Genomic DNA, 223,515 nt, shown 5'->3' with positions numbered 1-223,515 from the left:
TACAGTTTGGGTCGCGCCGCCGCCCGACGGCGTGGTAACGACCGTAGTTGTTGTCTGATTGCCTGTATTTGGATTGGTGGCAACGGACGTGGTTGTTTGAGGTGTGTAGGTGGAGGTGATGAATGGGTTATTTGTTAATCCGACGTCTATGAACGCTATGTCCACCTGATCGTCTGCGAGCGGGTCGTTCACGATGGAATACAATAGATTTGCCGGGAGCGTTGAACCGGCGGATGCCAAGTCCGTAGCCGTTGGAGTGCGCGGCCTCGCATCGTAGGCTGCGGTGGTGCCCGGAAGTCCGATTGCCGGATTATTCAAGGCAACAGTGTAGATGCCGCTTACGCCGCCGGTCACATAATCTGCGGCACCGGCATTTTGGTCAGTTGCGAGTGGCACGAAAAAGACAGTGTCGAACCCCGTCAGACTTGGTGCAGTTCCTGCCACATTGGTGATCAGTTGCCCACTGTATCTCGTTGTTCCCGGAATGCAGCTACCCCCAGAGACCGAGCACTCGCCGGAGGGACTAATCCCGATGCGTACATTGTTGTCACCCGAGAACTGCGCTTGTTCTGCGTTCAGTCGTAAGCTTGCCAAACCCGGCGCGATGCCAGACGCAGGAGGCAATGCCCCAAAAAGGTCGATCGTGCTGTCGTTTAGTTGTGCGGCCATTGGCCCACTCGGGCCAGAAAAAGACCCAAATGTGGCCAGCGAGCGCAATGTGCCGCCATCGACGTTCAGAGTATCGAGGCCAGAGTATACCTGCGATCCAGCGTCCAGGAACGTTCCAGCATTCTCCACAGAAAGCGCAGACAAGTTGTCATAAAAGTCGCTTTGAGCACTCAGGCCGGAGATGTCCAACGTCCCTTGATTTATTGCAATGTTGCTTGCGCGCAAGCCTGCGCCTACATCCATCAGCGTTGACGACGAAACGACTGTCGTGCCCGCGCGCACGTTCACCGTTAAATCGTCCGGCCCCGTCACAGAGCCGGCAACGGCAGAAGCCCCACTTTCGAAGCGCAGTGTGCTGTTTCCTGCGAATGTCAACGCGCTTGCGGCATTGTTGGAGTCCTGAACACGAAACTTGGCGCCCGTTTCAAGAAGGATAGAGCCGTCAGTTATCTGAGGATCGGTCAATTGTAGCTCCGTCCCCGCACCTTCAAGGCGAAGCGTACCCCCCGTGATCTCAGAGGAAGGCGTAGCGGAGCCGTTCGACTTTGTTAAACCCAGAACTGAGTTGGATCGAAGTTGTAGCTCCGCACCCTGACCAACGGTCAACCAACTATCAAGAAACGGCTCGATGGTGGTGCCGACCAAGTCAAGGCGCGCCCCGTCTGCAACGTCGACAGTAAGCGGCACACCAAATATATGGTTGCTTCCCAAACGCAATTCGTTTGTTCCGCGTTCGGCTCTGATGAACGCAGGTCCGCCATCCGGCGAGTTCATTGAAAGGCGGGTTCCATCCCGAAAAATCAAATCGCTATTGCGAAGCGTAAGTCCACCGCCACGCCCGATACCGGCTGCGCCAAAGCCGAGACTCAGGTTGACGATCTGACCGGTCTGAGTACCAGCAGAACTTACCCCGTCCCGGATCGTCAAAGAGGTGTTCTCGAGCGTTAGTCGATCAAACAACAAAGTCGCTTGAACGTTTCCGGGGCCCGAAGGCGGATCGCGGAATGCAAACACGTCCAGGGCCGTTTTCCCTCCGTCGGTTCTCGTTGACCCAAAGAAAACATTCTCCCAAGAGCGATATACTGATCTGGAAAATGCAATTGATTCACGGGTTCGGAACCCCCCAAGTGCAAGCCCTGACATCGTGTCTGAGTCCCAGACCAGACCATCAAAGCGGCCAATGACGGGGTCCACAAAAACATCTGCAGCGCCGAGTGTACCGGTTGAGGTATTGGCGAGCGTCTCCGCGCAACCAAGGTTCAATCCTGTACCAGTGACGGCACTGCAATACCCTTGCGCCGCGGCTTCGCCACTAACACTAAACGTCAGGTAAAGCGCTGTTGTGCACACTAAACAAGCCTTGCGTCGCGGTGCGAGTTGTTTGTTTTTCATATTGCCTACCTCTGCCAGCGATGCGTGCGTGGCGCTAGTTACCCTCAGGAACCCAACCGCAATACGTATAAACCTGATAGATCGAAGTTCCGTCATCAAGCCCGTTGACAACCAACATGCGATTGTTGCTCAGGGGTGACAGCACCTGACGGTATTCATACGACGAGCCGTCGTAAGAACACTCAAGATCGACAATTTGCAGAGATGTCCCGCGCAGGGCCTGAACTTGCGCATAGGCGCAATCCGCGTCATCCGATTTACGACCTTCATCGTCATAGATGACATATCCTGCTCGAAGATCGCCATACTCTTCAGAGATTTGTGCACCATCTTCGCAACTCAGGCCTTCTGGCACGTACAGGCCTGAAAAATGAACACCATCTGCGTTCGTTGGGCCGCACAGGCAAACCAGACAAAGGATAATCACGGCTTGGCTTTTAGTGTTCATTCGGAGGTCGTCCTCTGCTTCATGAACTTTGAAACGAGCGATCCCATTAGAGCAACAGCCCCTGCGAAGGTGAAAACCCAACCAAGGGCAAGGAGGTGGAAATGCTCCTGCAACACGCCATCTTCATCGACATAAGAGCCCTGAACCGCATATCCGGCCCAGAGCGCAAGGCCCAAGCCAAGCAATAAAAGGGAGATGAGTGTCAGCTTTCTCATGTGGCCTTACTCCGTTGGCATAGTTTGGGTGGCGCAAATCATTGCAGCGCTCTGGCGATGTTTCTCACGCGGGTCACTCCCACTCAGCGGCAGTTGTTCGCCATTTTTTCTCTTCGCTGTCCCAAATGCTGGCTGCCGCACAAGGTGTCGGATTGATACCGCCGCATTGCGAACCGTGGACGTCCGCTAGAAGGACCTTGCTCGGTCCCAGATCTGCCAAGTCCCAGCCCTGGTTCAACAAGGAATAGACTTTATCATGCACGAGAAAGTGCGACATGCATCCACCTGTTCCACAGTAAAGCGATGCGGCTGTCGAACAGGCGAACCCCCGCTCGTTCAGCACCCAATCGAGATATAGATCGCCGTCCAGATCGACCCGGTCAACGGCCTTCCATTCGAGGTAGAAGGTGCCATTGTCGAACTCTGCGCAAGCTTGTCGGGCGGATTGTACTTTTTCCTGCAACTGTTCAGGCAGATCGGACACATCGGCGGCCCTTGCCGGTGTGATTAAGGCAAGCCAGACTGCGATCCAAACCCCGAGACTCCTCAAGACTTTGGCCGTTCGTTTCTGCGAGCGTAACTCTGCCAAAGCATCAGTTACACTTGTCATAACGATAATCCCCGTATTCCAACCAGTCCGCTCCCGCATCCCGGAAAATCAGGGCTTCTGATCTGTCCTCACCAAGAAGCGCAACAACGAACCCTTTCGGGGCTTCTGCATTGCCAAAGTAACTGTAGGCGGTCATGGCCCGCGTCACCTCACCATTCACGGTGAGCAATGCATCCCATTCACCGTCCGGAGAGTTCAGGATCACGTATTCGATCTGGCGTTTCACGGCGCCGCCACCGCAATAGACTACGCCCTCCGGAGCCTCGGTGCTCGCTGTCTGCTGTGTCGCCCCGCCACAGGCAGACCTGAGCGACTTGATGGCCGCGCTCGAACCCGCCAAATCGAAGATCCCATAAGTGATGTCCTGATCGATCATAGAAAGATTGACCGAGGCATTTGCTGCCAATTGATCCAGAACGAAGCCGTAATCCTCCGCACTGTTGAACAAGATCTCGACGGGGTAGTTGTCGACGATCTGAGTGTTGGCGTTCTCTGGTCCGATCTGGAAGGCACCTGCTTCTGTCGTTCCATCCTTCATGAAACGGATCGATAATCCCTGCTTGGCCACAATGTCTTCGCTATCCTCATAGCCCGCGGGCACAAAACGGATACGGTCACATTGAAGTTCAAGAGTTGAGTCGCTGGATTGAATGAACGCATTTGCCGTCGGTCCGGCGACGAAAGTCCACTCTGCAAAGACTGGCGAGGCGATGAGGCAGGCTACCGCAAGGGCCAATGATATCTTACGCTTCATTCCTGTTTCCTCTCTGTATCAAAAGCTAGCTTGGCAAATGTCCTACGCCGCCGGCGGACCATACGCGTTGTCCCCGTCTTGCGACGGCCGGGTCAGCCACCAGATCATCATGACCGTCAAGACCAATTGCAGCGCCCAAACCACCATCATACCGGTCGCTCCGAGAAACGCCGCTGGTCCGCGTAGCACCTCTGGATCGTCAACACCACCTTCCAGTACGGTGAAGACCGCAACGCCGCTCAGAAGCGCAATCATGGTCGCAAACCCCAAGGCCATTGGTAGAAGAAGATACCATCCGGGGCGCCCGCTGTCGTGCAATCGGCGCCAGCCAGCAGCCAGCATTGGCAAAAAAATCGCAACTTGAAACAAGGGATTAAAGATACCCGTGCCTTCGCCGGTTTCTGGGTTGATGCCGAAAATTGCCCCGTCCAGGATCGAAAAGATGATGTTGCACAAGATAACGAATAGCACGAACCACCAGTATTCCGAACGAGTCGCCCGCCCCGAAAAAACGACATACTTCGAGAGACAGACCTTTATCGATTGTACAAATCCCATATCAAGCGTCCTTATCAGTGGCTTTGCTCATGTTGCCCCGTTATTCTTTAGTTATTTGTTTACGGGTCAAGCCATCGGCCACGGATTGTTCCGTCGCCTGACGCGGCTAATCAGACGGAAAATGCCGATGTTTTCAACGCGCAATACGTTGACCTTCGCCATACTCATTGTGGCCGGAATCGCATTCTGGGCTGGTTCTGAGATACAGAAAGCCACCTATGTCGACCAATGCCTTGATCTGGGAGGGGGGCGAAACCCCGGCAACCATCCGATATGCGTGATCAATGCCTCAACAGCGCCGCTTCAGCTTGGTCCTATCCTCGTAACAGCGCAGGAAGTGATTAGGGGCGAAATACGCGAAGGTCCGGATGGCCAGTCTCTTGTCGAGCTAAGCCTAAAGCCAGGCGCTGCCGCTGCCCTTGCTGCATTCACCAAGGAATCTGTGGGTGGTTCGCTCGACATCAGAGTGGATGGAAACCTGCTTCGCTCGGTGAACATCATCGAAGGCGTCGAGGGAGACCAACTGATCATTCCTTTGACCAACGCAGACGCGCAGTCACTCTTCAAAAACCTTGGGCTGGTCGGGCTGTGAGCCAGGATTTGCATCTAAGTGGAGACCGGCGATTGGTCCAAAGTCAGCTGAGAAGCGCCAAAATGCTGCTGGACCCGGGGAGAGGATCGGCGGCTGTGTGATGTCGAGGTGTAAGTCTGGGCCAAGATCTGCGCAGTCCAACTGAATGGACTTCGAACAACCCTCAAATATTGCACGCGCGGCGAAAGTCCGGTTTCACAGGCAATAGCGCAGCAACGCGCAGAGCAGTTGAACGGCAGGTTTGGGTTCAGTGCGGTCAGTGCCTTGTGCTAAGTGGATGGCGGCTCTGTCCGCAGAGCGGTCACAGCTCAAATTAGGTCGAACGTCCGCAATTTGGTGTGAAGCTGCAGTTGAAAATATGCTTATTTTTAGGTCTTGCCCCCAGAGTGCACAAAAAATTGTGTCGTAGACGAACCGAGCCGCCGCCGATCTAACCGCCAAGCTGCACAATCTTGCTTTCGGCCTGGGTTACGAAATTGGCCCATTTCTGCATGAGGACGCGTCGCTTGTCCAGCAGATCCGAGCGCGCATAGGACCGCTCCACCTTATTGCCGATGGAATGACCTAAGGCCGTTTCCGCGACTTCGAAACTTGCCGTTTCATTATCCTGAATCCACATTCTTAACGACGACCGAAAGCCGTGTATTCGACCCTCTTCATTCAGGTGGTTCAGTACCTTCGCCATGGCAACGTCGCTGACGCCTTTGTTCGTCCTCGGGCTTGGAAACAGGAAGTCATTGCGGCGTAGTTCGCGGCATATATCAACCACGTTCATGGCTTCAGTCGATAGAGGGATACGGAAATCCTGCACTTTGCCTCGTTCGCCTTTCATACGCTCTTGTGGGACCGTCCACACGTCGCCGTCAATCTCATGGAATCGAGCCCCGCGAATGGGCATCCCGCGCGCTGCCGTCAGGATCGCAAATCGCAGAGCCAGGTAGGAAGGGTGTTCCTTGTCCAGCCGCGAATACAGATCCGGTATTTCTTGCCATGGTGTCGCTGGCAGGGGCTTTTGAACGCGCTCGACGTAGCCCAGCATGTGACGTGCTGCGTCACAAATGAAGGGTTCAGCTTCATAGCCCATCAACTTCGCTTGTCGCAGCACCATGCGCGTTCGATACATCGCCTTGTCTGCCGTTTCGTGTTTGGTGCGCCAGATTGGTTTCAGAGCGTCGTGAATGTCGCGCTGGTGCAGGGTGCTGATCCTGCGATTGCCGATCTTAGGTATTACGTGGTTCTTGAGGGGTGAATACCACATGCCGCGCTTTCCATCGCCTTGCAGACGCTCCTTGCGCCCTTCAAATACCATTTCGGCCATTTCCTCGAACGTCGGGTCGTTCTGGCTTTTCTCTTCCTCTAGGCGCTGGCGCTCACGTTCCACAATCGGATCTTCGCCGCGCTCCGCGAAGGCGGCCCACTTGGATCGTTCTTTGCGCGCATCTGATAGGGACATGTTAGGGTAGGAACCCAAACCCATATCTCGCCGCTTTCCATTGATCTGGAATCTGAATGTCCAACGGCCACCGGTTTCGGATCGTTTAAGTGACAGGCCGCCTCCGTCCTGCACGACGCTTCCGGGCGCGGCGTTCTTTACTTGAGTTGCGGAAAGACGGTTATTGCCTCTTGCCATATCTGCTCCACATTCTGCCCCACACTTGCGGTGGGGTTATTTGCAACAAGTTTACAAAATCCGATACAGGTCGAATTTTCAAAATGCAATAAGTGTTGGGGTGGTGGGTCAATTTGCAACATGTTGCAACAGCAACATGATGCGCGCTACCCGCTCCAATCACTCGGGCCGACGTGCCTGAAACAGGTTGATGAGCGCGGGTACTTTGACCAAATCTCTTGCCTGATAGGGCTGGAATTCACCTGCTACTGCGTCCCGAATGGCAGCGACATCTTCGGGGCTGCCGTCGAAATGGGCGATCACCCGAGCCGCTGGGCCTACGCGGGTACAGAGTGCAGCGCAGTCCTCTAGCGTGCCGTGTACCGGCAAGGTCAGATCAACTGCGTCGACCTTGATGTCAGTCAGCCCGGCGTCTTTCAGCAAACCTGTAACGCGATCCTGATCGTGAAAGGCCAAAGGTCCGGGCGCGTTGCGATCCACCTTTGGCGGAGTCCCGAGGCGCGCGGTGGCTGCAACGTGCGGGATAAAGAACCAGGGGTTGCCAGAAAGCGGGCCCCAAGCGGCAAAGGTCATTTGTCCGCCGGGCTTCAGGGCGCGGGACATGTTTGCAAAGGCAGCAACCGTATCATCGAAGAACATCACGCCAAAGCGCGAGATCATGGCGTCTCGATCGCCTTCGTCAAATGGGTGGGTCTGCGCGTCTGCGTATTGAAAACCGACATTAGAATGCCCGGCAGCCCGGGCGCGTTCAGCCGCCCGATCCAGAAACGGCTGTGAAAAGTCGGCAGCCAGAACGTGCCCGTTTGGGCCAACGACCTGAGCGACCTGTACCGTGCTTGCCCCGGTGCCACAGCCAATGTCCAACACGTGATGGCCCGGTTGAAGGGCGGCGCGATCCAGCACCAAATCCAAAACCGGAGCCAACAGCGTGTCCATCTGGCTCTCATAGGTTAGCCATTTCGCGCCCGATGGCGAATTCGCCCAAAACTCCGCCTGTTCTTCGTTTGCTGTTGCCATGTCGCCTCCGATCTATGCGGGGACTATGACCTGCGGCGACGGCGACGGCCAGATTTTTCCTCATCCCCGCCGCCCGTGTTGAATGAAGGCGAGGGCAACGTGACCACCTGCGCCAGTTCTGGGAACGGGTCGGTCTTATGCGGGATCGCGTTGGCGGCGACGAAATGGTCCTGAAATTTAGGCTCGATGGCAGTTTCAACCTTGGTGATCTCGCGCACGACACGCTCGATTTCTTTGCGCGCGCCGATGTTGCACAGCGCTATCCGCGCGCCGGTTCCCGCGGCATTACCCGCGCTTGAGACCTTGTCCAGCGGCGCATCCGGGATCATGCCCAGAACCATCGCGTGTTTGGTCGAGATATGCGCGCCAAACGCCCCGGCCAGAACCACGCGGTCAACGGTGTCGACCTCCATCTCATCCATCAACAGGCGCGCGCCAGCGTATAGCGCCGATTTCGCTAGTTGGATGGCGCGGATGTCGCCCTGAGTCACGGTGATACGCGGGCCGCCCTCGGCGCTGGCATCGTGGATCAGAAAGGCGTGGGTGCGGCCTTCGGGCACGCAACGGGTGGTGCCGGTTTGCGCGGCTGATCCGATCAGGCCGCTTTCGTCCAGCAGCCCGGCGATGCGCATTTCGGCCACGGCCTCGATAATGCCCGAGCCGCAGATGCCGGTGATCCCGGTGGTGGCAATGTCCTGATCGAACCCGTCCTCATCGGACCATTTGTCCGACCCGATGATACGGAAGCGGGGTTCCTTGGTGGTGGGGTCGATCTCGATCCGTTCAATCGCGCCGGGGGCCGCGCGTTGGCCGGAGCTGATCTGCGCGCCCTCAAACGCGGGGCCGGTGGGCGACGAGCAGGCCAGTACGCGGCTGGTGTTGCCCAGCAGGATTTCCGCATTGGTGCCAACATCCACGATTAGCACGAGGTCTTCCGATTTGCCCGGCTCCTCGGACAGGGCAACGGCGGCACAGTCGGCCCCAACATGCCCCGCGATACAGGGTAGGATATAGACCTGCGCGCGGGGGTTCATTTTGGTCAGGTCCATCTCACGCGCGGGTAGGGACATACTTTCCGAGGTCGCTAGAGCGAACGGAGCCTGCCCAAGCTCAACCGGGTCCAGTCCCAGAAGCAGGTGGTGCATGACCGGGTTGCAGACAAAAACCGTCTCGATGATCAGCGCGGCGTCAATCCCGGCCTCATCCGCGATCGAGGTGGTCAGGTCGTTGATCGCCTCGCGCACGGCTTTGGTCATTTCCTGATCACCGCCGGGGTTCATCATGGCGTAGGAGACACGGCTCATCAGGTCTTCGCCAAAGCGGATCTGCGGGTTCATCAGGCCCGAGGACGCCTTGACCTCGCCGGTTTCCAGATCGGTCAGATGGGCGGCGATTGTGGTCGACCCAAGGTCGATGGCCAGACCGTACAGGCCACTTTCATGCAGGCCGGGCCAGATTTCCACGATCCGCGCGACCGAGTCGTTGTGGCCTTTGTGGACGGCTACGGTAACCTCCCACTTACCTTTGCGAAGAACTGGTTGCAGCTTGGCCATCAGCGACAGATCGGCGGTGACGGCGTCGATCTTCCACTGCTCGCGCAGGGCGCGTTCCAGCCGCTCCAGATCGCCGGTGGGCGAATGCATGTCGGGTTCTTCGACCACCACGAAATACAGCCTTGTGGCCGGGTCCATGGTGATGGCGCGCGCGGCAGCGGCCTTGCGCACCACCTGACGGTGGACCTGAGATTCGGGCGGCACGTCGATCACCACGTCACCCTGAACGGTTGCCTGACACCCCAGACGGCGACCGGGCTTCAACCCGCGCTTGTCTTCATAGCGTTGTTCCACCGCGTTCCATTCGCTCAGCGCGTCCTCGGACACGGTGACGCCATGCTTGGGAAACTCGCCATAGCTGGGCGTGATCTGGCATTTCGAGCATATCCCGCGCCCGCCGCAGACCGAGTCCAGATCGACGCCCAACTGCCGGGCCGCTGTCAGTACCGGAGTACCAACTGGGAAATGCCCGCGTTTGCCCGAGGGGGTAAAGACGACAAGGGGGTCGGTGGTCATATCTGGCCTGCCTTTTGTATTCGCGCGTGTTCCGCGCAAGATATGGTTTTAAGCGCAAAGGGAAAGGCCATTCAGCGGCACGTTTTGCATGTCTAGCGTCGTTTTTTGCCGCGGCATTGCCCCGCAGGGCCAAACTAGTTCAGGTCAGGGGCTTTTCCTTGCCTTAAATCCATGTAATAGGGTCACCGCCAAACGGGGTTTTGCATGGGGTTAATAGATGCAGATTCGTGAGGCACTTACCTTTGACGATGTTCTTTTGGTTCCGGCGGCGTCGTCGGTCCTTCCTGCGACGGCAGATACGGCAACGCGTGTGACGCGCGAAATCACCATGAACATCCCGCTGCTGAGCTCGGCGATGGACACTGTGACCGAGGCGCGCATGGCCATCGCGATGGCGCAGGCCGGTGGGATCGGGGTTATCCACAAGAACTTGACGACTGAAGAACAGGCGCGTGAAGTGCGCAGGGTCAAGCGGTTTGAATCCGGTATCGTCTATAACCCCGTCACACTGCGCGCAGAACAGACTCTGGCAGATGCCAAGGCTCTGGTCGAGCGTTACAACTTCACCGGCTTCCCTGTGGTGGATGAGGCAGGTCGCGTGGTCGGTATTGTGACCAACCGCGACATGCGCTTTGCAACATCGGACGACCAGCCGATCAAGGCCATGATGACCACGGACAATCTGGCGATGCTTCAGGAACCAGCCGATCTGGAAGAAGCCAAAAGCCTGATGAAGGCGCGCCGAATCGAGAAGTTGCTGGTTGTTGACGGTGCGGGCAAGCTGACCGGTTTGCTGACTTTGAAAGACACCGAGCAAGCGGTGCTGAACCCCACCGCGTGCAAGGACCGTCTGGGCCGCCTGCGCGTTGCGGCGGCGACCTCGGTCGGGGACGCGGGGTTTGAGCGGTCCGAGCAACTGGTGGATTCGGGCGTAGACATTATCGTTGTGGATACCGCGCATGGTCACTCGCAAGGCGTGTTGGACGCAGTGAAGCGGGTTAAAACCCTGTCGAACGAGGTTCAGATCATCGCCGGCAACGTCGCCACCGGTGACGCGACCAAAGCGCTGATCGACGCAGGCGCGGATGCGATCAAGGTCGGTATCGGGCCGGGCTCGATTTGCACCACGCGGATGGTGGCCGGAGTTGGCGTGCCGCAACTTACAGCGATCATGGATTGCGCTGCAGCGGCTGGGGATGTGCCGGTGATTGCCGATGGCGGCATCAAGTTCTCGGGCGATTTCGCCAAGGCGATCGCGGCGGGGGCGTCTTGCGCGATGGTCGGTTCGATGATCGCGGGCACCGATGAAAGCCCGGGTGAGGTGATCCTGTATCAGGGACGTTCGTTTAAATCCTATCGTGGTATGGGCAGCCTGGGCGCGATGGCGCGTGGCTCGGCGGATCGGTACTTCCAGAAGGACGCGGCGAATGACAAGCTGGTGCCCGAAGGGATTGAGGGGCAGGTGCCCTACAAGGGTTCCGCCAGCGCGGTTGTGCACCAGTTGGTCGGCGGTCTGCGCGCCGCGATGGGCTATACGGGCTGTGCATCCGTCGACGAAATGCGACGCAACTGCAACTTTGTCAAAATCACCGGTGCCGGGTTGAAGGAAAGTCATGTGCATGACGTTCAAATCACACGTGAAAGCCCGAATTACCGCGTAATGTAACCCGCATCGTTTGGCATTGCGGCGCCCGGACAAGGGCGCCGTATTGCGTTCAGCGTGGTTAAGTTCAGCAATCTGGGAAAGTCCCATGACACCTGCCGCACGTATTCAGGCTTCGATCGAAATTCTCGATGACATACTCGCTGGTGTGCCCGTTGAAAAAGCCCTGACGGGCTGGGCCCGTCGCAGCCGCTTTGCCGGGTCCAAGGACCGTGCTGCGGTGCGCGATCATGTATTTGGCGCGCTACGTTGCAAACGATCTTTTGCAGCCTTGGGTGGTGCAGAAACCGGTCGCGGTCTTATGATCGGCGCGATGCGTGCGTCAGGTGCTGACCTCACCGAGACTTTCACCGGCGCGCGACACGCTCCATCTCAGGTTTCTAATGAGGAGGCCGCGCGAGACTTTGCTTCGGACGCCGAGCGGTACGACATTCCGGATTGGCTGTGGCCCGGGTTCAATGCGTCGCTGGGTGATCAGGCGGTTCCGGTCGCGATGGCCCTGCAAAAGCGTGCTCCGGTCCATTTGCGCGTCAACTTGTTAAAATCCGAACGTTCCGCAGCAGTTGCCTCTTTGGCGGCCGAGGGCATCGAGGCTCAACCCCATCCTGCCTGTGAAACTGCTTTGGAGGTCGTCGAGGGCGCTCGCAAGATCGCTCAGAGTCGCGCTTATGCGGATGGGCTGGTTGAGCTACAGGATGCTGCGAGCCAGGCAGTTGTATCAGCGTTGGATTTGAAGCCGGGTATGCGTGTTCTGGACTATTGCGCCGGTGGAGGTGGGAAATCTCTGGCCTTGGCCGCATACCCCGGTATCGAGGTTTTTGCACATGATGTGAATACGGGCCGGATGCGTGATTTGCCAGCAAGAGCAAAGCGAGCGGGTGCGCGTATCCGGGTTTTGTCCACCGACGAGGCGCTCCAGAAGGGTCCGTTCGACGTGGTGTTGGTTGATGCGCCGTGCTCAGGCAGCGGCGCGTGGCGGCGTGCGCCTGCAGGGAAATGGGCTTTGTCATCGCAACGACTGGCAGAATTGTCTTCGTTACAGGGCGAGATACTGGAAAAAACGTCTTCTCTGGTCGCTGAGAAAGGCGTGCTGGCTTATGCGACATGTTCGATGCTGCAAGAAGAAAACGGAGCGGTGGTGGACCATTTCAGGAAAGCTCACTTGGAATGGGATGAGGTTTTCCGAAAAACGTGGCTTGCAGCACACGGCACTGATGGGTTCTTTTCGGCACACTTGACGCGATAATATCTGCGCGAATAACAACTAAAAGGAGAGTGTTCGCGAGAATTAAGCGGGCGTTAACCTTATTTGGGCTGATTGTCTAAAAGTCCATTGATCTGAGTTGTTTATGCCCGAAACAGCAGAATTAATTTTTCGCCCGCCCCTCAAGAAAATGCCCGCTGGCGCGCGATTGGCGTCGTTGATAGCGCTTGGAGCGGCGCTCAGCTTGGCGCCGCTTGCCGTTGGGCTTCCGGTTACTTTAGAGGCCGGTATGTCGGTCGCTGGGGCTACACTTTTGGTTGTTGCCTTCGTGGTTGTCGTCAGGGGGTGGATTGCGGATCAATCTACGCGGCAGTCCGTCGAAGTGATGGCATTGTTTGCAGAACAAGACATGTTCCCGTGCTTGATTGCGGATGCAGAAGGCAACGTGTTGTCGGCCAACTCTAGGGCCAGAGCACGGTTTCACGCTTTTCCGGGCGTCACGCTTGATAAATGCTTGGCGTCGGTGTTTGCAAATCCATCGGCGATTCTTCTCCGCCTGCAATCTCTTACTGAAATACACGGCCGGGCACGCGAGGATGTGGTCACCGTCGGCTCAACAGTTCCGGTGTCGGTGTTTGGCGTCGGACATGCCCTGTATTGTTGGCGATTTCATCTGGGTGAGCAGGGCCAGTGGGACGACGCCAACGTTCCGGTTTTGACACATGGGCGAAATGGCACCTTGTTGCGTGTAAACGGCGCGGCCGAACATTTGTTGGGGTACAAGCCGGAGAATGTGCAGCAAGTTTTTTCGACCGAGGTTCCTGAATCCGGCGATGTCATAAGGGCGGAAACGTCAGACGGCCCACTGCCAGTGACGGTCTGCGACGTTTCTCGATCGGGGTCCGTTCGCGATACGCTAGTTCTTCCCGTGAACGTGGCGATCAGCCAGATACCCGAAGCTCCGTTTGCTGACTTGCCCGTGCCGATTATGTGCCTTTCTCTTGATGGCCTGATCTTGGATGCGAACCGTCTTGCGGTGCATTTGGTTGGCGATATACGGCCCGGGGAAACGAATGTGGCCCAGATCATGCAGGGGTTGGGCTATCCAATTCACGATTGGCTGTCGCAGTCGGCAGCGGAAGACGCAGTGCCACGGTCTGAGTTTTTGCGCCTTTCACGGCGCGACAAGGAAGTTTTCGTTCAAGTTACGCTAAGCAAGGTAACAACGAACGGAGATGTCTGTCTGGTCGCCGTGCTGAACGATGCCACCGAGTTGAAGACGCTTGAGGCCCAATTTGTTCAGGGGCAGAAGATGCAGGCCGTCGGGCAATTGGCTGGTGGTGTTGCCCATGACTTCAATAACTTGCTGACCGCGATTTCCGGCCATTGCGACCTGTTGCTGTTGCGGCATGACCAGAACGATCCCAACTACGGCGATTTGGTTCAAATTAACCAGAACGCGAACAGAGCGGCAGCTTTGGTTAGTCAATTGTTGGCGTTTTCGCGCAAACAGACCCTGCAACCCGAAGTATTGGATCTGCGCGACACGATTTCAGATTTGATCCATCTTTTGAACAGGTTGTTGGGTGAGAAGGTCAGGCTGAGTCTAAGTCACGACCCCGTTCTAAAGCCTGTTCGCGCGGACAAAAGACAGCTTGAACAGGTTTTTATGAATCTGGTCGTCAATGCACGGGACGCGATGCCGGAAGGTGGAGAAGTGCGGATCGAGACAGAAGTCGTCGCGCTGTCCGAACCCTATCGGCGGGATCGCGCAACCGTTCAACCCGGCGAGTATGTTACCGTGAAGGTCATAGACAGCGGTGTCGGAATCCCGGCGGACAAAATGCAAAAGGTGTTCGAGCCGTTTTATACGACCAAACGGACTGGCGAGGGTACAGGTCTGGGTTTGTCGACCGTCTACGGCATCGTCAAGCAAACCGGAGGGTTTATCTTTGTCGACAGCCTTGTCGGGCGCGGAACCGAGTTTACAGTGTTCCTTCCCGTGGCAGGCGATGCCCAAAAAATCACCCCTGATGAGGTCGTTGTGCCAGACTCGGGAAGTGCGCGGCAGGGTGAGGGAGTCGTTCTTCTGGTCGAGGATGAGGCTCCGGTCAGGGCGTTCGCGACACGCGCGCTACGTCTGAAGGGATACACAGTGCTCGAGGCGGCCTCAGCAGAAGAAGCACTGAAGTTGCTGGAGGATGGCTCACTGAATGTGGACGTTTTTGTTACAGATGTTGTGATGCCGGGGATGGATGGCCCGACTTGGGTGCGTCGGGCGATTGAGGATCGGCCCGATGTCAGAGTGATTTTCATGTCGGGGTATACCGAAGGTGCATTTGGAGAGTCCGAACCCGAGATTGCGAACTCGACGTTCCTGCCAAAACCGTTCTCTTTGAATCAACTGACCGAGGCCGTGTTCCAACAGATCAACTGACCGCTTCAGAGCGCGGCGTCATGACACGCGAATTCTGAGGCGTAGTTTTGGCGAAACGTCTTTTCCGTTTCAGCCGCCAAATTCAACTCGCGCGGCGGAGAGACGTTTTCCCGTTTCAACGAGATTTCCATGTCCAGCCGGTTCTGTAGGAAGTCAAGTATCCCGGTCTGGTTTTCATATTTGAAGATGTGACTTGCCCCGAATCCGTTGCTGCGCGTGCGGAAAAACTGGCTCTGGCTGCCAACATCAGCAAACTCGGGCCGGGGGGATTGCATATATGCTTGTACAAATTCATCAAAGCTCATGCCCTGTGTCGAATGGGGGTGGCCCACACGTTCCTCTCGACCGCGAAACTTGTACCAACTGCCAAGCCAATCAATTGGTTCACGGACAACGGCCATGACTTCCATCTCGGTGTCGTACATTTTCCGAAATATGTTCTGAAAAAACCGGTCGTACCGCCGAACTGGGGCGTGTTTGAGGTCAGGCGGCCCTGTCACAACTATGTCAGCGCGATCTCGCAGTGCCGAGTGATACGCTGTGCTGCCGGTCTTGGGGACGGCTAGAAACGCGAGGCGTTCTTTATAGAAAACAAGCAATTATCCGGTCCTTGGCCTCGTTTCTCACGAGGGCAGAGTGTCGTAAACGACTCTTTAACACAATTGCTGAACAGTAATTTCTGTAAGTTTTTATTGAAATGTTCTCTTTTTGGTCTCATAAGGAACAAGAGGCGAACAAAGCAGCGATTGCCGCCCGTTCAAGGGTGTGACAAAAGAGAAGGCGACAGGACAATGGCGGATCTTCTAACCATGAGCGACAAGAAAAACGCAGACAAGCAAAAGGCGCTCGACAGCGCGCTGGCACAGATCGAACGTCAGTTCGGCAAGGGCTCGATCATGAAGCTGGGCGAAGATGCCAAGCAGGATATCGACGCCAGTTCGACTGGTTCTCTGGGGCTGGATATCGCGCTGGGAATCGGTGGTCTGCCGATGGGCCGGATTGTCGAAATTTACGGACCTGAAAGCTCGGGCAAAACCACACTGACGCTGCATTGCATCGCAGAGCAGCAGAAACGCGGCGGTGTCTGTGCGTTCGTTGATGCGGAACACGCGCTTGATCCGCAATATGCCCGCAAGCTGGGTGTTGATCTGGATGAACTGCTGATCTCGCAGCCCGACACCGGTGAACAAGCGCTTGAGATCACCGATACGCTTGTACGGTCCGGCGCGGTGAATATGGTCGTGGTCGACTCGGTTGCTGCGCTGACCCCGAAGTCGGAACTGGAAGGCGATATGGGCGACAGCAATGTCGGCGTGCAGGCCCGTTTGATGAGCCAGGCGATGCGCAAGCTGACCGGCTCGATCAGCCGCTCGAACTGCATGGTGATCTTCATTAACCAGATTCGGATGAAGATCGGCGTGATGTTTGGCAGCCCGGAAACCACCACCGGGGGCAACGCTCTGAAGTTCTACAGCTCGGTCCGTCTGGATATTCGCCGTATTGGTGCGATCAAGGACCGCGACGAGGTTGTCGGCAACCAGACCCGCGTGAAAGTCGTCAAGAACAAGGTGGCGCCACCGTTCAAGCAGGTGGAGTTCGACATCATGTATGGCGAAGGCATCAGCAAGATGGGCGAACTGTTGGATCTTGGCGTCAAGGCCGGTGTGGTCGAGAAATCCGGCTCGTGGTTCAGCTATGGTGATGAGCGGATCGGGCAGGGGCGTGAGAATGCCAAGCAGTACCTGCGAGACAACAGCCGGATTGCGTTTGATATCGAGGATAAAATCCGGGCCGCGCACGGGCTGGATTTCGACATGCCGCCAGGCGCGGCCGAGGATGACGATATTCTCGAGGCCTGATCTTACCCATAATTCTAACAGACGGGCGGTCCTTTGGGGCCGCCTTGTTTCGTTTGGGCCTCCAATCCTGTGGACTATCCCAAGGGACAGGGATAAACCCATCTGGAACAAGATGATTGCGCGCTGAGAGAGCCTTATGCCCACGCTGAACGATATCCGATCGACCTTTCTGAACTACTTTGCCAAACAAGGGCACGAAGTGGTGGCGTCCAGCCCTCTGGTGCCCCGCAATGACCCGACGCTGATGTTCGTGAACTCGGGCATGGTGCAGTTCAAGAACCTCTTTACCGGTGTCGAAACCCGCGACTATCAGCGCGCGACGACGGCGCAGAAATGCGTGCGTGCAGGTGGCAAGCATAACGATCTAGACAATGTGGGTTACACCGCGCGGCACCACACATTCTTTGAGATGTTGGGGAACTTCTCGTTCGGGGACTACTTCAAACATGACGCGATCCCCTTCGCGTGGGAGCTGATCACCAAGGAATTTGGCATCGACAAAAACCGCCTGCTGACAACGGTTTACCACACCGATGACGAGGCGTTCGAGATCTGGAAAAAGGTCGGCGTTCCCGAAGACCGGATCATCCGCATCTCCACCAGTGACAACTTCTGGCAGATGGGCCCGACCGGGCCATGTGGTCCGTGCACCGAGATTTTCTATGACCACGGCGATCACATCTGGGGCGGCCCTCCGGGTTCGGCCGAGGAAGATGGCGACCGGTTCATCGAAATCTGGAACATCGTTTTCATGCAGAACGAGCAGTTCGAGGACGGCTCGATGGTGGAACTGGATATGCAATCCATCGACACCGGCATGGGGCTGGAACGGATCGGCGCATTGCTGCAGGGCAGCCATGACAACTATGACACCGACCTGTTCAAAACGTTGATTGAGGCGTCGGCTGAGGCGACCGGAGTTGATCCCTATGGCGATCAGAACGTACATCACCGCGTGATTGCGGATCACCTGCGTTCGACCTCGTTCCTGATTGCCGATGGCGTGATGCCCAGCAATGACGGGCGCGGCTACGTCCTGCGCCGCATTATGCGCCGCGCGATGCGCCACGCGCACCTGCTGGGTGCGAAAGATCCGGTGATGCACCGCCTTGTGCCCTCGTTGGTGCAGTTGATGGGCGCGCAGTATACGGAACTGGGACAGGCGCAGGCTCTGATCGAAGAGACTCTGCTGCTGGAGGAAACCCGTTTCAAACAGACCCTCGATCGTGGTTTGAAACTGCTGGACGACGAAGTCGCGGGCTTGACCGAAGGGGCTGCTTTGCCCGGTGATGCGGCGTTTAAACTCTATGACACTTATGGCTTCCCGCTGGACCTGACACAGGACGCATTGCGTGAAAAAGGCCGGACGGTGGATACTGATGGGTTCGACGAAGCCATGGCTGAACAAAAGGCCAAAGCGCGGGCTGCCTGGGCTGGGTCCGGCGAGGCGGCGGATCAGGCGGTTTGGTTTGACGTTCTGGACAGTGCCGGGGCCACTGATTTTCTGGGCTATGACACTGAAAAGGCCGAAGGGCAGGTTGCTGCTCTGGTCGTGGATGGCGCGTTGGTTGACACCATCGAGCAGGGCGGCACCGGTTGGGTCATCGTGAACCAAACCCCATTCTATGGAGAAGCCGGCGGTCAGGTCGGCGATACCGGCGAAATTCGGCGGCTTGAGAATATGCAGGATGTGGCCAAGGTCGAAGACACGCGCAAATTTGCCGAAGGCATGGTCTATGCGCACAAGGTGACGGTCAGCCAGGGCAGCCTGTCCAAAGGCGACGGCGTCGAGCTTGCGGTCGACCACACTCGCCGCAGCGCGATCCGGGCCAATCACTCGGCCACGCACCTGCTGCACGAGGCGCTGCGCGAAACGCTGGGTGATCACGTGGCGCAGCGCGGATCGCTGAATGCGTCCGACCGGTTGCGGTTCGATTTCAGCCATTCCAAGGCGCTGAGCACCGAGGAATTGCAAAAAGTCGAACGAGAAGTGAATGCCTTTATCCGTCAGAACTCGACCGTTGAAACCCGGATCATGACGCCAGACGATGCGCGCGAACTGGGCGCGCAGGCTCTGTTTGGTGAGAAATACGGCGATGAGGTGCGCGTTGTTTCGATGGGCAAGGCACCGACTGGAAAAGGACAGGATGGTGAGACCTGGTCGATCGAACTCTGTGGGGGCACCCATGTCCGTCAGACCGGAGATATTGGAACCTTTGTCGTTCTAGGCGACAGCGCCAGCAGCGCCGGTGTGCGTCGCATTGAGGCGTTGACCGGGGATGAGGCGTTCAAGCACCTGACAGCTCAAGATCAGCGTCTTGGGCAGATCGCTTTGGAGCTCAAGGCGCAACCGGATGACGTTGTCAGCCGCGTCAAGGCTTTGCTGGACGAACGTAAAGCACTTCAAAACGAAGTCGCGCAGCTACGCCGCGATTTGGCGATGGCCGGCGGCAGCGGGCAGGGCGGAGCCGAGGCCAAGGGCGTGAACGGGGTTCAGTTCCTTGCGCAGGCACTGACCGGAGTTTCAGGTAAGGATCTGCCTGCTCTTATCGACGAGCACAAAAGTCGATTGGGCTCAGGCGCTGTGTTGTTGATTGCGGATACGGGCGGCAAAGCGGCCGTCGCCGCCGGAGTCACGCAGGATTTGACGGATAAAGTGTCAGCCGTCGATTTGGTGCGCGCAGCAGTCGCCGAGCTGGGCGGCAAGGGCGGCGGTGGTCGCCCGGACATGGCGCAAGGCGGTGGCAAGGACGCCTCGAATTCCGATGCGGCAATCAAGGCCGCCGAAAATATACTAGGAGGATAAGATGACCGCTCTTTGGATTGCGCATGTCACTGTGACGGACGCCGAGGCTTACGGGAAGTACGCTGAGTTAGCTGGCCCCGCGATTGCCAAGCATGGTGGCGAGTTCATCGCGCGCGCGGCGCGCTACGTGCAGCTTGAAGGGAAAGAACGGCCTCGGAACGTGGTTGCCCGCTTTCCTTCCGTCGAGGCCGCGGTCGAGTGCTATAATTCGCCCGAGTATCAAGAGGCCATGGATCACGCGCGTGGTGCAAGCGAGCGTGAACTGGTGGTTGTCGAGCTCACCGAGTAGAATCAATTTGGTTGCCGGGTTGCGATTTACCCGGCAGCCGATCTCATGCGCGGAATTCAGCCAACGTCCAAAAAAGTAATTGTGGCCGTTTCTGCGTTTGGACTTTCCTCCCGCGAATTTAGTTTTTTCAAAGACTTGGCCGAGAACTCGCCCGCTATCGCTGGCTTCCCGCGCCTTAATTGTGGCCGAGTTCGCGCATTTCTTGCCTGAAATGGTCATATTGAGTAACGAAATTCCGCCTCTTTTCCCTCGCACCTTCGCGTCTGATTGTACAGGAGTGCCCGTTTACCGATAGTTTCGGAAATCGGAATACGGTCCCCTCTGTCGGCAATCGCTCGGAGAGACAATGATCGAGGGACAGGCATGAAATCGATTGGCATCGTACACAGGGCTTTAGCGGGGAAAACTGCCTTGGCGATTGGACGGTTCTTTGGGGTTTCCGCATTGGCCTGCGCGTCAATGTTTAGTGCGTCCAGCGTCACCGCGAGCGAAGGAAGCTTTATTCGGGCTGTGGTCGCATCACCTCCACCGGCGGGGGCGCGGCAATTGTGCAGACAATATGCGTGGGCGTGCTCTAATAAACCGTCAATTTCTTTGACGAACCAGCAAGAGATGCAGATCGTCAAACGTGTCAATCGACAAGTCAATGCGACAACGCGAGAGGTCGCGGACCAGACGCAATACAGAACGGTCGAGCGGTGGGCTTTGCCGACCTCGCGAGGTGGAGACTGCGAAGATTTTGCCCTGTTGAAGAAAAGGGACCTGATCCGAGCTGGCATCGACCCCAGCAAGCTTTTGATTGCGACAGTTTTGGATAGGCAAAGACAAGCCCATGCAGTGTTGGTTTATCGCTCGGCGGGTGGAGATCTGGTGTTGGACAATTTGACCAACCGCATAAAACCGTGGTCGGCGACACGCTATCTGTTTCTGAGAATGCAGGATCCGCGAAAACCCAGTAGCTGGGTCGGTGTTTACGGTCGAAGCTGATCAGGTAACTCAACGAACATGTTGATGTCTTGATCTAAAGAAAAAAGGGCGACTTGGAGGTCGCCCCTTGGTGTTTTCAGGAATGTGGCAGAAACCTCTGCGGCTGCCTGAACCTTGGATCAGTCGAACACGCCGCCTAAGCCCGCACCGCGCGAGTTGCCTCCGCCGCCGTTACGGTTGCTACCGCCCTGGCCGTTCCCGCCGAAAATATCAACGTTGTTATTCCCGCCGTTGCCATTGCCGTTCCCGTTGTTTCCGTTGTTATTCCCGCCGTTCCCGTTTCCGCCAGTGCCGCCACCGCCGGGGTTAAGTGTGCCGGACGAATTGTTGGTTTGGCCACCAGGGTTGGTTCCGTCGGTATGACCGGAACGGTTATTGCCGTTTCCACCGCCGTTGCCGTTTCCGTTGTCGTCGCCGTCACCGTTGTCGCCGCCGTTACCATCGCCGTTGTCGTCGCCGTCGCCATTGTCGCCGCCGTTTCCATCGCCGTTGTCGTCGCCCTCGCCATTGTCGCCGCCGTTACCATCGCCGTTGTCGTCGCCGTCACCGTTGTCGCCGCCGTTACCATCGCCGTTGTCGTCGCCGTCACCGTTGTCGCCGCCGTTACCATCGCCGTTGTCGTCGCCGTCGCCGTTGTCGCCTCCGTTACCATTGCCGTTGTCGTCGCCGTCACCGTTGTCGTCGCCGTTACCGTTACCGTCGTCGCCATTGTCGTCGCCGTTGCCGTCGTCGCCTTCGTCGTCGCTGTCACCGCCCCCTCCAGGAGCGCCGCCACCTGGGGTGCCGCTGGTTGGAGTGACGCCGCCGCCTCCGCCGGAACCGCCGCCGTTGCCACCGCCGGACGAATTGGAACCGAACTGTGTATCGCCTTCATTCGCCGATCCGTCGCCGGACCGCTGTGACACGCCGATCGACGCTGTTGGAATGTCGGTCAATACTGCAGCAAAGGCAGGACAGCTTTCCAATGTACGTGCAAGGATGTCCTCAAAGTCTGGGCGGCGCTGGATATAGCGCAGCATGCGCGCGTCCACGACTTGGCAATTACAAAGAGTTTCCGTCGACACGGATTGCCGTGCGGTACTGACCGTACACATTTCAGATGCTTGGGCTGTGCCTACTGTCGCAAATGGAAATGTCGCAGAAACGAATACAATAGATAACAAACGGGATTTTACGCGCATAGCGCCACTCCTTTAAACTCTTTAACACGTCACTGTTTGACACAGTGGTGACACACTTTGGCCACAAATACATCCATCCCTCGCCACATTTTCAAGATGTGTGGGTGAAAGAAAACAAAAATTAATTCACGCTTAGGTAGAAAGATTATTAAAAACAAAGAAAAAGCCCACCTCTCTGGTGGGCTTTGTTAATGTGATTATCCCATTTCGGGGCGCAAAAATGTCACGGGCGCATTATTGTTTCCCGTGAGTGAACTGCGTCGCTTTTCTCTTTATGCAGACTTCGCCATGCGCTTACGCTCGTGCGGATCGAGGTAGCGTTTGCGCAGCCGAATGGCGTTTGGAGTAACTTCGACCAGCTCATCATCATCGATATAGGCAATCGCTTCTTCCAGCGAGAACTGAACATGCGGTGTCAGACGAACTGCATCATCCGAGCCACTGGCGCGCACGTTGGTCAGCTTTTTGCCTTTTAGCGGGTTTACTTCCAGATCGTTGTCGCGGGAATGCTCTCCGATCACCATGCCCTGATAGACATCGGTTTGCGGGGCCACGAACATGCGCCCACGCTCCTCGAGGTTCCACAGGGCATAGGCCACGGCCTGTCCGTTCTCCATCGAGATCAGAACGCCCGCGCGACGACCCGGAATTGGCCCCTTATGCGCGGCCCAACCGTGGAAAACGCGGTTCAGAACGCCGGTGCCGCGTGTATCAGTCAGAAATTCGCCGTGATAGCCAATCAGACCCCGTGACGGTACATGCGCGATGATGCGGGTTTTCCCGGCACCTGCGGGGCGCATCTCAACCAACTCACCCTTGCGCGCGCCGGTGACTTTTTCGATCACCGCGCCCGAGAACTCGTCGTCGACGTCAATGGTGACTTCTTCGATGGGCTCCATACGCTGGCCGTCTTCCTCGCGGAACAGGACCTGCGGGCGCGAGATGCTGAGCTCGAACCCTTCGCGGCGCATGTTTTCGATCAGAACACCCATCTGCAATTCGCCACGGCCTGCGACCTCGAAGGCTTCGCCGCCGGGGGTGTCGGTGATGCGGATTGCGACGTTTGATTCGGCCTCTTTCATCAGGCGGTCGCGGATAACGCGGGATTGGACCTTTTTGCCGTCGCGACCGGCCAGAGGCGAGTCGTTGATACCAAAGGTCACGGTGATGGTCGGCGGGTCGATCGGTTGCGCAGGCAGCGCTTCTTCCACCTGCGGGGAAACCAGCGAATCCGCAACGGTCGCCTTGCTCATCCCTGCGATGGTGACGATGTCGCCGGCTTCGGCCACGTCGATGGGTTGTTGCGCCAGGCCGCGGAACGCGAGGATTTTCGAGGCGCGGAAGTTTTCGATCAGCGTACCGTCGCGCGACAACGCCTTGAGGCTGTCCCCGGCTTTCAGCGTGCCGCTTTCAACTCGGCCGGTCAGGATGCGGCCAATGAACGGGTCGCTGCCCAGTGTGGTTGCGAGCATACGGAACGGCTCGTCTTTCTTGTCTGCCTGCTTGGGGGCAGGGACGTGGTCGACAATCAGGTCGAACAGCGCGGTCAGGTCTTTGCGCGGGCCATCCAGCTCCATATCCGCCCAACCGGACCGGCCCGAGGCGTACATGGCAGGGAAATCCAACTGGTCGTCGTCGGCTCCGAGATTGGCGAACAGGTCGAAACACTCGTCCAGCGCGCGATCAGGTTCAGCGTCAGGTTTGTCGACCTTGTTCAGAACGACGATCGGGCGCAGGCCCAGTGCCAGTGCCTTGGCGGTGACGAACTTCGTCTGCGGCATCGGGCCTTCGGCGGCATCGACCAGCAGGACCACTCCGTCCACCATGCTGAGGATCCGCTCGACCTCACCACCGAAATCGGCGTGGCCGGGGGTGTCGACGATATTGATCCGCGTGCCCTTCCACTCGACGCTGGTGGCCTTGGCGAGGATGGTGATCCCGCGCTCGCGCTCAAGATCGTTGCTGTCCATGGCGCGTTCCGCCACGGCCTGATTTTCCCGGAACGCGCCGGATTGTTTAAGCAGCTCATCCACCAGGGTCGTCTTGCCGTGGTCCACGTGAGCGATGATTGCGATATTGCGCAGGTCCATGAGGTCAGCCTTTGAACGGGAAGTTGCCGCGCGCATAACGCGGATTGACCAAATAGACCAGCCCTAACCGGCGGTCAGTGGCCTGCGGTCTTTGAAAACAGGTGAATGACAAGGATTCCAGTCAGGATCATGGTCAGGCCAAGAACGGCGGGCCAGTCCAACCTTTGCCCAAAAACGATGAACCCGATGATCGCGATCAGAAAAATGCCAAGGCCGGACCAGATCGCATAGACGATTCCAACGGGCATGTATTTCAGCGTCAGACCCAGTAGGTAGAAGGCGATGCCGTAAGACACAACGACAAGCACTGATGGCCAGAATCGGCTGAATTGCTGGCTGGCTTGCAAGGAAGTCGTGCCAACGGTCTCAGCAATAACTGCCAGAAGAAGAATCAAATACGCTTTAGGCACGGCAGGTCTCGCGTTGAGTGTAAGTCACTTTGTTGAGCACGGAACTTTGCGCCACTGCAAGAGGTTTTTGCAAGACCGGCAATCTTGCCTCCGCCGGCTGAATGTGACGCGGTGAGGGTCTGGTTTACCTTACTGTTTATTAAAGAAAATATGTGGCACTAGACCCATGTTTGTTAGTATTTTTTTGCGAGTATTTTTATGACGAAGTTTGCAATTTCCGTCATCGCTGTATCGGCTTTGATTGTGGCGCTGGGGTGGCTAGCTGACGGGGGATCCGTCAAGAACAGTGTGGCCAGGAATGTTGAATGGTTGAGTGGTACTGAAACCTAGCGTCTGCCGTTTGCGAGAAAAAAGGGGTGTTGCAGCCCCTTTTTTCGTCAGTGGTTCAGGTTTTCCGAGAAATACCGGTCCAACTGCGGCCGCAGCCATGACCACAGCCGGGGGGCACCCCGTGAGATAGGTTTGCCAACACGCGTTTCGATTTGGGCAAAGGTCACGTTGTAGTCCACCCATGAGCCGCCACCGGTTTCAAGGTTTCCGATCGGTGTCTGAAACCGGTCAATCGCCTTGGCAAAACGCGCATCAGGCGTTTCAGCGGCCTCGAACTCCTGCCAAAGCGAGTAAAACATTTGATTCTGGTCCGACGGGAGCAATCCGAACAATCGGGTCGCCGCAGCCTGTTCCTCGGCTTCTTGCGCGGCATGGTCAACATGGCCGTGAATCGGGTGATCTCCGGCATCTATTTCGACGATATCATGCAGTAGAAGCATTTTGAGGACGCGGTGGATTGAAACACTCGGGTCGGCATACTCGGACAGCACCCACGCAAACAGCATGATATGCCATGAGTGTTCGGCAGAGTTCTCGAACCGCGCGCCTGACAAAAGCCGAGATGCCCGTGACACGGATTTGAGCTGGTCGGATTCGGCCAGAAAAGGAAGACGCCTAGCGAACGGCGTGTCTTGGCCTGCCGTTTTTTCAAGCATTGCACGGGCAAGCCGGAACGCGTCGGGGAAGTCTGTTTCCAGATAAGCCGCACGTCCGCCGCTCAGGTTGTTGCGGACAACATCCAAGTGATCAGAACGCGGTTCAGGCGCGCACAGCACTTGGAACATGGGCTGGCACCGGTCGAGGATTTTGGCGAACCGGGCGTCGGCTGATAAGTCCGCCTCAAACTCTTGCCATAGCGACAGGAATTCCTGCGATTGGTCGTTGGGGAGCAATCCGAATAACTCTGCCGCCGCCGCGCGTTCCGCGCGTTCAACGGCCTGCCAATCTGTCGCAAGGTGGATCGGGTGATCCCCTACGATGATCTCGACCAGATCATGCAGTAAAAGCATACGGATGACTCGGTCGATATTGACCTCATCACCAGCCAAGGGTTCCATGACCAAGGCCCAAAGAGCCAGTTGCCAGCTATGCTCTGCCGCATTTTCCGGGCGGGACTGATCCAACAAGGCGTTGGCGCGATCAACCGATTTCAGTTTGTCCGCGCATTTAAGGAATTGGACTTGCGCGGACAGTCTCTCAGTCATTGTTTTTCAATCGCCTTTATTTTCTTGCGATGTTCCGACAGACGTTGAATCACAAACTGACGTGCCTTGCGTTCCGCCAGCCGCACCCGAATCTCGGTCAGAAACGCCTCCTCCAGCGTTTGAGAGGATGCGCCAAGCAATTCACCAACCTCGACAAAAAAGCGGTCTTCACCGGTTTCGTCCATGACTTTCAACGTGTCCTCGGCCAGTTTTGCCGCGAGGGTGTTGAGGGAATCGGACATTAGCGCGTGGTCTCGGTTAGTCGACGTTTCACATAGTCACTGACATCGGTGATCAGAGTGTCCATGTGGCGATCCTGGAAGAAGTGGTCAGCGCCCTCAACCTCGTTATGGGTGATGGTGATGCCCTTTTGCTCGTGCAGCTTGTTGACCAGCGCTGTCGTGTCCGCAGGTGGTGCGACTCGGTCTGCCGAGCCATTGATGATCAGGCCGGACGACGGGCAGGGGGCCAGGAACGAGAAGTCGTACATATTGGCCGGGGGCGAAACGCTGATAAAGCCGGTGATTTCGGGGCGGCGCATCAGCAGTTGCATGCCAATCCACGCACCGAACGAGAAACCGGCAACCCAACAGTGTTTCGAGTTGTTGTTCATCGACTGCAGATAATCCAGTGCCGAGGCTGCATCGCTTAGCTCACCAACGCCCTGATCATACTCGCCTTGGCTACGACCTACACCACGGAAGTTGAACCGCAGAACGGTGAAGCCCATGTTGTAGAACGCATAGTGAAGATTATAGACCACCTTGTTGTTCATGGTCCCGCCGAATTGAGGATGCGGGTGCAGCACGATGGCGATCGGTGCGTCTTTTTCCTTTTGCGGGTGGTAACGGCCTTCCAAGCGGCCTTCTGGTCCGGGAAAAATCACCTCGGGCATGTGTGCGTCGGTCCTGTCTTTTTCTTCTGGGGGCCCGGATATACTTGACGGTTATCGTCGGGCACCTTAGAACGGTTCTAATTGTGATGTGCGCTTGTGGGCGCTGTCAGTCGGAGATACGCACTGGCAGCGGCGGCGTCAATGTTTTCGCGTGTAACCTGCCAAGAGGGAAAGACAATGAAGCTGTCGACCAAGGGTCGTTACGCGATGGTAGCGTTGGCCGATATCGCACTTCAGCCGTCCAACGGGTTAGTAACGCTTGGCGAAATCTCGGAAAGACAAGATATTTCTTTGCCGTATCTGGAACAACTGTTCGTCAAGTTGCGCCGAGCCGATCTTGTCTCGTCGGTTCGTGGTCCTGGCGGTGGTTATCGGCTTTCCCGACCCGCGGCAGAAATACGCGTTGTCGAAATTCTGGCCGCAGTTGATGAAACGGTTGATGCAATGCAAAAGGGGGCCGGAGCGTCGGGCGCTTCATCCGGTAGCCGTGCGCAATCCCTGACCAATCGCTTGTGGGAAGGTCTGAGCGCTCATGTCTACGTGTTTCTGCACCAGACCCGGCTTTCGGATGTCATCAAGAACGATCTTGCCCCGTGCCCCGCGGTTCCGAGCCTTTTCGCGGTTGTGGACGAATAAGATGGCGGTTCCTGTAATTGCGGCGAATGGACGACTTGCTGGCTCGGCAAAGGTGTATCCATGAGTCGTGTTTATCTTGACCACAATGCGACCTCTCCGCTGCGGCCCGAAGCGCGCGAAGCGATGATCGCCGCGATGGTGGTTTGCGGGAACCCATCATCGGTGCACGCGGAAGGTCGCGCAGCCAAGGCTCTCGTCGAACGGGCGAGGGCACAGATCGCGTCTGCGTTTGGCGCGGACGGTTCGGATATTGTTTTCACTTCGGGTTCAACAGAGGGCGCAGCGCTGGCACTGGAGGGTCGCGGTCTGAGTGGAGCCAGCATCGAACATGACGCCGTCCGAGCGTGGATAGAGGAAGATCTGGCTGTATCAGAAGTCGGTCTGGTCGAAGTCCCGGCCCCTCAGAAATCAACACTCCAACTTGCGAACTCGGAAACGGGGATCATTCAGTCGCTGCCAGCGGGACTGGCGGTCACGGATGCGACTCAGGCTTTTGGCAAGTTGCCTGTTGCTTTCAACTGGCTGGACACGCAAATGGCGCTGATTTCGGCGCACAAGCTGGGTGGGCCAAAAGGAATCGGTGCGGTCGTGATGAAGCGGGGTACTGATTTGCCTGCGCGGATAAAGGGCGGCGGACAGGAAATGGGGCGTCGTTCGGGAACGGAAAACGTCATTGGAATCGCCGGGTTTGGCGCTGCGGCCGAGGCTGCAGCGCGCGATTTGGCCAATGGTGTTTGGGAGCGGGTCAAAGAATTTAGAAATATTCTAGAAAAGACCCTTGAGGCTGGTTCTAAATCTACTATTTTTGTCGGAAAAGGTCAGGAGCGCCTGCCCAACACCCTTTGTTTCGCGACCCCTGGTTGGAAAGGCGAAACTCAGGTCATGCAGATGGATTTGGCAGGATTTGCGGTTAGCGCGGGCTCGGCCTGTTCCAGCGGCAAAGTTCGGGCAAGCGCGGTTTTGACTGCAATGGGATTTGATGAGGCAACGGCGGCCAGCGCAATTCGCGTATCGCTTGGCCCTCATACGAGTGAAGAAGATGTGCTGCGTTTCGCGGAAACGTGGCTGGAAAAAGAGAAAAAGCATCGCGCGCGTGCCGCGTGATCTGACGGAGGGTGTCTTATGGCCGCTTTGGACCAGACCCAGGTAAAAGAAGGTGTCGATCAGGAAACCGTGGATGCGGTGCGCGAGGTCGGAACCTATAAATACGGTTGGGATACCGATATCGAGATGGAATACGCGCCCAAGGGCGTGAACCCGGATATCGTCCGTCTGATCTCGGAAAAGAACGAAGAGCCCGAGTGGATGACCGAATGGCGTCTGGCCGCGTTCGAACGCTGGACCCAGATTGAAGAGCCCAACTGGGCGATGGTTAACTATCCTAAGATCGACTTTCAGGACCAGTATTATTATGCCCGTCCCAAGTCGATGGAAGAAAAGCCCAAGTCCTTGGACGAGGTCGACCCGAAACTGCTGGCCACTTATGAAAAGCTGGGCATTCCACTGAAAGAGCAGATGATTCTGGCAGGCGTCGAGGGGGCCGAAGATGCGCCCGCCGAAGGCCGCAAGGTCGCTGTGGATGCCGTGTTTGACTCGGTCTCCGTTGGCACGACTTTCCAGGCTGAATTGAAGAAGGCCGGTGTGATCTTCTGCTCGATTTCCGAGGCGATCCGTGAACATCCTGAATTGGTCAAGAAATACCTTGGCTCAGTGGTTCCGGTCTCGGACAACTTCTATGCCACGCTTAACTCGGCCGTGTTCTCGGATGGATCGTTCGTTTACATCCCGCCGGGTGTGCGCTGCCCGATGGAGCTGAGCACCTATTTCCGCATCAACGCGGAAAACACCGGTCAGTTTGAGCGCACTCTGATCATCGCCGACAAGGGTTCGTATGTGTCTTACCTTGAGGGCTGCACCGCACCCCAGCGCGATACTGCGCAACTGCATGCCGCTGTGGTCGAGATCATCATCGAGGAAGACGCCGAGGTGAAATACTCGACCGTTCAGAACTGGTTCCCCGGGGATGAGAATGGCAAGGGCGGTATCTATAACTTTGTGACCAAACGCGCCGATTGCCGGGGGGATCGCTCCAAGGTGATGTGGACGCAGGTTGAAACTGGCTCGGCCGTGACATGGAAATACCCATCCTGCATCCTGCGCGGCGAGGAAAGCCAGGGTGAGTTCTATTCGATCGCGATCACGAACAACTACCAGCAGGCCGATACCGGCACCAAGATGGTTCACCTTGGCAAGAACACCAAGTCGCGGATCGTGTCCAAGGGCATCAGCGCGGGTAAGGCGCAGAATACCTACCGAGGGCTGGTCTCGATGCATCCCAAGGCCAAGAACAGCCGGAACTACACCCAGTGTGACAGCCTGCTGATTGGCGACAAATGCGGGGCGCATACAGTGCCGTATATCGAGGTCAAGAATAACTCGAGCCGGGTTGAGCACGAGGCGACGACATCGAAGGTGGATGACGATCAGCTATTCTATTGCCGTCAGCGCGGCATGGACGAGGAAGAAGCCGTGGCGCTGGTCGTCAACGGGTTCTGCAAGGACGTCCTGCAGGCGTTGCCGATGGAGTTTGCAATGGAAGCACAGCAGCTTGTTGCGATCAGCCTCGAAGGGTCTGTCGGGTAATCCCGAACTCTCTCTCTTGAATTCAGAACATATCGGGGCCGGGTGGTCCCTTGCGATACGCTAAAGGGTCAAAAAATGCTGGAAATCAAAAACCTGCACGTGAAACTCGAGGAAGAAGAAAAGCAAATCCTCAAAGGCGTCGACCTGACCGTCGAGGCAGGAAAAGTGCACGCGATCATGGGGCCAAACGGCTCGGGTAAATCGACGCTCAGCTATGTGCTGTCGGGCCGCGACGGGTACGAAGTCACCGATGGCTCGGCCACTCTGGATGGTGAGGATCTGCTGGAGATGGAGCCCGAGGAACGCGCCGCTGCCGGTGTCTTCTTGGCCTTCCAATATCCGGTTGAGATTCCGGGTGTAGGCAACATGACCTTCCTGCGCACCGCTGTGAACGCGCAGCGCAAGGCGCGCGGCGAAGATGAGCTGTCGGCGGCTGACTTTCTGAAAGAGGTTCGTGCCAAGGCGAAATCCCTGAAGATCGACGCGGACATGCTGAAACGCCCCGTCAATGTCGGCTTCTCGGGTGGTGAGAAAAAGCGTAACGAGATCCTTCAGATGGCGATGCTTGAACCCAAGATGTGCATCCTGGACGAAACGGATTCGGGCCTTGATGTCGACGCGATGAAACTGGTCGCAGAAGGCGTTAACGCACTGCGGGATGCGGGGCGCGGCTTCCTCGTGATCACCCACTACCAGCGCCTGCTGGACCATATCAAACCGGATGTCGTTCACATCATGGCAGATGGAAAGATCGTAAAAACCGGCGGTCCTGATCTGGCGCTTGAAGTGGAAAACAACGGTTACGCTGACATTCTGGCCGAGGTGAACTGATGGCGCTGCCCGAAGTGAAACAAACCGCAACCGAGGCGCGGTTGGCCAATCTGGTTATGCCCGACGCAGGTTGCACGCGTGCCGCGCGCGAAGACGCGTTGGCGCGGGTATTGGAAATGGGTCTGCCCGGTCGCCGTGATGAGTATTGGAAATACACGCGGCCCGATACGCTCACATCACCGGATGCACCCCGTGCGGCGTTGTTCCACCCGGATGAGGCGATGCTGTTTGATGAGCTGGATCGCCTGAAAATCGTGTTCGTCGACGGTGTGTTCAGCCCAGAGGAATCCGACGATCTGAGCCTTGAAGGTGTAACGATCGACAGGATCGAAGATATCTGCTGCAAAGATATTCATTGGGCCAAAGAACTGTACGGAGTGCTTGAGTCGCGCGGGCAAGTTCCGGTGCCGCGCCCTCTGGCTGCGCTGAACACCGCGTTTGCTGCTGATGGCATTGCTATTCACGTGACTGGAAAGCCGTCCAAACCGATCAGTTTTGTCTATCGCCATGCGTCCGAAACCTCGGACGCAATGCTGCACCATATCATTCGCGTTGAAAGCGGCGCAGAGGTGACGATCCTTGAAAACGGTCCAGCAGCCTCGCGTTTCAACAAATGCATGGAAATCGACATCGCTGATAGTGGCACATTGCACCATGTTCGCGCGCAAGGTCGTGACCATGAGCGCAGGGCGGCCACCCATATGTTTACCCGCTTGGGCAAGGAGTCGGTCTACAAGTCCTTTACTCTGACCGTGAACGGCGTGCTGACGCGCAACGAACAAGTGGTCGAGCTGACTGGCGATGACGCCGTGGCGCATGTGGCGGGTGCTTGTGTTGGTGATGGAGATTTTCACCACGACGACACTGTTTTTGTCACCCATGATGCTGTGAACTGCGAAAGCCGCCAGGTGTTCAAGAAGGTGCTGCGCAATGGCGCAACCGGCGTTTTCCAGGGCAAAATCCTTGTGAAAGAAGGCGCGCAGAAAACTGACGGGTATCAGATCAGTCAATCGTTGCTTTTGGACGATGACAGTCAGTTTCTCGCGAAACCCGAGCTTGAAATCTACGCCGACGACGTCGCCTGTTCTCATGGCTCGACTTCGGGCGCGATCGACGAGACGGCCCTTTTCTACCTGCGTTCGCGTGGAGTTCCGGTCAAGGACGCAACCAACATGTTGACGTTGGCGTTTCTGGCCGAGGCAGTAGACGAGATCGAGAACGAGGCTCTGGCCCAGGCAATCGTGGACCGGCTGGAAGGCTGGTTGTCGCGGCATAGCTGATGCCGGTGACGTCCGATATTGTGGCCACGTATCGGGGGCCGGGCCGTGTCGTGCGCCGGCTTCTCGAACTGGGGCAACGTGAGGATCGTGCGTTGGTCTTTGTCATGGCGTTCTGCGTCGTGGCCTTCATTGCGCAACTGCCCAGCTTGTCCAGGCGCGCGCATCTGGAAGGGCTCGAGCTGAATATGCTCATGGGCGGTGCGCTTTTGGGCACGGTGATTATCCTGCCTCTCTTTTTCTACCTGCTTGCATTTTTATCCTACGGTGCGGCGCGTTTGGTTGGTGGGAAAGGTTCGGCTTATGGGGCGCGGGTCGCGTTGTTTTGGGCGCTCTTGTCGTCAACACCGTTGGTATTGCTGAATGGTCTGGTCGCGGGCTTCATAGGGCCGGGGCCGACACTTTCGGTCGTCGGCCTGGTATGGGTTGCAGTCTTCCTGTGGTTCTGGTTGTCCGGTTTAAGGCAAGCGCAGAGGTATCCTGAATGAAGGGCTTGTCGCTCAGCGAATTGGCGGTGCTGACGTTAACCAACCCGGCAGAAGCTGCCCGCAACCTGTTGGCCCTGCGTCCGGGGCGCGAGGTTTTGTGGTTGGGTTTTTTTCTGGCCGTTGTTCTGAACGGTCTTGTCCAACTAGGCATCGACCACTTTGTGCCGGTTCCCGAAGGCGAACCGGTTTTGCCGCCCGAGCCTGTGCTTATGAATCTTGTCAGATCTGCAGGCGCAATGCTGTTGAGCATCGCTGCATTTCTGTTCATTGGGCGGCTCATGGGGGGCGTTGCTTCGTTTGACGACGTCATGATCCTGACGGTTTGGCTGCAGTACCTTCAAATCGCCGCATTGCTGGTTACGCTTGTAGTGTCGCTGGTGCTGCCATTCCTGATGGTCATGTTTCTGTTGGCGACTGCGATAATCAGCCTTTACGTCACACTGCATTTCCTGAACGAAGCGCATAAGTTCGGGTCAATCTTGAAATCCTTTGGGGTAGTTGTGCTGTCTGCTTTGGTGGCCGTGCCCTTTGTCCTCGTGTTGAGCCCCGTATAGGGAAGAAGAACTATGTATGACGTGCAGAAAATCCGCGCTGACTTTCCCATCCTGTCCCGAGAGGTAAATGGAAAGCCGCTGACTTATCTGGATAACGGCGCCTCGGCACAGAAACCTCAGGTGGTAATCGACGCGGTAACGCGCGCCTACGCCGAGGAATACTCGAATGTCCACAGAGGTCTGCATTTCCTGTCGAATCTGGCCACTGAAAAATACGAGTCAGTCCGAGGCACCATAGCCCGCTTTCTGGGCGCGGCTGACGAGGATGAAATCGTCCTCAATTCGGGCACGACCGAGGGGATCAACCTCGTTGCCTATGGCTGGGCGATGCCACGTCTTGAGGCCGGGGATGAAATCGTTCTGAGCGTCATGGAGCATCACGCCAACATCGTTCCCTGGCATTTCCTGCGCGAGCGGCAGGGCGTTGTCCTTAAATGGGTCGACATTGACCCGGACGGAGGGCTGGACCCGCAGGCGGTGATTGATGCAATAGGACCCAAGACCAAGCTGGTTGCTGTAACGCAGTGTTCAAATGTTCTTGGAACTGTCGTCGATGTAAAGGCAATCACCCAAGGTGCCCACGCCAAGGGTGTTCCGGTTCTGGTGGATGGAAGTCAGGGTGCCGTGCACATGCCGGTGAACGTGCAGGACATCGGGTGCGATTTCTATGCGATCACCGGGCATAAACTGTATGGCCCGTCCGGGTCAGGTGCGATCTACATCAAATCTGAACGCATGGCCGAGATGCGCCCCTTTATCGGAGGTGGCGACATGATCAAAGAGGTCAGCAAAGATCAGGTGATCTACAACGATCCGCCCATGAAGTTCGAGGCCGGTACTCCGGGCATCGTTCAGACCATCGGGCTGGGGGTTGCACTGGACTACATGATGGATTTAGGGATGGAGAACATTGCCGCGCATGAGGCCGGACTTCGCGACTATGCGTTCGAGAAACTGGCGGGCCTGAATTGGCTTCAGGTTCAGGGCACCCGACCAGACAAGGCTGCGATCTTCAGTTTCACGCTGGATGGGGCCGGTCATGCGCATGACGTTTCGACCATTCTCGACAAAAAAGGCGTCGCGGTTCGTGCAGGACATCATTGCGCCGGGCCACTGATGGACTTCTTCGGCGTTACCGCAACTTGCCGCGCGAGCTTCGGTCTGTACAACACGACCGATGAAGTCGACACGCTGGTCGAGGCGCTAGAACTGGCGCATGATTTGTTCGCGTAAATGCGGGTCTTTCGGGGACGATTTGCAGTTGCACCCGGATCAGATCAAGGTTAGCTAACGACCAAGGCACCTGTAGCTCAGCTGGATAGAGCGCTGCCCTCCGAAGGCAGAGGCCAGAGGTTCGAATCCTCTCAGGTGCGCCATTCTTTCTGGTAAAATTATGTAAATACAATACCTTAGATGAATATTGCGCTCTGATAGGTGACACATTAGGTGACACATGTCGAACAACTGGTTCCAGTATGGTCCAATGAAAGTAAAGATCGAAAACGTAGAATGGCGTAGTGGCACGGCGTATTATCGTCGCAGAATACCCGCTGACGTTCAGAGGTACTACAAGGGTAAGCACTATCTATTCCAATCCCTGAAAACCAAAGACCCATCTGAGGCGGTTAGAAGATCACAGGCTGAAACAAAGAGGCTAGACAGGGAATGGAGCCTGTTGAGGTCGCGGGAAGGAACCGACCTTGAGGTCCGTGAACAAGGCATGGCAATCCTCCGGAAATACGATCTTAAACCGGGTCAAGCGACAGAGTACGCCAAGCATGACCTTGAGCCGGATAAGTTTATTGACGAACTCCTTGTTCATTCTCAGGACCGATACGACACTAATCCCGGCATCGTTAGGGAGCGGCTACCAGATGACCTGAGAATGGCCGCTGACCTGTTCTATGCTGAAAGGGGATGAACTGAACAAACTCACTTCTCCAAGCTTCTCAGAAGTTAAAGGCAAGCATCTGTATTTTCACCCAAAACGCGCAACTGATCCGCAGTTTGAACGAGCCGTCCAAAGGTTCGTAAAGGTCAACGGGGATATGCCGATTGATCAGTATCGTAGGTCGCACGGGAACGACTATGTGAAGGACTTATTGGAGGGTGGAGCAAAGGCGGCAACGGTCAAAAGGTAGGGGTGGTGAATGGCAAGTGTCACAGATTCAAAGAACCCTTCAAAGGCTTGTGGACAAGTAGAACCCTAAAAATCGACGCTCTGGACATGTTGGTATTTATTAACAATCTCCGCCTTAGGAAAACCAAAATGAAGGCGCTCCCTTTCCTCACTCGCGTAGTTTTTAAGGGCTAAAACGTCTTTTGACCTTCACCTTTGGAGAGCTGTGATTTTCCCGATTTAAGAGTTTGTCAATTCGACAATTTGGTTCTGCATCGTCAAAAACGTGATCATAGTCGCTTAGATCGGGAACTGAATCACCTAGAACACCTGCCAAACACTCAACGACGCTGTGTAGAACGGAAGCTCTTTTTTGCGCATTTAGGGCGGTTGTCGCCCAATGATAACGTCCTTCCACAGCCCAGGAATAACTAGGTACCCAGACTGCCATTGCAACGGAGCAAAAGGTCAAAAGCTCGGGCAAATTATTGGTCAATACGAAAGGGAGACCAATTCCATGAAAGAACGAAGTGTATCCAACTAGACTGTCTAACCATCTAAGGACTGTTAGAGAGACAATTCCTGTTACCAGAGCAAAACCGATTGTTAATCGCGGCAATGCGGGTGAACCGACGATTTCTTCTTTTGCCGATTTCGGCAGACGCAGCTCGTCGATAAATTTCTCTGTTCGGGCCACTTCCTCAATACAGTGCCTCTCAATTAAGAGCTTTTCTTCTTTAGTCAATGGAATTTCGCTTAGCACCTTCGATCCTCGTCTTTAAGTTGTGGACGCATAGATGCAGCATCCTCTATCTTGTTCAAGCGGAATTCTGTAGCGATCAACTTGAGGCGAGAAGTAATATTGAATGTGGGACAGATCGGCTATTCTGGTTTGCAGCCTCCAAGTGATGACACATAGAGTGACACGTACAATTTTGATTTTGACATAAGTTATTGAAAATAAATAAAATAGTTCCTATTGATATCGTCAATTAGTCCTCTCAGGTGCGCCATAATCACGACAGTCTCGGGGTCAAAACCGTTTTCGGGGAATTGGCTCGTTTGGTGCTCGATGTGGATTGTGCGTCTAATTGCGCCCCTCCAAAAAACAAAGAGCGCCCAGGGGCGCTCGTCGTTTTGAAGTGATGCCGGGCTGTTATCCGCCCCAGCTACGGATCTCACCGCAATCCATATGAACGAAGTTTGAACGGGAGTATTTGCCCACGCCACCGGCGCGGCAGGATATTGCGGCCTTGGCCATTTGCGAGACCGAACGTGACGACAAGCGAAGGTCAGCGGCCTGACCTTTCATATGCAGTGAATTCTTCGCAACACGACGCGAGCGGGACCGCAACATCGCGTTTGTCTGCGGCGAGCGATAACCCGACAGCAGCATATAGGGTTCGTCAACGTCCAGCAGGTTGTGAGAGGCAGCCATGATGTCGATGGTACGCAGGTCCATGGATTTGACCTGGTCCGTGCGCCAGTCACGCATGAAGTGGTTCACTTCCTTGACGGCGTCCTTGATGTATTTGCCGTCGACCCAATAGATCATATCGATCCGTTCGCCGGTGCGACCCGAATACATGCGAATACGCCGGATATCGCCACCGCCGCGGAGAAATCCTGCTGCATTGGAATAAGTAGGTGCCGCGACAACTGCCGTAGCTGCAAATGCGCCCAATAGGGCACGCCGGGTCATGCCCGAAGTACTGCTCGTAGTCATTATTGTTTCGTCCCGTACTGTTCCTGCCTGCGCACGATGTTACGCGCGCATTCTTAATTTTTTCCCATCCCAGATGCGGGATTTATGACACAGACGCGAAAGCCCGCCAAGAAGTCTTTCATATTCATCTTTTATAGGGGGAATTTTCGGCAGTTTTTTGCGCAGGTGATGTTTTTCGGTATATTCTTTAAGCAGATGGGTTATGCCGGACTCTTGCCGATGCAAACGGGCATCACGCAATGGAAGAAGATTTAAGGTGATGTATTTGTGAATGGACAAGGGGTCCTGCTCAAAACCATATTTGTTCGACGTGAACACTGAAACGTCCAAGTTATTGAATAATCAGGGTCATCTCATGCGAGCCTTATTTCGTGCGTCATCCAGCCTTGTATTTGCGGCTTGTTTTGCTGCCTCAACGGCTTTGGCGAGTGCCGAAAACAAACCTGCGACCGCGTTTCAAATGGCTGTCGCCGAGTATTTGCCCTCGGGCTCAGGTGTCGCTGAATTTTACCGCTCCACCGGGTTTTCACCGGTTTGGGTTGGGGACACGCCTGCTCATGAAGACCGCAGGGCGGGGTTGATCCGGGCTTTGTCCGGGGCTGATATGCACGGTTTGCCCAACGGGGCATACGATGTTCAGCGATTGCTTACTCAGATGCAGGACGCCCGATCCATGCGGGATTTGGGGGCGGTCGAGATTTCGCTAACGAAAGCATTTCTTGCTTATTCAAACGACCTTTATTCGGGTGCGCTTATGCCTGCGGAAATTGACAAAGGGCTTGTGCGAAAGGTCGACCGTCGATCTGCCGAGGATCATCTTCAAGGCTTGCTTGCCCACGATGCGGCTTATTTTGAGCGGCTTGCACCACAGACGGCCCAGTATAGGGCGCTGATGAAGCAGAAACTCGCCTTGCAGAAAACGATCGAGCAGGGCGGTTGGGGCGGGAGCGTTCCAGAAGGCAAGCTCGAATATGGTGACACCGGACCTGCCGTAATCAAGATGCGTAACCGGCTGATCGCAATGGGGTATTTAAAACCCACAGCGGCCCCCAGTTTCGATGATGCGCTGCTTGCCGCCGTTAAGAAATTTCAGTCCGATCACGGTCTTGCACCGGACGGGGTCGCAGGGCCGGGCACGATTTCCGAGTTGAATCGCAGTGCATCCGACCGACTAAAGGTGGTTTACGTCGCGTTGGAGCGTGAACGCTGGTTGCCAAAAGAGCGGGGCGATCGGCACATTCTTGTAAACCAGGCGGACTTTTCTGCGAAAATTATCGATGACGGTCTGGTCACGTTCGAGACGCGCACGGTGATTGGGAAAAACACGCATGACCGGCGCAGTCCCGAGTTCTCGGACGAAATGGAACATATGGTTATCAATCCAAGTTGGTATGTTCCGCGCTCGATCATCACAAAGGAATATTTGCCCAAGCTGCAATCCAATCCAAATGCCGTGGGTCATATCCAGATTACGGATCGCAGTGGTCGGCAGGTAAACAGAGGGGCTGTGGACTTTACGCAGTTCAATGCCCGGAACTTCCCTTTTGCCATGCGACAGCCGCCGAGCCAGAGCAATGCTTTGGGGCTGGTGAAGTTTATGTTCCCAAACCAGTACAACATTTATCTGCATGATACGCCGCAAAAAAGCCTGTTCGCTCGTGAAGTGCGGGCTTTCTCGCACGGATGTATTCGTCTGGCGCAACCGTTCGAGTTTGCTTACGCGTTGCTGGCAAAACAGGAAGAAGACCCAAAGGCGTTTTTCCATCGCATTCTTGCGACTGGAAGGGAAACCACTGTGCCCTTGGAAACGCATGTGCCAGTACACCTTATCTATCGTACGGCCTATATCGGCCCGAAAGGAGAGGTTCAGTATCGGCGCGATGTCTATGACCGTGATCGGAAGATCTGGGAGGCTCTGCAGAAAGCAGGGGTAGCCCTGCCGGACGTTCAGGGGTAATCACCGGGTTAGGACCTTAACCCGGGAAGCCCGACATGCAGTACACAATTCAACAGATCGCCGAAGCTCTGGGTGCAGAAAGCCAGGGTGATGATAGCTTGACTATCGTAAGGGCCGCAGAGCCTGGCGATGCCGGACCGTTGGATCTGGCGATGGCAATGTCGCCGAAATATGCCGAGGCGCTCAAACCGGGATCGGCAAGGGCCGCAATTCTGTGGGAAGGCGCGGACTGGCAAAGTCTTGGGCTTGAGGCGGCCATATTTGTGTCTCGCCCACGTATGGCAATGGCCGGGGTCACCTCGATGCTTGACCGGGGGCAGGGTGTCGAGCCCGGAATTCACCCGTCAGCGGTTGTCGACCCCACGGCCGAGCTGGGCGACAATGTTTCGATCGGTCCTTTGACAGTCATCGGTGCCAGGGCAAAAGTTGGCAAAGGTTCGGTGATTGGGGCGCATTGTGTTGTCGGGATGGATGTCGTTCTAGGCGAAAATGCGTTCCTGCGAGAGATGGTCAGTATTGGCGCCCGCGCCCGGATCGGGGATCGGTTTATCGCACAGCCTGGCACCCGGATCGGGAGTGATGGGTTCAGCTTTGTGACCCCCGAAGTTTCCGGTGTTGAAAATGTACGAAAAACTATGGGTGATCAAGGGGATACGCGGGCACAAAGCTGGTTGCGTATCCACTCGTTGGGTGCGGTTGAGATTGGCAATGATGTCGAGATTGGCGCAAATACCACGATCGACAACGGGACGATCCGCAACACGTATATCGGTGATGGCACGAAACTGGATAACCTTGTGCATGTTGGGCATAACACGCGTATCGGCAAGGATTGCCTGTTGTGCGGACAATCCGGCATTTCCGGCTCGGTCGAGATTGGCAACAACGTGGTACTGGGCGGACAGTCCGGCGTTTCAGACAACATTTTCGTTGCGGACGGTGTGATCGCTGCTGGAGGCACGAAGATTCTGTCCAATGTGCCCGCCGGTCGTGTGATCATGGGGTATCCGGCGGTAAAGATGGAAACTCATACCGACATCTACAAGGCGCAGCGACGCCTGCCGCGTATGGCCCGTGACGTAGAGGCGCTCAAAAAGGCTGTTTTCAAACAGGCTCCGAGCGATTAAATCATCCTCAACGTGAAAATCAGAGGTTCGACATGAGCATCACCGACCGCGTCATCGCCATCATCGCCGAGCAGGCAGTGTTGGAACCTTCGGATGTGACGCCCGAAAGTACGCTCGAGGATCTTGGGATCGACAGCTTGGGTTTGGTTGAGAGTATTTTCGCCATCGAAGAAGAATTCGACATCACCGTTCCGTTCAACGCCAATGAGCCAACGGCCGGTGATTTCGACATCTCGAACGTTGCTGCGATCATTGCGGGCATCGAGAAACTTGTGTCGGAAAAGGTCTGACGCAATCTCATGAAACGCGTTGTTATTACCGGGGCCGGGACGATCAATTCGCTGGGCCATTCTGTGCCAGCCACTCTGGAAGCGATGCGCGAAGGTCGCTGTGGTATTTCTGAGCTTGAGTTCCGCGACGTTGAACGTTTGGCGATCAAAATCGGTGGTCAGGTTCGGGGGTTTGAGGCTGAAGGCCGGTTTAACCGTCAGCAAATGACTTTATATGACCGTTTCACGCAATTTACGCTGACCGCTGCGAAAGAAGCGATCGAGCAGTCAGGTATCGAGTTTCACGGTGATCTGGCGGCGCGATCCGGTGTTGTGTTGGGCACGGCTGGGGGCGGAGTTTCAACGTGGGATGATAATTATCGGTCTGTCTACGAGGATGGAAAGAACCGGGTCCACCCGTTTGTCGTGCCAAAGCTGATGAACAACGCGGCTGCCAGCCATGTGTCGATGGAGCATAACCTCAAGGGGCCGAGCTTTACTGTTTCGACCGCCTGTGCCTCGTCCAACCACGCGATGGCGCTGGCGTTTCAGATGGTGCGCAGTGGTGCCGCGCCGACCATGCTGACCGGTGGCTCGGAATCCATGCTGTGCTTTGGTGGCGTCAAGGCATGGGAAGGGTTGCGCGTCATGTCCAAGGACGCCTGCCGCCCGTTCAGCGCGAACCGGAATGGAATGGTTCAGGGCGAAGGCGCTGGAGTTTTCGTGTTCGAGGAATACGAACATGCCCGCGCACGTGGTGCGGATATTTTGTGCGAAGTCGTCGGGTTCGCGATGTCATCGGATGCCTCCGATATCGTAATGCCCAGCAAACAAGGGGCCGCGCGCGCTATGTCTGGCGCTTTGACGGATGCTGGACTGAACGCGGATCAGGTCGGTTATATCAATGCGCACGGCACAGGCACCGCAGCCAACGACAAGACCGAATGTGCTGCCGTGGCCGATGTGTTCGGGCCCCATGCAGACGAACTGATGATGTCCTCCACCAAATCGATGCACGGGCACCTGATTGGCGGAACCGGAGCGGTGGAACTGCTGGCCTGTATCATGGCTTTGCGAGACGGAGTGATCGCTCCGACTATTGGCTACGAAGAACCTGACCCCGAATGCGCATTGGATGTGGTGCCAAATGAAGCACGCGACGCCAAGGTTGAAGTCGCCTTGAGCAATGCGTTTGCGTTCGGTGGCCTGAACGCGGTCTTGGCGCTGAAAAAGGTCTGAGCGGTACTCAGTCCGGCAGAAAAGGCGGCCGCTGATTCAGCCGCCTTTGGACATTTTTATTGGCTTTGCTCTGCGCTCAGGCCATCAAACCCTGCGGTAAACCCGGCCAGAGACATGTCCATTGCAAGGACCTGATCCGGAAAGCGCGCTGGAACCAGTGATAGAACCGCTTTGGTGCCAGCTTTCATTGCGTCGATATCGGCTTGGCTCAAGCCCAGTTGGGCAACACAGCCAACAGGAACGCAGTGGTGATAGTTGTAGAGTTTGCGCGGCGCGCCATCGATCGACAGGGCAAGTTGCGCCTGAAGCAGGGTTTCAAGAGGAACGATCACGCTGGCCCATGCAACAGCCGCGCCGCCAGCAGGCAGTTTGCCGATGGTTACTTCGGCAATGGGTTCCCCTTGCTGGCCGTTCAGAATTTGGACCAAAGCACAGGGATCTTCACCTTCTTCGGCCTTGATGCACGAAACCTCCCAATCGCCCGACGTTTCCTTGACGAATTGTTCGCCAACACGCGGTCCCGACTGCCCCAGGTCAAGACCACTGTCGGCTTGCGATGGTTGAGAATCGTTTGACTGGGTTTCCTGGGCTGTCACCGCACCAGACAAAAGCACAGCGCCAACAATGTTGAGTGAGAGAAGTTTCTTGAGCATGAATGCCTCGGCAGATTGGTTTAGCTTTTTGCCCGGTCTAGCATCCTTGCAACTAGGTGTCAGGCATTAAGCTACTTAAATAAGTGGAAGTGATCGGATTCTTGCCGGTTAAACGTAGAAAAGACCGCCTTTCACAACGAAAAAGGGAGCCGGTGGAGCGGCTCCCTTCACTTGAATTTTCTCCCCGTCGGACTGGCCGACTTAGTTATGCGCAGACGTTACGAAAGGGGAACGCGTCGGTCAACTGCAAACCTGAAAATTTAATGACATAGGCGGAAAACTTAAAAAAGCCGCGCTCGAAAGCGCGGCCAGTCGACAGGGAGGAATATGTTGCCTCGCACCTCTCACCGCAGAGGCAACGATTAGACTATCGCAGTTAAATGTTAACTTTGTATGCTTGGGTCAGACCGGTGGAATTGGGGACGTTAATTTAATGACAAAAGGCATTTTTCTAGGCGGCGCGGGTGAAGCCTATGACCAGCCGCAGAGTTTGACGCTAAAATACGCCAATCGGCATGGATTGATTGCTGGTGCCACCGGGACAGGCAAAACGGTGACATTGCAAATTCTGGCCGAAGGATTTTCGCAGGCAGGCGTTCCGGTGTTTTTGTCGGACGTAAAGGGTGATCTGTCGGGCTTGGCGAAGGCAGGCAGTGAAACGCATAAATTACACGAACCCTTTCATGAACGCGCCAAGAAAATTGGTTTCGCAGACTATTCTTATGCCGCGTGCCCGGTTGCGTTCTGGGACCTGTTCGGAAAACAAGGGCACCCCGTCCGCACAACGGTAACCGAGATGGGTCCGCTGCTTCTGTCTCGTCTGATGGACTTGAGTGAGGCGCAAGAAGGTATTCTGAATATCGCCTTTCGTGTGGCGGACGAAGAAGGGATGCCGCTGCTGGATCTCAAGGACCTGCAATCGCTGCTGGTTTGGATCGGCGAGAACCGCGCACAACTCTCATTACGTTTTGGCAACGTGTCGACGGCTTCGATTGGCGCTATTCAGCGGCGGTTACTGGTCTTGGAGAACCAAGGCGGTACCAACCTGTTCGGTGAGCCTGCTCTGGAACTTGCGGATCTGATGCGTGTTGACGAAAACGGGCAGGGCGTCGTGAATATCCTTGCCTCTGACAAGCTGATGGGCGCTCCGCGTCTCTATGCGACTTTCCTTTTGTGGTTGCTCAGCGAATTGTTTGAAGAACTGCCTGAGGTCGGCGATCCGGATAAACCAAAGCTGGTGTTTTTCTTTGATGAGGCCCACCTGCTGTTTGAGGATGCCCCAAAGGTTCTTGTGGACAAGGTCGAACAGGTCGCGCGTCTGATCCGCTCGAAGGGGGTGGGCGTCTATTTTATTTCGCAGAACCCAGCGGATATTCCAGAAGACATCCTGGGTCAGTTAGGAAACCGGATTCAACACGCACTCCGCGCTTTTACGGCGCGGGACAGGAAGAACCTGCGCCTTGCGGCCGAGACATATCGCGAGAACCCGGCGTTTGATACCGAGGCCGCAATACGTGAAGTCGGCGTGGGCGAGGCTGTAACCTCGATGCTTCAGAAAAAGGGCGTGCCGGGTATTGTCGAGCGGACATTGATCAGGCCACCCGGTTCACAGCTAGGCCCGGTCACAGAGGCCGAGCGTCAGGCTGTGATAGATGCGTCACCGATGAAAGCGAAATATGACGTTCTGAAGGATCGAGAGTCCGCCTTTGAGATTTTGAAATCCCGTGCCGAGGCCGCCGCAAGCGCCGCAGCCGAAGCCGAAGAACAGTCGGAATCGCAATCCGTGGCCGAACGGGAGTTTGCGACTGCGCGACGCTATTCCGGCAGCAGGGTCGGGCGGTCTTCGTCCCGTGTCACACGCAAAAAGGACACGTTTGCAACCGCCATGAGTGAGGCTGTCATCAAGGAACTGAAAGGCACCACCGGGCGCAGGATCGTTCGCGGTATCCTCGGCGGTCTATTCAAAAACAACTAGGGCAGCGCGCCGGGTAAAATAGGCCCGGCGCGATCCCATTCCCGCTATTTCAACCGACGCTGGCCTTCCTGCTTACAGTAGGCGTCTGCCTCTGGCACCGACATCTTGTCAGCCGGGAAATCAATGGCGCGATCCCAGACAACGCGATCCGGGCGGTAGAGCTGGCAGGTGACTACGCCCTGAGAGGTCTGGACTTTGACTGGAGTGCTTTCCAGGTCTTCGGGGGACGGAATACATCCGGCCAAACCAGCAACAAGTGGAAGAAAAAGAACTTTTTTGGCTATCGAGGGTGTCATGTGAACTCTTTTCATACTCATCAGGATGTCCGCATCATTCAGACCGGGCGGAGCGGTTGCCCGAACCAAAGCGGCTCTTTTTCGTCTAAACAACCCAAGAGGTGAAATCAACAAACCGCGCCAAACAGTTGGCGCGGTTTATAAATAGATTTCAGACGGTCCTATTTTTCGGGGATCAGTCCTCGTGGGCTGAACCTAAGCACGATGAGAAGGATCAGACCCATGGTAAACAGACGCATATGCGCGGCACTTTCGATCAGGTGGGCCTTGAGCGCACTGCCATCAGGCATTCCGGCCGTAATCAGGTTCATCATCCACAAGCCGATCGGTTCGACCTGAACCCACAAGAACCAGATCAGGAAGGCGCCCAGAACCGCTCCGAAATTGTTGCCCGATCCGCCGACGATAACCATGACCCAGACAAGGAATGTAAACCGCAACGGTTGATACGCGCTTGGAGTCAACTGACCGTCCAGAGTGGTCATCATAGCGCCCGCGATTCCACAGATTGCAGAGCCAAGCACAAATATCTGAAGATGGCGGCGGGTGACATCCTTTCCCATCGCCTCGGCTGCGACCTCATTGTCACGAATGGCACGCATCATGCGTCCCCACGGACTCTTAAGCGCCATCTGCGCCATCCACAACAGTGCCACCAAGACGATCAGGAACAGCAGCGAATACCCCAGCTTGACCGAGAGTGTCGACGCCGTGACGGGATCCAAACCAAGCCACTCGGCCCGCGCAAGGAAGCTCGGATCAGCTTGCAAGTCCACCTCATAGCCAACCACCGGAGCAGGGCGCGGGATGCCGTAGACGTTCTTGACGCCACGGGCCAGCCAATCCTCATTCTTCATCACTGCTATGATGATCTCGGCGATCCCAAGCGTGGCGATCGCCAGATAGTCCGACCGCAGACCCAAAGCTGTCTTACCGATAAGCCAAGCCGCACCTGCCGCAAGCAAGCCGCCCGCGGGCCATGCCAACAATACGGGCAGGTTCAGGCCGCCAATATTGCCGGCGACTGCGGGGTCAATCGCCTCGACCGCTGCGATGCTGGGATCGAATACCGCGCGATAGATAAAGAACCCGGCGATGAGAATGCCGATGATAGATAGGGTCTGCACCCGCCCTTTTGGCATTCGCGTAGCGACCATCACAGCAGCGACCACCGTTGCAGCCCCCAACAGCAGGGCCAACAGGATGCCGTACCCTCCGGCTGACCACGCGCCCGGTGTGGGCGGGGTCGAGATCAGCACCACCGCCAATCCGCCCAGCGCGACAAATCCCATGACGCCCACGTTGAACAGCCCGGCAAAGCCCCATTGCAGGTTCACCCCGATAGCCATGATCGCCGAGATCAGCCCCATGTTCAGGATCAGGATCGCCGCGTTCCAGCTTTGCGTGAAGCCGGTCAGCAGGATCAAAGAGCCGACCGCTATGAAAAGCAGCGTGTTTTTGACGGACTCGCTCATACCGCTTTCCCCTTGAACAGGCCCGTGGGCTTAAACAGAAGCACGATCAGCAGGATCACGAAGCTGACGGCGAATTTGTAGTCGGTGGACAGGAATTGAACGAGGCCTGACGGCTCCAAACCTTCGGGTGCCAGATAGGTCAGCACCTTTTTCCACGCATAGGTGATGGTCACTTCGGAAAACGCGATGATAAACCCGCCCGCGATGGCACCAATCGGATTGCCAAGACCGCCGACAATGGCCGAGGCAAAGATCGGCAGCAGAAGCTGGAAGTAGACGAAGGGCTTAAAGCTCTTGTCGAGGCCATAGAGCACCCCTGCCGTGGTCGCCAGCGCTGCGACAATGATCCATGTGATCATCACCACGCGCTCGGGGTTGATGCCGGACAGCAGCGCCAAATCCTCGTTATCGGAATAGGCGCGCATCGACTTGCCGGTGCGTGTCTTGTTCAGGAACCAGAACAACAGCGCCACAGCGACAACGGCCACGATCACGGTAATGCCCTGAGAGGTCTTGATGGCCAACCCCTCACGCAGGCCGGTCATCGCCTTGAAATCCCGCGCCGAGACGATGAACCGCGCCCCGTCCGAGAACCGCTGATCGTCCGGCCCAATGATAAACCGCACGAGGCCGTTCATGATGAACATCACGCCCATCGACACGATCACCAGTATGACCGGCTTGGCCTTTTGTTCGCGGTAGAACCTGTAAACCAGCCGGTCGGTGATCAGCACCAGAACGATGCAGCCCAGAATGGCAAAGGGCAGGGCCAGCAAAGCGGTCGGCAGCGGCCCGAAACTGACCCCGGCGGCTTGCAGGCCCCATGTGACCAGAACGGCGATCATCGCGCCAAAGGCCATCGTATCGCCATGGGCAAAGTTCGAGAACCGCAGGATGCCATAGATCAGCGTCACCCCCAAAGCGCCCAGCGCCAACTGGCTGCCATAGGCGATTGCGGGAACAAGAACGAAGTTGGAGAGCGCCACAAGGGCGTTGAGGAAGTCCATTAGTTTTGTTTCTCCGCTTCGCAGAAACCTTCGACTGTCTTTGTCAGAAGTTTGTCTCGACCAACAAGTGTTTCACTTATGATCGCAGTCCCTAGTTCGTAGTTTGGTTTGTCCGAATGAGTGACGCCTTGAAAGATATCAAGCCTTGGGCTGCCGATGCCAGGTCCATAAGCAAACACCGTTAGTATGGGGTCATGCGTAATCCGAATATCGGTCCAATCTTTGGTCGAATACTCGACACCATTTTCGTGCCAGACCACTTGGCTTTCGGTCGCAATCAGACTGACCTTTCGTTCGCCTTCAAACATACAACGCAAGACAAACTCAGTTTCGCCCTGTTTGGCTACGAGGGCGGTAGTGCCGGCAAAAAAGGTTGCGCCAAAAAGACATACAAAAAAAGCGGCGAGATAGTAGGCTTTTCGCATCCTCACCCCCCCAAGAAACTCTTACGCACTTCGGGATCGGCCAGCAGTTCCTTGCCCGTGCCGGTATAGGCGTTGCGCCCCTGAACCAGCACATATCCCTTGTCCGCGATCTCCAGTGCCTGACGCGCGTTCTGCTCGACCATCAAGATCGGCAGCCCGGTGCGAGAAACCTCGATGATGCGGTCGAATAGTTCATCCATCACGATGGGCGAGACACCGGCGGTGGGTTCGTCCAGCATCAGCACTTTGGGTTGAGTCATCAACGCGCGGCCCACGGCGACCTGTTGGCGTTGACCACCCGACAACTCTCCGGCGGCTTGGTTGCGCTTGTCGCGCAGGATGGGGAAGAGGTCATAGACCTGCTCCATCGTCTCAGAAATATCGTCGCGGCGGATGAAAGCGCCCATCTCAAGGTTCTCTTCCACCGTCATTGAGGTGAAGATGTTCGAGGTCTGCGGCACAAAGCCCATTCCCTTGATCACCCGATCCTGCGGCGACAGGGTGGTGATATCCTCGCCGTCCAGCCGCACCGCGCCAGCGCGGACGTCCAGCATCCCGAACACGGCCTTCATAGCAGTGGATTTGCCCGCACCATTGGGGCCGACGATCACGGCAATCTCGCCTTTGTCGACCGCGATGGTGCAGTCGTGCAGGATGTCCGGGCCTTTGCCGTAACCGCCTGTCATGGTGTCCCCAATCAGGAACGGGCCGCCCTCGACCTTATGCGTCTTACCGCTTTTGCGATGAGCGGGGGTCATGGTGCCGACGCCGTGCGTGTTGGTGATCGAGGCGTCCTTGTTGCCCTTGTCGTCGTGATAAGGATTGTCGCTTACGCCAGCGGTCATGTTTGGGCCTCCAGCTTGTCTTTGTTTTTCAGGCCGGTGCCCAGATAGGCCTCGATCACGTGCTCATTCGCTTTGATCTCGTCCAGAGTCCCCTCGGCCAGAACTTTCCCTTCGGCCATACAGATGACTGGGTCGCAGATTTTGCCGATGAAATCCATGTCATGCTCGATGACCACAAAGGTATAGCCGCGTTCCTTGTTCAGACGCAGGATCGTGTCGGCGATGGTCATCAGCAGGGTGCGGTTCACACCCGCGCCGACCTCGTCCAGAAAGACGATCTTGGCGTCGACCATCATGGTGCGGCCAAGCTCTAGCAGTTTCTTTTGACCGCCCGAGACCTGACCCGCCTTGTGATCGGCTAGATGTTCGATAGTCAGAAACTCCAGCACCTCATCGGCCTTGGCGCGCAGCGCGCGTTCCTCATCGGCGATGCGCTTGCGGCCGAACCATGTGTTCCACAGCGATTCACCCGATTGCGCGCCCGGCACCATCATCAGGTTTTCACGGCACGTCATCGAGGAAAACTCATGCGCGATCTGGAAGGTGCGCAGCAGACCCTTGTGGAACAGCTCATGCGGGGGAAGGCCGGTGATGTCCTCACCATCCATATGAACCTTGCCGCTTGTCGGCGGCAGAACGCCCGCGATCACATTGAACAGAGTGGTTTTTCCGGCCCCGTTCGGCCCAATCAGACCGGTGATCGAGCCCTTCTGGATTTCCAGCGATGCCCCGTCCACCGCGTGAAACCCGCCGAAATGCTTGTGCACGTCTTCGACGACGATCATTTTTTCCCCTAGCCGCCATTTTCGGCGCTCTTATCGCATCCCCGTTGGCCGGGGTGCGGCCTTTTTTCATTGAAACAGCCCGGGCACAAGGCCCGGGCTGCTTGTTCTTATGACCTAATAAGTCTGATCAACGGAAGTTGACGGTCTTGTTTTCGCCGTCGGTGACTTCGATCTCACGATACGAACCCGCGCTTTCACCGGGGCCGATCAGTTCAACACCCGACGCGCCGACATAATCGACGTCCTGACCAGCGGCCAGCAGTTCCAAGCCCTTGGCCAGCTCACCGGGATAGATTTTCTCACCCGGAGCGTTGGCGACGTCCATGATCTTGGCGCCATAGTCAGCAGGGTTGGTGGACCCGGCGGCCTGCATTGCCAGCATGAACAGCGCTGCGGCGTCATAGCTTTCAGGCGAATAGGGCGACGAGCCGTCGAAACCAGCGGCTTCGGCCATGGCAAAGTACTTCTCGGCACCTTCACCACCCGAACCGGCGATCTGACCGAACGAGCCGTTCAGGTCGGGGCCGACATTGGCAGGCAGCGAGTCTCCAATCATGCCACCGGGCAGGCCGAACGTGTCGAACGCACCGCTGTCCAGTGCCGACTGAATGATGCCCAGGCCGCCTTGATCCAGATAACCAGCAACGACCAGAATGTCGCCACCGGCCGAGGCCAGTGCACCAACTTCGGCCGAGTAGTCGGCCTTGCCGTCTTCGTGCGCGGCGACGATGGTGACTTCGCCACCCGATGCCTCGAACGAGGACTGGATCGCGTCCGCCAGACCTTTGCCGTAGTCATTGTTTGTGTAGGTCAGAGCGATTGAGCTGATGCCACGGTCGTTCAGGATGTCGGCCATCACCTGACCTTCGCGCGCATCCGATGGTGCGGTGCGGAAGAACAGGCCGTTGTCTTCCATGGTCGACAGGCCGGGCGAGGTTGCCGACGGCGAGATCATGACCATGCCGTTCGGGATAGCGACGTTTTGCAGGATCGCGCCGGTCACGCCCGAGCAGTCGCCGCCGATGATGCCAGCAACACCGTCTGCGATCATGCGTTCGCCATTCGAGGTGGCCAGACCGTTGTCGATGCAGCCAGTGTCAGCGCGGGATGCCGACACGGACGAACCGTCCAGCAGTTTTCCGGATTCGGTGACTTCGGCCATTGCCAGTTCTGCGCCCGATCCCATTGCGGGGGCCAACGATTCAATCGGTCCGGTAAAGCCAAACAGGACGCCCAGCGTCACGTCTTCGGCCATTGCGGTGCCGGACAGCAGAGCGGTTGCTGCAGTTGCTGTAAGCAGCTTTTTCATATGGTTACTCCCTATTGTGAACGTATTCGTTCTGGGCATGACCCTAGGCAAGCTGTTCCGAAAAGAAAAGTCCTAACGCAAACGTGTTTTTGCGGCCCATAATCCTATTTGTTTTTCTTAGGTTGTAGCGGTGTCCCAAAGGTGGAGTTCATGATGTTTCGGTCAATTGCGATTCTGGTTTTGTTGCTGAGTGCGACGACGGTCAGTGCTGACATACTCAAGACTTCGGTTGGTTCTGTAAGGGTGTCGCCGCTGGTCGAAGGGTTGGACACGCCTTGGGCGGTCGGAGTGTTGCCGGATGGTTCATTCCTTGTCACCGAGCGGGACGGAGAGCTTTTGCATGTCGCTGACGGCAGGGCCGAGCGCGTCCGCGGAGTGCCGGACGTGGTCGCCAAAGGGCAGGGCGGCTTGCTGGATGTGACTGTCGCTCGCGACTTCGCCCAGACTCGCGAGGTGTTTCTGACGTTTTCCAAGCGTCAAAAAGGTGGTGCGGGCACCGCCGTGGCGGTCGCGCGCTTGTCAGAGAATGAAAAGCGCCTCACGAACGTGCGGGTCATCTTTGAAGCTGTTCCCGGAGGCTCAGGCGGTCGGCATTTTGGTTCTCGGGTCGTGGAAGCGAATGACGGAACCTTGTTTGTCACGATTGGTGATCGTGGTGATCGGCCACAGGCTCAGGACAGGTCGAACCACATCGGCTCGGTCGTCCGAATAAATCGGGATGGCTCGGTGCCCTCTGACAACCCGTTTGTCGGTCAGCCCGATATCAGGCCAGAGATTTGGTCTTTCGGGCACCGAAACCCACAAGGCGCGGGTCTCGATGCGCGAGGGCGTCTGTGGACGTCAGAACATGGTGCGCAGGGCGGAGATGAAGTGAATCTGGTCCGGCCGGGCCGTAACTTTGGCTGGCCGGTGATTTCATACGGAAAGCACTACTCAGGCAAACCAATCGGCGAAGGCACCGCAAAGTCAGGGATGGAGCAGCCAGAGCTTTACTGGGACCCTTCCATCGCACCGTCAGGATTGATGGTCTATTCCGGCAAACTCTGGCCCGAGTGGAAAGGTGACATCTTCGTAGGTTCGCTCAAGTTCAGCTATATCGCTCGGCTTGAAGGATCGCCCCTAAGGGAAGTCGAGCAGATCAAAGGAGCCGAGACCGAGCGTGTCCGGGACATCGTCGAAGCGCCCGACGGTTCTATCTGGTTTATTTCCGTGGGGCAGGGTGCGGTTTATCGAATGTCGCCAGACGGTTAAACCGACAAGCGACCACCTTGCGCGCCACGCTCTCTGTATGGTGTGGTGTTGTAATGCGCGCGGTAGCATTTCGAGAAATGCGAGGGACTGGCAAAACCACAGGCCAGCGCCACGTTGATCACGCTCATATCCGTCTGCATCAGCAGGTTACGCGCTTTGTGCAGGCGCAGTTCCATATAATACCGTTTGGGTGACCGGCTGAGATAGCGCCGGAACAGGCGTTCCAACTGCCGGGTCGACATGCCCACATCCTTAGCGAGGATCGAGGGCGAGATCGGTTCCTCGATGTTCTTTTCCATCATCAGGATGACCTGGCTCAGCTTGGGATGGCGCACGCCGATGCGGGTGGGCGTCGACAGGCGCTGCGTGTCCTGATCGGTGCGGATCGAGGAATAGATCATCTGGTCGGCCACCGCATTGGCAAGGTCTTCGCCGTAATCGTCCGCGATGATTTTCAGCATCAGGTCAATGGATGAAGTCCCGCCCGCCGTGGTCATACGATTGCCGTCAATCTGAAAAACGGACTTGGTTAGTTCGACCTCGTCAAACTCCTCAATGAAGCTGTCCGAGTTTTCCCAATGGATCGTGGCGCGTTTTCCGTCCAGTAGCCCGGCCTTGGCCAGAGTGTAGGCGGCCGTGCACAATCCGCCGATACGCAAGCCGCGCCGGGCTTCTCGGCGCACCCAGTTCAGAACCTTTTTGGTCGTCGCGGCCTGAACGTCGACACCGCCGCATATCAATATGACATCATCACGTTGAAGCTCGACCAAGTCGCTGTCCAGCTTGAATTCCGTTCCAGCCGAGCAGTTTACGGTGTCTCCGCCTTCACCCATGAACGTCCATGAGTAAAGTTGCTTGTCTGCCATTCGGTTTGCAATACGCAGACTGTCCAGCGCCGAAGCGAAGGACAGCAGGGAAAACTTGTCCAGCAGGACAAACACGAAGTTCCGAGGGTTAGCCGCAGTGTCTTCCACCGTGACAACTTGGCGTTGCTCTTGCATGGCGAGGTGTCCTTGATTCGGCGCCTTATGACGTTACGTCGGCGACAGATTTGACAGCCACCATGATCAAAGCTTGTTTCCCACGTCAAGAGGCGCAAATCGGATATGGTCACTCTTCCTTGCTTTTTGTATAGAGACGACCTGAGTACTTCAGCGGAGATCAAAGCTATGACCGAGTGGCAAAAAACGAACTGGCGCAACAAGCCCCGAGTTCAGATGCCAGATTATACCGACGCGGCCGCGCTGGCCAAGGTCGAGGCCCAGCTTTCGCAGTATCCCCCGCTGGTTTTTGCGGGCGAAGCGCGGCGCTTGAAACAGCATCTGGGCGCTGCTGGACGCGGTGAGGCGTTCTTGCTGCAAGGCGGCGATTGCGCTGAAAGCTTTGAACAATTCAGCGCGGACGCAATTCGCGACACGTTCAAGGTGATGCTGCAGATGGCGATGGTGCTGACATATGGCGCCAAAGTGCCGGTGGTCAAAGTTGGCCGGATGGCAGGGCAGTTTGCCAAGCCGCGCAGCGCCCCGACCGAGGTGGTCGATGGTGTGGAACTGCCAAGCTACCGTGGCGACATCATCAACGAGCTGGCTTTTACGCCAGAGGCACGTATCCCGAATCCGGGCAAGATGCTGCAGGCCTATACGCAGGCGGCCGCGACACTAAACCTTTTGCGCGCCTTCTCGACCGGTGGTTTCGCCGATATGAGCATGGTGCATTCGTGGACTTTGGGCTTCACGGATGAACAGGACGTTCAGAAATACTCTGAGATCGCGGACCGGATTCAGGACACGATCGACTTTATGAACGCCGCAGGTATCACAGCCGACACCACGCATGAGTTCTCGACCGTGGAGTTCTACACCAGCCACGAAAGCCTGCTGCTGGAATATGAAGAGGCGCTGACGCGCCTGGATTCAACTTCTGGCAACTGGCTGGCCGGATCTGGCCACATGATCTGGATCGGCGACCGCACCCGTCAACCCGACGGTGCGCATGTAGAATTCTGCCGCGGTGTGTTGAACCCGATTGGTCTGAAATGCGGTCCGACCACGACGGCGGAAGACCTGAAGGTTCTGATGTCCAAGCTGAACCCCGAAAACGAAGAGGGTCGCCTGACCCTGATCGCGCGTTTCGGAGCAGGTAAGGCCGGTGAGCATCTGCCGCGTCTGGTCAAGGCCGTGAAAGAAGAAGGTGCCAAGGTGACATGGGTCTGCGACCCGATGCACGGCAACACCATCAAATCGGCAACGGGCTATAAGACACGTCCGTTTGATTCAGTCCTGCGCGAAGTTCGCGACTTCTTTGGCGTGCACCAGGCCGAGGGCACAATCCCCGGCGGTGTGCATTTTGAGATGACCGGACTGGACGTAACCGAATGCACAGGTGGTGTTCGGGCCGTGACCGAAGAGGATCTGTCGGATCGTTATCACACTGCTTGCGACCCCCGTTTGAACGCGTCGCAATCGTTGGAATTGGCCTTCCTTGTGGCTGAGGAACTGACGAACCTGCGGCGCGACCGCGGAAAACGAGCCGTGAGCTAACCCAGAAAAAAGCGAGCTACGGCTCGCTTTTTTTGTTTCAGGCGGCGGAGTCAGTCTTCGCGTGATACAACCAGTCGCAAATGTGGCTTCTGCTGTTTGAACTCTATCGGTTTTTCAGCAAATCCAGCCGCGACTGGTTCACGGGTCTGCGTCGGCATGTGAGGTGTCGTTGCCGCTCGAACCTTTTGTCCGGACACTTCAAATCGCCTTGGCGTTGCCCCTATTGCTCCGTCGCTGACCAAAACCCCAAAAGCACGGCTTACATCGCCGAGATCGCTTTTGAGCGGCAAGAGGATCATGCGGGCTTGCAGGCGCGTGCGTCCCGGTTTTCCACCGGACTCCAGCGTGAGTTCGGCAATAGCGGGTCCGGCAAAAACCTGTTCCAGAGTGTCGGTAACCTGCGATCGTGCCGAGGGTTCAAAGAAGGTTGTCAGGGGCATGCCGCGAACCTCCATGCCCGCTAGATTGTTCAAATGGCTGCCTGCCAGCCTGTACCGGGCCAGGCCGGGCGCTATACGTTCAAGGATGAAGGTGTATTCCAGAATGTTCTCAAGCCCGCGCGGATCAATCTGGGATCGCATGGGCACTCCGCGACCTGTCAACAGTGCGGTCCAATATGCTTCGGCTTGGCGGATGGGCGAAACGCTGCGCCCACTATCAAAGCGATCCATCGAGACGATCTTTCCAAAACTTGACCCGGAACCGTTTCCGAAAAAGGTTTTCATTTCATAACCCTAGCGCCAATTGACCCTGATTTGTTTAAAATGCCAGATAGCGGGGACATATTTGAATAACCAGCCCTGACACGGGCGAGATTGACATGGGTTACGCCAATCTTGGAGGAATTCTTTAATGAATGGTTAACCTGCCATCGGCAGTGACCAAATCAGCAAACTCTTGCCCTGCGTGCTGTGATGGCATTAGGTGCGGTCAAGAAATTAGAGACGAGCAGCGACGAAAGGGCGGGCATGATCAGATCCATGACTGGGTTTGCCTCGGGCAAAGGGACATTTGGGCCGCATAGCTGGACGTGGGAGTTGCGCAGCGTCAATGGCAAGGGGCTGGACATGCGCGTGCGTGCTCCTGAATGGTTGACCGGCCTTGAGGTTGCTCTGCGTGCGCAAATGTCCAAGGCTCTGAGCCGGGGGAATGTCACGCTGTCCCTGCGATTGAGCCGTGATGAAAGTGCTCCGGACCTTGTTTTGAACGAAGCTGCGATGGCTGCGGCTCTGGATGCTGTGGTCAAGACACAGCAAATGGCTGCTGCTCGGGACTTGAGCCTGGCCACGCCAAGCCCCGCCGAGCTGATCGCCCTGAAAGGCATGTTGGACGCAGGCAGTGACGTGGATGATCCAGCGCCGTTGGTTAGCCATCTGAGCGCCGAGTTTTTGGGGCTTTTGGCCGAGTTTATTGCGATGCGTGAGGCAGAAGGTCAGGCGCTTTCAAAGATTCTGAACGGTCAGTTAGACCAAGTTGCAGAGTTGACGATTCAGGCCGCAGATTTGGCCGAACAGCGCAAGGACAAGGTTGCGGACTCATTGCGTGAGAACCTAGCGCGCGTCATGGATAACGCGCAGGGTGCCGACCCGGACCGTGTGGCACAGGAATTGGCCCTGATCGCGGTCAAGGCTGATATAACGGAAGAAATCGACCGCCTGAAAGCACATGTCTTAGCAGCGCGGGATTTGCTGGAACAGGACGTAGCGGTCGGCCGAAAGCTCGACTTTCTGATGCAGGAGTTCAACCGAGAGGCCAATACCCTGTGTTCCAAGGCGCAAAGTGCTGATCTGACTTCGGTGGGGCTTGAGTTGAAGGCCGTAATAGATCAGATGCGCGAGCAAGTTCAGAACGTAGAATAACGACAGGAGCGCCAAATGGCGGATCGACGCGGCCTACTCATCATTTTGTCCTCGCCATCCGGTGCAGGGAAATCCACCTTGGCCAAGCGGCTGATGCAGTGGGATACCGATCTGGAGTTTTCGGTCTCGGCCACGACGCGCGCCCCTCGTCCCGGCGAAGAACATGGCCGCGAGTATTTCTTTCTGACAGAGGATGCGTTCAAACAGCAGGTTGCCGAGGGCCAGATGCTGGAACACGCGCATGTTTTCGGAAACTTTTACGGCTCACCCGCCGGGCCGGTCCGCGAGTCGATCAACAGCGGCAAAGACGTTTTGTTCGACGTGGATTGGCAGGGTGAAGTTCAGATCCGTAACTCGGACCTTGGCAAACACGCGCTTTCGATCTTTATCCTGCCGCCATCGATCCCCGAACTGCGCCGTCGGTTGGAAACCCGTGGGCAGGACAGTGCGGACGTGATCGCAAAGCGGATGCTGAAAAGCTGGGACGAGATCAGCCACTGGGGATACTACGATTACGTTCTGGTCAATGACGATCTGGCGTCGACAGAAGAAAAGCTGAAGACCATCGTCAGCGCCGAACGAATGCGGCGCATCCAACAACCGAGCCTGCAAAACCACGTTCGCGCGCTACAAAATGAATTCGAGGGCCTGTCATGACCGTTTACGCACTTGGTGAGCATACGCCGCAAATTCACGATGACACATGGGCGGCGCCGGATGCCAACCTGATCGGCAAAGTGGTGATGGAGCAGGGTGCCTCGGTCTGGTTCGGCTGTACCCTTCGCGCCGACCACGAAGAAATTCGCGTCGGTGAAGGCAGCAACGTGCAGGAAAACTGCGTCATGCATGTCGATCCGGGTTTTCCGCTGACCATCGGCAAGAATTGCACCATCGGCCACAAGGTCATGTTGCATGGCTGTACGATTGGCGAGAACTCTTTGATCGGAATGGGTGCGATCGTCTTGAACGGGGGGAAGATCGGCAAGAACTGCCTGATCGGGGCAGGGGCTTTGATTACGGAAGGGAAAGAGATCCCCGACAACTCACTTGTTATGGGATCGCCGGGTAAGGTCGTCCGTCAGTTGGATGATGCGGCCGCGCAGAGACTGACCCTAAGCGCCCTGCATTATCAGAGCAACATGCGCAAATTCCGGGACACCATGAAAGCGGTCTGATCGCCGCCAAGGGATTGTTTCCATGTCCAATGACAAACTAATCGAATTTGTCGCGGCCATTCCAATGCCGGCTTTGATGGTTGATCAGACAGAGCGCATTATCGCTGCCAATACAGACGCCAAGACGTTGCTTGGTCCGGGTATTGAGGGCAGGCATTTCGCCACCATTCTAAGGCAGCCTCAGGTCATCGAAGCCATGGAGCAGAGCCTGCGAACAAGAGGCCCGGCAAAAACGCGTCATCTGGCGAACGACGTTGCTCAGGACACGACTTTTGAGGTTCAGTGCCGGTATATGAAGGGTGTCGGTGCGGTTTCCGGCGGCGCGGTGCTGTCGATCTTTCAGGACGTCACCCATCTGGAACAGGCCGGACAAATGCGCCGCGATTTCGTTGCCAATGTCAGCCACGAGCTGCGCACCCCGCTGACCGCCTTGATGGGGTTCATTGAAACGTTGCGAGGACCCGCCCGTGACGATGCCGTCGCGCGTGAGCGGTTTTTGCAGATCATGACCGATGAAGCCAACCGCATGAACAGGCTGGTCGGTGACTTGCTTTCGCTGAACCGGGTTGAAAGCGAGGAGCGCGTTCGCCCGAAAGAGCAACTAGAGTTGACAGGGTTGTTGCAGTCGATCCTGAACTCTTTGCGTCCGCTGGCCGAAGATGCCGGGGTCGAATTGACACTCGCCGCGACTCAGGGTCCAGTTTCGTTGCCGGGGGACAGCGATCAACTGCGTCAGGTGTTTACCAACCTGATCGAAAACGGCATCAAATACGGCGGCAGCGGTGGCGTGGTCGAAGTGCGCATCACGTCCTCAGAGCGAGATACCGCGATACGTGGCCCCGCTGTGCGGGTACAGGTCATCGACAAGGGGCCGGGAATCGATGCGACGCATCTGCCGCGTCTGACTGAGCGATTCTATCGCGCCGACAGTCACAGATCGCGCGAACTGGGTGGAACCGGTCTGGGTCTTGCGATTGTGAAACATATCGTAAATCGCCACCGTGGTCGGCTGCGCGTTGAAAGTGACCTTGGAAAAGGTTCCGTGTTTACAGTGATTTTGCCGCGTTAATCCAATCCGTTTGCTGAATCCTGACCGCAAAATTTGGTTCTGAAGCCTGCGTTATTTTCCGCTACGTCACCTCCGAACCAAGCAAGGTGTCATAAAAGCGTTACATACCTGTCACAAAAGGCTTACGCGACGCACTTAGGGAAGCGCGCAGGATCATCATGGGGTGATCAAAATCTATCTTTTCAGGGAGACTGAAATGTCCTTTGTAAAACTGTCGGCTTCTGCGCTGGCTATTGCTGCTGTCTCGGCTACAACTGCTGCTGCTCGTGATCAGGTTCAGGTTGCTGGTTCGTCAACCGTCCTGCCTTATGCCTCGATCGTTGCTGAAGCCTTCGGTGAGAACTTTGACTTCCCGACGCCGGTTGTTGAATCGGGCGGTTCGTCGGCTGGCCTCAAGCGTTTCTGCGAAGGTGTTGGCGAAAACACCATCGACGTTGCCAACGCATCGCGCGCCATCCGTGAAAAAGAAATCGCGGCCTGTGCCGAAAATGGTGTAACCGACATCATCGAAGTTCAGATCGGTTATGACGGCATCGTTTTCGCATCCGACATCAACGGCAACTCGTTCGAGTTCACGCCGGAAGACTGGTACAAAGCCCTGTCCGCGCAGATCGTTGTTGATGGTCAACTGGTCGACAACCCGAACAAAACCTGGGCCGACGTGAACCCCGCGTTCCCTTCGCAGCCGATCGCAGCCTTTATCCCCGGCACCAAGCACGGCACTCGTGAAGTGTTTGAAGACAAGGTGATCCTCGCCGGTTGTGAGCACCTGGGCGATTTCGACGTCTACAAAGCCGCAAATGGCGATGACAAGAAAGCGGCCGAGAAAGCCTGTATCGCTCTGCGCACCGACGGTGTGTCGGTCGACATCGACGGCGACTACACCGAAACTCTGGCCCGTATCGACAGCAACAAAGACGGCATCGGCGTCTTTGGTCTGGCGTTCTACGAGAACAACACCGACAAGCTGCAGGTTGCGACCATGTCCGGCATCGTTCCCTCGACTGAATCGATCGCTTCGGGCGAGTATCCGGTTTCGCGCCCGCTGTTCTTCTACGTGAAGAAAGCCCACATCGGCGTGATCCCCGGCCTGAAGGAATATGCTGAGTTCTTCGTCGCAGACGAGGTCGCTGGACCCGACGGCCCGCTGGCCGAGTACGGTCTGGTCTCGGATCCTGAGCTGGCAAAAGTACAGGATACTGTCGCGAACGAAACCGTTCTGGGCGGCGGTTCCTAATCTATCTTACGAACGGAACCGGGGCGTATAATTCGCGCCCCGGTTCTTTTTGACTCCACACCTAGCGATACCATCGGAGTTTTCATGGCGTTATCCTGGCTGTTACTTATCCTGCTTGCGCTGGCAGTGATTGGATATTTCACGGGTCGTTCCCGTGCATTGGCAAGTGCGGGCGGAGACGCTCGCGAACTTCATTCACTGCCCTCCTACTATGGCTACAATGTCGCTTTGACAGCATTGGTCCCCGCTTTGGGAGTCCTGATTATCTGGCTTCTGGCTCAGCCGATGATCGTGAACAGCACGGTTTCTGGTCTCATTCCCGACCAGGCAATCCCAGAGGGTTCAGATCGCGGCCTCATCATGAGCGAGGTGCGGCGCGTCGCTGACGGGCTGGAAGGTGCCGTTGCGACCGGTGCAATGACCGAGGCAGAAGCGCAGGACGCGAACACGGATATTGAGGAACTAACCTCTACGCTGAAGAACGCCGGGCAGGTTTTGACGCAGGATATCTCTCAGCCGATCCTGATCGCTGCGCAGAAGTATCGCAGTATGACAACCGCCGGTTCTGTCGCCATGCAGATCATCGTTCTTGCTGTTGCGCTGTTGGGTGCGGCCTTCGCCTATATTCGGACGCACAAGGAATTCCGCGCCCGAAACGTGGTCGAGCAAGGGGTTTTGGCGCTGCTGTTGCTGGCTGCGTCAATTGCTATCCTGACGACCGTGGGCATCGTACTGTCGATGTTCTTTGAAACGCTGAACTTCTTCCAACTGCATTCGTGGAAGGACTTCTTTTTTGGCAGCACGTGGGCACCGAACTTCCGTGGCGGGTCCGAGCTGTCGATCCTGCCGCTTTTGTGGGGAACGCTGTATATCTCGGTAATCGCGCTGCTGGTGGCGGTGCCGATTGGCTTGTTTGCGGCGATCTACCTGTCGGAATACGCCTCGGGCGCGACGCGTGCGGTGGCGAAACCGCTGCTTGAGATCCTCGCCGGTATTCCAACCATCGTTTACGGTCTGTTTGCCCTGTTGACGGTCGGCCCCGCGCTGGTTTCGATGTTCGGCGAAGGTGGCGCGCTGGGGGTTGGCTGGATGGCCAGTTCGAACGCGGTGCTGACCGCGGGTCTAGTGATGGGCATCATGCTGATCCCGTTTGTCTCGTCCTTGTCTGATGACATTATCAACGCGGTGCCGCAGTCGATGCGCGATGGCTCGCTTGGGCTGGGTGCCACCAAATCCGAAACCGTGCGTCAGGTGGTTCTGCCTGCCGCGCTGCCCGGGATCGTCGGTGCGATCCTGCTGGCCGCCAGCCGCGCCATTGGCGAGACGATGATCGTGGTAATGGCCGCCGGTGCAATCGCCAAATTCTCGGGTAACCCGTTCGAGGCGATGACAACCATCACAACGCGGATCGTCAGCCAGTTGACCGGTGATACCGATTTTGCCAGCCCTGAAACGCTGGTGGCCTTTGCGCTGGGTCTGACCCTGTTCATCATTACGCTGGGGCTGAACATCTTCGCCCTTTATATCGTGCGCAAATACCGGGAGCAGTACGAATGACCGATATTTCCCAAACCCCAGGCGCTGCTCCTGCTGCGAAGCCCAAAGGTGGCTCGCTGTTTGAAAAAGACGCGCGCACCAAACGCCGCAATGCGGCCGAGGGACGGTTCAAGCTGTATGGGATTGCCGCCATCGGGATCGGTGTGCTGATGCTGATCGTTTTGGTTACTAACATCGTGACCGCTGGTACGGGCGCGTTCCAGCAGACCTTCCTTGAGCTGAATGTCGAACTGAAAGAAGACAAGCTGGACAAGAAGGGCAACCGCAATATCGAAGACATTAAAAAGGTCTCGACCTTCGGATATGCCCCGCTGATCGCCTCGGCGATTGAGGCCGAAGTGCAAGAGCTGGGTATCCAGACAGACCTAAAGCCCAAAGAGATGGGCAAGATCCTGTCCAAGTCGGCGCAGGCCCAATTGCGGAGCTATGTCCTCGCCAATCCCGACGAGATTGGAAAAACAATCAGCTTCCGCTTTCTGGTTAACAGTCGCGTGGATGGCTACATGAAGGGCCGTGTAACGCGCGAGTCCATCGCGAATGACAAAAGCATCACCACCGCGCAATTGGATTTCGTCGATCAACTGCGGGACGCCGGCGTGCTGTACAAAGCGTTCAACCCCGATTTCATCTTCGGTGCTGATGCCTCGGACCAACGGCCCGAGGCTGCGGGGATCGGTGTGTCGATGCTGGGCTCGCTATTCATGATGTTCGTGGTGCTGGCGCTGGCGCTGCCGATTGGCGTGGCAGCCTCGATCTACCTTGAGGAATTTGCGCCGCAGAATCGTCTCACGGATATCATTGAGGTGAACATCTCGAACCTGGCCGCCGTGCCGTCGATTGTGTTCGGTATTCTGGGTCTGGCCGTGTTCATCAACTATATGCATCTGCCGACCTCGGCACCGTTGGTGGGTGGTCTGGTGCTAACGCTGATGACGCTGCCGACGATCATCATCTCGACCCGCGCGTCGCTTAAGGCGGTGCCGCCGTCGATCCGCGATGCAGCACTTGGGGTAGGGGCCTCGAAAATGCAGGCGGTGTTCCACCATGTGTTGCCGCTGGCTGCGCCGGGTATTTTGACCGGGACCATCATTGGGCTGGCGCAGGCGCTGGGGGAAACCGCGCCGCTGCTGCTGATCGGGATGGTGGGCTTTGTCGCCTCGAACCCACCCGACGGTCTGGTGGCGGGCTTCCTGTCGCCGAACTCGGCCATGCCAGCGCAGATATACGAATGGTCCAAACGCGCTGACCCGGCCTTTTACGAACGTGCTTGGGGGGGGATCATCATCCTGTTGATCTTCCTCGTGACAATGAACACCATCGCGGTCATCCTGCGCCGCCGCTTTGAACGCCGCTGGTAAGGGGCTTATTATGAACGATATGACACGAGTGGAGAGAACCGTGGACTCCAAAGCTATCAAGATCGCCGCGAACAAGGTTCAGGTCTATTACGGCGACACTCACGCCATCAAAGACGTGAATGTTGAGATCGAAGAAAAGACCGTGACTGCATTCATCGGCCCGTCGGGTTGCGGCAAGTCCACGTTCCTGCGCTGCCTGAACCGGATGAACGACACAATCGACATCTGCCGGGTCGAAGGCGATATCCTGCTGGATGGCGAGGATATCTATGACAAGCGCGTTGACCCCGTGCAACTGCGCGCCAAGGTGGGCATGGTGTTCCAAAAACCGAACCCGTTCCCCAAATCGATCTACGACAACGTAGCCTACGGTCCGCGTATCCACGGCCTTGCCAAGAACAAGGCGGAACTGGATGAGATTGTTGAGAAATCCCTGCGCCGTGGTGCGATTTGGGATGAGGTCAAAGACCGTCTGGATGCCCCCGGCACCGGCCTTTCCGGTGGTCAGCAGCAGCGTTTGTGCATCGCCCGCGCCGTGGCGACCGAACCCGAAGTTCTGCTGATGGATGAGCCATGCTCGGCCCTAGACCCGATTGCAACCGCGCAGGTCGAGGAGCTGATAGATGAGCTTCGCTCGCGCTATTCGGTGGTGATCGTGACCCACTCGATGCAGCAGGCCGCGCGGGTCAGCCAGAAAACAGCGTTTTTCCACCTTGGGAACCTCGTCGAGTTTGGCGAGACCGGGCAAATCTTCACTAACCCCGAAGATCCCCGCACCGAAAGCTACATCACCGGCCGGATCGGTTGAGGACAGGTATTAGAGCATGACCGAACAACATATTGCATCCGCTTTCGACCGCGATCTCGAAGCGATTCAGGCCCATATCATGAAAATGGGCGGGCTGGTCGAAGCTGCCATCCTGGGCGCCGCACGGTCGCTGGAATCCCGGGACGAGGAGCTGGCCCAACAGGTGCGTCAGGGCGACAAGGCCATCGACGCTCTGGAAGAACTGATCGACGAAGAGACCGCGCGTCTGATTGCTTTGCGCGCGCCCACGGCCAGCGATCTGCGTTTGGTCCTGTCAGTCCTGAAGGTGTCTGGCAACCTTGAGCGCATCGGTGACTATGCCAAGAACATCGCAAAGCGGACCACTGTCATAGCCAATGCGGGCGAGATCAACGGCAGCGCTGCGGCTTTGCGCCGAATGGCGCGTGAGGTTGAACTGATGCTGCGGGACGCGCTGGATGCCTATATTCAGCGCGACGCTGAACTGGCCACGGACGTCATCAACCGGGATGAAGAAGTGGACCAGATGTATAACGGCCTGTTCCGCGAATTGCTGACCTTTATGGCGGAAGATCCGCGCAACATTTCATCCTGTATGCACCTGCATTTCATTGCCAAGAACATTGAAAGAATGGGCGACCATGTGACCGCAATCGCCGAGCAGGTCGTTTACCTCGTGACCGGCGAACGCCCGGCAGAGGCGCGGCCGAAGGCTGATATCACTTCGCAATCCGTTTAGGAGTTTTGAGACATGTCCGCTGATCAACCAACCGTGCTGGTTGTCGAGGATGAACTGGCTCAGCGCGAAGTGCTGGCCTACAACCTCGAGGCAGAAGGATTCAAGGTGTCCAAGGCCGCCAGTGGTGACGAGGCCATGCTTTTGGTCGACGAGGACAACCCGGACATCATTGTTCTGGATTGGATGATGCCGAACCTCAGCGGGATCGAGGTGTGTCGAAGGCTGAAATCCCGCCCTGATACGCGGTCAATTCCGATCATTATGCTGTCTGCACGCTCGGAAGAGGTCGATAAGGTGCGCGGCCTGGAAACGGGCGCGGATGATTATGTGGTCAAGCCGTATTCGGTTGTCGAGTTGATGGCCAGGGTCAGAACTCAGCTGCGTCGGGTACGCCCCGCGACGGTGGGATTGCGGCTGGAATACGACGACATCATTCTGGATTCCGAGACCCACAAGGTCAGCCGCGACAACATGCCGTTGAAACTGGGCCCAACAGAATTCCGCCTGTTAAGCACTTTCATGGAAAAACCGGGTCGTGTCTGGAGCCGTGAACAACTGCTGGACCGTGTCTGGGGGCGCGATATCTATGTCGATACCCGTACGGTTGACGTGCATATCGGTCGGCTACGGAAGGCTTTGACGCAACATGGCGGCAAAGATCCCGTTCGCACGGTGCGAGGAGCAGGCTACGCCCTGGGATGACGTCAGGGCAGGGGGTGCACTCATAAACGTATGAGTTGAACTCATAACATATTGCGAATCTCTTACTGTCATTTCGGCGACCGACAGGTTAGTTTGCGCCCAAGAAAATTGAGCGGAGACAGACCATGAACGCCCCTGATACAAAGCCGACCCTGCGTGCCAAAGATGCTCCGGACTTGGGTCAATTCGCTTGGGACGATCCGTTCCGTCTGTCAGATCAGTTGACAGAAGACGAGCGTATGATCGCGGCAAGTGCACAGGCATACGCACAAGAAAAGCTTCAACCAAGGGTTACAAACGCGTTTCAAAACGAAGAAACCGATCCTGAAATCTTTCGGGAAATGGGTGAAATGGGCCTTTTGGGAACCACTATCCCCGAAGAATACGGTGGATTGGGCGGTGGATACGTGTCGTATGGATTGGTCGCCCGCGAGGTCGAGCGCGTGGATTCCGGTTATCGGTCGATGATGTCGGTCCAAAGCTCGTTGGTCATGTACCCGATCTATGCGTATGGCAGCGAGGAACAGCGCCGGAAATACCTGCCCAAACTTGCCAGCGGAGAATGGATTGGTTGTTTTGGTTTGACCGAACCGGACGCTGGTTCTGATCCGGCGGGCATGAAAACCCGAGCCGAGAAGATTGACGGCGGCTATCGGCTGACTGGCAGCAAAATGTGGATATCGAACTCTCCGATTGCGGATGTCTTCGTGATCTGGGCCAAGTCCGATGCGCACGATGGTAAAATTCGTGGTTTCGTTCTGGACAAAGGTCTCAAGGGACTGAGTGCTCCGAAAATCCAAAACAAGATGAGCTTGCGCGCGTCGATCACTGGCGAGATCGTTTTGGATAGTGTCGAGGTGGGCGAGGGCGCGTTGCTCCCTCATGTTCAAGGTTTGAAAGGCCCGTTTGGGTGTCTGAACCGCGCTCGGTACGGAATTAGCTGGGGTGCCATGGGCGCGGCCGAAGCGTGCTGGCACGGTGCACGTCAATACGGGCTGGATCGGAAACAGTTCAACAAGCCTTTGGCCCAAACTCAACTGTTCCAGCGCAAGCTGGCTGACATGCAGACCGAGATTGCTTTGGGCTTGCAAGGAAGTTTGCGCGTTGGCCGTCTGATGGATCAGGCCGAAGCAGCGCCCGAGATGATCTCGATTGTCAAACGCAACAATTGCGGCAAGGCGCTTGAAATTGCGCGCATGGCCCGAGACATGCACGGCGGCAACGGTATCTCGCTGGAATTCCAAGTGATCCGGCACATGGTCAATCTTGAAACTGTGAACACCTATGAAGGCACCCATGACGTTCATGCGTTGATCCTGGGACGGGCACAGACCGGATTACAGGCGTTTTACTGATCCCGTCAATAAGTCGTGTAATCGGTATTATGGTAAAAAATGTGATTAGCTAACTTTAGCTTTTCACGTTTTACCAGTGCTTTAGGATTACTTCCTGACCACAATGCCGAGGTGAAAAATGGAACTGCGCGGAAAAACGATTGTTGTCACTGGCGCCGCTGGAGGCATCGGCAAAGGTCTTGCAGAACGCTTTGCTCGTGAAAACGCGACTGTAGTTTGCGCGGACATTGATCAAGCTGGTGCAGATGCCATAGCCCAATCAACCTTCCGCATCCCCAAGTTCTGAACTACATGCAGGTCAAAGCTGGCGACTACGAGCGCTGGCTAGGCGGGATGTGTTTGTTAAATCAGAAGTTTATTGAAGGAACTTAACGGGATTTCTGCGTTTTCCGCATCAACCCTTCCTGGGCGACCGATGCGACCAGAGTTCCGTCTTCCGAGTATATCGAGCCACGGTTAAAGTTGCGCCCTCGTCCGCTCCAGGGTGCATCCATCGCGTACATGTGCCATTTCTCAAAACGTACCGGCGCATGAAACCATAGCGCATGATCCAGGCTCGCGCCGTTGACATCCCCCGAGAACCAGCTCAGCCCGTGTGGGCGCAAGCCAGAGCTTAGCAAGTACATGTCCGAGGCATATGTCAAAAGCAATTGTTGTGTAACTTCATCAACTTGTGATGCGGAGTTCATGCGAAACCAGATTTGATTGCGGTCATCTGATTGTTCGGGTGTCAACGGGTGTAAATGACTGACTTCGCGAACTTCTATTGGTCGTTCTCGTTTCAGTTCGCCGTGCAGTTTGGCTGGGACTTCGTCAAGATACCTGTCGCGCAGCTCGTCTCGAGAAGGATATTGTTCGGGCTTTTCAAGGCTTGGCATAGCGTGCTGATGATCCCAGCCTTCATCCATCACATGAAACGAAGCGGACATGTTCAGTATTTGTTTGCCATGCTGTATCGCAACAACACGCCGGGTCGTGAAGGAGCCTCCATCTCGTGCTCTATCAACTTGATAAATAACGGGAATAGATGGGTCGCCGGGTCGAATGAAATACGCGTGCAAAGAGTGGCACAACCGGTCGTCAACGGTACGGTACGCAGCCGCAAGCGCCTGAGCGACTACCTGCCCGCCAAAAATTCTCGTGGGGGTTTCACCGCCTGAACCGACACCGCGATACAGGTCAACTTCCAGCCTTTCGACGTTCAAAAGGTCAAGAAGGATGCGTTCTGCCTCAGTCATGCGGTGTCTCCGGCTGTGTGTCGGAAGGGGCCTATCAGCACAGTCCGGGTCATTCAATCATTGCCCCATGAACAAGAGCCTTCAATTCGGAACGCGATGGGTAAGAACTGGAAGGTGACAGTTGGGTGAAAAATACGACGGTCAGGTCATTTACCCGATCAATCCAAAAGAAAGTCGAGGCCATACCACCCCAACTGAAATCTCCGATGGACCCCGGAGTGCGTGTCCTGCCGGGGTTCAACACGACCGCTCCACCAAGACCGAAACCCATCCCCTCCATTGGTTGTTCGGCAAAACTCTGAGGTCCCATGGATGCAATGTCTCCGGGCAAGTGGTTTTGCAGCATGTAATCGACGGTCTTTGATCCCAGTAAGCGGTGACCGTTGCCCTGCCCCCGATTACGAAGCATCTCGGCAAACTTGGCGTAGTCGTCGATCGTTCCTACCAGCCCTCCACCGCCTGAAAAGGTCGTTGCATGCTCGAAAGGGGATTTGCCGAGGTGATCCACCAAGCGCAGGGTTTGGGCACCCTTCTCGGCCGAGTTCAGCGCCATCGCGTCCCCGGACAGCGGCGTGTAGAGGGACGCAAACCGATCCCCTGCCCCGACAGGCACCGAAAAGTCTGTTTCATGCATCCCCAACGGTTCAAATATCTGCGTGCGGGAGAACTGGTCGAGTGTCTGGCCGGACACGACTTCGATAACGCGGCCCAATACATCAATTCCAACGGAGTATTCCCAGCGGGTACCGGGCTGAAACGCCAATGGCAGCTTTGCAAGATCGATGACGCGGTCCTTCAAAAGCCCCTGCCTTGGTCCGAAGATCATATCCTGATCATCCATAGCCGCAGGCAGCACTCCGGGATTGAAAGGATAACTGAAGCCGCTTGTGTGGGTCAGGATTTGATGCAGCGTCGGAGGTGTCGATGCCTCAGTCTGATCTATCCGCGACGCGCCTTTGACTAAGGCGCGTGAATTTTTGAATTCAGGAATAAAATCAGATATCTGCGCGTCCAAGTGAAACAAGCCACGCTCGGCCAGCATCATAAGGGCGACTGATGTCACAGGTTTTGTCATCGAGTAGATGCGGGCGATCGTATCGCGTTCAAATGGCAGTTTGTTTTCAACACTTCTGAGGCCCGCCGAGTGGAAGAACACCTCAGATCCACGATGCAGAACCAACAATGAACTACCCGCGTATTTTTCTTCGTCAACATAGCGCCGCATCCAATCACGGATGCGGTCCAGCCGCGTTTCATCAAATTTCATCTGACTGCCCATCGGTTCTTGAAAACTTTGAATGTATCGAAGTGACTTTGCGATCCCTTGAGCCAAAATGACAGAGAAAACGGCGTTTTCTCCCATTGTCGTACTTTGATCGCGCCCGCCTGCTACAATGTTAGAGAAAGAGAATCGGTTCGTCGTGGCGAGTGTGTGGTTGAAAACTGCCATTTGGGGAGAAGAAGATGCCGCAAGCTGTAGATTTCTTTTATGATTTTTGCAGTCCCAACGCGTTTCTGGCGCACAAGGTCTTGCCTGACGTTGCTGCTCGGCACGGGGTCGAGATCAACTATGTTCCGGTGCTCTTGGCTACGGTTTTCAAGGCAACGCATAATCAGAACCCGTTTCAGGCGTTTTCAGAAATCCGCCAAAAGTCTGCTTATCTGACCCATGATCTTCATCGGTATGCCAGACGCCGTGGGCTTAGCTTCCATATAAGTCCGCACCATCCGGTCAATACCAAGTTTGCGATGCGCGGCGCTATATTCGCGCGTGGAAAAGCATGGGAAAACAATTATGTAGATGCCATATTTGATGCAATCTGGGTTCACGGTCAAAAAGTTGATGAGATCAATGTTCTCGCAGATATCCTGCAAGAGAACGAATTGCCGGTTCGTAAGCTTCGAGAAGCTATGACTGGAGTTGAGGTGAAACAGCGGCTCAAGGATCAGACGAAAGCCGCTGTTAGAAAAGGCGTATTTGGCGTGCCTACCTTTTTCGCAGGTTCCGAGATGTTCTTTGGCAAAAACAGCCTTGGGAACTTGGAGCTTGAGCTGCCAAGTTCATCCTGATCAATCGTTTTCAGCCGAAACCAGAGCGGCGAGACCGTACTGAGCGAACATTGGGACGAATGCCCCTAACCTTTGCGCGCGCTTCGGATCAGAAGCATTTCCATCCAGCGACCGTTTAAAAACTCCCTGTAGGATGGCGGCCATGCGGAAGAAGTTGAAGGCCAGGTAGAACCCGAAGTTATCGATCCCGGAAATGCCCCTTCTTTGACAATACCGATCGATAAACTCTTGATCTGACGGCAAACCCAAAGATGCCCGATCAATGCCGGCCAGCCCTCGTCCTTCTTTTCCCGGTGGCATCTGCCATTGCATTATGACGGCTGCCAGATCGGCGTAAGGGTGGCCGATGGTCGACAATTCCCAATCCAGAACACCGATGCAGCGGGTTCCGTTTTGTTCAAACATCATGTTGTCGATCCGATAGTCACCGTGAACCAGAGTTCGCTGACCGTCATCTGCGGGGATCGCGCTTTCCAACTTTGTGATTAGCGTGTCCATTTCCTCAATGGTTCTGGTCTCCGAGGCCCGGTATTGCTTTGTCCACCGTGCGACCTGACGCTCAAAATAGTTCCCTGGCGGTCCGAAGTCCGACAGCCCGACAGCATCAATGTCAACCATATGCAACTCTGCCAACACGCGGTTCATCTCATCAAACACGTCAGTTCGGGTCTGATTTGTCTCACCGTCCATGGTCGGCTCAAGGAAACTGCGCCCTTCAAGTCGTTCCATTATGTAAAATGCAGAGCCGATGACGCTGTCATCCTCGCACAGAAGATACATCTTTGGCACGGGCACGTTGCTTTCGGCAAGCGCACTTTGAACGCGAAACTCGCGATCAACCGCGTGGGCTGATTTCAGCAGAACCCCTGGTGGCTTGCGGCGCAGAACGTATGACTTCGCCGGTGTCCGCAACTCGAACGTTGGGTTAGACTGTCCGACGTCGAACTTTGTTGCGTCCAGCGGCCCTTGATAGCCCTCAAGATGAGCGTTCAGGTAGCTGTCCACCGCTGCCAGGTCCAGATTTGCTTTGTCCGTCATTCCTGTTCCCATTGCAGCGCGTTCCTATTGTGCCCCGGCAAAAATATTTCCAGCCGTCACGACATTGATGCCGCCCGAAACCGGTATGACAGCGCCGGTAACATAGCTTCCGCCGCGGCCGCACAGAAACAGCATGCAGCCAGCAATATCTTCATCGCAACCAACGCGGCCCAGAGGGACGGTTTTGCCTACTTTTTTCCGCAGCGTCTCATCCCCTGTCGCAAACGCCGTCATACGAGAGACAAACGGACCCGGTGCCAGCGCGTTTACGGTGATATTATAGGGAGACAGCTCTTTCGCCATGATTTTTGTCAGATGCAGCACAGCCGCCTTTGAGGCCGCGTAACTGTAGGCACCGTCACCCATCGGGACCTCACCCATCACCGACCCGACATTGACAACGCGCGCCGGATCGTCTGCGGAACCTGACTTCATAAGTATGGGCAGAAGTTTCTGAGTTAGATCGAAAATTCCGGCGACATTGACGGACATCACTTTGTCCCAGGCTTCGTATGGAAACTGGCCCATCGGCGCACCCCACGAAACACCAGCGTTATTCATCAGAATATCAAGGCGATCTGTCCGGTTGTTAATCTCGGAAACCATGGCCTCTACGCCTTCTTTGGTTCCAACGTCCCCTCCGAAACCTTCGGCGCTGCCAGGAGCATCCAGTGCGTTCAACTCGTCGGCCACTGCTTCGCAGGCTTCGCTTTTACGAGAGGCAATCAGAACATGCGCGCCTGCCCTTACCAGAGCTTCAGCGGCCATTCGACCTATTCCGGTTGCACCGCCAGTGACGAGTGCGGTTTTACCCTGCAGCGAAAATAACGTTTCGGGGGTCATGGTTTTTACCTCGGTGTTTTCTGTATGGCGCGCATAGGTCGAGATCCCCTCCAGCCTTGCACCCTTCACTAAAGTGCGCGGAGTTGGTTTCTTGACAACAGTTTCTGCAGCGCCAAAGTTCCTCCTGACCGAATAACAGGGATAACGGAACCAACATGCAAGCATTACTCAGCGTCGCTCCTGGGGGACCAGAAACTTTGGAACTGACCACCCTGCCCGACCCGGAACCCAAGAAGGGTGAATTGCTGGTTGGGATTCGGGCCGCAGGCGTGAACTTTCCTGATACCCTGATGATCCGGGACCTGTATCAGATTAAACCACCCAGACCATTTGCACCGGGCGGAGAGATCGCGGGCGAAGTGCTGGCGGTCGGCGAAGGTGTTACCGGATTCGACGTTGGTGATCGTGTTTTGGCGCTGACTGGCCACGGAGGGTTTGCAACTCATCTGCGGATCAAAGCCGCCACTGCGGTCAAATTCCCTGCGTTGATGCCTTTTGAGGATGCGGCGTGTTTCATTTTTACCTACGGCACGTCTTACCACGCGCTCAAGGACCGCGCGAACGTTCAGGCGGATGAAACCGTCCTGATACTGGGCGCTGCCGGTGGCGTCGGAACTGCCGCCATCGAATTGAGCAAGGCTATGGGCGCCAGGGTGATCGCCGCAGTTTCATCTGACGAAAAAGCAGAGTTCTGCCGCCAGATCGGAGCGGATGAAACCATCGTGTATTCGCACACGATGGACCGGGATGCGCAAAAGGCATTGTCTGCTGAAATCAAGACATTGGCCGGACCTAACGGAGTCGATATCGTCTACGACGCTGTGGGTGGAGACTATGCCGAACCCGCACTGCGCAGTATGGCGTGGAATGGCCGGTATCTGGTTGTTGGGTTCCCGGCAGGTATTCCCAAGATTCCGCTTAATCTGCCACTGCTCAAAGGCTGTCAGATTGTTGGCGTTTTCTGGGGCGCTTCGGTATTTCGTGACCCGTCCGGGCACGCAGAAAATGTCAAAGAATTGTTCGACTTATACGGCAAAGGCGCGATCAGACCGCAGATCAGCGCAAAATTTCCACTGGACCGTGCCGCCGAAGCGCTGACGATGCTGGCGGATCGAACAGCCCTGGGCAAAGTGGTGATTTCAATGCCGGAAAGCTCGTGAGATCGAAACCTGAGTTGAACGAAGACGGCGTGCGGGGTGTTTCTCGTGCGCCTGAAATTTGCACCGGTGGTAGACATCCCCACCTTTTCGCGTTTATGAACCTGTAAACGGGAACAGTGAGAAAATGCACAAAGCTCTGATTTTAAACGGCCCGAACCTCAATCTTCTGGGTACTCGGCAGCCAGAGGTTTACGGCAGCACGACACTGGAGATGGTCGAGCATTTGTGCGTGAAACACGGCAAATCTGTTGGTCTGGACGTGTCTCATTTTCAATCAAACCACGAAGGTCAGTTGATTGATGCAATTCACGTGGCCAAGGACACCCAACACGGCATCGTCCTGAACGCCGGGGCGTACACGCATACGTCTATCGCGCTAATGGACGCCATTGCGTCGGTGGAGTTGCCAGTGGTGGAAGTGCACTTGTCCAACATCCACGCGCGTGAGAGCTTTCGACACACCTCGTATATTGCGCGCGTGGCGATCGGGCAAATTTGCGGTTTCGGGGCGCAAAGCTATGTGTTGGCTCTGGATGCGTTGTCCGCTCATTTGAACGCAAGGGCTTCTGCATGAAGCTGCATGAGTATCTCCATTTCCTCAGTTACACCAAAACGCTCGAGGAACTTTGGGATGCTCATTGCAGGCAAATGGCCGAGTATGGTTTTCATCGGCTGCTCTACGGTTTCACACGCTTTAGGACTGAAACGTCGCTGGGCGATCCAGAGGACTTTGTAATTCTAACCAACCACGGCAAGGACTATTTGGATGGGTTCCTGCGGGACGGCCTGTATTTCAACGCTCCGATGTTGAAATGGGCGCTGCAGAACGAAGGTGCCGCTAGTTGGAAAATTACACAGGACATGATGGTGGACGGAACCCTTACGGAACACGAACGCAAAGTTGTCGAGTTCAATCGTTCCAAGGGTGTTGTGGCTGGCTATACCGTCAGCTTCAATTCGGTCTCTATGCGCTCGAAGGGCGCGATTTCACTGTCTGGCTGCGGTTCGCGCACTCAGGAAGAAGTTGACGAGGTGTGGGCCGAGCATGGCGAAGACATCCTGTTGATGAACAACGTCGCGCATCTCAAGATTTTGACCCTGCCCTACAATGCCCCTAACCGTGCGCTGACCAAGCGGCAGCGCGAGGCGCTGGAATGGGTCGGCGACGGAAAGACGACACAGGACATTGCCCTGCTGATGGGGCTGACTGCAGCGACGGTTGAAAAGCATCTGAGGCTCGCGCGAGAGTCGTTGGCGGTGGAAACGACGGCTCAGGCTGTGCTCAAGGCGTCATTGCAGAACCAGATGTTCATCATGGAAGCGTAGCCCGCCAAATTTTGACGCTGCTCTGCGTCAATTTACCTTAGGTAAGGAAAACATGACTTCCCGAATCTGAGCATTTGGTTGCACAGTGTTAATGTTCCGTGAGTGGTGGCTTTAGCCTGGGAACGTTTGGTCGGATCTTTGCAATAACAAAGCTCTCTGATCGCTCTGGCACAGGGGCGTCTATTCGTCCACGTACCTTTGTCGGAAATCATGGGGGGCCTCGACCATCCCCATCATGCGGGGCCCCTCATTCTATCCAATGAGCATTGGACACTTTGGTGTCCTTTTTTATTTGCGCAAACAAAAGGCCGGCTACGCAGTGCGTGGCCGGCCTCTGTAATGAACTCAGAACCCAAACGGGATCTGAGATCGAATTTAGCCCTGAGCGGCTTTGGCAACTTCGGCTGCGAAGTCTTCTTTTTCGACAACGATGCCTTCGCCAACTTCCAGACGGATAAAGCCGGTGATGGTTGCGCCTGCTTCCTTCGCTGCCGCTTCAACGGTCAGATCAGGGTTCACAACGAACTGCTGGTTCAGCAGGGTCGATTCCGCCACGAATTTCTTCATGCGGCCTTCGATCATCTTCTCGATCACCTGCTCCGGCTTGCCGGATTCGCGGGCGATGTCCATTTGAACCTGCTTTTCCTTTTCGACAACAGCCGAGTCCATGTCCGCCTCGGACAAAGCTGCCGGGTTCACAGCCGCGATATGCATCGCAATCTGCTTACCGATCGCTTCGTCACCACCGGTCAGAGCAACCAGAACGCCGATTTTACCCATGCCGTTGGTTGCAGCATTGTGGACGTAGGACACAACGGTGTCGCCCGACAGCTTGGCCATGCGGCGTACCGACATGTTTTCGCCAATGGTTGCGATCTTGTCGGTCAAAGTGTCCGCGACGTTCTTGCCGCCCAGATCAGCAGCCAGCAGAGCTTCGACATTGTCGACGCCTTCGGCTGCGTATGCGATCTTGCCTACCATTTCCTGGAATTCGGCGTTTTTCGCGACGAAATCAGTTTCCGAGTTTACTTCGACTGCAACACCGTTGCCGCCATCGACGTGGACTGCAACCAGACCTTCGGCTGCGGTACGACCCGATTTCTTGGCTGCTTTTGCAAGACCCTTGGTGCGCAGCCAGTCAACGGCTTCTTCCATGTTGCCGCCGGTTTCGGTCAGCGCTTTTTTCGCGTCCATCATGCCTGCGCCGGTCGAGTCGCGCAGTTCTTTTACCATTGCTGCTGTGATTGCCATCTTTTGGCTCTCCTCAATTCAAACGGAATTGGGGCAGGTCATACCCTGCCCCATATGTCATTTACGTGACGGGCAGCTTACGCTTCGGCAGGAGTTTCTGCGTCGGCGGGCGCTTCTTCTGCAACGGCTTCTTCAACCGGAGCTTCTTCAAACTCACCCAGGTCAACACCTGCGGCGCCCAGCTGCGCGGTCATACCGTCCAGAGCGGCACGAGCGGCCAGGTCGCAGTACAGCGAGATCGCGCGGGCTGCGTCGTCGTTGCCAGGGATGATGTAGTCAACACCATCGGGCGAGCAGTTGGTGTCGACAATAGCCACAACCGGGATACCCAGCTTGTTGGCTTCGGCGATGGCCAGTGCTTCTTTTTTGACGTCGATGACGAACAGCAGGTCAGGAACGCCGCCCATCTCGCGGATACCGCCCAGCGAGGCTTGCAGCTTCTGCTGGTCACGCTCCATGCCCAGACGCTCTTTCTTGGTCAGACCTTCTGCGCCGGATTCCATGGCTTCGTCGATCTGGTTCAGACGGTTGATCGACTGGGAAACGGTTTTCCAGTTGGTCAGAGTGCCGCCCAGCCAGCGGTGGTTCATGTAGTACTGAGCCGACTTTTCAGCCGCTTCAGCGATCGGGCCAGCGGCCTGACGCTTGGTACCAACGAACAGAACGCGGCCACCTTTTGCGACGGTGTCACGAACGGCCTGCAGAGCCTGATCCAGCATCGGAACGGTCTGGGTCAGGTCCATGATATGGATGCCATTACGCGAGCCGTAGATGAACGGGCCCATGCGGGGATTCCAACGCTGTGTCTGGTGACCAAAGTGAACGCCAGCTTCCAGCAGCTGACGCATGGTGAACTCGGGAAGAGCCATGCTATTTTCCTTTTCCGGTTTACGCCTGGGCGGGGGTGAAAGAAGCGGATGCTCCAACCGGCGGTCTTGATGAGGATGTCTCCCTCAAAAAGGCCAAACCCCGCCTGCGGGTTTTAATGGCGCGCGTATACGGCAGGTTTAGAAGCAGCGCAAGAGGCTTTTGCCCTTATTTTTCAAGCTGCGCCAGACTATGCGCATGACGGACCGCTGCTTCGCAATGAGCAGCCAGCTCCTTGCGGTTGGCAAAATCGCTGACCTTTGCCGGAGCGTGATAGATCAGCTCGATCGACCCCTGTCGCCGTGCCCCGAGTGTTTTCAGCAGGTGCGGTCCAAAATCCATGTCGCCCCACCATCCGTAAAACCTGTTCGGCTCGCCTTGAGGTGCATGATAGACAACTGAAACCGGCTGCACGTACATGAAATCACGCAGTTCATCGGTAAAGAACGCGGCAAAGAGCGTTGTTTTGAAAGGTAAAACGCGCAGACCATCCGTCGAGGTTCCTTCCGGAAAGAACAGCAACTTGTGACCGGCGGCCAAACGTTCTTGAAACAGAAGAGTCTGTTCGCGCGCTTTCTTGCGATCCCGTTCAATGAAAACCGTGCCGGTTGCGCGGGCGAGCCATCCGATACCGGGCCATTTTGCGACCTCTGCTTTCGACACGAAATACACTCTTTTGCGCGCATTCAGCGAAAAGATGTCCAACCAGGATGAGTGATTTGCCACAACCGCCCCGCGTTGCGTCATCAACTCACCTGATGTTTCAAAGCCAATGCTAAGAATACGCAGTGCATTTCGGCAGACGAACTGCGTGATGAACGGAGTTACCGGGCGGCGCAGTCCAAAGAAGGGAATTTCAATCAGACGAATGACAAGCAGGATGGTTAAACCACCAAGCAGCAAAACGATCAAAGGTACACCACGCAGGATCGCAAGTGCCCAGCCCGAAATGCCAAGCTCGATGGGGTCTGGGGCATCTTCGCTGTGCCAGGACGAGTCACTCAACGCTTTAAGCTCCGCTATAAATACGCCGTTGGCGTTCGTTCATGCGCGCCGTATCGAGGATCAGGCACACGTCTGTAGTGTTAAAGGCGTGGTCAATGAACGCCCCCTCGCCCACGAACCCGCCCAGCCGCAGATAGGCTTTGATCAAGGCGGGCACCTGAACCATAGCCGCGCGGCGGTCCAGCGCGTCCGGGGCGACCAGATCCATCGACTCAAACACTTCGGGCTGCGCCCGGACCCTTAAGTCTGGCGGGGCGAGATGGTTGTGATGCAGCATGGACAGAGGCTGCGCCAGAGCCTGCACATCGGTGCCGTGAAAACTGGCAACACCGAACAGCACCTCGATCTGGCGTTCTGCCACATACGTCGCCAGACCATTCCACAGATGATACATCGCCGTACCGCCGCGATAGTCGGGATGAAGGCAGGACCGCCCCAGTTCCAACAGCTTGCGCCCGCTGTCTTTCAGGACAGTCACATCATATTCGTCTTCGGAATAAAATTGCCCCAATTCTGCGGCACGTTCGCCCGGTAACAGCCTGTAAACGCCCACAGTTTCGCCTGTCTGGTCGTCGATCGCCAGCATGTGGTCGAAATAGGGATCGAACTTGTCGCGCTCCAGTCCGGCGTCGTGATCCACCATCTCTCCGCCGCCGCCCAGCTCGCGCACGAAAACGTCATAGCGAAGCCGTTGCGCTGCGTGCAGTTCGGCGTCGGTCTCGGCGAGTTTGACGGTGAAGGATGGGCCTGCGTCCGGCATCTGAGGTTCCGTGTTGTTTCAGGGCTGATACCGCAGGTGCCGGGGGGATGGCAACATAAGGCGCGAGCGACCGCGCGTTAACCTTTCCTAAACCAGTTTCACGGATCAAAGACAGGCATCAGGGCGATGCGCGATCCGTCAATCACCACTTTCCCCTGCTCGCGGAAGTTTACGGTGATCTTGCCGCCGATATTGGACTGCACCTGTCCAATGCCCCAATCGGGGAAATCAGGGTGGCGGACATACATGCCCGGTGCAAGAATGGTATTGAGGTCTGACATGACTGGGCTCCGGGTCCGGCGGCAGATACAGCAGGAGGTACGCATGAGCGCCACAGACGTCAACCTGGCCGAGCTGATCGGCTCGCGCATCTGTCACGATCTTATCAGCCCAATCGGGGCGATCACCAACGGTCTGGAACTGCTTGAGATGGTTGGCGGCACCCAAGGTCCCGAGATGGAGCTGATCGCAGGCAGTGTCGGAAGCGCCGGGGCGCGGATACGCTTTTTTCGAGTGGCCTTCGGGTCCGCAGGTGAACAGCCCCTTGGACGTGCTGAAGTGGCAGAGCTGCTGAAGGATGTGGAAAAAGCAGGCCGAGTACTTGACTGAGGCGGTGCCCCGAAATCAAGTCAAATTGGCGTTTTTGGCCTTGATGTGTTGTGAAAGCGCAATGCCATTTGGTGGAGACGTGACCATCTTGGGTGATGGCCGCAACTGGTCGGTAACTGGCGTCGGCGACAAGTTGAACCTAGACAGCGATCTTTGGAAAAACCTGCCGACGGGTCGTTTCTCAAACAAAGTAACCCCGGCACATGTGCAGTTCGCCCTTCTACCGGACGCAGCGGTTGCAATGAGGCGGCGGGTTGCTGTGGATACCACCTCAACCCGCATCGTGATCCGGTTCTAGCCGCGGACAGTCCCGTTCCCGCGGACCAGATATTTGAAACTGGTTAGCTGAGCCGCACCAACTGGGCCACGCGCATGCATTTTGCCTGTGGCAATCCCGATTTCGGCGCCCATTCCGAACTCCCCTCCATCGGCGAATTGGGTCGAGGCGTTGTGCATCAGAATCGCGCTGTCGAGACGTTCAAAGAACCGATCTGCAGCGGTCTGATCCTCGGTGATGATGCAATCCGTATGGTTCGAGCCGAATTCACGGATGTGAGCGATTGCAGCATCGATGCTCTGTACGGGTTTGGCGGCAATGATGCTGTCCAGGAACTCTTTGCCCCAATCCTCAGCGGTTGCGTCAATAGTGCCCGGGGTAGCCAGAGAGCCCTCTGCGTGAACCTCGACACCTGCCGCCAGTAGTGCTTGGATAACGCTTTGACCCAATGTCTCGGCGATATCTTCATGAACGAGCAGGCATTCTGCAGCACCGCAAATTCCAGTGCGCCGCGTTTTGGCGTTCAGGACAACATCCAGTGTTTTCTGCAAATCCGCAGCTTTGTCGACATAGATGTGCACGATCCCCTCGAGATGCGCAAAGACGGGTACGCGGGCTTCCCGTTGCACCAGCCCAACCAGCCCTTTACCGCCGCGCGGGACAATCACGTCGACATAGTCGGTCATCCGCAATAATTCCTGCACAGCCGCCCTGTCCCGTGTGGGGACCAACTGAATGGCGTCTTCGGGCAGGTTTGCGGCCTTCAACCCTTCGACCAGACAGGCATGGATTGCGCCCGAAGAGTGAAAGCTCTCGGACCCGCCGCGCAGGATCACGGCATTCCCTGATTTCAGACACAGGGCACCGGCATCTGCTGTCACGTTCGGGCGGCTTTCATAGATCACACCGATAACGCCAAGCGGTGTGCGCACACGCTGAATGTTGAGGCCGGACGCCATGTCCCATTCGGAAAGAACCTCACCAACCGGGTCAGTCTGATCAGCCACTGTGCGCAGCCCTTCGACCATGCCCTGTACGCGGGCTTCGTCCAGCATCAGGCGGTCCATCATGGCAGGGCTCAGACCCTTTTCGCGCCCGAACTCAAGGTCTTTCTTGTTGGCCTCGATGATGTCCGCACGACGCGCCCATACAGCGTCAGCCGCAGCGATCAGGGCGGCATGTTTACGCTCGGCACTCGCAAAGGCCAGTTCGGACGACGCGGCCTTCGCCCGCGCACCGAGATCAGCCATCAGGGCGGGAATGCTGTCAAAATCCTTCATCTTTCGTGCCTTTCTTTTCTTACAGCGCCAGATCGTCCCGGTGGATCAGAACGGCGCGGCCCGGATAGCCTAGCGTCGCCTCGATCTCGGAAGACTTGCGCCCCTTGATTGCATCCGCCTCTTGCGCGGTATAGCGGCTGAGCCCTTGCGCCAAGCGTCGCGCCTGTGGGTCGATGATCGCCACTGGGTCACCGCGTCCAAAATCGCCGGTCACTTCGACAATACCCGCCGGAAGCAGGCTTTTGCCATTGCCAAGGGCCTTCGCTGCACCCGCATCCACCACGATCTCACCGCGCGGTTTCATCGCCGAAATCCAGCGTTTGCGCGCCGCGTGCGGGTCAACTGTTGCCGTGAACCATGTGCAATTCGCCCCGCTTTCCAGCATTTTCAACGGGTTCAAAGGTGATCCTTCGGTGATCGCCATGCCACAGCCTGCCGCCGTCGCCATCTTAGCGGCCAGCAGTTTGGTCTTCATACCACCTTTGGACAGACCCGAACCGGCATCACCCGCCATCTCCTCAATCTCAGGAGTGATTTCCTCGATCACGTCATAGCGCGTGGCCGAGGCATCCTGAACCGGGTTGCCGGTGTAGAACCCGTCAACGTCCGATAGCAGGATCAGTTGATCCGCGCCGACTGTGACAGCGATCTGGGCGGCAAGGCGGTCATTGTCTCCATATCGGATCTCATCCGTGGCGACTGTATCGTTTTCGTTGACAATCGGTACGACGCCCAGCCCCAATAGGGTTTCAAGCGTGGCGCGTGAGTTCAGATAGCGGCGGCGATCTGCACTGTCCTCAAGGGTAACCAGAACCTGTGCAGTTGTAATCTTGTGCGGCGTCAGCGCCTCTTCATACGCGCGGGCAAGGCGAATTTGACCTACCGCAGCGGCTGCCTGAGATTGCTCAAGCGGCAACGTATCCATCGGCAGGTCCAATACACCCCGACCCAAAGCGATGGACCCAGAGGACACCAAGATAACATCCGTCCCCTGCCCTTTGAGCCACGCAACATCCTGCGCCAGTGAGTGAAGCCAGTCTGACCGTAGCAAACCAGTGGTGCGGTCCACCAGCAAAGCAGACCCGATTTTCACAACAAGACGTTTGGCGGCACTTAGGGTTGCCAAGGCTGCGCCTCCTCAGCGGGTTTCTGGCGCACCCGATTGTCGTCAATCTGCGCACGCAACGCGCGGAGAACCTCGGTCACGCCCAGATGTGCGACACCCGACATGGTCATGACGGGACCACCGACAGCTTCTTCCAGCGCGGCCTTGGCCAGCGCGCGTTCCTCATCATCCAGCGCGTCGACCTTGTTCAACACGGTGATCCGAGGTTTCTCGGCCAGTTCACCGCCGTATGCCTCAAGTTCATGAATGATGGTGCGGTAATCTTCGGCCACGGTTTCCGAGGTGCCGTCGACCAGATGTAGCAACACGGCGCAACGTTCGACATGGCCCAGAAAACGGTCGCCAATGCCGCGCCCTTCATGCGCACCTTCGATCAAGCCGGGGATATCAGCGACAACAAATTCGACGTTATCAACGCCCACAACGCCCAGATTGGGGTGCAGGGTCGTGAAAGGGTAGTCCGCAATCTTCGGTCGCGCGTTCGAGGTGGCCGCCAGAAAGGTTGACTTGCCCGCATTGGGCATCCCCAGCAGACCCACATCAGCGATCAGCTTCAGCCGCAGCCAGATTGTGCGGTCGATCCCCGCTTGCCCTGGATTGGCGCGGCGCGGTGCCTGGTTGGTGGCCGATTTGAAATGCAGGTTACCGAACCCGCCATTGCCGCCCTTGGCCAGCAACACGCGCTGCCCAACCTCGGTCAGGTCGCAGATGACGGTCTCTTCGTCCTCATCCAGAATCTCGGTGCCGACGGGCACGCGCAGGACGATGTCATCACCATCCTTGCCCGTGCGCTGTTGACCACGACCCGGCTGACCGTTCTTGGCAAAGAAGTGCTGCTGATAGCGGAAGTCGATCAGGGTGTTCAGCCCGTCCACAACTTCGGCCCAGACCGAGCCCCCTTTGCCGCCGTCTCCGCCATCGGGTCCGCCGTATTCAATGTACTTTTCACGCCGAAAGCTGACGCAGCCGCCACCTCCGGCCCCGGACCGGATGTAGACCTTTGCAAGATCGAGAAATTTCATGACTGTCCCCTAATGCAAAGGCCCCATCGACCACAAGTCAGAGTTTTTTACTGTACGTCCAGGTGGGCACGTTCGCATCACGCGCCACCGAATAGCTTTCTGCATCGCCAAGGTATTCAAACCCGCAATGCGTGAGTACCCGAGCCGACGCCGGATTGTCCTGAAACACACTTGCGAACATTGATGTGTTCTCCAACGGGTTGGCGTCGACCAGAGCTTCAACTGCAAGGGACGCGATTCCGGTGTTCCAGTAAATTGGCGCGACCCAATACCCGACTTCGGACTGGTTTCGATCCAAACGTTTTAAAGAGATTAGGCCGATCAGTTCAGGGCCGTCATCCTTGATGGCGTCCATGACCCAGACATCTTCCTCCCGATCGTCTGCCATGGAACGTGTCACAAACGCCTCGACCGAGCCGGGCGCCAGCGGGTGCGCGATGCTGGTTGTCATCCGCGCCACGCGCTCATCACCTGCATAGTGTTCAATGAGACCCATATCCGACCGGCGCAGTGGGCGCAGGTCGAACCGCTCGGTTTCAATGACCGGCTGATTTATAATTGTCTCAAGCTTCATAAGTGCGTTCCTCCTCCGAACAACACGTAAACCACGGACGCGACAGCAAAACCGACGAACGTCCACATCAGATATTTTCTGCCCAGACCAAGTTCAACCGCATGGGCAATCCGGTCTTGGGCAAGGCTTGGAATATTGCTTGTCGAGTTGGTCATCCGGGTCACTGGTCAAAACTTCGTAAAAACGAGAAAGGGGACCGGCATTTTCTGCCGGTCCCCCATTTATTTCTAAACCTTTAGGGTTTCGGCTTACTCTGCGGCCTCCGCCACTGGCAGGACCGAAATAAAGGTGCGGTTCTTGAGTCCCTTGTGGAACTTCACGGCGCCATCAACAGTTGCAAAGATGGTGTGATCTTTGCCCATGCCCACGCCTTCGCCCGGCCAGAACTTGGTGCCGCGCTGACGCACGATGATGTTGCCTGCGATGGCTGCTTGGCCACCATAGAGTTTCACGCCAAGGCGGCGACCCGCTGAGTCGCGACCGTTACGGGAGGAACCGCCAGCTTTTTTATGTGCCATTCTCTCTCTCCTTAGCCTTGAGCCAGCTCTTTGGCTTGCTCAACCCATTCGGGCTTCACTTTGATGGTGTCGATAGCAGCAATCTGTTCGTCCGACAAGGCGGCCAGAGCTGCAAAGCTCTCGATACCTGCGTCGTTCAGCTTTTTGGCAGCGGCGGGGCCGACACCGTTCAGCTTGGTCAGATCGTCAGCGGCAGCAGCAGCGGCGGGTGCCTCTGCTTTGGCTTCAGCTTTCTTGGCAGGCTTTTTCGCTGCAGGTGCAGCTTCGCCAGCCGGTGCCGAACCGGTTGCAGCCTTGATGCCCGACTTGTCAGCGCCCGACGACAGGATGTCGGTGATCTTGACCAGAGTCAGTTTCTGACGGTGGCCAACGGTACGCTTCGAGCTGTGCTTACGACGGCGCTTGACGAACTTGATGACCTTGTCACCTTTGATCTGTTCGATCACTTCGGCCTGTACGCCTGCGCCTTCAACGAAAGGTGCGCCAACAACCGGAGCGTCGCCGCCCAGCATCAGAACATCGTTGAATTGAACTTTTTCACCTGCGTCGGCAGCCAGCTTTTCAACGCGGAGCACGTCGCCCGCCTGAACCTTGTACTGCTTGCCGCCAGTCTTGAGGACCGCAAACATTGCGTCTTTCCTTTGTCTAACCGCGTTCTGTGGTCCCCTTGCGGGTGTTTTGGCTTTCGCCACCTCGAACAGCGCGCCCTTTTCGGGCTGTGTGACGACCCTTGGGATCAGTCCCTTGGGTCAATAATAACGAGACCCGGCGCGGAAAATCCGGCCGGGATGCGCGCTTATCCATAGAATAGCTGTTAAAGTCAACATCAAATACGCATCAGAGGTCTGATCCGTTCAGAACCTGAAACGCAGCGCGACCAAGGCGGTAATAAATCTCATCGTACATACGGTCAAAGCCAACAAAAAAAGCTTCGTTCACGGCTCGGCCTGTTTCGGTTCTCGAGAACGCAATATTCTCACGCATTTGCGTTTCGGTAAGCGGCTGATAGGCCATGAGCAAGAAGGAATACAGCCAAGTCTCAGTTTCCCGACGTACGTTATCCTTCTCAGTCAAAAGTTGCGCCAAGAATTCGCCGTCATCCAGGCCGGTGTCTTCGCCAAGACCGCGGAAGAAGTTGTAATCGGCGCTGAGCGTGCTTTGAACGTTCTTTTCGATCAGGTCATTAACCTCAATATACTCGTCTATCAGCCGATATGATTGAGATGTCTTGTCATCTGAGGAGTAGCTGTCCTGCGCCATCTCTTTGATTGTTTCGTCCTGAAACGCCAACCGTGCCGAGTTTTCCAGAGCGACTATGGTTTGGCCCAACTCACTCTCGAAAAACAGAATTGCGCGGTCAAGCTGGCTGTCCGTCAGACTTTCTTTGAATGCCCCCGTTATTTGGTTTCGCATCCAGTCGGGGTCGTAGATTTCTTCCAGCCGGGTTTCAAAATAGTCGCCACCGGCACCGCCCAGGAACGTTTCGTTCAGCTCACGTGCCTGCCCCTTCCCTTCTTGCTGTAAAATTTCGACAACTTCAGACAGCCGCAGCGCGTCCATTAGGCGATCTATCTTTTCGGCAGCGCCTAGAGGGGCGGACCAAAACAACAAAGACAGACAAGCGGCAAGCAAACGCATCAGATATCCTGCGCAGGATGGAGGTCCGCCATGCGTGCAGCCAGAATTTCAAATTTCATAGCCATTATTTCGTATTGAATTGCATTGAGCAGTTCGTAGACCTCTTGCATCAGAGGTTGCTCTAACGCCTCGGCATAGGCGACGATTTCTGCGTCCGAAAACCCTTGGTATGTGTAAGCTGCGCCAGCCAAGGCTGACAATTGCAGCGCCTGCCGCATACCGGTTTCGTTCTGTTGCAGCATTAGCCTCAATTCATCCGCGTTTAGCTGCAAGTCGATGATGCCAGACGCGCTGGCTGCCAATAGAAACCTAAGTTGAATTTCCTGAAGCGCGCGCAACGCTGTTCCGCTGGCGTCAATCGCTTTGTTCATGCGTTTGATGCTCTCAACCCGGGTCGACCCCTCCTGTATCAGACCGGCCACGATTTCCTGGCCTTCAAGCTGTTTGGCGTCGTCATCGTCATTCATATGAGACGCGTTTTCCGCCTCGACCAGGCGTTGTCCAAGGTCAGAAGCGTAAAACTCGACAGCATGGTTCAGCGCGTCTTCACTGAGCGTTTGTTCCAGTATCGCAACAGCGGTTTCATGCATGTCCTCGGTGTCGAACACTTCATCGGTCAGGCGCGTCCAGTCTGAACCGAAACCGTCGGGGTCGATGCCCAGCATCTCGGGCGCAGAGGCCGAGGCCAACGCAATGCTTTCCAGCGCAACGTCAAAGCCGGTTGTGGTTAGAAAAGCCTCAATTCGGTCACGATCCGCGGCGGCTGCGGGTAAGGTCAGAGCGGACAGCGTCAGCAGCACTGCGGACACAGGCAGAATAAGAGAGCGAGCGATGTGTAACATGGTATCAGAGCCTAGGTGATTTACGCCGTCAGGCAATGGAAAATCCAGTCTTGGTGAATTTTGGGAATTTTCCGCTTGCACCCCCGCTCGTTCCTCACTAAATCCCCCCCTCACAGACCCCCGCGGAGAGGTGCCGGAGTGGTCGAACGGGGCGGTCTCGAAAACCGTTGTGGGTGCAAGCCCACCCAGGGTTCGAATCCCTGTCTCTCCGCCACTAATTTGGGACAAGATATTGATTTTAAATATTATACCTGTGTAGGGGTTTTTATATCCCCCATTTAATCCCCCTATATATGGTAAGCCTCACTTTTGAATTTTGGGCAAGTTACAGTTACCGCCCACTCTTTAACTGGGGTGGCCGAATTTTGAGCCTAGCCCCACACCGGACCTTCGTGCAATGCGCGGCTAACGTCGGGTCAGAGCCCTAACCTGCTCGTTCTGCGATTTACATAAATGTCTGCTTCCGTGATGCTTTCTGGAATGGCGCAATGTCAGATTTGTTTCAGCTGAGAATTGGCGTCACAGTATCTTCAGCAAAAATCTCTACAAAAGGCAGCAGGTTAACAACAGATCAAAGGAACCCGGCGCGCATATAAGCAATGATCTTCCAGATTTCTTCTTCACTCAGCGTTTGTTCAAAGGCTGGCATGTCTGTTCCGAAGCGTTCGCCGCCCTCGGAAACCGCCCATAGAAGGTACTCGTCCCCCGACATCGGCATCTGAACGAACCATCTGAGTAGGGCTGGAGAGGGAACGAGCGAACGTCCGGCGTCACCGTCTCCTAAGCCTTCCGCTCCATGGCAACTCGCGCAGTTTTCCCTGTAAAGAGCCTGACCCTCAGCAACATTTTCGGGCGTAGCGCGAATGGTGCTTCTTGCCCCCCGATATTCTACGGGAACTCCCTCGTTCATATACGTCCAGTGTCGTTGCATGCGCTGTTGCTGACCAGGCCCCATATTGCCGTGCCCCCAACCACGCATATGATCGGACCTCATGTGGTTAGATCCCATTGGCCCGTGACCCCACCAACCTCCTCGTTGTTGTTGAGCGCAACCCACTGTAGCAATGGTGATTGACAGGATGCTCAAGGCAAAAACGCGTAATCCAAGCTGTGTCATTTTCTCCTCCTTACTGTTTCCGCTCGATGAATGTCGCCTCAGGCCGCTTCGTAACTCGTAAACACCTCGGTACTACGGTCCCTAAGGATCAAAAACACGTCGTAGGCCTCACGACGATCTTCCGGCCCCATCCCCGGCGAACCGTAGGGCATGCCGGGAACGGCAAGTCCGATAGCATTAGGTCGCTCCTCCAACAGGCGACGAATATCGGCGACCGGCACGTGCCCCTCGATCATATAGCCGTCGATCTCGCCTGTGTGGCAGGAGATCATTTCTTCGGGGATGCCGTTGTCCAGTTTATGCCGGATGAGCTGTGTTCCAAGGCTGCGCTCCTCGGTAACGCGAAAGCCTTCCTGCCGCAGGATATCGATCCAAACCCGGCAACAGCCGCAATTTGGATCCTTCAGAACATGGATGGAAGGTGCGTTTTGCCCAAACGCGGCAAACGGTACTGTGCCGGCAAAGCCTGCAGCGTAAGTCAGAATTTGGCGGCGTTTCAGGTGCATAGCGAGAGTCCTTTGTAAATATTCCTCATTTGAGCCAATTTCGCATCATTCGAGATCGAAAGTCGTGATCTACGTCAAACATGCTGATGTTCGCCAACTTCCCGGCGCTCGGCGACTGCTTGGCGCACAATATGGAAGGCCGAGGAGAGGAACAAAGAGGCCATGACCGCAGCAACAAGCAGGTCAGGCCATCCACTTGCCGTGCCCCAGACGCCTAGAGCGGCAAACATCACCGCCACGTTGCCGATGGCGTCGTTCCTTGAACAGAGCCAAACAGAGCGGACGTTTGCATCACCGTCTTTATAGCTGACAAGCAGCAACACACTGGCAAGGTTCGTCGCCAGAGCCAAAGCTCCGATGATGCCCATGATTTCCGCTTCTGGGACGCCGACATAGAAGACGCGGTACACCGTCGATCCGAATACCCAAAGACCCATCAAGAACAAGCTGATCCCCTTGGCCAAAGCCGCATTCGTGCGCGCGCGAATTGAGGCACCGATCACGGCGAGCGAGATACCATAGGTCAACGCGTCTCCGAGAAAGTCGAGTGCATCAGCCTGAAGCGCTTGAGACTTTGCGTAGTGGCCGGCGGTCATCTCAACGACGAACATCGTCGCGTTCAACGCGATGACGATCCATAGCCGTCGTTTGTAATCATCCGATACGCCGTCGAACTTGGCGTCATGCCCGCAACATCCTGACATTGGAAAGCCCTTTTGAGTCCGCATCAGACATAGTGTAGTGTCTCTAGTGACTAGAGGTTCAAGAGGTATTTTCATGTTTTCTATCGGGGAACTTTCAAAGCGCACGAAGGTCAAAGTTCCGACTATCCGCTACTATGAGGAGATGGGCCTGCTTGCCGCACCAGAACGCACAGAAGGCAACCAACGGCGCTACGACATGGCAGGGCTAGAGCGTCTCAGTTTCATCAAACATTCGCGCGATCTTGGTTTCTCGATTGAAGCAATTTCCGATTTGATCGAGCTTCAAGGCCACCCGGATCGTTCATGCCAAGAAGCGACGGACATCGCCGTCTCACAACTTTCCGACGTTAGGGCAAAAATTAAACGGCTACGCGCTCTCGAAAAAGAGCTGGTTCGGATTTCGAAAGGCTGTGGTGACGAGCGGGTGTCAGAGAACTGCTATGTACTCGCGTCTCTTGCCGATCATAAGCTCTGTCACCAAGATCACTAAACTATGAGCGGACATTGCTTCAGCCGCAGCAAATGACTGTTTTGTCCGCAATGCGGTTACTCACCACAATTCGACGAACGACCGCACCGAGCCCACAACGGACTACAGGAACTAATTACTTTGTGTGCTGGCTTGAACCCAGAACGCTGGCATCAATGCATTGCGCCATCATCCATTCCGTGTCCACCACACCCAGCTTTTGGCACAGCTTTTGGGATGGAACGTTGTCGCTTCGAACTCCTGTGATGAAACCGCGAGCGCCATTGTTCTCCCACATGTGTACAATCGCCATTGCCCCCAGATAGAGCGCAATCCCTTGGCCACGCCTGTCGGGTCGTGTTGCCAATGCACCCCAGAAAACGTCAGTGCCACGGTCAAAACTTGCCTCGAGCATCTGATGGCTTGATGCGCTGGCTACAGGTAGACCACTTCCGTCAACGGCAGTGAACACAATTCCGGGTATTGAGACGCCTCTCATGATTGAGCCCGGCACTGGCGCGACCCCCTCGTTCTCACACAAAGCAACGACCGATTTAAGCAACTCCTGTGGGGATTTTTCATCAATTCGCATAACTCGAAGGTCTTCTGGCAGCGAGCGATCTTCGAGCAATTGCTTCGCATGTTCGTAAGAAGCCGGACCTCCGCGATAGTGTTCATGCCTGTCAGTTTGAAGGCCTCGCGCTGAGAGGTTCGCGAATAGTTCGCGGTCAAGTTCTTTCGGACAATAGTAACAAATGCCTACGCCTTGAATGCGAGCGAGGGCCGCCATCAATTCGGCGGTATTCTCTACCGGACCATTCAGGCCGATGGCTCGCCCATAATACCGATAATGACCGCTAGATCCGAGTAATTTCCAAAGTTCGGCCGCTTGTCGCAGGGCAGCTATCCTGTCCGGGTTTCCGAAAAATTCATCCTCAGCCATTGATCTTTTCCAGTTGTATTGGCTGCGAATAATTATTGGCAGAAGTCCGTTGTCCCAGCAACCATCAACGGCAGCAAAGTCCGCATCTGTGTCCTTGGAAACGGATGCAGCGAAGGTTCGCAACCCGTCTGACCTGCAAGAACAAGGCCTGACAAAACCGACACAACCGACAAAACCCCTTTGCTTGGCGGTTCTGTCAGTTTTGTCGGTTTTGTCATTGCGCTGTTCACGGTGGTTCCTGATGGATCATCGGATTGACGATGTACAGTCGAGAACGTCGCCCGCCTGCTGCGCCTGACGGTTGTTCCACCAATCGGATAATGTCTCCTTCTTCCAGTGTCTTGAGGGCCGGATTTAACTCACTGGCGGTGGCCAACCCCGACCGGTCCAGGCGCAAGACCTCGCGGGATGTGAAGCGCTCCCAGTCTTGTTCCCGGATTAAAGCCACCAACCGCCGTGCGGCCCGTTCAGTCTTGGACAGCGATGCACTTGCGTAAGCGCGCTGCGCCATCGGCAAAGCGTGGGATGTGACAAACAATGCTGCCCGCTCAAAGTCCGCCTCAGTTACCTGGTGCGCCTCGTCTTCGATCCCCGTTGCCCAGTCCAGATACGACAACACCAGGGCAAGTCGAATAGTCATGCCGGGGAGCTTCCCTATATACGAGAGCAACAAGCCATCTGCTTTTGCCTCCAAGTCCCTTACGTAGCTACGTAACGTATCCAGGCGGTCGCGGGCGCCTTCCGTAAACGAAATGAGCCAAGGCCGCGTGACGTCGAATTCGTCCGTTACCATACGTAGGGATAGGAGCCTGGTGAGCGCCCGATCAATAAACGCATCATCAGGAATGGATTGCGGGCGCTGTATCGGAACGGGATCAGGCCAGATCGGTATGAACCGCGCCAACAAGCCATCATCGTCAGAGTTGATCAGCAACCCGTTCAGCTTGTCCGGCTGGATGCCTCCCACCACGCCAATAGACAGCCGGTCTATGTATACGGGATCACGTCCCATACGTTCGACCGTATACGCACGACCGCCATAAGCTTCGAGCCAGAAGGGTCGATCCGATCCGCCGCCGGAGTAGCGTGTCATGCCTTGCAGCCACCCCGCCAACTCATCCCGTGCCGCCAAAGTCCCGCGCGCCTGCTTTTCCAGGATCACGGCTAGGCGTTCTACGGTGCCGTCAGCTACGCAGAGACGCGGTAGGAACGGTTCTTGACCAGGATTGGCTGCGTCTGGTCGTTCGGGGGGCGTGGACCCGTCCCTAATCGCGGCTTTGGTCGCTTCCTTCCAGGTGTTTTCGGCAATCTTGGCAATCTCTGCCGCCTCGCGCCATTGAGCGAGTTCGTTCTCGGATATTTTCCGGAGTTCCCGCTCAGCTTTGCGAAGTGGTGTCAACCGTTTTCGGCAGTATCGAGAAAGGCAGGGATTGCTCTAATTCCTAACTTTCCGTCGGTTCCGGTGTTGGCGCATCGGAGCCGACACGAAGCGCTAACTGCCAGTAAGCGCCGCGTAAGTCCGAATAAGCACAGCAAGATTCACCTGCCAACACACCCCCGGAGAGGTTGCAAAACCTATTTATTACAGTGCCTTGCGTAACGACCTGGGGGACTGCGTAGGAAATTCATAGAAAATGCAGGTTTTTTGGACGGAAATCCTAAGTATCTGATTTTACGCTATTCTTTTTTCAAGAATTTTTCCCAGGCAACCATCATCTTACGGCGGCGCTCCAAGGCATCCGTTCTGCGGTAGGCGCGCACAACCATACTGTCTACATTATGCGCAAGTGCCAGTTCCGCCATGTGGTGATCGTAACCTTCCTCAGCCGCCCAATCGCGGAAGGTGGAGCGTAGCCCATGCGGAACGGCAGGTGATCCGCTTTTGGCGTCAAAATAGCCAGGGCCGTCTTTTGCGAGGTCAGCCTTGTGCATCTTCCGCATGACGGAAGACAACGCCATATCTGAAAGCATGCCGCCCTTGGCTCCAAAGAACACGTAGGGCGAGCCTTCGAGCCGAGGAAGCTCTTTCAGCATAGCAATCATGGAAGGGGTTAGCGGAACGCGATGCTGCCGCCGCGCTTTCATACGCGCCGCCGGTATGGTCCAGTGACCCGCCTCAAAGTCGACTTCATCCCAGACCATGCCTCTTACTTCGCCGGATCGCGAGACCGTCAGAGCCGCAAATTGTAGCGCCTTGATCGACATACCGTCCCGGCTTGAAAGGTCAGCCCACCAGCGCCCGATGTCATTCTGCGCTAGCGCAGGGTGGTGCTTCACGGTCGTGACCTTACTTGGCTTAGGCAGGACTTCAGACAAGTTGCCTTTCCACCGCGCCGGATTGTCGCCAAAGCGCAATTCGTTCACGGTTGCCCAGGACAAGACCTTTTCGATGCGCCCGCGTAGGCGGCTGGCGGTTTCAGTCTTCTCTTCCCAGATCGGTTTAAGAACCGAGACAATGTCAGTGACCTCGATAGCTGCCACTGACCTATGGCCGATCACCGGTATCGCGTAGGTGTCCAATGTCGCGCGCCATTGTTTCTTGTGCTTTTCGCTGCGGAATTCCGCGAGTTTGGCTTCCAAGTACTTTTCAACAACGCTGGTAAAGTCCGTGTCCATTTTGGCTTTGCGCTTTTCAGCCAGGGGATCACCACCCAGATAGGCCTTTCGCTTGTTCTCAACCGCTTGTTCTCGCGCCATCGACAATGTGACTAGAGGGTAGTTCCCAAGGCCGATTTCACGGCGCTTACCAGAGATCATCATCCGCTGGACCCAGTACTTGCGACCCTGTTTGTCTATTCTTAGAAACAAGCCATAGCGGCTGTTATCGAAGTATTTCCCTGGCTTGGTGATGTTCTTTACAAAGGCTGCTGTCAGAGGTTTGCCTGCTGCCATGAATCTGCTCGTTCCGTATTTTTGTCCGTCACTTTATCCCCCATTTGATGCTGGATTTCACCGGAACTCACAAGACCTCATTGGATGCTAAAGCGGAAATTAACTGTTTAAAATATTGATCTTATGGGCATCCCGTGGATCACATCGGATCACTGCATGGCTGCCTGTCTCTCCGCCACTATCCTTCGGATTCAGTGATCTTGGACGTTGCAGTGGCGTGATGTCGCCGCTGGTTCAGTGTGGATAGGCGCGGCGCGGCTCAATCCGGGTTAATGCAGAGAACACGCAGGATTTCCCCTTGGAAAATCAGTAGGGTTAGGCCATCTCGGTCCCACGTATTTAAAGGAGATTCCCATGTCGCGTACAATCTTGTTAGGTGCAGCTATCGCCGCTATTGGCGCAGGTGTTTATTTTTATCTAAACCAACCCGAACCTACGCCGGCAGAGCAGTTGCAGTCCGCCGCTAAGGACGCGGGCGATGCCGTCAGCGATGCTGTGCAGTCGGTTGCGGAGCAGGCATCCGACGCGACTGAGCAAGCTGGCCAAGCCGCGGCGGACCTTGCCAATCAAGCTGGTGAAGAAGTGGCCGCCCTGGCCACTCAAGGGCAGGATTTGCTGAATTCCTGGATCGAAGAAGGCACTCTGACGGTTCAGAATTTCGACTATGACGCAATGGTTGCCTCGATCGAAGAAAGCGCGCTAGCTCAAGACTTACAAACACAGGCAATCGCCATTCTGGACGAGATCAAGGCATCGCCGGACCTCATCGTGGAAAAACTTCAAGAGTTGCGGGCACTTTTGACCGCACAGTAAACAGATAGGGGCCGCCGATTTTTCTGCGGCCCTTTTCTTTTGGTCTGGGTTAGCTCTCGCTACGTCAGGTCACTGTCAAGTTGACGTTGGGCTAACCATTTGTTTGGCTGGCAAAAACCCAACTACGTTGCAGCGTTTTTTAGTGCGAAACAGGCTTATACCTGCCATTTTTTCGCGCTGGCGCCAACCGACTGATAGGAACACCTATGACCTCTCTGCCCTCTAACATGTTCGCCGTTATTCAAACGCAGGATGGTTATTCTGATGCTGCGACGGGTCCATTTATCAACAACGCGGCCGATTGGCTTGCCGAAGCAGAGATCCCTGTGCCGTCGCCCGGTCCGGGACAGGTGTTGATCAAATTGCGCGCGTCTTCGGTGAACCCGTCGGATATCCATTTTATCAAGGGTGAGTACGGTCAGCCTCGGGTCAAGGGTGCACCTGCGGGGTTCGAGGGCTGCGGTGACGTTGTGGCTGCCGGGAAAGGTGCCGAAGCGCTGCAGGGCCAGCGTGTCGCCTTTGTCGCTGCTGGTTCCGGGGCTTGGGCCGAATATGTCGTGACGCAGGCGCTAATGTGTATTCCGCTGCGCTCAGAGATCACGGACGAGGATGGGTCAGCCCAGATCGTGAACCCGATGACTGCGATGGCGATGGTTGATATCGCCAGAAACGCAGGCGATGCCTTTATCGTTTCTGCAGCAACAAGCCAGCTTGGAAAGCTGATGTGCAGTTTGGGGCGCGATCTTGGTCTTAAACCGATCGCGCTGGTGCGTCGTGCCGATGCTGTCGAGAATTTGAAGGAATTGGGTGCGCATGAGGTTTTGGTGACGTCAGATCCCGATTTCATGCAGAAGTTCTCGGCGCTCAGTACCGCGTTGAAACCGCGAGTGTTCCTTGACGCAGTGGCCGATCAGATTTCGGAGCAGGTATTTTGTGCGATGCCCAACGGCGCGCGTTGGGTGTGCTACGGTAAGCTCAGCCCCGAGCTGCCCAAGCTGACACAGACAGGTCAGTTGATCTTTATGGACAAAAAGATCGAAGGGTTCTGGCTGACGAAATGGATGACGTCGACCCCGCCCGCCGACCAGATGCGCGTTGTTGGTGAGGTCCAAGCCCGGTTCGCCGACGGTCGCTGGAAAACCGACGTTTCCGAAAGGCTTGCTTTGAAGACCGTAGTATCAGGTTTGGCCGGAGCACTGAAAAAGAGTGACGGAAAGGTGATAATCACGCCATAGTAGAACCAAGCCCCGAACAAAGGAGGAGGTTCGGGGCGTTAAAAACGCCGGGCAAACCGGCAATGGGAGGTGAACTTGGATAACGCTCAGCTGTTAATCAGCGGGCTGGCGAATGGCTGTGTTTACGGCCTGATCGCGCTTGGCTTTGTTCTGATCTACAAGGCGACCGAAGCAGTGAATTTCGCCCAAGGTGATTTCATGATGCTTGGCGCGTTTGTGACCATCGGGCTTACGAACACCGAGTATATGGGGCTGCCGTTTTGGATGGCTCTGCCGATCTCATTGGGGATCATGGGTGTCTTGGGGTATTTGCTGGACCGTCTGATCATCCGGCGCCTGTTCGGAGAAAGCCAGACTGCCGTTGTCATCCTGACTATTGCTTTGGGCTTCGTGATCCGTTTTGTGGCTGGATTGATCTGGGGTCATGAGCCGCAAACCCTGCAAAACCCTCTTGCCGGTAAAGAGGTCCGCTTTGGCGGGCTTGTGCTGGGGATGGAAGACGTGGCCGTCATTGTCGTTACCGTTCTGCTGACCTGGGGGATGTACGTATTTTTCAGTCGCACCAAGCTGGGATTGGCGATGCAGGGTGCATCCCAGAACCAGTTGGCGGCATATTACATGGGTATCCCGGTGAAGCGCGTGCAGGGCTTTATCTGGGGGCTTGCAGGCGTAGTGGCCGGGATCGCTGGTATCTTGTTCGCGGCCAAGGGGTCGGTCGACCCAACGACCGGGCTTATGGGGATCAAGGCATTTGCGGCAGCAGTTATCGGAGGATTTGGTAGCCTTCCAGGAGCATTGGCCGGAGGATTGATCGTTGGTGTGATCGAGCCTTTCGCCAGTCGCTATATCGCTGCGGGTTACAGCCAGATCGCGCCCTATGCTCTGTTGCTGGCCGTGCTGATCTTTCGCCCGAACGGGCTATTCAGTCAGGTTCGGATCAAAAAGGTCTAAGCATATGAGGATCATTTTCAAAACTGACTACATGCAGGATATCCGTCCCTGGAAGGATAGCTATCAGCTTGGTCTCTATCTCGTTTTGCTAGCCGTTGTAGCCGCGTCTCCTTGGTGGCTGGACGATTTCTATCTGGGTGAGCTGACGAATGTCCTGATCTGGGCCATCGCCGGTTTGGGTCTGATGATCCTGACGGGGCACACCGGGCAGGTCAGTCTGGGACACGCCGCGTTTCTGGCCTTTGGGTGCTATGCCAATGTCACGCTGATCGAAGCCGGAGTTCCATTTCTGATCGCATTCCCTCTGGCCGGTGTTCTGACCGGAATTGCCGGGGTCACGGTCGCTGTCCCTGCCCTTCGTCTACACGGTATCTATCTGGCAATCTTCACAATGGCGCTTTCGATCCTGATGGACGACCTCATTGTTCTGGCCGAACCGATCACCGGTGGCGTTGCTGGCAAGTATCTGGGTGGGGTCGAGATTTTCGGCGTGTTGGTAGACCGCTGGGGTACGCCGGTACAGTTCTTTTGGCTGGTTCTTGCCGTGGCCGTGTTGGTGACGCTGGGCTATATCAATCTGCTGCGTGCACCGCTTGGGCGCAGCTTTATAGCCGTGCGAGACTCCGAGGTTTCGGCGCAGGCGATGGGTGTTGATATTGCGCGCACCAAGATGATTTCGTTTGCCTTGTCCTGCGCTGTCACGGGATGGGCCGGTGCGTTGATGGGGATGTATGCGGGCGCGTTCAACAATGAGACATTCAGCGTTGTAATCTCCATCCAACTGCTGATGATGATCGTCATCGGTGGACTGGGCTCGATCCACGGTGCTTTCCTGGGCGCTATTATCATCGGCTTCCTTCCGCAATTCCTGTCGATCTCAAAGGAATATGTCGGCGCATTGTTCGGCGGCAGCACCGTCGCCATACCGGGGCTGGAATTCGGCATCTTCGGGATGATCTTGATCGCCTTTATCCTGTTCGAGCCGATGGGCATGTATGGCCGCTGGCTGAAGATCCGCACGTGGTTCGAGCTGTTTCCGTTCTACCGCAAGGACATGTTCAAACGTCAGAAGTCCTACCTCAAGACGGAGCGCCTGAGATGAGCTTGCTTGAGTTCCAGAATGTCACCCTGAAGTTCGGCGGTCTGACGGCGGTGAATGACCTGTCCTTTTCGGTCGAAGAAGGCGAGGTCTTTGCCATCGTCGGCCCCAATGGTGCGGGTAAGTCGACGGTGTTCAACCTCATCTCGCGGTTTTACGACCCTTTTACCGGGTCAATCCGCTTCGACGGCCACGATCTGCTGCAGGTCAAACCCTCGGGCGTGGCTGCCTATGGGGTGGCGCGGACGTTTCAGAATATTGAACTGTTTGAGCACGCCACCGTTCTGCAGAATCTGTTGGTGGGGCGGCATCGGCACCGCAAAACAAACGTGCTTTCCGAGGTGTTGTTCCTGCCCTCGGCTCGGCGGCAGGAAATCGAAAACCGCGAGAAGGTCGAAGAAATTATCGACTTCCTTGACCTGCAAGCCTATCGCGACAAGATGATATCGGGCCTGCCATATGGTGTGCGCAAAGTGGTCGAGGTCGCCCGCGCACTGGCCACAGACCCCAAACTGCTGTTGCTGGACGAACCGGCCTCGGGCCTGTCGGTCGAGGAAACGACGGACATGCGCTGGTGGATCGACGACATCCGGCGGCAGATGGGGATTACCGTCTTGATGGTCGAGCATGACATGGGGCTGGTCTCAGGGGTGTCCGATCGGGTTTTGGCAATGGCAGACGGAGCAATGCTGGCGCTTGGGACGCCCTCTCAGGTGCAATCCCATCCGGCTGTTGTCGAAGCGTATCTGGGGAAGGCCTCATGAGCGCGCCTATCCTGACCATCCGCAATGTCGAAAGTTTCTATGGCCCGATCATGGCCATCCGGGGTGTTTCGCTGGACGTGCATCCGGGGCAGATCGTTTCAATCCTCGGAGCTAACGGCGCGGGAAAGACCACGCTGATGAAGACGGTCTCAGGTGTGATGGACCCGGAAAAGGGCAAGATCACGTTTGAGGACGAGGAAATCCAAGGCTCTGAGCCGCACAAAGTGGTTCAAAAAGGTATCGTTCATGTTCCCGAAGGGCGTGAAGTGTTCCCTCTGCTGACGGTTGATGAAAACCTCACCCTCGGCGCCTACACCTCGACCGACAAGGGGCAGATCGATCATGACCGCGACCTTGTATTCTCATACTTTCCGATCCTGAAAGAGCGTCGCAGCCAAGAGGCCGGGACCCTGTCCGGCGGGCAGCAACAGATGCTGGCCATCGGGCGCGGGTTGATGGCGAACCCAAAGATCATGCTGCTGGACGAACCCTCGCTGGGCCTGTCGCCTTTGCTGGTACAAGAGATTTTCGGGATCTTGAAACGCCTGAACGACGAGCAGGACATGACCATGATGCTGGTCGAGCAAAACGCCAATGCTGCGCTGGAACTGGCCCATCATGGCTATGTGATGGAGGTTGGACGCATCGTCATGGATGGGGACGCGGACGAGTTGATGAAGTCCGAAGACATCCAGAATTTCTATCTGGGCGTTCAGGAGGAAGGCGCGCGAGAAAACCGCCGCTGGAAACGCAGAAAAACGTGGAGGTGAGTCAGATGAACATCAGCACCCTGCCCCCTCAGACCAAGATCAACGGCATTCAGTTCAACGCGACCCCCGGACAACGGCCCGTTTTGGTGGATGAGTGCGTGACAATCAGCCAGCTTTTTCAGAAGCGTTGCGCGGCTTTGGGTGATCGTACTGCGCATCGCGAAAAGGATTTCGGAATCTGGAAGTCGTATTCATGGACCGATTACTGGCAGCACGCGAAATGGATCGGCCTCGCCCTGCGCAAGCTGGGTCTTCAACGTGGCGAGGTCGTCTCGATCCTGTCCGAAGACCGCAAGGAATGGGCCTGGTTCGATATGGGCATCCAATGCGTCGGAGGTATTGCTTCGGGCGTCTATACCACTGATTCAGCCAGTCAACTGAAGTACTTGGTCAATGACAGCGATAGCCGCTTTCTGGTGGTCGAGAACGAAGAACAACTGGACAAGTTTTTTGAGATCGAAGGCGAAATACCCAGTGTTCTGAATGTCATCATCCTTGAAGACGAAGGTCTGCACGACCTTGATCATGCGAGATGCATGATGATCGACGACCTTTACGCGATCGGCCAGCAGGCGGAAAAGGATGCGCCTGACAGTTTCGAGGACGAGATTGCGTTGTCTTCGCCGCAAGACACGGCGCTGCTGGTTTACACCTCGGGCACGACTGGGATGCCAAAGGGCGCGATGCTGAGCCACGAAAACATTCTGGCCGCCATCGAATGTGGCGCGCATTCCCTGCCGACACTGGAAACAGACGAACAACTATGCTTCTTGCCCCTCTGCCATATTCTCGAGCGCGATGTGTCGGTCTACTTCCCGCTGGCCGCGAAATGCGTCGTTAACTTTGCGGAAAGCCCTGAAACAGTTTTTGCAAACCTGCAGGAAGTCTCGCCCACTACTTTTACCGCTGTGCCGCGTGTATGGGAAAAAATATATTCGCAGGTTCTGATCATGGCTCAGGACGCAACCCCGATTGGCCGCGCCGCTTTCGGATTGGCGTTGAAAGCCGGACTTTCGAGGGCAGAGTACATTCTTGCGGGTAAACCTGTGCCCGCCGGAGTAGCTGCCAATTTCTGGTTATGGGATCGCTTGGTGCTGCGCAATTTGCGGCGGATGCTGGGGATGGACAAAATGCGCCGGGGCGGAAGCGGCGCGGCTCCGATTTCGACCGAACTGCTCAAGTGGTATTGGGCTATCGGCGTGCCGTTGGTCGAAGGCTTCGGAATGACTGAGACCTCTGGTTTGGCAACGCTGAACACGCTTCAGAACAACAAGTTAGGTACGATCGGAAAGGCCGTCCCAAGCAATGACGTTCGTATCGCGGACGATGGTGAAATTCAGATCAAGGGTCTGAACATCTTTCAGGGATATTGGCGCAATAATGCAAAAACGGCCGAGACGTTCACAGCGGATGGTTGGTTGCGGACCGGTGACATGGGGCGGATCGACGACGAAGGTTATGTCACCATAACCGGACGCCTGAAGGACATCATCATTACCGCGGGCGGCAAGAACATTACTCCGGCGGAAATCGAAAGCAGATTGAAGTTCAGCCACTATATCTCGGACGCAGTCGTGATCGGGGACAAAAGGAAATACCTGACGGCCCTGATTATGATAGATCAGGAAAACGTTGAGAAATTCGCGCAGGATCGGAAAATTCCTTTTTCCAATTTCGCGTCCCTGTGTGCTGCGACCGAGGTCAAGGATCAGATCGCGTCCGAAGTCGCGGCCGTGAACAAAGAGTTCGCGCGCGTCGAGCAAATCAAGGACTTCCGCCTGATCGACGTCTTGCTCACTGCGGATGACGATGAGCTTACCGCGACCATGAAACTTAAGCGCAGCTTTGTCGAAAAGAAACACGGACATCTTATTGAAGACATGTACAAATAGATAAGGGATTACCCAAAGGGAGGAGAAATATGAGGAAACTGATCAAACGGCTGGCCACAGCCACCGCTTTGACGGCTTCGGCGACACTTGCCAGCGCCCAGACGCAAGGCGTCACGGATGACGAGATCGTCATAGGCTCGGTCAACGACCTGAGCGGAATCTTCGCCGCCGTCGGAGTTCCTGCCACCAAGGGAGCAAATGTCGTGTTCGACCGCGTGAATGCTGAAGGCGGCGTGCACGGTCGAACGATCCGCTTTGTGGTTGAGGATAACGGCTATCAGATGCCGAGGGCGATGCAGGGCTATAACAAGCTACTGAACCGCGACAAGGTTTTTGCAATGCTGCAGTCGCTGGGAACCCCGATGAATCTGGCGGGTTTCAAGCTGCTGGACCCAAAGGGTATTCCCAATGTCGCCCCCCTGACCGCCGCGCGGCAAATGCTGCAAGAACCGATGAGGAACAAGTTTACGTCCTTTTCGACCTATTTCGATCAAAGCCGCATCGGGGTGAAGTACCTGGCAGAGCAGTTCGGCTCGCAAAAGGTGTGCACGATGTATCTGCCGACGGATTTCGGTGAGGAGATCCTGGAAGGCAGCAAGGCGGGCGCCGAAGAAGCTGGGATCGCGTTCGCGGCCGAAACGACGCATAAACCTGATGAAACCGATTTTGTTGGCTCGCTCAGCAAGCTGAAAGAGGAAGGCTGCGACATTGTCACGATGGCTCTTGGTGTGCGTCAGGCGATCACGGTCGTAGGAACAGCCAAGAAAATGGGCCTTGAGGATATGAAGTTCCTCGGAACTTCGGCCAGTTTCCTGACCGTGGTCGCTCAGGTGCCGGGCGGCGTGACTGATGGGTTTTATGCCGCAGCTTCGTGGCAGGATCTTTGGGCTCGTGCGGATGATCCCGTTCCCGCCGCATTCATCGAAGAATATAAAGCGGCAACCGGCGAAGACCCTGTGGGCTTTTCTATGCTTGGATATGCTGCGGCCGATATGATGGTCAAAGCGCTTGAGGCAGCCGGTCCCGATCTAACGCATGACAGCTTTATCGCAGCGATGGAGTCTTTGAACTACACCGATGAACTGGTGGGGAATGAGATAACCTATGGTCCTGATGACCATCAGGGCGCAGATACCGTCTACGTCAGCGTTGTTGAAAATGGGGCGTGGAAGAAAGTCCACGAAGAATAACCCGAACAACAAAAAAAGGGCTCGCGGATGCGAGCCCTTTCCAAATTCGGTGTCCGTAGCGATTAACGCTTCGAGAACTGGAACGAACGACGCGCTTTGCGCTTACCGTATTTCTTACGTTCCACAACGCGGCTGTCGCGGGTCAGGAAGCCAGCGGCTTTCAGAGCGCCACGCAGCGACGGATCATAGAGTTGCAGCGCTTTCGAGATGCCGTGCTTGACCGCACCGGCCTGACCGGTCAGGCCACCGCCTTTGACGGTTGCAACAACGTCGAACTCACCTTCTACACCGGCAACCTGGAACGGCTGGCGCAGGATCAGCTGCAGAACGGGACGTGCAAAATACTTGTCCTGATCCTTGCCGTTCACGGTGACCTTGCCGGAACCCGGCTTGATCCAAACGCGGGCAACAGCGTCTTTACGCTTGCCGGTGGCGTAGGAGCGACCCAGCTCGTCACGCACGGGTTCACGCGCGATGACTTCTTCAGCCACGGTTTCAACGCCTGCAACGGCGCTCAGCTCTTCGAGAGTATTGATCTGATCAGCCATCGGTCATTAGCTCCGGGTGTTTTTCTTGTTCATGGACTTTACGTCCAGAACTTCGGGCGCTTGCGCCTCGTGGGGATGCTCGGCACCGGCGTAAACGCGCAGGTTGGTCATCTGCTGACGTGCCAGACGGTTGCCCGGCAGCATGCGCTTGACCGCTTGGGTCACGACGCGCTCGGGGTGTGCACCCTCGAGGATCTGCTGCTTGGTGCGCGACTTGATGCCGCCCGGGTGACCCGTGTGCCAGTAGAAGTTTTCTTCACGCTTCTTGCCGGTCATCTGGATTTTGTCAGCGTTGATCACGATGACATTGTCGCCCATGTCCATGTTCGGGGTGAACGACGCTTTGTGCTTGCCACGCAGACGCATGGCGACGATCGAGGCAAGACGGCCCAGAACAACGCCCTCGGCGTCGATCAGGATCCATTTCTTGTCGATGTCTGCAGGTGTTGCAGAAAAGGTTTTCATGGCAGGATAGTCCTGTTTGATGTGAAAGACCGCCCCAAGACAGAGCGGCCCGAATTCGATGGAGCGTATTTAGATTGGGTGGGCGTGCAGGTCAACAACGCTTTGGTCTTTTTTATAATTCAAAAACAATGAGTTAATAAATAGGTATTATTTTACCCCACGCCTAGACGCTTATTTGCTCGGGTGGATTGTCAAGCAGCCGTCTTAATTGATGCATGGCGTCTTCAAACCGTTCCAGTGACACATGCCCGTTCATAGCAATGCGCACGGCGTTGGGTGCCCTGCCATCACGCAAGGCAAACTCATCGGCTGACCGTAGTTGTATGCCCTCTCTTTCTGCGGCCCTGCTGAACGCGGCCGCGCGCCAGCCGGATGGAAGGTTCAGCCAGACAAAAGGAACGTCCGGTGCCCAGTTCAGGTCAAACCCACCAAGGGCATTCACTGCAATTCGGACGTAGTCACCCATGCGAACCCGGACATCTCTGGCAATCTGGCGGGTTCGTGGGTCAGACAACATCAACCGGGTTAATTCCGCCAGAGGTTGGGCCAGTCCGAAATACCCGTATTCGGCAGATCGTCGTAAATCCACGCTACGCTCGCGTGGTGCAATGGCAAATCCAACTCGCAACGCCGGGGTCAAGACCTTTGAGATCGACGACACGTGCCACCCTCTTTCCGGCGCAAGGGCACGATAGCTCGGCTCACGCGCATCTCCCATCCGATAGCAGTCGTCTTCAATGATCTGAACGTCAAAGCGCCGTGCAATTTCGACAATTTCTTTGCGTCTTTCCAACGGAGTGTGCGATCCGGTCGGGTTTTGAACTTCCGGAGACACGCAAACTGCCTGGGCTGGAGTGTGCCGCAATACCTGCTCCATCGAGTTCGGCTCGATCCCCCATTTATCCATTTTCACGCCTATGACCTCGGCCCGCATGAGTTCCCCTGCCCGACGGAAACCGGCATAAGACAGGTCTTCAACCAGAACGGCTGGTTTTGGTCCGCGTAGGATTGTCTGAAACACCAGGCACAATCCATTCTGACCGCCATGAGTCAGCACGATGTCCTCTTGGGTCAATGCGCCAAGTGGAAGGTCTGAAAGCCATTCCACAACGGCTTGTCTGGTCGGTAGATACGCGTCGCGGGTTGGGTAGTTCATGAACAGGCCAGGATCAGACTGCGCTACTTTTTGCATGCACTCTCGGATTAATGCCACCTGCCCCACGTCCGCCAGTCTCGGGCTGAACAGGCTGACATTGGCGTTGTATTTGTCGTCTCGCAAATGCAGTTGCCGCGCCCAAACATCGTCCAACAAGGGGGACTTGGGGGCGGCAACGAATGTACCACGCCCCACTTCGGCCTGTAGCAACCCTTCATCGGTCAGAATCGTATAGGCTCGGGCTACTGTACCTGGCGTGATTTGCAGCCTGTACGCAAGCTCCCGTACCGGAGGAAGCTTTGCGCCAACTTCCAGCATTTTGTTATCAATGGCTTTTCTGATTGTGTCGGCCACCAGAGTGTATTTTGGCCCCTTTGATTTGGGCAGAGCCTCTGGCCAAATTGTATCCATTACAATTCTTCCTTTGATTTTGACACAATGTGGAATGTATCAATCAATCGTACCGAACATGTTACGTTTGTGTCAATACAATTTGAAAGGATACCCAAGATGACACGCGCAATGCACACCCCCGCCCTCATACTGCTGAACGACAGCCCCCGGCTGCCGCTGATCGCTGTGCTGGCCCTGCGGTTTGCGGCGACTGTCACTAAATGGGAGCGTCAACGCCGCAGTAGGGTCAATTTGTCAAAGCTGGACGACCGCATGCTGCGTGACGTCGGGCTGACCCGGCATCAGGCTAACCGCGAAGCGAACCGTCCCTTCTGGCACGGATAAGATTTCCCCAGTCCCATTCGGGACATCTTCCTTGGCCGGGTTCTCCCGGCCATTTTTTAACCGAATTTCGCAGCCGCTGATCCCTCGGGCGGCAAGGAATAGGTCATCGTTGCCCGTGCGACGGGTTCGTCCTTTCCCTCCGAGTACATCAAGACATCGCCAACCGCCAACGTCTTGCCGAGTTTCAGCAACCGGCAATGGGCAATCACGTCCTTGTTCCCATCTGGCTTTCGCATGAAATCCATCGAACAGCCTGTCGTTACGGCGAGGGAAAGCCGCCCCTTCCGCGCCAGTATGAGCGCGTAAACGCACACATCTGCCAGCCCGAACATCGAAGGTCCCGCGACAGTTCCGCCCGGCCTAAGGTGTCTGTCTTCAACAACCAGACGCATAACGATCGTATCTTCTGTCACGCTTTCAACGACAAAGTCCTCGTGAACCTGTGGAAACACCATCCCCAAGTACTCTGTCAGTTCTTCGCGGTTCAAAACCAACGACATACTTCCCCTCCTCGAATTGCCGACCTAGAGTTGGCCTCACATCGGAACGGAGGGCAAGATGGGAATTCTGGAACGTAGCGACACCGGCGCAGTTGCCAAAATCAAAATGAATGCGCCGGACCGCCTGAACGCCCTCAGCGACGAGATGCTGGCCGCGCTTCAGGCGGAACTTGACGCGCTACGCGACGACAAAAAAATTCGCGCTGTGATCCTATCTGGAGCGGGAAAAGGATTTTGCGCCGGCCATGATCTCAAGCAGATGACCGCCGGCCGCCAGAGCGAGGATGGCGGCAAGGCATATTTTCAGGATTTGTTCGCCAGATGCACCAAGATGATGCTGTCCATCCAGTCTTTGCCGCAACCTGTGATTGCTCAGGTCCATGGCATCGCGACTGCGGCGGGGTGTCAGCTGGTGGCCACGTGCGACCTTGCCGTCGCGGCAGAAGGGACGCGGTTCGGGGTAAACGGGGTGAACATAGGATTGTTCTGCTCGACGCCGATGGTTGCGCTTAGTCGGAATATTCCCCGCAAACGCGCGTTTGAAATGTTGACTACTGGCGATTTTATCTCGGCAGAACGGGCAGCCGAGTTGGGGCTGGTCAATCGGGTGGTGCCCGAGATGTTATTGGACCATGAAACGCAGGCGCTGGCGGATCAACTGGCGACCAAACTCAGCTCGGCCGTGAAGATCGGAAAGCAGGCATTCTATCGGCAACTGGATATGCCGATAGAGGAAGCCTATGCCTTTACAGGTGAAGTTATGGCCCAGAACATGCTGCATCGCGACACCGAAGAAGGCATCAGCGCCTTTATCGAAAAAAGACCACCCAACTGGGAACAATAACGTATTTGTATTGGCTTTTTTGCCAATGTTCGCATTTTGGGACTTTTCAAAAGGGCGACACTGTGTCAAAGCTGAGACAAGGCTGCGGCCTTGGATACACTTTTGGGTCGCTGTAGGCGGAAGGTCCCTCCAAGCTGGTTTCTCTCACCGGCGTTGACATTCCCGCAGCGGCGACCCCAAAACTCCCCCTCCAAAGTGAAGTTTTAGCCAACAGTCGTTTGCGTTGCTGCGCACTCTGCCCTATGTGGCAGCGCATGACACAGAAATTGCATATCATAGGCGGCGGCATGGCCGGGTCCGAGGCGGCCTGGCAAGCAGCGGAAATGGGCGTCGACGTGGTGATCCACGAAATGAGGCCCAAAGTTGGCACATTTGCGCACCAAACAGGAAATCTGGCCGAGATGGTGTGCTCTAATTCATTTCGTTCTGACGATGATGAACAGAACGCTGTTGGTTTGCTGCATTGGGAAATGCGCGCGGCAGATGGCCTGATCATGAGCACCGCCGACGCCCATCGCCTTCCCGCCGGTGGCGCACTGGCCGTTGACCGAGACCCGTTTGCCGAAGCCGTTACTGCGAAGCTACACGCCCATCCCCGCGTTGAGGTCACAGCAGAAGAGGTCACCACCCTGCCCGATGACGGCAAATGGATCGTTGCAACCGGTCCTTTGACCTCGACCTCTCTCGGGGCTTCCATCGGTGCTGAAACTGGCGCCGAGTCACTGGCTTTCTTCGACGCGATTGCCCCCATTGTTTATGCCGACAGCATAGACATGAGCAAAGCATGGATGCAGTCGCGGTATGACAAAGGCGAAACCGAAGAAGAACGCACCGCCTATCTGAACTGTCCGATGGATCGTGATCAGTACGAGGCGTTCATTGATGCGTTGCTGGCTGCGGACAAGACCGAGTTTCACGAGGGTGAAACCGCAGGCTATTTTGACGGCTGCCTGCCGATCGAAGTGATGTCAGAGCGTGGGCGCGAAACTCTGCGACACGGACCGATGAAGCCCGTGGGCCTGACAAATCCGCACCAGCCGGATGTAAAACCCTATGCTGTTGTTCAGTTGCGGCGAGACAATGCGCTTGGAACGCTTTTCAACATCGTGGGATTTCAGACCAAGATGAAATACGGCGCGCAAACAGAAGTGTTTCGCATAATCCCGGGCTTGGAAAACGCCAGTTTCGCGCGACTGGGGGGGATACACCGGAACACATTCATTAACTCTCCTACGTTGCTGGATTCGCAGATGCGGTTGAAGTCCAAGCCGAATATCCGCTTTGCCGGTCAAATAACCGGTGTCGAGGGATATGTCGAAAGCGCAGCAATGGGCTTGCTCGCCGGGCGCTTGGCTGCAGCAGAAATCCTTGGGCAGGTACTTCCAGACGTACCGCAAGACAGCGCTATGGGCGCATTGATACACCACATTACCGGCGGTGCAGAGGCAAAGACCTTCCAGCCCATGAACGTGAATTTCGGCTTGTTTCGCCCGGTCGAAGGGCTGAAAGGTGGCCGTCGCGGACGAAAAGACCGCTACAAAGCCTACACGGATCGGGCCAAGGCCGAGTGGTCGAACTGGCTTGCGCATTGCTGACTGGACGATGTGTGCATCGTCGGCCTAACATGCGCTCATGAGCGACAAGTACCTCAAGGACGCTTACGGGTTGGACACCCCTGAAGCCACACGCGCGCACTATCAGAAATGGGCGGGTACGTATGATGCCGAGGTCGCAGCTCATGGCTACGCGACGCCCGGGCGCGTGGCCCAGGCGCTCTGGTCAAAAATGCCAGAGCCGAAGACTCCGGTTTTGGACTATGGGTGCGGAACAGGCCTGTCGGGGGAATCCCTGCACGCAGCGGGATTTCGCATTCTGGACGGAATCGACCCCTCACCCAAAATGCTTGAGGGGGCCGCGACCAAGGGTGTCTACAGGCACCTGTCGACTTTTGATTTGGACGATCCAAACCCACTTGAACAGGGCGCATACCAAGCGATTGCGGCGATCGGAGTCATCAGTGTTGGGGCCGCGCCACCCGAGACTTTCGATCTGCTGATGAATGCACTGCCAAAGGGTGGATTGCTGGCGTTTTCCTTCAATGATCACACACTGGAGGATCAGGCTTATACCTGTAGGTTGAACGATTGGCTGGATATGGGGGCTGCGCGTTTGTTGTTCCGCGAATATGGCCCTCATCTGCCCGGTATGGACTTGAAGTCTGACGTCTATATTGTTGAAAAAACGTGACATTTATTACTAGGTTTGCGCCCTCTCCGACGGGCCCACTTCATCTGGGACATGCGTATTCCGCACTATTGGCAAGCGACATGGCGCGGGCGGAGAATGGCGTGTTCCTTCTTCGGATTGAGGACATTGACCAAGCGCGCTCACGACCGCATTGGGAAGAGCAGATTTTCGATGATCTGCGTTGGCTTGGGCTGGATTGGCCCACCCCGGTATTGCGGCAATCGTCGCGGCTTTCTGAGTATACGCAAGCGCTTGAAACGTTGTGGTCACAAGGTTTGCTGTATCCCTGTTCCTGCAATCGTCGGGATATCGCCGCAGCCGCCAGCGCACCTCAAGAGGGCGCACCGCTGCACGGACCGGACGGTATTATCTATCCCGGCACATGCCGGAATTCCTCAAGCAGAACGGGGCCAATGCCAAGGGACATTCCTTTGAGGTTGGATATCGAACTTGCCGCAAACTCTGCAAGCAGTCTGTTTCAAAGCACAGGTGCGAAAGGCGATAAACCCGCAAAATTTCAAGAGGATGGAGAAGGTTCTTGCGGTCAATCCGGCTGGATCGAATTCACTGGGTCAGAGTTGGTCGATACGATTGGGGATGTGGTTTTGTCCCGGCGCGATATGGGTACGTCCTATCACCTGTCCGTCGTTCTGGATGATGCTGAACAAGGTGTGACCCATGTTGTACGCGGTCAGGATCTATTTGAAGCGACCCGCATCCACGTTCTTCTTCAATCTCTACTTGGGTTGCATACGCCAGTTTATCGTCACCATCGATTGATCCGGGATGACACCGGGAAAAGGTTGGCCAAGCGTGATGATGCGAGGGCGATTTCTAAGTATCGCGCCGACGGCCTCAGCCCTGATGACATCAGGGCTTTGGTCGGGTTAAGTCATAGGTGACATCAGCTCGGTCTCCTGCCCGTCCCGGACGGCGGTATAAAAACAGCTACGCCGGTTTGTGTGACAGGCTGGGCCGGTCTGTTGGACCAGAACCAGCAAACAATCGCGGTCGCAATCTATACGCAAGTCTACCAACTCTTGAATATGCCCAGAGCTTTCACCCTTGACCCAGAAGGACTGGCGCGAGCGAGACCAATATGTGACGCGCCCAGTTTCAAGCGTTCTTTCAACGGCTTCGACATTCATCCAAGCCATCATCAGAACCTCTCCGGAAGTAGCGTCCTGAGCGATGGCCGGGATCAGACCGGCGTCGTTGAACTGCAAGGTCGAGGGGTCGAATGTGGCGTCAGCTGACATGATAAAAACCTTTTGCATCCCGGTGGATGCCCACTATGTATGGGGAACAGTCAACGAGGGAAAGCCATGTCTGGTGAGAATGACTTGATCAAGCTATATTCCGGCCGGATTCTGGCGCTGGCGGCTGATATCCCTCATTTGGATCGGCTCGAAAATCCCGACGCCACCGTGAAAAAGCGCTCGCCGTTATGCGGATCTACCGTGACCGTCGACGTGAAAATTCGCGATGGCCGGGTCTCGGAATTTGGTCAGGACGTGAAAGCCTGTGCGTTGGGCCAGGCTTCGGCGGCTGTTGTTGGGGCTGCCGTCATCGGTGCGACCCGCGCGCAGATTGAAACAGCGCGCGACCAGTTATCCCTGATGCTCAAGAAAGATGGTCCTGCCCCCGACGCCCCTTTTGACGGGCTTGAGGTTCTGATGCCTGCACGCGATTACAAGAACCGGCACGCGTCGATTCTGTTGGCCTTGGACGCGACTGCCGAGGCGATGGAGCAGGCTGAGCAGGCAAACTGCGCCTGACCATAGTTTTTTTTGACGATCCGGTCTAACCTCCTGGGAATTAAGGGGGAGCCGTTATTTTGAACAACCTATTGGAACATTTCGTAACGCTGTGGGTTGTTATTGACCCCATTGGAACCATTCCGGTTTTCATAGCTGTGACCGCTGGTCTGGAAGCGGCCGCGCGTCGAAAGATGGCACTGTTGGCCGCCGTCATTAGTGCCGGCATATTGCTGTTTTTCCTCGTTTTTGGACAACTTTTGATCGAGGCGCTGGATATCGGTCTCAATTCCTTTCAGGTCGCGGGCGGGATCATTCTGTTCCTTTTCGCGCTGACAATGATCTTTGGCGAAAGCAAGCAGGACATAGAACAACGTGAGGCCGAGGAAGACATCAAGGACACGATGCACCAGCACAATCCGGCCATTTTTCCTCTTGCGGTGCCGTCACTTGCCTCGCCCGGCGCGATGCTGGCTATTGTGATTTTGACGGATAACAACCGATACAGTGTCGTTGATCAGGGAATAACGGCTTTGGTTATGATCTCAGTCGTCGCGATTGCATTCGTGCTGATGTTGCTGGCAGAGCCCATTATTCGCCTCATCGGTCACTCAGGTGCCGCCATCATAAGCCGTGTGATGGGGATGATCCTCGCTTCGGTCGCTGTGAATTCCGTGCTTTCAGCGATGCTAGAAATCATGAAAACCGGCCAATTGTAAAAAAACCGCCGCTCCTTTCGGGCGGAAAGGGCGGCGGCAGGCATTGCGTTTCTCACGTGGGGTCCGGATATCCGCGCGGGGCCGAGGCATGGCCCCTTCAAGGGAATTAGGACAGGCAGGTCACCCTTGACTGAGATGGGGATGACAGCGCGGTTTGATCGGCGCGAGATCGCAGGCAGAAAAGGGTCAGAACGTTCCGGGCAGGTGCAGGGCAACCATCAGCATGACCGCCAAGGAAACTGCACCAATCGCGTCCTGCAACAGAGTCGATTGCGAGCGAGCGATGGCGGTCTTTATCTGGGTCAGCATTTGTCACCTCCGGTCAGGGTTTTAATCCTTTGTTGACCTTTTGTTCTCATATTTTCCCGAGTCGGTAAAGAACTTTTTGAGAACATTCGTGAACATAATTCCTAACCAACTGATATTAAACGGATTGCCTGATCCTGTTTCATCAGCCAGAGTAGAACACGAACTGCTTGTCCTCTTTCCGAGCTAAGTTGGGGGTCTTTAGCAAGCAGAGCCCTCGCGTCGGTTTGCGCCGTTGCCATCAATCCGGCCTGTGTTTCCATATCTGCGATCCGAAATTTCGGCAGCCCTGATTGAGCGGTCCCGATCAAGTCGCCGGCCCCACGCATTTGCAGGTCTGTTTCGGAAATTTTGAACCCATCTTCGGTCTCACGTAGAACTTCTAACCTTTTCCGCCCGTTTTCGCTCAGCAGTGGCTGATACATCAGCAGACAAGTAGAGTCAGCTTCGCCGCGCCCCACTCGGCCGCGTAATTGATGCAGTTGTGCAAGTCCGAATATCTCGGCCCGCTCGATCACCATAATCGTTGCGTTGGGGACGTTCACCCCGACTTCAATGACAGTGGTCGCAACCAGTACCTTGGTTTGCCCTTTCTGAAATGCCTCCATTGCTGCGTCTTTGTCTGACGGCGGCATTTGCCCATGCACAAGGCCAACCACGCCCTCGCCCAACACCGCGCGCAGACGTTTGAACCGTTCCTCCGCGGCGGTGAGGTCCGAAACCTCGGATTCGTCAACCAAAGGGCACACCCAATAACACTGACGACCGTCCGCGATAGCGCGGCGTAGATGAGTAAAAACCTCGTCCATACGCTCGGTACTGACGACCGCGGTTTTGATTGGCTTGCGACCGGGTGGTTTTTCATCCAGCACCGACACATCCATATCGCCATATTGCGCAAGCGCCAAACTTCGCGGGATCGGGGTCGCGGTCATGACAAGAACGTCGGCGCCCTGCCCTTTTTCCGAAAGCTCCAACCGTTGCTTGACGCCGAACCGATGCTGTTCATCGACTATGACCAGCCGCAAATCATTGAATTCAACGTCGCTTTGAAACACTGCATGGGTGCCTACCAGAATGTGAATGTCGCCATTTCTCAAGGCTTGCAACTTGCTGCGACGCTCGGCCCCTTTGTCGCGGCCTGTCAGAATTTCCAGAACGATTCCAGCATCTTCAGCCAGTGGCCGCAGACCTTCCAAATGTTGCCGCGCAAGTATTTCGGTCGGAGCCATCATGACACCCTGACCTCCAGCCTCAACCGCGACCAGCAATGACATGAAGGCCACCAGTGTCTTTCCAGCCCCAACATCCCCTTGCAACAAACGGTTCATCCGGGCATCTGACGCCATATCCGCAGCGATTTGATCAATTGCTCGCATCTGTGCCTTGGTCGGTTTGTACGGCAAGCTGGTCAATACTTTGGATTGCAGCACTCCCGAGGCCACGCTCACAACGCCCCTCGCCTTGCGTTCGCGTTGCCGTGCAAGCGCTAGCGTCACCTGATGAGCAAAGAACTCATCATAAGCAAGCCGTTCGCGTGCGGGTGCATGGCTTGCGACGTCGTCCGCCCCGCGAGGCATGTGGGATGAGGTGATCGCCGTCGCCCAGTCAGCCCAATTCTGTTTGGCGACCTGAGCGGGGTCGATCCATTCGGCCAGATCGGGGGCTCGGGCCAGTGCGCTCCGGGCCGCTTTGAACGCAGTTTTTTGCGTAAGACCTTGGGTCAAATGATATACGGGCTCGAATTCCGGGATTTCCCGCGCGTTTTCAACCGGCAGGATGTGGTCCGGGTGAACCATCTGAGCCATTCCGTCGAACAGCTCTAACTTGCCGGAAATGACTCTACGCGAACCTTCAGGAAGGACTTTCTTAAGGTAGTCACCGCGCGCATGAAAAAAGACCAGTTGGAAGTCTGCCTGAGAATCCTCGACATGAACCCTGTAAGCTCCTCCCTTGTTGCGGGGTGCGCGATGCACGCCCACCGTTACCTCAACCGTCAACGTTGTCGGCAAATCTGCGCCTTGGATGGTATCGCGTCGGCGGCGGTCAATGACCGCGTAGGGTAAGCCAAACAGAACGTCGCGTGGGGTTTCGATCCCGGCCTGCACCAAGGCTTGAGCAGTCTTGGGCCCAACGCCGTCGAGTGTTTCAAGACGGGCGAACAGCGGAAAAAGTATTTCAGGCCGCCCGGTCATAACGTGCCGATCAAGGCCAGCCAGCCGTCTTCGTCCAACGTCTCGATACCGAGTTCAGCAGCTTTTTTAGCTTTGGATCCAGCTCCGGGACCGGCGACCAAAAGATCCGTTTTCTTGCTGACCGACCCGGACACCTTTGCCCCCAGCGATTCGGCCCGCGCCTTGGCCTCAGCCCTGGTCATTTTCTCTAGCGTGCCAGTAAATACGACGGTCTTGCCTGCCACCGGGCTGCTGGAGGTGTCGGGCCGAATTGCGTCCTGAATGTCCAACTGCGCCACCAGCGCGTCGATGCTGTCGCGTTCCGCATCCTGGGCAAAAGCGGAAACCAGTGCGCGCGCCATGATTTCACCTATGCCATCTATAGCCAACAGGTCTTCCCATTCGGCCCCTTCAAACTGAGCAGAAGCAGTTACAGCGCGTTCAAATTCCTCCCACGCGCCATAATGGTTCGCAATCAGGTTAGACGCAGCTTCACCCATGTGACGGATACCCAGCGCAAAAAGAAGGCGACCCAGAGGAATTGCGCGTTTCTCGTCGATCGCGGCCCAAAGGTTCCCGGCACTTTGCGACCCCCAGCCTTTTCGGTTGGCGAGCTTGTTCAAATTTGCCGCGTCGCGAGCCTGCAAGGTGAAGATATCGACCGGGGTTCTAACAGGAAGGTCAGGGTCATCGTAGAACATTTCGATCTGTTTCGCGCCAAGCCCTTCAATGTCGAACGCCTTGCGAGACACAAAATGTTTCAGCCTTTCAATCGCCTGAGCCGGGCAGATTATCCCGCCAGTACAGCGTCTGACGGCATCACCTTCCTCTCGTACCGCGTCGCTATGACACTCGGGGCACGAGGTGGGAAACTCATATGGTTGCGCTTCGGTCGGGCGTTTCGAGATGTCGACATCCGCCAGCTTCGGGATCACATCACCGGCGCGGTATACCTGAACCCAATCCCCGATCCGAAAATCCTTTCCGTCGCGGATGGTTCCACCCTTAGCGTCACGCCCGGCGATATAGTCTTCGTTGTGAAGCGTCGCGTTCGAGACGACAACCCCGCCAACGGTCACCGGATGAAGCCGTGCGACGGGGCTCAACGCTCCGGTGCGACCAACCTGAATATCTATCGCTTCAAGCCGGGTCCACGCGAGTTCGGCCGGGAATTTATGGGCGATTGCCCATCGGGGCGTTGTGGACCTGAACCCAAGACGGGCTTGCAGGGATAGGTCGTTTACTTTGTAGACAACCCCGTCAATGTCATAGCCAAGTGTTGCGCGCTGCGCCTCAATACTCTGGTAGTGCTTCAATATTTGATCAGTGGTGCGGCACACGGCGGTCAGCGGGTTGGTCACAAACCCATACGCAGCCAAACGATCGATTGCGCCCATTTGCGTGTCGGCCAACGGCTCTGATAACTCACCCCAGGCATAGGCAAAAAACCTGAGCGGTCTTGAGCGGGTTATCGATGAATCCAGTTGCCTCAAGGATCCGGCTGCAGCGTTGCGCGGATTGGCAAACGGTTTGTCACCCTGTTGTTCCTGGCGCGCGTTCAACCGTTCAAAGTCTTCATGCGACATATAGACTTCGCCCCTGACTTCTAGAATTTCAGGCGCATTCTGTATGACTTGTGGGATATCCGAAATAGTGCGCGCGTTGGCGGTGACGTTTTCACCGACTTCACCGTCCCCTCTGGTTGCGGCCTGCACAAGCGTTCCGTTTTCGTATCTGAGAGAAAGCGAAAGGCCGTCAATCTTTGGTTCGGCCGTAAACGACAATTCCGAACTTTCGGAAAGACCAAGATACTTTCGGATGGAGCGTTCAAAGTCAGCTACGTCCTCGTCACTGAACGCATTGCCCAATGACATCATACGAACAGCGTGGGTAACCTTGGAAAATCCGTCCGCAGGTTGGGCGCCAACTCGGTCAGATGGGCTGTCAGGTCTTTTGAGGTGCGGGAAAAGGCTCTCGATTTCCGTATTGCGCCGCTTTAGCTCATCGTATTCCGCGTCAGAAATTTCCGGAGAGTCTTCTGCATGATACTGCGTGTTGGCACGCAGAATCAGATCAGCCAGCCGCGCCAGTTCTCTTTGGGCTTCTTCTTCTGTCAGGTCTGATACCAGTATTGAATTGCTCATGCCTCGCCCCGTCACATATTCTTGCGTGTCAGTGATAGGGCGAGGTCAATCGTAGGTCCAGATGTGCTGTTCATAGAGTGAGGGAGTCGCCCTGAACCCGCGGCAACATCCAATTGGTCGTTCTATGCGCCGACAGCGATGCGCCTTTCATCAATACTGTTGCTTTGCGGGTCACGTAGAACGTACCCCCTGCCCCAAACTGTCTCGATATAGTTTTCGCCACCGGTCGCGTTGCTGAGCTTCTTGCGCAGTTTGCAGATGAAAACGTCGATGATTTTAAGTTCCGGCTCATCCATGCCGCCGTAAAGGTGGTTCAGGAACATTTCCTTGGTCAGAGTCGTGCCCTTTCGCAAGCTAAGCAACTCCAGCATTTGATATTCCTTGCCGGTCAGGTGCACCGCCTTGCCTTCGACCTCTACCGTCTTGGCATCCAGGTTCACAGCGACGCGTCCGGTATGGATAATAGACTGAGAATGCCCCTTTGATCGACGAATGATCGCGTGGATACGGGCCACCAGTTCCTCTCTGTGGAATGGTTTGGTCATATAGTCATCAGCACCGAACCCGAAACCCTTGATTTTGCTTTCGGTATCGTCAGCGCCGGACAGGATCAGGATTGGCGTTTCTACCCGGGCTATGCGCAACTGCCGTAGAACTTCATGGCCGTTCATGTCCGGCAGGTTCAAGTCCAGAAGGATCAGGTCATAGTCATATAATTTCGCAAGATCGATACCTTCTTCGCCGAGGTCTGTCGCATAGACATTGAGATTGGCGTGGGTCAACATCAACTCGATGCTTTTCGACGTGGTTGGATCATCCTCAACAAGAAGTATACGCATTTACTGCTCCAATTCGGTTCAATTTTGCAATTAAATCGAGCCTGCTTAAAAATGGTTAATCTGACGTTACCGTTGAAACATTTATTCCGTCTCATCTTTGGGTTGTCTATATTTTTTTAATGCCGTTGCCTTCAGCGCGTCCATTCCATGTTCTGCAACCGCTGAAACCCATGAATTGAACTCTTCATCGCTTAGGCCATACCGGGATTTTGCATCAGACAGGGAAATCAGCCCGTACAATACCCCCTCACCACAATGGCCTTTCGCGAGGCAACCCATCTTTTTGTATTCTCCGGGGGCAGGTCGGCCCGCGATAAAATCGTTCCATCAGGCAAGGTTACTGACCTTGGCCCCTCAACTTTGTGCAAATACATCTTTCATACCTTTTCCTGCTGCGACAAAGCTGACACCAGCCTACTTAATGAGCGGTGAAACCACCCCTTGAGAGTGTCTAGAATTTTCCTATATTCTGCCGGTCTTTCTTAACCCGTACTGGAATCGTCATGGCCCTCGATACCGAGACCCCGCTGAACTCGCTTGGCTTTGCCAAACCCCCGTCCGAAACACGGGTCGTCGTGGCGATGTCCGGGGGCGTGGACAGTTCCGTCGTAGCCGCGCATTTGGCGGATCAGGGGTATGACGTGGTTGGTGTAACCTTGCAGCTTTACGACCACGGTGCTGCGCTGGCCAAGAAAGGTGCTTGTTGCGCCGGGATCGACATCCACGACGCGCGCCGTGTAGCTGAAGAGCGCGGGTTCCCGCATTATGTTCTGGACTACGAAAATATCTTCAAGGATGCCGTAATCGACGAATTCGCCGACAGCTATCTTGCCGGTGCGACGCCGGTTCCGTGCATCCGTTGCAACGAGCGCGTGAAATTCAAGGATTTGCTTGAAACGGCCAAGGATCTTGAAGCCGATTGCATGGCGACCGGCCACTACATCCAGCGCAAGATGGGCCGAAATGGGCCAGAGCTGCACAGCGCCGAGGACGCGAACCGCGATCAGTCCTACTTCCTGTTCTCGACCACGCCCGAGCAGCTTGAGTTTCTGCGCTTTCCTCTGGGGCATCTGCCTTCAAAGGATGCGACGCGGGAAATGGCCGCGCAATATGGACTTGCCGTGGCGGACAAACCCGACAGCCAAGACATCTGTTTCGTGCCAAATGGCAACTACGCCAGTGTGATTGAAAAATTGCGTCCCGGCGCGGCCGAGCCCGGAGAAATTGTGCATGTAGACGGGCGCGTTCTGGCGCAGCATGAAGGTGTGATCCACTACACGATTGGTCAGCGCCGCGGCCTTGGTATCGGGGGTCTTAGCGAACCGCTGTATGTTGTAAAGCTGGACGTGGACAAAAAGCAGGTTGTGGTCGGCCCAAAAGAGATGCTGGCCACCCGCACGATACCCGTGCGCGAGATCAATTGGCTGGGCGATGAGCCATTCACGTCCCGAGACGAATGGCATGTCTCGGTCAAGGTCCGCTCGACCCGCCCCCCGCGTGAGGCGATCGTCCGGCCCCTGACTGAAACCACTGCCGAAGTTGAATTGCTGACACCAGAGGAAGGCGTTTCACCGGGCCAAGCCTGTGTGTTTTACGCAAGCGAAGGCAGCCGCATTTTTGGCGGTGGCTGGATCTGGCGCGGCTATTGATCCGCAGAGTTCAAACCATGTCCGTCGGGCTGTTGACTAGAATGTAGAGACCTACGGACACCATTATATAGGGCGCGATCCGGTCCAGACGTGCGATGCGGGGTCCAAGGCTTTGTGCACGTGGAGCGCCCCAACTGGCCAGTGTTGTCAGACCCGCAAGAGCGCACACGGCTCCGACCAGCGCTGCGACCCGAAATGCGGGCGTCGAATCCGCCAACAGCGGTGTCATGGCGGCGAGGGTATCAATGGACAGGCTCAGGAACAAAACAACCACCGACGTGACTGCCCCTCGCTCGGGTATTTTCCGTTCCTCCGCGCCGGAAAGCTGATGCCATATACCGCGAAGCCCCAATGTCAGGGGGACAATGCCAAGATAGCCGACCCAATTCAAAAAGCCGGTATGGTCAAGGCCGCTGGCGACCACAAGCGAGAGTGACAGGATCAACGCCTGAGCAACGGCAAATCCGACTACGGCACGCCTTGTCTGCATCACCATCACCAGACCAAACAGGACGACAAGATTGTCGAGATTGGTCGAAATCGTCACAATCCCGGCTGAAATGGCGAAAATGATGTGCTCGGTCATGATGCTGTGGGAAGTCTGTCCAACACGGCTTTCGCCGCCCGAAGCCCCGGAGCCTCTCCTCCTCGGCCCAGTCGATTCATCGTCAGATCCATGGCCGCTTGCTGGGCCTCAGGATCACGAACAACCCCTGTCAAAGCTTCAGCTATTTGATCCGGTGTACAATCATCCAACAAACGCTCGGGTACTGCGCGTGTGTCAGAAACAAGGTTTACCAGCGTAACGGTTTCCAGCTTGACCATCCGCTCGGCTATTTTCTGGGTCAACCAGCTTAGCTTGTAGGCAATAACCATCGGAGTATTTTGCGCGGCGAGTTCCAGCGAGACCGTTCCTGACGCCGCAAGAGCCACTTCAGCGGCCGAAAACGCAGCCCGTTTCTGGGCGACCGCCTGTGCCGCAGGCAAGTTCCGCGGGTCTACAACCACGGGGTCACCTGGCCAGTCTTTGACGTGTTCGCGGACCGTATCGACTATATGCGCAACTGTGGGCACCACCACGCGCATGTTTGGTCGATCCTGCAGAAAAATCGACAATGCTTGCCCGAAAACAGGTGCAAGCCTCTCAACTTCGCCCCGGCGCGAACCAGGTAAAGCCAGCAAAACCGGAGCGTCCCCCAAACCATGAGATGCACGGAAATCTTCGACCTCTTGTAAAGTCGCCTGCGGTTCACTGGCAACCGGATGGCCGACGAAGTCGCACTCCATTCCCGCGCGCCCCATGTATGGCGGCTCGAACGGTAGCAGTGCCAGTACGTGGTCAATGACTTTGGCCATCTTGTCCGCTCGTCCGGGCCGCCATGCCCAGACACTGGGTGCCACATAGTGAACGGTTCGGGTATCGCTTTGCGCCTTTACCAGCTTGGCGACGCGCAAGGAAAAATCGGGACTGTCGATGGTAATCAGAACGTCGGGCTTTGTGTCCAAAACGGCTTGCGCTGTTTCCGAGATACGACGTTTCAGGTGGAAAAACTTGGGGAGGACTTCCACCAGCCCCATCACCGAAAGCTCGGACATGGGAAAGCGGCTTTGCAAACCTTGCGCCTGCATCAAAGGCCCGCCAACGCCGTCAAATACCACATCGGGCACCAAGGTTCGCAAGCCTTCCATCAGGGCACCGCCCAATCGGTCTCCCGATGGTTCACCGGCGACCAGAAATACGCGCATCAGTTTGTCCGCTCGCGTATGTACAAGAACAGGCCAAGGCGGTCGCAATCGGAAATGACCCGTTCTTTTTGCAGAACAAGCACCCCGCCCTTTTCGATCACAATACCGGATAGACCCGCGGCGACTGCGCTGGCGACAGTATCGGGACCGATCGCAGGTAGGTCAGCACGGCGATCCTGATCCGGTTTTGGCGCTTTGATGAGCACGCCGCCACCAGCGTCCGGCCGCTGAGTCAGCGATTGCAGCATCCACGCGGTTCCGAATATGCCCTCTACGGCCAACGCCTGTCCTTTTAACACGACGCAGGCTTGACCAATGTCGGCAGCGCCCATAGCCCTTAAAATTCCGGCCCCTCGGTTCGCGTCGGACAAATCGGAGTCTGAAGGTTCGGCTTTGGTCAAACAGCCCAAATTTGGCAAGAGATTTGGTGCTATTTCATGCGCGGCGCGCACAGCAAAGCCAGCGTTTTCAAAGATGCCTATTACCGCCCGCAGCGCACCGTCGTCCCCGGCCATGATCGCCTGTTGCAGAATAGGGACCAATGGCATGGTTGCAGCGTCAATGCGGGACGGGTCGACAGCAGGTCGTTGCACCGCACCAGCCATGCACACTTCTGTGACGCCCTGCGCCTTCAAATCGTTGATAAGTGTCCCAAGCTGTTCAAGCGGGAACACGATATCCGCGACCAATGGCGCCGGGTCAAATCCTTCCATCGCGCAGATTATCGGGCGGTCCGACAGTTGTTCGACTACTTCACCCGGTAAAGAGCCGGTACCGGCAATCAGCGCCAACATGGTGTTACTTCCCCGGAGTCAGGAACGAGCGATCGGAATGGCCAGTGACGAATTCGACGATTTGCCTTACGTACTCGCTTTCGTGATCGTCACCCAAACGGTGGGCGCGCTCCATAAAGGTGCCCTCGCCTGCCGAAAGCTCACGGAACGCTGCACGCAACGCCGAGATATCGGCTCTGGAAACACCACGCCGCTTGAGCCCAACAAGGTTCAATCCGTCAAGCTCACCGCGGGGCGCTTGTACGAGGCCATAAGGGATCACGTCGTTTGCCACCATTGTCAAAGCGCCGATGATTGCACCGCGACCGACACGCACCCATTGATGCAAGCCAGAAATGCCGCCAACGATCACGTCGTCCTCGATGATGCAATGTCCGGCCGCGCCTGCGTGGTTGACCATGATAACTCGGTCGCCGATCTGGACGTCATGTGCGACATGTACACCTGCCATCAGCAGGCAATCGTCGCCAATTCGGGTCACGCCGCCGCCGCCCTCGGTCCCGGTGTTCACGGTGACATGTTCGCGAATACGGTTGCGTTTGCCGATCTCCAGACGCGTATCTTCCCCCCCGAATTTCAGATCCTGCGGGATTTCACCGATGACCGAGAAATTGAAAACGACGGTATCTTCATCAATCGAGGTATCGCCCGTGACAACAACATGAGACTTGAGTTCGACACGGTCGCTCAATTTCACCTTGGACCCGACATAGCAGAACGGGCCGATGATACAGCCCTCGCCGATCTGCGCGCCGTCTTCGATTATTGCGCTTGGGTGGACACCGTTCATGTCGTTTTTTCCATGTCCCAGTCAACGTAGGCCGAAAACTCGGCTTCGGCAGCGACTTCACCTTCGACCGTTGCGCGACCGCTGAACTTGAAGATCTTGCCACCCTTTTTGCCGCGAACGGTTTCAACATGCATTTCAAGCACGTCGCCGGGAACGACTTTTCGGCGGAATTTACACTTGTCGATGTTCATGAAGTAGATCAGCAGCTCGCTGTCGATCACGTCCATGCCCACTCCCAGCATTACCCCTGCGGTTTGCGCCATCGCCTCGACAATGGTGACGCCCGGCATGATCGGCGTTCCGGGGAAATGGCCCTGAAAGTGCGGCTCGTTCATCGTGACGTTCTTGATGCCGACGGCGGATTGATAGCCCGAGATGTCAACGACCTTGTCCACCAACAGAAACGGATAGCGATGTGGCAATATCCGCTGGATCAGCTGAATGTCTGCACTCTGGGTTTCCGTGGTCATGATGAAGGTGTCCCGTTCTGGATTTCTCTTTGCCGAGTGGTTAACAACACCGCGACCCAAGGGCAAGCAAACCTATTCGTCGGAACCGTTTTCGATGGTACTTCCATCGCCGATAACGGCGTCTATTCGCGCAATCGCAGCCTCGGTAACATCGGTACGGTCAGAACTTAGAAAAACGCTTGAACGTTCAATAATGACCGTAGCGCCGGATTCGCGAAGCAAGTCGATCAAAACGGGCTGTATCAACTCATAGAATGTCTGCTGAGCATCCTCACTTTTTCGCGCCAGCGCGTCCAACTTGGCGCGCTGTCCGTCCCGATGTGACTGAACTTTCATGTCGAACGCTTCGGCCAGTGGTCGAAACTCGTCAGGCTGAAGGTCGCCGCGTTGATCAGTCAGGTCTTTTTCTTCCCTGCTAAGCTCGGCGACGATCCGTTCATTTTCCTCGGCCAGCAGAGTGCCTTCGGCTTCGATCTCGCGCAGGACACGCTGGCCAAATTGAGAATCTGCGAACAGACGCTCGCTTGAGATCGTTAGAATTGCCGTTTGTGGGACACCCAACTGCTGGGCGTGAACCGGAGCGGCAAAAACGACTGTCAGAAAAACACACAGGGCCCGGAGAGGGCCCTGCAGTTTTGGCATGAAAAAGCTCATCATCTCTTTGTCAGAACTGCGCCTGAATGGTCAGGTCGAAATTCTGCTCCTGGTCGAAATCTTCTTTCTTCAGGGCTTTCGAGAAGTTGAAGCGCAAGGGACCGAACGGTGTTTCCCACAGAACGGACACCCCGACAACATGACGAATGGAGCCATCTGCGCCCACGATGTCCGCTCCGGCTGTGTTTACATTGTCAATGTTATAGAGGTTGCCAACGTCATAGAACACACCGCCGCGCAAACCCAGTTCTTCGGGCAGACCCAGCGGGAAGTCCGACTCGAACCGAGCGACCCAGTAGTAGTTGCCGCCGATCGCGTCATCCTGACCATTGGAAAGGTCGCGTGGGCCTAGACCTGCGGGTTCAAATCCCCGGAACGTGTTGGGGCCAAGAACGAAACGGTCGAGTGTCCGGCTGAAATCGTCACCTCTCCAGTGTAGGGCACCCATTTCCAGCGTGGCGCGCAGAACGACTTCCTCGCTGAGCACCCGAGTTTGAGCGATCGCCCTGGCGGTCGACTTATAGAACTCGTTGTCGCCGCCCAGCCCTGCGGCATCAAGGCCAACTTCAAACAGAACACCAGCATTTGGGTTCAGACCACCCAGTCGGCTGTCATACACATAAGATACGCCCAACGAGCTGGTTGTCCGTTTACCCTGGTCAATTTCCGAGGAAATGACCGCACCGTTGACTTCATTGTCCTGCTGCGTCATCTCGCTGCGGTCCCAGCCGTAGCGCAGTCTCAGGGCCGACAATTCACCGATCGAGTAGCTGAGTTGCGGGTTGAAGAACACTCGCTCGGTATCATAGCTGGCAAAGCTCGAGTTCGTGGACGCAAGTCCAAGACCCAGGTCAAAACGCAGCCTGCGCCCCAGCAGATAAGGTTCAGAGAAGCTCAGAGTATATTGCTCTGCATCCTGGGCGGTCGAGAGCGTGATGCCAAGGTTCTGCCCGCGGCCAAGGAAGTTCGACTCGTTCAGACCAATTGCAATCCCGAAACCATCAGAAACCGAGTAGCTACCGCCAAGGCTTAACGACCCGGTGGGCTGTTCTTCCACGTCCACGTCGACGATCACCTGACTCGGCGATGAACCTTCGCGTGGCTCGACATCCGCAACCGCAAAGAACCCAAGTGCGCGAATACGCTCGGCCGCTTGCCGGATTTCACGAGGGTTGAATGGGTCGCCTTCAACGGTATCGAATTGGCGACGGATCACTCGGTCAAGCGTCGTTGTGTTACCTTCAATGTCGATCCGTTCAACGAAAATCCGCGGTCCCTTGGTCAGGACGAACTGCACATCCAGTGTCAAGTCTCGTGCGTTTCGCGTAACCCGAGGTTCAACCCGCAAGAAGTCCACGCCCTGTTTGATGCCAAGACGTTCCTGACGCGCGATAGAGTTTTCGATCAAGGAAGGAGAGTACGTGACCCCGGGCTTGATTTTCAGTGCGTTTTGATAATCGGCGGCGTTGACGCCGGGTATCTCGCTGACTGTCGAGATTTTTCCGAACGAGAATTTCTGACCTTCCGTGATATTCATCACAAGGAAGAACGCATCACGCTCGCGGGTGAATTCGACGTTTGCGCTGTTGACGCGGAAATCGACATAGCCACGGGACAGGTAGAAATCCCGGATAACCTGTTTGTCGAACTCGATCCGATCAGCGATGAAAGTGTCACTGCGCAGGAACGTCCGCAGGAAGTTGGCCTGCTTGGTCTCAAGCACCCGACGTAGACGACGGTCCGAGAAGGCGCGGTTTCCGACAAAGCTGACACGCTCGACCTCGATCGTGGTGCCCTCGGCAATTTCAAACACCAGATCCACGCGGTTGTCGCTGCGACGAATGATGCGAGGGATAACGGTGGCGGATACCCTGCCCTGCGCCGAATAAATCTCGGCGATCAGATCGGCGTCTGCCTCTGCAACCTGTGGGGTGAAAACACGGCGCGGCTGTGACGAGATCGCTTCGATCAGAACATCATCCTTTACGCGGCGGTTTCCCTCGATGCTGATCTGGTTGATCGTCGGATATTCCTGAACTTCGATCTGCAGAGTCGTTCCGCGTGGCGTAAGTTCAACTGTCTCAAAAACACCACTGTCAAGCAAACGCTGAAAGGCGTCGTTCAATTCGCCGGCAGTAACTGTCTGACCCGGTTGGATGCCAGTGCGTGCGATAATCGTAGACGTTTCGATCCTACGGTTTCCGTCAACATCGAAGGAATTGATGGTGTAGCTTTGCGCCTGCGCAACCTGCGGGACAGACACTAAACTCACTAAAAAAATAAGGGAAAAAATGGATAGCGTTCGCCACAAAATCTTGTTTGTCAGCTTCTGCCCTCCGCAGGATGTGCCTGCGCCTCGCCTATCAGTCATATTTTTCTCTACCCAAAATTTCAGGACTTTAAGTTTGAGTAGCGGGATTAGGAAACCTTGTCAAAAGCCCAAAAAGCAAAGCGACCCAGAAGGTCGCTCACTGTAGTATTTTTACGGAAAGCAAGAATCACATATTGATCAGATATGCGCAGCCTAGCATTGCCAAAGCGGTCGCCATGAAGAACAGGATCGTGTCCCAGTTCAACAGGAAAAGAAAGCTGAAGCTCTTGTACGACTTTTGCAGCGCCCGTGTCATAGCACCCTCTGATGCAATTAATTTACATCAGAGATCATATGCTAAAAATACGGCGCAATTGCGGCCTTTCCGCGCCACCTTCGCCACAATCAGCAGAACAGGTCGTTGGTCACCGAAAACAGCATCAACCCAAGGATTGCGGTAACGCCGATCCCCATCAGAACCCGAAGCACGGCGTCACTTGGTGGTTTGCCTGCGACGGCTTCGTAGGCGTAGAAAACCAAGTGACCCCCATCAAGTGCGGGAATGGGAAAGAGGTTGAGCAAACCCACGGCCGTGGACAGAACAGCTATGAAGAATATGAAGTTCTGCGCCCCTTGGCTTGCCATTGCGCCTGATGTTTCGGCAATTCCGATTGGGCCCGACATGTTGCAGGTGCTGATTGCTCCTGTAACCATATGCCAGATTCCTGACAATGACCCCTCGATCACGCGCAACGTCTGCCTTACTCCGCCGGAAAGGGAATCCAAAACGCCCGCTGGTTCGGTCGCAGGGTCAAGCATCATGCCCCCAACGATTCCGATACGCCAGTGTGTGACGTAGCCGCCGTCGGGTTGAGGTTCGTCCGTTCGGCGCGGCGCCAGGGCAAACTCAAGCTCGGCCCCATCACGCCAAACATCCAGCATCAGTACTTTGCCGTCAGAGCTTTCCACGTGTTCTTTCAATTGCTCGAACGCGAAGATCGGGTCGCCGTCAACGGCGGTTATGACATCGCCCTTCTTCAGATCAATGTCCATCGCAGCGCTACGAGGAGCAACCTGCTGGATCAGTGGCGGCATCAACCAAGGCGCGGACACATCAAGGGTCTGCCCGTCCCTGAGAACCGTGTAATTCAAAGTCGGTTCAACGGGTAAGGAGTCGGTAAATTCTTCCCAAGACCCTTCCTGATCGAAATCGGGCAGTTTGACGCCCGCGATCGCGATGATTTCGTCCCCTTCGCGAAGCTCTTGAATTGTGCCGGGCAATGGCGAGAGAGTACCGACGGTCAGCGGCTCCTTGGTAACGCCCTGAGACAGAAAAATAAGCCCAAACACCACGATAGACATGGCGAAGTTGAAAACCGGTCCGGCAGCGACTGTTGCAGTGCGCGCCCAAAGCGGGGCCCCGTGCATGGTTCTTCTCAGATCTTCTGGGCTTTGTTCGGAGATTTCCGACATGGCCCCCTCGTCCTTGCCGGACGCCGCGTTCGCGTCACCCATAAATCTAACGTATCCGCCAAAGGGTAAGGCCGCGATTTGCCAACGCGTCCCGCGCTTGTCCACGCGGCTCCACAGAACGGGGCCGAAGCCGATCGAGAAAACCTCAGCATGAATCCCTGACCAACGCCCGACAATGTAGTGCCCGTATTCATGCACCGCTACGATCACCGAAAGCGCAATCACAAAAGCGACGATGGTATACAACAAGTTACCGAATTGGGGGATCAGCGAAAGTAAGTCCAAAATTCTATCCTGCGCGTTGGGCTACGGTTTCATCTACCCACTTACGTGCCAAATGGTCCGTATGCAGTACGTTATCAAGTGTTAAAGGGGCATCAATAAGGCCGCTTTCGGCTTCGGATTTGTTCAACACGGCTTCAACGATATCCGCCATAGCCAAGAATCCGATCTTTCTGTCTATGAAGTGGTCCAGTGCGCGCTCTTTGGCGGCGTTGAATACCGCACCTGAGAGCCCTCCTCGTTCCATCACGCCGCGCGCCAGGTCCAAAGCTGGATACCGCGCCGTGTCGGGCTCGTGAAACCTTAGCTGACCCAGCTTGGCCAGGTTCAATCGGTCAACCGGCAGATTTCGGCGGTCCGGCCAGTTCAAGGCGTAGCCAATCGCATGGCGCATGTCCGGTGCGCCCATGTGAGCCATGACAGCCCCGTCATTGAACCCCACAAGCGCATGAACAATGGATTCCGGGTGAACCAGAACTTCGATTTGATCCGGTGAAACGCCAAAGAACTCTTTTGTTTCAATCAGCTCAAGCGCTTTGTTGAACATCGAAGCGCTGTCGATTGTGATCCGTTGGCCCATGTTCCAGTTAGGATGGCTAGACGCTTGTTCGACCGTCGCACTTGCAAGATCGCTGAGTGACCAATCGCGAAATGCGCCGCCGCTGGCCGTGATGATGACCCGTTCAACGGCACTCATGTCCTCACCGACCAAAGCCTGAAAAACGGCTGAATGTTCACTGTCAACCGGTAGCAACCGTGCTCCGTTCTTGCGGGCGGTTTCCAGTACCAGCTCACCTGCACAGACCAGTGTTTCCTTGTTGGCCAGAGCCAGCGTTGCGCCCTGTTTCAAGGCTTCTAACCCCGGAGGGAGGCCCGCAGCACCAACAATGGCGGACATGACCCAGTCAGTTGGGCGCGCAGCAGCCTCTTTGATCGCCTGCGAGCCCGCAGCGACTTCGATACCGGTTCCTGCTAAGGCATCCCGAAGATCGCTCAGGCGGTCTTCATGGGCAGTGACGGCCAATTCAGCACGCAGACGTCGGGCATCCTTGGCCAATTGCTCAATGTTGGAGCCACCAGTCAGTGCCACGACATCGTATTTGTCAGGATCGCGGTCAATCAGATCAATCGTGTTCTGTCCGATTGAACCGGTCGCACCAAAAATTGAAATTTTGCGCATTACATTGCACCCGGAGCGTAAATCAGTCCGGCAATCAGCACGAACAGAGCGGCCCCCATCATCCCGTCAAACCGATCAAGGAATCCTCCGTGTCCAGGGATCAGGTTCGAGCTGTCCTTGACGCCGAACTTCCGCTTGGTGGCGCTTTCGACAATGTCGCCGGCCTGGCTTGCCATGGACGCAAGTACGGACACTGCGACAAACAAAACTCCAAAACCGGCGTGCAGCGCGAAAATAATACCGACCAAAGCGGCAGCGGCCCAACCGCCAGCGGTTCCAGACCAAGTTTTCTTTGGGCTAACTTTCGGCCAGAACTTAGGACCACCAAAGGTTTTTCCGACGAAGTAACCAGCCACATCCGTCGCCACGACGACCGAGATCAGCCACACCATCCAGCCAAAGCCCATATTTTCGCGTATGGAAATAAACCCAAGACCCGCCGCCGCAATCCAGGCGGCAAACAAGGCATAAGTTCCCTTGGCGCGGCTTACCTGCCCTGCGCCGACTAAAGCGGGCGCCAACAGCAGCGGCAACTTGTAGAGAGGTGGCACGTGATAGCTGAGGACAACGGCAACGCCAGTCAGTATTGCCAATTGCACCGCGACTGCGATCCGATCCGGGTCGATCATCCGGACCAGTTCCCACGTCATCAGGCCGCACGCAATGGCGATAAAACTTTCAAACCAGAGACCGCCCAGCCAAACCTCGACCGAGCCAATAGCAACGAGAACCGCTGCTGACAGAACGCGCGCTGTCAGGTCAGACCATCGGCCTTCACTCATGCTGAAATTGCTCCGAACCGACGCTCTCGTGTTCCAAAGTTCCGGCAAAGCCGCTCAAGTTCGGCAGCCGTGAAATCGGGCCAGAGCGTATCGATGAACTCGTATTCGGAATATGCGGACTGCCACAACAGAAAGTTGGAAATCCTCGCTTCGCCACTTGTTCGGATGACGAGGTCAGGGTCAGGAAGAACGTGCGTGTCCAGATACTTGGGCAGGGTTTCTTCATCCACATCTTCGGGCTTCAAACGACCCTCTGCGACGTCACTCGCCAGTCGTTTTGTGGCACGCGCAACCTCGTCCCGGCCGCCATAGTTGATGGCGATGGTCAAGTGCACCAGATCGTTGTCCTTGGTGGCATTTTCCAGCGTATCCATCAGATCGATCAACTTGGCGTCCAGACGAACACGATCACCGATAAAGCGCACGCGCACACCGTTGCTGGTGAGATTCCGCGTTTCCTTGATGATATAGCGCCTAAACAGGCTCATCAGCCCGGCGACTTCGGCCTGTGTACGTTTCCAGTTTTCGGTCGAGAACGCAAAGACGGTGAGATATTTGATACCGAGACTCGGGCACGCCTCTACCACATCGCGTACGCGGCGCGCGCCTGCCTGGTGTCCGAACAGGCGTGGCCTGCCCCGCGCTTGCGCCCAGCGGCCGTTACCATCCATGATTATGGCGACGTGGCGAGGGCCATCAACTGGCGCGGTATGAGCGGTGTCGGGCATTATAGCGTCAAACCTGCATGATTTCTGACTGTTTCGTCTCAAGCGCGGCGTCGACGGTCTTGATCATCTCGTCGGTCAGGTCCTGAACTTCACTTTCCCAGAATTTCTGGTCGTCCTCGGACATCCCGTCAGCCTTGGCTTTCTTGATCTGATCCATACCATCGCGTCGCACATTGCGGATCGAGACCCGCGCGTGTTCGGCATATTGCCCCGCGACCTTGCCAAGCTCGCGACGGCGTTCTTCGTTCAGCTCGGGGATCGGCAGCATGATGATCGTGCCGTTTAGCTGAGGGTTGATCCCCAACCCGCTTTCACGAATGGCTTTTTCGACTTTGCCGACCAGCCCTTTGTCCCACACGTTTACCGTGACCATACGCGGTTCGGGAACATTAACCGTGCCAACTTGGTTAATCGGGGTCATCGAGCCGTAGGCGTCCACCATCACCGGCTCGAGCATCGAAGCCGACGCGCGCCCGGTGCGCAGCGACGCAAACTCGGTTTTAAGGTTGGACATTGCGCCCTCCATGCGGCGCTTCAGATCGTCTGTGTCCAGTTCGAAATCGTCAGACATGCTGCTCACTCCCCGTCTTCAGGTGCTGTTTGCTAGGCTCATAAGCCATCGCAGTTGGGATGTATAGCAATGATGATGGGGAATTGCGCCAATGACCAGAGTTGTTTCTGGCATTTTGGGGTTCTTTAAAGGGCAAAAGGACCGGCCACCCTCGCAGCCGACCGGTCCCCTGAAAATCTTTGAGGTCAGGCGTTTAGGTCAACGACCACACGCCCCTTTACCTGTCCTTTAAGGATTTCAGTGCCCAATTGCGGCAGATCACCCAAGGTTGCGGGCTGAATCATCGCTTCGAGCTTGTCCATCGGCAGGTCTGTCGCCACCCTCTGCCACGCGCGCACGCGGTTGTCATATGGCTGCATGACACTGTCGATACCCAAAAGGTTCACTCCGCGCAGCAGGAACGGAATGACCGACGCGGGCAGACCCGCGCCTCCGGCCAGACCAACCGCGGCGACGGAAGCGCCATATTTCATCTGCCCCAAGACGCGGGCCAGCATCTCTCCGCCAACCGCGTCGATGCATCCGGCCCATGTTTCGCTTTCCAGTGGTCGCTTAACCGTCTCATTCAAATCTTCACGGGGCACGATGGTGGTCGCGCCCAGTGATTTGAGGTATTCGCCTGCTTCGGGGCGTCCGGTAACAGCCGCGACTTCATAGCCAAGATTGGCCAAAATCGCTGTCGCGACGGACCCAACACCGCCCGCAGCGCCCGTCACCAATACGGGGCCGCTATTCGGTTTCAGACCGTGATCCTCCAGCGCCATCACGGATAGCATCGCGGTGAATCCCGCCGTTCCGACCGCCATTGCCTGACGCGTGTCCAACCCGTCTGGCAAGGGCACCAGCCAGTCCGCCAAAGCGCTGGCTTTTTGGGCGTACCCGCCCCAATGCGCTTCGCCGACGCGCCAGCCTGTGGAAACGACCTTGTCACCGGGCTTGTACCGATCGTCCGTTGATGCCTCGACCGTGCCGCTATAGTCCACGCCGGGCACATGAGGATAGTTTCGGACAAGCCCGCCGCCTTTAGGTGACATGCAAAGGCCGTCCTTGTAGTTCACCGTCGAATACTCCACCGCGATTGTAACTTCGCCGTGCGGCAAGTCTTCGAGGGAAAGCTGCTTTAGCGAGGCGCTCGCCAGGCCGCTATCCTCGTCCTTTTCCATGACCAAGGCATTGAACATCTAACTTTCCTTTCATTTACAACGGGTAAAAGATCGGTCTTGATCCGATCAAATCCAAAAATTTTCCTGCACCACAGCCCTTCGCATGCCTGCGGGAGTTTCGACTTCGACTTCGGTTCCGGCGTCCCAATGACTCAATCTCAACATCCCAATGGAAACGTTGGTTGAGAAATCAGGCGACCATGCTGACGAGGTGACCTGCCCAACGCGCTTGCCGCTGGCAAACACCGGCCAGGGGCGGTCGCAGGCTGGCACAGGGTCCCCATCTATCGCGATAGGACGTATCTGCTGAACCGGACCTTCCTTTGCCACGCGCAGCAAGGCGTCGCGTCCGATACAGCCGATGGCAGTATGTGTGTTGCAGAACTTGCCCAATCCACATTCATGAGGAGTATTGTCGTCGGTCATGTCATTTCCGTACGACAGCAAACCCCCTTCGATCCTTTCGATCAGGTTCGGGCATCCTGCACGGACATTGAGGTCTTTACCTGCCTCAAACAGCGCGTTCCAAAGCGGCATTCCAATATCAGCGCCTTCGACATAGATTTCAAAGCCGCCCTGCTTTGAGTAGCCCGACCGTGCAACCGCCAGATCGCGCCCCTGAAACTCGAACATGTCGAATTTGAAGAAACGAATATCCTTAACACGGTCACCGAAGACTCTGGACATCAGCTCGTCCGCCTTTGGCCCTTGAACGGCAAGCGGAGATACGTCGGGTTCGTCAACCAGCACGTCCAGCCGGTACCCATTGGCAATTCCTTTAACCCACAGCAACAAGTCACTGTCCGCAATGGAAATCCACCAACGATCATCTGAAAGTTTGACGGCCACGGGATCGTTCAACATGCCGCCCGTCTCATCGACAATCGGCACGTAGTAACATTGCCCCGGCAGCATGCCCCGCAGGTCACGCGGTGTCAGCATCTGCATAAGTCGCGTTGCATCCGGCCCGCGCAATTCCACTTGCCGTTCACACGAAACGTCCCACACCTGAACATGAGACTTCAGATGCCGATAGTCGGCCTCGACAGATTCAAAAACGGTGGGCAATAACATACGGTTATAGACCGTAAATGCCTTGGCTCCGGCAGCCTCTACGCCTTCGGAAAATGGGGTGCGGCGCAAACGGCGGGAAAACGAAATCTGAGCCATCAGATGTCCTCGCTACTTTGGGCCGTGCCAGTCGATTGGGCAAATTTCGGCAGATTTTCCACCAAAGTCCCAGACACGGCCATAGTCGCGAACCTTGGACTTTGTTCCGCGCGCAACGATGATGTCCGGCCCCATCCAGTACTTGGAGTTGGAAACCATGACTGGATGATCAGCATCTTTGCCAGCCATCATTTCAATTTCGCCCTGAATTTTGCGGCCAATCATGATGCGGCGCTTGTTCCCGTCACGCTCGATCTGGACCGGAGCACGCTCGGCACCGATGATTTCGCTGACCAGCATGGTGAAAAGACCCGTTGTGCCCCCGGCCTGTCCGCTGAATATCTGCAGCAAACCGTTGTAGGCTTTGCCGCTTGCGCGTTCGTCTACATACGCAGCGACCTTCCACTGGCCTTCACCCATCCGCCCCGGAATATCGACCAACAGCCCGACGTTCAGTCCTGAAAGGTCTTCGCCTTCGTAATGACCTTCGTCGATGATCACGCCCATCCAAGCGTGGCAATGCCCTTCCGTCGGAGGGTGCGCCCCCAATGAAACGACGCACGGGCAAAACACATCGCACGAGCAGTTTAGGATCAGCTCACCCTTGATTGCCCAGTCTGTCGGGCTCATTTCGCGCCGTTTCGGATTGGGCATACGGCTGTCGATGCGCTGACTGATCGGCAAGCGGTCCGATTCCGGTTTTCTGTTTTTCGCCATAGGCTTATCCTCCGTAAGCAAAGGGATACACGAACAGCACAAGACCGCCCGCGATAAGAGCAAACCCCAGCGGCCGCGTTACTGCGTGCCCGATCTGAGGGAGTTTTTCGAGAACCATGAACAGGGTCGCCAGACCCATCCACAAAAGGCTCATCACGCCGCCAACAAACCCAAGCGCCATGAAGCCCCAGCAGCAGCCCACGCAAAACGCGCCAAGTCCCAGCCCCATGCGCAAACCGCCCGAAAACCCGGTTTTCCAGTGTCCAAGGAAATAGGTCATCGGGGCGTGGCAGACACCGTGGCAGACTTCTTTCGCGCGGGTGAACTGAAACGCGCCGACGGCGATCAGGAGCCCTGCGGCAAGTATATTGGACTTGGAAATGCCCAGCATATCGACCACGCCACCATACAGAAGCACAAGCTGCACGCCGGTAATGACTGCCGCAAATCCGACCCAGACCAGGAAATAGCCGCTCAGAACACCAACCCACCCCGCACGCGTTCCATCGGCGCTGCGGATCAGGTCATCGTAACTGCGTAGGGTTGGAACCAGTGTGGGCAACATCATGGCTGCCATCATAATCGCCCACATCCAAAACAGAGGGCCAAACTCGGCCATGGGCATGTACATGTCCATGCGTGGGTCCATGGCCGCCATCGCCTGACCCATCGGACCCGGACGGCCAATCCAATCAACATCCATGTTGCGGCTCATGGTGAACATCATCCACCACGCCCACAGGATCAAAGCATAAAAGCCCAGCCAAAAGCCGTTACGTAGAACTGCGCGACTCACTTGTTCCTCCCGACTCAGTCCTTGCTTTTCAAATGTCAGACTTTTAAATGTCAGACAAATAAAAATTCGCCAATGGTCCCCGATTATGAAAATCGACCCCCAAAAACCTGCAGATCTGTCCGCGCAGATCGCTCAGGCTATCCGTGACGCAATCATCTCAGGGCAGTTGATCGTGGATGAGCGTTTGCCGTCCGAAGCCGAACTTGCGGATCAATTCCAAGTCTCACGCCCGACCGTTCGCGAAGCCTTGAAACGCCTTGCGGCTCAATCGCTTATCCGAACGCAGCGCGGCGCGACTGGCGGGGCATTTGTCAATCGTTTGAGCTTTGAAGACGCTTACACTCAGCAAATCACAACATCGACCTTATTGCTATCCATGAACGCCGTGGCCTTTGATACGGCTTGTGAGGCGCGCTATGCGCTGGAACGTGCCTGTGCGCCTTTGTCGGCGCAGCGCCGAACTGCGGATCAATTGGCAACGATGCGAGCCGAGATTTTCAGGCAGGCGCAGCCCGGCCTCACGGATGAGGCGTTCTGCGCGTCGGATGTGGCTTTCCACCGTGCGCTGGTCGACGGCGCGGGAAACCCGGTCCTGTCCTATCAGTTGGCTGGTGCAGTCGAGGCGATGCAACCCTTGATGAACATGATCACCTTTTCGGCCAGATCGCGCGAGGAGATTATCTCACTCCACAATCAGATAGTGGATGCCTTGCAGGACCGAGATTCCGTAGCTGTTGATGAAACGCTTGTTAAGTTGGAAAGCTACACTCGAAAACTGGCGCAGGATGTTGCGGACCAGCGCAGAAAAACTGTTTGATGAGGGCATGATGACCACAGGACTTAATGTAATAGCAGCCATCCTGACCATTGGTTTTGGCTTGTTTGGGTTCCTGGCCCCCGCCTTCACCGCGGCCTCGCTGGATCTGGCGCCAACCGACAGTACTATGGGGCTGAGCGAAATGCGCGCCTCGGTCGGAGGGCTGTTTGTCGTGACCGGAGCCGTGGTTCTGCTGCTGAATAATCCGATGGGTTATGTGATGTTGGGCGTTGTCTATGCCGGTGCCGCGCTGGGGCGGTTCGTATCGGTCGCGCTGGACAATCCGCCGCTGATCAAAGCGCTGACCTTTGGTGGAATCGAATTGGTCTTGGCGTTGTGGTTGATACTCGCGAACTTCAATAAAGTCACTTAAATAATTAAAAATAAACGATAATACTGCGTGCGTTTCCCCGTTTGCATCCGCGCGTTTGCTCACCTATATAGAGAGTGTCCTTCGGGACTATGGACATAAACGCGCTCGTAATAAGCGGATCGGACCCGGGGGCGGTACCCGGCGGCTCCACCAATATCTCTCGTTTGGGGATCATGGGGCCGAAACAGGATCGACGAACGTCTAAAGGGGTTAGCTTTGTCTCGGCTGTCTGCCACCGTTATCGGCGAAACTAGTACAATTGCAAACGACAATCGTGCTCCGGTTGCAGTTGCTGCGTAAGCAGTAACAAGACCGAAACTTAAGCCCTTGCGCCTAGCCGCGTAAGGCGGGGTTCGCAGGTACCTGGCAACAGAAACCTGCATTTTCCCCGCGTCATACCGAAAATCCCTTGCTGGAATTTTCAGAGTTTGTTCACTCATTGCGTCCATGTTCTGTCCACGAAGACAGGAGAACTGAGATGTCACACGCAGAAGTGCTCAGAGAGTGGTATTCCGAGGTCTGGGAAGACGGCAATACCGATGCAATCGACAAGTATTTTGCCCCTGAAGGCATGGCCGAAGGGCTTATCCCCGAAATGCAGGTTGGTGCGGATGAATTTCGCGATCTGGTCATGGCATTCCGGCATATTCTTGGCGACATTAAAGTCGAAATCCCGAAAATAATTGAAGAAGGTAACTGGGTTTCCGCGATCCTTCACGTGAGAACAACCCGCGCCGACAATGGCGCACCCCTTCAGGCCACAGGCAGCCTGATCGGGCGCATAAAGGATGGCCGCGTTGTCGAGGCGTATAATCAGTTCGACTTCGTTTCCCTGTTCGAGCAACTCGGCCAATTTCCACAGGACACCCTGCCCGTCTGCATGACAGGCCAACGGCTGGATTGGGCCTGAGCTACTCATGAAATCTTGACCCCCTTGTCCCATGCGCTGTAGCAAGGGGCATGGGGTAAGATTGCGAACGCCCCGTGAGGCGTAAGCCCAAGTTTCGCATGTATCCGCTTGAGACAGGAAACATGCTATGCCCGCGCCCAACTCGATAACGCCCAAACAACTTTCACGACTCATCGGAACTCCAACCGCGCCTTTGTTGGTCGATGTGTGTCTAGACGCAGACTTTGACGCGGACCCTTTCCTTATTCCGGGTTCGTGCCGACATCCCGCAAATGATCTTGCCAGTCTAAGGAAAATGATCGGAGATCAGGCCGCGGTCATCATTTGCCAGAAGGGAAAGAAACTTAGTCAAGGTGTGGTTTCATGGCTGCGAAGTGACGGTGTGCACGCCGAATACCTAGAGGGCGGGATGTTCGCGTGGAAGGAAACGCCGGATGCACCCCGCATACCTGCAGCAACCCTTTCCGCGTTGGGGTCGCAAGGATCCCTATGGGTAACACGCCACCGGCCAAAGATAGATCGCATCGCTTGCCCCTGGCTGATACGCCGGTTCGTGGACCCCAAAGCACAATTTCTTTTCGTCGCTCCGGGCGAGGTTGAAAATACAGCCGAAGCCTTCAGCGCGACGCCCTTTGACGTAGAAAACGTGTTCTGGAGCCATCGCGGGGATCGCTGTACTTTTGACACGTTGCTGGATGAGTTCGCCCTGCACTCTCCTCCTCTTGATCGGTTGGCGACTGTTATTCGCGCTGCGGATACCAATCGTCACGACTTGTCGCCCGAGGCAGCGGGGCTTTTGGCGGTGTCCGTCGGCCTATCGCGGCAATACCGAGACGACCATCAAAACCTGGAGGCAGGGTTGCACCTTTACGACGCTCTTTATCGATGGGCGCGTGATGGGTTCGAGGAACAGCACGATTGGCCAACAGGTCGCAAATCATGATCCCAACATTTGCAGAGTTGTTCCGCGTTTTCGGGCGCATCGGATTGCTGTCTTTTGGCGGTCCTGCGGCTCAAATCTCGCTCATGCACCAGGAGTTGGTCGAAAAACGTTCCTGGCTGGACGAACAGACATACCTCAGAGCCTTGTCCCTGTGCATGATGCTTCCTGGACCAGAGGCGATGCAGTTGGCGACCTTTGCGGGCTGGCGGATTCGCGGGCTGCCCGGCGGCCTCATCGCTGGTGGACTGTTTGTTCTGCCGGGCGCAATCGTGATTTCGGTTCTGGTCGGACTTTACGCGGCCTACGGCGACTTGCCTCTTGTTCAGGCGGGGTTTCTGGGGGTCAAGGCAACGGTGATTGTCATCGTGCTACAGGCGCTATTCAGGTTGTCGCACAAGGCGCTCACGGATGTTGAGCACCGCCTCGTCGCAGGACTGGGGTTCCTGTCGATATTCGCGCTGAACCTACCTTTTCCCCTCATTATTCTGGCAGCAGCGGCCTGGGGTTTCGCTCGGTTCAATCAGGTTGGCGTGCCCCCTCAGCCATCCCCGCCCCCGCCTGCCATTAAACCAGTCAGAACCTGCGCGCTTTGGCTGATCCTTTGGCTAGGGCCATTGTTCACCTTAGGGGCTGCAGGACAAAAGCTACTGAGTGATCTGGGCTGGTTTTTTGCGCGACTTGCGGTCGTCACCTTTGGCGGTGCTTACGCCGTGCTGGCCTATATGACGCAGACCGTTGTTGAAAAGTACCAATGGATCACTACGGATCAGATGATCGACGCGCTTGGGTTGGCGGAAACGACACCGGGGCCGCTTATTCTGGTTACACAGTTTGTTGCCATGCTGACAGGTCAATCAGAGGGAGGAGCTGGCCTGGCAATCGCGGCCGGAGCGGTCGCTCTTTGGGCAACGTTCGTGCCCTGCTTTTTGTGGATTTTCCTTGCCGCACCGTATTTAGAGCATTTGGCGGCGCGCCCAAGGCTGTCGGCAGCACTGCAAGGCATAACCGCAGCGGTCGTAGGTGTGATTCTCAACCTGTCAGTCTGGTTTGGTCTTAACGTTCTTTTCACCAACATCCCTGACAAACACTGGTGGATCATTTCCGTACCGTGGCCTGACTTTTCTTCGGTAAATCTGGCGGCGGCAATGCTGACTTTGCTGGCTGGAGTGTTGATATTTAAGTTGAAATTTGGCATGGGGCTGACGCTGGCTGTTATGGCCGTCGCCGGTATCGGGCTTCAATTTCTTTGAACAATCATGGTGCGCCCGGCCTTTCGTTTCCGAGGGAATCCCTTATGCTTGGGGCAACCACTTTTGAGGATGACAAATGTCGCAGGACATCGACTATGGGAACTTGATGCACACAGCCATGCGTGGCTTAATCAAGACCGTTTTGACAAATGTTTCCGAAAATGGCCTGCCTGGGGCGCATCATTTTTTCATCACCTTTGACATCGGCCATGACGGAGTCGAAATCGCCGATTGGCTGCGCGAGCGGTACCCGGATGAAATGACAATCGTCATGCAGCATTGGTTTGAAAACCTTGAAGTGGGCGACAACGGCTTTGCCATCACGCTCAATTTCGGAGATGCGCCAGAACCGCTCTATATCCCTTACGGTTCGATTAAGACTTTCGTGGACCCTTCGGTCGAATTTGGCCTTCGATTTGAAAGCCCAGATGACGACGAAGAACCCGCCCAGATCGTCGAAGAAACGATCGAGGTGGACGAGCAAGAAGACCAGCATGATGCTGATGTCGTCTCGTTGGATAGTTTCAGAAAATAGCCCTTACGGGATCACTGTTTTTCCAGGAAAGTTTCCACGGAACGGGATTTTATTCCGTTTCGGAATCTTGAGAAAGACAGGTTCAATCCGCCTTCGGCAAGTGTGCGATCAAACTGCTGTAATTCATAGCCACCGTCCTCGTCTATGAACAGCGAGAAAACAGTCAGCGTGTCTCCGACAATTCTGCCCCAGACAAAAGGCTCACCCCGCATGGGATCCAAAGGAACTTCGTGACCGAAGACATTCCGTTTCATTGCAGCGGAATACACGTCTGACCGCTCAGATTCCTTGAAATCAATCGAGAATGACTGCTCTTTCACCCGACCATCCAGTTTGTAGGTCGTGGTTTTCCAACTGACATTGAAACCGTCTTTGGTCTCTTGGATCGAGACACTCATGTCCCGAGGGGTTTCAGTTCCATCCTGATCTATAACTTTGGCCGAGCCTACGTAATCGCCGACAAAAGAGCCAATATCTGCGGCGTGGGCCGGAACGTTTGAAAGAGCCACACAAAAGAGTACACCCATTGATAAGGCGAACAGTTTTAGTGAGTTAATCCTTGCAGATTGGGGCACGTTAGCCTCCAAATTGATGACCCTCGCAGTTTAGCCAAGCCGTCGTCACTGACAATGGTGCGAATTGTCATTCGATCAAGAAAAATGACGCAGCTACTTATCTATACCTTTCCATTCGGTAAGTTTAAGGTGCGCGAAACTGGCCGATTGCACGGCAGCAATGCTGCAGGTAAACGGCAAACGACTGCTTACACGACGGAGTGACCGATGTCTCAGACCCGCACCGAATCCGACAGCTTTGGCCCGCTGGAGGTTCCTTCTGACAAATATTGGGGCGCGCAAACTCAGCGTTCGATTATGAACTTTCCGATTGGGTGGGAAAAGCAACCTGTCGCCATCGTTCGTGCGCTTGGTGTGATCAAAAAAGCCTGTGCGATGGAAAACAAGGCGATCGGCAAACTTGACGCCAAGATCGCAGATGCGGTTATTCAGGCTGCCGGCGAAGTTATCGAGGGCAAGTTTGACGACAACTTCCCGCTTGTCGTCTGGCAAACTGGATCGGGCACACAGTCCAACATGAACTCGAACGAGGTGATCGCGAACCGCGCGATTGAGATTCTGGGCGGTGTGATCGGGTCAAAAGACCCGGTTCACCCCAACGATCATTGCAATATGGGTCAATCGTCCAACGACACCTTCCCGACCGCGATGCACATTGCCACCGCCATGAGCGTCCGCGACGTTCTGCTGCCCGGGCTGGAAAAACTGGCGTCGGGGCTCGAAAAGAAATCCGATGAATTTGGCGACATCATCAAAATCGGGCGCACGCATACACAAGATGCCACGCCTCTGACACTGGGTCAGGAATTCAGTGGGTATGCGCATCAGATCCGTCAGGGTATCGAACGGGTCAAAACCGCGATGCCCGGAATTTACGAGCTGGCCCAAGGCGGTACGGCCGTTGGAACCGGTCTGAACACGCATGACGGCTGGAGCGAGGCTGTCGCCGCTAACATGGCGGAAATTACTGGCCTGCCCTTCGTCACCGCCCCCAACAAGTTCGAGGCTTTGGCGTCGCATGATGCGATGGTCTTCCTGTCCGGCGCTTTGGCGACCATTGCGGGAAGCTGCTATAAAATCGCGAATGACATCCGCCTGCTGGGGTCCGGTCCCCGCTCGGGTCTTGGGGAACTGATCCTGCCGGAAAATGAGCCGGGATCGTCTATCATGCCGGGCAAGGTAAACCCGACCCAGGCCGAAGCGATTACCCAAGTTGCCGCCCATGTGATGGGCAACGACGCCGCGATCAAATTCGCGGGCAGCCAGGGCCATTTTGAACTGAACGTCTATAACCCGATGATGTCCTACAATCTGCTGCAGTCCATTCAGTTGTTGGGCGACGCCGCCGACAGCTTTACCGAGCGCATGTTGATGGGCATTCAGGCCAACGAGCCGCGGATCGAAAAGCTGATGAAAGAATCTCTGATGCTGGTGACTGCTCTGGCCCCCACGATCGGGTATGACAACGCGACAACCGTCGCGAAAACGGCCCACAAAAATGGGACGACCCTCAAGGAAGAAGCGATCGCCCTTGGGTTTGTCGATGAAGAAACCTTTGACGCCGTGGTCCGTCCTGAACACATGATCGGACCCAAAAGCTGATGGGGAAACCGGTTAACCTAAGCCGGTATCGAAAAGAAAAAGCGCGGGCTGAGAAAAAAGCCCGCGCGGATCAGAACTCTGTCGCTTTTGGGCGCAGTAAGGCTGAGAAAGAAGTCCTGCAAAAACAACAGGACAAGCAACGCTCTGACCTCGACAATCACGAGTTGGACAAATGAGCGGCCGCCCTGTCAAACGGTCACTGACACTCAAAGGGCATCGAACCTCCGTTTCGTTGGAGGATGAGTTTTGGCAGGCATTTAGGGATATTGCCAAGTCAAAGAATACTCCGATCAACGCGTTAGCAGCAGAAATTGATGTGGCGCGTGATCCAGAAGTTGGGCTTGCTTCGGCCATCCGCGTTTTCATTCTGAACTGGTATCGTTCCTGACGGAAAACAGTTGTGTTTTTCGTGCAAACTTTACTAAAATTCGTGAGAACAAATAGGGTACAAGTGATGAGCAAGACCGTAGTTGGACCAGACGGAAAACCACGCTGCGCATGGTGCAGCTCTGCGCCAGAGTTTTTTGATTACCATGATCAGGAATGGGGTTACCCGGTGGCGGATGACCAGCGGTTGTTTGAAAAACTGTGTCTTGAGAGTTTTCAGTCCGGCCTAAGTTGGCGCACGATCTTGTCCAAGCGCGAGAACTTTCGGAAAGCGTTTAAACATTTTGATTTCAATCAGGTGGCCGAGTTTGATGAGGCTGACGTCGAACGCTTGCTCAAGGACGAAGGGATCGTTCGCCATCGCGGAAAAATCGAGGCGGTCATCAATAATGCCCGGCGTGTTCAAGAGTTGGTTGCCGCCGAAGGGTCCCTTGCTGCTTACGTCTGGGGGTTTGAGGCTGAAATGCCTGAAAATCCGCAGACGGCTTCAACTTCCCCGGAATCCATTGCGATGTCGAAAGACCTCAAGAAACGCGGGTGGAAATTTGTGGGGCCAACCACGGTATTTGCCTTCATGCAGGCAATGGGTCTGGTAAACGACCACGCTGTTGATTGCGTCATGCGCGAAAAAGCGGCGCAACTGCGCCGCGATTTCACAAAACCAGTAAGCTAGCGAACCTTAGACAGACGCCTTGAAAATCTTGTCGATGTTCCCACCCAAAGCGGTGTTGAACTCTGCGTCAGACTGTTGTTTTGACAGACCTTCGGTCAAGGCGCGTGAGAAAGACGCGATCATCTTGTCATTCTGATCCAGCAGGTCGCAGGCTTGTTCGGTCGAGTATCCACCCGACAAGGCCACAACACGGACCACCCGCGGGTGATCGGCCACTTCGTCATACAGGTTAGCCTGGCTGGGAATGGTCAGCTTCAGCATCACATCCTGCCCGTCCTGCAGTTGATCCAGGTTCTTCAGGATTTCAGTTTTCAGAATGTCTTCGGCTTCGGCTTTGGTTGCAGAGTTAATGTTTACCTCAGGCTCGACAATCGGAACCATCCCGGCGGCGACAACCTCACGGGCAACGTCGAACTGCTGGGCGACGACTGCCGCGATGCCTTCGGCGTTTGCTTCATGAATGACCGAGCGTTCTTTGGTGCCAAAAACACCCTCAGCTTTGGCTAGTGTGTCAGCAAGGCCCGGGATCGGCTTCATCATCTGAACGCCGTTCACTTCGTCTTCCAAGCCTTTGTCAATCTTAAGGAAAGGAACGATGCCTTTGACCGACCACAGGTAGTCGGCAACGGGTCGACCGTCGATTTGTTCGGAAAGTGTACGTTCAAACAGGATTGCGCCAATCACCTTGTCCTTGGTGAAGTCAGTGCCCAAAATGATGCGCGCGCGCATCTTCTGAATCTCACCGAACATTTCTTCATCCGAGGAATAGTCCGATGCCTCTACCCCATAAAGCGCCAGTGCCTTGGGGGTTGAACCGCCACTTTGATCCAGCGCAGCAATGAAGCCCGCACCGTTAGACATTTGTTCGCGCTGTTCAGATTTGGACATAAGGTTTTCCCGTTTGAAATGATTCCGCTGTTTTGAACCGCATACATCAAGGCGCAAGGCGATGGTAGTTGTTTAGCGCTCACCCACGCGCAACCAGATGCCATCTTTCGACCGGACGGTAAGATGTGCAACTGGAACAGGCACTCGGTCCTTCACCAACTCAAAGCGAAAAGACCGCAGCAACACGGACAGCAACAACGGACCTTCTGCCATCGCGAATCCAGCCCCGGTGCAAACACGTGGCCCAGTGGAGAATGGAATAAACGCATTGCGTTGGCACGATTTGCCGTTCTCAGTCTCCCACCGAGATGGATCGAATGCGTCGGGTCGATCCCAAAGGCGCTCGTGCCGGTGTAAATGCCAAGGACTGATGACGATCTGCGAGCCCCTATCGATTTTTCGATCTCGAAACGTTTCTGGGCAGGTGTTTTCGCGAACCATCATTGGTACTGGTGGGTAAAGCCTCAGCGCTTCTCGAAACACATCCCGGCTTATCTTTAATCGAGACAATGACGAGAAACGCTGCTCGTCGAACGCTTGCGCCTCGGCCGCCACTTTGTCTTGCCATTCCGGATACAGCGCCATCAAATAAAGGGTCCACGCCAAAGCGGAAGCACTGGTTTCGTGACCCGCCAAAAAGAAAATAGCGACCTGATCCACCATCTCGCTGGTATCAAAACACTTTCCGGTCTCTGGGTCAGGCGTCGTCATGATCTTGGTTGCAAGGTCATCCGGCGCCTTGTTCTGGGCTATCTGTGATGCGCGATCAGCGGTTAGGCGTTCAATTAGAGATCGAATTTCTCTGGCATTTCTTCGTGTCACAGCCGAATGAAACCGCGGGATCCATCTTGGCAATGGTACGAACGCAGCGATGTTCACCAATGGCTGAGCACGCTGATAATTTTTAAACTTTTCAGAAACTTGCGCGGCGATCCTGTGTTCTATTGGAACGGAAAACAGGGTTCTGAAAATCACATCCGCCGCGGCGTGGCTGGTGAATTCCTCAATTTCAACGCAGGTGCCCGAAAGTGGCCGCATGCGTTCGACTGCCGCCTTAGAAGCATCCAACATTGCGGGATACGTGTCCTTTAGGCGACCGCCTTCAAATGCGGGGTCAATGATACGGCGTTGCCGTTTCCAGGTTTCTCCGTTCGTCAGGAATACAGACTCGCCCAATAAGGGGCGCAACCCTTCGCTGATCCGGTTTGATTTTGGGAAGTCGCTGGCCTTGTTTTTCAGCACCTTCTCAATGAGATCGGGCTGATTGATCAAGTATGACCTGAAGAAAAACGTTCTGAATTCGGCCATCCAAGCCCGGTAGAGGCGTTGTGGTTGCGCTGACAGGATGTCCTTGCGGAATAGCTTGAGATACTGCCACAACGATACTTTGTCCGGTCGCGCAGCAGGCTTTGGTGGCGTCATGCCTGCACCGAACGAAACTTGGATACGGGTTCGGCGATCCGAGACTTGGAGGGCGCGCGTCCCTCGAACCTATCGGCCAAGGTCAGCGGCCCCGCCGTGATGCGGAAATAGTCATACGTTCCTACTTTATCAAAAGCACACAAGTATTGGAAATGTAGTCGAAAAAAGCGCCACCTCAGCTCTTTCCAGCGATTGGCTGAAAGGGTCTGGGTGAAAGCTGCCGATAGAACAAGGGGCCATTTTGACCCCTCGGAACTGACACCGGAAACCGCCACCGGATCGCACAAAGCGAACGAACATCCGTCTCCTGGGGCGGAAACGTCAACCCACGTCAATTCGTTCTGCTGGGATAGATAACGTAAATCCGCGCGTAGGTCATGCGCGTTGGGTAGGAACGATACCATGGGAATGACCTGGCCCAGCGTCAGAAAAGACAACACGGGACGGTTTGCGGTGCCAGGGACGGACCGAAGAACCTCGGCCAAGACACTCACCCCAAGATGCGCGCCAGAACTGTGGCCAACGACCAGGACTTCGTCTGTATCGCCCTCAAGCGCGTCGAGAATTAGTTTAGTGAAATCTGAAAGGCGATGCCTTAGTGGTTCAGGAATTCCCCCCTTATTTTCAGCCGAGTACGCATAGTCATGCATCAAGTAATACGCAAAAAACCTGCTATCAGCCTGTCGAAACCAGCGCAGGATAAAATACGCGACAATCGCCGCAGGCAGGATGGCAGACCAGCCAACAACCGCATACAGCAAAGCCGCCACACACCAGCCCAGAAACATGGCAATCAACAGTTGTGCGAGCAACATGGCAACAGGATAAAGCGCTGCAATAACGGGCCCTTTTCGCAGTTTCATCAACCTCCAAAGAGTGCCGGTCGAAATGTATATCCAAGCGGTTTGGATCAGTTGCCGATACGTAGCGACGATAGAGTTGGACATACTGTCGCGAACAATATCCGACCAGTGAAGAACCTCTATGTCGCTAGTGACCTCGGTTCCGTCCTGAATCGAGCGCACGTGCCATCCATACGGACCGTCTCCTGATTTGGCTGAGACCGAAATCTCATATCCCGAGATCTCGGCCTGTGCGCGACTTTCCTTGCGGTATAGCTCACGATACCTGCGGGGATGGATCGGATCGTAGCCGGGAATGTAAAATACCCGGCGGCGTCGCACTTTGGACTGACTTGCGTGACTGCTCATAACCCAACCTTCTACCACGCAAGTTAACGCAGCATTTCCGACAAGGTAAGCCAGTTCTGGGGGCTATCCAAAATTCGCCAGCATGGGAAAGGTTTCCAGTAACCACCAGCTAAACTCTGTAAACAGGCCAGTAATCAGCATTATGCCGACGAAAAGGAGCAGACCGCCCATCACTTTCTCGATTGCGCCCATATGGGGCTTGATCCGGTTCATCAAAGTCATTGAGCGATTCAGGAACATCGCCGCCAATAGAAACGGAATACCAAGACCCGCGGCGTAAACACCCAGTAGCAATGTTCCTCGTGCCACTGAGGCCTCAGACGCTGCGAGAGACAGGATTGCGCCCAGCTGTGGACCGATACATGGCGTCCACCCAAAGGCAAAGGCCAGCCCCAGAATGTAAGCGCCGAAAACTGAGCCACCGGATTCACCGGTGTCGATACGAGCTTCGCGATCAAGGAACGGAATTCGGAAAACGTTCAGAAAATGCAATCCAAAGACAATTACAACCGCGCCCGACAGCTTCGCAAACAGCACCTGGTTTTTCAGCACAAATGCGCCAAAGGCCGAGGCTGTAAATCCTAACAACAGGAAAACGGTCGACAGTCCCAGTACAAAGAATAGCGCCGTCAGAGTCGCCTTGCGCCGTGCTTGCGCCTGATCCTGCATGTCGTTGATCGAAACACCGCTCATATAAGCCAGATATGGCGGCACGATTGGTAGGACGCAGGGCGAAAGAAAACTGATCAATCCACCAAGCAGAGCGATGAACATGGCAGGCAGAAGGCCCGCGTCTATGATGTCAATTCCGAACATGACTCAGCACATATGATATGACTCTGTCCGCGTCACGGGGCCATTCGGTCACATCCTCGTGGTTGCAAGCTGGACACTTGTCCAAACTGGAAATATTTGGTCCTTATGTCAGATTCATCCGAAACCCTTGATGCGCTGGGGCTTCTGTGCCCCCTGCCCGTTTTGAAGGCGCGCAAACGCCTAAAGTCTATGCCCGCAGGCGCGTTGCTGCGCGTTTTGGCGGATGATCCCGCTGCAATCATAGATGTACCGCATTTTTGTGCCGAGAGCGGCCATTTGCTGATTTCCCAAGAGGATGCCGACGGGCACCAAGTCTACGTTATTCAAAAAACGGGGTGAAACCGGACACGGCAGGACAACGAAAAAGGCGGGCTGAGTTGCCCGCCTTTACTTTTATTGCCCTAACGACCACCAGCCGCGTCTTTTTGGTTTGGCCGGTTCGCTTGGCTTCTCAGGTTCTTCAGCCACCGCTTCCAGAACAGGTTCCGGGACAGATTGTTCCGCTTCCACTTCTGGCGCGGGTTCCGGCTCTGCAACTGGTTCTTCCACTTGTTCAGTCTCTTCAGGCGAAATTGCTTCTGAAACTTCCTCGGCAACAGGTTCCGCTGCAGGTTCGACTTCGACTACAGGTTCGGCTTCCTCGGCGACCACGGTTTCGCTGGCCTCAGATACCGTTGCTTCGGGTTCCGCAGCCTCTTGTGTGGTTTCCGTCTCTACCGCGTCGCTGGTCGCTTCGACCACTTCGGCATCTTTTTTCTTGCGGCGCGGAGACCGGCGGCGTTTAGGCTTGACCGGCTTTTCTTCTTCGGTCGCGTCATTGCCTTCGGTTGCTACATCGGGCTGATCTGCTGTCTCAACAGCGGTAGGTTCGCTTTCCTCGGTGCTAACTTCGGTCGCCTCACCCGAACCATTGTTCTTCTTGCGGCGACGACGGCGACGCTTGCGTTTGGGTTTATCTTCTTCCTCGGACTGAGGGGCATCTTCCTCAACCTGCACGTCTTCATCAGCATCCACCAAATCCATCAGCGAAGCATCTACCGACACGACCGGGGCGCTGGCTTCGGGGACGATCCGACTTGCTGTCTTGAACTTCTCCAACGAGAAGTCCGGGCTGACCAGGTGCACGTCACCTTCGATCCGCACGGACAGACCATACCGAGCTTCAATCTGCGCGATATGCTCACGCTTTTGGTTCATCAGGAAGTTGGCAATGCTTACAGGGCACCGCACGAGAACTTCGCGCGACCGGCGGCGCGTGCCTTCCTCTTCGATCTGGCGCAGAATCGTCAGCGCCATGTTGTCGTCAGACCGGATCAGGCCTGTTCCGTGGCAGGATGGGCATGGCTGCGTCGTCGCCTCAAGCATGCCAGGACGCAGACGCTGGCGGCTCATTTCAAGCAGTCCAAAGCCAGAAATACGACCCACCTGGATACGTGCGCGGTCCGTTTTCAGCTTATCCTTCAGACGCTTTTCTACGGCGGAATTGTTCTTCCGCTCATCCATGTCGATAAAGTCGATAACAATCAAACCCGCAAGATCCCGCAGGCGAAGCTGACGCGCAACTTCCTCGGCGGCCTCAAGGTTGGTCTTGAGTGCGGTTTCCTCGATCGAGCCTTCCTTGGTCGCTCGGCCCGAGTTCACATCGATCGCAACCAACGCCTCGGTCACGCCAATCACGATATAACCGCCGGACTTGAGCTGCACGGTCGGGTTGAACATCCCGGCCAGGTAGCTTTCGACTTGATAGCGCGCGAACAGAGGCAACGCGTCCTCATACCGTTTCACGTTCTTGGCGTGCGACGGCATGATCATCTTCATGAAGTCCTTGGCGATGCGATAGCCCGCCTCGCCTTCAACCAGAACCTCATCAATATCACGGTTATAAAGATCGCGGATCGACCGTTTGATCAGGTCGCCTTCTTCGTAAATCTTGGCGGGCGCAATGGACTTGAGCGTCAACTCGCGAATCTGCTCCCACATGCGCTGTAGATATTCATAATCGCGCTTGATTTCGGACTTGGTACGCTTGGCTCCGGCCGTCCGAATAATAAGACCAGCGCCGGTAGGCACGTCTATGTCGGCTGCAATTTCTTTCAGCTTCTTTCGGTCCGGCGCATTGGTGATCTTGCGGCTGATCCCGCCACCGCGCGCCGTGTTTGGCATCAGGACGCAATAACGACCAGCCAAGGACAAGTACGTCGTCAAGGCAGCGCCCTTGTTCCCGCGTTCCTCTTTTACGACTTGAACCAGCAGAACTTGGCGAACCTTGATGACTTCTTGAATCTTGTACCGACGCGGGCGCGGCTTACGCGGAGGACGGATATCTTCGCTGTCATCCTCATCCGCGACGGATTCGATCGAGTCGTCTTTGGCCGCCGCATCTGCGCGGGCTTCCGCTTCGTCCGTCTCTTCCTTGGTCTCACCTTCGGCCGGCACGTCCTCGGCTTCTACGGCGGCAGCCTCAGCGACGTCACCGTCAGAGCTTTCTTCGACGGCACTTACTTCGTCCGGCGTTTCGATTGTCGCATCTGTTTCCTCGGCCTCCGAAGTCTCATCAGACTTGGTATCAACGCTTTCGTCCACAGTGTCTTCGGATGCTTCAGGCGCATCGTCGATGGGTTCCTCGACAGGCGTCTCGGCTACGCGATCCGCAGGAGATGTCCCTTCCGGTACTTCAAGATCGGGATTTTCGTCACTGTCGTCCAGATCAATTGTTTCCATGCCGGTGGGTTCCGACGAAACTTCGACCGACTCAACGACGTCATCAGATTTTACATCCGCTGCCTTGGTGCGCGAGCGTGAGCGACGCTTCTTGGGCTTTGTTTCCTCGGCCTCGTCACGCGCTTTCATCGCCTCGGCGTAAGCGCGCTCCTCCTCCATCAGCGCCTCACGGTCAGCTACCGGAATCTGGTAGTAGTCCGGATGGATTTCCGAGAACGCAAGAAACCCGTGACGGTTGCCGCCGTAATCCACGAAAGCAGCCTGAAGGGACGGTTCGACCCGCGTTACTTTTGCCAGGTAGATGTTGCCAGCAATCTGGCGTTTGTTCTCGGATTCAAAATCGAACTCCTCGACCTTGTTTCCGTCAACCACCACAACGCGGGTTTCCTCCGCGTGGGTGGCATCGATAAGCATTTTCTTAGCCATGTGTCCTTGGTGCACCGCGCCAAACGCGTTGTCCTTACCCGTCCGGGGGGACAGGCGCTTTTGGGGTGGTGTCTTGTCAGGGCGATTTCGGACGGCGCGCGGCAGGGTTTGGCGCTTTGGCCCCCTGCCCGTAAAGTCAATCGTTGCGCGCGCGTCATCGCGGTTCTTCTCCGACAGGCGCGACCTTGCGCTGCCTGCCCATTTATTCCTTTCGCCCGCAACCACGGGCTCAGGCGTTCAACTGCCCCAAAAAGGGGCACAATCGGTCTGCGCAGCCTGCGTGGGAGTAGGTCACCACCTGCGGCATTGCAGCGAAACTCAAAGATTCGGGTCTTAAAAGCGCAATAACGGCTCGGCCCGCTCGGTTACAATAAAAGCAGTCCTGTGGAAAAGACAATGGGCAAACTGCACGACAGCGCCTCTAGGCACGCATCCACACCTTCTTCTGTTCAAAAATACTTCGGGGGTGAATTGAGCCAAAGGCTCAAGAGGGGGCTGGCCCCCTCCTCGCCCCTACAGGTAATCGGAACGCTGAAGGCCGTACTTGGCCATTTTCTCGTTCAGAGTCCGTCGCGGCAGGCACAATTCATCCATTACCGAAGCGATCGAGCCCTTGTGACGCCGCATGGTGTTGTCGATCAGCATACGCTCGAACGCTTCGACATATTCCTTCAAAGGTTTCCCTTCGGTCGTCATGACTGGCTGCATTTCTTCATGGTCCGACATCAGCAACGAGGCGATGGTTCCCGACCCACGGCGCGACTGCAGCACCGCGCGCTCAGCAATATTGATCAACTGACGTACATTGCCCGGCCAAGGAGCTTGCAGCAACTGCGCTGCTTCCTGGGCGCTGACCTGCGGCGCATCACATCCATATTCTTCGGCAAATTGTTCGCTCAGACGGGTGAACAGGGTCAGGATATCCTCACCACGCTGCCGTAGCGGAGGCATGGTTATCCGCAACGCCGCCAAACGGTAGAACAAGTCAGGTCGCAGCACGTCCTCGCTCGTTTTACCTGCTTCCTGAAGGTTTGAAATCGCTATGATCCGCGTTTCGGCAGGCGTACCCTGATCGTTCATCACGCTCAGCAGCCGCGCCTGCAACGTGTCGCTCAGGGCTTCTATATCTTCCAAAACCAAAGTCCCGCCACGCGCTTCTTCGATCGCAGGCAGTTGAGCGTCTTCTGGCATCATCGGCCCGAACAGACGTTTCGAAAGCGCCTCTTCCTCCAGCGCTGCACAAGACACCAGAACGAACTTCTTACCTGCCCGGCTGCCAACGGCATGCAGAGCGTGGGCCACAAGCGTCTTGCCTGTGCCCGTTTCGCCGTCAATCAGGACGTGACCATCGGCCTGACCCAGATCCAGAATATCTTCGCGCAGACGGTCCATCACCGGGCTGGCGCCGATCAGCTTGTTCATGATCTGCGTGCCGTCCGACAGTTCCCGTCGCAGGGCACGATTGTCGAGCGTCAGACGTCGCGCGTTGCTGGCGCGCTTGGCCAGTTCAGACATCCGATCCGGATTGAACGGCTTCTCAAGGAAATCGAAGGCTCCGACCCGCATGGCCTCGACCGCCATCGGCACATCGCCGTGGCCGGTGATCATGATCACAGGCAGAGTGCTGTCCGCCCCCATCAGCTTTTTCAGTAACTGAATACCATCCATGCCCGGCATCTTGATGTCTGATATGACGATCCCGGGGTATTCAGGCCCAAGAACCTTAAGCGCATCTTCGGCGCTGGAAAAAGTTTCCGTGTCATATCCAGACAATGCCAACCACTGACTGATCGACTGGCGCATGTCCTGTTCGTCGTCCACGATGGCAATTTTCATGGCTTGTGCCATAGTCTTTCCCCGTTATTCCGCGGCCTCAAGGCCGTCGCTTCCTAGTGTCGGCAGCTTCATCTCAAACACGGCGCCCCCGTTCGGGCTGTTGCGCGCGGTCAGCCGTCCGCCATGGTCGTTTACGATCCCGGACGAGATGGCAAGCCCCAGACCTACACCGTCGCCGGGCTGTTTGGTGGTGTAGAAGGGCTCGAACAGATTTTCGATGTCCTCGATCCCATGACCGTTATCCCTTACAGTCAACACCGCCATGTCGCCCACGGCCAGAATTATTTCGACGTCTGGCTCAGTTACAGATTTGGTGGCGTCGAGCGCATTCCGCAAGAGGTTCACCATCACCTGTTCAATCCGCATCCGATCCCCCATCACAAACACAGGTTCTTCCGGCAGAATCTGAGTGATCTTAACATGGCGTTGACGCAATTGCGGTTCCATCATCGACAGGGCCGAGGCCAGCGCTTCGCCAAGGTTTACAGGGGAAAACGCATCCGCGCCCTTGCGCGCGTAGGACTTGAGCTGCCGGGTGATTGCCCCCATCCGCTCGATCAGACCATCGATGCGGCCAAAGCTGGCCAAAGCCTCCTCGGGGCGGTTTCGACGCAGCAGTAGCCGTGCGCCCGCCAGATAGGTTTTCATTGCAGCCAAGGGTTGATTCAGCTCGTGACTGACGGCCGCCGACATCTCGCCCAAAGCCGCAAGTTTCGAGCTTTGTGCAAGTGTTTGTTCAGCCACTTCCAATGTCTTTTCAACCCGCTCGCGTTCAGCAATTTCCCGCTGCAGCCGGGTGTTCAGTGCGCGAAGCTCTGCCGACTCGCGTTGGAACAGGGCCATGCGCAACGTCGCCCGGCGGCTGAGCGCGTAGAATGCAAGCGCCAGAAGAATCGCAAAGCCCATAATTTCCAGCGCAATGACGCTGTTCACCTTGTCCCGGATCGACGCGTAGGTCGTGAACGAGGTCATTTGCCAACCCCTGAACGGAATCCGCGTATCCATGCGCATGACACCTTCGCCTTGCAGATAGGCATCCGGTGGCAAGGCCGTCCAATCCGTGGTCGCGCGAATGGCGCGCTCGATTGCGCCTTCCGGCGGCTGGCGAACAAGCGCTGCGCTCTCCTCTAGACCGCGCCATTTTGGTTCCGTCGACAGGATGATCGTGCCCGTGCTGTCCGCCACCATCACAGCGTCGGAAATCCCGGCCCAAGCCCGTTCAAATTTATGAAGGTCGACCTCAACGACGATTACCCCAAGAATATCCGAGCCTGCATCCATGCGTCTGGAGTACACAAAACTATATCCACCGGATTCGTTCTGGATGACCGTGAAAATCGTAGAGTTCGCGCGAACCGCATCAACGTAATACGCCGAGTTCCGATGCGCTTCGCCCAGCCGGTTCCGGTCGGTGGCGGCTACGGTTCGTCCGTCACTGTCCAGCAACATCAACGAAGCAGCGCCGATTTCTTCGACAAAAGAGATAAGCCGCTGCGTGGACAGTGAAAAATCACTGGATTGCAATGCCGAGATCAGAGTGGGATCGCGTGCCAAAAGTTGAGGTACAATGGCGTTCCGCCGCAATTCGCTCAGCAAGTTGCCCGAGTACAACGCAAGGCGCAGCTCAGCCCTGTTCCGCGTCGATTCAGTAAAACGATCCGTAAGCAGCCGGTTGGTGACCCAAATCGTTGCCACCGTCGCAATCAGCAGGATCGAGACGGCAACACGCAGGCGCCAACCCAATGGCGCGCCGCGGAATGGTTTTTTCAAAGAAGACCAGCCAGAACGGTTGTCGGAACTCATACCCGGAAACTACGCGGGCTTGGCATCGACCTCAAGTCATGCGGGTGTCAGCACACCTGACAATGCGCGGAACAATGCCGTTCCATCAGTCCCACCGTGGCCTTCATCGGCCGCGCGCTCGGGGTGCGGCATCATTCCAAGTACTCTGCGGTTTTCGGAAAGGATACCAGCGATTTCACCGACCGACCCATTGGGATTCTCGGTATAGGTGAACGCAACGCGGTCTTGGTCTTTCAGCGTCGCAAGAGTGTTTTCATCCGCGAAATAGTTGCCGTCGTGATGGGCTATGGGAATTCCGATCACGTCGCCTGCATTGTAGCCTTCGGTAAAGGCACTATCGCTGGTTTCAACCTTTAGGCCAACGGTGCGGCAGATGTATTTCAGACCGGCATTGCGCAACAGCGCGCCCGGAAGAATTCCGGTTTCGGTCAGAATTTGGAAACCGTTGCAGATTCCCAAGGCATAGCCGCCGCGCTGCGTGTGATCCACGACCGCCTTGCAGATAGGCGACTGCGCGGCGATTGCACCGCAACGCAGGTAGTCGCCGTAAGAGAAACCGCCGGGCACACCAACGATGTCCACCCCATCGGGCAGCGCGGCGTCTTTGTGCCAAACCATATCGACCTGAAAACCCGCCTGCTCAAAGGCTACGGCAAGATCCCGGTCGCAGTTTGATCCGGGGAAAACGATGACTGCTGCGCGCATGGCGGGCCTCCGGATAAAGGGTCAGACCAGTTCGATTTCGTAGCGCTCGATGACCGTGTTGGCCAACAGCTTTTCGCACATCTCGGTGATGTCGGCTTCGGTCGCGCCGTCGGCCAGCTCAAGGTCGATCACCTTGCCTTGGCGAACGCCTTCGACCTGATCAAAGCCCAGGGCGCCCAATGCGTGACGTACCGCTTCACCCTGCGGGTCCAGAACCCCGTTCTTGAGCATCACATGCACCCGTGCTTTCATTCCTGCAACTCCAGTTGAGGGCCAGCGCGTGCGGCCCGTTCCGTTGCGCGGGGGGATAACGCGCGAAGAGCCGTTCGACAACCCTTGTCCGCAAGCAGTTTGCCGCAGGATCGTCGATAAACAAAAAACGCCGCAGTAAGGTGCGGCGTTTCATGGTCAAGTCCAGAGCTATCAAATCAATTGATGAGCGTCGGCTTGGTCACATTGCTTTTGGGCAGAACCCCAAGGCGTCGGGCAACTTCGGAATACGCATCTGTCAGATTGCCCAGATCACGACGGAACACGTCCTTGTCCAGCTTCTGACCTGTTTCGATGTCCCACAGACGGCAGCTGTCTGGGCTGATTTCGTCAGCGACGATCAAGCGCTGGTAGTCACCTTCAAACACGCGGCCAATTTCGATTTTGAAGTCGACCAGCCGAATGCCAACCGCCAGCATGAGACCGCTCATGAAGTCATTCACGCGCAGCGCCAGGCTCAGGATATCGTCCATGTCCTGCTGACTGGCCCATCCGAAGGCGGCGATATGTTCTTCGGTGACCAGCGGGTCGCCCAGAGAATCGTCTTTGTAGCAGTATTCGACGATAGGTCGCGGCAGTTGCGTGCCCTCGTCTATGCCAAGTCGCTTGGACATCGATCCGGCAGCATAGTTCCGCACGATCACTTCCAGCGGCACGATCTCGCAGCTACGTACCAGTTGCTCGCGCATGTTGAGGCGGCGAATGAAATGGGTCGGAACGCCAATCTGGTTGAGGCCGTTCATGAAAAACTCGCTCAGGCGGTTGTTCAGGACACCCTTTCCGTCGATGACATCCTTCTTTTCCGCGTTGAAGGCGGTGGCATCATCCTTGAAATACTGCACGATGGTGCCCGGCTCTGGGCCTTCATACAGAATCTTGGCCTTGCCTTCGTAGATTTTCTTGCGACGCGCCATAAGCGACCCTTCCAGACTGTTGAGCCGGGGATTTCCCCTGCTTCTTGGCGCTCTCATAGTCCAAGCCCCTCTTTCCCGCAAGTTCGACGACCCGAGGGGCTTTGACGCAGCGCAAATACCTTGCGTCCGGGCGCGGCTATAGTCATATCATCAATTAAGAAGATGTAATCCAAGGGGTCCCCAACCAATGACCACGTTTGACGAACGCGAAAACGCCTTTGAAGCCAAGTTTGCGCATGATGAAGAAATGCAGTTCAAGGCTCAGGCGCGCTGCAACAAGCTTTTGGGCCTCTGGGCCGCGGAAAAGCTGGGTAAGTCCGGTGCAGAGGCAGATGAATACGCGAAAACCGTAGTCATCGCTGATTTTGAAGAAGCTGGCCACGAAGACGTTGTTCGCAAAGTTTCCGGCGATCTGGGATCGCTTTCCTCTGATGAGGAAATCCGCGCCAAAATGGCGGAGCTTTTGCCCGAAGCCAAAGCACAGGTTCTGAGCGAGACTCAGTAAGGGCAATGCCCTCCTCATGATCTTCATGAGATTTATGGATTTGATTTGATGCCCCGCCCATGAGAGACGGGGCATCTTAGTTTTTCTCGGCCTTGCCGACTTTTGGGAAGCCCAAATGACAAACGCGCTCAACAAACTTCTGGAAACCAAAGACGCAATTCTGGCTGACGGTGCCACAGGAACGAACCTGTTCAACATGGGTTTGCAATCTGGCGACGCGCCCGAGTTGTGGAACGTGGACGCGCCTGAAAAGATCATCGCGCTGTATCAAGGCTCGGTCGATGCAGGCAGTGATCTGTTTCTGACCAACACCTTCGGTGGAACATCGGCGCGGCTGAAACTGCACGATGCCCAAAACCGTGTGGCCGAACTGAATCGCGCAGGCGCTGAGTTGGGTCGCGAGGTCGCGGACAAGGCTGGACGCCCCGTAATCGTCGCAGGTTCGGTCGGTCCGACTGGTGAGATTATGGAACCCGTCGGCAGCCTGTCTCACGCTGGCGCTGTTGAGATGTTCCACGAACAGGCAGAAGCGCTCAAAGAAGGCGGTGCCGATGTTCTGTGGCTCGAGACGATCAGTGCCCCGGAAGAGTTCCGGGCCGCAGCCGAAGCCTTTGCAATGGCTGACATGCCCTGGTGTGGCACCATGAGCTTTGATACCGCTGGGCGGACCATGATGGGTGTCACTTCGGCTGATCTGGCTCAATTGGTGGAAACGCTGCCGAACCCGCCTGTTGCCTTCGGCGCGAATTGCGGCACCGGTGCATCTGACATTCTACGCACCGTTCTTGGCTTTGTGGCCCAAGGGACCGAACGTCCGGTCATCTCAAAAGGTAATGCGGGCATCCCGAAATATGTCGATGGCCACATCCACTATGACGGTACGCCCGAATTGATGGGTCACTACGCCGCGATGGCGCGCGACTCGGGTGCGACCATTATCGGCGGCTGCTGTGGGACAATGCCTGCGCACCTTCGCAAAATGCGCGAAGCGCTGGACAGTACGCCGCGCGGATCTCGCCCGACATTGGATCAGATCACCGATGCATTGGGGCCGTTTTCCTCAGCCTCAGACGGCACCGGAGAGGACGCCGCGCCCGAACGCAGGACGCGCCGCCGTCGCCGCGCTTGAGATTTAGCGCCCCTCGAATTTCGGGGGGCGTTTTTCCAGAAAGGCCACTACGCCTTCGGCAAAGTCGCGTGAGCGCCCACATTCACCTTGCAGATGCGCCTCAATCTCTAATTGCTGGCTTAGCGACTTGTCGTAGGTTCCTCGGATAGCCTGCTTGATAGCGCCGAACCCTGCGGTCGGGCCCTTTGCAAGATACATTGCACGCTTGCGCCAATGCGCCTCGAACGCGTCGTCCGGCACTGCCTCCCAGATCAGACCCCAGTCGTCGGCTTGCCGTGCGCTGATCTTGTCAGCGAACAGGGCCGCGCCCATTGCCTTTGCGAACCCCATTTGGCGCGGAGTGAACCAGGTTCCTCCGGCATCCGGCAGCAGGCCGATACGCGCAAAAGCCTGAAGGAAATAAGCACTTTCGGCTGCAATCACTACGTCGGCGCAAAGGGCTAGGTTTGCTCCGGCACCCGCAGCCGCGCCGTTTACGGCCGCAATGGTCGGGACCGGACAGTTGTAAATCGTTTCAAGCATCGGCTCGTATTCGTCCCGCAACGTGCGCTCCAGGTCGATTTTGCCAGTACTCGACGAGTCACCCAGATCCTGACCGGAACAAAATGCACCGCCCGCTCCGGTCAATACGATCGCTCGAGCGTTGCGCGCCGAATGTTTCATCGCATGGGTGACCTCTGCGCGCATCTGCGCGGTCATTGCGTTCATCTTGTCCGGCCGGTTCAAAGTAACCACTGCCAAATCATCGGCGATGTCCAGCAACAGAGTTTCGTAGTCCATATATTCCCCCCAAAAAAGCGCAGTGCTCGTCAGAACCCTGACTCAAATGCGCAACGAGGAAAAGGCCAACGAAAGATCAGTCTTTAAGAATCTGTTTCAACCGCTCTTTTTCAGCGTCGGTCAGGGTATCGCTACCTCCGGCCGGTTGTGCCTGGGACCGTGTTCGCAGAAAGCTCCACCCCATACCTGCAGCGATCAGCAACATGACAGGTCCGGCGAGCCACAGCATCAAGTTTGCACCTGATGTTGTCGGTTTCAGCAGTACATACTCTCCATACCGCTCTACGATGAATTCGATCGCTTCGTCATCGGTATCACCGGCGACAAGCCGCTCTCTCAGCAGGATACGCAAGTCACGCGCAAGTTCGGCATTGCTTTCATCAATGCTCTCGTTGCGGCAGACAAGGCAGCGTAAACCGGTGCTTAGATCGCGTGCGCGCTGTTCAAGCGCGGGATCATCAAGAACTTCGTCCGGTTGGACCGCCCAAAGCGGAGACGCGCAAACCACGAGGATCAGAAGAAGCCGCTTCATTCTGCTGGCACCCCGCCTGTTGGTGCCTTGCGCGCGCCTGCCGCAACGCGGAACCGCCGGTCCGACAGGCTGAGAAACCCGCCAAGAGCCATGAGAATGCACCCGCCCCAAATCCAGTTGGCCAGCGGTTTAATGTAAGTCCGCATGACCCAACCGCCATCCTCCTGCCGGTCTCCGATCACGACGTAGACGTCACGCAAAAAGCGATAGTCGATCGCAGCTTCGGTGGTCGGCGTTCTGGCCACCGGATAGTCTCGTTTTTCGGGGTTCAGAGTGGCGATTGGTTGTCCGTCCTTTTCCACCAAGACATCCGCCATCGTGGAAAAGTAGTTCGGCCCCTGAACGCGTCGGACGTTTTCCAGCGTGAAGGTAAACTGCCCGACGTCAAAGGGTTCACCGGGTTGGGCGACGCGAATGTCTTCGACCTCCCACGCGGTCAATCCAGCGATTGCAAACATCGTTATGCCAAGCCCTGCGTGAGCCGTCGCCTTACCCCAGTCGGCCCTTGGAAGTCGAAGCAGCCGCGCAAAGCTACGCTTGCGTCCGGTGCGGCTCCACAAATCCATGGCAGCGCCAAAGGTAATCCACGCGCCAAGAAACAGACCAACCGGCCCCAAGGCGCTGCGTCCTGTCTGCATCGCCCAGACCACCAAGGCCAACGCCACGGCCAGCACGAAGGCATAGCGCAAAGAATACGCCGTTTTTCCCAGCTTTCCGCGTTTCCACGGAAGCATGGACCCAACAGGCAGAGCAATTCCCAAAGCGATCATGAACGGCGTGAAAGCCGCATTGAAGAACGGAGGTCCAACCGAAAGTTTCCGGTCGAACGCCATTTCCGCCACCATTGGCCACATGGTTCCGAAGAAAACAACAAAGCAGCTAACAGCCAACAAAATGTTGTTTAAGATCAGGGCGCTTTCTCGGCTTACCATGCCAAAGACGCCCTTTGCCTCCATCGCTTGGGCACGGGCAGCAAAAAGGGTCAGCGCTCCGCCGATAAAAATCACCAGAATGAACAGGATGAATACCCCGCGTTCCGGGTCATTCGCGAAAGCGTGGACTGATGTAAGCAGGCCGGACCGAACGATAAATGTACCGATAAGCGAAAAGCCAAAAGCGATAATGGCCAGCAGAATCGTCCAGCTCTTGAGGGCTTCTCGTTTTTCGACAACGATGGCTGAATGTAGCAGCGCGGCAGCCAGCAGCCACGGCATGAACGAGGCATTTTCCACCGGGTCCCAGAACCAGAAACCACCCCAGCCCAGCTCATAGTACGCCCACCACGATCCCAGCGCGATACCAATGGTCAGGAAAATCCACGCTGCCAAAGTCCAGGGTCGGACCCAACGGCCCCAAGCTGCGTCAACCCGCCCCTCAATTAGTGCGGCCACGGCAAAACTGAACGCCATGCTCAGGCCCACATAGCCCAGATACAAGAACGGAGGGTGAAACGCGAGGCCCGGATCTTGCAGCAATGGGTTCAGGTCTTGGCCGTCGAAGGGCGCGATTGCCAACCGGTCGAACGGGTTAGATGTGAACAGGATGAACGCATAAAACGCGACACCAATCGCGGCTTGAACAGCCAAAACGCGGGCCTTCAGCGTCGGCGGTAGCCCGGCGCCGAAAAACGCGGCCATTGCTCCGAAAATCGCAACGATGAGAACCCACAGCAGCATCGAGCCCTCGTGGTTGCCCCAAGTTCCGCTGATTTTGTAGAGCATCGGCTTCAGAGAATGGCTGTTTTCCACCACAATGCGCAGTGAAAAATCCGATGTTGCAAAGGACCAGACCAGCGCACCAAAGGAAAACGCGACCAGTGCAAATTGCGCGACTGCGGCCGTTTCGCCAAACTTCATCCAACCAGTCCATCGGTTGGCAGCGCCGATCAGAGGGAAAACCGTCTGAACGATCGCAACGAGAAACGCGAGGATGAGAGCGAAATGACCGAGTTCTGTAATCATGACGTCGCATATAATCCTGATGCGAGACAATCACCAATCACTTTCATGGCCCAGAGCCGAACATAGTGTCGCGGTCAGCGCATATTCTGGCGTCTCCAATCCTCAAGCGCGCGGTTGGGTTCGGGAACCAGCGAACTATCGGTCAAATTGGCATCGGTGCCGGGGTCTGCAGCACCAAGCTGCTTGCTGCGCAAATCACCAAGAAGCGTCAGGTTGTCGACGACCTTCGGAGCGCGGAGCACCGTGGCCGAAATCTCGCGCTGCAGATCCTGAGATTTGGCCTGATGACGTGCGCCAAAGTAGAAGGATACAATGACCCTTAGCAGCCACCACAACGGTTCGGGGACAAGCGCGATCCCCTGCATTCGCGCAGCAAACCAAAGGGGATCGATCATCGCGGAAATAAACAGGCCAAGCGTGCCAAACGCCAAAGCTGGCCTTGGTAGGCGATTGAGGCCATCAATAAACTTATCGTATGCGCCCTTCCGAGAAGGGGCGAACTCGGAACCGAATTGAATCATCGCCTGTTTTTGCAGGGTTAGATCCCTTGCTGCACCATTTTCAGCATTCTCGCGAAACACCTCGGCAGTTTCGCGCACGACGTTCCGGCCACTTCCAAACAAGAATGTCAAAATCTCCGAGATCAGCCCCATGACGACACCCTTTCCTGGAATTCCCGTTCACTCAGGTGGTATCTCGGCGAAAGAAATTCCTCGGCTCGTCGTATCCAACCGCCTTTTCCTCCCGCTCTGGTCTGCGCATATTTTCTGGCAGACGGTCGTTGGTCAGCGACACGGAAATAATAGTTGCGCCGGGCCACACCATAGGCATTTCTCAGCACAAGGGGTGACGGGTCCGCTGCCTTGTGGGACGCTTGCGCGGTTTGAGGGCCAATCACGCCGTCAACAGAGACGGTGAACCCCATTTCCCTTAGCAAAATCTGTAGAATCTTAACGGCTTGAGGGCCTGCGTTTACGTACATATCGAATACCGAAGACTGCAAGTCCGAGGGCAACAAGGCCAGCCTCGGCTGGTCAAAGTAGTGAGAAACGAAGATGTCGATGGCCTTGGACTTAGTCAGCATTTTGACATCCATCCGGTTCACCATCCCATCACCGGACACATCCAACCCTAGGCGACGCAGGGTATGTATTGTCACGCCATACTTGGTTGCTCCGCCCGGGTCGTCTGGGTCATCAACAAATCCGCCCTCTCGGGCCACGATTTCTGCTGCAATCTCTCGAACTGTCTGCACTGAACCCTCCGTTTGTGGACGGAGAAACGGTCAGACAAAATCGTTAAAGCAGTAAAACGAGAAAGGACGCTACCTGCATGATACAGGCAACGCCCCGTGGGAAAATCAGCATTGGATAGGGGTTCAGCCCTCGTCGGCGTGTTGGTAAACGCCTTGCTCTTTGAGCGCGTCCACAACCTCTTTCGGCATATATGTTTCGTCATGTTTCGCCAGAATTTCAGTGGCTTCAAAGACACCGTTCACGTAGCTTCCGGTGCCGACCATGCCTTGGTTTTCAGAAAATAAGTCAGGCAAAACGCCCGTAAAGGCGACTGGAACGCTTTCTCCGCCATCGGTAACGACAAAGCGCACGGTTTCACCCTGTCCCCGTACGATCGAGCCTTCCTCAACCAAACCGCCGATCCGAAAAACCTCCGTCGGCTTCGGGGGCTCTGCAATCACTTGGCTTGGAGACCGGAAAAAGTTGATGCCATCCCGCATCGCGTATCCAATCAATACCGTCGACAGAGCCAGAGCAACAACCGTCAGCAGTAAGATTTGAACGCGACGACGTTTCTTGAGCGTTTTCATGTCATCCTCACGGGAACAACGGGGCCATCAACAGGCCAGAGGTTTCGTCTTCACCTAACATCAGGTTGGCGTTCTGCAAGGCTTGGCCGCTGCTACCTTTTGTAAGGTTATCCAAAGCACCAATAACGATTGCGCGACGCTCAATCCGGTCGGCCACTACCCCGATATGGCAATAGTTCGACCCACGCACGTGATGGGTCGATGGCGTTTCGCCAAAGGGCAGCATTTGGATGAACGGCTCGTCCGTATAAGCTTTGACCAATGCCTCATAGACACTAGCCGGATCGCCCTTGACGTAAGTGGTCGCCAGAATTCCCCGGTTCGCCGGTATCAGGTGAGGCGTGAACTGCACGTGCACGGGACGTCCGGCCAAGGCTGAAAACTCTTGGTCGAACTCACCAAGATGCCGATGCGTGCCGCCGACAGCGTAGGCGTTGTACCCCTCGCTGAGTTCCGCGTGTAGCAGATTTTCCTTGAGCGACCGCCCTGCCCCCGATACGGCGCATTTGAGGTCCAGAACGATGTCGTCCAGATCAATCACCCCGGCCGAAATCAGCGGACGCAGTACATATTGCCCCGTTGCCGCATTGCACCCGGTGCCTGCCACCAAACGGGCACTGCGAATGTCATCGCGGTAGAACTCGGTCAGGCCATAGACCGCTTCGTCTTGCTGTTCCAAAGCCGCATGCGGATTGCCGTACCACTTTTCGTATTCGTCGGGGTCACGCAGACGGAAATCAGCGGACAGATCAATGATCTTCAAATCTTTTGGGAGATCGCGAATGACCTCTTGGCTGGTTTTGTGCGGCAGTGCGCAAAAACACAGGTCGATCTGCGAAAAGTCGATTTCCGATATTTTGCACAAGTCCGGCAGGTTCATGTGGCGCAGATGAGGAAAGACCTGCGCCATAGACTGCCCCGCCTTACGCTCGGCGGCGAGAGCGGTGATTTCCATATTCGGATGTTCGGCGATCAACCGAACCAGCTCAGCGCCAGTATAGCCCGAAGCGCCCAGAATTGCGATTTTATGGGTCATCTGAGACCTCTTGTTTCTGAATGTCACATATCATGACCGCCGATGCGACGGCCTTTGAACTAAGGCAGCAGCCTGGAACAGTCCTTGACCTAAGTCAGACAGACTCGAAGGTGATTTGTCGTCGGAGGAATTGAGTCGCCCGATCGCTGACGAAATCCGGTTTGCCTGTGGTCAGGAAACCGCCCTTGCCCCCTCCCATCATATTGGGATGACGATGAAGGTAGTCGGCCAGACTTTCGGCGACCAGATCACCTTGGCTATAGACCTGCACGTCAGAACCCAGAGCTTGCTGAAACGTTTCGGCCATCAACGGATAGTGTGTGCAACCAAGAATAGCGGCTTGCGGTTCCGGCATTTTGCGTTTCAGCGCATCGACATGGCTGCGTACCAGTGCTTCGGCCAGGATCATGTCGCCATCCTCGATCGCATCTACAACCCCGCCACACGCCTGAGCCTCGACGTCCACACCGATCGCCCGGAAAGCCAGTTCGCGCTGAAATGCCCGACTGGACACGGTTGCAGGGGTTGCAAACAGGGCGACATGTTTTACGGCGACCTCGCGCGGGGGGCTGTTGTCGCCCCACTGACGCTCTGTCAGCGCCTCAATCAAGGGAACAAAAACGCCCAGAACCCGCTTGCCTTCCGGTACGCCTTCTTCCTGCATCCGGCGCAGCGCGGCAGCGCTTGCCGTGTTGCAGGCCAGAATCACTAGATCGCAGCCGCGATCCCACAGATCGTTCACGGCGCCGCGTGTCAGATCATAGATGTTTTCGGCATCCCGCACCCCGTAAGGCGCATGCGCGCTGTCTGCGTAATACAGAAAATCCACGTCGGGCAGACGTTTCTGCGCGGCGTCCAGAACGGTAAGACCGCCCAAACCAGAATCAAAAATACCTACTGCCATTTGCCCCTTCAGGCGCGATGCCGTTCCTCGAATTCATAGCCGTAGTCATAGGACTTTAACGGCTTCGGAGACAGCTCATACGTGGCTTTGCGCAGGAAATCCATCATCTTGCGCGTATCCTTTGCCAAAGGGTCCAGAACGTCGCGGCCAATCGGCTCTCCGACGACGACTTTGACCGGTGTATCCACGCGTTTTTTGAACTCTTTGATCAGCAAACCCATGCGCAAGGTGCTGTGCAGATGGCTGGCGATCTGGAACAGACGCGAGGTGTGGCCGTCGAAAAAAACGGGCACCACGGTGGCATTCGACTTGGCGACCATCCGCGCAGTAAACCCGCGCCATCCCGGATCCATCGGGTAAGAGAACGGCTTTGCGCCCGTGCTGACGGTACCACCGGGAAAAATGCCGATTGCGCCACCCTCACCCAGATAGTTCAACGCCGTCTTCCGTGTTTCGAGGTTAAGCTTCATTGCCTCCTTCGTCGCATCGAAGGAAATCGGCAGGACGATGCGGTTCAGGTCCTCTGCCTTGCGAAATACTCTGTTGGCAAGAATGCGGAAATCGCCCCGCGTCTGGGAGAGGATGTGGCCCATCATCATCCCGTCCAGAATGCCATAAGGATGATTGGCAATCAGGATCAGTGGCCCCGTCTTTGGAATATGCGACAGAGACCCACCGACCACATCCAGAGAAAGCCCATACCGATCCACCATGACCGACCAGAAATCGCGCCCGTTGGCGACGTCCTTTTCGTACCCGTCGGCCCGCTTGATCAGCCGCATCCGGCCCGTGGTATTTTCCATCAACTTGATGACCATGCGTCCGCTTTTGGTTTCGGCGGAATAGGCATACGAAATGTCACGAGCGACATGGCGGCGCGAGGGCATGGACGTCTCCGGGGTTAGTTGCCTGCTATTTATGTGCAGGCAACAAGTTTGCCTAGAGATCGTGACAGGGCTGTGACGATTTACTCGGCTGCTGCGCGTAAGTCTGGCCCTCCGCTGCGGATCGTTGCCAACAGTTCTTCGCGGCGCTTGGCGGCCTTGGCCTCGTTTTCCTTCAATACCGCTCCGAACCCCCGAATATCCAGCGGCAACTGGGCCAGCGCAACAACGGCGTCTTTTGTCTGCGGTGTTATCAGCGAAGAAATCTCTTTGAAATCGCGCTCATATTGCTTGATCAAGGCACGCTCCATACGCCGTTCCGCGCTGTAGCCAAAAATATCCAACGGCGTACCGCGCAGGAACTTGAGCTTGCTCATCATCTTTAGCGGACCCAGCATCCACTCGCCAAAATCCCGTTTGCGCGGGCGTCCGTCAGGTCCGGTCCCACCTAGCAACGGAGGGGCCAGATGGAATGTCATCTTGAAATCCCCGTCGAATTCAGCAGCGGCCTTTTCGCGGCTGGACAACAACAAGCGGGCAACCTCGTATTCGTCCTTATAGGACAACAGCTTGTGATAGCCTTTTGCGGCGGCCTCTTTGATTTCCGCATCGTCAAGCGAGTCAATCAGTTTCCGATATCGTTTTGCCAGCCGAGCACTTTGGTACTCAGATAGATGGCTCGCCCGGAACTCGATGAGTTGATCCAGGGTTTTAGGCAGTTCAGCGACCTTGGGGCGTAGAATTTCACTGACCTTTTCTGGATGCAAAACGGCCCAGCGTCCAATGTCGAACGCCCGTTTGTTACGCTCAACCGCTGTTCCATTCAGCTCGATGGCCGTCAAAACGGCCTCATGGCTGATTGGCAGCAACCCGCGCTGCCACGCAGCCCCAAACACCATCATGTTGGAATAGATCGAATTCCCCATCACCGCACGCGCCAGTTCCGTGGCATCAAACAAGGAAACGTCGTCTTTCAACCGCGCCTGCAATGCCAGTTCCAGCCTGTCACCCGGGATGCGGAACTTGGTGTCTCGGGTGAAATCACCCGTGACCGTTTCGTGGCTGTTCACCACCGCCCCTGTCTGGCCTGAGCGGGTCAGACCAAGTGTCTTGGACCCGGCGGACACGACAAGGTCACCACCAATCAATGTATGCGCTTCACCTGTGGCCACGCGGATCGCGCTGATGTCTTCGGGCCGATCGGCGAGACGACAGTGAATGTGGACTGCGCCACCTTTTTGCGCCAGCCCCGCCATCTCCATCATTCCGGCACCTTTTCCATCGATCTGAGCTGCCTGTGCCAGCACAGCGCCCAAGGTAACGACGCCAGTTCCGCCAATACCGGTGATCACCACATTATGGGTGCCGTGGATCGTTGGCAGAGTGGGCAACGGCAGGTCGGGAAGATCAATCTCAGTCGTGGCTTCCTTGCGGATTTCCGCCCCTTCCAAGGTAACAAAAGACGGGCAAAACCCTTTAAGGCAGGAAAAGTCCTTGTTGCAGCTGGATTGGTCAATCGCGCGCTTGCGCCCCAATTCCGTCTCTTGGGGCACAATCGACACACAGTTCGACTGAACGCCGCAATCCCCGCAGCCCTCGCAGATATCGGTGTTGATGAACACCCGCTTGTCCGGATCGGGAAAAGTACCGCGCTTGCGACGCCGACGTTTTTCGGCAGCGCAAGTCTGTACGTAGACGATGACGGAAACGCCTTCTATGTCACGGAATCGTTCCTGAACCTGCATCAGTTCCGCGCGTTCAAATGTCTCGACCCCGGCAGGCAGAGCTTTGAAGTTCACGTCCTCTTTCTCATCATAGACCAAAGCGACATCTTTCACGCCCATCGCTTTGACTTCGGCCACGATCCGCTCGGCGGTCAGGTCGCCTTCATTTTCCTGCCCGCCGGTCATGGCAACGGCGTCATTGAACAGGATCTTGAAGGTGATGTTTGTTCCCGCAGACAATGCCGCACGAATGGCCTGCACCCCGGAATGGTTATAGGTGCCATCCCCAAGGTTCTGGAATACGTGCTGCGTGGTCGAGAACGGTTCTTCGCCGATCCAGTTCGCGCCCTCTCCGCCCATTTGGGTAAAGCCGGATGTATTCCGATCCATCCACTGAACCATATAGTGACATCCGATACCGGCATAAGCACGGCTGCCGTCAGGCACTTTGGTAGAGCTGTTGTGCGGACAGCCCGAGCAGAAATACGGAAGGCGGGTCGCGATCTCTTCGGCGTTGTCGGCACGGCGCGCTTCGGACAGCTTGGCGAGACCACCGAGAATGCCGTCTGTCTCACGACCTTCCTCAATCAGAATCTCACCCAGTTTCTCGGCGATCATGATCGGATCAAGCGCGCCACGGGTCGGGAAAAGCTCCTCCCGGTGCAGCGTACCTGCCCCACCCTTGTACCAGCCGTAGACACGGCGGCCCCGGCGATCGTCGAAAATGGCCTCCTTGACCTGCACCTCGATCAGCTTGCGCTTTTCTTCGACGATCACGATCAGGTCCAGCCCCTCGGCCCATTCGTGGAACCCGGTCATGTCCAGAGGGAAAGTCTGCCCCACCTTATAGGTCGTGATCCCAAGCCGTTCGGCCTCGGCCGCGTCGATATTCAATAGCGACATGGCGTGAACGAGGTCGAGCCAGTTTTTGCCCGCCGCGACAAAACCGATCTTGGCACCCGGCTTGCCCCACACCCGCTTGTCCATCTTGTTGGCGCGCGAGAATGTTTCCGCCGCAAACCGTTTATAGTCGATGATCCGCGCTTCTTGCAGGTGGGGCGTGTCGCCAAGCCGGATGTTCAAGCCGCCTTCAGGCATCTCAAACTCAGGTGTCACCACTTTCATTCGGTCCGCACTGCCATCCACGACCGATGTCACTTCGATCGTGTCCTTCATCGTCTTCAGACCAACCCAGACACCGGCAAACCGGCTGAGTGCAAATCCGTAGACGCCATAATCCAGAATTTCCTGAACTCCGGCCGGGCTAACCACGGGCATATAAGTATCGACCAGCGACCATTCAGATTGATGCAGTACGGTCGAGCTTTCGCCTGTGTGGTCGTCCCCCATCGCCATCAGAACGCCGCCATGCTCGGCCGTCCCAGCCATATTTGCATGGCGCATCACGTCGCCCGACCGGTCAACCCCAGGCCCCTTGCCGTACCACAGCCCGAACACACCGTCGTATTTACCGTCACCACGCAGCCCGGCTTGCTGGCTGCCCCACAGCGCAGTAGCCGCAAGGTCTTCGTTCAAGCCGTATTGAAAAGTGACGTCGCTTTCGGCCAGTTGTTTTTGTGCGCGGACCATCTGTTGATCCACTGCGCCGAGCGGAGAACCCCGATACCCGGTCACCAAGCCCGCGGTATTTAACCCGGCCTCTTTGTCCCGTGCCTTTTGAATCAGCATCAAGCGAACCAACGCCTGAGTGCCGTTTAGCAATACGGGATTTTTCTCCAGATCGAACCGGTCGTGTAGCGATATCTGTGGCTGACTCATCAGACGCCTCCCCTCGTCAGATCAGTGTGCTTCATTTATATTCATTTTAGGTCACAATTCCTGACCTGTATAGTGTTTATCCTCTGAAACATAAGGATTTCACCGTTTGAATGTGGAAGTTGTTACCTATTTCATATAGTCATTCCGAAGGATAACGAAAGTTGCGGTAATGGACTGGGATAAGCTTAGGATATTTCATGCGGTCGCCGACGCAGGCAGCCTGACCCATGCGGGTGACAGGTTAAATCTATCGCAATCGGCTGTCAGTCGGCAAATTCGGGCACTGGAAGAAACACTTGATTCGACCCTGTTTCACCGTCACGCTCGCGGTCTGATCCTGACCGAACAAGGTGAGCTACTGTTCGATGCGACCTCGGCCATGTCCAAACGCCTGGACGCCGCGGCTGCGCGTATCCGGGACAGTGAAGAAGAAGTCTTTGGCGTGCTTCGCGTCACAACGACATTCGGGTTCGGAACGCTTTGGCTGGCGCCGCGTCTCCCGAAACTCTACGAGCAATATCCTGACCTGAATATCGACCTGATGCTTGAGGAGCGCGTTCTGGACCTGCCGATGCGTGAGGCAGACGTTGCCATCCGAATGAAAGAACCCAGCCAGGCCGACCTTGTGCGTAAACGCCTGATGACCGTTCAGATGCAGCTTTATGCGACAAAGGAATACCTCGCCGAAAACGGCCAACCCGAAACGCTTGAGGATATTTCCACCCACCGGCTGATCTGCCAAACGCCTGCGGCCCCGCAAGTTGGTGCAAGCGCCTCTATGGTTCGGCACCTTATGACCTACAATCCCGGCTCATTGCTTACGGTGAATAACTATTTCGGCGTATTGCAGGGCGTTTTGCACAATCTTGGTATCGGAGTACTGCCGGACTATGTGACACAGGATTTCCCGCATCTGGTTCCGATTTTGTCGGACATTGATGCCGCTGACGTCCCTGTTTATCTCGCCTACCCCGAGGAATTGCGCCACTCAAAGCGCGTGGCTGCGTTCCGCGACTTTGTGCAGGACGAAATTATTGAACAACGCAAGCAGTTGAAGCAGATGGGAAAACTGTAGGTATGCGCGGCGATCATAGCGGACATGCCCGAAATCACACCGAAAAATCTTGATCGTTCACAAACTGATCCCTAAATGAGCACTCGAAGGCGGTGATGCTGAAACGCTCATCATCTTCATACCTCCCTGTTGGACTTCGGCCGAGCTTAGTGCTCGGCCTTTTTTTGCCTTCCGCAATGAGGGCTGCGTCGAACCGGCAAAACATCTGGGAAAGCCGGGCACTTAAACCTATGATCACAAAAAAATATCAAGACTTGTGTTCGAGGACAGATTCGATGTTTCACCCTTTTCGTCTTTTGTTGGCGATACTTTCAGTTTTAGTGCTTTCAGGGCCAATCGCCGCGCAGGAAATAGGGGCCAACGGTTCCGCAGCCTCTATCTCAATTCCCGAGGATTTAACCCCCGAGCAGGTCGACGACCTTGTTGCACGCATGTCAGACGATCAGGTCCGCGCGATCCTTCTTGAGCGATTGGATGCCGTGGCTGCGCAACAAGCTGAAACCACTGCCTCGAGAAAAGGTTTGATCGAAACGATTTCCGATACCGTAACAACCATGACCGCGTCATGGATGGACGTTATCCGTAAGGTTCCATTGCTAGTGACAGCTCAGACCGAAGCATTTTCAAATTTCGGAGCGACTTTTGGCTCGAACGGGCTGATCACCCTCTTTGGGTATACATTCCTTGCGTTGGCCATCGGCTATGCAGCAGAAAAACTGGTTGGTTTGTGGACACGTCGTTGGATCAACGTCGTAGACGGGGACGCTTCGTCCAACTTGCGTGGCGCCCTGACCTATCTGTTCAAACGGTTCTGCGGAGAGTTTCTGGGCCTTCTGGTCTTTTACTACACCCTGGTTTTTGTTGGTCGTCAGCTATTGGACGAACAGCAGATCGCGCAAGCTGCCCCGTTCGTATTCTACTTGATCTGGTTCCCGCGTCTGGGCGCGGCGATTTCCCGGTTCATACTTGCTCCGAACCAACACAATCTAAGACTGGTCAACGTTGACGATCACTGGGCAAAGTACCTTCATCGCAACCTGATCGGCCTGTTCCTGTTGATCGGGTTGACGATGTTCATTCTGGACTTCAACGCCCTTAACGGAGTGCCGCCGGGCGAATCCCGTCTGGGTTTCTGGCTGAACACCGCGATCCACATCTATATCGGCCTGATTGCATGGCGCGCGCGCGATGGCCTTTCCGATATGATGCGGGGTTCTGACCCTGATAGAACCCGTTTCGATGAGGAAGTAGCGCGGCTTTATCCATATATGGCCATTGGCGTCTCGGCGGGCACTTGGCTGCTGGTCGAATACCTTGCTGCACAAGGCAGCCCGGTCATCTTTGACCTGCTGGCACATGGAGCGCATTTCACAACAATGTTCTGGCTGCTGATTGCACCGGCGCTGGATACACTGATCCGGGGGCTTGTCCGTCACTTGCAGCCTCCAATGCTGGGCGACGGAGCCGTTGCCGAACGCGCGTACAAATCCACCAAACGCAGCTACATTCGGATCGGACGTGTTCTGGCGGGTATCCTGATCATTTTGTTGATCGCGAACGCCTGGGATCTTGATCTGCAAGAGATCGCAGGGGGTGGAACGGAATCCGGTAGCAAGGTCATCCAGTTCTTCATCATTATTGCGATTGGCTACATCCTGAACGAGGTCGTCTCGCTTTGGATCAACCGCCGACTGGCGAAAGAACAGACCGCTGCCGAACAAAGTCCGGACGAAGAAGCAGGCGAAGGCGGAGGGTCCGGTGGCTCGCGCCTGGCGACAGTCCTGCCTTTGCTACGTGTCACTGCACAGGTCGCGATCGCGGTTATTTTTACCCTTCTCGCGTTGGGTGCATTGGGGCTGGATATCACGCCGCTGCTGGCTGGTGCTGGTATCCTTGGTCTGGCCATCGGTTTTGGCGCTCAGAAACTGGTATCGGATATTGTGGGAGGTATCTTCTTCCTGATCGACGACGCCTTCCGCGTTGGTGAATATGTAGATGTTGGCGGCACAACCGGCACGGTCGAAAAAATCTCGATCCGTTCGATGCAGTTGCGCCACCATCGTGGGCCAGTCCACACCATTCCATACGGCGAAATCCAGAAGCTGACGAACTACAGCCGTGACTGGGTGATCATGAAGCTCAAGTTCACGGTTCCGTTCGACACCGACCCAAACAAGGTCAAGAAAATCTTCAAGAAGATTGGTGCCGAGATGATGGAGGACGAAACCCACAAGGATGGGTTCCTGCAACCGTTCAAATCTCAGGGTGTTTTTGACTTTGACGATGTCGGCATGATCATCCGCGGCAAGTTCATGGCAAAGCCCGGCAAGCAGTTCACGCTGCGCAAAGAGATATTCAATCGCGTCAAAGCCGCGTTTAAGGAAAACGGTATTGATTTCGCGCGCCGCGAGGTTCGCGTTGCAATTCCGGGCCTCGAAGAAGCCGAGCATCTGACCGACGACCAGAAAGCTGCTATCGGCGCGGCGGCCGGGGATGCGGTTGCGCAACAAGCCCAAGAGCAACAGGAACAGAAGAAATAGTTCCACTCTGGCGCGCGGCTCGATCAGGCCGCGCGCCTCTTTGCCTTTGAACATAGCGAACCACGTACCTTGGGTTCAAAGATTGCGATCGTGGCAAGAGTACGCACCGGTCAATTCGCCTTTCCTCTTTCCCCCGGCGGCCCCTTCCCCTAAAAGGCGCCAACCATTGCCATCTCGGGGACTGAAACAGGATGCAAGAGCCAGCCATCACACCGGATCTGATTGCCGCCCACGGGTTGAAACCCGATGAGTATGACATGATCCTCGAGATCATAGGGCGCGAACCGACGTTCACCGAGCTAGGCATCTTTTCCGCCATGTGGAACGAGCATTGTTCCTACAAATCCTCCAAGAAATGGCTGCGCACCCTGCCCACCTCAGGACCACAGGTAATCTGCGGTCCCGGCGAAAACGCGGGCGTTGTCGATATCGGCGATGGACAGGCTGTGGTGTTCAAGATGGAAAGCCACAATCACCCGTCCTACATCGAGCCCTACCAAGGCGCAGCGACCGGTGTCGGGGGCATCCTGCGCGACGTCTTTACAATGGGCGCACGTCCGATCGCCTCGATGAATGCACTGTCCTTTGGCGAGCCGGATCACCACAAAACCCGCCAACTGGTGAATGGTGTAGTCGAAGGTATCGGCGGCTATGGTAACTGTTTTGGCGTTCCCTGCGTGGGCGGAGAGGTCCGTTTCCACCCTGCCTACAACGGCAACTGCCTTGTGAACGCCTTTGCCGCTGGTCTGGCTGACAGCGACAAGATTTTCTACTCGGCTGCGTCCGGCGTTGGAATGCCCGTTGTCTATCTGGGCGCGAAAACCGGGCGTGACGGTGTAGGCGGCGCGACCATGGCCTCGGCCGAGTTCGACGACACGATCGAAGAAAAGCGCCCCACCGTTCAGGTCGGTGACCCCTTCACCGAAAAGCGCCTGATGGAAGCGACGCTAGAGTTGATGCAGACCGGTGCCGTAATCTCGATTCAAGATATGGGTGCGGCTGGTCTAACGTGTTCGGCTGTTGAGATGGGTGATAAGGGCGGCCTTGGTGTGCGTCTGGATCTGGAAAACGTCCCTCAACGCGAAGAGAACATGACCGCGTATGAGATGATGCTGTCGGAATCTCAGGAACGGATGCTGATGGTCCTCAAGCCCGAGCTTGAAGCCGAAGCCCGCGCCGTGTTCGAGAAATGGGATCTGGACTTTGCCATCGTTGGCGAAACGATTGCCGAGGACCGTTTCCTGATCATCCACAATGGAGAGGTCAAAGCTGATCTGGTCCTGTCGAAGCTGTCTTCGACCGCGCCTGAATACGACCGCCCGTGGGTTGCAACGCCCGAGGCTGAGGAATTGACCGAGGTGCCTCAGATTGACCCGATTGACGGTCTGCGCGCCCTGCTCTCCTCGCCCAACTATGCAGGCAAGCAATGGGTCTATGAACAATATGACACAATGGTCATGGCCGACACTGCCCGGACGCCGGGCCTGGGTGCGGGAATGGTACGTATCCACGGCACTGACAAAGCACTGGCCTTCACCAGCGACGTGACACCGCGCTATGTGCGCGCCAATCCGATTGAAGGCGGCAAGCAGGCCGTCGCCGAGGCATACCGCAACCTGACCGCCGTGGGTGCCAAGCCCTTGGCGACCACCGATAACCTGAACTTCGGCAACCCCGAAAAGCCCGAAATCATGGGTCAGTTCGTCGGCGCGATCCAAGGTATTGGTGAGGCTGTCGCAGCGCTGGACATGCCTATCGTCTCGGGCAATGTCTCGCTTTACAATGAAACCGACGGTCAGGCGATCCTGCCGACCCCGACCATCGGCGCAGTGGGCCTCTTGGCCCATACCGACGAGATCCTAGGCAACGAGGTTCGCGAGGGCCACGTCGCGCTGGTCATTGGCGACACCAACGGTCATCTGGGTCAATCGGCTCTGCTGGCCGAGGTCTTTAACCGCGAAGACGGTGACGCGCCGCATGTTGATCTGGACGCAGAAAAGCGTAACGGAGATTTCATCCGCGCCAATCGTGAATTGATCAAAGCTTGCACCGATCTGGGCGATGGTGGCCTTGCGCTGGCCGCGTTTGAACTGGCCGAGGCCGCAGGCGTGGGCGTCTGCCTCGACGATGCCTCGACCGAGTTCCTGTTTGGCGAGGATCAGGCCCGCTATCTGGTCGCCTGCAACTTTGATCAGGCTGAGGCGCTAATGATCGCTGCGGGTCAGGCTGGCGTGTCCCTGGTCTCGGTCGGTCGTTTCACCGGTGACACCGTTCGCATCGGAAGTTCCGAAGCCGCGCTGGATGACCTTACCGCTACGTTCCGCAGCAGCTTCGCAGCCGCGGTCGCCTAAATTTAAGGTATTGTTTGTCACGAAAACCTGCGCTTTGGCTAGCGCAGGTTTTGTGTGTTTTATGCCGTCACCTCACCCTTGCACGCTTGGTCCCGGCACTCTACATCTTGGGAAAGACCTTATGGAGATACCTACATGCCGATGAGCGCCCACGAAATTGAACACCTGCTGCGCGAAGCCTTTCCAGATGCGGAAATTCAGGTCGGCGGCAGCGATGGCGTGCACATGTCGGCCATGGTTGTAGATGAAAGTTTTCGCGGGAAAAACCGGGTCCAGCAGCAGCGCGCCGTCTATGCCGCGCTGAAAGGCAAGATGGATGGCCCCGACGGTGAACTGCACGCGCTAGCGTTGACGACGAAGGCGCCTGAATGAACATTTCGCCCCGTCACCCCACTGCCCGAGTGAGGCACTGAAGTGAGCGGTTGGCTGTTCTGGGTCTGCGCTATCGCGCTATTGGTGGTTGCCGCAGCCCTAGTCGAAGCCTATGTGAAGCGAAACAGAAAGCGTAATCTAGCCGATATGCGACCCGACCCGGATAAGATCAGTAGTGTCGGAGGTATTGAACGTTATGGGCTGGATCCGTTGGCGCTGGCCCAGGCCGAACACCGACGGCTAGAGGAAGAAGGATGGGCACCCGGCCTGTCACAAGATGAAACCAATGCCCCGGAGGCGGGTGAAAAGGAAACGCAAGATGAGCGACGTTAAGACCCAGATCGACGAGACCGTCAAAGCCAATGACGTGGTGCTGTACATGAAGGGCACCAAAGAGATGCCGCAATGCGGGTTCTCGTCACGAGTGGCCGGTGTCTTGAACTATATGGGTGTCGAATACACTGACGTGAATGTACTGGCAGACGAAGAAGTACGTCAGGGCATCAAGGACTATTCCGATTGGCCCACGGTTCCTCAGCTTTATGTCAAAGGGGAATTTGTCGGCGGTTGCGACATCATCACCGAGATGACCCTGTCTGGTGAACTGGATACTCTGTTTGACGACAACGGGGTCGGCTACGACAAAGATGCAGCCGACAAGATCCGCGAAGCAAACGCTTAATCAGCGGCTGACGCAATCTTTCAACACAACTTGCTCGCTGGCGGCGTCATCCGTCGCCAGAAAGCTGACTGTCGCGTCCCATCCTTTGGACCGGAGTATATAGGTTCCGGTTTCGTCTATGGATTCATAACGAATTCCCGAACCGCTCGGAGTTTGGTTCATCGCTATCAGTCGCCCATCAAGCATCATCGCCGCAGCACTAGACCCGTCAGGCGAGTTGAAATAGGCCACTTGCAATGGGGTGCCGTTCTCGCAGGTGAATGTAACCGGAAGAATATCAATTTCGGCCCAAGCGAAACTGCCCGACACGGTGGTCGCGGCAGCAAGAAATAACGTCCTAAGCATCTGTTATCCGGCGTTTTTCTCTTCGATTACCGACGCCAGTGCCTCGGCTCGTGCAGCTAACTCGGCCAGGGTATCTGTTACCGAGGGCGGCACAACGGCGACTTCTACTCTCTCAGGCTCTGGTTTGGGCTTGTTCCGCAGTGAGCTTAGCTCGGCCTCAGCCTCGGCCAGCTTTGCCTCAAGCGCCTTGATCCTGTCGTCCGTTGCAGCGGTTTTGTCAGCCAGCATCAGACCCGCCATCAACAGCATCCGAGATTCCGGCATACGGCCAATCTGATCGGACAAGATTTGCGCCTCGTCATCAAGCATCTTGGCTGCTGCCTGCAAAAACACTTCTTCACCCTGCTGGCACGAGACTTCAAAGCCGCGCCCGCCGATTTGAATGGTCACTTCGGGCATTACTCTACCTCTCCATCAGCCAGTTTCGCTCGCGACAGCAAGGGCTCCAGTCGCGCCAAGACCGCATGTGCCTCGGCCGCATCAGTGGCCTGGGCCGCACGGGTCGCTTCCAGTTCGGCCACAGTCGCCCGGTTCAGCAACTCGGCGTCTGGTAGTCCACTTTCAGAAGCGGCACGAAGTTCATCCACCGACTTTCGCAACTGCTCATTGGCCTTGCGCATACGCTGCAGGTCATCATCCAGCCGCGACATTGCCGCCCCATGGCTGCTACGTTCGGCGCGCAACATCTCAAGCTCGGCACTCAGCTCTGCAACACGCTCGCTGTCGGCCAGTTCCGAACGCAACTTGGCGTTCTCGGCCTCAATCTCCTGCGCATTTTTTGCAGCCGACCTGAGTTGTTCGTTCTCGGCCCGCAGGGTTTCAACCTCATCCTGATTTTCCAAAGCAGCCTTGGCATCGGCAAGCTCTGCCCTGGCCGCTTCCACGGCAGCCAGTTTTGCCGTTGCTTCGGCCAACTGCTCACGCAAAGCACCGTTTTCAGGATGATCCGAAGGCGCAGATCGCAGGCTTTCCATATCGGCACGCATGGCATCGACTTCTTGTTCATGCCGATGTTTCAACGCCTTGAGCCGTTCTTCAAGCTGCGCATTGGCCACGCGTTCGTCATCCAAAGCCGAGCGCAAAGTTTCGTCTTGGGCGCCTTCCACCGGTGCTGCGTCATGCAAGGCATCGACCCCGGTGCCAATCCGCTCCATCGCGGCGACGATACGGCGCTGTAATTCTTCGATTTGGCTCATGCCCCTGCCACCTCTTTACCAAGGTTCCTTGTGTTGCGGTTCATCCGAATCAACATAATCCGCATCTTGCTCTAGTCTAACCCAACGGCGCAGAAAATACCCACTGTTTGCTTTCAACAGGTTGAACTGCGTTCTTGATCCTCTGGGCGACCCCAACTCCCGGTTATGCTTGCACTTTGACGACTGAATGGTATTGAGCGGCCAATCTGCCTGTAATCCAAAGGAACAACGCCCGTGGACCTGACTGCGCTGCGCAATGCAAACCCCGAACACTGGGACAAAGCTGCGGCCATCCGCACACTGACCCTTGACGCCGTCGCTGCCGCCAATTCCGGCCATTCCGGTATGCCGATGGGCATGGCCGACGTTGCGACCGTGCTGTTCGAGAAACACCTCAAGTTTGACGCCTCTGCCCCGAATTGGCCGGATCGTGACCGGTTTATTCTTTCGGCGGGTCATGGCTCTATGTTGATCTACTCGCTGCTGTATCTGACAGGCCACAGCGATGTGACACTGGAAGAAATCAAGAATTTCCGTCAGTTGGGCGCGAAAACCGCAGGTCACCCGGAAAACTTTCTGGTCGACGGGATCGAAACGACCACCGGACCTCTGGGTCAGGGCATCTCAAACGCCGTTGGCTTTGCCATGGCCGAAGAGATCCAGCGCGCACATTACGGCAAAAAGGTCGTTGATCACTACACCTATGTCATCGCAGGCGACGGCTGCTTGATGGAAGGCGTCAGCCAAGAGGCGATTACGCTGGCCGGTCGTCACGAGCTGAGCAAGCTGATCGTGTTCTGGGACAACAACAACATCACTATCGACGGCACCGTTGATATGGCCGATCGCACGGACCAGGTGCGCCGTTTCGCGGCCTCGGGCTGGCATGTGATTGAGATCGATGGTCATGATCCGCAAGCCATTGACGCGGCCATCGTTCAGGCGAAAAAGTCCAACAAGCCGACCATGATCGCCTGCGAAAGTCACATCGCGTTGGGTCACGCGGCGCAGGACACCTCGAAAGGCCACGGCGCACTGACCGATCAAGAGCAACTGAAGGCTGCCAAGGAAGGCTATGGCTGGCCCCATGATGCGTTTGAAATCCCCGCTGACGTGAAATCCGCGTGGGAAGCCATCGGCGCACGCGGTGCAGCCGAACGCGCGGCATGGGAAGAGCGTTTCGCGCAAATCTCAGAACGCAAACAGGCCGAGTTCAACCGTGCCTACGCGTTTGAAGCACCCAAGAAACTGGCCGGTGCCATCCGCGCGTTCAAGAAACAGGCCTCGGAAGATCAACCGAAACTGGCCACCCGCGCCTCGTCGGAAAAGGTTCTGAACGTCGTCAACCCGATCATGACCGAGACCGTGGGCGGCTCGGCTGACCTGACCGGCTCGAACAACACCAAATCCGCCGATATGGGCGTATTCCTGCCGGAAAACCGCAAGGGCCGTTACATCCACTACGGTATCCGAGAACACGGCATGGCCGCTGCAATGAACGGCATGGCGCTGCACGGCGGCATCCGGCCTTATGGCGGCACGTTCATGGCCTTTACCGACTACGCTCGTCCGTCCATGCGTCTGGCCGCGCTGATGAAAGTGCCGTCGGTTTTCGTGATGACACACGATTCCATCGGTCTGGGCGAAGACGGCCCGACCCACCAGCCGGTTGAGCATCTGGCCATCAGCCGCGCGACACCAAACACCTATGTGTTCCGTCCCGCCGACACAGTTGAAACGGCCGAATCCTGGGAACTGGCGCTGACCTTCAAGGAAAGCCCCTCGGTTCTGTCTCTGACCCGTCAGGGCGTGCCCACCGTGCGCACCCAGCACAAGACCAAGAACCTGACCGCGCAAGGCGCTTACGTTCTGGCCGAGGCCGAGGGCAAACGTCAGGCCATCCTGATCGCCACCGGATCAGAGGTGTCGCTGGCGATGGAGGCCAAGGCAATGCTTGAGGCCGAAGGCATCGGCACCCGCGTCGTTTCGATGCCATGCATGGAGCTGTTTGCACAGCAGGACGAAGCCTATCGCAAGCGCGTACTACCTGCTGGCCCCGTCCGCGTGGGCATCGAAGCCGCAGTTCGTGCGGGTGGCTGGGATCGCTGGCTGCTGGGTGAACGCGGTCGCGAAGCCAAGGCTGGCTTCATCGGCATGTCCAGCTTTGGAGCCTCGGCCCCTGCTGGTGAACTGTACAAGCATTTCGGCATCACCGCCGAAGCGACCGCTGCAAAGGTCAAAGAACTTCTCGGGCTGTAAGTCAGCCAAAGAGAGAAAGTAAGGGCGGCTCTGGCCGCCCTTTTCTATTTGATATCAGTGGCTTTCGGCCTTCTTGGACAGCAGCGGCGAGATGATTTTTGTTGCCACGGGGATCAGTACCATGCCCCAGACCAACCCGAACACGCCGTCCATTGCCGCCTTGGACACCCATTCAACGACACCTGTCCACGACGACGAAACTGAGTGTCCCAGCGCATACGCCCAATCATGAATGTGATGACCCAACCAGCCAAAACCCAACTCTTCCATACCGTGGATCATGATTGATCCACCGACCCACAGCATTGCCGCAGTACCGACAATTGAAAGAACCTTCATGACGATGGGCATAGCCTTGACCAGCCCTCGCCCTGCCCCGCGACCAACAGGGGTCATCGCATTTTGGGCCAGAAACAATCCGACATCGTCCATTTTCACAATCAAAGCGACCGAACCGTAAACGGCTACGGTCACACCCACCCCGACAACTGCCAGAGTTGCCGCTTGCATCCAAAGGTTTGGCGCTTCGATGGCCGCAAGCGCGATGGTCATGATCTCAGCCGACAGGATAAAATCGGTCTTTATCGCTCCTTTAACCTTCTGTTCCTCAAGGTGGCCGGGGTCGCGTATTTTCATGTCTTCGTCGATGGCGTGGCTACCGTGTGGAAACAGGACATGAAAAATCTTCTCAGCCCCCTCAAAACACAAGTAAGAGCCCCCCAACATTAATAGGGGCGTGATCATCCACGGCGCGAAATTCGCAAGCAGCAAGGCGACGGGCAACAATAATACGATCTTGTTAAATACTGAACCTCGCGCGATGCGCCAGATTATCGGCAACTCACGCGCCGGAGCGAAGCCCTGAACATATTTCGGAGTAACTGCTGCGTCGTCGATAATCACCCCAGCGGTTTTTGCCCCTGCCTTGCCCGCTGCAGCGACCACATCGTCAACCGAAGCCGCCGCAACTTTCGCGATCCCCGCTACATCGTCCAACAACGCTAAAAGACCGCTCATACCGCTTCCTTTCTAATCACCTGCCGCAAACTGACCCTACCCGATCCAAAGGCTAGCGCAAGCGTTAGCGCAATCGTTTGAGGTTTGCGCTAACACACTCAGAATGTGACGTTTTTACTCTTTTGGGAGGACGCATAGACCGCTATATGGCCCTCAACGCAAGCGCATTTTGGAGACGTCTGATGACCATAAAGGTCGGCATCAATGGTTTTGGCCGTATCGGCCGCTGTACCCTTTCGCACATCGCGGCATCGGCTCGCAACGACATCGAAGTGATCAAGGTCAACGCGACCGGTCCGCTGGAAACCACTGCGCATCTGCTGAAATACGACAGCGTTCATGGCCGGTTCCCTCGTGACGTAGCGATCAACGGCAATACCATGGATCTGGGCCGTGGTCCGATGCAGATGTTCTCGACCTACGACATGAACGAACTGGACTGGGAAGGCTGCGACGTCGTTCTGGAATGCACCGGTAAGTTCAATGACGGCCTGAAGGCCAAGACGCACCTTGAGCGCGGCGCGCAGAAGGTTCTGCTGTCTGCGCCTGGCAAGAATGTCGACAAAACCATCGTGTATGGTGTGAACCACAACAGCATGGCTGCCGAAGACAAGATGGTCTCGAACGGTTCGTGTACCACGAACTGCCTTGCTCCGCTTGCCAAGGTTCTGGACGAAGGCATCGGGATCGAGCATGGCATCATGACCACGATCCACGCCTATACCGGCGACCAGCCCACACTGGACCGTCGCCACAGTGACCTGTACCGCGCCCGTGCCGCTGCAATGTCGATGATCCCGACTTCGACCGGCGCAGCCAAGGCGCTGGGTGAGGTGCTGCCGAACCTCAAAGGCCGTCTGGACGGCTCGGCAATCCGGGTTCCGACACCGAATGTTTCTGCCGTGGACCTGACCTTCCGCGCAGCGCGCGATGTGACTGTGGACGAGGTGAACGCCATTGTCCGCGAAGCTTCGCAAGGTCATATGCAGCGTGTTTTGGGCTATGAGCCCGCGCCGCTGGTTTCGACCGACTTCAACCACACCGAAGAAAGCTCGATCTTCGCACCGGACCAGACCCGTGTCGTAAATGACCGGATGGTGCGTGTTCTGGCATGGTACGACAATGAATGGGCCTTCTCGGTCCGCATGGCGGATGTCGCCGTTGCTATGGGTCGTCTTAACTAAGACGCCATTGAAATCTTGAACATATTTGCCCGCTCAGGTTATCTGGGCGGGCATTTTCGTTCGGGGCCACGATGACCAATCAAATCGCAATCTGGCTGTGCCTACTGATACTTGGCGCGATCATTCTGGATTACGCACTATTCGGCCCCGAACATTTGGTTTTCCTCGGAAAGAAACTTTACGCCTTTCTGGACTGGCTCGCCTTCTGGCGCTGAGGGAGGTTTTACTTGACATTTACTGCGATCTGCCTTTGTTAGCGCTAACTGGTTAAAGCCGAGACTCGGACGGAGCAGAACATGACACTAAAGCTAGCAATCAATGGATTTGGACGAATTGGCCGAGGCGTTTTGCGTGCCATTATGGAAACTGGGCGCACCGACGTTGAAATCGTTGCCATCAATGACCTCGCCAAGCCCAAAATGAACGCTCACTTGTTTGAGTTCGACAGCGTCCACGGCCGTTACAACAAACCTGTGAAACTCACCGAGGCTGGCTTGGACGTCGGCAACGGACCCATCCGTCTCACCAGCGAGCGTGAGCCGGAAAAGCTGGACTGGTCTGATGTGGACGTTGTTCTTGAATGTACCGGTGTATTCCGCACCAGAGAAGCGGCGTCGCGCCATTTTGAGAACGGAGCCAAAAAGGTTCTGATCTCAGCGCCCGCCCGCGGCGAAGGTGGGGTCAAGACCGTGGTTTTCGGCGTCAATGACCAAGAGCTGACGTCTGAAGACACGGTTGTTTCAAATGCGTCTTGCACCACGAACTGTCTCTCTCCGGTTGCTGCAGCTCTGGATGCTGGGCTTGGCATTGTCCACGGCAACATGACCACGGTACACGCATATACCGCCAGCCAGCCCGTGCACGACACAGCGGGCAAGGATCCCTATCTGGCGCGTGCGGCGGCCCTGTCGATGATACCCACGACAACGGGCGCGGCCTCGGCAGTTGGCCTTGTTTTGCCGCAACTGGCAGGAAAGCTCACCGGTCAGGCAATCCGGGTCCCAACTCCGAACGTGTCAGTCGTTGATCTGGTCGCAGAGGTTTCACGCCCGACCACAGAAGAAGAAGTGAACGCTTTGTTTGTTGAAGCTGCTGCCAAAATCCCAGGTGTTCTGGCGGCCGAGAGCCGTCCGCTGATTTCAGTCGACTTCAACCACGATTCTCACAGCTCGACTGTGTCCTTGCCCGAGACGAAAGTTACCGACGGCACACTGGTCCGTGTGCTTGCATGGTATGACAATGAATGGGGCTTCTCGAACCGGATGCTGGATACCGCTGCAGCGATGGGCGCCCTAGCCTAACCGCTCGGTCAGCGCAGTATTTACGCGGGGCGTGACGAATTTCGACACGTCCCCTCCCAACCGCGCGATCTCTTTGACCAATTTCGAGGCAATCGCCTGATGGCGGGCTTCGGCCATCAGGAACACTGTCTCGATCGAGTCGTCCAGCGCGCGATTCATTCCAACCATCTGAAATTCATACTCGAAATCTGCCACGGCGCGCAGCCCGCGCACAATAATCTGTGCCCCCACATCGCGGGCGCAATCGATCAGCAGGTTTTCAAACGGATGCGCAACAATTTCAGTGCCGGTTTGCTCGGTCAGATGCGCGCACTCAGCCTCGATCATGGCCACACGTTCTTCGAGTGAAAACAGCGGACCTTTATCGCGGTTAATCGCAACACCGATGACGAGTTTATCAACCAATGCGGCAGCGCGGCGAATGATGTCGATGTGACCCAGTGTGATCGGATCAAAAGTTCCGGGATATAATCCAACCCTCATTGCCGCCTCCTACGCAACAAAATTTCTGCGCAAGCAAACATAACTCTGCCGCAGGTGCAATAGGAAGGATGGTCCCGGATGGGGATTAATGCCCCATGATCATTGTTTCCAGCGCCTCTTTTTCCATAGCTAATTCGGATAGCTGCGCTTTGACCACATCGCCTAGCGTCACTATTCCAATCAGCTTGCCTTCTTCTACAATGGGCATGTGACGAAAACGGCCTTCGGTCATGCGTGTCAGCACATCCTTAACGCTATCCTGACGGGTCGCGGTCTCTAGGTCACTTGTCATGTAGGCACTGACTGATTTTGAAAGACACCCACTGCCGCTCGCGGCCAGTTCACGCACGATATCGCGTTCTGACAGGATACCTGATGCTGTCTCTCCGCCATCTTCCGAGACCACAACCGTACCGATCCGCTTTTCCGCCAGTATTTTTGAAGCCTCGGAAACAGTGATCGACGGGCTTACCGTTTCAACCCCTTCTGTCGCCTTGGATTTCAGAATGGCCTGAACAAGCATATGCATAACCTCCGAAATAACTTCCTGTTTTACAAAGCGTTGCCGGAATGTATGAACCTGTCAAGGTGAAGCTATGGCTTCCAACCTCTCGACTTCGTCGCGGATGCCCTGTGTCAACGCCTGTGCAAAGCGGTTTAATCGCTCATTCCTTTGATCCCCCTGATGGCGAACAAGGTGGAAGCTACGTGTCAAACTGACCTGATCCGTCAGGATTTTCTGAAGGTTTGGATGGAACGGCAGAGTGAAATCGTGGGCAACGCAAACTCCTGATCCCAGCGAAACCTGGCGAAGCTGGACCGAGACGGAATTCGATGCAAGCGCGACACGGTCAACACCGATATCGACCAAATAGTCCAGCTCTCGGTCAAAGATCATATCTGGAATATAGCCAATCATCCGGTGCCCCTTCAGAGTCTCAAGTGAGCTGATCTGGGGGTTTGCATTCAGGTATTCTTGCGTTGCAACAAGATGCAGCCGGTAGTCACTGATTTTTTGCACCAATAGTTTGCCGGCCGTAGGTGCACTGACCGTCACGGCCATGTCTGCTTCGCGTCGAGACAGGTTTATGACGCGCGGCAAGGCCAAAATCTGAATATCCAGTTCTGGGTTGTCATCGCAGATTTTCGCACAGACCTGCGGCAGCAAATAGTTGGCACATCCATCCGGCGCTCCGATGCGTATCTGGCCGCTTAGTGTTTTTGATGACCCGGCCAGCGCACCAGCGGCGGCGCGCATCGCTTCTTCCGCCTTCAGGCCGTGATCCAATAGGCGCTCTCCGGCGGAGGTCAGGATGTAGCCTTGTTGCGACTTGGTAAACAGTGGCGCGTCAAGCGAGGTTTCAAGCCGAGCGATCCTCCGCCCTACCGTGGCCGGATCAATTTTCAACAATCGGCCAGCGGCCGACAGGCTTTCTTCGCGCGCGACCGCCAGAAACACCCTCATATCGTCCCAATTCGGCGTCATGACCTGCCCTTTGCATTTCTGCAAAACATATTTGGGAGATTGCCTCTGTTCACGCGATTTATGCAAGCCTATTCTGCGCGCAAATCTACCGGAGGAAATGGCAATGACCGAACTGTCTCACTTCATCAATGGCGAGAATGTCGCTGGTACGTCTGGCCGCTTTGACGACGTCTTCAACCCCGCAACGGGCGAGGTTCAGTACAAATGCCCGATGGCGAGCGTTGCTGAAACCACCGCAGCAATCGAAAGCGCGGCCGCCGCGCAACCCGCATGGGGTGCGACCAACCCGCAGAAACGGGCACGGGTAATGATGGCGATGGTTCACCTGATGAACCGGGACATGGATAAGTTGGCCGAGGCGCTCAGCCGTGAACACGGAAAAACCATTCCTGATGCCAAGGGCGATCTTCAGCGCGGGCTGGAAGTGATCGAGTACTGCATTGGCGCGCCTCAAATGTTGAAAGGTGAGTTCACCGACAGCGCGGGTCCGGGCATCGACATGTATTCGATGCGTCAACCGCTGGGCGTTGTGGCCTCGATCATGCCGTTCAACTTCCCGGCGATGATGCCCCTGTGGCATGTCGGTCCCGCCCTGGCCTGCGGTAATGCCGTGGTTCTGAAACCGTCCGAGCGCGACCCCTCAGTCCCGTTGATGCTGGCGGAATTGTTTGTCGAGGCTGGTCTGCCCGCGGGCGTCTTCCAAGTGGTTAATGGCGACAAAGAGGCCGTGGACACCCTGCTGGACAGCGAGATCATTCAGGGCGTGTCCTTTGTTGGTTCAACCCCGATTGCGCAGTACATCTATTCCCGCGCCACGGCGAACGGCAAACGGGCCCAGTGTTTCGGCGGTGCCAAGAACCACATGATCGTCATGCCTGACGCCGATCTGGATCAGGCAGCCGACGCATTGGTCGGAGCTGGCTTCGGCGCAGCAGGTGAGCGTTGCATGGCCGTGTCAGTTGCTGTCCCGGTTGGCGAAGAAACCGCCGACGCACTGATCGAAAAACTGGTGCCACGCATCGAAAAGCTGAAAGTCGGCCCCTATACTGCGGGTGACGACGTGGATATGGGCCCGGTTGTGACCGGTGCCGCCAAAGAGCGCATCCTCGGCCTGATCAACTCGGGCGTTGAGCAAGGCGCGAAACTGGTCGTAGATAACCGCGATTTCAGCCTTCAGGGATACGAGGACGGTTTCTTTGTCGGGCCTCACCTGTTCGACCACGTGACGCCCGAGATGGACATCTACAAGCAGGAAATCTTTGGCCCCGTCCTGTCCACTGTCCGCGCCGGTTCCTATGAAGAAGCGCTGAAACTGGCGATGGATCATGAGTACGGTAATGGCACCGCGATCTTCACTCGTGACGGGGACACCGCGCGTGATTTTGCCAGCCGGGTGAATATCGGCATGGTTGGCATCAACGTCCCGATCCCGGTGCCGCTGGCCTATCACACCTTTGGCGGCTGGAAGAAATCCATGTTCGGTGACCTCAATCAGCACGGCCCGGACAGCTTCAAGTTCTACACCCGCACCAAAACCGTCACGGCCCGCTGGCCCTCGGGCATCAAGGAAGGTGGCGAGTTCAACTTCAAAGCCATGGACTAATCAGAACTGTCCTGAACTTTAACAACAAACCCGGCCCTTATCGGCCGGGTTTTTCGGCAAAGCTCTGCCGAAACCCAAATTTTTGGCGTACTCACGATAAATTCAATCGGGCACCACTGGCAAAACAATGGTGTCAGCAATATTTTACCCCGAACTTGTTCGAGCAGCCCTTGATCCGGAGGCAACATTGTCAAATCCCCGTATGACCCGCCGCACAGCTTTGTTGGGCGCTGCGTCCTTGCTGGCGACGCCTGCACTCGTGCGCGCCCAAAGCACAGATGCGTTTCCCGAAACCGAGGACGCGATCAGCACGCAGTTGCCTGTCCGACGGAATGTATCCTCGTTCTCGCAGCAGAACTGGCAGGATCACTTTGACACATTAGGGGTTGGCTGCCTGTTGGCCGATATCACCAGCCGTGCCGTACATTACTGGGGTTCGGACGGTACTTACAAGCTGTACCCAAGTTCCGTTCCCATGAGCGAAGAACTGACCAAGCGTGGCTACACCGAAGTGGTACGCAAGCGCGAAAACCCAAGCTGGACGCCAACCGCATCCATGCGCGAACGCGACCCATCGCTGCCCGTCCGTATAGAAGGTGGGGAACCCGGAAACCCACTGGGCACCCGCGCGATGTATCTGGGCTGGCCTGCCTATCTGGTGCACGGAACGCATGACACGCGTAAAATCGGGCGTCAAAGCTCATCGGGGTGCATCGGTCTTTATAACCAGCACGTCGAGGAATTGTATCCTCTGGTTCAAGTCGGAACCCAAGTTCGACTGGTCTGACAAAAAGCCCCGGCCACATGGACCGGGGCTTTTTTTGATCTGGTGAGTGGTTACTCAGGCAGGATCACTGCGTCCACGACATGAATGACACCGTTGCTTGCTTCGATGTCTGCTTGCACGACCTCTGCGCCGTTCACTTTAACGCCATTCTTGGCATTCACGCTCAGACGATCGCCCTGAACGGTCAGAACCTTGGCGCGCTTGCCGGCAATATCACCCGACATCACTTTGGCCGGAACCACATGGTAGGTCAGGATTTCAACGAGTTGATCTTTGTTCTCAGGCAGCAGCAAGGTTTCTACGGTGCCTTCAGGCAGGGCGGCAAAGGCTTCGTCGGTCGGCGCGAAAACCGTGTAGGGTCCGTCCCCTTTGAGAGTATCGACGAGACCGGCAGCTTGCACGGCTGCGACCAGTGTGTTGAACGACCCAGCGGACACAGCGGTATCTACAATGTCGGCGGCCTGAGCCTTTACGGGCAGTGTCAGTGCGATTGCGGCGGCAGCGCCCATGAAAGTGCGGCGGAACATGGCTGTTAACTCCTCTCCAGCGTTGTATGGAAAGGGGTACGGGCCTCTGCGGAAGCCGGATCACAATGAGATCAATTTTCTTTTAGCTGTACCCAGATACTCTGGGCCCGACCGTCCTCTAGGAAAGGCAGGGCTTCCACAGCGTCCGGGCGATCCTGTTGCAGGTAATATCCCGGCCAAAGCATTGAAAAGGCGTCAGATTGCAACAGGGCGTGCAGCATATACTGCTCGCCCCAACCCGGACAATCGTAGAAGAACCGCTTGGGATATTCGTAGGGCAAAAAAACATCGTGCACGTGGATGACGACGCCGGGTTTCAGGTTCGGAATGATCCGGCAGAACAAATGCGCGACGTCATTGCTCATGCGGACAACATGGCTGGAGTCGATGAACAAAACGTCACCGGATTCGAGCTGATCGAATACCGACGGATCAACGTCTTCCAAACGCTTTTGCTCGAACTGGTCCACCACATGCGCGATGTCTGCGCGCGGAAACGGGTCAATCGCGGTGATCTGCGTTTCCAGCCCCCCATCGATGATCGCCTGCCGCGTCACGCGTGTAGAATTCCCACAGCCGACTTCGATCACCCGTTTGGGCTGAAACCTGCGGATCATCAGATACAGCGCGTCTGCGTCGGGGCTGTCGTAATACCCGTTTCCAACACGATACCCAGTCTGATTGCGCGCGGGATCTTTCAAAGCGTCCAGCGCGCCCGCGTGCTGACGGTATTCCTCGACAAACTGAGTGATGTCGAACTTATCCATCCCAGGTGAAAGCGCATAGGCAGGGCGGGTCAGCCCCCCTGCCCGCTCAAACGCTTCGAGACGGGCGCGTTCTTCGCGCTCTGTCACCTTGTCGATTAGTTTTACTCCAAACCGGTCAAGCACCGCATTCAGCCGAAGGAATTTCCTGGGTTTCAATCGAAGACTCCGGGTTTGGATTTCATTTGATCCTGTCCTTACATTTTGAGGCAGGCACTCCGCAAGCGCCTCGCGGGTAAACACTTGGCAAAAATCCAATTTCCGTATTCACTGGTCCGACAATCAACCACGAGGGCCGCCATGCAGCAGGATTTCACACTGGGCATCGAGGAAGAGTATCTGCTGGTTGACCGTGACAGTCTTGAACTTGCCGAAGCCCCCGAAGCCCTGATGGAAGCGTGTCAGGCGGATTTTGAGGGGCAAGTCAGCCCGGAATTCCTGCAATGCCAGATCGAAGTCGGCACCCGCCCCCACACGACGATCAGTTCTGCCCGTGAAGACCTGAGGCGGCTGCGCACCTGCGTCGCGAGCCGAGCCGCGGAATACAATCTGGCGCCAATCGCGGTGTCTTGCCATCCTTTCGCGGATTGGAAGAAACAGCATCACACGCGCAAGGATCGTTATGACGCTTTGCACCATGCGCTGGGCGGTGTCGCGCGCCGTATGCTCATCTGCGGGATGCACGTGCATGTTGGCGTCGAGGACCCGGCTTTGCGGGCCGACCTGATGCCGCAGCTTTCATATTTCCTGCCACACCTTTTGGCCCTGTCTACGTCTTCGCCCTATTGGAACGGCGAGGATACCGGTCTGTCGTCCTATCGCTTGACCGTTTTCGACAACCTGCCCCGCACGGGTCTGCCGCCAGTGCTGGCAAGCTGGGCGGATTACGAGCGGACCACCGGGATACTGGTAGAACTTGGTATTATCGAGGACACCTCGAAAATCTGGTGGGACTTGCGGCCGTCTCATCGCTTTCCAACGCTTGAGACCCGAATTATGGACGTTCAGCCACGCTTGGAACATACCCTATCCCTGGCCGCGATGGTGCAAGCGTTGACGCGTATGCTGTGCCGTTTGAAGGATCGTAACCTTCGGTGGCGTCAATACGACCGCTTTCTAATCGGAGAAAACCGTTGGCGCGCGCAGCGTTACGGCGTTGGTGAAGGGATGATAGATTTTGGCGATCGGTCTATCAAACCGATGCCGGAACTGATGGGTGAGCTGATGGGATTGCTTGCCGAAGACGCCGAGGCGCTGGGAACCATGACCGAACTGGCCCGCCTTCAGCAGATCGCCCAGAACGGGACATCGGCCACCCGCCAACGCCGGGTTTATGCAGAAGCCACAGCCCGAGACGAAGATCCCGGAAAAGCCGTCGTCCGGCACCTGATCGAGGAATACCACGCGGATCTCTGACTGTACGTTCCGCGAATATATCCCAAAATGTTGGCACCCGATTGGGTAATTGCTGACCGTGCAAAATTTCTGTAAGAATTCGGAAATAAACACTTGTTCAATTCATCCGGCGGCGTGGGAGGCAAGCCATGGATTTCGCAATGACCGAAGAGCAAACAGCGATCTTCGATATGGCCTACGACTTTGGCCAGGAACACATCGCCCCATACGCGCGGCAGTGGGAGGCCGACGGGACGATCCCCAAAGACCTTTGGCCCCGCATAGGCGAACTGGGGTTCGGAGCGCTCTATGTCTCGGAAGACGGTGGTGGATCGGGCCTCAGCCGATTGGACGCCACTTTGGTTTTCGAGGCACTGTCCATGGCCTGCCCCTCTGTCGCGGCCTTTTTGTCGATCCACAACATGTGCGCCAAAATGCTGGACAGCTTTGCCAGTGACGAGTTGAAGTCGCGCATCATGCCAGAGGTTCTAAGCCTGAACACCGTCCTAAGCTATTGCCTGACAGAGCCGGGTTCGGGATCGGACGCCGCCGCGCTCAAGACCAGGGCCGCCCGCACGAATGAGGGCTATACTCTGAACGGAACCAAGGCTTTCATTTCGGGCGGCGGATATTCCGACGCCTATGTCTGCATGGTTCGCACGGGTGAGGACGGGCCAAAGGGCATTTCGACAGTCTATGTCGAAGACGGAACGCCCGGCCTGAGCTTTGGTGCGCTGGAACAAAAAATGGGATGGAAAAGCCAACCCACCGCTCAGGTCCAGTTTGATGACTGCAAGATTCCGGCCGGGAACCTTGTCGGCGTCGAAGGCGACGGATTCAAGTATGCCATGATGGGGCTGGACGGCGGTCGCCTGAATATTGCGTCATGTTCGTTGGGCGCGGCGCAAACCGGGTTGAACATGACCTTGCAGTACATGTCCGAACGCAAGGCTTTTGGGCAATCCATCGACCAGTTTCAGGCCTTGCAGTTCCGCCTTGCCGATATGGAGATTGAATTGCAAGCCGCCCGCACGTTCCTGCGTCAGGCTGCGTGGAAGCTGGATCAGGGCGCGCCGGACGCGACAAAGTTCTGCGCGATGGCAAAGAAATTTGTGACCGAAACCGGCTCAAAAGTCGTGGACCAATGTCTGCAGCTTCATGGCGGTTATGGTTATCTGGCAGATTACGGGATCGAAAAGCTTGTCCGCGACCTGCGCGTCCATCAGATTCTGGAAGGGACAAACGAGATCATGCGCGTGATCGTTTCGCGCCAAATGCTGGCCCAACGCTGAGGACCGTATGTCTGACATCGAAATCCGTACAGAAGGCCGCGCCGGGCGCATTACGTTGACCCGGCCGCAAGCCCTCAACGCACTTAGCTACGACATGTGCATGGCCATTGATGCCGCAATGCGGAACTGGCGTGAGGATGACGCAGTCGATCTGGTCATATTGGACGCCGAGGGGGAAAAGGCATTTTGCGCAGGCGGTGATATTGCCGAACTGTACGACACCGGCACAAAAGGCGATTTCGACTATGGGCGGAAATTCTGGCGGGATGAATACCGGCTCAATGCTCTGATCTTTGAATACCCGAAACCGGTTGTCAGCTTCTTGCAGGGCTTCACGATGGGTGGCGGCGTCGGGATTGGATGCCACGGCAGCCATAGGATCGTTTGCGAAACCAGCCAGATCGCTTTGCCCGAATGTGGTATTGGACTGGTTCCAGACGTTGGCAGCTCGTTGATGCTGTCATTGGCTCCGGGACGATTGGGCGAATATCTGGGCACTACTGGCTATCGGATGGGGGCCGGCGACGCGATTTATGCCGGGTTTGCAGACACGTTCATTCCCTATTCCCAATGGCGAGACGTCATTGAACTTCTTGAGGCTTCGGGTGACCCCGAGGTGCTGACCAATCACACAGAATCTCCGCCAGAAGGCAATTTGGCGAAACTCCAAGCTGAGATCGATATTGCTTTTGCAGGTGAAGGGCTGGGCGATGTTCTGAACACATTGGGCAACTTGGACACAGACTTTTCCGCCAGCGCATCGAAACTCATGGGCCGCTGCTCGCCGCTGTCTATGGCCTGCACGATTGAATTGATCCATCGTCTGCGCAGTCCCAGTCTGACAATCAGAAAAGCACTCGAGCACGAATATCGGTTCACCTTTCGCGCGATGGAACACGGTGACTTTCTCGAAGGGATCCGGGCCCAGATTATCGACAAGGACCGAAACCCGCGCTGGCGGCATCAGGATCAAGCCGTGCCAGCCGTTGATGTATCGAGAATGCTACAGCCTTTAGGCGGTGATACGCTGACATTCGAGGAGGAGTAACGAATGAAAATCGGATTTATTGGCCTCGGAAACATGGGGAATCCGATGGCGGCCAATTTGGTGGCAGCCGGACACGACGTAGCTGGTTTTGACACCGCCCAGGTTAGTATTCCGGGTGTCGAAATGGTTGATTCAGGGGCCGATGCCGCCTCTGGTGTCGAAATTGTAATCACCATGCTTCCCAACGGTCAGATTCTTCGTGCCGTCGCAGACGAGATCATCCCCGCGATGAGCCCGGGGTCCGTTTGGATTGATTGCTCGACCGTCGATGTGGACAGCGCGCGTGCCGTAGCAGATCAAGCAAAAGCTGTTGGGGTTCTGGCCGTGGATGCCCCGGTTTCGGGCGGCATAGGAGGCGCGGCCGCAGGTACTCTGACCTTCATGGCCGGAGGTAGCGACACAGCGTTCGAGAAGGCCAAGCCGTTATTCGACATTATGGGACAGAAGGCTGTTCATTGCGGAGAATCCGGCGCAGGCCAAGCCGCAAAAATCTGCAACAACATGATCCTCGGTGTCACCATGATCGCAACATGCGAGGCATTTGCACTGGCCGATAAACTCGGACTGGATCGGCAAAAGATGTTTGATGTGGTCAGCACGTCGTCTGGATATAGCTGGACAATGAACGCGTATTGCCCCGCACCGGGTGTAGGCCCGACCAGCCCGGCAGACAATGATTACCTGCCCGGCTTTGCTGCGGAATTGATGCTAAAGGACTTGCGCCTCAGCCAGCAAGCCGCTGAAAGCTCGGATGCAGACACGCCGATGGGACAGGTCGCAACCGCAATCTATGAGAAGTTCGTCGAGGACGAAGATGGGCTTGGTAAGGACTTTTCCGCCATGTTGCCGCGATTTGAAAAGCGAGGGCGAAAGTAGTCTGTCCCCATGGGCAGCTTCTTGCGCATTGGGTTGACCTGCCGCTTTCCGGCGGCCATCTATCTGTGAGAGCAGTCAATCCAAGGGGAATAAGATGCGGCAACGAATTGCGGTAATTGCTACAGTATCGGCCCTTGCCTGTAGTCCGACCATCGGTTTTGCCGGTAATGGCACTAACGGGCACGGTGACAACGTGTTCCGCGCGCCCAGCGAACCGATTGTCTTGGCCAAGGGGAAAGCAGGGCATTGCCCCCCGGGTCTTGCGAAAAAGGCCGTGCCATGTGTGCCTCCGGGACAAGTGAAAAAGCTGTACCGAACGGGAGACTACATTGATCGGGACTATCGTTGGGTCAATGACCCTTACCGCTATGGCTTGAACCGCAGTTGGTCCTATGTTCGCGCCGGAGACTACGTCTATCGCGTAGACCCTGAAACACGAAAGGTACTGAACCTGATTGGAGCGGTAGCTGACATTCTCTATTGAATGCCAGCTTCCGGCTATTCTGCTGCGACGCGCGCCCCCTCAAGCATCTGTTTAAGGTATCTGCCCGTGTGACTGCGGGCGACGTCAGCGACGTCTTCCGGGGTGCCTGTAGCCACGATTTCACCGCCCCCGTCGCCCCCCTCGGGACCGATATCAATTATGTGATCCGCTGTTTTCACGACATCCAGGTTATGTTCGATCACGACAACAGTGTTTCCTTGATCCACCAATTCATGAAGCACTTCCAGCAACTTACGCACATCTTCAAAGTGCAGTCCGGTCGTCGGCTCGTCCAAGATATACAAAGTCCGCCCGGTCGAGCGTTTCGACAGCTCTTTCGACAGTTTCACGCGCTGCGCTTCGCCACCGGACAAAGTCGTGGCTTGCTGACCCACCTTGATATAGCCCAACCCAACACGCGCTAGCGCATCCATCTTGTCGCGTATTGAAGGTACCGCTTTAAAAAATTCCTGCGCATCCTCCACGGTCATATCAAGCACATCCGCGATGGATTTACCCTTGAACTTAATCTCAAGCGTCTCGCGGTTGTAGCGCGCGCCTTTACAGGTTTCGCAGGTCACATAGACATCGGGCAGAAAGTGCATCTCGATCTTGATAACGCCATCGCCCTGACACGCTTCGCAGCGACCACCTTTGACATTGAAACTGAACCGGCCGGGCTTGTATCCACGAGCCTTCGCCTCGGGCAGTCCGGCAAACCAGTCACGGATTGGGGTGAACGCACCGGTATATGTCGCGGGGTTTGAACGTGGAGTTCGTCCGATCGGGCGTTGATCAATGTCGATGACCTTGTCCAGGTGTTCCAGACCCTTGATCGTTTCGCAGGGCGCCGGGGTCTGCCTTGCTCCGTTCAGGCGCATCGAGGCCGTTTTGAACAAAGTCTCAATCGTCAGGGTTGACTTCCCACCCCCGGACACACCCGTCACGCAAACGAATTTGCCCAATGGAAACTCGGCCGTCACATTCTTGAGGTTATTTCCGGTGGCGTTAACAACAGTGACCTTCTTCTGGTTTCCATTCCTCCGCTCTGTCGGAACCGAAATCTCCCGAGTTCCCGCCAGATACTGGCCGGTCATCGACGCCGCATCCGCTGCGATTTCGTCGGGTGTTCCTCTGCTGACCACTTGGCCGCCGTGAACGCCAGCGCCGGGGCCGATGTCGAACACATAGTCAGCCTCTCGTATGGCTTCCTCGTCATGCTCGACGACGATCACAGTATTTCCCTGATCCCGAAGGTTCTTGAGCGTTCCCAGCAACCTGTCATTGTCCCGCTGATGCAGGCCGATGGACGGTTCGTCCAACACATACAGGACACCGGTCAAGCCCGATCCAATCTGGCTGGCCAGACGGATACGCTGGCTTTCTCCGCCAGAAAGTGTTCCGCTGGAACGTGAAAGCGTCAGATACTCCAACCCCACATTGTTCAAGAATCCCAGACGCTCGCGAATTTCTTTTAGAATTGCGCGGGCAATTTCATTCTTTTGCACGGTCAGATGGTTTGGCGCATCTTCGATCCACGCCAAGGCTTCCCTGATCGACATTTGTACCACTTCACCTACATGAAGCCCGGAAATCTTAACCGCCAGAGCTTCGGGGCGCAGACGATACCCGTGGCAAGCCCCGCATGGGCGGTTGTTTTGATACCGTTCAAATTCTTCACGAATCCATGCGCTGTCGGTTTCCCGATAGCGGCGTTCCATATTCGGAATCACACCCTCAAAGCTGCGGGTGACCTGGTAAACACGCCCGCCTTCATCGTAGCGAAACTGGATTTCCTCATCCTCGGACCCGCGCAGAAACACCTGCTGCACCTTTTCAGGCAAATCCTTCCAGGGCGTGTTCTTGTCGAATTCATAGTGACGCGCGATTGCTTCGATGGTCTGCAGGAAATACGGAGATTTTCCTTTTCGCCATGGCGCTAGCGCGCCATCGTAGAGCTTTAGCGTCTGATCAGGGACTACGAGGCGTTCATCAAAGAACAGCTCGACTCCCAACCCATCGCAGTCCGGACACGCACCAAACGGAGCGTTAAACGAGAACAATCGTGGCTCGATCTCCGGGATCGTAAACCCGCTGACTGGGCAGGCAAAGTTCTCACTGAACGTGATCCGCTCGGGGTCGCCCTCACGTGGGACGGTTTCCAAAATCGCGATGCCATCGGCTAGATCCAATGCGGTTCGCAGACTATCAGCCAGCCGCGTTTCCATCCCCTCACGAACGACGAGGCGGTCAACCACAACGTCAATGTCATGTCGGAATTTCTTGTCCAATGTCGGAGGCTCATCCAATTCATAGAACTCACCGTCCACCTTGACGCGCTGGAAACCTTGCTTTCGCAGTTCAAGGAATTCTTTCTTGTACTCGCCTTTTCGGTCCCGAACGATCGGCGCCAAGAGGTATCCACGCGTACCTTCGTCCATCGTCATAATACGATCGACCATGTCCTGAACTTGTTGGGCCTCGATCGGAAGACCCGTTGCGGGGCTGTACGGCGTCCCTGCCCGAGCGAACAAAAGTCGCAGATAATCATAAATCTCGGTTACAGTTCCCACGGTCGAGCGTGGGTTTTTCGAGGTCGTTTTCTGCTCGATTGAAATTGCTGGCGACAAGCCGCTAATGTGATCAACGTCGGGCTTTTCCATCATGTCGAGGAACTGGCGCGCATAAGCTGACAGGCTTTCGACATAACGCCGCTGTCCTTCGGCATAGATGGTGTCAAACGCCAAGGAAGACTTGCCCGACCCGGACAGCCCGGTAATCACCACAAGCTGATCCCGCGGAATATCCACGTCGATGTTTTTGAGGTTGTGCTCGCGCGCGCCGCGCACCTCGATATTCTTCAGCTCAGCCATATTCGGCCCCCAACAGACAAGTGTCCTAGAAATAGGCGAGCGGCACTGAGTCTCCAACAGAAAAGTTAGAACAAAAAGAGAACTGTCGGATTATTGCCGATCACAACAGCCAAAATCCACGACAGCGCGTCGACCGGACATGAAGTTTAATCATCGAAGATTGTTATTGAGAATAAATGGCGCGGTTGACGGGGCTCGAACCCGCGACCCCCGGCGTGACAGGCCGGTACTCTAACCAACTGAGCTACAACCGCGCATCTATTTTCGTGGCCTTTGACCTGGACCAAGGATGGCAGCGATGGCGCGGTTGACGGGGCTCGAACCCGCGACCCCCGGCGTGACAGGCCGGTACTCTAACCAACTGAGCTACAACCGCCCGCTGCCCGTTCGTTGCTGAACGTTGGGGTGTATTATGGCTAGGCTCGGACATCGTCAAGCGGCGTTTTGAAGTTTTTTCCGAAATCCAGAATTTTCCTGATCCTAACATCGACCTCCCCACTGATGCAGGGTGTCGTCTGCGGTTTGGACGAGCGTTTAAAAGGCCGCGCGAACCAGTCGAGAGCGAATCTACCCATAGGTGTGTCTAGCACGCAACAACGGCACGATTTTCGACCGAGTCAGTACACATTCCCGAACCCTAAGAATACAGCAGCGCTTACCGGAGAAGTCTCAATTAGACTTCTGCGATAACAAAAAACATAACGGAGCAGAGCAATGAAAAAATTGTTCATTATTAGCGCATTATCAGCGACAATTACAGCAAGCCACGCCCAAGCGATTGAGGTCACTGGCGGCTATCTTGATTTGGGATATAGAACTTTTACCGACACCGATCTGGGTGATGCGTTCAACCTGAACGGTTCTGGTGAGCTGGCATTCAATCGTGCTTTCAGCGCGCAACTGGATCTGGGCGGCTATCGCTTTCAGGACCTGGGTGAAAACGCGACGAACTGGACGCTGCACGCAAATTGGCACACCAGCAAAAACGCCTCGTTCGGTGCGTTTTATGGACAAGAGAGCATCGATTCTCTTGATGTCGAATTCTACGGTCTGGAAACTGGCTTCGACGCAGGCCCGGCCGAGGTCGAAGGCTATATCGCGCGTCAACAGCTAAGCGATTTTTCAGACATCGACGGCAATATGTTCGGTGTTTCGGTTACCGCTGATCTGAACGACAAATGGGAGTTCACTGCCAGCTATGATCTGTTGAACGATGTGGTCGGTGCGCTGGATTTCGATCTCTTTGCACTTGGTGCGAACTATGCAGCCAGTGACAACGCAGAAGTATACGGAATCCTTGGGGTTGCCCATATCTCATCTCCTATCGTTTCAGGCAGCTCAAACGAAGCCTATATCGGCGTTGGCGTTCGCATGAACTTTGGTAACGAACGTGGGACCACGTTCGGCCGCCGCGGAGTGTTCGACAAGCTTCCCGGACTGCCCGGTCTGTAAGAATAATCGCCCCGGAGTTCATCTCCGGGGCGTTTTGACTTAAAGCGGCTTTGTAAAACAGATTTGGTCCCTCTTGCGGACATCAAAGACTCGCTGTAAGACGCCGCCCTACGGGTGATTAGCTCAGTGGTAGAGCGCTTCGTTCACATCGAAGATGTCAGGAGTTCAAATCTCTTATCACCCACCACCTTCCCTTTTTCAGGATCGCAACTAGACCTTTGGTTTTGTTGTCCCGAAAAAGAAAAAGGGCGAGGTCGAAACCCCGCCCAATCCATTAAGATCAAAGCTTAGTGCGTCGTTGCAGACGCCCCGGAACTATCCGTCGACTTGGCCGCTGCAGCCGCTGCTTCTTCTGCAGCTTCGTCCCATTCGATCGGCTCGGGCTTGCGCACCAGCGCTTGTTTCAGAACTTCGGACACGTGGGTTACGGGAATGATTTCCAGCCCCTCTTTCACATTGTCCGGAATATCCGCCAAGTCTTTCTCATTTTCCTCAGGGATCAGGACCGTCTTGATGCCACCGCGCAGGGCCGCCAGCAGTTTTTCCTTCAACCCCCCGATCGGCATGGCGTTACCGCGCAACGATACTTCGCCCGTCATGGCGATGTCTTTGCGCACCGGAATGCCGGTCAGCACAGACACGATCGACGTCACCATTGCCAGACCAGCCGACGGACCATCCTTGGGCGTCGCGCCGTCCGGCACGTGCACGTGGATGTCGAGCGTATCGAACTTTGGCGGCTTCACCCCGATCTGCGGCGAAATCGAACGAACATAGGAAGAAGCGGCGTCAATCGATTCCTTCATCACGTCGCCCAACTTACCAGTGGTCTTCATACGACCTTTGCCCGGCAGTTTCAGCGCTTCGATATGCAGCAGATCGCCACCGACCGACGTCCAGGCCAGACCGGTCACAACACCAACCTGATCGTCCTGTTCAGCCAGACCGTAACGGAACTTGGGCACGCCAAGGAAGTCATCCAGATTGTCAGGCGTCACCGTGACGGAATCGGCCTCCTTCTTGATGATCTTGGTCAGCGATTTCCGCGCGACCTTGGCGATCTCACGTTCAAGGTTCCGCACGCCCGCCTCGCGGGTGTAGGTACGGATGATCGACTGAAGCGCCTCATCGGTCAGCTCAAACTCCTTAGCCTTGAGGCCGTGGTTCTTGACCTGCTTGTCGATCAGGTGCTGCTTGGCGATCTCGGATTTCTCTTCCTCGGTGTAACCAGCCAGAGGAATAATCTCCATCCGGTCCAGCAGAGGCCCGGGCATGTTGTAGCTGTTCGAGGTGGTCAGGAACATAACATTGGACAGGTCATATTCGACCTCAAGGTAGTGATCCATAAACGTGCTGTTCTGTTCCGGGTCCAGAACCTCGAGCATGGCCGAGGCCGGGTCGCCACGGAAATCCTGCCCCATCTTGTCAATCTCATCGAGCAGGATGAGCGGGTTCGTGGTTTTCGCCTTTTTCAGCGCCTGAATGATCTTACCGGGCATGGACCCGATGTAAGTCCGGCGGTGACCGCGAATTTCGGATTCGTCGCGCACGCCGCCCAGCGAAATGCGAATGAACTCGCGCCCCGTAGCCTTGGCGACCGACTTACCCAAGCTGGTCTTACCCACACCCGGAGGGCCAACAAGACACAGGATCGGGCCTTTCAGCTTTTTCGACCGCTGCTGAACCGCCAGATACTCGACGATCCGCTCTTTGACCTTCTCAAGCCCATAGTGATCGGCATCCAGAATATCCTGCGCACGGCCCAAGTCCTTTTTAACGCGGGATTTGGTGCCCCACGGCAGCGACAGGATCCAGTCCAGATAGTTGCGCACGACTGTGGCCTCAGCCGACATGGGCGACATATTCTTGAGCTTCTTCAGCTCACCCTCGGCCTTCTCGCGCGCCTCTTTCGACAGCTTGGTCTCGGCGATTTTGGCTTCCAGTTCAGCAACTTCGTTACTGCCGTCCTCACCATCGCCCAGTTCCTTCTGAATGGCCTTCATTTGCTCATTCAGGTAGTACTCGCGCTGGGTCTTCTCCATCTGAGATTTCACGCGGGTCTTGATCTTTTTCTCGACCTGCAGCACCGACATCTCGCCCTGCATCAGGCCATAGACTTTCTCAAGCCGCTCACTGACGCTGAGGGTTTCCAGCAGTTCTTGCTTCTGTTCGACCTCGATGCCCAGATGACCCGACACAAGGTCTGCCAGTTTCGCCGGTTCGGTCGTCTCACCAACTGCGGTGAGGGCTTCTTCGGGGATATTCTTGCGCACTTTGGCGTAACGCTCGAACTCATCGGCAACGGTGCGAAGCAACGCTTCGGTTGTGGTCACGTCACCGGGAATTTCGGTCAGGTATTCCGCGCGCGCTTCAAAGAACTCATCATTTGTCAGGAATTCGTTGATCTGAACACGCGCCTGCCCTTCAACCAGCACTTTTACAGTGCCGTCAGGCAGTTTCAGCAGTTGCAGAACATTCGCCAAAACACCGGAGCGGTAGATGCCGTCTTCCGAAGGATCATCATCGCTGGGGTCGATCTGGCTGGACAGCAGAATCTGCTTGTCGTCCTGCATCACTTCTTCCAGCGCGCGGACGGATTTTTCCCGACCCACAAACAGCGGCACGATCATGTGTGGGAACACAACGATGTCGCGCAGCGGAAGTACGGGGTACGAGGAATTCAGAGGCTCGTGCATGCTCAATCCTTATCATTGGCAAGACGGCACCGGTCCCTCATCGAGGCAACGCCCGACCGTCTCCTGTTTGGACGATTAAGGTGGGGCTTCACCGCCCGTTTTCAACCTCACCGTCATTTGTCCCAATCAGAATGACCCGAGGTTTTTCGGACTGCAAGGCGTCGTGCCGATATATCCACGGATTTTACCACATGAAGGTGGCTCCGCGTCATTAAATCGGCTCAATATCCCCCTGCGCGCGCTGCGCGTGGAATTCGGACTGCCACGCCTGAAATGTTCCCGCCGCGATAGCGTCGCGCATGCCCTGCATGATTTCCTGAAAATAGTGGAGGTTATGCCAGGTCAGAAGCATCCCGGAAATCATCTCATTCGACCGGAACACGTGGTGCAAATATGCCCGGGAATAGTTTGAGCAGGCCGGGCACGTGCATTTCTCGTCCAACGGGCGCGGATCGTCTGCGTGACGTGCATTCTTAATGTTTACAACGCCATAGCGCGTGAACACCTGCCCCGTGCGCCCGGACCGAGAGGGAAGGACGCAGTCCATCATATCGATTCCACGTGCAACGGCGCCCACGATATCGTCGGGCTTTCCGACACCCATCAGATACCGAGGCATATCAACGGGCAGCATGTCCGGGGCAAAATCCAGAACGTCGAACATGGCCTCTTGGCCCTCGCCCACGGCCAATCCGCCAACCGCATAGCCCTCGAAGCCGATTTCTTTCAACGCTTCCGCCGATTCCTCGCGAAAGTCCTGTTCCAGCCCCCCTTGCTGGATGCCGAACAAGGCATGGCCCGGACGATCGCCAAACGCTTCGCGCGATCGTTCGGCCCAACGCATCGACAGGCGCATCGACTCCGCTATGCGATCGCGGTCAGCGGGCAATGCTGGGCATTCATCGAAACACATAACAATGTCGGACCCCAGCAACCGCTGAATTTCCATCGACCGTTCAGGTGTCAGCTCATGCCTGGACCCATCGATATGAGATTTGAAGGTCACACCCTTTTCAGTCAGCTTGCGAAGGCCGGCCAGCGACATGACCTGAAACCCGCCCGAATCCGTCAGAATGGGACGCTCCCAATTCATGAACTTGTGCAGCCCACCCAAGCGGTCGATACGCTCGGCAGTCGGTCGCAGCATCAGGTGATAGGTATTGCCCAGCAAAATGTCGGCGCCGGTCGCACGCACGCTTTCCGGCATCATTGCCTTAACGGTCGCCGCAGTGCCAACAGGCATGAAAGCGGGTGTTCGCACCTCTCCCCGAGGTGTATTGATCACGCCGGTTCTGGCCTTGCCGTCGGTGGCCGAAAGTTCGAATGAAAATCGCTGGGTCATGACTTCGCCCTCGGGGTCGCTGAACCGGGCAGCATTTGCCCGATCTGCCGCGCGTTTGCAACCCGTCAGGGCAAGGACGCAACCCGTTCGGTAAACAGCCTAACAACACCAGACCCGTCAACATTGTGGCAAACACGAACGGCTGGTCGGTCTTTGGCCGGGCTGGTTTTTCCCAGTTCCGCCCCGTCCACGGCCACTTGCAATCCAGTTTCAACCATCTCGAACATCGGTGCATGAGTGCACGCGATGACAGCGGTGGAATCATGCAGACCGCACCCTTCTAGCCCTCCGACGTCCCGGTAGAACCGCAGATAGAATTTCGAGATGTCACGAAGGAACGACCCCATGTCCCGAGAGTGCTGCGCCAAATCCTCGAAATCTGCGCTCGCGTATAATGTCTTTAGCGTTACATCCAAACCAACGACAACGGTTTCAGGCGGCGACGCGAAAACCTCATCCGCAGCAATGGCATCGTGATAGATGTTGGCTTCGGCGTGTTCTGTGATGTTGCCGGGGCAGTAAACAGCGCCGCCCATGATGACGAGTTGCTTGATATTGTGCCTGAATCCCGGATCAAGCCGCATCGCTGCGGCGATATTCGTCAATGGCCCAACGGCACAGACCACCAGCTCACCCTGATGCGCGCGCGCCATTTCAACCAAAAACTCAGCGGCGGTTGACGCGTGATTTGCCCCAATCTGGGGAATTTCGGTCAAATCGCCGAACCCTTCCGGGCCATGCACATGTTCTGATGGAATATGAGTGTCAGCGCCTAGCGCACAGGGCGCACCCTCTGCAACTGGAGCGTTCAGTCCAAGTTTATGTAGCAAAAACCGGGCGTTGCGACTGGATTGATGGACATGAGTATTACCGAATACTGTCGTTAGACCGACAAGTTCGATCTCGGGCGCGGCTGCGGCGTAGGCAATAGCCATCGCGTCGTCTATGCCGGGGTCTGTGTCAATAATCAGCTTCATCCCTGCCCGATAGCGCACTCAAGTCAGGATGCAAAGCGGCCACATATGGAAAATTCTCCCCCGCATCCCGGTCGTCAAAGATTTGCAAGAACGGCTGTTCGCTTCATACCAGAGTTGAAAATGTGCGATTCAATCCCCAAATGTATACTATCGTACACAATAATAGAGGACAGATATGGCCGAAGACCAGATTATCGGATTAATTTCGTTAAACATCATTTACCTGCTCGCCGCAATTCTAATAGTTGTCATCATCTTCAAGGGCATAAAGATCGTGCCTCAATCCGAGAAATACGTGGTCGAAAGGTTCGGACGACTGCACTCTGTCTTAGGCCCGGGAATTAACTTTATCGTTCCTTTACTGGATGTTGCGCGACATAAGATATCCATTCTTGAACGCCAACTTCCCAACGCGACCCAAGACGCGATCACCAAGGACAACGTGTTGGTGCAGATCGACACCTCGGTCTTTTATCGCATTCTGGAACCCGAAAAGACGGTTTACCGTATCCGCGACGTTGACGGCGCGATTGCGACGACGGTTGCCGGTATTGTGCGTGCTGAAATTGGTAAGATGGACCTTGATGAGGTGCAGTCGAACCGAGCACAACTGATCACGCGAATTCAGGAAAGCGTCGAAACCGCCGTGGATGATTGGGGAATTGAAGTGACCCGAGCCGAGATTCTGGACGTCAACCTAGATCAGGCGACCCGTGATGCGATGCTGCAGCAGCTAAACGCTGAACGCGCACGCCGTGCTCAGGTGACCGAAGCCGAGGGCCAGAAACGGTCGGTCGAGTTGCAGGCTGATGCCGAGCTTTATGCGGCCGAGCAATCCGCCAAGGCACGCCGCATCCAGGCCGAGGCCGAGGCTTATGCTACCGGCGTGGTCGCCAAGGCAATTCAGGACAACGGAATAGAAGCTGCGCAATATCAGGTAGCCTTGAAACAGGTCGAAGCCTTGAATGCTTTGGGGAATGGCACCGGTTCACAGACCATCGTTGTTCCTGCCAATGCTATGGAAGCCTTTGGTGACGCCTTCAAGATGCTGAAAGGAGGCCGGTAATGGCCGACCCGTTCTGGATGACATGGTGGATATGGCTTGCCGGAGCGCTCGCCCTTGGGATCCTCGAAATTGTCCTGCCGGGTTTCATCTTTCTTGGATTTGCGATCGGGGCGGCGATAACCGGGATTTTGCTGGCAATTCCTGGCATCTCGCCTTCGCTTCCCATCCTGTTGTTAATCTTTGCAGTATTGTCCTTGGTGGCTTGGCTGATTTTGCGGCGCATGTTCTCCCTGCCCCACGGACAAGTGAAGACCTTCAACCACGACATCAACGACTGACAATCGTGGCGCCCGTTTGGGCGCTACGGCACTACTGGACGCTGCCCTTGGCTTTCCCTATATAAATTATCAGGAAACAGACCCGAGGCACACATGACTCATCCGAGTGAACAGTTTGAAGGCACCCCTTTGATTGCGCCTTCAACCATCGAGCATCCCCTGTACGAAGCAGTGGTCGAGGCATGTCGGACGGTCTATGACCCTGAAATTCCAGTGAACATCTATGACTTGGGGCTGATTTACACGATCGACATCACCACGGACAACGCGGTGAAAGTGATCATGACTCTGACCGCTCCGGGCTGTCCTGTTGCCGGTGACATGCCTGGTTGGATTGTTGAGGCCATTGAGCCGGTTGCAGGCGTAAAAGAAGTCGACGTCGAACTGACGTGGGAACCACCCTGGGGCATGGAAATGATGTCCGACGAAGCGCGTCTGGAACTCGGCTTCATGTAAACACATGACCTACGGCTTTTAACAATGGCTGACGCGCTATGCGTCGGGCTGCCTACTGCGTATTGCAAGTTGCCTTAATCTCGTCCGCACGCTGGTCCAACTGTTTGACGTAGTCGCCCGACAACATTGTCAGCCTCTTTTTCTCTGTGCCTGTGACCAGCCCCAAAAGCGCCCCGGCTGGCGTAATGGCTATAGCGCTTTCCACTTGTTGATCTTCGGCGTGTTTTCTTTCAGCGGCGATCGCTCTGAGATCCCCTTCGGCAGTGGCGCAATTCACTGGGTGACGCGCCGTTTCGTCGGCGACGGACGCATCGCAGACCGCAAACGTTGCGGCAATCACAGATAAGGCAAGGTACTTCTTTTGACCTGTTTTACTGGGATTTTTCATGTTGCTTCGCCCTCTGAAATTCTTCCTCAAAACTTTGTTGAGGCTAAATCCAACACCCTGAGCAAAGCAACAGCAGACATCGAGAATTGCCATACCAACTGGAAAAGTTAGGTAAGCATGACTGCTATGTCTTGAGACTGGTACGACTCACCACTAGATTAGACACATCGTTGAAAGACGGAGATCACGATGTTCGGTATTCCCGGCAAACAAGCCGTGACCATAACGCCAAAAGCTGCTGCGCAGATCGTGCGCCTGATGGAATCAGGCGGGCACGCTGGCTTGCGCATTGGCGTCAAGAAAGGTGGTTGTGCCGGTATGGAATACACAATGGACTATGTTGACCAAGCCGACAGCAACGATGAGATTGTCGAGCAAGACGGCGCACGGGTCATGATCGCACCGATGGCGCAGATGTTCCTGTTTGGAACCGAAATTGACTACGAAGTCTCTTTGCTTGAATCCGGTTTCAAGTTCCGCAATCCGAATGTTGTCGATGCCTGCGGGTGCGGTGAGTCGATCAAGTTCGACGAAACGATTTCGGCCGAGCGGTAATCCTCCACAATGGAATTTCCGGAATGATCGCTCGCGAAGCGGGTTAGTCATTCACTCGAACGCCTACTGACGCAAGATGCTTTCGCGGGCAGTTTTGCGCCCTATCGTGCACCCTTAGCTTTGGATTTGCCAAACCTTCCGTAACCGGAATTGTCAGGGTGCGCTGGCGGTGCTATCCGATGTTCAAACAACGATTTAATTTGGGGGAACGTGCTATGCGGCGCAAACTGGCGGCAGGAAACTGGAAGATGAATGGAACCTCGGCAGCGCTGGGCGAGCTTGAGGTTTTGTCTTCTACGCACCCTGCCCCTACAGTCGACGTTCTGATCTGCCCCCCGGCCACATTGCTGCACCGCGCGGCAGGTTCCGTCAACGGATCGGAAATCCTGATTGGTGGACAGGATTGTCATGCAGCGACTTCGGGTGCGCATACCGGTGATGTCAGCGCCGAGATGCTGGTAGACGCAGGTGCCACCGCCGTCATTCTTGGTCATTCAGAGCGGCGCGTGGATCATGGTGAGCAGAACGAAGATGTACGTGCCAAAGCGCGGGTCGCAATGGATGCGGGGCTGAAGGTGATTATCTGCGTCGGCGAAAGCCTTGAACAGCGCGAAGCGGCCAACACGCTTGATATTATCGGCGGTCAAATGTCCGGTTCGATCCCGGATCAATCTACTGGCGAAAACCTAATCGTTGCCTACGAACCGATCTGGGCGATTGGCACAGGGAAAGTGCCAACGCTAAACGAAATCGGTGAGGTCCATGACTTCATGCGCGCCGGGCTAGAGCGTCGCTTCGGTGAAGGCGTTGGGCGCTCGGTCCGGTTGCTGTACGGCGGATCAGTCAAGCCGAGCAACGCCAAGGAGATTTTTGGTGTCTCCAATGTGGATGGTGCTCTGGTCGGAGGGGCCAGCCTCAAAGCGCAGGACTTTGGCGGTATTATCGACGCCTTGCAGTCGGTCTAAGATCAGGACGGCATTTTAGAAACTTCCCAGACAGATTCCTGACGTCCTAGAAAGACTTGGAAACCCAACAATTTGCGAGATTGCGGGGAGCCGACGCCTGAAAATCAGGTATCAAGGCGGGGTAGAAAAGAAAAAGCCGGACCGCTGCGGTCCGGCTTTCTCGTTGAGTTTGGCTAGTTCGTTATGATCTCTGGCCCCATAAATGTGTTGGGCAGGAAGGTCGATATCCACGGGATGTACGTCACCATGATCAGGAAGACGAACAGAACCGCCAGGAACGGCAGGGCTGCGCGGACCACGCCCATCATCGGCATGCCAGCCACACCGGACGTCACGAACAGGTTCAACCCGACCGGCGGTGTGATCATCCCGATCTCCATATTGACCACCATGATGATGCCCAGATGGATCGGGTCGATGCCCAGCTCGATGGCAATCGGGAACACCAAAGGTGCGACGATGACCAGCAGGCCCGAGGGCTCCATGAACTGACCACCGATCAGCAGGATCACGTTTACCACGATCAGGAACGTCACCGGACCAAGGCCCGCCGACAGCATGGCGCTGGCGATATGTTGCGGCACCTGCTCGTCGGTCAGCACATGTTTCAGGATCAACGCGTTGGCGATCACGAACAGAAGCGTGACGGTCAGTTTCCCAGCCTCGAACAGCGTGTGCTTGGTGTCGGGATGGATGAAGGCCGTAACCAGCGCATAGGGCTTTTTGATCAGCGGCAGGTTCGGTTGCCCCTCCTCCGTACTGAGCGGACCCATATCTTTGTAAACAAAGCTGGCGATCAGGAAGGCGTAGACGGCGGCCACAGCAGCGGCCTCGGTCGGGGTGAAGATACCGCCATAGATACCACCCAGAATGATCACGATCAGGAACAGGCCCCACCCGGCCTCACGCGCCGAGGTGAAGATCTCGCCCCAACCCTTCCACTCGCCCTTGGGCAGGTTCTTGACTTTGGCCATGACATAGATGGTGATCATCAGCATCAGACCGGCCATCAGACCTGGAATAACACCAGCAAGGAACATGCGCCCGACCGAAACTTCTACGGCGGCCGCATACACCACCATCACAATGGACGGTGGGATCAGGATGCCCAGCGTACCCGCGTTACAGATCACACCGGCGGCGAATTCCTTGGAATACCCCACCTGACGCATGCCCGCGATCACGATGGAACCGATGGCAACCACGGTTGCAGGGGAAGACCCCGACAAAGCGGCGAACAACATACAGGCGAACACACCCGCAATCGCCAGACCGCCGGGCAAGTGCCCCACACAGGCAATCGAGAACCGGATAATCCGACGTGCCACGCCACCTGTCGTCATGAAGGACGACGCCAGAATGAAGAATGGGATCGCTAGCAGGGTAAAGTGCCCCTCGAATGCCTCGAACAGCGTACCCGCGACCGAGGCCAACGAACTGTCGGAATAGATCAGCAGGAACAGTGTCGAGCTGAGGCCAAGCGCCACCGCAATCGGAACCCCGATCAGCAGCAGGCCGATGACCATTGAGAAAAGAAGAACGACGTCCATTAGTCATGCACCCCTTGTTGTGCGCGGACTTCTTCGATCTCGTCCTCGACTTCGTGGCTGGCGACAAGGCGGTCAGTTTCACCGCGCCAGATTTGTACTGCGACCTGCGAGAACCGGATCACCAGCAGCAGCATCGACACAGGCAGCACCAGATAGGGTACGACCTTGGGCAGCTTCTCGTAGCCCTCGCCATAGTTGATCAGGTCTTCCAAAAAGCGCAGAGGTGCGATCATCGGGATATCGTCAACTTCGTAGAAGCTCTGACTGCGTGCGCTTGTGTCGAAACCGGTCGGAAACCAGCGGCCCGAGGTCGGCGGCAGGTCAGCAAACACGGCCCAATAGTCATACGATCCCTTCAGCAACAGCAACGAGAAGACCAGACAACACGCCACCGAGATTAGCGCCAGAATACGACGCGGCGCAGGGGCCAGCATGTTCAGGATCGCGTCCACGCCCAGGTGCGCGTGCTTTTTGACCGCATAGGATGCGCCCAGAAGAACAAGCCAGCCGAACATGAACACCGTCAGTTCGAGCGCCCACAGGATATTGGAATTAAAGGCAAACCGAGCGATCACATTGGCAAAGGTCACGGCCGTCATCAGGCCCAGCAACACTGCGATCAGGGTTTCCTCGATATGGTCGATCAGCCCGCCTTGGCCGGGATTCGCACCAGACATCTTTCTGTCCCCACATTTTTTGTGATGAGTAATATTGGGGCGGGCACATTAAGGCCCGCCCGGGCCACGCGTCGATAACTCCCCAGTCCCCCGACGCGTGGCCTGAACCGAGGTTTAAAACCCGGCGTTGATCGCCTGTGCCGCGTCGATCTTGTCCTGACCCACATCGTCGGCGAACTTGTCCCAGACGGGTTTCATCGCATCGACCCAAGCCTGACGCTGTTCGGGGTTCAGCTCACGAATGATGCCGCCCGCGTCGGTGATCGAGGCTTTGGCCGCTTCGTTCACAGCAAAGGCTTCCTTGTTCCGGGTCGCGGTCACTTCGTCAAGAATGGTAAGGAACTGTTCACGCACTTCCGGCTCGAGGCTGTCCAACCAGTCAACCGAGGTCACGACCAGATAGTCGATGATGCCGTGATTGGTCTCGGTGATGCCGTCCTGCACCTCAAAGAACTTCTTGCCGTAGATGTTGGACCAGGTGTTTTCCTGCCCGTCCACAACACCCTGCTGCAGCGCACCATAGACTTCCGAGAACGCCATTTTCTGCGGGCTGCCACCAATGGCTTCCATCTGCGCCACCAGCACGTCTGAGGACTGCACGCGGAACTTCAAACCATCCGCGTCTGACGGGCTTTCCAGCGGTTTATTGGCCGACATCTGCTTCATGCCGTTGTGCCAGAACGCAAGCCCCTGCAGGCCGCGACGCTGCATGCTGTCTTTCATGGCCTGACCGTCAGCGGACGCCTGGAATGCATCGACCGCATCGATGTTCTTGAACATGAACGGCAGGTCAAACAGGCGGAACTGCTTGGTGAATTTCTCGAATTTCGACAGCGAGGGCGCGGCCAGTTGCACGTCGCCCTGCAACATCGCCTCTAGCACCTTGTCGTCGTTATAGAGAGTCGAGTTCGGATAGACCTCCATGCACATGACGCCGTTCATCTCGTCATTGACGCGCTGCTCCAGCAGAGAGGCCGCGATGCCCTTGGGGTGTTTGTCCGTGTTCGTCACATGGGCGAACTTTACTACGATTTCACCGTCGTCGCAGGCCGCCATACCAGCGGTCGCGGTCACGGTCAGTGCAACAGCGGTTGCAGCCGTTGTCAGGAATTTCATCTGTATCTTCCTCCCAGACTTCCTTGATACTTCAAAGGACGCACAGTTGGCGTCGCATGGCGGCGAGTGAACCGAATCGTCACTCACTGCTCAACTTTTTGTTCAAAGCTCAAAGTCACTCGGATTTATTGTTTTATTACAGACACTAACGGATGTTCGCACCCTGAAGCGACCCGCACGCACATTTTCATGTGCGAAATTTCGCACAGGTTTATTCAGCTTTGTGCGAGTTTCCGCACAACTTGCGAATCAACCGGAAGGAATCAGTTGGTTTTGACCAAGTGCCAACCGCAGTCCCCGCAAGGGGACTGCCACGCCCAACGTCTTTAACTGCATGACTATGCAGGGAAAGGGGGCGGGAGCTTCAAGTTACCTCCGATAGTCCTCGGGCCGAATCTGGTAGCGTGCGAGTTTGTCGTAAAATGTCTTTCGCGGCAGCTTTAAAGCCTTGGCTGCGTCTGCGGCCTTTCCATTGTGCCGACCCAATGCAGCGATAAGCAAAGAACGCTCTACTTGCGCCATTTGTTCGCTCAAACCCAAATCAGTGGCGCGTGTTACTTCTTCTGGCATACCAAGGACAAAGCGCATCGCAGCCGACATGAGAGAGCGCGCATTTCCCGGCCAATCGCTAGCCATAAGCGAAGCCAAGTGCTCTGAGGTGACTTCCGGCGCGGCGATCCCCGCCTGTTCTGCAGCCTGCCCTACATAGTGCCGAAAAATCACCGGAATATCTTCGGGACGCTCCGCAAGCGACGGAATTCTGACCCGCATTACATCCAATCTATAGAAAAGATCGGCGTGGAACTGGCCTTCGGCTGACAAGCCAGCCAGATCAGCCGTTGTTCCCGCCAGTATTCTCGAGCCGACCCCCTGTTCAATCATCTCAAGCGCAGCATATTGAGTCGCTTCAGGCATCGTACCGATTTCGTCCAGAAACAGTGATCCTCCAGCAGCGTCTTCACAGGCGCGCGCCAAATCTTCTGTTGTCAGCCCCGAGGCGGGTCGCTTCACAAATGCGCCCTGCACTTGAGGCGACATCATGTGAATGACCTCGGCAACCTTGGCGATTCCGCTACCAGCGGGTCCAGTCACAAGCACTTCGGCGTTGGTCGGGCCGACGGTGCGCACGCGATTTCGCAACGCCTCGGCCTGCTTTGAATGACCGAAAAGTAAACGCGCCGCCGGATCACCGCGCTCAAGCTCTCGCTTTACCGCGCGCTGTTCGAGAATCTGCGACCGTGCGCCCATCGCGCGGCCGAGCACGTCCAACAATTCGGCCGCCGCACATGGTTTTTCCAGGAAATCGAACGCTCCTTTCCCCATCGCCTGAACCGCCATTGGAATATCACCCTCCCCGGTCAGAAGAATGACGGGAAGATCGGGATCAACTTCATGGGCATATGTTAGCAGGTGAAACCCGTCCCGACCGGGCATACGGATATCTGAAACAATGACGCCCGAAAAATCGGCACGGATATGATCCTTGGCGGCAACGAATGATCCTGCGGTCACTGGCGCGTAATCCGCCAATTCAAGCGTCTGCGCCAGTGCCTCACGCACGGCGGCATCATCATCGACCAGCAAAACCTTTCGGGTCATATCACTTCTTTTTCCCTGAAATGCTCAAGTTCAACAGTAAACACCGCGCCCCTCTCGGTATTTGAGCCACTAATGTTTCCACCAAAACTCTGAACCAGACCATATGAAATCGAAAGTCCCAGTCCCATACCTTCGGATGACCCAACGGTTTTGGTCGTATAAAACGGCTCGAACAGCTTTTCCGAGTTTTCTATACCGGGGCCGATATCTCGAACAGTAACAGACAGTTTAGAGCCAGTCCCCATGCGAATACGGATGCGCACAAGCCGTTCGTCCTGATGGCTCATGGCGTCGGCTGCATTGTTGATGAGATTTACGAACACCTGAACCAGCCGAACTTCACCACCCCACGCAAAAACAGGCTCGGCTGGTGAGACCCAATCCATCTCGACCTGTTCAGCACGCAACCGCGCTTCGGTCAGTTCAACTGCGGTGTTGATGACCTGCACCAGATTGACCTTGCCCATTGGCTCACTTTCGTTTCGCGCAAAGGCCCGAAGGTTCTTGATGATCCGAGCCATTCGAGCCGCCATATCGGAAATACGGGTCAGGTTTTCAGCAGCCCTTTCCTCGCGCCCTCGCGACAGAAACGCGGCCCCGTTATCTGCAAATTGTTGAATCGCCATCAATGGCTGGTTTAATTCGTGGCTGATACCGGCCGACATTTGCCCCAGCGCACTGAGCTTACCGGCCTGAATAAGTTCTTCCTGTGCGTGCTTGAGTGCCGATTCTGCTTCTTGTCTTTCGTACACCTCGCGCCGCAACGCTGTGTTGGCCGCTGTCAGTGCATGGGTTCTTTGCGCCACACGGCTTTCCAAGACTGCATTGGCTTGAGCCAGCGTGCGTCTGCGCTCGGTTGCCAGAAAAAGCAGGGCACCGAAGGCCAGGCATATCGCTGCTACGGTCGCCGCCTGCAAACCCGCCAAACGGCGGGCCGGAGCGATATCCATCACGACCTCTCCGGTCATCCCGATAACGGGCAGATCGCGGCTTAGATGCAGGGCGCGAGACGGCAAATACGGCCCCCACCCCAAATCCCAAACTTCAAAGGGGCCAACCTGATGCGCCGCAAAGGTGAAAGTTTCACCGTTTGGCGGCGTAAGCCCCGACTGACCCACATCGCGTTTCCAGAACAGCAGGTCGGTCCGGTTTGAAATAAACACGTCCCCATCGCGATCCACAAAGAATACGGCTTCGGTGCTGCCTCTCCATTCCTGTTCGATGTCCTCGACATCCGCAATAACGACAAGCGCGCCTAAGACCGTACCGTCGGGCGCAAAATCCGGGGCGGCGTAGGAAAAAAAGCGATCACCCTGATCGCGCAGAATTCCATGCTCGCTTCCCAAAGCCCCCTGCATTGCGCGCTCGAACGCTGGTTGCCCGGCGACACTACCGCCGACTACATCATGGGCAGCAGCCAGCACGCGACCTGTTGGATCGGCATACAATACGTCCACTGCTGCCGTCTTGTCTGCGACTTCCAACAAAAGCGCGCGCGCCCGTGAAGGGTCATCTGAACTTTGCAGGTTTCGCAGGTGTGGGTGGCCCGTCATTAAAACAGCCAATTCCTGATAGACCTGCAGTTGCGTGCTCAATCGATCGGATGCAAGTTCCAGATCCGCTTCGGCCTTTTCACTAAGTTGCGAAAGAGCCTGCCGATAGCCGTAAGACCACACGCCAGTCGACAAGAGTGCGACAGCAAACAGAAATCCCAGAACGATCCAAACCCTTTGCATGCCACAGGGTCTTGCATCCGACGGGCCGCATGGCAAGTGTGCTGGGCATGAAGACGTTGTTCCAATCGCCAGTCGAGCCGGGGTTTGTTCAAAACCCCTACCCTTTTTATGACAGGGCCAGAGCACACGGAGATATGGTCTTTTGGGATGACTACAAAATGCCTGCCGCCGTTTCGCACGCCGCTGTGCAATCTCTTTTGAAAGATCGTCGCTTTGGTCGCGAGGTCCCGGACGAAATCAAAACACACGGCCCAAACCACCTTGCGCCTTGGTTGGCTGTTGAGAGACATTCGCTGCTAGAGGCCGAGCCACCACGCCACACTAGACTGCGCGCCTTGGTGATGCGTGCTTTCACCTCGCGTGCGGTGTCCTCGCTTGAGGCAACAATCCATGACCTCAGCAACTCTCTGATAGACAGCTTTCCTACCTCGTCATTCGATTTGCTTGACGCATTTTGCACACAGATACCGGTTATCACGATCTGTCGGCTTCTTGGTGTCCCTGAAGACGAGTCGCCCAACCTGTTGCGCTGGTCTCATAAAATGGTGGCCATGTATCAGGCCGGAAGAACCCGCCAAACCGAAGACGACGCAGCCGCTGCCTCGCAGGAGTTCACAGATTTTCTGACCTCATATATCGAGCTTCGCCGCGACGATCCGCGCGATGACCTGATAACGCGCCTTATCGCCGCCGAGGAAGACGGTGAAAAACTTTCGCGGGATGAGCTGGTGGCGACATGCATCCTGCTGTTGAACGCCGGGCATGAGGCCACTGTTCATTCGCTGGGCAACGGGGTCAAAACAGTTCTGCAACAAGGTGTTAGCAAAAACGCTTTTTCCCCGGACACAATCGACAAATCGGTCGAGGAAATCCTGCGTTTTGATCCTCCTCTGCATATGTTTACACGCTACGCCTATGAGGAGGTTGAGATTTTCGGGCACCGTTTCAAACGCGGGGATGAGGTGGCGCTGCTGCTAGGCGCCGCCAATCGAGATCCACTGGTTTGGACAGATCCAAACGCGTTCAACCCAACCCGGCCGGTCGTCACCAATTCCAGCTTCGGCGGTGGCTTGCATTTCTGCGTGGGTGCTCCTCTTGCGCGACTGGAGATGCGCATCGCTTTATCGACCCTGTTTGAGCGCTGCCCAAATCTGCAGCTCAGCGCGTCGCCAGAATATTCAAATAGCTACCATTTTCACGGGCTGACCGGTCTGATGGTCGAGACGTAAGGAACTCAACCCTCAATCAACGCATTCAACGGCAGCATCGTGGTCGACTTGATTTCCTCCATCGACAGCAACGCCGTGACGTTGTGAACACGCACCTCAGAGATCAGTGTCTGGTAGAACTCGTCATACGCACGGGCGTTTTTGACGCGGACTTTCAGTATATAGTCGATGTCTCCCGCCAGCCTGTGCGCCTCTTGCACCTCTGGGCGATCCCGTAGTGCTTTGAGGAACCTACGTTGCCAGTCGGCCTCGTGTTCAGAAGTGCGAATGAGAACGAAAAACGTAGCCTCGAACCCTAGCGCCTCGGCGTCCAGCAAAACGGTCTGCTGACCAATGACACCTGCCCCTTTGAGCTTGCGGATTCGATTCCAGACCGGCGTTTTGGAACTGCCCACCCGAGCTGCAATTTCGTCCAGAGATTGACTGGCATCGCGCTGAAGCTCTACTAGAATTTTCCGATCCGTATCGTCAATCCGCACTGACATTCCAATTTTTCCTTCGATTTAAAACCCGCGTCCCGTTTGGGGCTACTCACGGAACGTATGTTCTTATTTATACGCACATATGGCGCAAAACCGGGAATATTTCCTATAATGCACTGCAAGTCAAACCACGCGGAACTGAACATGCAGTCTAGGCAATCACATGATGGCGCAGGTCACGTCGACTTTGTCGGCGCCGGTCCGGGCGACCCGGAATTGCTGACGCTCAAGGCGCTGAAAGCTTTTGAGCGCGCGGACGTTGTACTGCATGACCGTCTGATCAGCGCCGATGTCTTGAAGCTGGCTGGAAAGAAAGCAACGCTTGTCGATGTTGGCAAGGCAGGGTTCGGCCCGTCTTGGAAGCAAGAAGACATAGACGCGCTTCTGGTCGACCATGCTCTGAAAGGCCAGCGTGTCGTTCGCCTGAAGTCTGGCGACCCAACCGTATTTGGTCGCCTGGACGAAGAAATCGAAGCGCTGGAAGCAGCCGGGATTGCGTGGCGCATTGTTCCTGGCATCACCGCGGCCTCTGCTGCCGTCGCCGGGATCGGCCAAAGCCTGACGCGGCGCGGTCGGAATTCATCGGTGCGATTTTTGACAGGCCACGACATGAAAGGGTTCGCTGATCATGACTGGAGCGCACTGGCGCGTCCCGGTTCCGTTGCCGCGATCTACATGGGCAAAAAATCCGCGCGTTTCATTCAAGGTCGCCTGATCATGCACGGCGCGGACCGTGCCACCCCTGTGACTTTAATCGAGAACGCCTCACGCCCAGACCAACGCATTCTGGCGTCGACGCTGGATCAACTAACAACAGATCTGACGGCCGCCAATATGGACGGCCCAACCCTCACTTTTTATGGCCTCGAACCGCGCAAGTCGGTCGGCGCCCTGACCGAATTCAAGAAGGAGCACGCCTGATGGCCCGCGCTTTTACCCCCAAAGTGGTGACCGCCAATGACCTGTTGGAAGGCGATGTCATCTACCTCACCGAAGATGATCGCTGGTCGCGTGAACTGGCGGACGCGGAGCTGATAACTGACGAAGCGCATGCACAGGTTCGCCTTTTGGATGCCGAACGTCAGGCCAACAAGATCGTTGGCGCGTATCTTGCCGATGCGGTAGCAGGTGAAAACGGTCCTGAACCCTCTCATTTTCGGGAAGATTTCCGTCGGACTGGCCCGTCCAACTATGCCCACGGCAAACAGGAAACTTCCCCGCAGCCCCGGACCTGAGCACAGGCCCTCTCTCTCCCCTTCAAGGCCCCCAGGTTTCGGGGCTGCAACTAAGGACAGCTAATCATGTATCGCTACTCCGAGTTCGACACAGCATTTTTGGCAGAACGCAACAAACAGTTCCGCGCTCAGGTTGAGCGTCGTATCGACGGCTCATTGACCGAGGACGAGTTCAAACCCCTTCGCCTGATGAACGGCCTGTATCTGCAGCTGCACGCCTATATGCTGCGGGTCGCTATTCCTTATGGCACGCTCTCCAGTGCGCAGATGCGTCAATTGGCCCTGCTGGCCGAGAAGTGGGACAAAGGGTACGGCCATTTCACCACCCGTCAGAACATCCAGTACAACTGGCCAAAGCTGAAAGACGTGCCGGATATGCTGGACGCGCTGGGCGAGGTTGGCATGCACGCCATTCAAACCTCGGGCAACACGATCCGCAACGTGACCGCCGACCATTTCGCCGGTGCCGCCGCCGATGAGATCGCCGACCCGCGCCCCTATGCGGAACTGCTGCGCCAGTGGTCGACCGACCACCCGGAATTCCAGTTCATGCCGCGCAAGTTCAAGATCGCCATCACCGGCAGCGAGAATGACCGCGCCGTGATCAAGGCGCACGATATCGGCCTGCAACTGGTTGAACGTGACGGCGTTCTGGGCGCGCGCGTCATCGTCGGCGGCGGCCTGGGCCGCACACCGATGATCGGCAAAGAGCTTTCTGAATTCGTCGCCTTCGACGACCTGCTGGCCTATCTTGAGGCCACCGTGTCCGTCTGGAACCAGATCGGCCGCCGCGACAACAAGTACAAAGCGCGCATCAAGATCACCGTGCACGAAAATGGCATCGACACCATTCGCGCCAAAGTTAATGAGCGTTTCCTGCAGGTTCGCCCGCAATTCAAGGGTGCCGACATGGATCTGCTGGACGAGATCAAGGGCCACTTTGCGGCCCCGGCCTTCCGCGAAGCCTCGGTTGCGTCGTTTGAAAGTGCCTACACCAATGATCCGGTTTTCCGCTCGTGGGTCGATACAAACATCGCGCCGCACAAGAACGCTGACCACGCGATTGTCACGATCTCGATCAAGAAACATGGCGCAACGCCCGGCGATGCAACCGCCGAGCAGATGCGCGTGATGGCTGATCTGGCCGAAGAGTTCGCCTATGACGAGCTGCGTATCAGCCATGAGCAGAACGTGATCCTGCCGCATGTCCACAAATCAGACCTGCCCGCGATCCACGCGAAGCTGAAAGAATACGAGCTGGCCACCGCCAATATCGGCCTGATCAGCGATATCATCGCCTGCCCCGGCATGGACTACTGTGCGCTGGCTACGGCGCGTTCGATCCCGGTTGCTCAGGAAATCGCAACCCGTTTCGACGACCTGAAGCTCGAACATGATATCGGCCACCTGAAGATCAAAATCTCGGGCTGCATCAACGCCTGTGGGCATCACCACGTTGGGCATATCGGCATTCTGGGTCTGGATCGCGCAGGCGTCGAGAACTACCAGATAACGCTGGGTGGCGACGGCACCGAGACAGCTGCCATCGGCGACCGCACAGGTCCGGGCTTTGCCTATGATGAGATCGTCCCCGCCGTCGAGCGGATCGTGAATACCTATCTGGAACAGCGTGAGAGCGCCGAGGAGGAATTCCTGCAAACCTACCGTCGTGTGGGCATGGCTCCGTTCAAGGCAGCTCTTTACCCCGAGGCTCAGGCGAATGCCGCTTGATCTAATCCAGACGGAACTGGGCAAAGATCGCAGCGAACTGACCGAAAAGGTCGAAGCGCTGAACGCCCGGTTCCGGCACCACAGCGCACATGACGTGATGCACGGTGCTATAGAAGAAATTGACGACCTTGCCCTAGTCTCCAGCTTTGGGGCAGAGTCGGTTGTGTTGCTGCACATGGCGGCGGTGGTCGACAAGATGACCCCGGTGCTGTTCATCGACACCCAGATGCTGTTCACCGAAACGCTGGAATACCAGCAAGAGGTGAGCGAACGGCTGGGTCTGAAGAACGTGAAAATCATTCGCGCGGATGAAGACGATGTTCAGCGCGATGATCCCTACGGCGCGCTGCGCCTGCGGGACACGGATGCGTGCTGCAACCTGCGCAAAACGTTTCCGCTGCAACAAGCCCTGTCCGGCTATTGCGGCTGGATCACGGGGCGCAAGCGGTTTCAGGCTGGCACTCGTGCGGCGCTCGACTTCTTTGAGGTCGAGGATGGCACTGGCCGGATCAAGGTGAACCCACTGGCGCATTGGGCGCCCGAGGACGTGCGCGCCTATATGGATGAAAACAACCTGCCCCGGCATCCGCTGGTGGCCAAAGGATACCCTTCGATCGGCTGTGCGCCCTGCACCTCGCCGGTCAAAGAGGGCGAAGACCCCCGCGCCGGACGTTGGCGCGACCAGAACAAGGAAGAATGCGGCATCCATTTTGTCGATGGCAAGATGGTGCGCGCCGGAGAGAAAACATGAATGTAATCGTAACAGATGAGGGGTTCGCCCCCGATGACTGGACCGATGGCTTTGTCGCGCTTGAAGACACAGCCAATGACGTAGTCGCGCTGGACGTACCTTCCGACGCGGACCCGGACGAGCTGGCTGAGCGGCTCGGAGGCGCCAAGATGGTGCGGATTGACTTTCCCTCCTTTGCGGACGGTCGCGGGTTCACCATCGCGCGGACACTGCGTTTGAAAGGCTATACGGGGCGTCTGCGTGCCAAGGGCCATATTTTGGCTGACCAGTACGCAATGGCGCGCCGCAGTGGTTTTGATGAAGTCGAAATCGACCAAACCCTTGCCAACCGTCAGCCCGAAGATCAGTGGCTGGCACGCTCTGACTGGCAGGAAAACAACTACCAGGCCCGACTGCGCGGTTGATTTCGCCAAATGGACGCTTGTGACAGGACGTGGGGGCAACTGCCCCCTTTTCCTGACTTGGATCAAAGATTAAACGGAGATGTCGGTTTACCCAGCCGGCAGTGAAAACGATGACAGAGATGAAGCCCGTGACCGAAGCAACCGCCGTAAAGGCCCCCGTTCTGCCGGACGCCCAGACTGTAACTGACGTCAAACATTGGACCGATAGCCTGTTCTCTTTCAAGGTGTCGCGCCCTGCCTCGCTGCGGTTCCGCTCGGGCGAGTTCGTGATGATCGGTTTGTTGGGTGACAACGGCAAACCGCTGCTGCGCGCCTATTCGATCGCTTCGCCGTCATGGGATGAAGAACTGGAGTTCTACTCGATCAAGGTGCAGGACGGTCCTCTGACTTCGAAACTGCAACACATCAAGCCCGGCGATCAGATCATCCTGCGCCCCAAGCCAGTTGGCACGCTGGTCCATGACGCCCTGCTGCCCGGCAAACGCCTGTGGTTCTTTGCAACCGGCACCGGCTTTGCGCCTTTCGCCTCGTTGCTGCGCGAACCGCAGACCTATGAGGACTATGACGAAATCATCATCACCCACACCTGCCGCGAAGTGGCCGAGCTGGAATATGGCCGTCAACTGATCGAAAACATCCGGCAGGATGAGATGCTGGCAGAGCTGATGGGCGAAGGTTTTGCCGACAAGATTCGCTATTACCCGACCACAACTCGGGAGGAGAGCCCCAAGATGGGCCGCATCACCAATCTGTTGAAAGACGGAACCGTGTTCGCGGATCTTGGCATTGAAGGCGGCATCAAACCGGAAACGGACCGAGCGATGGTGTGCGGCTCGCTGGCCTTTAACCTTGATATTAAGGAAATCCTTGAAGAATTCGGGCTGCGCGAAGGCGCAAACTCCGAGCCCAAGGAATTTGTGATCGAAAAAGCCTTTGTTGGCTAATCAGACCACGCCGGTCACTGTCCAGACTGTGACCGGCACACAAACCTGCCGTGAATCCTGTGAATTTCAATCGTTTCAGCGCTGTTGGCGCTTGAATCAGGGCGCGTGGCAGTCTAAATTTCGGGCTCGAAATTCTGCAATCATCAAAGGAATGAACCCATAGCCCGCAGACCTCACAACGCGCCGCCGCAACGAGAAACTGGCCCGCGCGTCAATGAAAAGATCCGTGCCCCCGAAATTCGCCTGATTGGTGCTGATGGAGAAAACGTCGGGGTGGTTCATCCCGCTAAAGCCATGCAACTTGCCGCCGATGCCGGCCTCGACCTGGTTGAGATTTCGCCGAACGCGAACCCTCCGGTCTGCAAGATCATGGATTTTGGCAAGTTCAAGTACGAACAGCAGAAACGCGAAAGTGAAGCGCGCAAGAAGCAAAAAATCATCGAGGTGAAAGAGGTCAAGTTCCGGCCTAACACCGACACGCATGACTATGACGTCAAGATGAAGAACGTCTTCAAGTTTCTGGAAAAGGGCGACAAAGTCAAAGTTACCCTGCGCTTCCGTGGCCGTGAAATGGCGCACCAGAACCTGGGGCGTGAGCTGCTGGAACGTGTGGCCGAGGACATCAAGGAATTGGGCAAGGTCGAGAACATGCCCAAGATGGAAGGTCGTCAGATGATCATGATGATCGGTCCTCTTCCACAGAAATAAACCAACACACCGTTGCGATCCAAAGCCCCCTTTCAGGGGGCTTTATTGTTCCGCCTGCCGTTCCCGCAGCCAGACGATCGAGTCGTTCAGATCAAAGGCCAGGGAAATCAGGTCAACCACCAGCAAAAGCAGCAAGAAACGCGCGTATTCGGGCGACAGCACCGTGCCATCGGTCAGCAACATTATGATGATGGCGACCAATGGAACCCAGCATATGAGATGGGGCAACGCCATCGCCTTTGTCATCCCGCGAGCAGCACGAATGATCGGAATATTCAGCGCCATGCCAGTCACCGACAAGGCGGCGATCAATGCGCCCTGTGGTTGATCAACAAATGCGAGCGGCGCCAAATTTACCGGAATTAGGACGAACACCATCCAAATCTGAACCCAAAGCGGTAAATTCCTAAAACTCATCCAAATATCGCGGATCATCACTCACCCAATCGCAATCATATTAATCAACTACTTTATTGATTGCACAGGATTAGTCAGTTCACAAACACGTTAAACGACTGCGGCTATCGCTTTGCTCAACTTTGTGACCATTTCGCCGATTTGGGCCTCTTGAATAACAAACGGAGGTGCCAAAAGAATGTGGTCCCCCAATCTACCATCCCGCGTCCCGGACATTGGATAGCAGATCAGCCCTTCTGCCAACGCAGACTTCTTTATTTTCGCCGCGATCCCCAGCGAAGGATCGAACGGCGTTTTCTCAGCCCGGTTGGAAACCAGCTCCAATCCACGGAACAAACCTCGGCCCCGGACATCGCCGACAAACGGATTCTTACCAAATTCGGCCTGTAGCGCATCTTGCAGCGTCTCGCCCATTTCCACGGTACGAGCTGGAAGGTCATGCCGGATCAACTCCTGGACGACCGCAAGCGCAGCGGCTGTCGCAACAGGATGCCCTATATAAGTGTGACCGTGTTGGAAAAAGCCCGACCCATCCCGGATGGCGTCATATATCCTGCTGGTGCAAAGCATGGCTCCTATCGGTTGGTACCCTGCGCCCAACCCTTTGGCGATGCACAAAATATCCGGGGCGACACGGTCATGATCACAGGCGAACAAATGGCCTGTTCTCCCCATACCGCACATCACCTCGTCTAGTATCAACAGCACACCGTATTTGTCGCAAATCTCGCGAATACGTCTAAAATACCCATCAACCGCCGGAACCGCACCCAAGGTTGCGCCGACAACAGGTTCAGCCATGAATGCCATAACAGAGTCCGGCCCCAACCGCAGAATCTCGGCCTCCAGCTCGTTTGCAACGCGTTGGCCGTAGTCAAAACTGCTCTCGCCTTCCGGCTTTTCCGCGTATTCATAGCACGGAGAAATATGACTCATCTCAATCAACATCGGGGCAAATTGCGCACGCCGCCACGCATTGCCCCCAGCGGAAAGAGCGCCCAGCGTATTGCCGTGATAGCTCTGCCGTCGCGCAATCACATGACGACGTTCCGGTTCACCGATCTCAAGGAAATACTGACGCGCCAGTTTGATCGCGGCCTCCGTTGCCTCGGACCCTCCCGAGACGAAATACACGCGGTCAAGGTCGCCGGGCGCATGTTCGATCAGTAAATCTGCTAGTGCCTCGGCAGGTTCGGACGTCATAAACCCAGTGTGCGCAAAAGCTATTTTGCCAACTTGATCCTGAACCGCCTCAATAACGGTCTGGTTCGAGTGCCCCAGACAAGACACGGCAGCGTCCCCGCAATCCAGATAGCGCCGCCCATGATCATCAATCAAATAACATCCTTCCCCAGCAACGGCGACAGGTGGGCTTGATTTTGTATGTCTCGGGAAAACGTGGCTCATTGTTCTTCCTCGCGCAAAGTTGCAACAAGCGCCGACACCGAAGCGGCGTTGTCCCTCCAGGGGTTTCCATTTTGGTCTGTCATGCTGTTCTCAAATCCGACACGCACATCCCCGCCACGTCGAGCAGCCAAACGAAGGCAAGCGTGCTCCTGCCGACCGAAAGCGCACACCATCCACTTGCCATTCTGGGTCGGAAAGTTTTCAAGATCCGTCGGAGTGGATTGCTGACCATCCGCATAACGGCCCAGCACCAAGAGGCGGTCCGTTTGTTCGGGCTGCACAACCCCTTCCGTCATCCATCGCGACAAAAGCGCGGCGTCATCTGCATCGTACAATATGTGCTGCACCTCCGTTCCCTGCTCGGCACATACCGCGTAGACAGAATTGGCCAGCTCTGGCGATCTTGCGATCTCTCGGACTGCAATTGATGCCCATGAGGGTTGAACTTTCGTAAGACAATCAAGCTGAGCGGCTACGTCGAAAACTCCGGCGGCTTCAGTCGTAATCTGAATATCCATCCCAGGCACTGACCGTTGCAGTTCAGCGATTGTTTCCAGATACTTGCCCGCATCCAAGGAATGTTGCCCAGCGTTGTCGCGTACATGCAAATGAATACCATGTGCGCCGGCTTTGAAACAGGATTGCGCGGCCTCGACAATCTGTTCGGTAGAAACCGGAAGCTGCGCGTGGTCTTCCCGACCACGACGCGCACCATTCGGGGCGACCAGAATATAGTGCCCCTTAAACTCTCTGCCTTTTACATGACGTTTGTTCATTGGAACCGCCTTCAAATCTCGCTGCCTCTCTACCTATCAACTCGAAGTTTTCAATTTCCAAAAAAGAAAACATATGTTTTTTTACTTCTATGAATGACACTCTGAAGCAACTGACCAACAAGCTGCGGCAGGACATCGACACGATGCCGCCCAGCCTTCAGGCCGCCGCAAAATACATATTGGACTTTCCCGGCGATTTTGGTCTCGACCCCATTCGCGTAACCGCAGCGAATATCGGCGTAAGCTCGAATGCCTTGGTTCGATTGGCCCTAAGAATGGGTTTCGATGGGTTTGAGGCGTTTAGAACTCCGTTTCGACAGGCGTTGGTCACTGACCGAGAAGACGAGCTTGGTCATGATTGGTTAACCAGCTTGCAGGACGGAGACGCGCTAGAACAGGCGCAGTCAAAATACGCACAAAACGCCCTGAACGTGGTGGCGCGCTCACTCCGCCTGATGCAGCCGGATAAGGTTCAACAGGCCGTTGAATTTATCACCCGATCACGCAGATGTTTTGTCACGGGAACTCGGGCTAGTTACTCTCTGTCCTACTATTTCTCATATGCTGGCCGCATGGCTCATCCAGGCATCCAGCTTGCGCCCAGGCATATGGGGTCCGCGATCGATGACCTGCTTGACGCCGATCCACAAGATTGTCTTTTGGCAATAACGGTTCTGCCGTATTCAGCAGACACCATACAATCGATGCGCTACGCGAAACAAAAAGGTATGCGCATCATTCTGATCTCAGACAGCGAAGTGATCGCGCCCAACATCGACCCGGACGTAACCTTTCAAATCAGCGCCCGATCTTTGCACGATTTCACCAACTTTTCCGGCGCAATGGCCGTTCTGGACTGCATTTTGGCACATCTTTACGACGCCGGAGGCGACGATGCACGCCAACGCGCGAAACGCTATCAGGAAGCCCGCGAACACACCGGCGCATATTGGCGACCTTCAAAAGCTCCGCGGATACGAGGTTCTTAACCAAGGCCCAACTTATATGGGCCTTGGTTTGAGTTGTGTTTTTAAGCGCAGGCGTTGATTGCGCGTTTTGTCATGACGCTGACGAGGTGCGCGCGGTAGTCCTTGCTGCCATGCAGGTCGCTGATCATGTTGGCGGGATTGATGCTCAGGCCGGTCAGGGCGTCGGCGCGGAACTCCTTGGTCAGAGCGTCCTCTGCCTCGGACCAGCGGAACACGCCATCCTCACTGGCACCGGTGACGGCCACGCGGACGCCGTCAGCGAACCGCGCGAGATAGACGCCCACCATAGCGAACCGGGACGCAGGCTGCAGGAACTTCTGATAGCTCGCGGCTTGCGGCACCGGAAAGCGGATCGAGGTGATGATCTCGCCCTCATCCAACGCCGTGGTGAACATGCCCTGAAAGAACTCATCCGCCGCGATCTGCCGCGCATTGG

Annotated in this window: 226 protein-coding genes, 5 tRNA genes, 1 other RNA gene and 2 pseudogenes (1 of these 234 only partly in view); 107 read left to right on the top strand and 127 right to left on the bottom strand. The window is 56.1% G+C overall.

Translation table 11 applies throughout. The annotated features are described in order from the left end of the window. The 6 genes from ACR0KS_RS14745 to ACR0KS_RS14720 all read right to left on the bottom strand — a co-directional run. Nucleotides 1-2,157, bottom strand: the 5' portion of a protein-coding gene (locus ACR0KS_RS14745; RefSeq protein WP_480693254.1) for an autotransporter family protein. The gene continues 1,143 nt to the left of window position 1, outside the view; the window shows 2,157 of its 3,300 coding nt (coding positions 1-2,157); it begins with the start codon at nt 2,155-2,157; its stop codon lies off the left edge, out of view. Next, nucleotides 2,096-2,509: a hypothetical protein gene (locus ACR0KS_RS14740; RefSeq protein WP_170555317.1), complete on the bottom strand. Its 414-nt coding sequence runs from the start codon at nt 2,507-2,509 to the stop codon at nt 2,096-2,098. Before ACR0KS_RS14740 ends, ACR0KS_RS14745 begins: the two co-directional genes overlap by 62 nt. After that, nucleotides 2,506-2,724, bottom strand: a complete 219-nt coding sequence (locus ACR0KS_RS14735; protein WP_170555315.1) for a DUF3955 domain-containing protein — start codon at nt 2,722-2,724, stop codon at nt 2,506-2,508. The genes ACR0KS_RS14740 and ACR0KS_RS14735 overlap by 4 nt, the downstream gene beginning before the upstream one ends. Nucleotides 2,725-2,797: 73 nt before the next feature. Next, entirely contained in the window at nt 2,798-3,208 is a 411-nt protein-coding gene (locus ACR0KS_RS14730; protein ID WP_170555313.1) for a hypothetical protein, read from the bottom strand. A gap of 109 nt (nt 3,209-3,317) precedes the next feature. Then, entirely contained in the window at nt 3,318-4,088 is a 771-nt protein-coding gene (locus ACR0KS_RS14725; protein WP_170555311.1) for a hypothetical protein, read from the bottom strand. Between the two features lie 42 nt (nt 4,089-4,130). Then, nucleotides 4,131-4,646 (bottom strand): DUF805 domain-containing protein, encoded by a 516-nt coding sequence (locus ACR0KS_RS14720; RefSeq protein WP_170566516.1) that lies wholly within the window; start codon nt 4,644-4,646, stop codon nt 4,131-4,133. Nucleotides 4,647-4,773: 127 nt separating this feature from the next. Between ACR0KS_RS14720 and ACR0KS_RS14715 the strand changes: the two genes are divergently transcribed. After that, entirely contained in the window at nt 4,774-5,238 is a 465-nt protein-coding gene (locus ACR0KS_RS14715) for a hypothetical protein (RefSeq protein ID WP_170555305.1), read from the top strand. 430 nt (nt 5,239-5,668) lie between these two features. Here ACR0KS_RS14715 and ACR0KS_RS14710 read toward each other — a convergent pair whose 3' ends face one another. The 3 genes from ACR0KS_RS14710 to ACR0KS_RS14700 all read right to left on the bottom strand — a co-directional run bounded on the left by ACR0KS_RS14710 (nt 5,669) and on the right by ACR0KS_RS14700 (nt 9,954). Continuing rightward, nucleotides 5,669-6,868, bottom strand: coding sequence for an integrase arm-type DNA-binding domain-containing protein (locus ACR0KS_RS14710; RefSeq protein WP_170566519.1), 1,200 nt, complete (start codon nt 6,866-6,868; stop codon nt 5,669-5,671). Between the two features lie 159 nt (nt 6,869-7,027). After that, a complete protein-coding gene (locus tag ACR0KS_RS14705; protein ID WP_170566523.1) occupies nt 7,028-7,885 on the bottom strand; it encodes a methyltransferase domain-containing protein in 858 nt (285 codons plus the stop codon). Between the two features lie 23 nt (nt 7,886-7,908). Then, a complete protein-coding gene (locus tag ACR0KS_RS14700) occupies nt 7,909-9,954 on the bottom strand; it encodes an ASKHA domain-containing protein (RefSeq protein WP_170566526.1) in 2,046 nt (681 codons plus the stop codon). A 217-nt stretch (nt 9,955-10,171) separates the two neighbouring features. Between ACR0KS_RS14700 and guaB the strand changes: the two genes are divergently transcribed. From guaB to ACR0KS_RS14685, 3 genes are all read left to right on the top strand, one after another. After that, nucleotides 10,172-11,620 (top strand): IMP dehydrogenase, encoded by a 1,449-nt coding sequence (gene guaB / locus ACR0KS_RS14695; protein ID WP_170389262.1) that lies wholly within the window; start codon nt 10,172-10,174, stop codon nt 11,618-11,620. Nucleotides 11,621-11,705: 85 nt separating this feature from the next. Then, nucleotides 11,706-12,863: an RsmB/NOP family class I SAM-dependent RNA methyltransferase gene (locus ACR0KS_RS14690; protein ID WP_170566529.1), complete on the top strand. Its 1,158-nt coding sequence runs from the start codon at nt 11,706-11,708 to the stop codon at nt 12,861-12,863. 103 nt (nt 12,864-12,966) lie between these two features. Continuing rightward, entirely contained in the window at nt 12,967-15,258 is a 2,292-nt protein-coding gene (locus ACR0KS_RS14685; RefSeq protein WP_170566531.1) for an ATP-binding protein, read from the top strand. A gap of 5 nt (nt 15,259-15,263) precedes the next feature. Here the strand turns inward: ACR0KS_RS14685 and ACR0KS_RS14680 are convergent, their stop codons facing one another. Then, a complete protein-coding gene (locus tag ACR0KS_RS14680; protein WP_170566534.1) occupies nt 15,264-15,857 on the bottom strand; it encodes a sulfotransferase family 2 domain-containing protein in 594 nt (197 codons plus the stop codon). A gap of 192 nt (nt 15,858-16,049) precedes the next feature. Here ACR0KS_RS14680 and recA point away from each other — a divergent pair, with 192 nt between their 5' ends. The 4 genes from recA to ACR0KS_RS14660 all read left to right on the top strand — a co-directional run bounded on the left by recA (nt 16,050) and on the right by ACR0KS_RS14660 (nt 21,199). Then, the gene (gene recA, locus ACR0KS_RS14675) at nt 16,050-17,117 is read left to right on the top strand and encodes a recombinase RecA (RefSeq protein WP_170389266.1); all 1,068 of its coding nucleotides are present in this window, start codon (nt 16,050-16,052) and stop codon (nt 17,115-17,117) included. Between the two features lie 136 nt (nt 17,118-17,253). After that, nucleotides 17,254-19,923, top strand: coding sequence for an alanine--tRNA ligase (gene alaS, locus ACR0KS_RS14670; protein WP_170566538.1), 2,670 nt, complete (start codon nt 17,254-17,256; stop codon nt 19,921-19,923). 1 nt (nt 19,924) lies between these two features. Beyond that, the gene (locus ACR0KS_RS14665; protein ID WP_170566541.1) at nt 19,925-20,212 is read left to right on the top strand and encodes a DUF1330 domain-containing protein; all 288 of its coding nucleotides are present in this window, start codon (nt 19,925-19,927) and stop codon (nt 20,210-20,212) included. A 363-nt stretch (nt 20,213-20,575) separates the two neighbouring features. Beyond that, nucleotides 20,576-21,199: a transglutaminase-like cysteine peptidase gene (locus ACR0KS_RS14660; protein ID WP_170566544.1), complete on the top strand. Its 624-nt coding sequence runs from the start codon at nt 20,576-20,578 to the stop codon at nt 21,197-21,199. A 119-nt stretch (nt 21,200-21,318) separates the two neighbouring features. Here ACR0KS_RS14660 and ACR0KS_RS14655 read toward each other — a convergent pair whose 3' ends face one another. The 6 genes from ACR0KS_RS14655 to ACR0KS_RS14630 form a co-directional block, all read right to left on the bottom strand. After that, complete coding sequence (locus tag ACR0KS_RS14655) at nt 21,319-22,218, bottom strand: hypothetical protein (protein WP_170803192.1); 900 nt, start codon at nt 22,216-22,218, stop codon at nt 21,319-21,321. 434 nt (nt 22,219-22,652) lie between these two features. Continuing rightward, complete coding sequence (typA, locus tag ACR0KS_RS14650; RefSeq protein ID WP_170566550.1) at nt 22,653-24,470, bottom strand: translational GTPase TypA; 1,818 nt, start codon at nt 24,468-24,470, stop codon at nt 22,653-22,655. Nucleotides 24,471-24,544: 74 nt separating this feature from the next. Then, nucleotides 24,545-24,880, bottom strand: coding sequence for an SMR family transporter (locus ACR0KS_RS14645; protein ID WP_170413098.1), 336 nt, complete (start codon nt 24,878-24,880; stop codon nt 24,545-24,547). Nucleotides 24,881-25,257: 377 nt separating this feature from the next. Then, nucleotides 25,258-26,415 carry an HD domain-containing protein gene (locus ACR0KS_RS14640; protein WP_170803193.1) on the bottom strand — a complete coding sequence of 386 codons (1,158 nt, stop codon included), beginning with the start codon at nt 26,413-26,415 and terminating at the stop codon, nt 25,258-25,260. After that, on the bottom strand, nt 26,412-26,657 hold the full coding sequence (locus ACR0KS_RS14635) for a hypothetical protein (protein ID WP_170389273.1): 246 nt from the start codon (nt 26,655-26,657) through the stop codon (nt 26,412-26,414). Before ACR0KS_RS14635 ends, ACR0KS_RS14640 begins: the two co-directional genes overlap by 4 nt. Beyond that, nucleotides 26,657-27,310 (bottom strand): alpha/beta hydrolase, encoded by a 654-nt coding sequence (locus tag ACR0KS_RS14630; protein WP_170389274.1) that lies wholly within the window; start codon nt 27,308-27,310, stop codon nt 26,657-26,659. Before ACR0KS_RS14630 ends, ACR0KS_RS14635 begins: the two co-directional genes overlap by 1 nt. A gap of 177 nt (nt 27,311-27,487) precedes the next feature. Here ACR0KS_RS14630 and iscR point away from each other — a divergent pair, with 177 nt between their 5' ends. From iscR to ACR0KS_RS14580, 10 genes are all read left to right on the top strand, one after another. Next, the gene (gene iscR / locus ACR0KS_RS14625) at nt 27,488-27,946 is read left to right on the top strand and encodes a Fe-S cluster assembly transcriptional regulator IscR (protein WP_170485326.1); all 459 of its coding nucleotides are present in this window, start codon (nt 27,488-27,490) and stop codon (nt 27,944-27,946) included. Nucleotides 27,947-28,006: 60 nt separating this feature from the next. After that, a complete protein-coding gene (locus ACR0KS_RS14620) occupies nt 28,007-29,050 on the top strand; it encodes a cysteine desulfurase family protein (RefSeq protein WP_170566555.1) in 1,044 nt (347 codons plus the stop codon). A gap of 18 nt (nt 29,051-29,068) precedes the next feature. Further along, nucleotides 29,069-30,589: a Fe-S cluster assembly protein SufB gene (gene sufB, locus ACR0KS_RS14615; protein ID WP_170413089.1), complete on the top strand. Its 1,521-nt coding sequence runs from the start codon at nt 29,069-29,071 to the stop codon at nt 30,587-30,589. A 75-nt stretch (nt 30,590-30,664) separates the two neighbouring features. After that, entirely contained in the window at nt 30,665-31,420 is a 756-nt protein-coding gene (gene sufC / locus ACR0KS_RS14610; RefSeq protein WP_170566557.1) for a Fe-S cluster assembly ATPase SufC, read from the top strand. Further along, entirely contained in the window at nt 31,420-32,700 is a 1,281-nt protein-coding gene (locus ACR0KS_RS14605) for a SufB/SufD family protein (protein ID WP_170566558.1), read from the top strand. Before sufC ends, ACR0KS_RS14605 begins: the two co-directional genes overlap by 1 nt. Beyond that, on the top strand, nt 32,700-33,185 hold the full coding sequence (locus ACR0KS_RS14600; protein ID WP_170566559.1) for a YIP1 family protein: 486 nt from the start codon (nt 32,700-32,702) through the stop codon (nt 33,183-33,185). Before ACR0KS_RS14605 ends, ACR0KS_RS14600 begins: the two co-directional genes overlap by 1 nt. Further along, entirely contained in the window at nt 33,182-33,739 is a 558-nt protein-coding gene (locus tag ACR0KS_RS14595) for a YIP1 family protein (RefSeq protein WP_170485331.1), read from the top strand. Before ACR0KS_RS14600 ends, ACR0KS_RS14595 begins: the two co-directional genes overlap by 4 nt. Nucleotides 33,740-33,751: 12 nt before the next feature. Continuing rightward, nucleotides 33,752-34,972 carry a cysteine desulfurase gene (locus ACR0KS_RS14590; protein ID WP_170389282.1) on the top strand — a complete coding sequence of 407 codons (1,221 nt, stop codon included), beginning with the start codon at nt 33,752-33,754 and terminating at the stop codon, nt 34,970-34,972. 66 nt (nt 34,973-35,038) lie between these two features. Beyond that, nucleotides 35,039-35,115, top strand: a tRNA-Arg gene (locus ACR0KS_RS14585). A gap of 107 nt (nt 35,116-35,222) precedes the next feature. Continuing rightward, nucleotides 35,223-35,660: a DUF6538 domain-containing protein gene (locus ACR0KS_RS14580; RefSeq protein ID WP_170566561.1), complete on the top strand. Its 438-nt coding sequence runs from the start codon at nt 35,223-35,225 to the stop codon at nt 35,658-35,660. 382 nt (nt 35,661-36,042) lie between these two features. On the opposite strand, the gene ACR0KS_RS14575 is transcribed toward ACR0KS_RS14580, so the two are convergent. The 3 genes from ACR0KS_RS14575 to ACR0KS_RS14565 form a co-directional block, all read right to left on the bottom strand. Beyond that, nucleotides 36,043-36,603: a hypothetical protein gene (locus tag ACR0KS_RS14575; RefSeq protein WP_170566563.1), complete on the bottom strand. Its 561-nt coding sequence runs from the start codon at nt 36,601-36,603 to the stop codon at nt 36,043-36,045. A 411-nt stretch (nt 36,604-37,014) separates the two neighbouring features. After that, on the bottom strand, nt 37,015-37,584 hold the full coding sequence (gene mepK / locus ACR0KS_RS14570; protein WP_170389283.1) for a peptidoglycan L,D-endopeptidase MepK: 570 nt from the start codon (nt 37,582-37,584) through the stop codon (nt 37,015-37,017). Nucleotides 37,585-37,623: 39 nt separating this feature from the next. Beyond that, nucleotides 37,624-37,863 (bottom strand): hypothetical protein, encoded by a 240-nt coding sequence (locus ACR0KS_RS14565; protein ID WP_170566565.1) that lies wholly within the window; start codon nt 37,861-37,863, stop codon nt 37,624-37,626. Nucleotides 37,864-37,939: 76 nt separating this feature from the next. Between ACR0KS_RS14565 and ACR0KS_RS14560 the strand changes: the two genes are divergently transcribed. From ACR0KS_RS14560 to ACR0KS_RS14545, 4 genes are read left to right on the top strand one after another with little or no spacing between them, the layout of a single operon-like run. Further along, complete coding sequence (locus ACR0KS_RS14560) at nt 37,940-39,541, top strand: L,D-transpeptidase scaffold domain-containing protein (protein ID WP_170566567.1); 1,602 nt, start codon at nt 37,940-37,942, stop codon at nt 39,539-39,541. 35 nt (nt 39,542-39,576) lie between these two features. Beyond that, nucleotides 39,577-40,668: a UDP-3-O-(3-hydroxymyristoyl)glucosamine N-acyltransferase gene (gene lpxD, locus ACR0KS_RS14555; RefSeq protein WP_170485375.1), complete on the top strand. Its 1,092-nt coding sequence runs from the start codon at nt 39,577-39,579 to the stop codon at nt 40,666-40,668. 32 nt (nt 40,669-40,700) lie between these two features. Further along, the gene (locus tag ACR0KS_RS14550; RefSeq protein WP_170389287.1) at nt 40,701-40,958 is read left to right on the top strand and encodes an acyl carrier protein; all 258 of its coding nucleotides are present in this window, start codon (nt 40,701-40,703) and stop codon (nt 40,956-40,958) included. 9 nt (nt 40,959-40,967) lie between these two features. Then, nucleotides 40,968-42,176: a beta-ketoacyl-[acyl-carrier-protein] synthase family protein gene (locus ACR0KS_RS14545; RefSeq protein ID WP_170389288.1), complete on the top strand. Its 1,209-nt coding sequence runs from the start codon at nt 40,968-40,970 to the stop codon at nt 42,174-42,176. A gap of 56 nt (nt 42,177-42,232) precedes the next feature. Here ACR0KS_RS14545 and ACR0KS_RS14540 read toward each other — a convergent pair whose 3' ends face one another. Then, complete coding sequence (locus tag ACR0KS_RS14540; RefSeq protein ID WP_170566569.1) at nt 42,233-42,829, bottom strand: invasion associated locus B family protein; 597 nt, start codon at nt 42,827-42,829, stop codon at nt 42,233-42,235. A 433-nt stretch (nt 42,830-43,262) separates the two neighbouring features. On the opposite strand from ACR0KS_RS14540, the gene ACR0KS_RS14535 reads away from it, so the two are divergent. Then, nucleotides 43,263-44,804 carry a helicase HerA-like domain-containing protein gene (locus ACR0KS_RS14535; protein WP_170566571.1) on the top strand — a complete coding sequence of 514 codons (1,542 nt, stop codon included), beginning with the start codon at nt 43,263-43,265 and terminating at the stop codon, nt 44,802-44,804. Between the two features lie 44 nt (nt 44,805-44,848). Here the strand turns inward: ACR0KS_RS14535 and ACR0KS_RS14530 are convergent, their stop codons facing one another. The 7 genes from ACR0KS_RS14530 to ACR0KS_RS14500 form a co-directional block, all read right to left on the bottom strand. Next, nucleotides 44,849-45,121 carry a hypothetical protein gene (locus tag ACR0KS_RS14530; RefSeq protein ID WP_480681961.1) on the bottom strand — a complete coding sequence of 91 codons (273 nt, stop codon included), beginning with the start codon at nt 45,119-45,121 and terminating at the stop codon, nt 44,849-44,851. Between the two features lie 140 nt (nt 45,122-45,261). Further along, nucleotides 45,262-46,575, bottom strand: coding sequence for a branched-chain amino acid ABC transporter permease (locus tag ACR0KS_RS14525; protein ID WP_170553411.1), 1,314 nt, complete (start codon nt 46,573-46,575; stop codon nt 45,262-45,264). Further along, nucleotides 46,572-47,582: a branched-chain amino acid ABC transporter permease gene (locus ACR0KS_RS14520; protein WP_170389292.1), complete on the bottom strand. Its 1,011-nt coding sequence runs from the start codon at nt 47,580-47,582 to the stop codon at nt 46,572-46,574. Before ACR0KS_RS14520 ends, ACR0KS_RS14525 begins: the two co-directional genes overlap by 4 nt. Then, the gene (locus ACR0KS_RS14515) at nt 47,582-48,007 is read right to left on the bottom strand and encodes a hypothetical protein (RefSeq protein ID WP_170566573.1); all 426 of its coding nucleotides are present in this window, start codon (nt 48,005-48,007) and stop codon (nt 47,582-47,584) included. The genes ACR0KS_RS14520 and ACR0KS_RS14515 overlap by 1 nt, the downstream gene beginning before the upstream one ends. 2 nt (nt 48,008-48,009) lie before the next feature. Next, nucleotides 48,010-48,852: an ABC transporter ATP-binding protein gene (locus ACR0KS_RS14510; RefSeq protein ID WP_170566575.1), complete on the bottom strand. Its 843-nt coding sequence runs from the start codon at nt 48,850-48,852 to the stop codon at nt 48,010-48,012. Next, on the bottom strand, nt 48,849-49,637 hold the full coding sequence (locus ACR0KS_RS14505) for an ABC transporter ATP-binding protein (RefSeq protein ID WP_170389294.1): 789 nt from the start codon (nt 49,635-49,637) through the stop codon (nt 48,849-48,851). Before ACR0KS_RS14505 ends, ACR0KS_RS14510 begins: the two co-directional genes overlap by 4 nt. A gap of 127 nt (nt 49,638-49,764) precedes the next feature. Continuing rightward, the gene (locus tag ACR0KS_RS14500; RefSeq protein ID WP_170389295.1) at nt 49,765-50,946 is read right to left on the bottom strand and encodes an ABC transporter substrate-binding protein; all 1,182 of its coding nucleotides are present in this window, start codon (nt 50,944-50,946) and stop codon (nt 49,765-49,767) included. 153 nt (nt 50,947-51,099) lie between these two features. Between ACR0KS_RS14500 and ACR0KS_RS14495 the strand changes: the two genes are divergently transcribed. Then, nucleotides 51,100-52,197 (top strand): PQQ-dependent sugar dehydrogenase, encoded by a 1,098-nt coding sequence (locus tag ACR0KS_RS14495; protein ID WP_170566794.1) that lies wholly within the window; start codon nt 51,100-51,102, stop codon nt 52,195-52,197. Here the strand turns inward: ACR0KS_RS14495 and ACR0KS_RS14490 are convergent. Beyond that, complete coding sequence (locus ACR0KS_RS14490; RefSeq protein ID WP_170389296.1) at nt 52,194-53,198, bottom strand: GlxA family transcriptional regulator; 1,005 nt, start codon at nt 53,196-53,198, stop codon at nt 52,194-52,196. The two genes, ACR0KS_RS14495 and ACR0KS_RS14490, sit on opposite strands and share 4 nt — an antisense overlap. Before the next feature lie 168 nt (nt 53,199-53,366). Here ACR0KS_RS14490 and ACR0KS_RS14485 point away from each other — a divergent pair, with 168 nt between their 5' ends. Further along, nucleotides 53,367-54,737 (top strand): class II 3-deoxy-7-phosphoheptulonate synthase, encoded by a 1,371-nt coding sequence (locus tag ACR0KS_RS14485; protein WP_170389297.1) that lies wholly within the window; start codon nt 53,367-53,369, stop codon nt 54,735-54,737. Nucleotides 54,738-54,787: 50 nt separating this feature from the next. Here ACR0KS_RS14485 and ACR0KS_RS14480 read toward each other — a convergent pair whose 3' ends face one another. Next, complete coding sequence (locus tag ACR0KS_RS14480; RefSeq protein WP_170566577.1) at nt 54,788-55,462, bottom strand: PAS domain-containing protein; 675 nt, start codon at nt 55,460-55,462, stop codon at nt 54,788-54,790. A gap of 243 nt (nt 55,463-55,705) precedes the next feature. On the opposite strand from ACR0KS_RS14480, the gene ACR0KS_RS14475 reads away from it, so the two are divergent. From ACR0KS_RS14475 to ACR0KS_RS14420, 12 genes are all read left to right on the top strand, one after another. Beyond that, nucleotides 55,706-56,596, top strand: coding sequence for a YicC/YloC family endoribonuclease (locus ACR0KS_RS14475; RefSeq protein WP_170566579.1), 891 nt, complete (start codon nt 55,706-55,708; stop codon nt 56,594-56,596). Between the two features lie 15 nt (nt 56,597-56,611). After that, on the top strand, nt 56,612-57,253 hold the full coding sequence (gmk, locus tag ACR0KS_RS14470) for a guanylate kinase (protein WP_170485398.1): 642 nt from the start codon (nt 56,612-56,614) through the stop codon (nt 57,251-57,253). After that, entirely contained in the window at nt 57,250-57,771 is a 522-nt protein-coding gene (locus ACR0KS_RS14465) for a gamma carbonic anhydrase family protein (protein WP_170566581.1), read from the top strand. Before gmk ends, ACR0KS_RS14465 begins: the two co-directional genes overlap by 4 nt. 22 nt (nt 57,772-57,793) lie before the next feature. Next, nucleotides 57,794-58,840, top strand: coding sequence for an ATP-binding protein (locus ACR0KS_RS14460; protein ID WP_170566583.1), 1,047 nt, complete (start codon nt 57,794-57,796; stop codon nt 58,838-58,840). A 196-nt stretch (nt 58,841-59,036) separates the two neighbouring features. Continuing rightward, on the top strand, nt 59,037-60,077 hold the full coding sequence (locus ACR0KS_RS14455; protein WP_170566585.1) for a substrate-binding domain-containing protein: 1,041 nt from the start codon (nt 59,037-59,039) through the stop codon (nt 60,075-60,077). 84 nt (nt 60,078-60,161) lie between these two features. Continuing rightward, complete coding sequence (gene pstC / locus ACR0KS_RS14450; RefSeq protein ID WP_170556797.1) at nt 60,162-61,634, top strand: phosphate ABC transporter permease subunit PstC; 1,473 nt, start codon at nt 60,162-60,164, stop codon at nt 61,632-61,634. Then, nucleotides 61,631-62,992, top strand: a complete 1,362-nt coding sequence (gene pstA, locus ACR0KS_RS14445) for a phosphate ABC transporter permease PstA (RefSeq protein ID WP_170485407.1) — start codon at nt 61,631-61,633, stop codon at nt 62,990-62,992. The genes pstC and pstA overlap by 4 nt, the downstream gene beginning before the upstream one ends. Nucleotides 62,993-63,002: 10 nt before the next feature. Continuing rightward, a complete protein-coding gene (pstB, locus tag ACR0KS_RS14440; protein WP_170389306.1) occupies nt 63,003-63,800 on the top strand; it encodes a phosphate ABC transporter ATP-binding protein PstB in 798 nt (265 codons plus the stop codon). 16 nt (nt 63,801-63,816) lie between these two features. Beyond that, the gene (phoU, locus tag ACR0KS_RS14435) at nt 63,817-64,518 is read left to right on the top strand and encodes a phosphate signaling complex protein PhoU (protein WP_170389307.1); all 702 of its coding nucleotides are present in this window, start codon (nt 63,817-63,819) and stop codon (nt 64,516-64,518) included. A gap of 12 nt (nt 64,519-64,530) precedes the next feature. After that, on the top strand, nt 64,531-65,220 hold the full coding sequence (gene phoB / locus ACR0KS_RS14430; RefSeq protein ID WP_170389308.1) for a phosphate regulon transcriptional regulator PhoB: 690 nt from the start codon (nt 64,531-64,533) through the stop codon (nt 65,218-65,220). A 125-nt stretch (nt 65,221-65,345) separates the two neighbouring features. Then, nucleotides 65,346-66,575 carry an acyl-CoA dehydrogenase gene (locus tag ACR0KS_RS14425; protein ID WP_170566587.1) on the top strand — a complete coding sequence of 410 codons (1,230 nt, stop codon included), beginning with the start codon at nt 65,346-65,348 and terminating at the stop codon, nt 66,573-66,575. Between the two features lie 118 nt (nt 66,576-66,693). Then, the gene (locus tag ACR0KS_RS14420) at nt 66,694-66,861 is read left to right on the top strand and encodes an SDR family NAD(P)-dependent oxidoreductase (protein ID WP_170566589.1); all 168 of its coding nucleotides are present in this window, start codon (nt 66,694-66,696) and stop codon (nt 66,859-66,861) included. Nucleotides 66,862-66,943: 82 nt separating this feature from the next. Here the strand turns inward: ACR0KS_RS14420 and ACR0KS_RS14415 are convergent, their stop codons facing one another. After that, nucleotides 66,944-67,813 (bottom strand): acyl-CoA thioesterase, encoded by an 870-nt coding sequence (locus tag ACR0KS_RS14415; RefSeq protein ID WP_170566591.1) that lies wholly within the window; start codon nt 67,811-67,813, stop codon nt 66,944-66,946. 49 nt (nt 67,814-67,862) lie between these two features. Next, nucleotides 67,863-69,080: a serine hydrolase domain-containing protein gene (locus tag ACR0KS_RS14410; RefSeq protein ID WP_170566593.1), complete on the bottom strand. Its 1,218-nt coding sequence runs from the start codon at nt 69,078-69,080 to the stop codon at nt 67,863-67,865. Between the two features lie 197 nt (nt 69,081-69,277). Between ACR0KS_RS14410 and ACR0KS_RS14405 the strand changes: the two genes are divergently transcribed. After that, entirely contained in the window at nt 69,278-69,883 is a 606-nt protein-coding gene (locus tag ACR0KS_RS14405; protein ID WP_170566596.1) for a 2-hydroxychromene-2-carboxylate isomerase, read from the top strand. Here the strand turns inward: ACR0KS_RS14405 and ACR0KS_RS14400 are convergent, their stop codons facing one another. After that, on the bottom strand, nt 69,884-70,921 hold the full coding sequence (locus ACR0KS_RS14400) for a phosphotransferase family protein (RefSeq protein WP_170566605.1): 1,038 nt from the start codon (nt 70,919-70,921) through the stop codon (nt 69,884-69,886). 24 nt (nt 70,922-70,945) lie between these two features. Beyond that, a complete protein-coding gene (locus ACR0KS_RS14395; protein ID WP_170485426.1) occupies nt 70,946-71,764 on the bottom strand; it encodes an SDR family oxidoreductase in 819 nt (272 codons plus the stop codon). Nucleotides 71,765-71,919: 155 nt separating this feature from the next. Between ACR0KS_RS14395 and ACR0KS_RS14390 the strand changes: the two genes are divergently transcribed. From ACR0KS_RS14390 to ACR0KS_RS14380, 3 genes are all read left to right on the top strand, one after another. Beyond that, nucleotides 71,920-72,924: an NADPH:quinone oxidoreductase family protein gene (locus tag ACR0KS_RS14390; protein ID WP_170566607.1), complete on the top strand. Its 1,005-nt coding sequence runs from the start codon at nt 71,920-71,922 to the stop codon at nt 72,922-72,924. A gap of 124 nt (nt 72,925-73,048) precedes the next feature. Next, on the top strand, nt 73,049-73,498 hold the full coding sequence (aroQ, locus tag ACR0KS_RS14385) for a type II 3-dehydroquinate dehydratase (RefSeq protein WP_170485430.1): 450 nt from the start codon (nt 73,049-73,051) through the stop codon (nt 73,496-73,498). Next, entirely contained in the window at nt 73,495-74,250 is a 756-nt protein-coding gene (locus ACR0KS_RS14380) for a LuxR family transcriptional regulator (protein WP_170388350.1), read from the top strand. Before aroQ ends, ACR0KS_RS14380 begins: the two co-directional genes overlap by 4 nt. Nucleotides 74,251-74,625: 375 nt before the next feature. Here ACR0KS_RS14380 and tsf read toward each other — a convergent pair whose 3' ends face one another. From tsf to ACR0KS_RS14355, 5 genes are all read right to left on the bottom strand, one after another. Further along, nucleotides 74,626-75,501: a translation elongation factor Ts gene (gene tsf / locus ACR0KS_RS14375; protein WP_170388352.1), complete on the bottom strand. Its 876-nt coding sequence runs from the start codon at nt 75,499-75,501 to the stop codon at nt 74,626-74,628. 77 nt (nt 75,502-75,578) lie between these two features. Further along, a complete protein-coding gene (gene rpsB, locus ACR0KS_RS14370; RefSeq protein WP_170388354.1) occupies nt 75,579-76,370 on the bottom strand; it encodes a 30S ribosomal protein S2 in 792 nt (263 codons plus the stop codon). 166 nt (nt 76,371-76,536) lie between these two features. Further along, nucleotides 76,537-77,373, bottom strand: a complete 837-nt coding sequence (olsA, locus tag ACR0KS_RS14365) for a lyso-ornithine lipid O-acyltransferase (protein ID WP_170566609.1) — start codon at nt 77,371-77,373, stop codon at nt 76,537-76,539. A gap of 4 nt (nt 77,374-77,377) precedes the next feature. Continuing rightward, on the bottom strand, nt 77,378-78,133 hold the full coding sequence (olsB, locus tag ACR0KS_RS14360) for an L-ornithine N(alpha)-acyltransferase (protein ID WP_170566611.1): 756 nt from the start codon (nt 78,131-78,133) through the stop codon (nt 77,378-77,380). A 98-nt stretch (nt 78,134-78,231) separates the two neighbouring features. Further along, nucleotides 78,232-78,414, bottom strand: a complete 183-nt coding sequence (locus ACR0KS_RS14355) for a DUF3553 domain-containing protein (protein ID WP_170566613.1) — start codon at nt 78,412-78,414, stop codon at nt 78,232-78,234. A gap of 43 nt (nt 78,415-78,457) precedes the next feature. On the opposite strand from ACR0KS_RS14355, the pseudogene ACR0KS_RS14350 reads away from it, so the two are divergent. Next, nucleotides 78,458-79,040 (top strand): annotated as a pseudogene (locus ACR0KS_RS14350) (histidine phosphotransferase family protein). Here the strand turns inward: ACR0KS_RS14350 and ACR0KS_RS14345 are convergent. The 9 genes from ACR0KS_RS14345 to ACR0KS_RS14305 form a co-directional block, all read right to left on the bottom strand. Further along, the gene (locus ACR0KS_RS14345; RefSeq protein WP_170566615.1) at nt 79,037-80,299 is read right to left on the bottom strand and encodes a glutamate-5-semialdehyde dehydrogenase; all 1,263 of its coding nucleotides are present in this window, start codon (nt 80,297-80,299) and stop codon (nt 79,037-79,039) included. The pseudogene ACR0KS_RS14350 and the gene ACR0KS_RS14345 sit on opposite strands and share 4 nt — an antisense overlap. A gap of 19 nt (nt 80,300-80,318) precedes the next feature. Further along, a complete protein-coding gene (gene proB / locus ACR0KS_RS14340) occupies nt 80,319-81,425 on the bottom strand; it encodes a glutamate 5-kinase (RefSeq protein ID WP_170566617.1) in 1,107 nt (368 codons plus the stop codon). Beyond that, nucleotides 81,413-82,447, bottom strand: a complete 1,035-nt coding sequence (gene obgE, locus ACR0KS_RS14335) for a GTPase ObgE (protein WP_170388368.1) — start codon at nt 82,445-82,447, stop codon at nt 81,413-81,415. The genes proB and obgE overlap by 13 nt, the downstream gene beginning before the upstream one ends. Before the next feature lie 37 nt (nt 82,448-82,484). Continuing rightward, the gene (locus ACR0KS_RS14330) at nt 82,485-83,021 is read right to left on the bottom strand and encodes a GNAT family N-acetyltransferase (RefSeq protein WP_170388370.1); all 537 of its coding nucleotides are present in this window, start codon (nt 83,019-83,021) and stop codon (nt 82,485-82,487) included. Further along, nucleotides 83,018-83,176: a hypothetical protein gene (locus ACR0KS_RS14325; protein ID WP_170566619.1), complete on the bottom strand. Its 159-nt coding sequence runs from the start codon at nt 83,174-83,176 to the stop codon at nt 83,018-83,020. Before ACR0KS_RS14325 ends, ACR0KS_RS14330 begins: the two co-directional genes overlap by 4 nt. 93 nt (nt 83,177-83,269) lie before the next feature. Further along, entirely contained in the window at nt 83,270-83,539 is a 270-nt protein-coding gene (gene rpmA, locus ACR0KS_RS14320) for a 50S ribosomal protein L27 (RefSeq protein WP_010440093.1), read from the bottom strand. A gap of 11 nt (nt 83,540-83,550) precedes the next feature. Further along, nucleotides 83,551-84,168, bottom strand: a complete 618-nt coding sequence (locus tag ACR0KS_RS14315; protein ID WP_170566621.1) for a 50S ribosomal protein L21 — start codon at nt 84,166-84,168, stop codon at nt 83,551-83,553. 208 nt (nt 84,169-84,376) lie between these two features. Then, on the bottom strand, nt 84,377-85,177 hold the full coding sequence (locus tag ACR0KS_RS14310; RefSeq protein WP_170566623.1) for a DUF2059 domain-containing protein: 801 nt from the start codon (nt 85,175-85,177) through the stop codon (nt 84,377-84,379). Next, nucleotides 85,177-86,019, bottom strand: coding sequence for a DUF2059 domain-containing protein (locus ACR0KS_RS14305; protein ID WP_170566624.1), 843 nt, complete (start codon nt 86,017-86,019; stop codon nt 85,177-85,179). The genes ACR0KS_RS14310 and ACR0KS_RS14305 overlap by 1 nt, the downstream gene beginning before the upstream one ends. Nucleotides 86,020-86,143: 124 nt before the next feature. Here ACR0KS_RS14305 and ACR0KS_RS14300 point away from each other — a divergent pair. After that, nucleotides 86,144-86,233, top strand: a tRNA-Ser gene (locus tag ACR0KS_RS14300). A gap of 357 nt (nt 86,234-86,590) precedes the next feature. On the opposite strand, the gene ACR0KS_RS14295 is transcribed toward ACR0KS_RS14300, so the two are convergent. The 3 genes from ACR0KS_RS14295 to ACR0KS_RS14285 form a co-directional block, all read right to left on the bottom strand. Further along, nucleotides 86,591-86,929: a c-type cytochrome gene (locus tag ACR0KS_RS14295; protein ID WP_480693253.1), complete on the bottom strand. Its 339-nt coding sequence runs from the start codon at nt 86,927-86,929 to the stop codon at nt 86,591-86,593. Between the two features lie 245 nt (nt 86,930-87,174). After that, a complete protein-coding gene (locus ACR0KS_RS14290; RefSeq protein ID WP_170411846.1) occupies nt 87,175-87,642 on the bottom strand; it encodes a DUF411 domain-containing protein in 468 nt (155 codons plus the stop codon). A 74-nt stretch (nt 87,643-87,716) separates the two neighbouring features. Beyond that, on the bottom strand, nt 87,717-88,346 hold the full coding sequence (locus ACR0KS_RS14285; protein WP_170566628.1) for a cation efflux transmembrane domain-containing protein: 630 nt from the start codon (nt 88,344-88,346) through the stop codon (nt 87,717-87,719). 73 nt (nt 88,347-88,419) lie between these two features. Here ACR0KS_RS14285 and ACR0KS_RS14280 point away from each other — a divergent pair, with 73 nt between their 5' ends. Continuing rightward, the gene (locus tag ACR0KS_RS14280; RefSeq protein WP_170566630.1) at nt 88,420-88,836 is read left to right on the top strand and encodes a MerR family transcriptional regulator; all 417 of its coding nucleotides are present in this window, start codon (nt 88,420-88,422) and stop codon (nt 88,834-88,836) included. 115 nt (nt 88,837-88,951) lie between these two features. Here the strand turns inward: ACR0KS_RS14280 and ACR0KS_RS14275 are convergent, their stop codons facing one another. The 3 genes from ACR0KS_RS14275 to ACR0KS_RS14265 all read right to left on the bottom strand — a co-directional run bounded on the left by ACR0KS_RS14275 (nt 88,952) and on the right by ACR0KS_RS14265 (nt 92,650). Beyond that, entirely contained in the window at nt 88,952-89,758 is an 807-nt protein-coding gene (locus ACR0KS_RS14275) for a GNAT family N-acetyltransferase (protein WP_170566632.1), read from the bottom strand. 226 nt (nt 89,759-89,984) lie between these two features. Beyond that, on the bottom strand, nt 89,985-91,157 hold the full coding sequence (locus ACR0KS_RS14270; RefSeq protein ID WP_170566635.1) for a DUF3987 domain-containing protein: 1,173 nt from the start codon (nt 91,155-91,157) through the stop codon (nt 89,985-89,987). A 278-nt stretch (nt 91,158-91,435) separates the two neighbouring features. Beyond that, complete coding sequence (locus ACR0KS_RS14265) at nt 91,436-92,650, bottom strand: site-specific integrase (RefSeq protein WP_170566637.1); 1,215 nt, start codon at nt 92,648-92,650, stop codon at nt 91,436-91,438. Nucleotides 92,651-93,004: 354 nt separating this feature from the next. Between ACR0KS_RS14265 and ACR0KS_RS14260 the strand changes: the two genes are divergently transcribed. The 8 genes from ACR0KS_RS14260 (at nt 93,005) to ACR0KS_RS14225 (ending at nt 101,364) form a co-directional block, all read left to right on the top strand. Then, on the top strand, nt 93,005-93,463 hold the full coding sequence (locus ACR0KS_RS14260) for a hypothetical protein (protein ID WP_170566639.1): 459 nt from the start codon (nt 93,005-93,007) through the stop codon (nt 93,461-93,463). Nucleotides 93,464-93,669: 206 nt separating this feature from the next. Then, a complete protein-coding gene (locus ACR0KS_RS14255) occupies nt 93,670-94,698 on the top strand; it encodes a zinc-binding dehydrogenase (protein WP_170566641.1) in 1,029 nt (342 codons plus the stop codon). A 75-nt stretch (nt 94,699-94,773) separates the two neighbouring features. Continuing rightward, nucleotides 94,774-95,649: a branched-chain amino acid ABC transporter permease gene (locus tag ACR0KS_RS14250; protein ID WP_170388382.1), complete on the top strand. Its 876-nt coding sequence runs from the start codon at nt 94,774-94,776 to the stop codon at nt 95,647-95,649. A gap of 4 nt (nt 95,650-95,653) precedes the next feature. Further along, nucleotides 95,654-96,751, top strand: coding sequence for a branched-chain amino acid ABC transporter permease (locus ACR0KS_RS14245; RefSeq protein ID WP_170566643.1), 1,098 nt, complete (start codon nt 95,654-95,656; stop codon nt 96,749-96,751). Next, the gene (locus ACR0KS_RS14240) at nt 96,748-97,512 is read left to right on the top strand and encodes an ABC transporter ATP-binding protein (RefSeq protein WP_170566645.1); all 765 of its coding nucleotides are present in this window, start codon (nt 96,748-96,750) and stop codon (nt 97,510-97,512) included. The genes ACR0KS_RS14245 and ACR0KS_RS14240 overlap by 4 nt, the downstream gene beginning before the upstream one ends. Continuing rightward, entirely contained in the window at nt 97,509-98,282 is a 774-nt protein-coding gene (locus ACR0KS_RS14235; protein WP_170388388.1) for an ABC transporter ATP-binding protein, read from the top strand. The genes ACR0KS_RS14240 and ACR0KS_RS14235 overlap by 4 nt, the downstream gene beginning before the upstream one ends. Nucleotides 98,283-98,287: 5 nt before the next feature. Then, nucleotides 98,288-100,174 (top strand): AMP-dependent synthetase/ligase, encoded by a 1,887-nt coding sequence (locus ACR0KS_RS14230; RefSeq protein WP_170566647.1) that lies wholly within the window; start codon nt 98,288-98,290, stop codon nt 100,172-100,174. Between the two features lie 29 nt (nt 100,175-100,203). Then, nucleotides 100,204-101,364 (top strand): ABC transporter substrate-binding protein, encoded by a 1,161-nt coding sequence (locus ACR0KS_RS14225; RefSeq protein ID WP_170566649.1) that lies wholly within the window; start codon nt 100,204-100,206, stop codon nt 101,362-101,364. Nucleotides 101,365-101,426: 62 nt separating this feature from the next. Here the strand turns inward: ACR0KS_RS14225 and rpsI are convergent, their stop codons facing one another. The 3 genes from rpsI to ACR0KS_RS14210 all read right to left on the bottom strand — a co-directional run bounded on the left by rpsI (nt 101,427) and on the right by ACR0KS_RS14210 (nt 103,944). Beyond that, complete coding sequence (rpsI, locus tag ACR0KS_RS14220) at nt 101,427-101,912, bottom strand: 30S ribosomal protein S9 (RefSeq protein ID WP_170388395.1); 486 nt, start codon at nt 101,910-101,912, stop codon at nt 101,427-101,429. 6 nt (nt 101,913-101,918) lie between these two features. Continuing rightward, the gene (gene rplM / locus ACR0KS_RS14215; protein WP_039536983.1) at nt 101,919-102,377 is read right to left on the bottom strand and encodes a 50S ribosomal protein L13; all 459 of its coding nucleotides are present in this window, start codon (nt 102,375-102,377) and stop codon (nt 101,919-101,921) included. Between the two features lie 163 nt (nt 102,378-102,540). Beyond that, a complete protein-coding gene (locus ACR0KS_RS14210) occupies nt 102,541-103,944 on the bottom strand; it encodes an aminotransferase-like domain-containing protein (protein WP_170566651.1) in 1,404 nt (467 codons plus the stop codon). Between the two features lie 99 nt (nt 103,945-104,043). On the opposite strand from ACR0KS_RS14210, the gene ACR0KS_RS14205 reads away from it, so the two are divergent. Further along, nucleotides 104,044-104,271 carry a YjiS-like domain-containing protein gene (locus tag ACR0KS_RS14205; RefSeq protein WP_170485451.1) on the top strand — a complete coding sequence of 76 codons (228 nt, stop codon included), beginning with the start codon at nt 104,044-104,046 and terminating at the stop codon, nt 104,269-104,271. 56 nt (nt 104,272-104,327) lie between these two features. On the opposite strand, the gene ACR0KS_RS14200 is transcribed toward ACR0KS_RS14205, so the two are convergent. Beyond that, a complete protein-coding gene (locus ACR0KS_RS14200) occupies nt 104,328-104,771 on the bottom strand; it encodes a PaaI family thioesterase (protein ID WP_170566653.1) in 444 nt (147 codons plus the stop codon). A 58-nt stretch (nt 104,772-104,829) separates the two neighbouring features. Here ACR0KS_RS14200 and ACR0KS_RS14195 point away from each other — a divergent pair, with 58 nt between their 5' ends. The 4 genes from ACR0KS_RS14195 to gluQRS all read left to right on the top strand — a co-directional run bounded on the left by ACR0KS_RS14195 (nt 104,830) and on the right by gluQRS (nt 108,764). Next, the gene (locus ACR0KS_RS14195; RefSeq protein WP_170566655.1) at nt 104,830-105,615 is read left to right on the top strand and encodes an enoyl-CoA hydratase; all 786 of its coding nucleotides are present in this window, start codon (nt 104,830-104,832) and stop codon (nt 105,613-105,615) included. Nucleotides 105,616-105,869: 254 nt separating this feature from the next. Continuing rightward, the gene (trmFO, locus tag ACR0KS_RS14190; protein WP_170566657.1) at nt 105,870-107,210 is read left to right on the top strand and encodes a methylenetetrahydrofolate--tRNA-(uracil(54)-C(5))-methyltransferase (FADH(2)-oxidizing) TrmFO; all 1,341 of its coding nucleotides are present in this window, start codon (nt 105,870-105,872) and stop codon (nt 107,208-107,210) included. 37 nt (nt 107,211-107,247) lie between these two features. Further along, nucleotides 107,248-107,862 (top strand): methyltransferase domain-containing protein, encoded by a 615-nt coding sequence (locus ACR0KS_RS14185; protein ID WP_170566659.1) that lies wholly within the window; start codon nt 107,248-107,250, stop codon nt 107,860-107,862. Further along, nucleotides 107,859-108,764: a tRNA glutamyl-Q(34) synthetase GluQRS gene (gene gluQRS / locus ACR0KS_RS14180; RefSeq protein WP_170566661.1), complete on the top strand. Its 906-nt coding sequence runs from the start codon at nt 107,859-107,861 to the stop codon at nt 108,762-108,764. The genes ACR0KS_RS14185 and gluQRS overlap by 4 nt, the downstream gene beginning before the upstream one ends. Here gluQRS and hisI read toward each other — a convergent pair. Further along, nucleotides 108,750-109,139 (bottom strand): phosphoribosyl-AMP cyclohydrolase, encoded by a 390-nt coding sequence (hisI, locus tag ACR0KS_RS14175; protein WP_170566663.1) that lies wholly within the window; start codon nt 109,137-109,139, stop codon nt 108,750-108,752. The genes gluQRS and hisI overlap by 15 nt on opposite strands. 48 nt (nt 109,140-109,187) lie before the next feature. Here hisI and ACR0KS_RS14170 point away from each other — a divergent pair, with 48 nt between their 5' ends. Next, entirely contained in the window at nt 109,188-109,640 is a 453-nt protein-coding gene (locus ACR0KS_RS14170) for an iron-sulfur cluster assembly scaffold protein (protein ID WP_170485458.1), read from the top strand. A gap of 59 nt (nt 109,641-109,699) precedes the next feature. Continuing rightward, nucleotides 109,700-110,338, top strand: a complete 639-nt coding sequence (locus ACR0KS_RS14165; RefSeq protein WP_170566665.1) for a MarC family protein — start codon at nt 109,700-109,702, stop codon at nt 110,336-110,338. Between the two features lie 186 nt (nt 110,339-110,524). Here ACR0KS_RS14165 and ACR0KS_RS14160 read toward each other — a convergent pair whose 3' ends face one another. The 5 genes and pseudogenes from ACR0KS_RS14160 to sciP all read right to left on the bottom strand — a co-directional run bounded on the left by ACR0KS_RS14160 (nt 110,525) and on the right by sciP (nt 116,175). Then, nucleotides 110,525-110,647: a hypothetical protein gene (locus ACR0KS_RS14160; RefSeq protein WP_480681982.1), complete on the bottom strand. Its 123-nt coding sequence runs from the start codon at nt 110,645-110,647 to the stop codon at nt 110,525-110,527. A 101-nt stretch (nt 110,648-110,748) separates the two neighbouring features. Further along, on the bottom strand, nt 110,749-112,839 hold the full coding sequence (gene recG / locus ACR0KS_RS14155) for an ATP-dependent DNA helicase RecG (protein ID WP_480693250.1): 2,091 nt from the start codon (nt 112,837-112,839) through the stop codon (nt 110,749-110,751). Continuing rightward, complete coding sequence (gene ligA / locus ACR0KS_RS14150; RefSeq protein ID WP_170566669.1) at nt 112,836-114,962, bottom strand: NAD-dependent DNA ligase LigA; 2,127 nt, start codon at nt 114,960-114,962, stop codon at nt 112,836-112,838. Before ligA ends, recG begins: the two co-directional genes overlap by 4 nt. 122 nt (nt 114,963-115,084) lie before the next feature. After that, nucleotides 115,085-115,801 (bottom strand): response regulator transcription factor CtrA, encoded by a 717-nt coding sequence (gene ctrA, locus ACR0KS_RS14145; protein ID WP_170566671.1) that lies wholly within the window; start codon nt 115,799-115,801, stop codon nt 115,085-115,087. A gap of 81 nt (nt 115,802-115,882) precedes the next feature. Next, nucleotides 115,883-116,175: pseudogene (gene sciP / locus ACR0KS_RS14140) on the bottom strand (CtrA inhibitor SciP). 129 nt (nt 116,176-116,304) lie between these two features. Between sciP and mnmA the strand changes: the two are divergent. Further along, nucleotides 116,305-117,450, top strand: a complete 1,146-nt coding sequence (mnmA, locus tag ACR0KS_RS14135) for a tRNA 2-thiouridine(34) synthase MnmA (RefSeq protein ID WP_170566673.1) — start codon at nt 116,305-116,307, stop codon at nt 117,448-117,450. Between the two features lie 10 nt (nt 117,451-117,460). Here mnmA and ACR0KS_RS14130 read toward each other — a convergent pair whose 3' ends face one another. The 17 genes from ACR0KS_RS14130 to ACR0KS_RS14050 all read right to left on the bottom strand — a co-directional run bounded on the left by ACR0KS_RS14130 (nt 117,461) and on the right by ACR0KS_RS14050 (nt 133,077). Continuing rightward, nucleotides 117,461-118,036, bottom strand: a complete 576-nt coding sequence (locus ACR0KS_RS14130) for a hypothetical protein (RefSeq protein WP_170566676.1) — start codon at nt 118,034-118,036, stop codon at nt 117,461-117,463. Next, nucleotides 118,033-119,196: a lipid-A-disaccharide synthase gene (lpxB, locus tag ACR0KS_RS14125; protein ID WP_170566678.1), complete on the bottom strand. Its 1,164-nt coding sequence runs from the start codon at nt 119,194-119,196 to the stop codon at nt 118,033-118,035. The genes ACR0KS_RS14130 and lpxB overlap by 4 nt, the downstream gene beginning before the upstream one ends. Continuing rightward, nucleotides 119,196-119,990: a UDP-2,3-diacylglucosamine diphosphatase LpxI domain-containing protein gene (locus ACR0KS_RS14120; protein ID WP_170566680.1), complete on the bottom strand. Its 795-nt coding sequence runs from the start codon at nt 119,988-119,990 to the stop codon at nt 119,196-119,198. The genes lpxB and ACR0KS_RS14120 overlap by 1 nt, the downstream gene beginning before the upstream one ends. Before the next feature lie 4 nt (nt 119,991-119,994). Beyond that, nucleotides 119,995-120,780 carry an acyl-ACP--UDP-N-acetylglucosamine O-acyltransferase gene (gene lpxA / locus ACR0KS_RS14115; RefSeq protein WP_170416572.1) on the bottom strand — a complete coding sequence of 262 codons (786 nt, stop codon included), beginning with the start codon at nt 120,778-120,780 and terminating at the stop codon, nt 119,995-119,997. Beyond that, nucleotides 120,777-121,250, bottom strand: coding sequence for a 3-hydroxyacyl-ACP dehydratase FabZ (gene fabZ / locus ACR0KS_RS14110; RefSeq protein ID WP_170388431.1), 474 nt, complete (start codon nt 121,248-121,250; stop codon nt 120,777-120,779). The genes lpxA and fabZ overlap by 4 nt, the downstream gene beginning before the upstream one ends. A gap of 72 nt (nt 121,251-121,322) precedes the next feature. Beyond that, nucleotides 121,323-121,892 carry an OmpH family outer membrane protein gene (locus ACR0KS_RS14105; protein ID WP_480693249.1) on the bottom strand — a complete coding sequence of 190 codons (570 nt, stop codon included), beginning with the start codon at nt 121,890-121,892 and terminating at the stop codon, nt 121,323-121,325. A 22-nt stretch (nt 121,893-121,914) separates the two neighbouring features. Further along, a complete protein-coding gene (gene bamA, locus ACR0KS_RS14100; RefSeq protein WP_170566684.1) occupies nt 121,915-124,275 on the bottom strand; it encodes an outer membrane protein assembly factor BamA in 2,361 nt (786 codons plus the stop codon). Nucleotides 124,276-124,402: 127 nt separating this feature from the next. Beyond that, nucleotides 124,403-124,531, bottom strand: coding sequence for a hypothetical protein (locus tag ACR0KS_RS14095; protein ID WP_480681988.1), 129 nt, complete (start codon nt 124,529-124,531; stop codon nt 124,403-124,405). Nucleotides 124,532-124,620: 89 nt separating this feature from the next. Then, on the bottom strand, nt 124,621-125,973 hold the full coding sequence (gene rseP / locus ACR0KS_RS14090) for an RIP metalloprotease RseP (RefSeq protein WP_170566686.1): 1,353 nt from the start codon (nt 125,971-125,973) through the stop codon (nt 124,621-124,623). A gap of 4 nt (nt 125,974-125,977) precedes the next feature. Continuing rightward, nucleotides 125,978-127,150 (bottom strand): 1-deoxy-D-xylulose-5-phosphate reductoisomerase, encoded by a 1,173-nt coding sequence (gene dxr / locus ACR0KS_RS14085; RefSeq protein WP_170566688.1) that lies wholly within the window; start codon nt 127,148-127,150, stop codon nt 125,978-125,980. Continuing rightward, nucleotides 127,150-127,932, bottom strand: a complete 783-nt coding sequence (locus ACR0KS_RS14080; RefSeq protein ID WP_170566690.1) for a phosphatidate cytidylyltransferase — start codon at nt 127,930-127,932, stop codon at nt 127,150-127,152. The genes dxr and ACR0KS_RS14080 overlap by 1 nt, the downstream gene beginning before the upstream one ends. Next, nucleotides 127,929-128,660: an isoprenyl transferase gene (locus ACR0KS_RS14075; RefSeq protein WP_170566692.1), complete on the bottom strand. Its 732-nt coding sequence runs from the start codon at nt 128,658-128,660 to the stop codon at nt 127,929-127,931. Before ACR0KS_RS14075 ends, ACR0KS_RS14080 begins: the two co-directional genes overlap by 4 nt. A 7-nt stretch (nt 128,661-128,667) precedes the next feature. Continuing rightward, nucleotides 128,668-129,231, bottom strand: a complete 564-nt coding sequence (gene frr, locus ACR0KS_RS14070) for a ribosome recycling factor (RefSeq protein WP_170388444.1) — start codon at nt 129,229-129,231, stop codon at nt 128,668-128,670. 185 nt (nt 129,232-129,416) lie between these two features. Continuing rightward, nucleotides 129,417-130,412, bottom strand: coding sequence for an acryloyl-CoA reductase (gene acuI / locus ACR0KS_RS14065; protein ID WP_170566694.1), 996 nt, complete (start codon nt 130,410-130,412; stop codon nt 129,417-129,419). Nucleotides 130,413-130,460: 48 nt separating this feature from the next. Next, nucleotides 130,461-131,564, bottom strand: coding sequence for a dimethylsulfoniopropionate demethylase (locus tag ACR0KS_RS14060; RefSeq protein WP_170566696.1), 1,104 nt, complete (start codon nt 131,562-131,564; stop codon nt 130,461-130,463). 12 nt (nt 131,565-131,576) lie between these two features. Next, entirely contained in the window at nt 131,577-132,281 is a 705-nt protein-coding gene (locus ACR0KS_RS14055) for a DUF1326 domain-containing protein (protein WP_170388450.1), read from the bottom strand. Between the two features lie 4 nt (nt 132,282-132,285). Further along, on the bottom strand, nt 132,286-133,077 hold the full coding sequence (locus ACR0KS_RS14050; protein ID WP_480693248.1) for a DUF2182 domain-containing protein: 792 nt from the start codon (nt 133,075-133,077) through the stop codon (nt 132,286-132,288). Between the two features lie 85 nt (nt 133,078-133,162). On the opposite strand from ACR0KS_RS14050, the gene ACR0KS_RS14045 reads away from it, so the two are divergent. From ACR0KS_RS14045 to ACR0KS_RS14015, 7 genes are all read left to right on the top strand, one after another. After that, nucleotides 133,163-133,894 carry a FadR/GntR family transcriptional regulator gene (locus tag ACR0KS_RS14045; protein WP_170566698.1) on the top strand — a complete coding sequence of 244 codons (732 nt, stop codon included), beginning with the start codon at nt 133,163-133,165 and terminating at the stop codon, nt 133,892-133,894. 10 nt (nt 133,895-133,904) lie between these two features. After that, the gene (locus ACR0KS_RS14040; RefSeq protein ID WP_170566700.1) at nt 133,905-134,267 is read left to right on the top strand and encodes a DUF4345 family protein; all 363 of its coding nucleotides are present in this window, start codon (nt 133,905-133,907) and stop codon (nt 134,265-134,267) included. 37 nt (nt 134,268-134,304) lie between these two features. Then, nucleotides 134,305-134,651: a transfer-messenger RNA gene (gene ssrA / locus ACR0KS_RS14035) on the top strand. A gap of 94 nt (nt 134,652-134,745) precedes the next feature. Further along, on the top strand, nt 134,746-135,177 hold the full coding sequence (locus ACR0KS_RS14030) for an ester cyclase (protein WP_170566702.1): 432 nt from the start codon (nt 134,746-134,748) through the stop codon (nt 135,175-135,177). 295 nt (nt 135,178-135,472) lie between these two features. Continuing rightward, nucleotides 135,473-136,120: a chromate resistance protein ChrB domain-containing protein gene (locus tag ACR0KS_RS14025; RefSeq protein WP_480693247.1), complete on the top strand. Its 648-nt coding sequence runs from the start codon at nt 135,473-135,475 to the stop codon at nt 136,118-136,120. Further along, complete coding sequence (gene chrA, locus ACR0KS_RS14020) at nt 136,117-137,370, top strand: chromate efflux transporter (RefSeq protein ID WP_170566706.1); 1,254 nt, start codon at nt 136,117-136,119, stop codon at nt 137,368-137,370. The genes ACR0KS_RS14025 and chrA overlap by 4 nt, the downstream gene beginning before the upstream one ends. Before the next feature lie 76 nt (nt 137,371-137,446). After that, nucleotides 137,447-137,905 carry a ClpXP protease specificity-enhancing factor SspB gene (locus tag ACR0KS_RS14015; RefSeq protein ID WP_170388462.1) on the top strand — a complete coding sequence of 153 codons (459 nt, stop codon included), beginning with the start codon at nt 137,447-137,449 and terminating at the stop codon, nt 137,903-137,905. A gap of 11 nt (nt 137,906-137,916) precedes the next feature. On the opposite strand, the gene ACR0KS_RS14010 is transcribed toward ACR0KS_RS14015, so the two are convergent. Then, a complete protein-coding gene (locus ACR0KS_RS14010) occupies nt 137,917-138,432 on the bottom strand; it encodes a hypothetical protein (protein ID WP_170388464.1) in 516 nt (171 codons plus the stop codon). A gap of 255 nt (nt 138,433-138,687) precedes the next feature. Here ACR0KS_RS14010 and fumC point away from each other — a divergent pair, with 255 nt between their 5' ends. The 4 genes from fumC to ACR0KS_RS13990 all read left to right on the top strand — a co-directional run bounded on the left by fumC (nt 138,688) and on the right by ACR0KS_RS13990 (nt 141,142). After that, on the top strand, nt 138,688-140,082 hold the full coding sequence (gene fumC, locus ACR0KS_RS14005) for a class II fumarate hydratase (protein ID WP_170566708.1): 1,395 nt from the start codon (nt 138,688-138,690) through the stop codon (nt 140,080-140,082). Then, entirely contained in the window at nt 140,082-140,258 is a 177-nt protein-coding gene (locus tag ACR0KS_RS14000; protein WP_170566709.1) for a DUF4169 family protein, read from the top strand. Before fumC ends, ACR0KS_RS14000 begins: the two co-directional genes overlap by 1 nt. Beyond that, nucleotides 140,255-140,470 (top strand): ribbon-helix-helix domain-containing protein, encoded by a 216-nt coding sequence (locus tag ACR0KS_RS13995; protein ID WP_170566711.1) that lies wholly within the window; start codon nt 140,255-140,257, stop codon nt 140,468-140,470. The genes ACR0KS_RS14000 and ACR0KS_RS13995 overlap by 4 nt, the downstream gene beginning before the upstream one ends. A gap of 66 nt (nt 140,471-140,536) precedes the next feature. Continuing rightward, nucleotides 140,537-141,142 carry a DNA-3-methyladenine glycosylase I gene (locus ACR0KS_RS13990; protein WP_170485484.1) on the top strand — a complete coding sequence of 202 codons (606 nt, stop codon included), beginning with the start codon at nt 140,537-140,539 and terminating at the stop codon, nt 141,140-141,142. Between the two features lie 6 nt (nt 141,143-141,148). Here ACR0KS_RS13990 and ACR0KS_RS13985 read toward each other — a convergent pair whose 3' ends face one another. The 4 genes from ACR0KS_RS13985 to ACR0KS_RS13970 form a co-directional block, all read right to left on the bottom strand. Further along, nucleotides 141,149-142,030: a fructose bisphosphate aldolase gene (locus ACR0KS_RS13985; RefSeq protein ID WP_170566714.1), complete on the bottom strand. Its 882-nt coding sequence runs from the start codon at nt 142,028-142,030 to the stop codon at nt 141,149-141,151. Nucleotides 142,031-142,102: 72 nt separating this feature from the next. Next, entirely contained in the window at nt 142,103-143,452 is a 1,350-nt protein-coding gene (locus tag ACR0KS_RS13980; protein WP_480693246.1) for a cytochrome P450, read from the bottom strand. Continuing rightward, complete coding sequence (locus ACR0KS_RS13975) at nt 143,449-144,663, bottom strand: hypothetical protein (RefSeq protein ID WP_170566726.1); 1,215 nt, start codon at nt 144,661-144,663, stop codon at nt 143,449-143,451. Before ACR0KS_RS13975 ends, ACR0KS_RS13980 begins: the two co-directional genes overlap by 4 nt. A 63-nt stretch (nt 144,664-144,726) precedes the next feature. Beyond that, the gene (locus ACR0KS_RS13970; RefSeq protein ID WP_170416530.1) at nt 144,727-145,479 is read right to left on the bottom strand and encodes a cytochrome c biogenesis protein CcdA; all 753 of its coding nucleotides are present in this window, start codon (nt 145,477-145,479) and stop codon (nt 144,727-144,729) included. A gap of 105 nt (nt 145,480-145,584) precedes the next feature. Here ACR0KS_RS13970 and ACR0KS_RS13965 point away from each other — a divergent pair, with 105 nt between their 5' ends. Next, nucleotides 145,585-145,818: a sulfurtransferase TusA family protein gene (locus ACR0KS_RS13965; RefSeq protein WP_170388481.1), complete on the top strand. Its 234-nt coding sequence runs from the start codon at nt 145,585-145,587 to the stop codon at nt 145,816-145,818. A 54-nt stretch (nt 145,819-145,872) separates the two neighbouring features. Here the strand turns inward: ACR0KS_RS13965 and ACR0KS_RS13960 are convergent, their stop codons facing one another. The 6 genes from ACR0KS_RS13960 to purC form a co-directional block, all read right to left on the bottom strand. After that, the gene (locus tag ACR0KS_RS13960; protein WP_170566727.1) at nt 145,873-148,626 is read right to left on the bottom strand and encodes an Rne/Rng family ribonuclease; all 2,754 of its coding nucleotides are present in this window, start codon (nt 148,624-148,626) and stop codon (nt 145,873-145,875) included. A gap of 513 nt (nt 148,627-149,139) precedes the next feature. Then, nucleotides 149,140-150,474, bottom strand: a complete 1,335-nt coding sequence (locus ACR0KS_RS13955) for a sigma-54-dependent transcriptional regulator (RefSeq protein ID WP_170388484.1) — start codon at nt 150,472-150,474, stop codon at nt 149,140-149,142. A 12-nt stretch (nt 150,475-150,486) separates the two neighbouring features. Further along, entirely contained in the window at nt 150,487-152,265 is a 1,779-nt protein-coding gene (locus ACR0KS_RS13950) for an ATP-binding protein (protein WP_170485490.1), read from the bottom strand. A 36-nt stretch (nt 152,266-152,301) separates the two neighbouring features. Continuing rightward, nucleotides 152,302-152,970, bottom strand: a complete 669-nt coding sequence (gene purQ / locus ACR0KS_RS13945; protein WP_170566729.1) for a phosphoribosylformylglycinamidine synthase subunit PurQ — start codon at nt 152,968-152,970, stop codon at nt 152,302-152,304. A gap of 21 nt (nt 152,971-152,991) precedes the next feature. After that, nucleotides 152,992-153,222, bottom strand: coding sequence for a phosphoribosylformylglycinamidine synthase subunit PurS (gene purS / locus ACR0KS_RS13940; RefSeq protein WP_170388490.1), 231 nt, complete (start codon nt 153,220-153,222; stop codon nt 152,992-152,994). 176 nt (nt 153,223-153,398) lie between these two features. Continuing rightward, nucleotides 153,399-154,154 carry a phosphoribosylaminoimidazolesuccinocarboxamide synthase gene (purC, locus tag ACR0KS_RS13935; RefSeq protein ID WP_170388492.1) on the bottom strand — a complete coding sequence of 252 codons (756 nt, stop codon included), beginning with the start codon at nt 154,152-154,154 and terminating at the stop codon, nt 153,399-153,401. Nucleotides 154,155-154,341: 187 nt separating this feature from the next. Between purC and ACR0KS_RS13930 the strand changes: the two genes are divergently transcribed. Beyond that, nucleotides 154,342-154,659 carry a DUF1476 domain-containing protein gene (locus tag ACR0KS_RS13930; protein WP_170388494.1) on the top strand — a complete coding sequence of 106 codons (318 nt, stop codon included), beginning with the start codon at nt 154,342-154,344 and terminating at the stop codon, nt 154,657-154,659. A 115-nt stretch (nt 154,660-154,774) separates the two neighbouring features. Next, nucleotides 154,775-155,788 (top strand): betaine--homocysteine S-methyltransferase, encoded by a 1,014-nt coding sequence (gene bmt, locus ACR0KS_RS13925; protein WP_170485492.1) that lies wholly within the window; start codon nt 154,775-154,777, stop codon nt 155,786-155,788. A 3-nt stretch (nt 155,789-155,791) separates the two neighbouring features. Here the strand turns inward: bmt and ACR0KS_RS13920 are convergent, their stop codons facing one another. From ACR0KS_RS13920 to ACR0KS_RS13875, 10 genes are all read right to left on the bottom strand, one after another. Beyond that, nucleotides 155,792-156,568, bottom strand: a complete 777-nt coding sequence (locus ACR0KS_RS13920) for an enoyl-CoA hydratase-related protein (protein ID WP_170566731.1) — start codon at nt 156,566-156,568, stop codon at nt 155,792-155,794. A gap of 76 nt (nt 156,569-156,644) precedes the next feature. Continuing rightward, complete coding sequence (locus ACR0KS_RS13915; RefSeq protein WP_170566733.1) at nt 156,645-157,100, bottom strand: cytochrome c-type biogenesis protein; 456 nt, start codon at nt 157,098-157,100, stop codon at nt 156,645-156,647. Then, complete coding sequence (locus ACR0KS_RS13910) at nt 157,097-159,061, bottom strand: heme lyase CcmF/NrfE family subunit (protein ID WP_170566736.1); 1,965 nt, start codon at nt 159,059-159,061, stop codon at nt 157,097-157,099. Before ACR0KS_RS13910 ends, ACR0KS_RS13915 begins: the two co-directional genes overlap by 4 nt. A gap of 74 nt (nt 159,062-159,135) precedes the next feature. Beyond that, the gene (locus ACR0KS_RS13905) at nt 159,136-159,714 is read right to left on the bottom strand and encodes a holin family protein (RefSeq protein ID WP_170566738.1); all 579 of its coding nucleotides are present in this window, start codon (nt 159,712-159,714) and stop codon (nt 159,136-159,138) included. Next, entirely contained in the window at nt 159,705-160,316 is a 612-nt protein-coding gene (locus tag ACR0KS_RS13900; RefSeq protein WP_170566740.1) for a holin-associated N-acetylmuramidase, read from the bottom strand. The genes ACR0KS_RS13905 and ACR0KS_RS13900 overlap by 10 nt, the downstream gene beginning before the upstream one ends. A 123-nt stretch (nt 160,317-160,439) precedes the next feature. Then, the gene (gene ccmE, locus ACR0KS_RS13895; protein ID WP_170388508.1) at nt 160,440-160,886 is read right to left on the bottom strand and encodes a cytochrome c maturation protein CcmE; all 447 of its coding nucleotides are present in this window, start codon (nt 160,884-160,886) and stop codon (nt 160,440-160,442) included. A gap of 7 nt (nt 160,887-160,893) precedes the next feature. Beyond that, on the bottom strand, nt 160,894-161,922 hold the full coding sequence (gene argC, locus ACR0KS_RS13890; protein WP_170566742.1) for an N-acetyl-gamma-glutamyl-phosphate reductase: 1,029 nt from the start codon (nt 161,920-161,922) through the stop codon (nt 160,894-160,896). A gap of 94 nt (nt 161,923-162,016) precedes the next feature. Further along, nucleotides 162,017-162,826, bottom strand: a complete 810-nt coding sequence (locus ACR0KS_RS13885; protein WP_170388512.1) for an aspartate/glutamate racemase family protein — start codon at nt 162,824-162,826, stop codon at nt 162,017-162,019. A gap of 8 nt (nt 162,827-162,834) precedes the next feature. Beyond that, on the bottom strand, nt 162,835-163,713 hold the full coding sequence (locus ACR0KS_RS13880) for a lysophospholipid acyltransferase family protein (RefSeq protein ID WP_170566743.1): 879 nt from the start codon (nt 163,711-163,713) through the stop codon (nt 162,835-162,837). An 80-nt stretch (nt 163,714-163,793) separates the two neighbouring features. Next, nucleotides 163,794-167,213 (bottom strand): indolepyruvate ferredoxin oxidoreductase family protein, encoded by a 3,420-nt coding sequence (locus ACR0KS_RS13875; RefSeq protein WP_170566744.1) that lies wholly within the window; start codon nt 167,211-167,213, stop codon nt 163,794-163,796. A gap of 169 nt (nt 167,214-167,382) precedes the next feature. Between ACR0KS_RS13875 and ACR0KS_RS13870 the strand changes: the two genes are divergently transcribed. The 6 genes from ACR0KS_RS13870 (at nt 167,383) to grxD (ending at nt 174,233) form a co-directional block, all read left to right on the top strand. Then, a complete protein-coding gene (locus ACR0KS_RS13870) occupies nt 167,383-168,288 on the top strand; it encodes a LysR family transcriptional regulator (protein ID WP_170388518.1) in 906 nt (301 codons plus the stop codon). Between the two features lie 275 nt (nt 168,289-168,563). Next, complete coding sequence (locus ACR0KS_RS13865) at nt 168,564-170,828, top strand: mechanosensitive ion channel family protein (RefSeq protein ID WP_170566745.1); 2,265 nt, start codon at nt 168,564-168,566, stop codon at nt 170,826-170,828. Between the two features lie 191 nt (nt 170,829-171,019). Next, entirely contained in the window at nt 171,020-173,179 is a 2,160-nt protein-coding gene (gene purL, locus ACR0KS_RS13860) for a phosphoribosylformylglycinamidine synthase subunit PurL (protein WP_170566746.1), read from the top strand. A gap of 135 nt (nt 173,180-173,314) precedes the next feature. Next, entirely contained in the window at nt 173,315-173,551 is a 237-nt protein-coding gene (locus ACR0KS_RS13855; RefSeq protein WP_170388523.1) for a BolA/IbaG family iron-sulfur metabolism protein, read from the top strand. 42 nt (nt 173,552-173,593) lie between these two features. Then, on the top strand, nt 173,594-173,884 hold the full coding sequence (locus ACR0KS_RS13850; RefSeq protein WP_170566747.1) for a hypothetical protein: 291 nt from the start codon (nt 173,594-173,596) through the stop codon (nt 173,882-173,884). Then, nucleotides 173,871-174,233 carry a Grx4 family monothiol glutaredoxin gene (gene grxD / locus ACR0KS_RS13845; RefSeq protein ID WP_170388527.1) on the top strand — a complete coding sequence of 121 codons (363 nt, stop codon included), beginning with the start codon at nt 173,871-173,873 and terminating at the stop codon, nt 174,231-174,233. Before ACR0KS_RS13850 ends, grxD begins: the two co-directional genes overlap by 14 nt. Here grxD and ACR0KS_RS13840 read toward each other — a convergent pair whose 3' ends face one another. From ACR0KS_RS13840 to ACR0KS_RS13830, 3 genes are read right to left on the bottom strand one after another with little or no spacing between them, the layout of a single operon-like run. Next, nucleotides 174,234-174,578 carry an MliC family protein gene (locus ACR0KS_RS13840; protein WP_170566748.1) on the bottom strand — a complete coding sequence of 115 codons (345 nt, stop codon included), beginning with the start codon at nt 174,576-174,578 and terminating at the stop codon, nt 174,234-174,236. It abuts the gene before it with no gap. 3 nt (nt 174,579-174,581) lie between these two features. Further along, nucleotides 174,582-174,977: a cell division protein ZapA gene (locus tag ACR0KS_RS13835; RefSeq protein WP_170485507.1), complete on the bottom strand. Its 396-nt coding sequence runs from the start codon at nt 174,975-174,977 to the stop codon at nt 174,582-174,584. Further along, complete coding sequence (locus tag ACR0KS_RS13830; RefSeq protein ID WP_170566749.1) at nt 174,977-175,774, bottom strand: coiled-coil domain-containing protein; 798 nt, start codon at nt 175,772-175,774, stop codon at nt 174,977-174,979. Before ACR0KS_RS13830 ends, ACR0KS_RS13835 begins: the two co-directional genes overlap by 1 nt. 234 nt (nt 175,775-176,008) lie before the next feature. On the opposite strand from ACR0KS_RS13830, the gene tkt reads away from it, so the two are divergent. Then, nucleotides 176,009-178,033 carry a transketolase gene (tkt, locus tag ACR0KS_RS13825; protein ID WP_170566750.1) on the top strand — a complete coding sequence of 675 codons (2,025 nt, stop codon included), beginning with the start codon at nt 176,009-176,011 and terminating at the stop codon, nt 178,031-178,033. Between the two features lie 54 nt (nt 178,034-178,087). Here the strand turns inward: tkt and ACR0KS_RS13820 are convergent, their stop codons facing one another. Beyond that, nucleotides 178,088-179,050: a DUF808 domain-containing protein gene (locus ACR0KS_RS13820; protein WP_170388536.1), complete on the bottom strand. Its 963-nt coding sequence runs from the start codon at nt 179,048-179,050 to the stop codon at nt 178,088-178,090. 182 nt (nt 179,051-179,232) lie between these two features. Between ACR0KS_RS13820 and gap (ACR0KS_RS13815) the strand changes: the two genes are divergently transcribed. The 3 genes from gap (ACR0KS_RS13815) (at nt 179,233) to gap (ACR0KS_RS13805) (ending at nt 181,535) form a co-directional block, all read left to right on the top strand. After that, nucleotides 179,233-180,234, top strand: a complete 1,002-nt coding sequence (gene gap, locus ACR0KS_RS13815; protein WP_170566751.1) for a type I glyceraldehyde-3-phosphate dehydrogenase — start codon at nt 179,233-179,235, stop codon at nt 180,232-180,234. 71 nt (nt 180,235-180,305) lie between these two features. Next, nucleotides 180,306-180,449: a hypothetical protein gene (locus tag ACR0KS_RS13810; RefSeq protein WP_170388540.1), complete on the top strand. Its 144-nt coding sequence runs from the start codon at nt 180,306-180,308 to the stop codon at nt 180,447-180,449. Between the two features lie 81 nt (nt 180,450-180,530). Next, nucleotides 180,531-181,535 carry a type I glyceraldehyde-3-phosphate dehydrogenase gene (gene gap, locus ACR0KS_RS13805; RefSeq protein WP_170566752.1) on the top strand — a complete coding sequence of 335 codons (1,005 nt, stop codon included), beginning with the start codon at nt 180,531-180,533 and terminating at the stop codon, nt 181,533-181,535. Here the strand turns inward: gap (ACR0KS_RS13805) and coaD are convergent. From coaD to ACR0KS_RS13790, 3 genes are all read right to left on the bottom strand, one after another. Continuing rightward, complete coding sequence (gene coaD, locus ACR0KS_RS13800; protein ID WP_170388543.1) at nt 181,527-182,018, bottom strand: pantetheine-phosphate adenylyltransferase; 492 nt, start codon at nt 182,016-182,018, stop codon at nt 181,527-181,529. The two genes, gap (ACR0KS_RS13805) and coaD, sit on opposite strands and share 9 nt — an antisense overlap. An 85-nt stretch (nt 182,019-182,103) precedes the next feature. Further along, nucleotides 182,104-182,541: a CBS domain-containing protein gene (locus tag ACR0KS_RS13795; protein WP_170566799.1), complete on the bottom strand. Its 438-nt coding sequence runs from the start codon at nt 182,539-182,541 to the stop codon at nt 182,104-182,106. Nucleotides 182,542-182,601: 60 nt separating this feature from the next. Then, nucleotides 182,602-183,504, bottom strand: coding sequence for a LysR family transcriptional regulator (locus ACR0KS_RS13790; RefSeq protein ID WP_170566753.1), 903 nt, complete (start codon nt 183,502-183,504; stop codon nt 182,602-182,604). Nucleotides 183,505-183,607: 103 nt separating this feature from the next. On the opposite strand from ACR0KS_RS13790, the gene ACR0KS_RS13785 reads away from it, so the two are divergent. Both ACR0KS_RS13785 and ACR0KS_RS13780 read left to right on the top strand, forming a co-directional pair. Further along, a complete protein-coding gene (locus tag ACR0KS_RS13785; protein WP_170485512.1) occupies nt 183,608-185,107 on the top strand; it encodes a CoA-acylating methylmalonate-semialdehyde dehydrogenase in 1,500 nt (499 codons plus the stop codon). 202 nt (nt 185,108-185,309) lie between these two features. Then, nucleotides 185,310-185,894: a L,D-transpeptidase gene (locus ACR0KS_RS13780; RefSeq protein WP_170388551.1), complete on the top strand. Its 585-nt coding sequence runs from the start codon at nt 185,310-185,312 to the stop codon at nt 185,892-185,894. A 50-nt stretch (nt 185,895-185,944) separates the two neighbouring features. Here ACR0KS_RS13780 and ACR0KS_RS13775 read toward each other — a convergent pair whose 3' ends face one another. Together ACR0KS_RS13775 and ACR0KS_RS13770 are read right to left on the bottom strand one after the other, a co-directional pair. Further along, nucleotides 185,945-186,421 (bottom strand): fasciclin domain-containing protein, encoded by a 477-nt coding sequence (locus ACR0KS_RS13775; RefSeq protein ID WP_170553651.1) that lies wholly within the window; start codon nt 186,419-186,421, stop codon nt 185,945-185,947. A 71-nt stretch (nt 186,422-186,492) separates the two neighbouring features. Next, entirely contained in the window at nt 186,493-187,344 is an 852-nt protein-coding gene (locus ACR0KS_RS13770) for a class I SAM-dependent methyltransferase (protein ID WP_170566754.1), read from the bottom strand. 141 nt (nt 187,345-187,485) lie between these two features. Here ACR0KS_RS13770 and ACR0KS_RS13765 point away from each other — a divergent pair, with 141 nt between their 5' ends. The 5 genes from ACR0KS_RS13765 (at nt 187,486) to ACR0KS_RS13745 (ending at nt 192,280) form a co-directional block, all read left to right on the top strand. After that, nucleotides 187,486-188,601, top strand: coding sequence for a carboxylate-amine ligase (locus ACR0KS_RS13765; protein WP_170566755.1), 1,116 nt, complete (start codon nt 187,486-187,488; stop codon nt 188,599-188,601). Nucleotides 188,602-188,729: 128 nt separating this feature from the next. Beyond that, nucleotides 188,730-189,872: an acyl-CoA dehydrogenase family protein gene (locus ACR0KS_RS13760; protein ID WP_170485515.1), complete on the top strand. Its 1,143-nt coding sequence runs from the start codon at nt 188,730-188,732 to the stop codon at nt 189,870-189,872. A 7-nt stretch (nt 189,873-189,879) separates the two neighbouring features. Beyond that, on the top strand, nt 189,880-190,920 hold the full coding sequence (locus ACR0KS_RS13755; protein ID WP_170566756.1) for an enoyl-CoA hydratase/isomerase family protein: 1,041 nt from the start codon (nt 189,880-189,882) through the stop codon (nt 190,918-190,920). A gap of 3 nt (nt 190,921-190,923) precedes the next feature. Then, on the top strand, nt 190,924-191,796 hold the full coding sequence (gene mmsB / locus ACR0KS_RS13750) for a 3-hydroxyisobutyrate dehydrogenase (protein WP_170566757.1): 873 nt from the start codon (nt 190,924-190,926) through the stop codon (nt 191,794-191,796). Nucleotides 191,797-191,890: 94 nt separating this feature from the next. Next, nucleotides 191,891-192,280 (top strand): hypothetical protein, encoded by a 390-nt coding sequence (locus ACR0KS_RS13745; RefSeq protein ID WP_170566758.1) that lies wholly within the window; start codon nt 191,891-191,893, stop codon nt 192,278-192,280. 14 nt (nt 192,281-192,294) lie between these two features. Here ACR0KS_RS13745 and uvrA read toward each other — a convergent pair whose 3' ends face one another. From uvrA to ACR0KS_RS13730, 3 genes are all read right to left on the bottom strand, one after another. Continuing rightward, nucleotides 192,295-195,153, bottom strand: coding sequence for an excinuclease ABC subunit UvrA (gene uvrA, locus ACR0KS_RS13740; RefSeq protein WP_170566759.1), 2,859 nt, complete (start codon nt 195,151-195,153; stop codon nt 192,295-192,297). A gap of 177 nt (nt 195,154-195,330) precedes the next feature. Continuing rightward, nucleotides 195,331-195,407, bottom strand: a tRNA-Asp gene (locus ACR0KS_RS13735). 45 nt (nt 195,408-195,452) lie between these two features. Next, nucleotides 195,453-195,529 (bottom strand) — tRNA-Asp (locus ACR0KS_RS13730). 338 nt (nt 195,530-195,867) lie between these two features. Here ACR0KS_RS13730 and ACR0KS_RS13725 point away from each other — a divergent pair. Beyond that, nucleotides 195,868-196,605, top strand: a complete 738-nt coding sequence (locus ACR0KS_RS13725) for a porin (protein ID WP_170388568.1) — start codon at nt 195,868-195,870, stop codon at nt 196,603-196,605. A 112-nt stretch (nt 196,606-196,717) separates the two neighbouring features. Then, a tRNA-Val gene (locus ACR0KS_RS13720) sits at nt 196,718-196,792 on the top strand. Between the two features lie 100 nt (nt 196,793-196,892). Here ACR0KS_RS13720 and lon read toward each other — a convergent pair. The 3 genes from lon to ACR0KS_RS13705 all read right to left on the bottom strand — a co-directional run bounded on the left by lon (nt 196,893) and on the right by ACR0KS_RS13705 (nt 201,620). Then, complete coding sequence (gene lon, locus ACR0KS_RS13715) at nt 196,893-199,301, bottom strand: endopeptidase La (RefSeq protein WP_170566760.1); 2,409 nt, start codon at nt 199,299-199,301, stop codon at nt 196,893-196,895. Nucleotides 199,302-199,512: 211 nt separating this feature from the next. Then, entirely contained in the window at nt 199,513-200,643 is a 1,131-nt protein-coding gene (gene tgt, locus ACR0KS_RS13710; RefSeq protein WP_170566761.1) for a tRNA guanosine(34) transglycosylase Tgt, read from the bottom strand. Between the two features lie 65 nt (nt 200,644-200,708). Then, nucleotides 200,709-201,620: a nucleoside hydrolase gene (locus ACR0KS_RS13705; protein ID WP_170566763.1), complete on the bottom strand. Its 912-nt coding sequence runs from the start codon at nt 201,618-201,620 to the stop codon at nt 200,709-200,711. A gap of 175 nt (nt 201,621-201,795) precedes the next feature. On the opposite strand from ACR0KS_RS13705, the gene ACR0KS_RS13700 reads away from it, so the two are divergent. The 3 genes from ACR0KS_RS13700 to ACR0KS_RS13690 all read left to right on the top strand — a co-directional run bounded on the left by ACR0KS_RS13700 (nt 201,796) and on the right by ACR0KS_RS13690 (nt 203,420). After that, complete coding sequence (locus ACR0KS_RS13700; RefSeq protein WP_170566765.1) at nt 201,796-202,686, top strand: SPFH domain-containing protein; 891 nt, start codon at nt 201,796-201,798, stop codon at nt 202,684-202,686. Further along, entirely contained in the window at nt 202,686-202,964 is a 279-nt protein-coding gene (locus ACR0KS_RS13695) for an NfeD family protein (RefSeq protein ID WP_170566767.1), read from the top strand. The genes ACR0KS_RS13700 and ACR0KS_RS13695 overlap by 1 nt, the downstream gene beginning before the upstream one ends. A 93-nt stretch (nt 202,965-203,057) precedes the next feature. Next, a complete protein-coding gene (locus ACR0KS_RS13690) occupies nt 203,058-203,420 on the top strand; it encodes an SUF system Fe-S cluster assembly protein (protein WP_170566769.1) in 363 nt (120 codons plus the stop codon). A 52-nt stretch (nt 203,421-203,472) separates the two neighbouring features. Here the strand turns inward: ACR0KS_RS13690 and ACR0KS_RS13685 are convergent, their stop codons facing one another. Further along, complete coding sequence (locus tag ACR0KS_RS13685) at nt 203,473-203,901, bottom strand: hypothetical protein (RefSeq protein WP_480693245.1); 429 nt, start codon at nt 203,899-203,901, stop codon at nt 203,473-203,475. A gap of 96 nt (nt 203,902-203,997) precedes the next feature. Between ACR0KS_RS13685 and ACR0KS_RS13680 the strand changes: the two genes are divergently transcribed. Next, a complete protein-coding gene (locus ACR0KS_RS13680) occupies nt 203,998-204,363 on the top strand; it encodes a HesB/IscA family protein (RefSeq protein ID WP_170388582.1) in 366 nt (121 codons plus the stop codon). A gap of 215 nt (nt 204,364-204,578) precedes the next feature. Continuing rightward, on the top strand, nt 204,579-205,328 hold the full coding sequence (gene tpiA, locus ACR0KS_RS13675) for a triose-phosphate isomerase (RefSeq protein WP_170566771.1): 750 nt from the start codon (nt 204,579-204,581) through the stop codon (nt 205,326-205,328). 173 nt (nt 205,329-205,501) lie between these two features. Here the strand turns inward: tpiA and ACR0KS_RS13670 are convergent, their stop codons facing one another. The 5 genes from ACR0KS_RS13670 to ACR0KS_RS13650 form a co-directional block, all read right to left on the bottom strand. Beyond that, entirely contained in the window at nt 205,502-206,878 is a 1,377-nt protein-coding gene (locus tag ACR0KS_RS13670) for a TRAP transporter large permease (protein WP_170388586.1), read from the bottom strand. Next, complete coding sequence (locus tag ACR0KS_RS13665; RefSeq protein WP_170566773.1) at nt 206,878-207,555, bottom strand: TRAP transporter small permease; 678 nt, start codon at nt 207,553-207,555, stop codon at nt 206,878-206,880. The genes ACR0KS_RS13670 and ACR0KS_RS13665 overlap by 1 nt, the downstream gene beginning before the upstream one ends. A 114-nt stretch (nt 207,556-207,669) precedes the next feature. Continuing rightward, the gene (locus tag ACR0KS_RS13660; RefSeq protein ID WP_170566775.1) at nt 207,670-208,671 is read right to left on the bottom strand and encodes a DctP family TRAP transporter solute-binding subunit; all 1,002 of its coding nucleotides are present in this window, start codon (nt 208,669-208,671) and stop codon (nt 207,670-207,672) included. A gap of 369 nt (nt 208,672-209,040) precedes the next feature. Beyond that, entirely contained in the window at nt 209,041-210,270 is a 1,230-nt protein-coding gene (locus ACR0KS_RS13655) for a sigma-54-dependent transcriptional regulator (protein WP_170566777.1), read from the bottom strand. Then, entirely contained in the window at nt 210,267-212,006 is a 1,740-nt protein-coding gene (locus ACR0KS_RS13650) for an ATP-binding protein (protein ID WP_170566779.1), read from the bottom strand. Before ACR0KS_RS13650 ends, ACR0KS_RS13655 begins: the two co-directional genes overlap by 4 nt. A 47-nt stretch (nt 212,007-212,053) precedes the next feature. Between ACR0KS_RS13650 and ACR0KS_RS13645 the strand changes: the two genes are divergently transcribed. Then, nucleotides 212,054-213,235, top strand: a complete 1,182-nt coding sequence (locus ACR0KS_RS13645; RefSeq protein WP_170566801.1) for a cytochrome P450 — start codon at nt 212,054-212,056, stop codon at nt 213,233-213,235. A 5-nt stretch (nt 213,236-213,240) separates the two neighbouring features. On the opposite strand, the gene ACR0KS_RS13640 is transcribed toward ACR0KS_RS13645, so the two are convergent. Next, nucleotides 213,241-213,720, bottom strand: coding sequence for an Lrp/AsnC family transcriptional regulator (locus ACR0KS_RS13640; protein WP_170388596.1), 480 nt, complete (start codon nt 213,718-213,720; stop codon nt 213,241-213,243). Nucleotides 213,721-213,861: 141 nt separating this feature from the next. Between ACR0KS_RS13640 and cobA the strand changes: the two genes are divergently transcribed. The 7 genes from cobA (at nt 213,862) to infC (ending at nt 219,490) form a co-directional block, all read left to right on the top strand. Next, a complete protein-coding gene (cobA, locus tag ACR0KS_RS13635) occupies nt 213,862-214,638 on the top strand; it encodes a uroporphyrinogen-III C-methyltransferase (RefSeq protein WP_170566781.1) in 777 nt (258 codons plus the stop codon). Beyond that, entirely contained in the window at nt 214,638-214,952 is a 315-nt protein-coding gene (locus ACR0KS_RS13630; protein WP_170388600.1) for a DUF2849 domain-containing protein, read from the top strand. The genes cobA and ACR0KS_RS13630 overlap by 1 nt, the downstream gene beginning before the upstream one ends. A 66-nt stretch (nt 214,953-215,018) precedes the next feature. Beyond that, nucleotides 215,019-216,683, top strand: a complete 1,665-nt coding sequence (locus ACR0KS_RS13625; RefSeq protein WP_170566783.1) for a nitrite/sulfite reductase — start codon at nt 215,019-215,021, stop codon at nt 216,681-216,683. Further along, a complete protein-coding gene (locus ACR0KS_RS13620; protein WP_170388604.1) occupies nt 216,673-217,434 on the top strand; it encodes a phosphoadenylyl-sulfate reductase in 762 nt (253 codons plus the stop codon). The genes ACR0KS_RS13625 and ACR0KS_RS13620 overlap by 11 nt, the downstream gene beginning before the upstream one ends. Next, entirely contained in the window at nt 217,431-217,838 is a 408-nt protein-coding gene (locus tag ACR0KS_RS13615) for a DUF934 domain-containing protein (protein ID WP_170388606.1), read from the top strand. The genes ACR0KS_RS13620 and ACR0KS_RS13615 overlap by 4 nt, the downstream gene beginning before the upstream one ends. A 110-nt stretch (nt 217,839-217,948) precedes the next feature. Next, on the top strand, nt 217,949-218,782 hold the full coding sequence (locus tag ACR0KS_RS13610; protein ID WP_170566785.1) for a ferredoxin--NADP reductase: 834 nt from the start codon (nt 217,949-217,951) through the stop codon (nt 218,780-218,782). 117 nt (nt 218,783-218,899) lie between these two features. Then, nucleotides 218,900-219,490, top strand: coding sequence for a translation initiation factor IF-3 (infC, locus tag ACR0KS_RS13605; RefSeq protein WP_480693252.1), 591 nt, complete (start codon nt 218,900-218,902; stop codon nt 219,488-219,490). Between the two features lie 42 nt (nt 219,491-219,532). Here the strand turns inward: infC and ACR0KS_RS13600 are convergent, their stop codons facing one another. From ACR0KS_RS13600 to ACR0KS_RS13590, 3 genes are all read right to left on the bottom strand, one after another. Then, the gene (locus tag ACR0KS_RS13600) at nt 219,533-219,907 is read right to left on the bottom strand and encodes a hypothetical protein (protein WP_170556728.1); all 375 of its coding nucleotides are present in this window, start codon (nt 219,905-219,907) and stop codon (nt 219,533-219,535) included. Between the two features lie 90 nt (nt 219,908-219,997). Beyond that, nucleotides 219,998-221,314, bottom strand: coding sequence for an aspartate aminotransferase family protein (locus ACR0KS_RS13595; RefSeq protein ID WP_170566787.1), 1,317 nt, complete (start codon nt 221,312-221,314; stop codon nt 219,998-220,000). After that, on the bottom strand, nt 221,311-222,090 hold the full coding sequence (locus ACR0KS_RS13590) for a beta-keto acid cleavage family enzyme (RefSeq protein ID WP_170566789.1): 780 nt from the start codon (nt 222,088-222,090) through the stop codon (nt 221,311-221,313). The genes ACR0KS_RS13595 and ACR0KS_RS13590 overlap by 4 nt, the downstream gene beginning before the upstream one ends. Nucleotides 222,091-222,179: 89 nt before the next feature. Here ACR0KS_RS13590 and ACR0KS_RS13585 point away from each other — a divergent pair, with 89 nt between their 5' ends. After that, nucleotides 222,180-223,079: a MurR/RpiR family transcriptional regulator gene (locus tag ACR0KS_RS13585; protein ID WP_170566791.1), complete on the top strand. Its 900-nt coding sequence runs from the start codon at nt 222,180-222,182 to the stop codon at nt 223,077-223,079. Nucleotides 223,080-223,120: 41 nt separating this feature from the next. Here the strand turns inward: ACR0KS_RS13585 and ACR0KS_RS13580 are convergent. Continuing rightward, a partial coding sequence (locus tag ACR0KS_RS13580) for an FAD binding domain-containing protein (RefSeq protein ID WP_480693244.1) occupies nt 223,121-223,515 on the bottom strand: 395 nt, incomplete at its 5' end.

The sequence above is a fragment of the Ruegeria sp. BC7 genome, from assembly GCF_056539165.1.
The sequence above is the reverse complement of the archived record's forward strand: the minus strand, read 5'-3'. Positions and strand labels throughout refer to the sequence as shown.

Excerpts from the sequence above, each read along its gene's own strand:
- ACR0KS_RS14505 (WP_170389294.1), bottom strand. The coding sequence starts at position 49,637 with ATGATCGTCGTCGAAGACGTGCACAAGCATTTCGGCGGGTTTCACGCG.
- ACR0KS_RS14285 (WP_170566628.1), bottom strand. The coding sequence starts at position 88,346 with ATGTCAGGATGTTGCGGGCATGACGCCAAGTTCGACGGCGTATCGGAT.
- ACR0KS_RS14030 (WP_170566702.1), top strand. The coding sequence starts at position 134,746 with ATGTCACACGCAGAAGTGCTCAGAGAGTGGTATTCCGAGGTCTGGGAA.
- ACR0KS_RS14305 (WP_170566624.1), bottom strand. The coding sequence starts at position 86,019 with ATGTTACACATCGCTCGCTCTCTTATTCTGCCTGTGTCCGCAGTGCTG.
- ACR0KS_RS14260 (WP_170566639.1), top strand. The coding sequence starts at position 93,005 with ATGTCGCGTACAATCTTGTTAGGTGCAGCTATCGCCGCTATTGGCGCA.
- frr (WP_170388444.1), bottom strand. The coding sequence starts at position 129,231 with ATGTCTGACGATTTCGAACTGGACACAGACGATCTGAAGCGCCGCATG.
- ACR0KS_RS14540 (WP_170566569.1), bottom strand. The coding sequence starts at position 42,829 with ATGCTCAAGAAACTTCTCTCACTCAACATTGTTGGCGCTGTGCTTTTG.
- alaS (WP_170566538.1), top strand. The coding sequence starts at position 17,254 with ATGCCCACGCTGAACGATATCCGATCGACCTTTCTGAACTACTTTGCC.
- ACR0KS_RS13910 (WP_170566736.1), bottom strand. The coding sequence starts at position 159,061 with ATGATTACAGAACTCGGTCATTTCGCTCTCATCCTCGCGTTTCTCGTT.
- ACR0KS_RS14485 (WP_170389297.1), top strand. The coding sequence starts at position 53,367 with ATGACCGAGTGGCAAAAAACGAACTGGCGCAACAAGCCCCGAGTTCAG.
- purS (WP_170388490.1), bottom strand. The coding sequence starts at position 153,222 with ATGAAAGCACGGGTGCATGTGATGCTCAAGAACGGGGTTCTGGACCCG.
- ACR0KS_RS13840 (WP_170566748.1), bottom strand. The coding sequence starts at position 174,578 with ATGCTTAGGACGTTATTTCTTGCTGCCGCGACCACCGTGTCGGGCAGT.
- ACR0KS_RS14420 (WP_170566589.1), top strand. The coding sequence starts at position 66,694 with ATGGAACTGCGCGGAAAAACGATTGTTGTCACTGGCGCCGCTGGAGGC.
- ACR0KS_RS13670 (WP_170388586.1), bottom strand. The coding sequence starts at position 206,878 with ATGGACGTCGTTCTTCTTTTCTCAATGGTCATCGGCCTGCTGCTGATC.
- uvrA (WP_170566759.1), bottom strand. The coding sequence starts at position 195,153 with ATGGCTGAGCTGAAGAATATCGAGGTGCGCGGCGCGCGCGAGCACAAC.
- ACR0KS_RS13760 (WP_170485515.1), top strand. The coding sequence starts at position 188,730 with ATGGATTTCGCAATGACCGAAGAGCAAACAGCGATCTTCGATATGGCC.
- ACR0KS_RS14240 (WP_170566645.1), top strand. The coding sequence starts at position 96,748 with ATGAGCTTGCTTGAGTTCCAGAATGTCACCCTGAAGTTCGGCGGTCTG.
- ACR0KS_RS14105 (WP_480693249.1), bottom strand. The coding sequence starts at position 121,892 with ATGCCAAAACTGCAGGGCCCTCTCCGGGCCCTGTGTGTTTTTCTGACA.
- ACR0KS_RS14060 (WP_170566696.1), bottom strand. The coding sequence starts at position 131,564 with ATGGCTCAGATTTCGTTTTCCCGCCGTTTGCGCCGCACCCCATTTTCC.
- ACR0KS_RS14640 (WP_170803193.1), bottom strand. The coding sequence starts at position 26,415 with ATGACTGAGAGACTGTCCGCGCAAGTCCAATTCCTTAAATGCGCGGAC.
- ACR0KS_RS14735 (WP_170555315.1), bottom strand. The coding sequence starts at position 2,724 with ATGAGAAAGCTGACACTCATCTCCCTTTTATTGCTTGGCTTGGGCCTT.
- ACR0KS_RS13640 (WP_170388596.1), bottom strand. The coding sequence starts at position 213,720 with ATGTCAGTGCGGATTGACGATACGGATCGGAAAATTCTAGTAGAGCTT.
- sufC (WP_170566557.1), top strand. The coding sequence starts at position 30,665 with ATGCTGGAAATCAAAAACCTGCACGTGAAACTCGAGGAAGAAGAAAAG.
- ACR0KS_RS14545 (WP_170389288.1), top strand. The coding sequence starts at position 40,968 with ATGAAACGCGTTGTTATTACCGGGGCCGGGACGATCAATTCGCTGGGC.
- ACR0KS_RS14490 (WP_170389296.1), bottom strand. The coding sequence starts at position 53,198 with ATGCAAGAGCAACGCCAAGTTGTCACGGTGGAAGACACTGCGGCTAAC.
- ACR0KS_RS13610 (WP_170566785.1), top strand. The coding sequence starts at position 217,949 with ATGACAGAGATGAAGCCCGTGACCGAAGCAACCGCCGTAAAGGCCCCC.
- ACR0KS_RS14075 (WP_170566692.1), bottom strand. The coding sequence starts at position 128,660 with ATGCCCGACACCGCTCATACCGCGCCAGTTGATGGCCCTCGCCACGTC.
- lon (WP_170566760.1), bottom strand. The coding sequence starts at position 199,301 with ATGCACGAGCCTCTGAATTCCTCGTACCCCGTACTTCCGCTGCGCGAC.
- ctrA (WP_170566671.1), bottom strand. The coding sequence starts at position 115,801 with ATGCGTATACTTCTTGTTGAGGATGATCCAACCACGTCGAAAAGCATC.
- ACR0KS_RS14700 (WP_170566526.1), bottom strand. The coding sequence starts at position 9,954 with ATGACCACCGACCCCCTTGTCGTCTTTACCCCCTCGGGCAAACGCGGG.
- dxr (WP_170566688.1), bottom strand. The coding sequence starts at position 127,150 with ATGCGCAAAATTTCAATTTTTGGTGCGACCGGTTCAATCGGACAGAAC.
- ACR0KS_RS13600 (WP_170556728.1), bottom strand. The coding sequence starts at position 219,907 with ATGAGTTTTAGGAATTTACCGCTTTGGGTTCAGATTTGGATGGTGTTC.
- ACR0KS_RS14015 (WP_170388462.1), top strand. The coding sequence starts at position 137,447 with ATGTCGCAGGACATCGACTATGGGAACTTGATGCACACAGCCATGCGT.
- ACR0KS_RS14550 (WP_170389287.1), top strand. The coding sequence starts at position 40,701 with ATGAGCATCACCGACCGCGTCATCGCCATCATCGCCGAGCAGGCAGTG.
- pstB (WP_170389306.1), top strand. The coding sequence starts at position 63,003 with ATGAACGATATGACACGAGTGGAGAGAACCGTGGACTCCAAAGCTATC.
- rpmA (WP_010440093.1), bottom strand. The coding sequence starts at position 83,539 with ATGGCACATAAAAAAGCTGGCGGTTCCTCCCGTAACGGTCGCGACTCA.
- grxD (WP_170388527.1), top strand. The coding sequence starts at position 173,871 with ATGAGCGACGTTAAGACCCAGATCGACGAGACCGTCAAAGCCAATGAC.
- recA (WP_170389266.1), top strand. The coding sequence starts at position 16,050 with ATGGCGGATCTTCTAACCATGAGCGACAAGAAAAACGCAGACAAGCAA.
- ACR0KS_RS13975 (WP_170566726.1), bottom strand. The coding sequence starts at position 144,663 with ATGAGCAGTCACGCAAGTCAGTCCAAAGTGCGACGCCGCCGGGTATTT.
- ACR0KS_RS14705 (WP_170566523.1), bottom strand. The coding sequence starts at position 7,885 with ATGGCAACAGCAAACGAAGAACAGGCGGAGTTTTGGGCGAATTCGCCA.
- ACR0KS_RS14720 (WP_170566516.1), bottom strand. The coding sequence starts at position 4,646 with ATGGGATTTGTACAATCGATAAAGGTCTGTCTCTCGAAGTATGTCGTT.
- ACR0KS_RS14515 (WP_170566573.1), bottom strand. The coding sequence starts at position 48,007 with ATGCGAAAAGCCTACTATCTCGCCGCTTTTTTTGTATGTCTTTTTGGC.
- ACR0KS_RS14225 (WP_170566649.1), top strand. The coding sequence starts at position 100,204 with ATGAGGAAACTGATCAAACGGCTGGCCACAGCCACCGCTTTGACGGCT.
- ACR0KS_RS14200 (WP_170566653.1), bottom strand. The coding sequence starts at position 104,771 with ATGTCGTTGGTTTTGAACCGCGAAGAACTGACAGAGTACTTGGGGATG.
- ACR0KS_RS14455 (WP_170566585.1), top strand. The coding sequence starts at position 59,037 with ATGTCCTTTGTAAAACTGTCGGCTTCTGCGCTGGCTATTGCTGCTGTC.
- ACR0KS_RS14600 (WP_170566559.1), top strand. The coding sequence starts at position 32,700 with ATGCCGGTGACGTCCGATATTGTGGCCACGTATCGGGGGCCGGGCCGT.
- ACR0KS_RS13970 (WP_170416530.1), bottom strand. The coding sequence starts at position 145,479 with ATGTTCGGAATTGACATCATAGACGCGGGCCTTCTGCCTGCCATGTTC.
- mmsB (WP_170566757.1), top strand. The coding sequence starts at position 190,924 with ATGAAAATCGGATTTATTGGCCTCGGAAACATGGGGAATCCGATGGCG.
- sufB (WP_170413089.1), top strand. The coding sequence starts at position 29,069 with ATGGCCGCTTTGGACCAGACCCAGGTAAAAGAAGGTGTCGATCAGGAA.
- ACR0KS_RS13790 (WP_170566753.1), bottom strand. The coding sequence starts at position 183,504 with ATGACGCCGAATTGGGACGATATGAGGGTGTTTCTGGCGGTCGCGCGC.
- ACR0KS_RS14000 (WP_170566709.1), top strand. The coding sequence starts at position 140,082 with ATGGGGAAACCGGTTAACCTAAGCCGGTATCGAAAAGAAAAAGCGCGG.
- obgE (WP_170388368.1), bottom strand. The coding sequence starts at position 82,447 with ATGAAATTTCTCGATCTTGCAAAGGTCTACATCCGGTCCGGGGCCGGA.
- ACR0KS_RS13870 (WP_170388518.1), top strand. The coding sequence starts at position 167,383 with ATGGACTGGGATAAGCTTAGGATATTTCATGCGGTCGCCGACGCAGGC.
- ligA (WP_170566669.1), bottom strand. The coding sequence starts at position 114,962 with ATGAGCAATTCAATACTGGTATCAGACCTGACAGAAGAAGAAGCCCAA.
- tsf (WP_170388352.1), bottom strand. The coding sequence starts at position 75,501 with ATGGCAATCACAGCAGCAATGGTAAAAGAACTGCGCGACTCGACCGGC.
- ACR0KS_RS13885 (WP_170388512.1), bottom strand. The coding sequence starts at position 162,826 with ATGGCAGTAGGTATTTTTGATTCTGGTTTGGGCGGTCTTACCGTTCTG.
- ACR0KS_RS13585 (WP_170566791.1), top strand. The coding sequence starts at position 222,180 with ATGAATGACACTCTGAAGCAACTGACCAACAAGCTGCGGCAGGACATC.
- ACR0KS_RS14265 (WP_170566637.1), bottom strand. The coding sequence starts at position 92,650 with ATGGCAGCAGGCAAACCTCTGACAGCAGCCTTTGTAAAGAACATCACC.
- ACR0KS_RS14665 (WP_170566541.1), top strand. The coding sequence starts at position 19,925 with ATGACCGCTCTTTGGATTGCGCATGTCACTGTGACGGACGCCGAGGCT.
- acuI (WP_170566694.1), bottom strand. The coding sequence starts at position 130,412 with ATGTTCAATGCCTTGGTCATGGAAAAGGACGAGGATAGCGGCCTGGCG.
- ACR0KS_RS14475 (WP_170566579.1), top strand. The coding sequence starts at position 55,706 with ATGATCAGATCCATGACTGGGTTTGCCTCGGGCAAAGGGACATTTGGG.
- ACR0KS_RS14405 (WP_170566596.1), top strand. The coding sequence starts at position 69,278 with ATGCCGCAAGCTGTAGATTTCTTTTATGATTTTTGCAGTCCCAACGCG.
- ACR0KS_RS14605 (WP_170566558.1), top strand. The coding sequence starts at position 31,420 with ATGGCGCTGCCCGAAGTGAAACAAACCGCAACCGAGGCGCGGTTGGCC.
- ACR0KS_RS14330 (WP_170388370.1), bottom strand. The coding sequence starts at position 83,021 with ATGAAGCTTGAGACAATTATAAATCAGCCGGTCATTGAAACCGAGCGG.
- ACR0KS_RS14595 (WP_170485331.1), top strand. The coding sequence starts at position 33,182 with ATGAAGGGCTTGTCGCTCAGCGAATTGGCGGTGCTGACGTTAACCAAC.
- lpxB (WP_170566678.1), bottom strand. The coding sequence starts at position 119,196 with ATGCGCGTATTTCTGGTCGCCGGTGAACCATCGGGAGACCGATTGGGC.
- purL (WP_170566746.1), top strand. The coding sequence starts at position 171,020 with ATGCAAGAGCCAGCCATCACACCGGATCTGATTGCCGCCCACGGGTTG.
- tpiA (WP_170566771.1), top strand. The coding sequence starts at position 204,579 with ATGCGGCGCAAACTGGCGGCAGGAAACTGGAAGATGAATGGAACCTCG.
- ACR0KS_RS14080 (WP_170566690.1), bottom strand. The coding sequence starts at position 127,932 with ATGAGTGAAGGCCGATGGTCTGACCTGACAGCGCGCGTTCTGTCAGCA.
- ACR0KS_RS14055 (WP_170388450.1), bottom strand. The coding sequence starts at position 132,281 with ATGGCGAAAAACAGAAAACCGGAATCGGACCGCTTGCCGATCAGTCAG.
- gmk (WP_170485398.1), top strand. The coding sequence starts at position 56,612 with ATGGCGGATCGACGCGGCCTACTCATCATTTTGTCCTCGCCATCCGGT.
- ACR0KS_RS14230 (WP_170566647.1), top strand. The coding sequence starts at position 98,288 with ATGAACATCAGCACCCTGCCCCCTCAGACCAAGATCAACGGCATTCAG.
- coaD (WP_170388543.1), bottom strand. The coding sequence starts at position 182,018 with ATGAGGGTTGGATTATATCCCGGAACTTTTGATCCGATCACACTGGGT.
- ACR0KS_RS14040 (WP_170566700.1), top strand. The coding sequence starts at position 133,905 with ATGACCACAGGACTTAATGTAATAGCAGCCATCCTGACCATTGGTTTT.
- ACR0KS_RS14630 (WP_170389274.1), bottom strand. The coding sequence starts at position 27,310 with ATGCCCGAGGTGATTTTTCCCGGACCAGAAGGCCGCTTGGAAGGCCGT.
- lpxD (WP_170485375.1), top strand. The coding sequence starts at position 39,577 with ATGCAGTACACAATTCAACAGATCGCCGAAGCTCTGGGTGCAGAAAGC.
- ACR0KS_RS13620 (WP_170388604.1), top strand. The coding sequence starts at position 216,673 with ATGCCGCTTGATCTAATCCAGACGGAACTGGGCAAAGATCGCAGCGAA.
- ACR0KS_RS13680 (WP_170388582.1), top strand. The coding sequence starts at position 203,998 with ATGTTCGGTATTCCCGGCAAACAAGCCGTGACCATAACGCCAAAAGCT.
- olsB (WP_170566611.1), bottom strand. The coding sequence starts at position 78,133 with ATGCCGGACGCAGGCCCATCCTTCACCGTCAAACTCGCCGAGACCGAC.
- ACR0KS_RS14325 (WP_170566619.1), bottom strand. The coding sequence starts at position 83,176 with ATGACCAACTCGACAAGCAATATTCCAAGCCTTGCCCAAGACCGGATT.
- ACR0KS_RS13615 (WP_170388606.1), top strand. The coding sequence starts at position 217,431 with ATGAATGTAATCGTAACAGATGAGGGGTTCGCCCCCGATGACTGGACC.
- ACR0KS_RS13725 (WP_170388568.1), top strand. The coding sequence starts at position 195,868 with ATGAAAAAATTGTTCATTATTAGCGCATTATCAGCGACAATTACAGCA.
- ACR0KS_RS13920 (WP_170566731.1), bottom strand. The coding sequence starts at position 156,568 with ATGGACTACGAAACTCTGTTGCTGGACATCGCCGATGATTTGGCAGTG.
- argC (WP_170566742.1), bottom strand. The coding sequence starts at position 161,922 with ATGACCCATAAAATCGCAATTCTGGGCGCTTCGGGCTATACTGGCGCT.
- ACR0KS_RS14520 (WP_170389292.1), bottom strand. The coding sequence starts at position 47,582 with ATGGACTTCCTCAACGCCCTTGTGGCGCTCTCCAACTTCGTTCTTGTT.
- chrA (WP_170566706.1), top strand. The coding sequence starts at position 136,117 with ATGATCCCAACATTTGCAGAGTTGTTCCGCGTTTTCGGGCGCATCGGA.
- ACR0KS_RS13685 (WP_480693245.1), bottom strand. The coding sequence starts at position 203,901 with ATGGCAATTCTCGATGTCTGCTGTTGCTTTGCTCAGGGTGTTGGATTT.
- ACR0KS_RS13795 (WP_170566799.1), bottom strand. The coding sequence starts at position 182,541 with ATGCTTGTTCAGGCCATTCTGAAATCCAAGGCGACAGAAGGGGTTGAA.
- mnmA (WP_170566673.1), top strand. The coding sequence starts at position 116,305 with ATGGCCCTCGATACCGAGACCCCGCTGAACTCGCTTGGCTTTGCCAAA.
- guaB (WP_170389262.1), top strand. The coding sequence starts at position 10,172 with ATGCAGATTCGTGAGGCACTTACCTTTGACGATGTTCTTTTGGTTCCG.
- ACR0KS_RS14510 (WP_170566575.1), bottom strand. The coding sequence starts at position 48,852 with ATGACCGCTGGCGTAAGCGACAATCCTTATCACGACGACAAGGGCAAC.
- ACR0KS_RS14655 (WP_170803192.1), bottom strand. The coding sequence starts at position 22,218 with ATGCTGCGCTATATCCAGCGCCGCCCAGACTTTGAGGACATCCTTGCA.
- ACR0KS_RS13965 (WP_170388481.1), top strand. The coding sequence starts at position 145,585 with ATGTCAGATTCATCCGAAACCCTTGATGCGCTGGGGCTTCTGTGCCCC.
- ACR0KS_RS13835 (WP_170485507.1), bottom strand. The coding sequence starts at position 174,977 with ATGCCCGAAGTGACCATTCAAATCGGCGGGCGCGGCTTTGAAGTCTCG.
- ACR0KS_RS14185 (WP_170566659.1), top strand. The coding sequence starts at position 107,248 with ATGAGCGACAAGTACCTCAAGGACGCTTACGGGTTGGACACCCCTGAA.
- cobA (WP_170566781.1), top strand. The coding sequence starts at position 213,862 with ATGCAGTCTAGGCAATCACATGATGGCGCAGGTCACGTCGACTTTGTC.
- ACR0KS_RS13990 (WP_170485484.1), top strand. The coding sequence starts at position 140,537 with ATGAGCAAGACCGTAGTTGGACCAGACGGAAAACCACGCTGCGCATGG.
- ACR0KS_RS13880 (WP_170566743.1), bottom strand. The coding sequence starts at position 163,713 with ATGCCCTCGCGCCGCCATGTCGCTCGTGACATTTCGTATGCCTATTCC.
- ACR0KS_RS14025 (WP_480693247.1), top strand. The coding sequence starts at position 135,473 with ATGATCGGAGATCAGGCCGCGGTCATCATTTGCCAGAAGGGAAAGAAA.
- ACR0KS_RS14690 (WP_170566529.1), top strand. The coding sequence starts at position 11,706 with ATGACACCTGCCGCACGTATTCAGGCTTCGATCGAAATTCTCGATGAC.
- pstA (WP_170485407.1), top strand. The coding sequence starts at position 61,631 with ATGACCGATATTTCCCAAACCCCAGGCGCTGCTCCTGCTGCGAAGCCC.
- purQ (WP_170566729.1), bottom strand. The coding sequence starts at position 152,970 with ATGCGCGCAGCAGTCATCGTTTTCCCCGGATCAAACTGCGACCGGGAT.
- rpsI (WP_170388395.1), bottom strand. The coding sequence starts at position 101,912 with ATGGCTGATCAGATCAATACTCTCGAAGAGCTGAGCGCCGTTGCAGGC.
- ACR0KS_RS13630 (WP_170388600.1), top strand. The coding sequence starts at position 214,638 with ATGGCCCGCGCTTTTACCCCCAAAGTGGTGACCGCCAATGACCTGTTG.
- ACR0KS_RS14525 (WP_170553411.1), bottom strand. The coding sequence starts at position 46,575 with ATGAGCGAGTCCGTCAAAAACACGCTGCTTTTCATAGCGGTCGGCTCT.
- ACR0KS_RS13765 (WP_170566755.1), top strand. The coding sequence starts at position 187,486 with ATGCAGCAGGATTTCACACTGGGCATCGAGGAAGAGTATCTGCTGGTT.
- ACR0KS_RS13930 (WP_170388494.1), top strand. The coding sequence starts at position 154,342 with ATGACCACGTTTGACGAACGCGAAAACGCCTTTGAAGCCAAGTTTGCG.
- ACR0KS_RS14715 (WP_170555305.1), top strand. The coding sequence starts at position 4,774 with ATGTTTTCAACGCGCAATACGTTGACCTTCGCCATACTCATTGTGGCC.
- ACR0KS_RS14380 (WP_170388350.1), top strand. The coding sequence starts at position 73,495 with ATGAAGCTGCATGAGTATCTCCATTTCCTCAGTTACACCAAAACGCTC.
- ACR0KS_RS13855 (WP_170388523.1), top strand. The coding sequence starts at position 173,315 with ATGCCGATGAGCGCCCACGAAATTGAACACCTGCTGCGCGAAGCCTTT.
- ACR0KS_RS13875 (WP_170566744.1), bottom strand. The coding sequence starts at position 167,213 with ATGAGTCAGCCACAGATATCGCTACACGACCGGTTCGATCTGGAGAAA.
- ACR0KS_RS13905 (WP_170566738.1), bottom strand. The coding sequence starts at position 159,714 with ATGGGGCTGATCTCGGAGATTTTGACATTCTTGTTTGGAAGTGGCCGG.
- ACR0KS_RS13985 (WP_170566714.1), bottom strand. The coding sequence starts at position 142,030 with ATGTCCAAATCTGAACAGCGCGAACAAATGTCTAACGGTGCGGGCTTC.
- ACR0KS_RS14355 (WP_170566613.1), bottom strand. The coding sequence starts at position 78,414 with ATGTCAGACCTCAATACCATTCTTGCACCGGGCATGTATGTCCGCCAC.
- ACR0KS_RS13980 (WP_480693246.1), bottom strand. The coding sequence starts at position 143,452 with ATGACGCCACCAAAGCCTGCTGCGCGACCGGACAAAGTATCGTTGTGG.
- typA (WP_170566550.1), bottom strand. The coding sequence starts at position 24,470 with ATGGACCTGCGCAATATCGCAATCATCGCTCACGTGGACCACGGCAAG.
- ACR0KS_RS14310 (WP_170566623.1), bottom strand. The coding sequence starts at position 85,177 with ATGCGTTTGCTTGCCGCTTGTCTGTCTTTGTTGTTTTGGTCCGCCCCT.
- ACR0KS_RS14205 (WP_170485451.1), top strand. The coding sequence starts at position 104,044 with ATGACACGCGCAATGCACACCCCCGCCCTCATACTGCTGAACGACAGC.
- ACR0KS_RS14410 (WP_170566593.1), bottom strand. The coding sequence starts at position 69,080 with ATGAAATTTGATGAAACGCGGCTGGACCGCATCCGTGATTGGATGCGG.
- ACR0KS_RS13755 (WP_170566756.1), top strand. The coding sequence starts at position 189,880 with ATGTCTGACATCGAAATCCGTACAGAAGGCCGCGCCGGGCGCATTACG.
- ACR0KS_RS13655 (WP_170566777.1), bottom strand. The coding sequence starts at position 210,270 with ATGACCCGAAAGGTTTTGCTGGTCGATGATGATGCCGCCGTGCGTGAG.
- phoB (WP_170389308.1), top strand. The coding sequence starts at position 64,531 with ATGTCCGCTGATCAACCAACCGTGCTGGTTGTCGAGGATGAACTGGCT.
- ACR0KS_RS14500 (WP_170389295.1), bottom strand. The coding sequence starts at position 50,946 with ATGAAAAAGCTGCTTACAGCAACTGCAGCAACCGCTCTGCTGTCCGGC.
- ACR0KS_RS14255 (WP_170566641.1), top strand. The coding sequence starts at position 93,670 with ATGACCTCTCTGCCCTCTAACATGTTCGCCGTTATTCAAACGCAGGAT.
- ACR0KS_RS13695 (WP_170566767.1), top strand. The coding sequence starts at position 202,686 with ATGGCCGACCCGTTCTGGATGACATGGTGGATATGGCTTGCCGGAGCG.
- ACR0KS_RS14415 (WP_170566591.1), bottom strand. The coding sequence starts at position 67,813 with ATGACTGAGGCAGAACGCATCCTTCTTGACCTTTTGAACGTCGAAAGG.
- tgt (WP_170566761.1), bottom strand. The coding sequence starts at position 200,643 with ATGACCCAGCGATTTTCATTCGAACTTTCGGCCACCGACGGCAAGGCC.
- ACR0KS_RS14620 (WP_170566555.1), top strand. The coding sequence starts at position 28,007 with ATGAGTCGTGTTTATCTTGACCACAATGCGACCTCTCCGCTGCGGCCC.
- ACR0KS_RS14295 (WP_480693253.1), bottom strand. The coding sequence starts at position 86,929 with ATGAACGAGGGAGTTCCCGTAGAATATCGGGGGGCAAGAAGCACCATT.
- ACR0KS_RS13810 (WP_170388540.1), top strand. The coding sequence starts at position 180,306 with ATGACCAATCAAATCGCAATCTGGCTGTGCCTACTGATACTTGGCGCG.
- ACR0KS_RS14725 (WP_170555311.1), bottom strand. The coding sequence starts at position 4,088 with ATGAAGCGTAAGATATCATTGGCCCTTGCGGTAGCCTGCCTCATCGCC.
- ACR0KS_RS13660 (WP_170566775.1), bottom strand. The coding sequence starts at position 208,671 with ATGAAATTCCTGACAACGGCTGCAACCGCTGTTGCACTGACCGTGACC.
- mepK (WP_170389283.1), bottom strand. The coding sequence starts at position 37,584 with ATGACTACGAGCAGTACTTCGGGCATGACCCGGCGTGCCCTATTGGGC.
- ACR0KS_RS14685 (WP_170566531.1), top strand. The coding sequence starts at position 12,967 with ATGCCCGAAACAGCAGAATTAATTTTTCGCCCGCCCCTCAAGAAAATG.
- trmFO (WP_170566657.1), top strand. The coding sequence starts at position 105,870 with ATGACACAGAAATTGCATATCATAGGCGGCGGCATGGCCGGGTCCGAG.
- ACR0KS_RS13950 (WP_170485490.1), bottom strand. The coding sequence starts at position 152,265 with ATGAGTTCCGACAACCGTTCTGGCTGGTCTTCTTTGAAAAAACCATTC.
- ACR0KS_RS14290 (WP_170411846.1), bottom strand. The coding sequence starts at position 87,642 with ATGCACCTGAAACGCCGCCAAATTCTGACTTACGCTGCAGGCTTTGCC.
- ACR0KS_RS14195 (WP_170566655.1), top strand. The coding sequence starts at position 104,830 with ATGGGAATTCTGGAACGTAGCGACACCGGCGCAGTTGCCAAAATCAAA.
- pstC (WP_170556797.1), top strand. The coding sequence starts at position 60,162 with ATGGCGTTATCCTGGCTGTTACTTATCCTGCTTGCGCTGGCAGTGATT.
- ACR0KS_RS14390 (WP_170566607.1), top strand. The coding sequence starts at position 71,920 with ATGCAAGCATTACTCAGCGTCGCTCCTGGGGGACCAGAAACTTTGGAA.
- ACR0KS_RS13650 (WP_170566779.1), bottom strand. The coding sequence starts at position 212,006 with ATGCAAAGGGTTTGGATCGTTCTGGGATTTCTGTTTGCTGTCGCACTC.
- ACR0KS_RS14425 (WP_170566587.1), top strand. The coding sequence starts at position 65,346 with ATGAACGCCCCTGATACAAAGCCGACCCTGCGTGCCAAAGATGCTCCG.
- rpsB (WP_170388354.1), bottom strand. The coding sequence starts at position 76,370 with ATGGCTCTTCCCGAGTTCACCATGCGTCAGCTGCTGGAAGCTGGCGTT.
- ACR0KS_RS14245 (WP_170566643.1), top strand. The coding sequence starts at position 95,654 with ATGAGGATCATTTTCAAAACTGACTACATGCAGGATATCCGTCCCTGG.
- ACR0KS_RS14095 (WP_480681988.1), bottom strand. The coding sequence starts at position 124,531 with ATGACACGGGCGCTGCAAAAGTCGTACAAGAGCTTCAGCTTTCTTTTC.
- fabZ (WP_170388431.1), bottom strand. The coding sequence starts at position 121,250 with ATGACCACGGAAACCCAGAGTGCAGACATTCAGCTGATCCAGCGGATA.
- bmt (WP_170485492.1), top strand. The coding sequence starts at position 154,775 with ATGACAAACGCGCTCAACAAACTTCTGGAAACCAAAGACGCAATTCTG.
- ACR0KS_RS14465 (WP_170566581.1), top strand. The coding sequence starts at position 57,250 with ATGACCGTTTACGCACTTGGTGAGCATACGCCGCAAATTCACGATGAC.
- ACR0KS_RS14495 (WP_170566794.1), top strand. The coding sequence starts at position 51,100 with ATGTTTCGGTCAATTGCGATTCTGGTTTTGTTGCTGAGTGCGACGACG.
- ACR0KS_RS14235 (WP_170388388.1), top strand. The coding sequence starts at position 97,509 with ATGAGCGCGCCTATCCTGACCATCCGCAATGTCGAAAGTTTCTATGGC.
- ACR0KS_RS13595 (WP_170566787.1), bottom strand. The coding sequence starts at position 221,314 with ATGAGCCACGTTTTCCCGAGACATACAAAATCAAGCCCACCTGTCGCC.
- gap (WP_170566752.1), top strand. The coding sequence starts at position 180,531 with ATGACACTAAAGCTAGCAATCAATGGATTTGGACGAATTGGCCGAGGC.
- ACR0KS_RS13745 (WP_170566758.1), top strand. The coding sequence starts at position 191,891 with ATGCGGCAACGAATTGCGGTAATTGCTACAGTATCGGCCCTTGCCTGT.
- ACR0KS_RS13705 (WP_170566763.1), bottom strand. The coding sequence starts at position 201,620 with ATGAAGCTGATTATTGACACAGACCCCGGCATAGACGACGCGATGGCT.
- ACR0KS_RS14480 (WP_170566577.1), bottom strand. The coding sequence starts at position 55,462 with ATGAAAACCTTTTTCGGAAACGGTTCCGGGTCAAGTTTTGGAAAGATC.
- ACR0KS_RS13785 (WP_170485512.1), top strand. The coding sequence starts at position 183,608 with ATGACCGAACTGTCTCACTTCATCAATGGCGAGAATGTCGCTGGTACG.
- ACR0KS_RS13955 (WP_170388484.1), bottom strand. The coding sequence starts at position 150,474 with ATGGCACAAGCCATGAAAATTGCCATCGTGGACGACGAACAGGACATG.
- bamA (WP_170566684.1), bottom strand. The coding sequence starts at position 124,275 with ATGACTGATAGGCGAGGCGCAGGCACATCCTGCGGAGGGCAGAAGCTG.
- lpxA (WP_170416572.1), bottom strand. The coding sequence starts at position 120,780 with ATGAACGGTGTCCACCCAAGCGCAATAATCGAAGACGGCGCGCAGATC.
- ACR0KS_RS14275 (WP_170566632.1), bottom strand. The coding sequence starts at position 89,758 with ATGGCTGAGGATGAATTTTTCGGAAACCCGGACAGGATAGCTGCCCTG.
- ACR0KS_RS13995 (WP_170566711.1), top strand. The coding sequence starts at position 140,255 with ATGAGCGGCCGCCCTGTCAAACGGTCACTGACACTCAAAGGGCATCGA.
- ACR0KS_RS14660 (WP_170566544.1), top strand. The coding sequence starts at position 20,576 with ATGAAATCGATTGGCATCGTACACAGGGCTTTAGCGGGGAAAACTGCC.
- ACR0KS_RS13625 (WP_170566783.1), top strand. The coding sequence starts at position 215,019 with ATGTATCGCTACTCCGAGTTCGACACAGCATTTTTGGCAGAACGCAAC.
- ACR0KS_RS14210 (WP_170566651.1), bottom strand. The coding sequence starts at position 103,944 with ATGGATACAATTTGGCCAGAGGCTCTGCCCAAATCAAAGGGGCCAAAA.
- ACR0KS_RS13700 (WP_170566765.1), top strand. The coding sequence starts at position 201,796 with ATGGCCGAAGACCAGATTATCGGATTAATTTCGTTAAACATCATTTAC.
- ACR0KS_RS14045 (WP_170566698.1), top strand. The coding sequence starts at position 133,163 with ATGAAAATCGACCCCCAAAAACCTGCAGATCTGTCCGCGCAGATCGCT.
- phoU (WP_170389307.1), top strand. The coding sequence starts at position 63,817 with ATGACCGAACAACATATTGCATCCGCTTTCGACCGCGATCTCGAAGCG.
- ACR0KS_RS13665 (WP_170566773.1), bottom strand. The coding sequence starts at position 207,555 with ATGTCTGGTGCGAATCCCGGCCAAGGCGGGCTGATCGACCATATCGAG.
- aroQ (WP_170485430.1), top strand. The coding sequence starts at position 73,049 with ATGCACAAAGCTCTGATTTTAAACGGCCCGAACCTCAATCTTCTGGGT.
- ACR0KS_RS14560 (WP_170566567.1), top strand. The coding sequence starts at position 37,940 with ATGCGAGCCTTATTTCGTGCGTCATCCAGCCTTGTATTTGCGGCTTGT.
- ACR0KS_RS14590 (WP_170389282.1), top strand. The coding sequence starts at position 33,752 with ATGTATGACGTGCAGAAAATCCGCGCTGACTTTCCCATCCTGTCCCGA.
- ACR0KS_RS14170 (WP_170485458.1), top strand. The coding sequence starts at position 109,188 with ATGTCTGGTGAGAATGACTTGATCAAGCTATATTCCGGCCGGATTCTG.
- purC (WP_170388492.1), bottom strand. The coding sequence starts at position 154,154 with ATGGCGCGTCGCAAGAAAATCTACGAAGGCAAGGCCAAGATTCTGTAT.
- rplM (WP_039536983.1), bottom strand. The coding sequence starts at position 102,377 with ATGAAAACCTTTTCTGCAACACCTGCAGACATCGACAAGAAATGGATC.
- ACR0KS_RS13690 (WP_170566769.1), top strand. The coding sequence starts at position 203,058 with ATGACTCATCCGAGTGAACAGTTTGAAGGCACCCCTTTGATTGCGCCT.
- ACR0KS_RS14710 (WP_170566519.1), bottom strand. The coding sequence starts at position 6,868 with ATGGCAAGAGGCAATAACCGTCTTTCCGCAACTCAAGTAAAGAACGCC.
- ACR0KS_RS14345 (WP_170566615.1), bottom strand. The coding sequence starts at position 80,299 with ATGAAGGATTTTGACAGCATTCCCGCCCTGATGGCTGATCTCGGTGCG.
- ACR0KS_RS13820 (WP_170388536.1), bottom strand. The coding sequence starts at position 179,050 with ATGAGCGGTCTTTTAGCGTTGTTGGACGATGTAGCGGGGATCGCGAAA.
- ACR0KS_RS14400 (WP_170566605.1), bottom strand. The coding sequence starts at position 70,921 with ATGACGGACAAAGCAAATCTGGACCTGGCAGCGGTGGACAGCTACCTG.
- ACR0KS_RS13775 (WP_170553651.1), bottom strand. The coding sequence starts at position 186,421 with ATGTTCCGCCGCACTTTCATGGGCGCTGCCGCCGCAATCGCACTGACA.
- ACR0KS_RS14740 (WP_170555317.1), bottom strand. The coding sequence starts at position 2,509 with ATGAACACTAAAAGCCAAGCCGTGATTATCCTTTGTCTGGTTTGCCTG.
- ACR0KS_RS14315 (WP_170566621.1), bottom strand. The coding sequence starts at position 84,168 with ATGTTTGCGGTCCTCAAGACTGGCGGCAAGCAGTACAAGGTTCAGGCG.
- ACR0KS_RS13590 (WP_170566789.1), bottom strand. The coding sequence starts at position 222,090 with ATGAACAAACGTCATGTAAAAGGCAGAGAGTTTAAGGGGCACTATATT.
- ACR0KS_RS13915 (WP_170566733.1), bottom strand. The coding sequence starts at position 157,100 with ATGAAGCGGCTTCTTCTGATCCTCGTGGTTTGCGCGTCTCCGCTTTGG.
- ACR0KS_RS14535 (WP_170566571.1), top strand. The coding sequence starts at position 43,263 with ATGACAAAAGGCATTTTTCTAGGCGGCGCGGGTGAAGCCTATGACCAG.
- ACR0KS_RS14280 (WP_170566630.1), top strand. The coding sequence starts at position 88,420 with ATGTTTTCTATCGGGGAACTTTCAAAGCGCACGAAGGTCAAAGTTCCG.
- ACR0KS_RS14580 (WP_170566561.1), top strand. The coding sequence starts at position 35,223 with ATGAAAGTAAAGATCGAAAACGTAGAATGGCGTAGTGGCACGGCGTAT.
- iscR (WP_170485326.1), top strand. The coding sequence starts at position 27,488 with ATGAAGCTGTCGACCAAGGGTCGTTACGCGATGGTAGCGTTGGCCGAT.
- ACR0KS_RS13645 (WP_170566801.1), top strand. The coding sequence starts at position 212,054 with ATGAAGACGTTGTTCCAATCGCCAGTCGAGCCGGGGTTTGTTCAAAAC.
- ACR0KS_RS13830 (WP_170566749.1), bottom strand. The coding sequence starts at position 175,774 with ATGAGCCAAATCGAAGAATTACAGCGCCGTATCGTCGCCGCGATGGAG.
- ACR0KS_RS14130 (WP_170566676.1), bottom strand. The coding sequence starts at position 118,036 with ATGACCGAGCACATCATTTTCGCCATTTCAGCCGGGATTGTGACGATT.
- ACR0KS_RS13865 (WP_170566745.1), top strand. The coding sequence starts at position 168,564 with ATGTTTCACCCTTTTCGTCTTTTGTTGGCGATACTTTCAGTTTTAGTG.
- ccmE (WP_170388508.1), bottom strand. The coding sequence starts at position 160,886 with ATGAAAACGCTCAAGAAACGTCGTCGCGTTCAAATCTTACTGCTGACG.
- ACR0KS_RS14010 (WP_170388464.1), bottom strand. The coding sequence starts at position 138,432 with ATGGGTGTACTCTTTTGTGTGGCTCTTTCAAACGTTCCGGCCCACGCC.
- ACR0KS_RS14395 (WP_170485426.1), bottom strand. The coding sequence starts at position 71,764 with ATGACCCCCGAAACGTTATTTTCGCTGCAGGGTAAAACCGCACTCGTC.
- ACR0KS_RS14460 (WP_170566583.1), top strand. The coding sequence starts at position 57,794 with ATGTCCAATGACAAACTAATCGAATTTGTCGCGGCCATTCCAATGCCG.
- hisI (WP_170566663.1), bottom strand. The coding sequence starts at position 109,139 with ATGCAAAAGGTTTTTATCATGTCAGCTGACGCCACATTCGACCCCTCG.
- ACR0KS_RS14530 (WP_480681961.1), bottom strand. The coding sequence starts at position 45,121 with ATGAGTATGAAAAGAGTTCACATGACACCCTCGATAGCCAAAAAAGTT.
- ACR0KS_RS14120 (WP_170566680.1), bottom strand. The coding sequence starts at position 119,990 with ATGTTGGCGCTGATTGCCGGTACCGGCTCTTTACCGGGTGAAGTAGTC.
- recG (WP_480693250.1), bottom strand. The coding sequence starts at position 112,839 with ATGACCGGGCGGCCTGAAATACTTTTTCCGCTGTTCGCCCGTCTTGAA.
- ACR0KS_RS14160 (WP_480681982.1), bottom strand. The coding sequence starts at position 110,647 with ATGCTGACCCAGATAAAGACCGCCATCGCTCGCTCGCAATCGACTCTG.
- ACR0KS_RS14635 (WP_170389273.1), bottom strand. The coding sequence starts at position 26,657 with ATGTCCGATTCCCTCAACACCCTCGCGGCAAAACTGGCCGAGGACACG.
- ACR0KS_RS13780 (WP_170388551.1), top strand. The coding sequence starts at position 185,310 with ATGACCCGCCGCACAGCTTTGTTGGGCGCTGCGTCCTTGCTGGCGACG.
- gap (WP_170566751.1), top strand. The coding sequence starts at position 179,233 with ATGACCATAAAGGTCGGCATCAATGGTTTTGGCCGTATCGGCCGCTGT.
- fumC (WP_170566708.1), top strand. The coding sequence starts at position 138,688 with ATGTCTCAGACCCGCACCGAATCCGACAGCTTTGGCCCGCTGGAGGTT.
- ACR0KS_RS13960 (WP_170566727.1), bottom strand. The coding sequence starts at position 148,626 with ATGGCTAAGAAAATGCTTATCGATGCCACCCACGCGGAGGAAACCCGC.